The sequence below is a fragment of the Acetobacteraceae bacterium genome, assembly GCA_004843165.1.
GTDB lineage: Bacteria > Pseudomonadota > Alphaproteobacteria > Acetobacterales > Acetobacteraceae.
In genome coordinates this window covers 437,501-668,186 of sequence record CP039459.1, presented here as the reverse complement: position 1 = coordinate 668,186, position 230,686 = coordinate 437,501, and the positions used below count along the sequence as shown (strand labels likewise).

General features: G+C 44.0%; 230 protein-coding genes, 6 tRNA genes, 1 other RNA gene, 2 pseudogenes and 1 riboswitch. Of the genes and pseudogenes, 142 read left to right on the top strand and 97 right to left on the bottom strand.

Features of this window, described 5'->3' with window-relative positions; all coding sequences use genetic code 11:
* The first annotated feature begins 172 nt into the window (after positions 1-172).
* Both FAI41_03280 and FAI41_03275 read left to right on the top strand, forming a co-directional pair.
* Positions 173-679 (top strand): hypothetical protein, encoded by a 507-nt coding sequence (locus FAI41_03280; protein QCE32680.1) that lies wholly within the window; start codon positions 173-175, stop codon positions 677-679.
* A 10-nt stretch (positions 680-689) separates the two neighbouring features.
* Positions 690-1,199 (top strand): hypothetical protein, encoded by a 510-nt coding sequence (locus tag FAI41_03275; GenBank protein ID QCE32679.1) that lies wholly within the window; start codon positions 690-692, stop codon positions 1,197-1,199.
* A gap of 143 nt (positions 1,200-1,342) precedes the next feature.
* Here FAI41_03275 and FAI41_03270 read toward each other — a convergent pair whose 3' ends face one another.
* Entirely contained in the window at positions 1,343-1,609 is a 267-nt protein-coding gene (locus FAI41_03270) for a hypothetical protein (GenBank protein QCE32678.1), read from the bottom strand.
* Between the two features lie 228 nt (positions 1,610-1,837).
* Here FAI41_03270 and FAI41_03265 point away from each other — a divergent pair, with 228 nt between their 5' ends.
* On the top strand, positions 1,838-2,359 hold the full coding sequence (locus tag FAI41_03265; protein QCE32677.1) for a DUF3305 domain-containing protein: 522 nt from the start codon (positions 1,838-1,840) through the stop codon (positions 2,357-2,359).
* An 85-nt stretch (positions 2,360-2,444) separates the two neighbouring features.
* Here FAI41_03265 and FAI41_03260 read toward each other — a convergent pair whose 3' ends face one another.
* Both FAI41_03260 and FAI41_03255 read right to left on the bottom strand, forming a co-directional pair.
* Entirely contained in the window at positions 2,445-2,633 is a 189-nt protein-coding gene (locus FAI41_03260; GenBank protein QCE32676.1) for a hypothetical protein, read from the bottom strand.
* Between the two features lie 138 nt (positions 2,634-2,771).
* Positions 2,772-4,976, bottom strand: coding sequence for an FUSC family protein (locus FAI41_03255; GenBank protein QCE32675.1), 2,205 nt, complete (start codon positions 4,974-4,976; stop codon positions 2,772-2,774).
* 263 nt (positions 4,977-5,239) lie between these two features.
* Here FAI41_03255 and FAI41_03250 point away from each other — a divergent pair, with 263 nt between their 5' ends.
* Positions 5,240-5,548, top strand: coding sequence for a hypothetical protein (locus tag FAI41_03250; GenBank protein QCE32674.1), 309 nt, complete (start codon positions 5,240-5,242; stop codon positions 5,546-5,548).
* 102 nt (positions 5,549-5,650) lie between these two features.
* Positions 5,651-6,079 carry a hypothetical protein gene (locus FAI41_03245; GenBank protein QCE32673.1) on the top strand — a complete coding sequence of 143 codons (429 nt, stop codon included), beginning with the start codon at positions 5,651-5,653 and terminating at the stop codon, positions 6,077-6,079.
* A 35-nt stretch (positions 6,080-6,114) separates the two neighbouring features.
* On the opposite strand, the gene FAI41_03240 is transcribed toward FAI41_03245, so the two are convergent.
* Both FAI41_03240 and FAI41_03235 read right to left on the bottom strand, forming a co-directional pair.
* On the bottom strand, positions 6,115-6,636 hold the full coding sequence (locus tag FAI41_03240; protein ID QCE32672.1) for an N-acetyltransferase: 522 nt from the start codon (positions 6,634-6,636) through the stop codon (positions 6,115-6,117).
* 16 nt (positions 6,637-6,652) lie between these two features.
* Positions 6,653-7,711, bottom strand: a complete 1,059-nt coding sequence (locus tag FAI41_03235; GenBank protein ID QCE32671.1) for an NAD(P)/FAD-dependent oxidoreductase — start codon at positions 7,709-7,711, stop codon at positions 6,653-6,655.
* 117 nt (positions 7,712-7,828) lie between these two features.
* On the opposite strand from FAI41_03235, the gene tsaE reads away from it, so the two are divergent.
* From tsaE to FAI41_03195, 8 genes are all read left to right on the top strand, one after another.
* On the top strand, positions 7,829-8,356 hold the full coding sequence (gene tsaE / locus FAI41_03230; protein QCE33774.1) for a tRNA (adenosine(37)-N6)-threonylcarbamoyltransferase complex ATPase subunit type 1 TsaE: 528 nt from the start codon (positions 7,829-7,831) through the stop codon (positions 8,354-8,356).
* Between the two features lie 11 nt (positions 8,357-8,367).
* Positions 8,368-9,375, top strand: coding sequence for a hypothetical protein (locus tag FAI41_03225; GenBank protein ID QCE32670.1), 1,008 nt, complete (start codon positions 8,368-8,370; stop codon positions 9,373-9,375).
* 17 nt (positions 9,376-9,392) lie between these two features.
* Positions 9,393-12,443, top strand: coding sequence for a double-strand break repair protein AddB (gene addB, locus FAI41_03220; GenBank protein QCE32669.1), 3,051 nt, complete (start codon positions 9,393-9,395; stop codon positions 12,441-12,443).
* Positions 12,428-16,054, top strand: coding sequence for a hypothetical protein (locus tag FAI41_03215; protein QCE32668.1), 3,627 nt, complete (start codon positions 12,428-12,430; stop codon positions 16,052-16,054). Before addB ends, FAI41_03215 begins: the two co-directional genes overlap by 16 nt.
* Positions 16,044-17,045, top strand: coding sequence for a hypothetical protein (locus FAI41_03210; GenBank protein ID QCE32667.1), 1,002 nt, complete (start codon positions 16,044-16,046; stop codon positions 17,043-17,045). The genes FAI41_03215 and FAI41_03210 overlap by 11 nt, the downstream gene beginning before the upstream one ends.
* A gap of 359 nt (positions 17,046-17,404) precedes the next feature.
* Positions 17,405-17,737, top strand: a complete 333-nt coding sequence (gene trxA, locus FAI41_03205) for a thioredoxin (GenBank protein ID QCE32666.1) — start codon at positions 17,405-17,407, stop codon at positions 17,735-17,737.
* Positions 17,738-17,780: 43 nt separating this feature from the next.
* Positions 17,781-18,977, top strand: coding sequence for a ribonuclease D (gene rnd, locus FAI41_03200; GenBank protein QCE32665.1), 1,197 nt, complete (start codon positions 17,781-17,783; stop codon positions 18,975-18,977).
* A 191-nt stretch (positions 18,978-19,168) separates the two neighbouring features.
* The gene (locus FAI41_03195) at positions 19,169-19,834 is read left to right on the top strand and encodes a GcrA cell cycle regulator (protein QCE32664.1); all 666 of its coding nucleotides are present in this window, start codon (positions 19,169-19,171) and stop codon (positions 19,832-19,834) included.
* Between the two features lie 36 nt (positions 19,835-19,870).
* Here FAI41_03195 and FAI41_03190 read toward each other — a convergent pair whose 3' ends face one another.
* The 9 genes from FAI41_03190 to FAI41_03150 all read right to left on the bottom strand — a co-directional run bounded on the left by FAI41_03190 (position 19,871) and on the right by FAI41_03150 (position 27,642).
* The gene (locus FAI41_03190; GenBank protein QCE33773.1) at positions 19,871-20,533 is read right to left on the bottom strand and encodes an epoxyqueuosine reductase QueH; all 663 of its coding nucleotides are present in this window, start codon (positions 20,531-20,533) and stop codon (positions 19,871-19,873) included.
* A gap of 51 nt (positions 20,534-20,584) precedes the next feature.
* A complete protein-coding gene (locus FAI41_03185; GenBank protein ID QCE32663.1) occupies positions 20,585-21,151 on the bottom strand; it encodes a polymer-forming cytoskeletal protein in 567 nt (188 codons plus the stop codon).
* A gap of 103 nt (positions 21,152-21,254) precedes the next feature.
* Positions 21,255-21,551 carry a hypothetical protein gene (locus FAI41_03180; GenBank protein QCE32662.1) on the bottom strand — a complete coding sequence of 99 codons (297 nt, stop codon included), beginning with the start codon at positions 21,549-21,551 and terminating at the stop codon, positions 21,255-21,257.
* 15 nt (positions 21,552-21,566) lie between these two features.
* On the bottom strand, positions 21,567-21,917 hold the full coding sequence (locus tag FAI41_03175; GenBank protein ID QCE32661.1) for a hypothetical protein: 351 nt from the start codon (positions 21,915-21,917) through the stop codon (positions 21,567-21,569).
* Positions 21,918-21,939: 22 nt separating this feature from the next.
* On the bottom strand, positions 21,940-23,067 hold the full coding sequence (locus FAI41_03170; protein QCE32660.1) for a hypothetical protein: 1,128 nt from the start codon (positions 23,065-23,067) through the stop codon (positions 21,940-21,942).
* Positions 23,068-23,155: 88 nt separating this feature from the next.
* Positions 23,156-23,995 carry a ChbG/HpnK family deacetylase gene (locus tag FAI41_03165; protein ID QCE32659.1) on the bottom strand — a complete coding sequence of 280 codons (840 nt, stop codon included), beginning with the start codon at positions 23,993-23,995 and terminating at the stop codon, positions 23,156-23,158.
* Entirely contained in the window at positions 23,996-25,429 is a 1,434-nt protein-coding gene (hpnJ, locus tag FAI41_03160; protein QCE32658.1) for a hopanoid biosynthesis associated radical SAM protein HpnJ, read from the bottom strand.
* A 53-nt stretch (positions 25,430-25,482) separates the two neighbouring features.
* Complete coding sequence (locus tag FAI41_03155; protein QCE32657.1) at positions 25,483-26,847, bottom strand: glycosyltransferase; 1,365 nt, start codon at positions 26,845-26,847, stop codon at positions 25,483-25,485.
* 33 nt (positions 26,848-26,880) lie between these two features.
* A complete protein-coding gene (locus FAI41_03150) occupies positions 26,881-27,642 on the bottom strand; it encodes a hypothetical protein (GenBank protein QCE32656.1) in 762 nt (253 codons plus the stop codon).
* A 383-nt stretch (positions 27,643-28,025) separates the two neighbouring features.
* Between FAI41_03150 and hpnH the strand changes: the two genes are divergently transcribed.
* From hpnH to FAI41_03130, 4 genes are all read left to right on the top strand, one after another.
* Positions 28,026-29,189, top strand: a complete 1,164-nt coding sequence (hpnH, locus tag FAI41_03145; protein ID QCE32655.1) for an adenosyl-hopene transferase HpnH — start codon at positions 28,026-28,028, stop codon at positions 29,187-29,189.
* Between the two features lie 145 nt (positions 29,190-29,334).
* Positions 29,335-30,624 carry an HlyC/CorC family transporter gene (locus tag FAI41_03140; protein QCE32654.1) on the top strand — a complete coding sequence of 430 codons (1,290 nt, stop codon included), beginning with the start codon at positions 29,335-29,337 and terminating at the stop codon, positions 30,622-30,624.
* Positions 30,625-30,814: 190 nt separating this feature from the next.
* Positions 30,815-31,228, top strand: a complete 414-nt coding sequence (dksA, locus tag FAI41_03135; protein QCE32653.1) for an RNA polymerase-binding protein DksA — start codon at positions 30,815-30,817, stop codon at positions 31,226-31,228.
* Between the two features lie 128 nt (positions 31,229-31,356).
* A tRNA-Thr gene (locus FAI41_03130) sits at positions 31,357-31,431 on the top strand.
* A 297-nt stretch (positions 31,432-31,728) separates the two neighbouring features.
* Here FAI41_03130 and FAI41_03125 read toward each other — a convergent pair.
* Positions 31,729-32,157: a hypothetical protein gene (locus FAI41_03125; GenBank protein QCE32652.1), complete on the bottom strand. Its 429-nt coding sequence runs from the start codon at positions 32,155-32,157 to the stop codon at positions 31,729-31,731.
* Between the two features lie 41 nt (positions 32,158-32,198).
* Positions 32,199-32,510, bottom strand: a complete 312-nt coding sequence (locus tag FAI41_03120) for a hypothetical protein (protein ID QCE32651.1) — start codon at positions 32,508-32,510, stop codon at positions 32,199-32,201.
* A gap of 102 nt (positions 32,511-32,612) precedes the next feature.
* Between FAI41_03120 and FAI41_03115 the strand changes: the two genes are divergently transcribed.
* A complete protein-coding gene (locus FAI41_03115) occupies positions 32,613-33,992 on the top strand; it encodes an amino acid permease (protein QCE32650.1) in 1,380 nt (459 codons plus the stop codon).
* Here FAI41_03115 and FAI41_03110 read toward each other — a convergent pair.
* A complete protein-coding gene (locus tag FAI41_03110) occupies positions 33,972-34,445 on the bottom strand; it encodes a hypothetical protein (protein ID QCE32649.1) in 474 nt (157 codons plus the stop codon). The two genes, FAI41_03115 and FAI41_03110, sit on opposite strands and share 21 nt — an antisense overlap.
* A gap of 144 nt (positions 34,446-34,589) precedes the next feature.
* Here FAI41_03110 and gap point away from each other — a divergent pair, with 144 nt between their 5' ends.
* From gap to FAI41_03090, 4 genes are all read left to right on the top strand, one after another.
* Positions 34,590-35,612 carry a type I glyceraldehyde-3-phosphate dehydrogenase gene (gene gap / locus FAI41_03105; GenBank protein QCE32648.1) on the top strand — a complete coding sequence of 341 codons (1,023 nt, stop codon included), beginning with the start codon at positions 34,590-34,592 and terminating at the stop codon, positions 35,610-35,612.
* Positions 35,613-35,749: 137 nt separating this feature from the next.
* Positions 35,750-36,967: a phosphoglycerate kinase gene (locus FAI41_03100; GenBank protein ID QCE32647.1), complete on the top strand. Its 1,218-nt coding sequence runs from the start codon at positions 35,750-35,752 to the stop codon at positions 36,965-36,967.
* A gap of 345 nt (positions 36,968-37,312) precedes the next feature.
* The gene (locus FAI41_03095; protein ID QCE32646.1) at positions 37,313-37,573 is read left to right on the top strand and encodes a hypothetical protein; all 261 of its coding nucleotides are present in this window, start codon (positions 37,313-37,315) and stop codon (positions 37,571-37,573) included.
* A gap of 74 nt (positions 37,574-37,647) precedes the next feature.
* Complete coding sequence (locus FAI41_03090) at positions 37,648-38,307, top strand: hypothetical protein (GenBank protein ID QCE32645.1); 660 nt, start codon at positions 37,648-37,650, stop codon at positions 38,305-38,307.
* Between the two features lie 93 nt (positions 38,308-38,400).
* Here FAI41_03090 and FAI41_03085 read toward each other — a convergent pair whose 3' ends face one another.
* The 4 genes from FAI41_03085 to FAI41_03070 form a co-directional block, all read right to left on the bottom strand.
* Complete coding sequence (locus FAI41_03085) at positions 38,401-38,655, bottom strand: molybdenum-pterin-binding protein (protein QCE32644.1); 255 nt, start codon at positions 38,653-38,655, stop codon at positions 38,401-38,403.
* A 249-nt stretch (positions 38,656-38,904) separates the two neighbouring features.
* Positions 38,905-39,111, bottom strand: a complete 207-nt coding sequence (locus FAI41_03080) for a molybdenum-pterin-binding protein (protein ID QCE32643.1) — start codon at positions 39,109-39,111, stop codon at positions 38,905-38,907.
* A gap of 153 nt (positions 39,112-39,264) precedes the next feature.
* On the bottom strand, positions 39,265-40,191 hold the full coding sequence (gene rpoH, locus FAI41_03075; protein QCE32642.1) for an RNA polymerase sigma factor RpoH: 927 nt from the start codon (positions 40,189-40,191) through the stop codon (positions 39,265-39,267).
* Positions 40,192-40,271: 80 nt separating this feature from the next.
* Positions 40,272-41,333, bottom strand: a complete 1,062-nt coding sequence (locus FAI41_03070) for an RluA family pseudouridine synthase (protein ID QCE32641.1) — start codon at positions 41,331-41,333, stop codon at positions 40,272-40,274.
* 97 nt (positions 41,334-41,430) lie between these two features.
* Between FAI41_03070 and FAI41_03065 the strand changes: the two genes are divergently transcribed.
* Entirely contained in the window at positions 41,431-41,925 is a 495-nt protein-coding gene (locus FAI41_03065; GenBank protein ID QCE32640.1) for a hypothetical protein, read from the top strand.
* Between the two features lie 373 nt (positions 41,926-42,298).
* Positions 42,299-42,556 (top strand): hypothetical protein, encoded by a 258-nt coding sequence (locus tag FAI41_03060; protein QCE32639.1) that lies wholly within the window; start codon positions 42,299-42,301, stop codon positions 42,554-42,556.
* A 74-nt stretch (positions 42,557-42,630) separates the two neighbouring features.
* Here FAI41_03060 and rlmB read toward each other — a convergent pair whose 3' ends face one another.
* Complete coding sequence (rlmB, locus tag FAI41_03055) at positions 42,631-43,410, bottom strand: 23S rRNA (guanosine(2251)-2'-O)-methyltransferase RlmB (protein ID QCE32638.1); 780 nt, start codon at positions 43,408-43,410, stop codon at positions 42,631-42,633.
* Between the two features lie 170 nt (positions 43,411-43,580).
* Here rlmB and FAI41_03050 point away from each other — a divergent pair.
* Positions 43,581-43,666: transfer RNA gene (locus tag FAI41_03050), tRNA-Tyr, on the top strand.
* Between the two features lie 27 nt (positions 43,667-43,693).
* Here the strand turns inward: FAI41_03050 and FAI41_03045 are convergent.
* Positions 43,694-44,248 (bottom strand): hypothetical protein, encoded by a 555-nt coding sequence (locus tag FAI41_03045; GenBank protein ID QCE32637.1) that lies wholly within the window; start codon positions 44,246-44,248, stop codon positions 43,694-43,696.
* 251 nt (positions 44,249-44,499) lie between these two features.
* On the opposite strand from FAI41_03045, the gene FAI41_03040 reads away from it, so the two are divergent.
* Positions 44,500-44,799, top strand: coding sequence for a hypothetical protein (locus FAI41_03040; protein QCE32636.1), 300 nt, complete (start codon positions 44,500-44,502; stop codon positions 44,797-44,799).
* Between the two features lie 53 nt (positions 44,800-44,852).
* Here the strand turns inward: FAI41_03040 and FAI41_03035 are convergent, their stop codons facing one another.
* A complete protein-coding gene (locus tag FAI41_03035) occupies positions 44,853-45,800 on the bottom strand; it encodes a 2-hydroxyacid dehydrogenase (protein ID QCE32635.1) in 948 nt (315 codons plus the stop codon).
* 198 nt (positions 45,801-45,998) lie between these two features.
* Here FAI41_03035 and msrP point away from each other — a divergent pair, with 198 nt between their 5' ends.
* Both msrP and FAI41_03025 read left to right on the top strand, forming a co-directional pair.
* Positions 45,999-46,988, top strand: a complete 990-nt coding sequence (msrP, locus tag FAI41_03030) for a protein-methionine-sulfoxide reductase catalytic subunit MsrP (GenBank protein QCE32634.1) — start codon at positions 45,999-46,001, stop codon at positions 46,986-46,988.
* Positions 46,927-47,598: a sulfoxide reductase heme-binding subunit YedZ gene (locus FAI41_03025; protein QCE32633.1), complete on the top strand. Its 672-nt coding sequence runs from the start codon at positions 46,927-46,929 to the stop codon at positions 47,596-47,598. The genes msrP and FAI41_03025 overlap by 62 nt, the downstream gene beginning before the upstream one ends.
* A gap of 41 nt (positions 47,599-47,639) precedes the next feature.
* Here FAI41_03025 and FAI41_03020 read toward each other — a convergent pair whose 3' ends face one another.
* From FAI41_03020 to FAI41_03010, 3 genes are all read right to left on the bottom strand, one after another.
* Entirely contained in the window at positions 47,640-49,196 is a 1,557-nt protein-coding gene (locus FAI41_03020) for a hypothetical protein (protein ID QCE32632.1), read from the bottom strand.
* Entirely contained in the window at positions 49,129-53,190 is a 4,062-nt protein-coding gene (locus FAI41_03015; GenBank protein ID QCE32631.1) for a DUF4011 domain-containing protein, read from the bottom strand. The genes FAI41_03020 and FAI41_03015 overlap by 68 nt, the downstream gene beginning before the upstream one ends.
* 134 nt (positions 53,191-53,324) lie before the next feature.
* Positions 53,325-53,639, bottom strand: a complete 315-nt coding sequence (locus FAI41_03010) for a hypothetical protein (GenBank protein QCE32630.1) — start codon at positions 53,637-53,639, stop codon at positions 53,325-53,327.
* Between the two features lie 637 nt (positions 53,640-54,276).
* Between FAI41_03010 and FAI41_03005 the strand changes: the two genes are divergently transcribed.
* Together FAI41_03005 and FAI41_03000 are read left to right on the top strand one after the other, a co-directional pair.
* Entirely contained in the window at positions 54,277-55,575 is a 1,299-nt protein-coding gene (locus FAI41_03005; GenBank protein ID QCE32629.1) for a hypothetical protein, read from the top strand.
* Positions 55,576-55,877: 302 nt separating this feature from the next.
* Positions 55,878-57,026, top strand: a complete 1,149-nt coding sequence (locus FAI41_03000; GenBank protein ID QCE32628.1) for a hypothetical protein — start codon at positions 55,878-55,880, stop codon at positions 57,024-57,026.
* A gap of 21 nt (positions 57,027-57,047) precedes the next feature.
* Here the strand turns inward: FAI41_03000 and mobB are convergent, their stop codons facing one another.
* Entirely contained in the window at positions 57,048-57,581 is a 534-nt protein-coding gene (gene mobB / locus FAI41_02995) for a molybdopterin-guanine dinucleotide biosynthesis protein B (GenBank protein QCE32627.1), read from the bottom strand.
* Complete coding sequence (locus FAI41_02990; protein ID QCE32626.1) at positions 57,578-58,012, bottom strand: hypothetical protein; 435 nt, start codon at positions 58,010-58,012, stop codon at positions 57,578-57,580. The genes mobB and FAI41_02990 overlap by 4 nt, the downstream gene beginning before the upstream one ends.
* A 73-nt stretch (positions 58,013-58,085) precedes the next feature.
* Between FAI41_02990 and FAI41_02985 the strand changes: the two genes are divergently transcribed.
* The 5 genes from FAI41_02985 (at position 58,086) to FAI41_02965 (ending at position 63,502) form a co-directional block, all read left to right on the top strand.
* Positions 58,086-58,670, top strand: coding sequence for an SEL1-like repeat protein (locus tag FAI41_02985; GenBank protein ID QCE32625.1), 585 nt, complete (start codon positions 58,086-58,088; stop codon positions 58,668-58,670).
* A 110-nt stretch (positions 58,671-58,780) separates the two neighbouring features.
* Positions 58,781-60,370 (top strand): adenosine deaminase, encoded by a 1,590-nt coding sequence (locus FAI41_02980; protein ID QCE32624.1) that lies wholly within the window; start codon positions 58,781-58,783, stop codon positions 60,368-60,370.
* A gap of 166 nt (positions 60,371-60,536) precedes the next feature.
* Positions 60,537-61,232 (top strand): VWA domain-containing protein, encoded by a 696-nt coding sequence (locus FAI41_02975; protein ID QCE32623.1) that lies wholly within the window; start codon positions 60,537-60,539, stop codon positions 61,230-61,232.
* A 13-nt stretch (positions 61,233-61,245) separates the two neighbouring features.
* Entirely contained in the window at positions 61,246-62,037 is a 792-nt protein-coding gene (locus FAI41_02970) for a protein phosphatase 2C domain-containing protein (protein ID QCE32622.1), read from the top strand.
* A gap of 7 nt (positions 62,038-62,044) precedes the next feature.
* Positions 62,045-63,502: a hypothetical protein gene (locus FAI41_02965; GenBank protein QCE32621.1), complete on the top strand. Its 1,458-nt coding sequence runs from the start codon at positions 62,045-62,047 to the stop codon at positions 63,500-63,502.
* A 23-nt stretch (positions 63,503-63,525) separates the two neighbouring features.
* On the opposite strand, the gene FAI41_02960 is transcribed toward FAI41_02965, so the two are convergent.
* From FAI41_02960 to FAI41_02940, 5 genes are all read right to left on the bottom strand, one after another.
* Entirely contained in the window at positions 63,526-64,062 is a 537-nt protein-coding gene (locus FAI41_02960) for a hypothetical protein (protein ID QCE32620.1), read from the bottom strand.
* An 82-nt stretch (positions 64,063-64,144) separates the two neighbouring features.
* On the bottom strand, positions 64,145-64,951 hold the full coding sequence (locus tag FAI41_02955) for an SDR family oxidoreductase (GenBank protein ID QCE32619.1): 807 nt from the start codon (positions 64,949-64,951) through the stop codon (positions 64,145-64,147).
* Between the two features lie 277 nt (positions 64,952-65,228).
* Positions 65,229-65,304, bottom strand: a tRNA-Glu gene (locus tag FAI41_02950).
* A gap of 69 nt (positions 65,305-65,373) precedes the next feature.
* Positions 65,374-65,449, bottom strand: a tRNA-Glu gene (locus FAI41_02945).
* Positions 65,450-65,651: 202 nt separating this feature from the next.
* Positions 65,652-66,047 carry an HIT domain-containing protein gene (locus tag FAI41_02940; protein ID QCE32618.1) on the bottom strand — a complete coding sequence of 132 codons (396 nt, stop codon included), beginning with the start codon at positions 66,045-66,047 and terminating at the stop codon, positions 65,652-65,654.
* Positions 66,048-66,205: 158 nt separating this feature from the next.
* On the opposite strand from FAI41_02940, the gene FAI41_02935 reads away from it, so the two are divergent.
* Both FAI41_02935 and ubiM read left to right on the top strand, forming a co-directional pair.
* Entirely contained in the window at positions 66,206-66,805 is a 600-nt protein-coding gene (locus tag FAI41_02935) for a nitroreductase (protein QCE32617.1), read from the top strand.
* A gap of 96 nt (positions 66,806-66,901) precedes the next feature.
* Positions 66,902-68,146 carry a 5-demethoxyubiquinol-8 5-hydroxylase UbiM gene (gene ubiM, locus FAI41_02930; GenBank protein ID QCE32616.1) on the top strand — a complete coding sequence of 415 codons (1,245 nt, stop codon included), beginning with the start codon at positions 66,902-66,904 and terminating at the stop codon, positions 68,144-68,146.
* Positions 68,147-68,204: 58 nt separating this feature from the next.
* On the opposite strand, the gene FAI41_02925 is transcribed toward ubiM, so the two are convergent.
* From FAI41_02925 to FAI41_02905, 5 genes are all read right to left on the bottom strand, one after another.
* The gene (locus FAI41_02925; GenBank protein ID QCE32615.1) at positions 68,205-68,855 is read right to left on the bottom strand and encodes a hypothetical protein; all 651 of its coding nucleotides are present in this window, start codon (positions 68,853-68,855) and stop codon (positions 68,205-68,207) included.
* Positions 68,852-69,673 carry an RNA pseudouridine synthase gene (locus tag FAI41_02920; GenBank protein QCE32614.1) on the bottom strand — a complete coding sequence of 274 codons (822 nt, stop codon included), beginning with the start codon at positions 69,671-69,673 and terminating at the stop codon, positions 68,852-68,854. The genes FAI41_02925 and FAI41_02920 overlap by 4 nt, the downstream gene beginning before the upstream one ends.
* 27 nt (positions 69,674-69,700) lie before the next feature.
* The gene (locus tag FAI41_02915) at positions 69,701-73,060 is read right to left on the bottom strand and encodes a hypothetical protein (protein ID QCE32613.1); all 3,360 of its coding nucleotides are present in this window, start codon (positions 73,058-73,060) and stop codon (positions 69,701-69,703) included.
* Positions 73,061-73,166: 106 nt separating this feature from the next.
* Positions 73,167-73,757 carry a 16S rRNA (guanine(966)-N(2))-methyltransferase RsmD gene (gene rsmD, locus FAI41_02910; GenBank protein ID QCE32612.1) on the bottom strand — a complete coding sequence of 197 codons (591 nt, stop codon included), beginning with the start codon at positions 73,755-73,757 and terminating at the stop codon, positions 73,167-73,169.
* Positions 73,754-74,842, bottom strand: coding sequence for an rRNA pseudouridine synthase (locus tag FAI41_02905; protein ID QCE32611.1), 1,089 nt, complete (start codon positions 74,840-74,842; stop codon positions 73,754-73,756). Before FAI41_02905 ends, rsmD begins: the two co-directional genes overlap by 4 nt.
* Positions 74,843-74,955: 113 nt before the next feature.
* On the opposite strand from FAI41_02905, the gene FAI41_02900 reads away from it, so the two are divergent.
* The 3 genes from FAI41_02900 to FAI41_02890 all read left to right on the top strand — a co-directional run bounded on the left by FAI41_02900 (position 74,956) and on the right by FAI41_02890 (position 78,311).
* Entirely contained in the window at positions 74,956-75,411 is a 456-nt protein-coding gene (locus FAI41_02900; GenBank protein QCE33772.1) for a nucleoside deaminase, read from the top strand.
* A 247-nt stretch (positions 75,412-75,658) separates the two neighbouring features.
* The gene (locus tag FAI41_02895) at positions 75,659-77,203 is read left to right on the top strand and encodes a Do family serine endopeptidase (protein QCE33771.1); all 1,545 of its coding nucleotides are present in this window, start codon (positions 75,659-75,661) and stop codon (positions 77,201-77,203) included.
* A gap of 184 nt (positions 77,204-77,387) precedes the next feature.
* On the top strand, positions 77,388-78,311 hold the full coding sequence (locus FAI41_02890) for a bifunctional methylenetetrahydrofolate dehydrogenase/methenyltetrahydrofolate cyclohydrolase (GenBank protein QCE32610.1): 924 nt from the start codon (positions 77,388-77,390) through the stop codon (positions 78,309-78,311).
* Between the two features lie 76 nt (positions 78,312-78,387).
* On the opposite strand, the gene FAI41_02885 is transcribed toward FAI41_02890, so the two are convergent.
* Positions 78,388-79,335 carry a YfdX family protein gene (locus FAI41_02885; protein ID QCE32609.1) on the bottom strand — a complete coding sequence of 316 codons (948 nt, stop codon included), beginning with the start codon at positions 79,333-79,335 and terminating at the stop codon, positions 78,388-78,390.
* 251 nt (positions 79,336-79,586) lie between these two features.
* Here FAI41_02885 and FAI41_02880 point away from each other — a divergent pair, with 251 nt between their 5' ends.
* From FAI41_02880 to FAI41_02870, 3 genes are all read left to right on the top strand, one after another.
* Positions 79,587-79,847 carry a hypothetical protein gene (locus FAI41_02880; protein ID QCE32608.1) on the top strand — a complete coding sequence of 87 codons (261 nt, stop codon included), beginning with the start codon at positions 79,587-79,589 and terminating at the stop codon, positions 79,845-79,847.
* Positions 79,848-79,952: 105 nt separating this feature from the next.
* Positions 79,953-80,027, top strand: a tRNA-Thr gene (locus tag FAI41_02875).
* Between the two features lie 441 nt (positions 80,028-80,468).
* Positions 80,469-82,097 (top strand): peptidase S10, encoded by a 1,629-nt coding sequence (locus FAI41_02870; GenBank protein QCE32607.1) that lies wholly within the window; start codon positions 80,469-80,471, stop codon positions 82,095-82,097.
* A gap of 65 nt (positions 82,098-82,162) precedes the next feature.
* On the opposite strand, the gene FAI41_02865 is transcribed toward FAI41_02870, so the two are convergent.
* Positions 82,163-82,768 carry a gluconokinase gene (locus FAI41_02865; GenBank protein QCE32606.1) on the bottom strand — a complete coding sequence of 202 codons (606 nt, stop codon included), beginning with the start codon at positions 82,766-82,768 and terminating at the stop codon, positions 82,163-82,165.
* Positions 82,769-83,094: 326 nt separating this feature from the next.
* On the opposite strand from FAI41_02865, the gene FAI41_02860 reads away from it, so the two are divergent.
* The gene (locus FAI41_02860; protein ID QCE32605.1) at positions 83,095-84,660 is read left to right on the top strand and encodes a mannitol dehydrogenase family protein; all 1,566 of its coding nucleotides are present in this window, start codon (positions 83,095-83,097) and stop codon (positions 84,658-84,660) included.
* Positions 84,661-84,726: 66 nt separating this feature from the next.
* Here FAI41_02860 and FAI41_02855 read toward each other — a convergent pair whose 3' ends face one another.
* The 7 genes from FAI41_02855 to FAI41_02825 form a co-directional block, all read right to left on the bottom strand.
* Complete coding sequence (locus tag FAI41_02855; GenBank protein ID QCE32604.1) at positions 84,727-85,668, bottom strand: dihydroorotate oxidase; 942 nt, start codon at positions 85,666-85,668, stop codon at positions 84,727-84,729.
* 21 nt (positions 85,669-85,689) lie between these two features.
* Complete coding sequence (locus FAI41_02850) at positions 85,690-85,926, bottom strand: hypothetical protein (protein ID QCE32603.1); 237 nt, start codon at positions 85,924-85,926, stop codon at positions 85,690-85,692.
* Positions 85,927-86,098: 172 nt separating this feature from the next.
* Positions 86,099-86,479, bottom strand: a complete 381-nt coding sequence (locus FAI41_02845) for a hypothetical protein (GenBank protein QCE32602.1) — start codon at positions 86,477-86,479, stop codon at positions 86,099-86,101.
* Between the two features lie 197 nt (positions 86,480-86,676).
* Positions 86,677-87,333, bottom strand: coding sequence for a LysE family translocator (locus FAI41_02840; GenBank protein QCE32601.1), 657 nt, complete (start codon positions 87,331-87,333; stop codon positions 86,677-86,679).
* Positions 87,334-87,408: 75 nt separating this feature from the next.
* Positions 87,409-89,058 (bottom strand): hypothetical protein, encoded by a 1,650-nt coding sequence (locus FAI41_02835; GenBank protein QCE32600.1) that lies wholly within the window; start codon positions 89,056-89,058, stop codon positions 87,409-87,411.
* Between the two features lie 19 nt (positions 89,059-89,077).
* Entirely contained in the window at positions 89,078-89,356 is a 279-nt protein-coding gene (locus tag FAI41_02830) for a hypothetical protein (protein ID QCE32599.1), read from the bottom strand.
* Between the two features lie 11 nt (positions 89,357-89,367).
* Positions 89,368-89,856 (bottom strand): GAF domain-containing protein, encoded by a 489-nt coding sequence (locus tag FAI41_02825; protein ID QCE32598.1) that lies wholly within the window; start codon positions 89,854-89,856, stop codon positions 89,368-89,370.
* A gap of 204 nt (positions 89,857-90,060) precedes the next feature.
* Here FAI41_02825 and FAI41_02820 point away from each other — a divergent pair, with 204 nt between their 5' ends.
* Positions 90,061-90,684: a hypothetical protein gene (locus tag FAI41_02820; protein ID QCE32597.1), complete on the top strand. Its 624-nt coding sequence runs from the start codon at positions 90,061-90,063 to the stop codon at positions 90,682-90,684.
* Between the two features lie 36 nt (positions 90,685-90,720).
* A complete protein-coding gene (locus FAI41_02815) occupies positions 90,721-91,377 on the top strand; it encodes a hypothetical protein (protein QCE32596.1) in 657 nt (218 codons plus the stop codon).
* Between the two features lie 277 nt (positions 91,378-91,654).
* Here the strand turns inward: FAI41_02815 and FAI41_02810 are convergent.
* Positions 91,655-91,728, bottom strand: a tRNA-Arg gene (locus tag FAI41_02810).
* 188 nt (positions 91,729-91,916) lie between these two features.
* On the opposite strand from FAI41_02810, the gene FAI41_02805 reads away from it, so the two are divergent.
* The 4 genes from FAI41_02805 to FAI41_02790 are packed head-to-tail and all read left to right on the top strand — an operon-like array spanning position 91,917 to position 96,885.
* Positions 91,917-92,369, top strand: coding sequence for a DUF3576 domain-containing protein (locus FAI41_02805; GenBank protein QCE33770.1), 453 nt, complete (start codon positions 91,917-91,919; stop codon positions 92,367-92,369).
* Positions 92,370-92,424: 55 nt separating this feature from the next.
* Positions 92,425-95,088, top strand: a complete 2,664-nt coding sequence (locus FAI41_02800) for a leucine--tRNA ligase (protein QCE32595.1) — start codon at positions 92,425-92,427, stop codon at positions 95,086-95,088.
* Complete coding sequence (locus tag FAI41_02795; protein ID QCE32594.1) at positions 95,085-95,837, top strand: hypothetical protein; 753 nt, start codon at positions 95,085-95,087, stop codon at positions 95,835-95,837. Before FAI41_02800 ends, FAI41_02795 begins: the two co-directional genes overlap by 4 nt.
* A 40-nt stretch (positions 95,838-95,877) precedes the next feature.
* The gene (locus FAI41_02790) at positions 95,878-96,885 is read left to right on the top strand and encodes a DNA polymerase III subunit delta (GenBank protein ID QCE32593.1); all 1,008 of its coding nucleotides are present in this window, start codon (positions 95,878-95,880) and stop codon (positions 96,883-96,885) included.
* A 16-nt stretch (positions 96,886-96,901) separates the two neighbouring features.
* Here the strand turns inward: FAI41_02790 and minE are convergent, their stop codons facing one another.
* From minE to minC, 3 genes are all read right to left on the bottom strand, one after another.
* Positions 96,902-97,174: a cell division topological specificity factor MinE gene (minE, locus tag FAI41_02785; protein QCE32592.1), complete on the bottom strand. Its 273-nt coding sequence runs from the start codon at positions 97,172-97,174 to the stop codon at positions 96,902-96,904.
* Positions 97,175-97,195: 21 nt separating this feature from the next.
* A complete protein-coding gene (gene minD, locus FAI41_02780) occupies positions 97,196-98,002 on the bottom strand; it encodes a septum site-determining protein MinD (protein QCE32591.1) in 807 nt (268 codons plus the stop codon).
* 246 nt (positions 98,003-98,248) lie between these two features.
* The gene (gene minC / locus FAI41_02775) at positions 98,249-98,983 is read right to left on the bottom strand and encodes a septum formation inhibitor MinC (GenBank protein ID QCE32590.1); all 735 of its coding nucleotides are present in this window, start codon (positions 98,981-98,983) and stop codon (positions 98,249-98,251) included.
* Positions 98,984-99,374: 391 nt separating this feature from the next.
* Here minC and rplK point away from each other — a divergent pair, with 391 nt between their 5' ends.
* The 36 genes from rplK (at position 99,375) to FAI41_02595 (ending at position 127,572) form a co-directional block, all read left to right on the top strand.
* Positions 99,375-99,809 (top strand): 50S ribosomal protein L11, encoded by a 435-nt coding sequence (gene rplK, locus FAI41_02770; protein QCE32589.1) that lies wholly within the window; start codon positions 99,375-99,377, stop codon positions 99,807-99,809.
* Positions 99,810-99,812: 3 nt separating this feature from the next.
* A complete protein-coding gene (locus FAI41_02765) occupies positions 99,813-100,508 on the top strand; it encodes a 50S ribosomal protein L1 (GenBank protein QCE32588.1) in 696 nt (231 codons plus the stop codon).
* 291 nt (positions 100,509-100,799) lie between these two features.
* Positions 100,800-101,315, top strand: coding sequence for a 50S ribosomal protein L10 (locus FAI41_02760; protein QCE32587.1), 516 nt, complete (start codon positions 100,800-100,802; stop codon positions 101,313-101,315).
* 100 nt (positions 101,316-101,415) lie between these two features.
* Positions 101,416-101,787 carry a 50S ribosomal protein L7/L12 gene (locus FAI41_02755; GenBank protein QCE32586.1) on the top strand — a complete coding sequence of 124 codons (372 nt, stop codon included), beginning with the start codon at positions 101,416-101,418 and terminating at the stop codon, positions 101,785-101,787.
* A 272-nt stretch (positions 101,788-102,059) separates the two neighbouring features.
* Positions 102,060-106,247, top strand: a complete 4,188-nt coding sequence (rpoB, locus tag FAI41_02750; protein QCE32585.1) for a DNA-directed RNA polymerase subunit beta — start codon at positions 102,060-102,062, stop codon at positions 106,245-106,247.
* Positions 106,248-106,369: 122 nt separating this feature from the next.
* Positions 106,370-110,731, top strand: a complete 4,362-nt coding sequence (gene rpoC / locus FAI41_02745; GenBank protein QCE32584.1) for a DNA-directed RNA polymerase subunit beta' — start codon at positions 106,370-106,372, stop codon at positions 110,729-110,731.
* Between the two features lie 205 nt (positions 110,732-110,936).
* Positions 110,937-111,308: a 30S ribosomal protein S12 gene (locus FAI41_02740; GenBank protein QCE32583.1), complete on the top strand. Its 372-nt coding sequence runs from the start codon at positions 110,937-110,939 to the stop codon at positions 111,306-111,308.
* Positions 111,309-111,320: 12 nt separating this feature from the next.
* Complete coding sequence (rpsG, locus tag FAI41_02735; protein QCE32582.1) at positions 111,321-111,797, top strand: 30S ribosomal protein S7; 477 nt, start codon at positions 111,321-111,323, stop codon at positions 111,795-111,797.
* 76 nt (positions 111,798-111,873) lie between these two features.
* Positions 111,874-113,064, top strand: coding sequence for an elongation factor Tu (gene tuf / locus FAI41_02730; GenBank protein QCE32581.1), 1,191 nt, complete (start codon positions 111,874-111,876; stop codon positions 113,062-113,064).
* 121 nt (positions 113,065-113,185) lie between these two features.
* Positions 113,186-113,494, top strand: coding sequence for a 30S ribosomal protein S10 (rpsJ, locus tag FAI41_02725; GenBank protein QCE32580.1), 309 nt, complete (start codon positions 113,186-113,188; stop codon positions 113,492-113,494).
* A gap of 8 nt (positions 113,495-113,502) precedes the next feature.
* Positions 113,503-114,186 carry a 50S ribosomal protein L3 gene (locus FAI41_02720; protein ID QCE32579.1) on the top strand — a complete coding sequence of 228 codons (684 nt, stop codon included), beginning with the start codon at positions 113,503-113,505 and terminating at the stop codon, positions 114,184-114,186.
* Positions 114,187-114,209: 23 nt separating this feature from the next.
* A complete protein-coding gene (gene rplD / locus FAI41_02715; GenBank protein QCE32578.1) occupies positions 114,210-114,839 on the top strand; it encodes a 50S ribosomal protein L4 in 630 nt (209 codons plus the stop codon).
* A complete protein-coding gene (locus tag FAI41_02710; GenBank protein ID QCE32577.1) occupies positions 114,836-115,177 on the top strand; it encodes a 50S ribosomal protein L23 in 342 nt (113 codons plus the stop codon). The genes rplD and FAI41_02710 overlap by 4 nt, the downstream gene beginning before the upstream one ends.
* 8 nt (positions 115,178-115,185) lie before the next feature.
* Entirely contained in the window at positions 115,186-116,016 is an 831-nt protein-coding gene (gene rplB / locus FAI41_02705; GenBank protein QCE32576.1) for a 50S ribosomal protein L2, read from the top strand.
* Positions 116,017-116,029: 13 nt separating this feature from the next.
* Positions 116,030-116,308 carry a 30S ribosomal protein S19 gene (gene rpsS / locus FAI41_02700; GenBank protein ID QCE32575.1) on the top strand — a complete coding sequence of 93 codons (279 nt, stop codon included), beginning with the start codon at positions 116,030-116,032 and terminating at the stop codon, positions 116,306-116,308.
* Positions 116,309-116,314: 6 nt separating this feature from the next.
* Positions 116,315-116,770 (top strand): 50S ribosomal protein L22, encoded by a 456-nt coding sequence (locus FAI41_02695; GenBank protein QCE32574.1) that lies wholly within the window; start codon positions 116,315-116,317, stop codon positions 116,768-116,770.
* A 3-nt stretch (positions 116,771-116,773) separates the two neighbouring features.
* Positions 116,774-117,451, top strand: coding sequence for a 30S ribosomal protein S3 (gene rpsC, locus FAI41_02690; protein QCE32573.1), 678 nt, complete (start codon positions 116,774-116,776; stop codon positions 117,449-117,451).
* 31 nt (positions 117,452-117,482) lie between these two features.
* On the top strand, positions 117,483-117,902 hold the full coding sequence (gene rplP / locus FAI41_02685) for a 50S ribosomal protein L16 (GenBank protein ID QCE32572.1): 420 nt from the start codon (positions 117,483-117,485) through the stop codon (positions 117,900-117,902).
* On the top strand, positions 117,899-118,153 hold the full coding sequence (gene rpmC / locus FAI41_02680) for a 50S ribosomal protein L29 (protein ID QCE32571.1): 255 nt from the start codon (positions 117,899-117,901) through the stop codon (positions 118,151-118,153). The genes rplP and rpmC overlap by 4 nt, the downstream gene beginning before the upstream one ends.
* 12 nt (positions 118,154-118,165) lie before the next feature.
* Positions 118,166-118,435, top strand: coding sequence for a 30S ribosomal protein S17 (rpsQ, locus tag FAI41_02675; protein QCE32570.1), 270 nt, complete (start codon positions 118,166-118,168; stop codon positions 118,433-118,435).
* A complete protein-coding gene (gene rplN, locus FAI41_02670; protein QCE32569.1) occupies positions 118,432-118,800 on the top strand; it encodes a 50S ribosomal protein L14 in 369 nt (122 codons plus the stop codon). The genes rpsQ and rplN overlap by 4 nt, the downstream gene beginning before the upstream one ends.
* Before the next feature lie 2 nt (positions 118,801-118,802).
* The gene (locus FAI41_02665) at positions 118,803-119,120 is read left to right on the top strand and encodes a 50S ribosomal protein L24 (GenBank protein QCE32568.1); all 318 of its coding nucleotides are present in this window, start codon (positions 118,803-118,805) and stop codon (positions 119,118-119,120) included.
* A gap of 10 nt (positions 119,121-119,130) precedes the next feature.
* Positions 119,131-119,700, top strand: a complete 570-nt coding sequence (gene rplE, locus FAI41_02660) for a 50S ribosomal protein L5 (protein QCE32567.1) — start codon at positions 119,131-119,133, stop codon at positions 119,698-119,700.
* 104 nt (positions 119,701-119,804) lie between these two features.
* A complete protein-coding gene (gene rpsN, locus FAI41_02655; GenBank protein ID QCE32566.1) occupies positions 119,805-120,110 on the top strand; it encodes a 30S ribosomal protein S14 in 306 nt (101 codons plus the stop codon).
* A gap of 15 nt (positions 120,111-120,125) precedes the next feature.
* Positions 120,126-120,524: a 30S ribosomal protein S8 gene (gene rpsH / locus FAI41_02650; protein ID QCE32565.1), complete on the top strand. Its 399-nt coding sequence runs from the start codon at positions 120,126-120,128 to the stop codon at positions 120,522-120,524.
* A gap of 11 nt (positions 120,525-120,535) precedes the next feature.
* On the top strand, positions 120,536-121,072 hold the full coding sequence (locus tag FAI41_02645) for a 50S ribosomal protein L6 (GenBank protein QCE32564.1): 537 nt from the start codon (positions 120,536-120,538) through the stop codon (positions 121,070-121,072).
* Positions 121,072-121,434 carry a 50S ribosomal protein L18 gene (locus FAI41_02640; GenBank protein ID QCE32563.1) on the top strand — a complete coding sequence of 121 codons (363 nt, stop codon included), beginning with the start codon at positions 121,072-121,074 and terminating at the stop codon, positions 121,432-121,434. Before FAI41_02645 ends, FAI41_02640 begins: the two co-directional genes overlap by 1 nt.
* 12 nt (positions 121,435-121,446) lie before the next feature.
* Positions 121,447-122,022 carry a 30S ribosomal protein S5 gene (locus tag FAI41_02635; GenBank protein QCE32562.1) on the top strand — a complete coding sequence of 192 codons (576 nt, stop codon included), beginning with the start codon at positions 121,447-121,449 and terminating at the stop codon, positions 122,020-122,022.
* Positions 122,015-122,227, top strand: coding sequence for a 50S ribosomal protein L30 (gene rpmD, locus FAI41_02630; GenBank protein QCE32561.1), 213 nt, complete (start codon positions 122,015-122,017; stop codon positions 122,225-122,227). Before FAI41_02635 ends, rpmD begins: the two co-directional genes overlap by 8 nt.
* Entirely contained in the window at positions 122,220-122,711 is a 492-nt protein-coding gene (locus tag FAI41_02625) for a 50S ribosomal protein L15 (GenBank protein QCE32560.1), read from the top strand. The genes rpmD and FAI41_02625 overlap by 8 nt, the downstream gene beginning before the upstream one ends.
* Before the next feature lie 115 nt (positions 122,712-122,826).
* A complete protein-coding gene (secY, locus tag FAI41_02620; GenBank protein QCE32559.1) occupies positions 122,827-124,194 on the top strand; it encodes a preprotein translocase subunit SecY in 1,368 nt (455 codons plus the stop codon).
* 19 nt (positions 124,195-124,213) lie between these two features.
* A complete protein-coding gene (locus FAI41_02615; protein QCE32558.1) occupies positions 124,214-124,789 on the top strand; it encodes an adenylate kinase in 576 nt (191 codons plus the stop codon).
* Positions 124,790-125,092: 303 nt separating this feature from the next.
* Complete coding sequence (rpsM, locus tag FAI41_02610) at positions 125,093-125,470, top strand: 30S ribosomal protein S13 (protein QCE32557.1); 378 nt, start codon at positions 125,093-125,095, stop codon at positions 125,468-125,470.
* A 64-nt stretch (positions 125,471-125,534) separates the two neighbouring features.
* Positions 125,535-125,927 carry a 30S ribosomal protein S11 gene (gene rpsK / locus FAI41_02605; protein ID QCE32556.1) on the top strand — a complete coding sequence of 131 codons (393 nt, stop codon included), beginning with the start codon at positions 125,535-125,537 and terminating at the stop codon, positions 125,925-125,927.
* Between the two features lie 141 nt (positions 125,928-126,068).
* Positions 126,069-127,085 carry a DNA-directed RNA polymerase subunit alpha gene (locus FAI41_02600; GenBank protein QCE32555.1) on the top strand — a complete coding sequence of 339 codons (1,017 nt, stop codon included), beginning with the start codon at positions 126,069-126,071 and terminating at the stop codon, positions 127,083-127,085.
* Positions 127,086-127,152: 67 nt separating this feature from the next.
* Positions 127,153-127,572 carry a 50S ribosomal protein L17 gene (locus FAI41_02595; GenBank protein ID QCE32554.1) on the top strand — a complete coding sequence of 140 codons (420 nt, stop codon included), beginning with the start codon at positions 127,153-127,155 and terminating at the stop codon, positions 127,570-127,572.
* Between the two features lie 59 nt (positions 127,573-127,631).
* Here FAI41_02595 and FAI41_02590 read toward each other — a convergent pair whose 3' ends face one another.
* Positions 127,632-128,015: a hypothetical protein gene (locus FAI41_02590; protein QCE32553.1), complete on the bottom strand. Its 384-nt coding sequence runs from the start codon at positions 128,013-128,015 to the stop codon at positions 127,632-127,634.
* Between the two features lie 276 nt (positions 128,016-128,291).
* Between FAI41_02590 and FAI41_02585 the strand changes: the two genes are divergently transcribed.
* From FAI41_02585 to FAI41_02560, 6 genes are all read left to right on the top strand, one after another.
* Complete coding sequence (locus FAI41_02585; GenBank protein QCE32552.1) at positions 128,292-130,115, top strand: ATP-binding protein; 1,824 nt, start codon at positions 128,292-128,294, stop codon at positions 130,113-130,115.
* 1 nt (position 130,116) lies between these two features.
* Complete coding sequence (locus tag FAI41_02580) at positions 130,117-131,124, top strand: DNA cytosine methyltransferase (protein ID QCE32551.1); 1,008 nt, start codon at positions 130,117-130,119, stop codon at positions 131,122-131,124.
* A 147-nt stretch (positions 131,125-131,271) separates the two neighbouring features.
* Entirely contained in the window at positions 131,272-131,604 is a 333-nt protein-coding gene (locus FAI41_02575; protein QCE32550.1) for a hypothetical protein, read from the top strand.
* 109 nt (positions 131,605-131,713) lie between these two features.
* Positions 131,714-132,448: a DUF4339 domain-containing protein gene (locus tag FAI41_02570; GenBank protein QCE32549.1), complete on the top strand. Its 735-nt coding sequence runs from the start codon at positions 131,714-131,716 to the stop codon at positions 132,446-132,448.
* A 97-nt stretch (positions 132,449-132,545) separates the two neighbouring features.
* On the top strand, positions 132,546-133,184 hold the full coding sequence (locus FAI41_02565; GenBank protein QCE32548.1) for a ribonuclease HII: 639 nt from the start codon (positions 132,546-132,548) through the stop codon (positions 133,182-133,184).
* Positions 133,181-134,293, top strand: coding sequence for a site-specific DNA-methyltransferase (locus tag FAI41_02560; GenBank protein ID QCE32547.1), 1,113 nt, complete (start codon positions 133,181-133,183; stop codon positions 134,291-134,293). The genes FAI41_02565 and FAI41_02560 overlap by 4 nt, the downstream gene beginning before the upstream one ends.
* Before the next feature lie 384 nt (positions 134,294-134,677).
* On the opposite strand, the pseudogene FAI41_02555 reads toward FAI41_02560, so the two are convergent.
* Positions 134,678-135,298 (bottom strand): annotated as a pseudogene (locus tag FAI41_02555) (ankyrin repeat domain-containing protein).
* A gap of 215 nt (positions 135,299-135,513) precedes the next feature.
* On the opposite strand from FAI41_02555, the gene FAI41_02550 reads away from it, so the two are divergent.
* The 3 genes from FAI41_02550 (at position 135,514) to FAI41_02540 (ending at position 139,214) form a co-directional block, all read left to right on the top strand.
* The gene (locus tag FAI41_02550; protein QCE32546.1) at positions 135,514-136,116 is read left to right on the top strand and encodes a DUF1285 domain-containing protein; all 603 of its coding nucleotides are present in this window, start codon (positions 135,514-135,516) and stop codon (positions 136,114-136,116) included.
* Complete coding sequence (locus tag FAI41_02545; protein ID QCE32545.1) at positions 136,052-137,332, top strand: CCA tRNA nucleotidyltransferase; 1,281 nt, start codon at positions 136,052-136,054, stop codon at positions 137,330-137,332. Before FAI41_02550 ends, FAI41_02545 begins: the two co-directional genes overlap by 65 nt.
* Positions 137,333-137,501: 169 nt before the next feature.
* A complete protein-coding gene (locus FAI41_02540) occupies positions 137,502-139,214 on the top strand; it encodes an ABC transporter ATP-binding protein (protein ID QCE33769.1) in 1,713 nt (570 codons plus the stop codon).
* On the opposite strand, the gene FAI41_02535 is transcribed toward FAI41_02540, so the two are convergent.
* Together FAI41_02535 and FAI41_02530 are read right to left on the bottom strand one after the other, a co-directional pair.
* Positions 139,177-139,698, bottom strand: a complete 522-nt coding sequence (locus FAI41_02535; protein QCE32544.1) for an RNA pyrophosphohydrolase — start codon at positions 139,696-139,698, stop codon at positions 139,177-139,179. The two genes, FAI41_02540 and FAI41_02535, sit on opposite strands and share 38 nt — an antisense overlap.
* 6 nt (positions 139,699-139,704) lie before the next feature.
* Positions 139,705-141,153 carry a S41 family peptidase gene (locus tag FAI41_02530; GenBank protein ID QCE32543.1) on the bottom strand — a complete coding sequence of 483 codons (1,449 nt, stop codon included), beginning with the start codon at positions 141,151-141,153 and terminating at the stop codon, positions 139,705-139,707.
* 162 nt (positions 141,154-141,315) lie between these two features.
* Between FAI41_02530 and FAI41_02525 the strand changes: the two genes are divergently transcribed.
* From FAI41_02525 to FAI41_02490, 8 genes are all read left to right on the top strand, one after another.
* The gene (locus FAI41_02525) at positions 141,316-141,528 is read left to right on the top strand and encodes a hypothetical protein (protein QCE32542.1); all 213 of its coding nucleotides are present in this window, start codon (positions 141,316-141,318) and stop codon (positions 141,526-141,528) included.
* Positions 141,529-141,701: 173 nt separating this feature from the next.
* Positions 141,702-143,336 carry a site-specific DNA-methyltransferase gene (locus FAI41_02520; GenBank protein QCE32541.1) on the top strand — a complete coding sequence of 545 codons (1,635 nt, stop codon included), beginning with the start codon at positions 141,702-141,704 and terminating at the stop codon, positions 143,334-143,336.
* On the top strand, positions 143,333-146,098 hold the full coding sequence (locus FAI41_02515) for a DEAD/DEAH box helicase (protein ID QCE32540.1): 2,766 nt from the start codon (positions 143,333-143,335) through the stop codon (positions 146,096-146,098). Before FAI41_02520 ends, FAI41_02515 begins: the two co-directional genes overlap by 4 nt.
* A gap of 132 nt (positions 146,099-146,230) precedes the next feature.
* On the top strand, positions 146,231-147,055 hold the full coding sequence (locus tag FAI41_02510) for a hypothetical protein (protein ID QCE32539.1): 825 nt from the start codon (positions 146,231-146,233) through the stop codon (positions 147,053-147,055).
* Between the two features lie 2 nt (positions 147,056-147,057).
* Positions 147,058-147,582, top strand: coding sequence for a hypothetical protein (locus tag FAI41_02505; protein QCE32538.1), 525 nt, complete (start codon positions 147,058-147,060; stop codon positions 147,580-147,582).
* Positions 147,583-147,638: 56 nt separating this feature from the next.
* Entirely contained in the window at positions 147,639-148,241 is a 603-nt protein-coding gene (locus FAI41_02500; protein QCE32537.1) for a hypothetical protein, read from the top strand.
* Positions 148,242-148,295: 54 nt separating this feature from the next.
* Complete coding sequence (locus FAI41_02495) at positions 148,296-148,607, top strand: hypothetical protein (GenBank protein ID QCE32536.1); 312 nt, start codon at positions 148,296-148,298, stop codon at positions 148,605-148,607.
* Positions 148,608-148,624: 17 nt separating this feature from the next.
* Positions 148,625-149,026: a hypothetical protein gene (locus FAI41_02490; protein ID QCE32535.1), complete on the top strand. Its 402-nt coding sequence runs from the start codon at positions 148,625-148,627 to the stop codon at positions 149,024-149,026.
* 99 nt (positions 149,027-149,125) lie between these two features.
* Here FAI41_02490 and FAI41_02485 read toward each other — a convergent pair whose 3' ends face one another.
* The 5 genes from FAI41_02485 to FAI41_02465 form a co-directional block, all read right to left on the bottom strand.
* Positions 149,126-150,226: an alkene reductase gene (locus tag FAI41_02485; protein ID QCE33768.1), complete on the bottom strand. Its 1,101-nt coding sequence runs from the start codon at positions 150,224-150,226 to the stop codon at positions 149,126-149,128.
* A 27-nt stretch (positions 150,227-150,253) separates the two neighbouring features.
* Complete coding sequence (locus tag FAI41_02480) at positions 150,254-151,495, bottom strand: hypothetical protein (protein QCE32534.1); 1,242 nt, start codon at positions 151,493-151,495, stop codon at positions 150,254-150,256.
* A gap of 14 nt (positions 151,496-151,509) precedes the next feature.
* Complete coding sequence (locus tag FAI41_02475) at positions 151,510-153,057, bottom strand: 2,3-bisphosphoglycerate-independent phosphoglycerate mutase (GenBank protein ID QCE32533.1); 1,548 nt, start codon at positions 153,055-153,057, stop codon at positions 151,510-151,512.
* 73 nt (positions 153,058-153,130) lie between these two features.
* Complete coding sequence (gene greA, locus FAI41_02470; protein ID QCE32532.1) at positions 153,131-153,604, bottom strand: transcription elongation factor GreA; 474 nt, start codon at positions 153,602-153,604, stop codon at positions 153,131-153,133.
* A gap of 289 nt (positions 153,605-153,893) precedes the next feature.
* Complete coding sequence (locus FAI41_02465; protein ID QCE32531.1) at positions 153,894-154,556, bottom strand: sel1 repeat family protein; 663 nt, start codon at positions 154,554-154,556, stop codon at positions 153,894-153,896.
* A 96-nt stretch (positions 154,557-154,652) separates the two neighbouring features.
* On the opposite strand from FAI41_02465, the gene FAI41_02460 reads away from it, so the two are divergent.
* Complete coding sequence (locus tag FAI41_02460; protein ID QCE32530.1) at positions 154,653-154,835, top strand: hypothetical protein; 183 nt, start codon at positions 154,653-154,655, stop codon at positions 154,833-154,835.
* 120 nt (positions 154,836-154,955) lie between these two features.
* On the opposite strand, the gene carB is transcribed toward FAI41_02460, so the two are convergent.
* Positions 154,956-158,213 (bottom strand): carbamoyl-phosphate synthase large subunit, encoded by a 3,258-nt coding sequence (gene carB / locus FAI41_02455; protein ID QCE32529.1) that lies wholly within the window; start codon positions 158,211-158,213, stop codon positions 154,956-154,958.
* A gap of 13 nt (positions 158,214-158,226) precedes the next feature.
* The gene (gene carA / locus FAI41_02450) at positions 158,227-159,441 is read right to left on the bottom strand and encodes a glutamine-hydrolyzing carbamoyl-phosphate synthase small subunit (GenBank protein QCE32528.1); all 1,215 of its coding nucleotides are present in this window, start codon (positions 159,439-159,441) and stop codon (positions 158,227-158,229) included.
* Positions 159,442-159,755: 314 nt separating this feature from the next.
* On the opposite strand from carA, the gene FAI41_02445 reads away from it, so the two are divergent.
* The 11 genes from FAI41_02445 to FAI41_02395 all read left to right on the top strand — a co-directional run bounded on the left by FAI41_02445 (position 159,756) and on the right by FAI41_02395 (position 168,377).
* Positions 159,756-160,223 (top strand): GatB/YqeY domain-containing protein, encoded by a 468-nt coding sequence (locus FAI41_02445; protein QCE32527.1) that lies wholly within the window; start codon positions 159,756-159,758, stop codon positions 160,221-160,223.
* A 37-nt stretch (positions 160,224-160,260) separates the two neighbouring features.
* Complete coding sequence (locus FAI41_02440; GenBank protein ID QCE32526.1) at positions 160,261-162,180, top strand: DNA primase; 1,920 nt, start codon at positions 160,261-160,263, stop codon at positions 162,178-162,180.
* A 110-nt stretch (positions 162,181-162,290) separates the two neighbouring features.
* Positions 162,291-164,243: an RNA polymerase sigma factor RpoD gene (gene rpoD / locus FAI41_02435; GenBank protein ID QCE32525.1), complete on the top strand. Its 1,953-nt coding sequence runs from the start codon at positions 162,291-162,293 to the stop codon at positions 164,241-164,243.
* A gap of 95 nt (positions 164,244-164,338) precedes the next feature.
* Positions 164,339-164,566, top strand: coding sequence for a hypothetical protein (locus FAI41_02430; GenBank protein ID QCE32524.1), 228 nt, complete (start codon positions 164,339-164,341; stop codon positions 164,564-164,566).
* 36 nt (positions 164,567-164,602) lie between these two features.
* Positions 164,603-164,998, top strand: a complete 396-nt coding sequence (locus FAI41_02425) for a glycosyltransferase family 61 protein (protein ID QCE32523.1) — start codon at positions 164,603-164,605, stop codon at positions 164,996-164,998.
* On the top strand, positions 164,904-165,383 hold the full coding sequence (locus tag FAI41_02420) for a glycosyltransferase family 61 protein (protein ID QCE32522.1): 480 nt from the start codon (positions 164,904-164,906) through the stop codon (positions 165,381-165,383). Before FAI41_02425 ends, FAI41_02420 begins: the two co-directional genes overlap by 95 nt.
* Before the next feature lie 291 nt (positions 165,384-165,674).
* Complete coding sequence (locus tag FAI41_02415) at positions 165,675-166,154, top strand: 30S ribosomal protein S6 (GenBank protein ID QCE32521.1); 480 nt, start codon at positions 165,675-165,677, stop codon at positions 166,152-166,154.
* Positions 166,147-166,431: a 30S ribosomal protein S18 gene (rpsR, locus tag FAI41_02410; GenBank protein ID QCE32520.1), complete on the top strand. Its 285-nt coding sequence runs from the start codon at positions 166,147-166,149 to the stop codon at positions 166,429-166,431. The genes FAI41_02415 and rpsR overlap by 8 nt, the downstream gene beginning before the upstream one ends.
* Positions 166,431-167,060, top strand: coding sequence for a 50S ribosomal protein L9 (locus tag FAI41_02405; GenBank protein QCE32519.1), 630 nt, complete (start codon positions 166,431-166,433; stop codon positions 167,058-167,060). The genes rpsR and FAI41_02405 overlap by 1 nt, the downstream gene beginning before the upstream one ends.
* A gap of 276 nt (positions 167,061-167,336) precedes the next feature.
* A complete protein-coding gene (locus tag FAI41_02400) occupies positions 167,337-167,642 on the top strand; it encodes a hypothetical protein (protein QCE32518.1) in 306 nt (101 codons plus the stop codon).
* 420 nt (positions 167,643-168,062) lie between these two features.
* The gene (locus tag FAI41_02395) at positions 168,063-168,377 is read left to right on the top strand and encodes a hypothetical protein (protein ID QCE32517.1); all 315 of its coding nucleotides are present in this window, start codon (positions 168,063-168,065) and stop codon (positions 168,375-168,377) included.
* Positions 168,378-168,533: 156 nt separating this feature from the next.
* On the opposite strand, the gene rsmA is transcribed toward FAI41_02395, so the two are convergent.
* From rsmA to FAI41_02360, 7 genes are all read right to left on the bottom strand, one after another.
* A complete protein-coding gene (gene rsmA, locus FAI41_02390) occupies positions 168,534-169,340 on the bottom strand; it encodes a 16S rRNA (adenine(1518)-N(6)/adenine(1519)-N(6))-dimethyltransferase RsmA (GenBank protein ID QCE32516.1) in 807 nt (268 codons plus the stop codon).
* Entirely contained in the window at positions 169,337-170,695 is a 1,359-nt protein-coding gene (locus FAI41_02385; protein QCE32515.1) for a peptidylprolyl isomerase, read from the bottom strand. The genes rsmA and FAI41_02385 overlap by 4 nt, the downstream gene beginning before the upstream one ends.
* Positions 170,692-172,881 (bottom strand): LPS-assembly protein LptD, encoded by a 2,190-nt coding sequence (locus tag FAI41_02380; GenBank protein ID QCE33767.1) that lies wholly within the window; start codon positions 172,879-172,881, stop codon positions 170,692-170,694. Before FAI41_02380 ends, FAI41_02385 begins: the two co-directional genes overlap by 4 nt.
* Before the next feature lie 156 nt (positions 172,882-173,037).
* Complete coding sequence (locus tag FAI41_02375) at positions 173,038-174,240, bottom strand: LptF/LptG family permease (protein QCE32514.1); 1,203 nt, start codon at positions 174,238-174,240, stop codon at positions 173,038-173,040.
* A complete protein-coding gene (locus FAI41_02370) occupies positions 174,213-175,352 on the bottom strand; it encodes an LptF/LptG family permease (protein QCE32513.1) in 1,140 nt (379 codons plus the stop codon). Before FAI41_02370 ends, FAI41_02375 begins: the two co-directional genes overlap by 28 nt.
* 10 nt (positions 175,353-175,362) lie before the next feature.
* On the bottom strand, positions 175,363-176,391 hold the full coding sequence (locus tag FAI41_02365) for a threonylcarbamoyl-AMP synthase (protein ID QCE32512.1): 1,029 nt from the start codon (positions 176,389-176,391) through the stop codon (positions 175,363-175,365).
* Positions 176,392-176,437: 46 nt separating this feature from the next.
* Positions 176,438-177,307: a 3'(2'),5'-bisphosphate nucleotidase CysQ gene (locus FAI41_02360; protein QCE32511.1), complete on the bottom strand. Its 870-nt coding sequence runs from the start codon at positions 177,305-177,307 to the stop codon at positions 176,438-176,440.
* Positions 177,308-177,518: 211 nt separating this feature from the next.
* Here FAI41_02360 and FAI41_02355 point away from each other — a divergent pair, with 211 nt between their 5' ends.
* Together FAI41_02355 and FAI41_02350 are read left to right on the top strand one after the other, a co-directional pair.
* Positions 177,519-179,051: a leucyl aminopeptidase gene (locus tag FAI41_02355; protein QCE32510.1), complete on the top strand. Its 1,533-nt coding sequence runs from the start codon at positions 177,519-177,521 to the stop codon at positions 179,049-179,051.
* Entirely contained in the window at positions 179,023-179,568 is a 546-nt protein-coding gene (locus tag FAI41_02350) for a DNA polymerase III subunit chi (GenBank protein QCE32509.1), read from the top strand. Before FAI41_02355 ends, FAI41_02350 begins: the two co-directional genes overlap by 29 nt.
* Position 179,569: 1 nt before the next feature.
* On the opposite strand, the gene FAI41_02345 is transcribed toward FAI41_02350, so the two are convergent.
* From FAI41_02345 to FAI41_02320, 6 genes are all read right to left on the bottom strand, one after another.
* Positions 179,570-180,412, bottom strand: a complete 843-nt coding sequence (locus tag FAI41_02345; GenBank protein ID QCE32508.1) for a phosphatidylcholine/phosphatidylserine synthase — start codon at positions 180,410-180,412, stop codon at positions 179,570-179,572.
* 37 nt (positions 180,413-180,449) lie between these two features.
* Positions 180,450-181,151, bottom strand: a complete 702-nt coding sequence (locus FAI41_02340; protein QCE32507.1) for a phosphatidylserine decarboxylase — start codon at positions 181,149-181,151, stop codon at positions 180,450-180,452.
* A 95-nt stretch (positions 181,152-181,246) separates the two neighbouring features.
* A complete protein-coding gene (locus tag FAI41_02335; protein QCE32506.1) occupies positions 181,247-182,104 on the bottom strand; it encodes a 1-acyl-sn-glycerol-3-phosphate acyltransferase in 858 nt (285 codons plus the stop codon).
* Positions 182,004-182,933: a hypothetical protein gene (locus FAI41_02330; GenBank protein QCE32505.1), complete on the bottom strand. Its 930-nt coding sequence runs from the start codon at positions 182,931-182,933 to the stop codon at positions 182,004-182,006. The genes FAI41_02335 and FAI41_02330 overlap by 101 nt, the downstream gene beginning before the upstream one ends.
* Before the next feature lie 9 nt (positions 182,934-182,942).
* Positions 182,943-183,635: a hypothetical protein gene (locus tag FAI41_02325; GenBank protein QCE32504.1), complete on the bottom strand. Its 693-nt coding sequence runs from the start codon at positions 183,633-183,635 to the stop codon at positions 182,943-182,945.
* 36 nt (positions 183,636-183,671) lie between these two features.
* Positions 183,672-184,226 carry a hypothetical protein gene (locus FAI41_02320; protein ID QCE32503.1) on the bottom strand — a complete coding sequence of 185 codons (555 nt, stop codon included), beginning with the start codon at positions 184,224-184,226 and terminating at the stop codon, positions 183,672-183,674.
* Positions 184,227-184,429: 203 nt separating this feature from the next.
* Between FAI41_02320 and FAI41_02315 the strand changes: the two genes are divergently transcribed.
* The 6 genes from FAI41_02315 (at position 184,430) to lpxB (ending at position 190,702) form a co-directional block, all read left to right on the top strand.
* On the top strand, positions 184,430-184,867 hold the full coding sequence (locus FAI41_02315; protein QCE32502.1) for a SufE family protein: 438 nt from the start codon (positions 184,430-184,432) through the stop codon (positions 184,865-184,867).
* A 180-nt stretch (positions 184,868-185,047) separates the two neighbouring features.
* Positions 185,048-185,251: a 50S ribosomal protein L35 gene (gene rpmI / locus FAI41_02310; protein QCE32501.1), complete on the top strand. Its 204-nt coding sequence runs from the start codon at positions 185,048-185,050 to the stop codon at positions 185,249-185,251.
* A 20-nt stretch (positions 185,252-185,271) separates the two neighbouring features.
* The gene (gene rplT, locus FAI41_02305; protein QCE32500.1) at positions 185,272-185,628 is read left to right on the top strand and encodes a 50S ribosomal protein L20; all 357 of its coding nucleotides are present in this window, start codon (positions 185,272-185,274) and stop codon (positions 185,626-185,628) included.
* 160 nt (positions 185,629-185,788) lie between these two features.
* The gene (gene pheS / locus FAI41_02300) at positions 185,789-186,871 is read left to right on the top strand and encodes a phenylalanine--tRNA ligase subunit alpha (GenBank protein QCE32499.1); all 1,083 of its coding nucleotides are present in this window, start codon (positions 185,789-185,791) and stop codon (positions 186,869-186,871) included.
* Positions 186,872-186,885: 14 nt separating this feature from the next.
* A complete protein-coding gene (locus tag FAI41_02295) occupies positions 186,886-189,396 on the top strand; it encodes a phenylalanine--tRNA ligase subunit beta (GenBank protein QCE32498.1) in 2,511 nt (836 codons plus the stop codon).
* A gap of 16 nt (positions 189,397-189,412) precedes the next feature.
* Positions 189,413-190,702 carry a lipid-A-disaccharide synthase gene (gene lpxB / locus FAI41_02290; protein ID QCE32497.1) on the top strand — a complete coding sequence of 430 codons (1,290 nt, stop codon included), beginning with the start codon at positions 189,413-189,415 and terminating at the stop codon, positions 190,700-190,702.
* 59 nt (positions 190,703-190,761) lie between these two features.
* Here lpxB and FAI41_02285 read toward each other — a convergent pair whose 3' ends face one another.
* The 17 genes and pseudogenes from FAI41_02285 to FAI41_02205 all read right to left on the bottom strand — a co-directional run bounded on the left by FAI41_02285 (position 190,762) and on the right by FAI41_02205 (position 208,636).
* On the bottom strand, positions 190,762-191,976 hold the full coding sequence (locus FAI41_02285; GenBank protein QCE32496.1) for a site-specific DNA-methyltransferase: 1,215 nt from the start codon (positions 191,974-191,976) through the stop codon (positions 190,762-190,764).
* An 18-nt stretch (positions 191,977-191,994) separates the two neighbouring features.
* Positions 191,995-193,014 (bottom strand): tryptophan--tRNA ligase, encoded by a 1,020-nt coding sequence (gene trpS / locus FAI41_02280; GenBank protein ID QCE32495.1) that lies wholly within the window; start codon positions 193,012-193,014, stop codon positions 191,995-191,997.
* A gap of 6 nt (positions 193,015-193,020) precedes the next feature.
* Positions 193,021-193,506: an FKBP-type peptidyl-prolyl cis-trans isomerase gene (locus FAI41_02275; protein ID QCE32494.1), complete on the bottom strand. Its 486-nt coding sequence runs from the start codon at positions 193,504-193,506 to the stop codon at positions 193,021-193,023.
* Positions 193,507-193,996: 490 nt separating this feature from the next.
* A pseudogene (locus tag FAI41_02270) lies at positions 193,997-194,362 on the bottom strand (FKBP-type peptidyl-prolyl cis-trans isomerase).
* A gap of 242 nt (positions 194,363-194,604) precedes the next feature.
* On the bottom strand, positions 194,605-195,837 hold the full coding sequence (gene rlmN, locus FAI41_02265; GenBank protein ID QCE32493.1) for a 23S rRNA (adenine(2503)-C(2))-methyltransferase RlmN: 1,233 nt from the start codon (positions 195,835-195,837) through the stop codon (positions 194,605-194,607).
* A gap of 211 nt (positions 195,838-196,048) precedes the next feature.
* Positions 196,049-196,798, bottom strand: a complete 750-nt coding sequence (locus FAI41_02260; protein ID QCE32492.1) for a TlyA family RNA methyltransferase — start codon at positions 196,796-196,798, stop codon at positions 196,049-196,051.
* A gap of 2 nt (positions 196,799-196,800) precedes the next feature.
* Positions 196,801-198,771, bottom strand: a complete 1,971-nt coding sequence (locus tag FAI41_02255; protein QCE32491.1) for a 1-deoxy-D-xylulose-5-phosphate synthase — start codon at positions 198,769-198,771, stop codon at positions 196,801-196,803.
* A gap of 19 nt (positions 198,772-198,790) precedes the next feature.
* Entirely contained in the window at positions 198,791-199,699 is a 909-nt protein-coding gene (locus tag FAI41_02250; GenBank protein QCE32490.1) for a polyprenyl synthetase family protein, read from the bottom strand.
* A gap of 14 nt (positions 199,700-199,713) precedes the next feature.
* Positions 199,714-199,983 carry an exodeoxyribonuclease VII small subunit gene (locus FAI41_02245; GenBank protein ID QCE32489.1) on the bottom strand — a complete coding sequence of 90 codons (270 nt, stop codon included), beginning with the start codon at positions 199,981-199,983 and terminating at the stop codon, positions 199,714-199,716.
* Between the two features lie 126 nt (positions 199,984-200,109).
* Positions 200,110-200,346, bottom strand: a complete 237-nt coding sequence (locus tag FAI41_02240; protein QCE32488.1) for a sulfurtransferase TusA family protein — start codon at positions 200,344-200,346, stop codon at positions 200,110-200,112.
* Between the two features lie 9 nt (positions 200,347-200,355).
* Positions 200,356-201,693, bottom strand: coding sequence for an NCS2 family permease (locus FAI41_02235; GenBank protein ID QCE32487.1), 1,338 nt, complete (start codon positions 201,691-201,693; stop codon positions 200,356-200,358).
* An 18-nt stretch (positions 201,694-201,711) separates the two neighbouring features.
* Positions 201,712-203,043, bottom strand: coding sequence for a hypothetical protein (locus FAI41_02230; GenBank protein QCE32486.1), 1,332 nt, complete (start codon positions 203,041-203,043; stop codon positions 201,712-201,714).
* 8 nt (positions 203,044-203,051) lie between these two features.
* Entirely contained in the window at positions 203,052-204,854 is a 1,803-nt protein-coding gene (gene lepA, locus FAI41_02225; GenBank protein QCE32485.1) for an elongation factor 4, read from the bottom strand.
* 49 nt (positions 204,855-204,903) lie between these two features.
* Complete coding sequence (locus FAI41_02220; GenBank protein ID QCE32484.1) at positions 204,904-205,914, bottom strand: hypothetical protein; 1,011 nt, start codon at positions 205,912-205,914, stop codon at positions 204,904-204,906.
* Between the two features lie 71 nt (positions 205,915-205,985).
* Entirely contained in the window at positions 205,986-206,831 is an 846-nt protein-coding gene (locus tag FAI41_02215; protein QCE33766.1) for an inositol monophosphatase, read from the bottom strand.
* An 89-nt stretch (positions 206,832-206,920) separates the two neighbouring features.
* Positions 206,921-207,484 (bottom strand): elongation factor P, encoded by a 564-nt coding sequence (gene efp / locus FAI41_02210; protein ID QCE32483.1) that lies wholly within the window; start codon positions 207,482-207,484, stop codon positions 206,921-206,923.
* Between the two features lie 135 nt (positions 207,485-207,619).
* Positions 207,620-208,636, bottom strand: a complete 1,017-nt coding sequence (locus FAI41_02205) for a lysine-2,3-aminomutase-like protein (GenBank protein ID QCE32482.1) — start codon at positions 208,634-208,636, stop codon at positions 207,620-207,622.
* Between the two features lie 30 nt (positions 208,637-208,666).
* Between FAI41_02205 and genX the strand changes: the two genes are divergently transcribed.
* The 11 genes from genX to FAI41_02150 all read left to right on the top strand — a co-directional run bounded on the left by genX (position 208,667) and on the right by FAI41_02150 (position 215,537).
* Positions 208,667-209,623: an EF-P lysine aminoacylase GenX gene (gene genX / locus FAI41_02200; GenBank protein QCE32481.1), complete on the top strand. Its 957-nt coding sequence runs from the start codon at positions 208,667-208,669 to the stop codon at positions 209,621-209,623.
* 84 nt (positions 209,624-209,707) lie between these two features.
* Positions 209,708-210,742: a hypothetical protein gene (locus tag FAI41_02195; protein QCE32480.1), complete on the top strand. Its 1,035-nt coding sequence runs from the start codon at positions 209,708-209,710 to the stop codon at positions 210,740-210,742.
* A gap of 180 nt (positions 210,743-210,922) precedes the next feature.
* Positions 210,923-211,219 carry a hypothetical protein gene (locus FAI41_02190; protein QCE32479.1) on the top strand — a complete coding sequence of 99 codons (297 nt, stop codon included), beginning with the start codon at positions 210,923-210,925 and terminating at the stop codon, positions 211,217-211,219.
* A gap of 76 nt (positions 211,220-211,295) precedes the next feature.
* Positions 211,296-211,856 carry a hypothetical protein gene (locus FAI41_02185; protein QCE32478.1) on the top strand — a complete coding sequence of 187 codons (561 nt, stop codon included), beginning with the start codon at positions 211,296-211,298 and terminating at the stop codon, positions 211,854-211,856.
* Positions 211,856-212,254, top strand: coding sequence for a cell division protein ZapA (gene zapA / locus FAI41_02180; protein QCE32477.1), 399 nt, complete (start codon positions 211,856-211,858; stop codon positions 212,252-212,254). Before FAI41_02185 ends, zapA begins: the two co-directional genes overlap by 1 nt.
* A gap of 51 nt (positions 212,255-212,305) precedes the next feature.
* Positions 212,306-212,464: non-coding RNA, 6S RNA (gene ssrS, locus FAI41_02175), on the top strand.
* Between the two features lie 24 nt (positions 212,465-212,488).
* On the top strand, positions 212,489-213,043 hold the full coding sequence (locus tag FAI41_02170) for a 5-formyltetrahydrofolate cyclo-ligase (protein ID QCE32476.1): 555 nt from the start codon (positions 212,489-212,491) through the stop codon (positions 213,041-213,043).
* Between the two features lie 25 nt (positions 213,044-213,068).
* Positions 213,069-213,890 (top strand): TIGR00282 family metallophosphoesterase, encoded by an 822-nt coding sequence (locus tag FAI41_02165; GenBank protein QCE32475.1) that lies wholly within the window; start codon positions 213,069-213,071, stop codon positions 213,888-213,890.
* Positions 213,891-213,945: 55 nt separating this feature from the next.
* Entirely contained in the window at positions 213,946-214,548 is a 603-nt protein-coding gene (locus tag FAI41_02160) for a hypothetical protein (protein ID QCE32474.1), read from the top strand.
* The gene (locus FAI41_02155; protein ID QCE32473.1) at positions 214,529-215,029 is read left to right on the top strand and encodes a hypothetical protein; all 501 of its coding nucleotides are present in this window, start codon (positions 214,529-214,531) and stop codon (positions 215,027-215,029) included. The genes FAI41_02160 and FAI41_02155 overlap by 20 nt, the downstream gene beginning before the upstream one ends.
* A gap of 1 nt (position 215,030) precedes the next feature.
* On the top strand, positions 215,031-215,537 hold the full coding sequence (locus FAI41_02150) for a hypothetical protein (GenBank protein ID QCE32472.1): 507 nt from the start codon (positions 215,031-215,033) through the stop codon (positions 215,535-215,537).
* Positions 215,538-215,597: 60 nt separating this feature from the next.
* On the opposite strand, the gene FAI41_02145 is transcribed toward FAI41_02150, so the two are convergent.
* From FAI41_02145 to FAI41_02135, 3 genes are all read right to left on the bottom strand, one after another.
* On the bottom strand, positions 215,598-216,302 hold the full coding sequence (locus tag FAI41_02145; protein QCE32471.1) for a thiaminase II: 705 nt from the start codon (positions 216,300-216,302) through the stop codon (positions 215,598-215,600).
* A gap of 39 nt (positions 216,303-216,341) precedes the next feature.
* Positions 216,342-217,079: a thiaminase II gene (locus tag FAI41_02140; protein ID QCE32470.1), complete on the bottom strand. Its 738-nt coding sequence runs from the start codon at positions 217,077-217,079 to the stop codon at positions 216,342-216,344.
* Between the two features lie 20 nt (positions 217,080-217,099).
* Positions 217,100-219,523 (bottom strand): TonB-dependent receptor, encoded by a 2,424-nt coding sequence (locus tag FAI41_02135; GenBank protein ID QCE32469.1) that lies wholly within the window; start codon positions 219,521-219,523, stop codon positions 217,100-217,102.
* Positions 219,517-219,622: riboswitch (TPP riboswitch) on the bottom strand. (Overlaps the previous gene by 7 nt.)
* 109 nt (positions 219,623-219,731) lie before the next feature.
* Here FAI41_02135 and FAI41_02130 point away from each other — a divergent pair.
* The 8 genes from FAI41_02130 (at position 219,732) to msrB (ending at position 229,340) form a co-directional block, all read left to right on the top strand.
* Positions 219,732-220,760: a hypothetical protein gene (locus tag FAI41_02130; GenBank protein ID QCE32468.1), complete on the top strand. Its 1,029-nt coding sequence runs from the start codon at positions 219,732-219,734 to the stop codon at positions 220,758-220,760.
* A 375-nt stretch (positions 220,761-221,135) separates the two neighbouring features.
* Positions 221,136-222,014 carry a hypothetical protein gene (locus FAI41_02125; protein ID QCE32467.1) on the top strand — a complete coding sequence of 293 codons (879 nt, stop codon included), beginning with the start codon at positions 221,136-221,138 and terminating at the stop codon, positions 222,012-222,014.
* Between the two features lie 311 nt (positions 222,015-222,325).
* Complete coding sequence (locus FAI41_02120; GenBank protein QCE32466.1) at positions 222,326-223,081, top strand: hypothetical protein; 756 nt, start codon at positions 222,326-222,328, stop codon at positions 223,079-223,081.
* Between the two features lie 32 nt (positions 223,082-223,113).
* Positions 223,114-224,877 (top strand): DUF885 domain-containing protein, encoded by a 1,764-nt coding sequence (locus FAI41_02115; GenBank protein QCE32465.1) that lies wholly within the window; start codon positions 223,114-223,116, stop codon positions 224,875-224,877.
* 126 nt (positions 224,878-225,003) lie between these two features.
* Positions 225,004-226,014: an SDR family oxidoreductase gene (locus tag FAI41_02110; GenBank protein QCE32464.1), complete on the top strand. Its 1,011-nt coding sequence runs from the start codon at positions 225,004-225,006 to the stop codon at positions 226,012-226,014.
* A 326-nt stretch (positions 226,015-226,340) separates the two neighbouring features.
* Entirely contained in the window at positions 226,341-228,290 is a 1,950-nt protein-coding gene (gene acs, locus FAI41_02105; protein QCE32463.1) for an acetate--CoA ligase, read from the top strand.
* Positions 228,291-228,294: 4 nt separating this feature from the next.
* Positions 228,295-228,942, top strand: coding sequence for a glutathione S-transferase (locus FAI41_02100; GenBank protein QCE32462.1), 648 nt, complete (start codon positions 228,295-228,297; stop codon positions 228,940-228,942).
* Positions 228,939-229,340 carry a peptide-methionine (R)-S-oxide reductase MsrB gene (msrB, locus tag FAI41_02095; GenBank protein QCE32461.1) on the top strand — a complete coding sequence of 134 codons (402 nt, stop codon included), beginning with the start codon at positions 228,939-228,941 and terminating at the stop codon, positions 229,338-229,340. The genes FAI41_02100 and msrB overlap by 4 nt, the downstream gene beginning before the upstream one ends.
* A gap of 97 nt (positions 229,341-229,437) precedes the next feature.
* Here msrB and FAI41_02090 read toward each other — a convergent pair whose 3' ends face one another.
* A complete protein-coding gene (locus tag FAI41_02090; GenBank protein QCE32460.1) occupies positions 229,438-230,553 on the bottom strand; it encodes a nucleoside hydrolase in 1,116 nt (371 codons plus the stop codon).
* Positions 230,554-230,686 lie beyond the last annotated feature (133 nt).

The window sequence follows — 230,686 nt, the reverse complement described above, 5'->3', positions numbered from 1 at the left end:
TCGGAGGATAGAATCTAATTCTCTCGCTGTTTCAATTCAAAAAGAGGTTGGGAATATGAAATATGCTCTTTGCGTCATAGGCAGGGAATTTTGGTTTTGGACGCTTGATCTTCCGCTTTTTTTCTTCAATGCTGTTTGGGTATGATATGGCTGGAAAGAGCAGATTTTAAAAATGATAAAAATTCAAAAATATACTGTAAATTATCTTAATCTTGCGCTTTTCAGTCTGCTACCCTTGCTTTCAGGTTGTGCTTCAGTCGTGAATGGCAGTCAGGAAAAAATTCTGGTCTATTCCAAGCCAGAAGGGGCAAAATGTAAAATCTATCAGGGCGGATTATTGCAAAAAGCCTTCGAGACACCGCATCGCCTTGTGATTCAAAGAAGCCGTGAGCAGGATTTGCGTTTGAATTGTGTCAAGGCGGGCTATCACCTCTCGGCCCAAAGCTGGGAGCCGGATGTTCAAAATGCAGCTGCCGGGGATGCCGCCTCTTTGGTTACGGGTATTGCGATGGTGCCGTGGTGGATTTTTGGAGCTTTTACAGCAACAACTATCAATGATTCAGAACATCAATCGGCTTATGGTTATCCGAAATATATCGATGTTGATTTGCGTCATCTTAAAAAAGGTGAGGCATTAGAAGATTTACCAGAAACTTTTAAAAATCCTGACCTGACATGAAGGTTTTAAAATGAAAAATTTAAAAAAAGAGAGTACGAGATTTTTAACGATGGGGGTGGCCGGCACTGCGTTTTTTCTTTCGGGCTGTGCTTCCGCTGTGAATGGCAGTCAGGAAAAAATTTTAGTTTATTCCAAACCTGAAGCGGCCAAATGCAAAATCTATCAGGGTGGACAGTTGCAAAAAACATTCGAGACACCGCATCGTCTCACTTTACCAAGAAGCAGTGAGCTGGATCTTATTTTAAATTGCGCGAAACCGGGATATAAGCTCTTCACCCAAGTTTGGGAGCCTGATTTAACAGGCGCTTATGCTGGAAATACGGGCTGGTTTTTAGCATCCTTGGCTTCGCTTTCGGCCTTTATCCCAGCTTCAGGTATTTTTGCCGGTGGTGCGGCATATGATCTTGCGCACCAGTCGGCCTATGGCTATCCGAAATATCTTTCGGTTGATTTTGTCAAGCTGGAAAAGGGTAGTGTGAATGAAGAACTGCCAGATCATTTTAAAAAACCCTCTGCTTAAATCTTATCTGCCGGGGGAGAGGGGGCAATAGAAAAAGGTTATTTCTGTGCTTCTTGCGTTGATTATTTTAATCCGTTTTCACTGGCATTCGTGATTAAAAAAGGCAGAGAAAAAATCTCTGCCTTTATTTTTTAGGGGGCTTTTTATTCTGCGCCTTTGAGCTCGTTAATCTCTTTGGGCGTATATTTACGCCAATGGGACGGATTATTTGGATCTGGTCTTGTATGTTTCACACGGGAAACATGAATATTGTCAACACGTTGAAAAGCGTATTCTGCGGCTTCTTTCAGTGTTGGCGCTGTCGCCATCGGTTTTTTAAAGCCTGGGCGTACTTCGTAATGTCTAAAGGATTTATTTGTATGAAGCGGCGGATAAGGCACGATATGGAGCGTTTTATGCTTTGTTTTCATTTTTTTAATACCTTTTTGGTTATCAGACGAATCTGCATCATAAAAGATATGAGTAGCGCAGGAGCCTTTGCCAAGATGAGAAGTGAAAAAAGCATAAGATTTTTATCTTTAATCAGCTTCCTTAAGACAGAAAAATAATCAAATAGACATCGTTTATTGACCCTTTGAAACGGGCAAAGATAAAAGAGAGACCACCCTTAACGGCTGCTATTTTGCTGAAAGATGAAAATGAAGAGATTTTTTACGCCCCTATCTGCGACTTTTTTGCTGATCGCAACCTCCCTTTCCGGTTGTGCGTCAATCGTTGCGGGCACAGATAAAAATATTACAGTTCAAACAGATCCAGAGGGGGCAAAATGTCGCCTCTATCAAGGGGGAAAGCTTAGAAACAATTTTGTGACCCCACAGGAAATTAATCTTAGCCGAAGCAAAGAAAAAATTGCGATTAACTGTGTGAAAACAGGCTATGAGATAGCGGGATTAGAGCAAAAATCGCATTTAAACGGCCCTGTTTGGATTGATTTTGCGTGGTTCTTTGCCGGGATTGTCCCTGGTGCGGCTGCTTTTGGGGTCGATTTACTTGATGGTGCGGCATGGACTTATCATACACCGCTGCAAATGACGTTGTCGCAATTAGAGGACGGGCAAAAGCAGAAAAGCCTGCCTGATTTTTATCAAGCTTCTTTTACAAATAATACTTTTTCCGCCCCGAACGTCTCACTGGAAAAGAGTACCGCAAAGGGGAAATAAATCTCTTTGTAAAATAGGAAAATACGGTAAAGAAAAGGCGGCGATTTGCATAATTGCCGCCTTTTTTCTTTTAGAGGAGAAGAAGTTATCTCTCCGATAAAACTTTAATGGCAATGCAGGCAAGTCCTGTCAAAAGGAGAAAGCCCGTCATGGCTTTGAGCAGCATCATACCGCCCCAAACAACCCCGATCAGCACAAATCCGCAGGATAAAGCGCCAATGAGGAGTAAAACACCAATAATGGCCAACCAGTGATCTTCAATAAACTCAATCATAATACCTCCAGAAGAAAGCCCATTTTTTTTGCAGTCCTGAGATTATAGTTTATTTTCAAGGGAAAACTAAATAAGGGATTTCATTTTGTTTTCGATTGTTTCTTTTTGCCTTTAAAAGCTTTTCATAGATTTTGGTGCTTAGCTGGCAAAGCTGGCGAGATAGTTTCGTCGAATATGTTGTGATTCAGGTTCCACGATAATGCCGTCATTGAGAAAATCGCCATATTTGAGCATTAAATGGAGGATCAGACGAATATCCGTCAAGGCGTAGATCAGCTCTAATTCTGTTGGTAAATCCCCTGAATCTCGAATGGCTTGGTCAAGGCCTTTAATGGCCAGATATCCGGCCTGAATAGCGGCATCATTCACTTGAGGGCGTGCCGCAAGATAGTGGAGTAAAATATGGATGGAACGGACAACTCTTGGCGGCAGCGTATTTTCGTCATTTTCAAGCAGCGTTTCCAGACGGATAATATTCAAGCCTAATGTTTGGGTCATTAGCAGGTTGGCAATCACGGCACCGGCAAGGGGATTTTCACCTCTTTGCTCTTGACGAACGATGAGAATGACACGGTCCAAACTCCGCCAAACCCAAGTCAGAGCAGGCATTCTGTTGGAGGGTTTTGCGAGCTTTCGGAGAGCGCGCCGAATGGAATCGCAGATACGTTTTTGTTTATCCAGAGGTTTGAAAGGCAGGGAGGAGAAGGTCATCGCCGCTAAAAAAGCCCCGAAAAGCATCGCATTGGTGGTATTATAAAACTCAATCTCATTCATGAGGCGATGGTTATGCAGGCCGATCATAATGGGAAGGAAGAATTCATAAATAGCGGCGGCTCCCGCAATTGGGGGGCAATAGCGGGCCAATCCGCCAATAAACATGAGGCCGCCTAGCGTCATAATCACCCCTTCAAAAATCTTTGTGCTGGGGAGGAGGATCATGACGAGGAAAAAGCCGGCAATAAAGGCGGCGACAGCGCCTTTGATGAAATTCATCACACCTTTCTGATCCTGTAGCGGATCACCGCTGGCGGAATTCAGGGCTACGCCAACACCGGTAAAGGTCACAAGGACAAACCCTTCGGGCCATGCCGTGATTTCAAAGAAAAAGGCGGCGATGAGAACGGCAAGCGCTGAACGCATCCCGTGATTAAAGCCTTCTCTTCCATCATGCCAATCGGGCAGGTAAAAACGGAAATGATCGCCACGTTCGGGATAGAGGGTTGCAACATAGCTGGCGATAGAGCGTTCCAGCTTATCTAAAAGACGTTCCAAGGCAAGGCAGAGGGCCCCCTCTCCGACAATGCCTCGCCCCGGATTAAGCGATTCATCATCGCTGGGCACATGATTTTGAATATTGGTTTCAATGAGTTTTCGGGCCGCACGCCGGCAGAAGCTGCGTAATTGATCCAATTTTGAAAGACGGCCGGGGATCAGACGGGAATCTTCAAAAACTTCTGGAATATGTTCCAAAATCGGCAGGGTTTTCGAAATGATTTTATTAAAAATCGGCAAGGAAATTTGATGTTCTTTGTAAATTTGCAAACGGGTGGAAAGATCGACAATTTGCGCCAAAAGCATAGAAATATTGGCAATGACATCCCGTGCACGATCATCCAGATGCGGATTAATCCCTTGGGTTTCAATCCCGACAAATTTACTTTTCCCCTCCATGGCCTTTACCTGCACCATTAATTCCTGTGTTGCCGGAATAACACTTGGTTTGCCTTGGAGGAGGTCCCGGATATTGGTTGTCGCACTGGTTAAAAGACCTGAAAGCGTATCACACATATTGTGATGCGATTTTGTGTCCCAGTTAAAGGAAAAAATACAGGCCAAAGCCATTTCAGAGAGAATGCCGATAATGACGTAGCTGCTTCTGGAGATGGCAATATTAAAATATTGATCGGCATTCGGTGCGGCACCAAAGGTGATAATGGTGCAGGTATATCCTGCTAAAACCCAGCTATAAGCACGGAAATGGCTGAAATAAATGGCCATAGCACTGCAAAGACCCAGCCAAAATGCCATTAAAGGGAACATGAGCCAAGCTTGCTGCGGAACGATAGCGGTAAGAAAAAAGGAGCCTAAGACACCCATTAATGTCCCAACGATACGCCAGCGGGCCTTGGAAATACTTTCCCCCCTTGTCAGAAGAGAGACAAGCCAAACAGTTTGACAGGACCATCCGGGACTATCAAGCTCCATCCAAAAAGCGATGCCAAGTGCCAGCATGGCCGCAGCCGTTGTTCTCAAGGCAAAAAAGAAGGCCTCCGGCGTTGGGGCAAAGAGCCAAGCCAGTGGAAAACTTTTGCCGGTATAGGGGATAAAGGTTGCTGACTTCAAAGGGAAAAGCGCCTTTTATCTCGTGGCAGATTATGCAATTTTAAGAAAATAGAGCGCAGAATCTTCAATACCAATAGCATCTAAAAATAAGGGGTGGTAGAATTTCCTCAATCAAGGAAGATTGAAAATTATCATATCTTCTGAAAAGAGAGAATTTTTTTCTTTTTATTTGACAAGAGGTATATATAGCTCTCCCTTCATCATAGATATTTTAAGGGAAGTGGCTTTGAATTTTATCTTTAATAACACGAAAGGGAAACGGGATGAGCGATCAATCAAAAATTGAAAATGAAGTTGCAGAATTAAAAGAACTTCTGAGCAATGCCGAAAATCGTTTAAAACAGCTTGAGCTTGAACAAGCACAATTAAAAGCGCACGGTGGTAATGGTCTTTTGAAACATTTGAAAAAGGCGCTGATCATTGCAGGTGTTTTACTTATTGCGGTGAAAGGTGGAAAAGTGATTTCCCGCCGCCGTAAGCATAAAAAAGACATTTTGTCGCCAGAACTTAATGCAGAATTAGGCCTTCTGCTCGAAGAAGGTAAGAAAAAGCTCAATAAAACATTGAGATAAGCTTCTTTTTTGAAAAAGAGGTTTAAAAGGCAGAAGAGAATTTCTTCTGCCTTTTAAGGCGACGTACTTCATAGATCTGCGGTAATTGAGGAAAAGAATAAAATGTCTATTTTCAAAAATAAGCGTAAAATTAAGAAGATCGTGAAAAAACATCTCAAAAAAAATCAGGGTGAGCTTTCAAAAATAGCATTGGATGCCCTTTTGAGTGAAGTACCGGGGGGACGGGCTATGTCAACTGTGTTGGCAGAGGTCGAGCGGCAGCGTCATCATAAAAAACGCCAGCAAAATTTCAAAAGCCTCTCCGCTTTTATTTTCTTAACAGCCGTGGCCTATGCAGGATACTGTCTGTTAAAGCGTAAATATGGCGAAAAGCAGTTGCCTTTTGAGACAAAATTTGAAGATGCCCCTGAAAAAATATTGCCGGAATTGCAAGAGGATGTGCCTCTCGGAGAAGTCAGTGATTCCCGTGCGCCGGTAGTCACAGAGGATAATTTAAAATCTTTGGCACAAACACGCCCTGAAAAAGCCTAAAAGCGAGAATCCTTTTCGTTTTTAGGAAAGGATTCTTACCGCACTGTGAGCATTTTCTGCATAAAATTTAGATCCAGCCATTGGCCGTTTTTATAGCCTGCCTCTTTGAGAAGACCAACAGAGGTAAAACCAAATTTCTCATGCAATCGGATAGAGGCTTTATTGCCGGAATCAATGCCGGCGACCATGAGGTGAAGCTTCATTTTAACCGCTTCTTCCAAAAGTCTATTCAGGATCAGTCCGCCGAATCCTTGTCCTTGAAACGCCCTGTTAATATAGAGGGAATGTTCCACACTATATTTAAAGCCGGCCCATGGGCGGAATTGCCCGAAGGTACCAAAACCGGCAATTTTTTCTTGATCATTCCTGCCTGTTATTGCAACGAAGATTGGAAATCCGGCTTCTTGCTGGCGCAAAAACCATGCTTTGCGTTCCTCAAGCGTGGTTTGCGTTTCCGTATAAACCGCATTGGTGGTACAGATCGCATCATTGTAAATGGCTAGAATTTCAGGCAGGTCTTTTTCCTGCGCTGGGCGGATAGTTTTGGAAACGCTCATGTGCCTTTAGTGCCTTTTATTTCTTTTTCGTGTCAAACTGGCTGGTGGAATGTTCCAGATGCAGGGCTTGATCCGGATGGATGGCTTTCCACGCTTCACGGGCGGCCAAAGCGGCTTCTGCAAAGCCTTGTACAATAAGTTTTACTTTCCCCGGACATTTGGCCACGTCCCCGATCGCAAAGACACCTGTGCGTTTGGTTTGCATCGTGAAAGGGTCAACAGGAATGCTGGTTTTTTCAGCGCCAATTTCCCAGTCTTGCAGGGCTTTGAGGTCTGAGGAAAGGCCGAAAAAGGCTAAAAGATGATTAGCTTCAAGCATTTTCGTTTCATCATCTAAGGATTTCACCATAACAGCTTTAAGCTTGTTCGCCTCACCCTCTAAAGCAGAAAGCTGGAAAGGGGTGATTTTTTCAATTTTCCCAAGAGCGATTTTTTCTTCGATGAGGTCAAGAGTGGCTTGGTGGCCTCTGAATTTATCTCTGCGGTGAACGAGGTAAATTTTCTTCGCTTTTTCCGCCAGTGCGAGTGCCCAATCTAGTGCGGAATCACCGCCGCCGGCAATCACGATGGAGGAATCTTCAAAAAGGGCTGTATTGCGTACGGAATAATGGACAGCGCCTTTTTCTTCGAAATTTTCAATATTGGCGAGCGGTGGACGGTTGGGGCCAAAGGCACCGGGGCCTGCTGCAATGATGATAGATTTTGCCTGTATTTTTTCGCCAAGATCGGTCAGAAGTGTGAGGTCTCCGACACTCCCTTCGAGAGCGACAGCCTTGCGTTTGAGTAAATAGGTTATATCAAAATTTTCACTTTGTTTTGCGAGATTTTGAATCAAATCCTCTGCAAGAATGCCGGGGCAGGCAGGAATATCATAGATGGGTTTTTCAGGATAAAGGGCAGAACATTGCCCGCCAATATGAGAAAGCGCATCAATAATAATCGCATTCATGCCCAGCATGCCACATTGAAATCCGGCAAAAAGTCCTGAAGGCCCAGCTCCGATAATGGCAACATCATAATGTTTTGCGGCGTCAAAAGAGGAGGAAGCAGGAGAGGAGGCAGGGGAATGGGACATGAGGACGTTTTCTAAGATAATGATAAAAGAGTGAAAGAAAGATTATATATCCCTATAGGACATAAGGATAAATAAGGCTAAAAATTAAACGTCTAGAATAATCATGCAAGTAAAATGATGGATACGCACTTAAATTCCCCCATATTATCCTCGGAGATTCAGTTTCGCTCCCAAAAAGAATTGGAGGATTTCGCCGCTTTATTAGCACAAGATGCTGTATTGGGGACTTGTTTTGCCCTTCATGGAGAGATGGGGGTGGGGAAAAGCACTTTTGCAAGAGCTTTTATTCGAGCTTACTGCCAAGATAGCGAAATGGAAGTGCCTAGCCCTAGCTTTGCCTTGGTACAAAATTACGGTACAAATGCCGAACTTTTTCATTATGATCTTTGGCGTTTGGAAGATGGTTCCAGCCTAGAGGAGCTGGATTGGGATGCGGCCGAGGAGGGGATTATGCTGGTCGAATGGCCAGAACATGCAGGGGAATATCTTCCAAGCAATGCGGTCCATCTTTTTCTTTCCTTAAACGAAGGTTTGTCAGAAGAAGCGCCACGTCTTTTGCGTTGGGATGGGGAGAAAAATTTTATGAGGAAGCTTTCCTCCTTGAAGGAAACAATTTTAAAGCAGCCTTTGTCCCATTCATCTTAAATTAGAGTTTTATGTTTAAAAAACCATTTCGGTCATCTGCTATTGCTCTGCTTTCTCTTGGCATTTTGGCAGGGTGTGTCACGCCCGTTGAGAATTTAAAGCCAACGAATTTTGATGCAGGGAATTTAAATCAAAGTAGCAGCGGACGGGTCGTTACGATCCTTCATCTCATGCCGGCTAAGGCGCAAGTGAGCAATGCGGAAAATCATCGGCGTTCTGAAACAGTCGGCACAATTTCAGGCGCTGCGATTTGCGGTGTTGCCGCCGGTGTTGCCGCTGGTATTTTTGCGGGAGAGGGCGCAGGTGTTGGTGCAGGGATTGGCGGAGCACTTTTATGTGGTTATTTGGGGCATTATTTGGGAGCGATCATCGAGCCGCCGGAACTGCATCCGGATTCTTTGATTATTGTTTATCAAGACCCGAATAATCCGCAGATTCAGCAAACGATTGAAATTGCAAAACCCTGTGAATTTAAGCCGGGAACAGGCTATGCTGTGATTATAAATAATCCGAAGACGCATAAAGTAGAAACACGTATACAGCCCAATAATTTTCAGGCCTGCCTTTCTAAAAAGAAGCAAATGGAGCAGGAAAAAATCATGCTCAAAGCGGCAAAAAAAGCCATTCATGCCAAACATCAGGATGGGGCGCAAACCACAGAGGCGGAAGATGCCTATAAAAGAGGCATTGTGACACCGAGCTATCTCACGAGTGATGGAACCGTTATTTTAAACGGAACCTATTTGGGGAAAATGGCCACGCCAGACGATCCTGCTTTGGAAGCTCTTAAGGGATATGGTGCCTCTGCGATTGGTAACGATCAGCCAAAATTGAAAATTGAGGGGTTGGTGAATACACTTGATAATCGCCGGACGGTTCAAATTCTTCCGGATGGCAGGGTTTTAGATATTACCAATCTTAAAGATCAAAGACAGATTGGCAGTGTGCCGGTAGAAGAGCTTAAAGAATTTTCAGCCTGCTCTCAGGGGAGCGCAGCCTGTAAAATAGGCACATTCTGAGTTTTTAGGAAAAAAATATGTCCCTTCATGCCCTTCCACTTCGTGTGTCTTTTTTTGAAACCATTGCCAAAGCATGGCTGGAAGCCGGAAAAGAGAAGCAATCTTTAGAGAAGTTTGCCTTTGACGAGGGAATGATTCTCGTGCCGGGGCGCCGGGCGGCACGGCATCTGAGCGAGGCTTTTTTACGTGTTTTGGATGGCAAAGCGCTTTTATTGCCCCGCATAGCTGTTATTGGCGATATGGAGCGTTCTGCGAATTTTGAAGCGATCGAAAAACTTCTGAAGTTACCACCGGCCATTTCAAAACTACACCGAACGGCGCTGTTAATGTCTTTGGTAAAAAAATTCCAAGAGGTCTCCGAAGAGACAGAACTCTTAAGCTCCGCAAAAATCTTATGGGGATTGGCTTCAAGTCTCGGTGAATTGATCGATGAGGCGGATCGGGCAGAGATTTCGTTAAGCGAGGCGATCGAAAAGGCACAGGCGGAAAGTCAGGACCTCTCGGCGCATTGGGAAAAAATTCTGAAATTCTTAGCGATTGTCAGTCAGGCGCTCCCCGAAATTTTGACAAGGGATTCTTTTCTCAATCCGGTTGCCAGAGAGGTGGAAAGACTCAATATCCTTGCGCAATCATTTGAAGAAAAACCGCCCTTGGGGAATGTTTGGGCTGTGGGATTTGTTGATGGCTCTTCCGGCGTGGCAAATATACTTTCCAAAGTGGCCGCCCTGCCTAAAGGGCGTGTGATTTTACGGGGCATTGATTTAGAGATTCCTGATTCAGTTTGGGAAATTCTGCCGCAATCACATCCGCAATTTATTTTTAAAGACCTTTTGGAGCGAATGGGAAAGGCACGGGCAGATTTTCAGAATTGGGATTTTGCACTGTCGAAAATAGACGGAACAGATCTTTCTTTTTCAAAAGCGCCGACCTCTCAACGTGAAATTTTTTGGCGAGAAGCCTTTTCGCCCAAAATGGCGATGCAGATTGAAAATGGTCAGCCAATGCCGCTGAATGTGCCAGATAATACATGGCGGATTGAAGCAGAGGATACCCAGCAGGAAGCCAGAGCGATTGCGTTGGCTTTACGAGATGGTATTTCGAAGCCAGCGAAAACAGCGGCCTTGGTGACACCTGATCGCTCGCTTGCCATTCGGGTGAGTGCAGAATTAAAGCGTTTTGGGATCAATGCCGATGATAGTGCCGGGGCGGCTTTAGCAGGCACGCCGTCTGCTGTTTTTTTACGTCTTGTTATTGCGGCGGCAAGTGAAAATTTCTCGGCGGTGTCTTTGCTTGCGCTGTTAAAACATCCAAGGGCCTCTTTCGGATTGGGAAGGGACAATGCACGGCCTTTAATCCGCTGTCTCGAGCGTGAAATTCTTAGAGGTGCGCCCATTAATGGCGGTATTACAGGCCTGCGCCAAAAACTTGAATCTTTGGAGTCAGAAGGGCTTACGGTTGGCAAACAACATGAATTAATGGCGTTGCTTGATCGTTTAGAGAGCGCTTTTGAGGTGTTTGTACCTATGATGGGGCAGAAATATCAGGAATTTGAGGCGCTTGATTTGTTGCGGGCAGCGATTGCCAGCGCTGAAAAACTCGCTTTGCCGGAAGTAACGCAAGAGATACCAGAACCTGAATCCCGCCTCTGGCGTGGCGAAGATGGTCAGAAACTCGCCGAACATTTGAGTGAGCTTCTTGTTGCGTTTAAGGAAAATCCTTTGCCGCCTCAGCCGTTGGAAGGATTTGCCGATTTCCTAAGCGAAACGATGCAGGGCATTTCGATTACAGGTTTGCGGAATTACCTTGACGGTGAAGAAGTTTCGCATCCCAGAGTTTTTATTCTTGGGATTTTGGAGGCCAGACTTTTATCTTTTGATCGGGTGATTTTAGGGGGACTGAATGAGGGAATCTGGCCGCCATTGGCAAATTGTGGCCCTTGGATGGGGCGGATGATGCGTAAATCAGGCGGCCTGTTCTTGCCGGAGCGCCGCCTTGGGGCCTTTGCACAGGATTTTCAGGCTTTTGCTTGCGGTACGGGAGAGGTGATTTTCTCTCGCTCTATGCGAGATGCAGAGCGCCCAAATATTGCAGCGCCGTGGCTCATTCGGGCCAAGGCTTTGATGGGAAAGGGGAAAGATTTCCCCAGTTTTAAATCCCTTACATGGGCAAAAAATCTTGATATAGCATTGCATGTTAAAGGTGCAGAACAGCCTTTCCCGAAACCGCCGATCGCCTTTCGCCCTCGGAAGTTAGGGGTGACATCGGTCGCTATTTTACAGAATTTCCCCTATGCGATTTATGCGAATAAGATTTTAGAATTATCCCCCTTGGCAGGGCTGGCGGAAAATATGGATTATAAGGATTTCGGTATTCTGATCCATAAGGCGCTGGAGACGATTTTTGAACGGAAATTGCCCCAAAAGGGCAATCTGGCACAGATTGAAACTGTCTTTTTCGAAGCATTGGCAGACGCTCCTTATCGCCAGAGTATTAAAAATTGGTGGCATCCGAGGTTAAAGGCAATCGCTGCCATTATTTGGGAAAGAGAAAAAACATCCGTTCCTAAAAAAATCTTTTTAGAGCAAAGTCTCTCTTATCAATTTCAAGACCCGTCTTTCGAGCTGACAGGCCGTGCTGACCGTGTGGATATTCTCAAAACGGAACATGGCGAAAGGGCGGTCATTTATGATTATAAAACAGGCACTTTGCCGCGCTTAAGTGCGGTAGAAAAAGGAGAATATCCTCAGCTTTTACTTGAGGGCGCTGTCTTGCGTTCAGGGGGTTTTGATCAGATGGAATCATTTGAAATTGAGGATTTGATTTACTGGCAGTTAAAAGGCAGCAGTAAACAAAAAGAGAATTTTAGGACGTTGCTTTCCGGGGCAATGCGCAAGCCGGGTCCTGAACAGCAGGCAAATATTCGGAAGCAGATGAATCATATTCTTGATAATCTTTATCAACTGATTGTCGCGTATGAAAATCCGGAAAAAGCCTATGAGGCAGGGAATGGGACGCTGGATAGTCCTTATGCACAGCTGGCACGGATGGTTGAATGGCGGGGGATGTAATGCTGGATTCTATTATTCAAAGGGCAACAGAAGCCCAAGCGAGAGCCTCTAATCCGACAAGCTCTGTCTTTGTTGGTGCCTCCGCAGGGTCAGGCAAAACAAAGCTCCTGATCGACCGTCTTTTGCGTTTGATGCTACCGAGAGTTACTGTTCGCCGAAGTGAGGAAGATTCCGGTGAGGAAGAGCTTCTTCTCCCCGGTGCCGATCCGGCGAATATTCTTTGCCTGACTTTTACCAAGGCTGCCGCAGCGGAAATGCAAAATCGTCTCAGGGCAAAATTAGCCGAATGGTTCAGCCTTTCGGATACGGAATTGCTTAAAGAGTTGAAGGCGCTGGAGGTACCGGATGCCGAGAATGTGAAAATCCGCCAAGGGGCACGGGATCTTTTGCGGAAAGTCTTAGAAAGCCCTGTCGGGGTGCGGATTGAAACCATTCATGCCTTCTGTGAATCCATCTTGCGGCGCTTTCCAGCCGAGGCAAAAATTGATCCGAATTTTTCCATCATTGACGATCAAGAAAAAAATCACATCCTGACGCAAGCCATAGAGGGCGCTTTCCCAGATCATCGAAAATCCATTGAAATTCTCTCACCGCAGCGGAATTTCGAGGGACAAAGCACCCCTAATGCGAAAACGATTATGGGACTGGTAGGCGATCTCTCAAGAGCGCAGGAGCAGCTTCGCTGTTTCGAGGATGATAAGACGCAAAAGACGAACTTTGAAAATCTTAAAGCGCTTTATTTTCAAGCACTCGATCTTTCAGAAGAGGATGAAAATTGGGAGCGAGAATGGGTAACACCGCCCAAAGAAGCGGCTTTGGTTGCAGGGTTTCGCAAAATTATAACGATTAAACCTGAAAAAGCCGAATTGCTGGAATGGCTTCTCACCTCTCCCGATCAGCGATTGCCTGAGATATGGGGAAAATTCATCACGACAAAGGGGACGTTAAACAGCCGTTTTCTTGTGAAGGCGGAAAAAGCGGCAGCCCCGGAACTTGAAACGCTTTTAAAAGAAGAGGTTGAGCGTCTTTTAAACATTCAGCGAAAGAGGCAAAATGTCCATCTGGCGCATTTTGGAGCGGCCTTTCTCTCCTTAGGGCTTCAAGGAGTTAAGCGCTTAAAAGAGCGCAAAAATTTTACAGGCCAGTTGGATTATGATGATCTGATCGCCCAAACCAAAGCGCTTTTGGACGATCTCTCGATGGATTGGGTACGTTATAAATTAGATGGCGGCATTGATCATCTGTTGCTCGATGAGGTGCAGGATAATTCTTCTATTCAGTGGAAAATTGTCGATGTGCTGACATCGGATTTTTTTACCTCCTCTGAACAGGTGAGGTCTAAAAATAGAACGATTTTTGCTGTGGGGGATGTTAAACAATCTATTTTTGGCTTCCAAGGGGCTAAACCAGAGGAATTTTTAAAATCACGTCAGCGTTACGCCAATAAAATTCAGGCGGCGGGTTTTTCATGGGATGGTGGTTTTCCGCTCATCACTTCCTTCCGCACGACAAAACCTGTTTTAACCTTTGTGAATGAACTTTTTAAAGGGGAGATGGGCGAGGGTGTACGGGAGGATGGTGAGGATTTTCCTGAACATCTTTCCGCCCGTAAAGCGCAATGGGGAAAAGTCGAAGTCTGGCCGGCTATTCAAGTCCTTAATCAAGATCAGGAAGAGAGCGAAGAGGAGGAGGATTTTATCAGCCATCAGCCCACTTCTGCTTCGTTGCTGGTGCAGCGCCTCTGTTCTATGTTGCAAGCCCATTTTGAGGGGACGCAACAGCCGGCCTTAAAGCCGAAAGATGTGTTATTTCTGGTAAGAAACCGTTCAGACCTGCCGCCAACCCTGATGCGTGCGCTTAAAAAAGAAAATATTCCGATCGTCAATTGTATCGGCGGACGCTTGATGGAAACGCCGCAGGCTAAAGATATGATGGCCTTGTGCGAGGCATTATTGCTCCCAAGTGATGATTTCTCTTTTGCCTGTTTTTTAACATCGCCTTTAGGGGGATTGGATGATCCCTCTTTGATGGATTTGCGCCTTGGGCCAAAAGAATTTGGGGCAGAAAAATCTAAATCTTTTCCGCCACTTTGGAAAAATTTGCAGGATCGTTTTGAGGAAAGGGCAGATTGGCGCAAAGCATATGAGATTTTCAGTAATCTTTTAAACCGATTGGATTATGACAGTCCGTATCAAATTCTTTCGCAGGCATTAGGTACTTTTGGTGGCCGAGCCGGCATGTTTGCTCGTTTCGGACAGGAGGCTTTAGAGCCTTTGGATCGTTTTTTAGAGGCGGCATTGGAATATGAAACTCTTCATATTCCGTCTTTTCAGGGCTTTGTCGCTTGGATGCAGCAAAATGAATCCGAGATTAAGCGCCAGCCTGCCGAGGGGGAAAATGCCGTACGTTTTATGACCGTGCATGGGGCGAAAGGTTTGCAAGCACCCTTAGTGATTGTGCTGTGTAAAAAGGGAAAAACAAAGGAGGCAGACGGTTTCTATTGGCTGGAAAGCATAGAGGGAGAGCAAAAGAAATGTCTCCCAATCGACCATTGGGGAGAGGATTTGCCTGAAATTTGCGAGCCAGAAAAAACAGAGCGTCAAATGGCACTTGAGCAGGAGGAAAACCGCCTTTTATATGTGGCCGTAACACGGCCTGCTGATGCGCTGATTGTCGCCGGTTGCTGTAATGCACAGCAAAGATTTAGCCAGCCAAAATGGGTGGAGGCGTGCGAAAAAACGCTTTTCCAGTTAAAAAAGCGGGAAGGATTTACGTTCAAAGAGACTTTATCGGGTCTGAATTTACCTAAAAATGCTGAAGAATTTCCAAGTTTTATCTTTGAGGCAAATGTCGAAAAGCCAGAAAGATTAACGAAAGAGGACACAAGCATAGGGCATTCTGTTGAATCTTTACCGGAATGGGTTGGAAAAGATCGGAACTGGCAGGCAATTGCGCCAGAAAAAGAGGATCGTTTGGCACGGCCTTTGCGCCCCAGCCAGTCCGAAGACGGCGCATTGGAGGATTTACCTGCTGTCAGTTCGCCACTTGACGAGGTGCGGATTACGCCAAAATCCCGTAAACAGCAGGCAGCACAGCGTGGAAAAATTATCCATCACTTGCTGGAGTTCTTGCCCGATATTGCCCCCGAAGAGCGGTTTTTTATTGCGCTGAATTGGCTGGATCAGAATGCGAAGACATGGGACGATGCAGACAGGGAAGAAATTGCGCAAAAAATGACGGATTTGCTTGAAAAACCTAGTCTTGCAAAGCTTTTTGAAAAAGGCAGCCGTGCGGAACAGCCCTTAACCGGCGTGGCCTCTGGACAGGTCGTAAACGGGATTGTGGATCGTCTTAATCTTACGAAAGAGGGGATTTTCCTTGCCGATTATAAAACAGGCAAGAAATTTTTTGGCGAAAAATCGAAAGCCTATCAGCTCCAATTAGCGCTTTACGCCGGGCTATTGAAGGAAATCTATCCTGACCTGCCGTTAAAAGCCTATCTGATCTGGACGGAGAGCCTAGAGGAAACAGTCTTTTCCGAAAATTTCTTAAAAGCGGTTTTAGAGCAGTGGAAAACGGATCAGGAAAAGAAGAAAAAGAATGAAATTTAAAGAAGTCAGGAAGTCCAGAAGATTAACATTATTCCTTCTGAGTGCTGGTTTTGTGCCATCTCTTGGAATGTCGGCGCCGTATCCTTTTCCCTTCTATGAAAATCTTCCTTCTGCTTTGGTGGGATTTGATAAGCAAAATAGACCCGTAGCCTTTTGCCGTTTAAATTTGGACCATTCTTTGACCTGTTTTGATAAAGAGGCCAGAGAATATCAGGTGGGGACACTTTCATATCCAACAAAGCTTTATGCTAATTGGAAGTTGACATTAAAAAAGCCCGTCAGCCCCTATATTGCAAAAATGGTGCCGCAGATTTCTCAATTTGGGTATTCGGATATAGAGAATGGTAGCAGGATTGATGGTTTTGCTACAGTTGATGCTCTTAAAAATGTTAACAGTACGGGTTTTGGTATTTATAGTAATAAAGATAAAAAGGAACTTTGGCAGTTAGATGATACGGACAGCCAAAAAGTTAAATTAGTTGGAACGGTACCTGCGGCGGTTTTAAAGAAAATGGCGACCTATTCGCAAGAGGATTTAAATTATATAGGCGCTAAACGGAGAGCTTTTGTTGCTGAAACACAGCCCGGCTACAATATTCCGTCCACCTCTTCGGGCGCTTCTTGTGATCATAATGATGTTAAGTATTCAGGGAATGTTTCCAGCGCTCAAGGTTATGTAGGCTCAATGGATTCAAGCGGGAATATTTCGAATGCACAAGGTTTTGCCGGCCATGTTGGTGCCAATGGGAATATTTCCAATCAGCAGGGATTTGCCGGGCGCATAGATTCAAGTGGGAATATTTCGACGTCAAAAGGGTATTTGGGACGAGTAGACGCTGGAGGCCCAGTCTCAGTTGACGGGAAGATAATTGGCTTTTTTGACGCTAAAAGTGGAACTGTTTCGAATGCGAGCGGCGGTTATGTTGGTCACGTTCCGCCATGTAATCGGGTTCTGGCCTTTGAGCTTCTGACAAACAAATTGGGAAATTAGCTGTGATGGAAGGCGTAAATAATTTGAGGATGAGGTCTCCATGATAGCGAAAGCGCAAGGCACGAAAAACCCTTTCCCCGGATTATAAGGCGCCTATTTTAGAATTTCCTGTCATCTCAGCAAAATGTAAAATCCATTGCCATTGTCCTTTGAAGGATTTTTCAAAAGGTTTTTTAAAGAGCTGTTCAAAAAATCAGCTGGAGAAATAAAAAAGAAATTTTTCAAGAAAAAGGCTGGTTTGGTTTCCTTTTGGGGAATAAAATGGAGCTTTGTAAAAGAATGACTTGGTCTCTTTTACTGTCGTGCGTTAGGAAAAGATTAACGCAAAATGTAAAAAGTCCAAACGAGGAGAAAAGAAAATGAGCGGGAATATTCTTAATGTTTCAGATGCGGCTTTTGATAAGGCTGTTTTAAAATCAGATCTGCCGGTTTTGGTTGATTTCTGGGCAGAATGGTGCGGTCCTTGCAAAATGCTTTCCCCTGTTTTGGAAGAAATTGCCAAAGAATTTTCCGGTAAATTGCTTGTTGCTAAAGTTAATATTGAGAACGAGCTGGAAACACCGACAAAATATGCTGTTCGCAGTATCCCAACGATTCTTTTGTTTAAAAAGGGTGAAGTTGTTGCCCGTCAGGTCGGTGCTTTGGGGCAGTCACAGCTTTCTGCTTTGATTAAAGAACATATTGAGGGCTAAGGGCTTAGCGGCCTTTTATCAAGGTTATTTTTAGCTGATATATATCTTAAAGGATAAAAAGATTTCTGTTTTCACTAATCCTGTCCGCTATATTACGACAGCGGACGAAGTCGCTGAATTTTGCAAGCAAGTTTCGCAAGAGTCATTTGTCACCGTTGATACCGAATTTGTGCGGGAAAAGACTTATTGGCCGCAGCTTTGCCTCGTACAGATCGGCGGCAAGGATCAGACAGCGCTCATTGATGCCTGTGTGCCGGGGCTGGATTTAAAACCTTTGGGCGAGTTGATGGCTAAGCCGGATTGCCTCAAGGTTTTTCATGCTGCCCGGCAGGATTTGGAAATCTTTTTTCATCTTTTTGGAAAATTGCCTAAAAATGTCTTTGACACTCAGATTGCCGCACGTGCCGAGGGGCTTGGCGATCAGATCGGATATGATGCGCTCGTTTCCGCTTTGACAAAGGGGCGGATTGATAAAAGCCATCGTTTCACCGACTGGGCCAAACGTCCGTTATCTGAAAACCAAAAAACCTATGCTGTGGCGGATGTCACCCATCTGCGTCTTGTTTATCTTGAGCTGATGGAACGCTTAACCAAAAATAATCGTCTTTCTTGGCTAAAGGATGATTTGGCAAATTTGGAAAATGAAGAATTCTTCTTTCCGGCACCTGACACGCTCTGGGAGAAGATCTCCCTTCGTGGCGGCGGACGCAGAGCAATGGGGATTTTACAGCTTTTAGCCGCATGGCGTGAGGCTGAGGCGCAGGCAGCGGATATTCCACGCCAACGTCTTTTAAGGGATGACGTGTTGGCGCAAACCGCGATTACCGCACCGCAAAATGCGGAGGCGTTGGCCAATATTCGAGGTTTTCCTGCCAAGCTGGCATATAATGATCTTGGGGCACGTTTGTTAAAAATGATTGCAAAAGGACGTGCAATTCCAGAGGATCAGCTCCCGTTAGCGCCTACCCGAAAAGGGGAGAAGATGACGCCTCGCACAAAGCTAATCGCTAATCTGCTTTCCGTCCTGTTGGAACTTAAGGCGCATGAACATTCTGTCTCTCCAAAAGTGGTCGCTTCGAATGTCGATTTAAATGCCTTAGCGCATGGTCGAAAAGAGGTGGATACGCTAAAAGGTTGGCGAGCAGATATTTTTGGAAAAGAGGCCTTGGATTTGTTAGAAGGAAGGCTTTCTTTGCAAATCAAGGGCGGACAGGTTACGGCTGTGAAATCACAGGCGTAATGTGCACAAACGAATCGATAGAAATTTAAAAAATAAATAGGGGTGGGGATTCCCGCTTTTAGATTTTTTTTGGTGATGACAAAAATATCCTTATCAGCTTTTCCTAGGAGATCTCTGAGAGCCGGAAAGTTGAAATGACATTTGAGAAAAGAAATCTGGCCGGAAGAAGAGATCATTTAAGGAATTGATGAATGGAATGGACTGACGAAGTAATTGAACGGTTAAAAACCCTCTGGGCAGAAGGCCATTCGACAGCAGAAATCGGACGGCGTTTGGGAACGACAAAAAATGCTGTCGTTGGCAAGGCGCATCGCCTTAAGCTGCCAACACGCCCATCTCCTATTAAATCCCGCCGGAAAAAACAGGCTACAGCTTCTAAAGATCAAAATGAGCTCTTTGAAAAAGAGGCACCTGCCCCTAAACCTCTTAAAGAAAGAGAGCCGGCGAAGGCATCTCTGCTAAAGACTGAAATCTTGAAGCCGGTTGCGAAATCAGTTCTTGCGCCAAAAGAAGAGCGTAAGCCAAAACCGATTGAAAAACCTGTTTTGGAAAAGAAAGTTGTTGCCCCAAAAGAGCCTGCGCCTTCGGTCTTGGACGAGGATAATTTTGATGACCTCATGGAAGAGGATTTTGCAGCTGAGGCCGCGCGTCTGAAAGCAAAAAGAAAATCCAAGCCAGCGGAAAAAAGAGAAAAACTCGTTCCGCAAGTGCCAAAAAGATTAGGTTTAACTTGTCAGTGGCCTTTTGGTGATCCGGGGGATGCCGATTTCCATTTTTGCGGCGGAAAAATTGTCCCAGGGCGGCCTTACTGTCTTGAACATTGCGAACAGGCTTATGTCCGCAAAATTGTGAAATAAGCAAATAACCCCCTTGAAAATCAAGGGGGTTTTGTTTTAGGTCTCTTGCGCTTTGGGATCGTTGCTATAAACCCCTTCGCCGATTTGGATAATCGGACGGCCTTGTCCTTTGCGCCATCTGTTGGAATCCCTTAGGGAGTAGGCACAGCCGCAATATTGCTGCTGGTAGAATTCCTCTTCTTTACTGATGGCAATCATACGGGCAGCACCGCCTTTTTTCCGCCAGTTAAAGCCCCAATATTTCACATTCTCATAGGGTTTGACGGCACGCTCCCCGCAATCATTGATTTGTGCAAGATTTTTCCATCTTGAAATCCCAAGGCAGGTGGCAATGACAGGAAAGCCGTTTTCATGTGCATAGAGAGCTGTCCGCTCTAGGCGCATGTCAAAACACATTGTGCAGCGTAATCCACGCTCTGGCTCAAATTCCATGCCTTTGGCACGCGCCATCCAATTATCGACATCATAATCAGCGTCAATAAATTCGATATTGTGCTTTTTGGCAAAGCGGATATTTTCTTCTTTCCGTAAAAGATATTCTTTTTCCGGCTGAATATTGGGATTGTAAAAGAAAACCGCATATTCAATGCCTGCGGCCTGCATCGCGGCCATAACCTCGCAGGAGCAAGGGGCACAGCAGGAATGCAGGAGGACTTTTTTCTCGCCAAAAGGCGGGTCGATAATGACCCTCTCCGGCATGGAAGCAGGTGCCTTTGAGGGATTTTCAGAGTTAGACATCATTTCAAAACTTTACGATTCTTTTTTCTCTTTTGCTTCCTCAAGAGAAAGTTTCCGGTCATGGGGAGCTTGTTTTTTTACCTCGGAAGGATCTTCTTCTAACACTTGAATTTCACCCATAATACGGCCGCCATTTTCGACACGAAGCTTACGGTAAAGGGCTTTGCCAAGTAATTTTCCTGTTGATTGAACAGTCAAGGTATCTTTGACAATCAAGGTGCCGTCCATCACACCGGCAATGTCGGCGTTTTCAGTTTCAGAAATGCCTTTAAAGGTGCCTTTTTCTTCAATAATGAATTCATTACATTCAATTTTATCGGCTTTTACCGTGCCTTGAATCACAAGACGTTGGGCATTTAAAACTTCCCCTTGAATGATAATGCCTTCGCCGACAACCAAAGTATGCGCCTCAACCGATTTCGGATTAGGCATAAAGGCGGAAGGGCGATTTCCCGGCAGGCCACGGCGTGGGATGGAGGGCGTGGCAGGGGCAGATGGCGGCGGCGTTCCGGCCAGCTTAGAGGCAGGATTAGGAATGGATGTTTTTTCCTGATCTGAAGAACCCGTTTTTTTGAACATTATGCCCACCTATCTGCTGTGTTTTTTTAAGAAGAAATTCTCTTTCCTTTTTAGCTAAGCTTATCTTGCAAAGAAAGAGAAGATAGAAAAATCCTGAAAAGGATTAAAGGGGTAAAGATCTTCTTGCAAAAGTAATACCTAATTTCCGGCATAATGTCTGATATTGCAAGCGGGGCAGGGATAATTTTAAAAGCGCAACCTGTCCGTTAATCATTACCAAACGTATCCCATGCGCTGGAACGGCTTCCGTGTGGGGAAAAGTTTGGAAAGAAAAAGGCCTAACAGTGTTTTGAAGGCAGGAAATGAAACTCTGTTTTTTCAGGCATGGGCGGTTTTGGGCAAAAGATGTCTCTGAAAACAGCAAGAGCGCAAGGAAGGAAAACGGAAGAAGGTTTCGCATAATTGGATCTTTCCGTCAGTTTGGATCTTGAATGAGTGCCGGCCCACGTTGTCTGGAAGAAAAACGGCCTTCACGGTGTGCCGCCTGGCTGTTTCGGTTGCCGGCTTTCAGCCCCAAAGAGGAGGCGGAATGTGTTGCGCTTTGCTGTGTTTTGAGGTGGCAACGTCCCATTCCCGGACGGGATAAGAGGAGTTCAGGGGCACCTTGGTTACAGCTTGGCGCAAGGGTTAAAATTTCACGTTTAGGCGCTGTATGGTGCAGTTTTTCTGTGTAAGACTCTTTTAAATCTGTGATTTTGGCAAAAGCCTGAGGCGGGCAGGTCATGAGGAGGAGCGTTAAAACGGATAAGGTTATTTTCCACATCAATACGCTTCTCCTATTCTTTTCCTTAATGATTGACCGGAATTGTTACCATAGCACCGTTAGCCGTTCGGGTAACGGCGAGGGAATTGATAATTTGCAAGAGGGTGAAGGCAACTTTACTTGCATAGTCTTTTTTAGAAATCCAGTAGGTTGTCCCGTCATAATGGATTTTTACAAAAACATCCGAGCGATGATGCGGACCGGAATTGACCATAATAACAGGACGCCCTTGTTGCATATTATCCACCAGAGTTGGCGGCGCAACACCATCTTTAATCGCTTTTTCAGGGATAGAGACTGTGGCGGAGATATTCGCTAAAATGGAGAGCATGGAAAGGGTTGTGAAACTGATCTTTCCCTTTTGTTGTGTATGGAGCTTATGCACCAATTCGATTTTATTTTCATCAGGAGCAAGATGCGCAAGCTTTCTGAGCTCATTTTGCATGGCGGCAATTTTGGAATCTTCGGGCTCTAATAGGGTGATGAAGGCACGGTTGAAAACATTATCGTTCCGTCTGGGGGAGTCATTGGGAATGACATTGATTTCAATCGCATCTTCGACTTGAAGTTGCCGTAAAAGCCAAATTAAGCGGGTGAAATCTTTAGAGGCACCGCCATGTTTTTGGCCGGAACGCAGAGCATGATGAATATTGTCATAATCTGCAATAGAATCCAGCGTCAGTGAAAAAAGCGTATCAATCGGCGTATGGGTTTGGAGCAGGGAAAAAATCAAATTCGGGGAGAGCGGTGCGAGCACAAGCGCACTCATCTGGTCGCCATTCATCGGCTGAAAGGTAATGGTCGGGTTGTCGGAAAAATTGATAGAGCCGGAGAGACCTAAGCCATTTTGTTCCGTTTCATTTGCGCCGCCCCAAGGGGAACCTGCAATATAGCCTTTTGCGCCTTTTTCATAGGCATAGCTTGCAATGATTTGCTGGGTTTCGAGGAAGAAGGGCGGTGCCCCAAAACGAAGCTGGAGAATATTGAGCAGGAGTTCCTCTTGCATGCCTTTGACAATGGAACGGTCATAGGCGATATGATCTCGGCGTAGATTGGATGGCCCCATCGGTGGCAGGCAGCCGGCTAAAAAGGCGAGCCCTACGAATGGAAGAAAATAGCGCCCTTTTTGCTTTACAAGATTTCCAATCCTCACAATAACTCCCGCCGATAATAGTTTCTAAATACGCTTCTTATAGGCTGAAGGGTAAAATAAAGCGAGATGGTGGATATGAAGCACTTTCTTATTTTAAGTCATGCCAATGAAATATTTCTATTTGATTTTCAGCTAAGAGGTTCGGGGTTTCGGGATTTAACAGCGTTTTGAGTTCTTCTTCCGGCTGGTAGGTGGGCATGAGATTTTTCATGCGGGGATTTTGGCCTGTGGCCGGATGAAAATAGATTTCAGAGCTGCCTTGGGGCAGGCGGGGTAGAAGAAATTTCAGGCGCTCCTGTGTGAAATGGCCTGACCATTCAATCCCAAAACAATAATCGCTTGTTTTCATGCCGGCTTGTTTGAGTTGAAAACGCAGTAATTTTGTCCAAGATTGCAATGCGGTTGCGCCTAATCTCGGTTTAACGCCTAAAACGGAAAGCGGTTCATTGGGAACACGCACCGCATTGAGACCATATTCTTTACCGGCTGAAATCAAATATTTTCCGACCAGCGGATGCAAATGCATGTGCTTATGCCCATTGGCATGATCTAATCTTAGGCCCGTTTTGGCAAAGGCCTGGAATTGTGCGGTAATTTCTTTTTTAAGGGCTTTTCTGGCTGACGCCTTAAAGAAATATTTAAACCCTAATGTGACGCCATTATCTCCAAACCAGCCTTTTTCATCGGTAATTTCGGGAAGGTGGAGAAGAGATTCGCCTTCAATCACCACGAGATGCAATCCGACATTTAAATCAGGAAGATATGTGAGGCGTTTGATGGCATCTCCTACCGCAGGGCCGGCAATCATCAGGCTGGCTGTGGAGAGGATGCCTTTGCGGTGCGCCTCTTCAATCGCTTCATTCACTTCGACAGACATGCCAAAATCATCTGCTGAAAAGAGGACTTGGCGTGAAGTGTCTCGGTGCATTTAGGCCGTGGTCTTCTTACGGTCACGGAGGAATTGGAAAAATTCCTTTCCTTCTCTCAAGCGCCTTTTGAGCATATCGAAATCCAGAATCATTTCTTTGACGATGGTAAAGATTTTTCGAGGGCGGAAATAGAATTTCTTATAAAATTCCTCTACCCCATCAAAAATCTCCTGATGTGACAGATGCGGGTAGCTCAAGGGGGCAATCTGGACACCGTTTTCATCAATGAGGCTGGAGGCATCACCTGCCATTAACCAGCCATTTTCCGTGGCTTGTTGATGAAGAAATGTGCCGGGATAAGGGGCAGCCAGAGATACCTGGATCGTGTGCGGATTGATTTCACGGGCAAAATTAATTGTTTGCTGAATGGTTTCCTTGGTCTCGCCGGGGAGGCCGAGAATAAAGGTACCATGAATTTGAATGCCTAACTGGTGGCAATCCTGGGTGAATTGACGGGCGACTTCAATCCGCATCCCTTTTTTAATATTATGCAGAATTTGCTGATTGCCGCTTTCATATCCAACCAAAAGGAGGCGAAGGCCATTTTTTTTAAAGATCTTCAGGCTTTTATAAGGGACATTTGCCTTGGCGTTGCAAGACCATGTGACACCGAGTTTTCCCATCTCTCTGGCAATTTTCTCAGCACGGGGCAAATCGTCCGTAAAGGTGTCATCGTCAAAGAAGAATTCTTTCACCTGCGGTAGATTTTCTTTGGCCCATTTGATTTCAGCCGCCACATGTTCTGGACTTCTGGTACGGTAAACATGGCCGCCGACCGTTTGCGGCCAGAGGCAGAAAGTGCAGCGGGATTTACAGCCACGCCCGGTGTAGAGCGAAAGATAAGGATGTTTTAAATAGCCGATAAAGTAATCTTCGATTTTTAAATGTTCTTTATAGACTTTTGAAACAAAAGGCAGATCATCCATATTTTCGAGTAAAGGGCGGGGCGGATTGGTTTTTATCTCGCCTGCATCATTCCGCCATGTAATGCCGTTGACGGCGTGAAGCGGTACATTTTCCGCAATTTCTTTCAGGGTGAAATCAAATTCTTTTCCGGCAACAAAATCAATCGCTGTCGCTTGCTTTAAGCTATCCTTAGGCGCAACAGCCACTTTTGGACCGATCATGCCAAGAATGGCGTTCGGATTTATGGCACGGATTTTTTCGGCAACTTTGAGATCAGAAGGGAAGGAAGGCACAGAGGTATGAATGATAATAAATTCATATTTTGCGGCTTCTTTTAGGGTCTCATCCAAAGAGATACCGGCAGGCGGCGCATCCATAAGGCGCGCCCCCTCGATGAGCGCAGCAGGCTGTGCGAGCCATGTTGGATACCAAAAAGAGCGAATTTCGCGTTTGGCCTGATAACGGGAACCGGCACCACCATCAAATCCCTCAAGCGATGGGGGCTGTAAGAAAAGAGTTTTTTTCATAAAGGAAGATTTTGACTAGCAGCAGGTTCTATAGATTAAAGATGAATATCCGTTCAGCGGCGGCATGGATCTTTTTGACGGGAATAGGAAAAATTTTCACAAAAAGTACCTTTTTCTATTCTTACCCTATTTTCAGGTTTGAGAGAAAGGGGAACCTCTAAAGAAGCGTCTGAAAAATTCGAGGAATGGCGCTTTCTTCCCTTATTTTGCCGTTTTTTTTTACCAATAGGGCGTGCAGACATGACATGTCCGGCCCATTTTACTTTTTTTCCAAAGAAGCTGAGAATGATAATGACAGCACTCAGCCATTCTCGCAGAAAAATAATGACAAAGAGGCCAAAAAGCGTAAAAAATTTACTGGGAAAAGATTTTGGATAGGGGGGATGGGGTAAAAAATTTGTTTCCAAACAAAGAACATTCAGCCAGCGGCTAAAAAGAAAAAAACCGAGTAAAGTGCCGCAAAGAAGGCTTGGATTTAAAAGAAAGGCGCAGCTCGCCCAAACGAGTGAGAATTGTAAAATAGAGGCGGCATAGGCCCACGGTTGAACGGATTTTGTTGTTCGTCCCCAACGTAATTCATGGGTGATGAGTTTGGAAAAAGAATTTTCTGTCACGCTGGTAAGGGTTAAGGTCGGGAGAAGTGCTACTTTTTCGCCTTTTTCCTGCACAAGATGGGCCAGTTTTGCATCATCGGCGACATAATCAATGATCGCTTGAAAACCGCCGATTTCTTGGAGCTTTTGACGGGTAATCGCCATCGTTGCGCCGAAACAATCCTGACGCCCAAGATAGCGGGAAACGAGAATACCGGGTAAAAAACAACTATTGATGCCCAGCCGTGAGAAGATTTGCCAGAGATTGGCAGGATTGGCAGAGCGTCCGATATAGGGGGCCGTGACCAAACCGGTATCAGGACGGTTAAGCGTGCAGATGACATATTTCAGCCAGTAAGGGGGGACATGAATATCGGCATCCGCAATCACGAAAATTTCAGAGGCAGCCATAGCCTCTAGATTGATAAGATTACTAACTTTGCGATTGAGGCCGTGCTCTTGTGCAGAAATGACAAGTTTGATTTCTTTATCAGGATATTTTTTTTGCAGTTCGTGAACGATGGCAATCGCAGAATTTTCAGCATGATCCACCCCAAAAAGAATCTCAAAATCAGGATAATCTTGTGTAAAAAGACTTTCCAATGCTTCTTTAAGGCGTGGAATATTGCCGTGAAGAGGTTTGAAAACACTCAGTTTGGGCCAGTTTTCGGTACAAGAGGTAAGGTCTGGCTGTAATGCTTTGTCCTTACGTTGGAAGTTTCTGAGTAAAAAGAAACTTATCCAACTGTAAAGAAACCCAAAAAGGGCAATAAAAAGAGAGATTGCAGATAACCAGATGTAGGTTTCATGCTCGGAAAAAGACATGCGTTACAGTGAGATCCCTTTTTGTCTGAAAGCTTAGCTTCCTTGTAGCGCTGTTTGTGTTTTTCCATCAAGAAGTTGTGCAAGACCTTGCGCCCCGCCGTCACGGAATGGGAGTTTAAAGTCGGAGCGTTGTGCCGCAACCTGACTGATATGGCCTTCTAAAAGGACATCTTTGACCTTCCATTGCGTGCCTTCCGGTTCCATCACATAGTCAATGGCTGTGCCGTCCCCGTGGTCATTTTCACCCCCGATTTTGGTATGAATAATGAGCTTGCCGGGATTGATGATTTTAGGTTCTGGATCAACAGAAAAGACAGCGGATGTACCAGGCTTAAAGATAGAGGCGTAGTGCGCAAGTGTATAACGGTAGAAAGATTCTTTTAGCAAGGACTGATCGGCGGCAGAGAGGCCATCGAAACCATGTCCCACAGAACGGATCAGAATACCGTTGAGGTCAAAATCCTTTTGGATAGCAGGGGCTAAAATAGCAAGGCGTTGATTGAGCGCCGTGGCGGATTGTGCCTGATCTAACACTTTGTAAAGCGCATCAATAATGGGTGTTGCCGCCGTTGGAGAAAGAACAACCGCCTTTGGCTTGCTTGGTGCGGCCTCACTCTCATCGGAAAGCCCCTCATCATCAAGACCAAAGCCATCATCATTGTTGGCGCTATTGTCCGCCGCTAACGGGTCGCTGGTGGGAGCGGCAAAAAGATGGGGGGCATAGCTGAGGCTGAACACCGTGAATGCTGTGAGAAAAAGAGGGGTGTGCACTGAGAAAAAAGGGCGGAATTTCATAGCTGGACTTCTGTTCCTTCTCCTGAAACCTTGAGGTTTTGCGGCGGATTCTTTAGGCGAATTATTAGAATAAAAAAGAGGTACTTCTCATAAAAGATATATCATAGGCATAAAAATATGATCTTAATGAAAATAAATCCGTCTTATTCTTCTTGATAGGGTATTTTCTTGGACTTGTCTTTATATTTATTAGGGGTTGGGCTTTTGAGTCTTTGCATTTTTAGAGAGAAAAGGGGCTTTTTCTCTTTACCCTTAGGGTAATTTGCTGTTTATACTGCTAAAAAGCTGCGAATTTAGAGGGTATTTTTTGGCGTTTTTAGGGCGTCACCTTCTAAGTTCCAATACTTATTTCTTATTTTTGACACGGGGTCTTAGAAAAAATTATGGCGGTTCCATTGATGCAGGCAGTCCGTGTGGGCAAGTATGTCGTTTCTCAACATTTGCGTGGCCGTCAGCGTTACCCTTTGGTTCTCATGTTAGAGCCTCTTCTGCGCTGTAATTTAGCCTGTAATGGTTGTGGTAAGATTGACTATCCTGCAGAAATTTTAAACAGACGGCTTTCTGTTCAGGAATGTTTGGATGCGGATACAGAAGCCGGCGCACCGGTGATTGCCGTGGCAGGGGGGGAACCACTCCTGCACAGGGAAATGCCTGAAATCATCCGCCGACTCGTTGCTAGAAAAAAATATGTCTATCTCTGCACAAATGCTTTGCTGTTAGAGAAGAAAATGGATGATTACGAACCTTCGCCTTTCTTCTCATGGGATGTGCATTTGGACGGCGATAAAGAATGGCACGATCAGGCGGTCTCTCAAGAGGGAACGTATGAAAAAGCCGTTGCCGCTATCCGTGAGGCAAAGCGACGTGGTTTTAGAGTTTCCATTAACTGCACCTTATTTGAGGGAACAGATCCTGTTCGAACCGCAAAATTCTTTGATGAAGTGATGCGCATGGGTGTGGATGGTATTATGACGGCACCGGGTTATGCCTATGAACGGGCACCCGATCAGGGACATTTCTTGAACCGCCGCCGCACCAAAGAGCTTTTCCGTGAAATTTTCCGTCTTGGAAAAGGGAAAAAATGGCGCTTTACCCAATCCCCGCTTTTCTTGAACTTCCTTGCCGGAAATGAGAATTACCGTTGCACCCCTTGGGGCAAACCATTGCGCACTGTTTTTGGCTGGCAGCGTCCCTGCTATCTTTTAGGGGAAGGCTATGCACCAACCTTTAAAGCGCTCATGGAAGAAACGGATTGGGACCTTTACGGTACAGGTGCCTATGAAAAATGTGCTGATTGCATGGTGCATTCCGGCTATGAATCAACCGCTGTGATGGATGCCGTTCGCCGTCCGTGGCATATTCTTAAGGTTGCGCTCATGGGGCCAGAAACTGAAAAGCCAATGGCACCGGAAATTCCTCTGGATCATCAGCGTCCGGCCATTCATGATTATGAAAGACTGGTTAAAGAGCAGATTTTGCGGATGGAAGATCCCACCAAAGCAGGCAGAAAGGTAAAAATTACCCGTAAATCTGCGCAGAATGCTTAAGATTTTTTCGGGTATTTAAATAAAGGGTACATTTTAGCTTATGCCTTCTTTTCTGTCTGATATGGCGGAGCCTTATAGCACTGAGGAACCTCCTGAGCCGGAGCCTCCAACTTTCTTAAAGCAAGAAGGGGGGAGGCACTAAATCATGTTGGCATTGGTTATGGTTATCCTGCTGATTTTGCTCAATGGCATTTTTGCCATGGGTGAAATGGCATTGATTTCAGTTAAAAAGCCACGTCTTGAAATGCTCGCCCGTAATGGGGTGGGCGGAGCGGAACGTGCGCTTAATCTCTCAAAAAATCCACAAGAGTTCCTCCCAACAGTGCAGGTCGGCCTAACCCTTGTCTCCATTATCGAGGGGGCATTTGGCGGCAGTCAGCTTGAGGGGAGTTTCACCAAAATCCTTGTGGGTTTTCACCTCTCGGAAAATCTTTCGGAACATCTTTCCGTTGCTGTCGTGGTGGCCGGTATTGCTGTAGCGATGCTTGTTTTCGGTGAGCTTGTTCCTAAACGTCTTGGCCTTCAATTCCCTGAGAAAATTGCAATTTGGCTTTCAGGGCTTTTGCTCTGGGTCTCTAAGCTGACACAGCCTCTTATTTGGTTTTTAAATGTCGCGACTTCGCTGACGTTAAAATGTTTCCGTGTGCCGGCGCTCTCACCCGCGGTCATTACCGAAGAGGAGTTAAGAGGCATTCTTGCCGAAGGCGCCAGAGCCGGTATTTTGGAGGGGCAAGAGCGGGAGATGATTGAGCGTCTCATGCGGATTGTGGATCGTCCCGTCAGAGGCTTGATGACCCCTCGAAATGATCTGGTTTGGATTGATAAAAATACAACGCAGGCAGATCTGGTTAAAAAATTACGCCGTGCGCCGGCGCATACCCGCTTTGTGATTTGTGATGGCAGTATTGATAATCCTGTCGGGGTGATCTTGGCAAAAGATATTATGGAGCAGCTCCTTCAGGGGCAAAAACTTTCCATTGAGAATCTCTTGCGTGTGCCGCCGGTTGTGCCGGATGTGATGACAGGTCAGGCCATTATTGACAGGTTGCGCAAAGTTTCCTTGGGCATTGTCTTTGTCATGGATGAATATGGCACCTTTGAGGGGATTGTAACGCCAACCGATATTTTTGATGCCATTATTGGGGAAGATAATACGGCTTCAACCGTCATGACCAAGAAAAAAGGCGGTGGTATTTTAGAAGAAACCAGCGTTGTTTTGGATGGTGACACCCCCAAAGAAGATGCGGCCTTCCGTCTCGGTATACATGAATTTCCACAAGGCGGGCGCTATCATACGCTTGCCGGTGTTATCTTGGCTTTGCTGAAAAAAGTGCCTGTTGTGGGGGATCGTGTGGCATGCGAAGGCTGGTCCTTTCAAGTTGTCGGGATGGAAAAACGTCGGATTACACGCATTCATGCAACCCGTCAGCCTTAATTTTGCAGTGGTTCAATTCACTTTTGCCTGAGAGGATGAAGGCTGAAAATGTTGCTTTTATGTTTCAAATAATTGTAAAAAAACCTTTTTTGGGGTGAGCCTTTGCTCAGAGTTGCTCAAGCGGTTATCTAAATAAAAATCATTGAGTATTTTAAATGCTTTAGGCTTCTCCAAATCAAGGTTCCCGAAGATGAAGTTGCCCGCCGATTATCGTCCCTCAGAGGATGAAGATTTTATGAATCCTCAGCAGAGAGAGTATTTTCGTCAAAAACTCTTAAATTGGCGAGAGCAGTTGCTCTTGGATGCCAATGTGACGCTGGAAAATTTAGCGGAGGAGGGCGGTCATAACGCCCCGGATTTGATTGACCGCTCTGCGGCGGAAATTGATCGTGTTTTTGAATTTCGGGCCCGTTCGAGAGCCCGGAAATTAATTTCTAAAATTGATGAGGCGCTTTTGCGCCTTAAAGACGGCACCTATGGTTATTGTGAGGAAACCGGCGAGCCAATCGGCCTGAAACGTCTGGATGCACGACCTGTTGCAACCCTTTGCATTGAGGCGCAAGAGCGTCATGAACGGCACGAAAAAAATCATAGAGATGAGTAATCTCTTTTCTCGATGAGAACAGAAAAATAAAAAGGGGAAGTGAAAGCGTTTTTATCTGAGGCAAAAAGAGAAAAATACTTGCCTAATGCGTTAAAGATTGCTAAATCTCCCCCTATATAAAAACAAGTGCTGTTGTAGCTCAGTGGTAGAGCACTCCCTTGGTAAGGGAGAGGTCGAGAGTTCAATCCTCTCTAACAGCACCATTTCTCCTAAAAATCTCCTGATTTCTGAATTTAGTGAAGTTTGATCTAGCTTTTTATTAGGCTGACAGATCATTATCAATATGTTTAAAATGTAAATGCATAATGTGCAGGTAGAGTTTACCGCTAAAATAGCATGTTTTGGTAAAATTTACGGCTCTCCTTTTGCTATATTTAGACAAAATATATCATTCGTGCGGTAAGAAATATTATCCACGAAGTAATGGCTATAAAAAATGATGCGTATCAGAGGGTAAATTTTAAAATAGAGTATTCTATCGAAAAAAAATCCTGTTTTTCTTAGCTCTCTTTCTCCCATAATGTGCGTGATAAAGCTCTGTACTCATCTCTGGCCTTTTGGGCTTTCTCACTCCATTTTTTCAAGGGCACTTCTTCAGAAGACTGAGCGAAATATCTAATGGCTTCCTCCCAAATCTTTTCTAATGCTAAAAGCTTCTTCCCATGTTCTTGGGGAATTTCTTTGCAATAAGCTGTTTTACGAGCATAGTAATCTCCAAAATCCTCATCATCTAAACCTAGGTAATATTCATTTTTTAAAGCATCTTTTTGACAAATTACTCTTTTAGGCCATCGAGTGTTTTCGATTTCAAACCCTAAAGCACACCTATCAACACCACCTTCTAATATTGAATTTTCTAGCTTTTTTATTTTTTTACTGAGAAGTTTTTGTTCTTTTTTAGCCAAAGAAAGTTGCTCAATTTTATTCATATTTACCTCCTGAGTTTATCCAATTTTATTTCTCCCGAACATTATTCCTCCACAATTTTAAAATCTCTAAGTTCCTGCCATTCAACAGGGTAGGAATCTATCACGTTGTAGCGGCCGTTTTTTAATTCCATAAAGAGGGCATCGACAATATGTTCCGGTTTCGGTTCTTCTGCCGTTTCTGTCATCACGTACAGGTTTAAGGCTTTGTTAAAGCCGAAAAAGGATTCCAGATAATCATTCGTTTCATCTGTGCGTTTATCGGCGGCGGAAGGAGGGAGGTTCTGTTTTATCTTTGTCATATAGGGATAATATTGTCCTTTATGGCGATCGTCATCCTGTTTTAGTGCTTTCAAAGCGCTCCTTTTGCACCAATATTCCCTTAATCGAGAAATTCGGTTAGTTTCTCTGAAGTTATTTTCTTAAAAAATAAAAGAGATATTTCAGAAAGCGATACAATGACTTGTAAAAATGCGCCTTCCCTTAAGGGGAAAGCTCCCAAATTCGATAAATCCCAAATGCTTGAGGCACGCCATGTCATCATGATTGCGATTGGCGGCGTTATCGGTGCGGGCTTTTTCGTGGGCGCAAGTGCGGCAATTTTACAGGCAGGCCCTGCCATTCTGTTGACGTATATTCTCTGCTCTTTGGTTTTTCTTGTTCTGGGCATGACCTTTAAAGACCTCGCTTTGGATAGTGGGGTTCAGGGGTCTTTTATTGAACATATTCGCCATCTTTTAGGTTCGGTTGCAGGCTTTGCCTCTGGCTGGTCTTATTGGGCGGTTTGGCTGATTATTTTAACCGCCCAGCTTATCGCCGGGGCGGCGATGCTCCAACCTGTTTTGCATCTGCCTTATCTTGTGATTTGTTATGGGCTTTTGGCGATTATGAGCGGGGTTAATCTCCTTTCTGTTCGGGCCTACGGTAATTTGGAATATTGGTTTTCCTTCTTAAAAGTAAGCGCTTTGGTCGTCTTTATTCTTTTTGGAATTTTCATCTTATTAAGCAGCCATTTAGGCTTTACCGCCCCTGTTCCCGTAACAAATAATCTTTTTGGGCATGATGGTTTTGCACCTTTTGGATGGGTGGCCGTTCTGGCTTTAGCGCCGACTGTTTTTACCGGGATGACAGGGATTGAAATCGTCTCCGTTGCGGCGCAGGAAACCCATACGCCAGAAGAAATGGTCGGGGCTTTGGCCTCTAAACTCGGTATTTGGATTGGGGTGATTTACTTCTTTTCCGTTCTTTTGGTGTTGTGCTTTATTCCTTGGAATGGATTGGAAATGACACGTTCACCTTTTTTAAGCGTGCTGAATCATCTCCAGATTCCTTATGCGGAGAGCGTGATTTGGCTGGTTGTTTTAACCGTGATTTTCTCAACGCTGAACTCTTCGCTTTTTGTCGCTTCACGGGTTTTAAAGGAAATGGCCCTAACCGAAGCTGCCCCTGATTTTCTTTCCGCAGGGAAAGGGAATAACGTGCCGACACGTTCCATCTGGTGTGTAACGATTGCGGCCTTTTTGCTCGTGACGGCTTCTCAACAGTTTCCTTCCGGATTTTTTGGCGGATTGCTAAGCGTGAGTGGTGTCTTTATCATTTTTGTTTATGGGCTTGCGATTGTTGCGGCAATGAAAATGCGCCGGAAACTTTCTTTCTTTGGGATTTTGGCGATCTTGTTTATGGCGCTTGTGCCAATTTGCATGTTGTATGCACCGCAAACCCGTTTGCAATCGCTTTTAGGGCTTGGGAGCTTAGGGTTTTTCCTTCTTTGCGGCGCAATCATTAGCCGTCTTTCAAAAAGAAAGAACGCTTCGGATTTAGCGAACTTGAATGCGTAAAGAAGGGCTTTTTTGGTAGGGAACGGATTCCGTTCCCATATCAAGCTGAATAGGCTGAGCACCTGCCTTTATCATATGTTCTGAAACTGGCATTAAAAAGCGTGGAACAAGCTGTAAAAGACGTTTGACCTGCTCTTCAGGGCCGTTGCCTGTGGGGACACGTAAGCGAATGATAAAGAGCATGTTGGGCTTGCGGGCGAGGGCGATTTTTGTGATCTCTTCGAGCTGTGGCCCATAGTCGCTTTCCGGTGTGCCGGAAAGAATTTCCACAAAGGGTGCTGGCGGCGGCGGTGCCGGCGGTGGTGGCGGCGGAACATATTTAGGTTCAATACCGGCCATCTGATTCCAAACACGCTGATCGAGAGGGGCGCAGCTCGCAAAAAATCCAGCAACCCCGATCATTATCCAGGTGCCATATTTTAGAGAAAATGTGGGAAGAGAGGGATTTTTCAAAAACAATCTCTTTTCGAAAAGGAAAAATAAGAAAAGGGGCTAGTATTTGATAGGGGAAGGGGAGTATGGATGGAAGTGTGAAAAACAAAATAGATCACCAAAAATTCTGATTATCAAGTCGCATTATGCGAAGGAGTAAGGAATATGGCATTAAAAATCGCTATTAACGGCTTTGGTCGTATTGGCCGTCTTGTCTTGCGCGGCATTATCGAAAGCGGACGTACAGACATTGAGCCAGTATTGATTAACGACCTTGGTTCTATCGAGGCCAATGCTCATCTTTTAAAATATGATTCTGTTCATGGACGTTTTAAAGGCGAAGTCGAAGTTGTCGATGGCGCGCTTCATATTAGCTGCCATGGTAAAAAATATGCCCCAATTCGTGTAACAGCGCATCGTGAGCCTTCAGAAGTGCCTTTGGAAGGCATTGATGTTGCGATGGAATGTACAGGTCTTTTCACCACAAAAGAAAAGGCTTCTGCACTTCTTAAAGCAGGCGCAAAGCATGTTCTTGTTTCTGCTCCTTGCACAGATGCAGATGCGACCATCGTTTATGGCGTCAATAATGACGCTCTAAAACCAGGTATGACAGTTGTTTCTAACGCTTCCTGCACAACAAACTGCTTAGCCCCAGTTGCAAAAACATTGGATGATGCTTTTGGGATTGATTACGGTTACATGGTTACCGTTCACTCCTACACAGGCGATCAGCGTACTGTTGATACGCTTCATAAAGATTTGCGCCGTGCCCGTGCTGCCGGCCTGAATATGATTCCAACAAAAACAGGCGCTGCAAAAGCCGTTGGTTTGGTGCTTCCAAATCTTCAAGGCCGTTTGGATGGCACAGCAATCCGTGTCCCAACAGCAAACGTTTCTGTCGTTTCTTTGGATGTTCTTTTCAAGAACGCACCAAAATCTGTTGAAGAGCTTAACGAAGTTATCAAAAAAGCAACTGAAAATGGTCCATTGAAAGGCGTCATGTCTTACAATAATGAGCCATTGGTCAGCTCTGACTTCTTGCATTCCGAGTTTTCTTCAAACTTTGATGCAACACAGACAGCTATTTTGGGTGACGGTAAGCTGGTTCGTATCTGCTCTTGGTATGATAACGAATGGGGCTTCTCAAACCGTATGGCAGATACAGCATCGCTTTTCGCAAAGCTTTGATTGGATCAAAATGAATCTCGGAAAAATCATTTTTGAGATTTAGAAGAGACCCGAAAAGGGGGAGGGAGCGTTTGAACGTTTTCTCCCCCTTTTTCTTTTATCATTGTGTTAAAAAATATTTCGATAGGATTATTTTTATGTCTACAATTCCGACACTTGAGCAAATTCAAAACCCTGAAGGTAAACGTATTATCGTCAGAGCCGACCTTAACGTCCCAATGAAAGACGGGAAAGTCAGCGATGCGGAACGTATTGAACGTCTTTTGCCAACCATTCGTGATCTTAGAAAAGCGAATGCAAAGATTGTCGTTCTAAGCCATTTCGGTCGTCCAAAAGGCCAAGTCGTTCCTGAAATGTCTTTGCGTCCAGTGGCTGAAGAGCTAGAGCGCCGTTTGGATGCTAGAGTTGCTTTTGCCGGTGATTGCGTTGGTCCTGTTGCGAAAGAAGCCGTGGATAAACTTCAAAACGGCGATGTCGTTGTTTTGGAAAATACACGTTTTCATGCAGGCGATGAAGCCAATGATCCAGCTTTTTCAAAAGAGCTTGCTGAAAATGGCGATGTGTTTGTTAATGATGCTTTCTCCGCAGCGCACCGTGCCCACGCTTCTACAACAGGGATTTCCGAGTATCTTCCAACATTTGCTGGCCGTGAGATGGAAAATGAGTTGAAAGCACTTGCTTCCGCAAGTGATTCAGCAGAGCATCCAATCGGTGCCATCGTTGGCGGTTCTAAAGTTTCCACGAAATTGGATCTTTTGGAAAATATGGTCAAAAAAGTCGATGTGCTTGCGATCGGTGGTGCAATGGCGAACACTTTCCTTGCGGCGCAAGGCTATGCTGTTGGAAAATCTCTGCAAGAGCCTGATCTACATGAGACGGCACGCCGTATTTTAAAAGAAGCCGAAATCAATAATTGCGAAATTATTTTGCCGATTGATGTTGTGATTGCGGATAAGCTTGAGGCGCATGTCGTGACAGAACATTGTGCGATCAATGCGGTTCCTGAGGATAAAATGATTTTGGATGTTGGCCCTCAAACAGCAGCCAATATTGCAGATAAGCTGATTACGCTTAAAACATTGCTTTGGAACGGCCCACTTGGTGCCTTTGAGTTTAAACCTTTTGATGCGGCGACAAATACAGTCGCTCAAGAAGCCGCAGAGCTTACGAAAAAAGGCAAATTAAAATCTATCGTTGGTGGCGGAGACACGGTTTCAGCGTTGCGTCAGGCAGGTGTGCTTGACAAAATGACCCATGTTTCCACAGCAGGCGGTGCCTTTTTGGAATGGATGGAAGGGAAAATTCTTCCAGCCGTTAAAAAATTGAAAGAATTTGCCCATTCTTTAGGTCTTTAAGGTTTTTCAAAACGGTTTAGCGAGAGGAGCTCCCTCTCGTTAAGCCTTGAAAAAATACGAAGAAAAAGGGAAGCCCGTCTTATGGCGGGCTTTCTTTTGAGTAAGGCAGGGGCGGAGCCTCACCAGCTTGATTTTCTATATATCTTGCTTATATTTAGAACAATAAGTTTTTCTTTTTAGAAAAATTTTTAACGAAAATAATGCTTAAATTAATTAGATATTTAGATTAAAGGAGATAGAAAAATGACAAACTGGTTTTTGTTATGTTAAATCAAAAGAATGACTCGATGAAAACACTGAGATCAGTCAGTGAGAAATCACACAAAATAACTAGAAGGAATTTTTATGACCACCAAGCATAAGACCACCTCTATGCTGGACGGCCACGCAGAACTGCAAGAGGTTCTGTTTGCGTCTGGCGATAAGCGCCTACGTAATATTAAACTTCATCTTGAAAAGAGCGATGCAACGCTTAATGTTTTAACTGCATATACGGCAAGAATTATTAAGGCTGCTAGAAATGGAGAATTATCGTCTGCTAAATCTTTTGAACGAGATTTGAATCAAGAAGATATGCATAACTTTTTAACAATCGTAAACTCATAATTTTTAAGAGAGATTTAATTAGCAGGGAGAGTTATGCTCTCCCTTTTTATTTGTATAATTATTAAGGTAAATTTATGGAACTTTCTGATGTTTTTGATGAGTTTGAAGAGTGGGATAGATTCCCAGATTTAGAGGACATTAGAAGTTTTTTAGAAAGCAATTTAAGTAATAATTACTTTGAAATTGAATTTCTCAATAAAAAGAAAAAGACAGAAATCTTAAAAGATTTAGGTAGAACTAAAGATATCAAACTTTTAGCCTTTTTACATCAAGAGGAGCTTACGACTGCTTTTGATGATGAAAAAGTATTAAATTATATTTTTTGTGATGAAACTTTATCAGTCGAGCAAAAAAGACTTTCATGTACAAAGGAACTTTTACATATTCTCGATTCTGTTGCTTCAAGAACTGGGGCAGAAAACGATGTCAAAGAGCTTTTTATAGAGCTGCATTCCCATGTAAATACAGAAAAGAAGGCTAATCTTTCCCCTAAACCTTTGCATGTTATTCAAGATGCTATTGGTATAATTCCTGCATTGCTCGTACTGTTTCCATTTAAGTTGAGAGAAAAGATCGTACCTAAAATTAAAGAAAAGGTTTTAACGATTGACGATGTTTGTAAGGTTGTACGACTTCCTAAGGAATGGGTGGTACTGATTTTATCTGATGTTTGGCCATTTCTGAGGGCAGCATTAAAAATTTATCTGAATCCAGATAATAAAACTGAAGTATAAAGTAGTATTTTATTAATTTATCTTGCTCTAAAAAGGAAGCCCGTCTTATGGCGGGCTTTTCTGTTATGAGAGGCTTTATGAGGGGATGTCACCTTACAGGAGGGGTTCTCCATCCACAGGAAGATTACCTGAATGCCAATCGGAAACGCCAATCATGACATTTGAGGCTTTGACCACACAGACTACCTCTTTGCCAAGATCCAATTCAAGTTCGTCAAAAGCATCATTGCTAATGGTTGCTGTAATGATAACGCCTGAACTGATGGCGACCTCTACGATAGATGTGATATTTCCTCTGTGAATCGCATGAACTTTGCCTGTCATTTGATTTCGTGCACTGATACGCATCTTTGTCCCCTTTCATTCAGAACAAAACATTAAAAGCGTGTATGAAATGCGCCTTTAGAAAAAGATAGACTAAAAACTATATCAAGTCTTTTTTAGAAAAGGAAATAAATATTTCGTTTAAATAGAAAGTTATGCGTTAGTGTTTGCGCTTTATTTATAATAAACTAGATTTTTTAAGTATTTAAAAGGCATAAAAAAAGGGAACAAGACGAAGACTTGTTCCCTTAAGCTTTTTATTTACTAAAAAGCTTAAATACCAATCATCACGCTGGAGGATTTGATAATAGCAATCGCTTCGCTGCCAACTTCCAATTTAAGCTCGGCAACAGCTTCGTTGGTGATGGTGGAGGTGATGATGACTTCTGGTGCAACTTCGATTTCAATCTGAGAGTTGACAGCACCTTTTTGGATGTTTTTGATTTTACCGGAAATTTGGTTACGGGCACTTAAACGCATTTGTTTATTCCTAATAATAAAATTGAGCAGAAACTTTTAACTCTATTTTCTAGACCTCTTTATTATATCAAGTTTCAAATGGTGTTACGAATATTTTATTTAAAAAATATAAATAAAGACCTCAAAAAACGAGTCCCTTTACATGGTCCATATTTAGGAACTTGTTCCCAAAGCCGGTAAATCCTCTTGCGCCTTACGCTGTTCAGCGACTTTGTTCATCATCACTTTTTGGATCTTTTCCAATGCTCTCGCTTCGATCTGTCGGATACGTTCCCGAGAGACTCCGTAATGATGGGAAAGCTCTTCGAGTGTTTGCGGCTCTTCTTTTAAACGGCGTTCCTGAACAATATGGCGCTCCCGTTCATTGAGCGTCATTAGTGCCTCATTCAGCAGCCCTTTGCGCTCATTATATTCTTCCTCCTCGGCATAGATTTCCTCTTGGGAGGGGGTTTCGTCAACGAGCCAATCCTGCCATTGTCCGCTTTCTCCGTCATGGCTTTGTAAAGGCGCATTGAGACTCCGCTCTGGCCCTGCAAGGCGGCGGTTCATCGAAATCACTTCCTGCTCCGGTACGCCGAGCTGCCGGGCAATATAGCTCACCTGTTCCGGCTGCAAATCGCCATCGCCGTAGGCGAGTAACTTTCTTTTTTCTTTCCGCAGGTTAAAGAACAGCTTTTTTTGTGCCGCAGTCGTCCCCATCTTAACCAATGACCAGCTATGGAGGATATATTCTTGAATGGCCGCTTTGATCCACCAAGTGGCATAGGTGGAAAGACGTGCTTGCTTATCATTATCAGGGTCAAAACGCTGGATCGCCTGCATAATGCCGATATTACCCTCACTGATAAGTTCAGAAATAGGTAGGCCGTAAATACGGTGATAATCACGGGCAATTTTGGCAACACGGCGTAAATGAGAGGTCACAAGGCGATAGGCAGCATCTTGCTCTTTGTCACGGCGCCAACGCTGTGCAAGGTCTTTTTCTTCTTCGGGGGTAAGAATAGGGTATTTACGAATGTCTTGAAGGTATTGGTTTAAACTGCCCTCAGGGGTTAAGACCGGCAGGGTGCGATTAGTCATAACTTACATCTCTCCATAGGGACTCTGTTTATAGCCCTTTTTCTACCTAAGAAGTCCAGAGTCTAAAAAAAAGACTCTTTTCAGGCTTTATTCTGATTTTTTTCGTCTTTTCTTAAATGTGCGACAATTTCCGCAAAATCTTCTGGCAGATCCGTCGAAAATTCGACCCATTCGCCAGATATGGGATGTTTAAATCCTAAATGTGCCGCATGAAGGGCTTGGCGTGGAAAATCCAGCAGGAGATTTCGAGAAGAAGGGGGGAGAGTCTTAGCAAAGCGGGGGATTCGTTTAAGATAAACAGGGTCGCCAACCAGTGGAAAGCCATGATGTGAAAAATGTACCCGAATTTGGTGGGTGCGCCCTGTTGCCAGCTTACATTCCACAAGGGCAAGATTCTCGCCATTTTTGCCAAAGCGCTCTAAGATTTTGAAATAGGTTTTTGCAGGTTTTCCGCCATCTTTTAGAACCGCCATTTTCTTACGGTCATTACGAGAACGCCCAATATTACCCTCCCAATCCCCTTCATCGGGTGGATTCCCCCAAACAAGAGCAAGATAACGTCGTGAAAGATCTCGTTCGGCAAAGGCACGTGAAAGTGACTTGAAAGCGAGAGGTGATTTTGCCACGACCATCACGCCAGAGGTTTCTTTATCAAGGCGATGAACAATGCCGGGTCGGTCTTCGCCACCGTAATTTTCTGGATGATCGTCGTTTGTATGTAGTTTTTCAAGCTGATCATTTTGCTGTGCTGAAAATATATCGGGACAGTGAGCAATCAGTGCATTGACCAGCGTATCATCTAAATGTCCAGGGGCTGGATGGACAACCAGCCCGGCCGGTTTGTCCAAAATAATCAGATCCGCATCCTCATATAAAAGATTGAGAGGGATATTTCTGGCGATCGTTTTTGGTGGTTCTTGTACCTTTGAAATTGTTTGCGGAAAGGCAATTTCGTCTTTTTCTTTTAGACGTGCGCCGGGATCTCTTGAAAAATGCTGATTATGGTAAAATCCGTATTCTTCAAGGAGGTTTTTGGCCTTACTTCTCGAAAGATGCGGTAAAAGATCTGCTGCCGCACGGTCAACACGTGTATTGGCAAGATTTTTTGAAATGATAAAAGAAGTAAGTTCTGTGGATTTCATGGAAAAGATGTAAAAGAATAAGAAAAGAAAAAGACGAAGATTTAAAGAACTTTAGCGCAATCAAAGCAGTTCATAAAGGAAAGAGGATCAAACTTGAATGGCAAATCATGAAGTGGAAGAAGAAATTATCACAATGGAGGAGGAGGACGGTATCGCAAGGATAACGGCTTTTTCCCCACGTTTTGAAAAAATGTTGATTGCCTGCATCTTTGTCATGGCTCTGGCGATTGTTTCCGCTGTTTTAGGCCTTGGCGCTGTCTTTTATTATAAGATAACGCATAAAAAAGAGCCTGCGCCGGTCATGCAGACTTTGCCGGAGGAGGCTGCGCCGGCACCGCTTCCCACAACGGAAAAGGCCAAAATAACCAATGATGCGCCTGTTATTCTCAATTATCCAAAACGTCCCGGTGAAGGGTTACGTTATGCCCTCAGCCTTCCAGATGGCGGCATCGGCGTTGTTGTCACTCGAAATGTGCCGCCCGTCTCCGGTAAATCTGTCGGCGGAACGGAGGAGCGGATTTTGGTTTGGTATCCGGATCAAGGACGGGTTTTGCGTGAGCTTCGTATGTCACCTCCGGCAAAGGCTGAGTAAGGGGATATGTGCTGAGGCAATGGCACATTATCCTATAAGATAAGTCGTCTTTGCTTCTCGCTTGAAAAATACCTTTATACCGTTCTAGAGCTTCTTGCTGGAGGAGTGTCGTAAATTCTTCTCTTGCTTTATTGACTTTCGGTTCAAAGGGTTTCATCTTTGCTTTTACGAGGCCTCGAAAACCTCTAAAGAGAACGGACGCCGCACCCGAAAATGTGCGGCTTCCTTATGTCTGCTGGAATCTTTTCTGGCGGGAGTCTGTCTGAATAAAATACCTTCCGGGGGAATAGGACAGGCAGTTCCTTTAGCTGTTTTCGAGACTCCCGCCTGCCTTTTTGCAGGTTTCTATTCGAGAAAATAAAGGAGCCGGGGGATGGTTCAGCAAGATAATCTACAGGCGGGAACGCTTTTGGAAGAGGACGAAGTGCAGGAGTTTTCTGCATGGCTTACCTCTCAGGTCAATGCGATTGCCTGTGCCAGAATTTTAATTGAGCAGGCTGAGGGCGATCAGGCAAAAATTTGCGAGGGACGCTCTCTTTTAGAATTTATCGAAAAATCCACAGAGGCCAAAATTGACCTGCTGTTTGAAAGAAGAAATGCGCTCCAACATGAAGCGCATATAAGTCATTAAGCGTTCAAAGAGCATTTTTAAGCTATTGGCGCATAAAAATATCGTTGCCAATAGCTTAAACGCTTAAAAACGGCTTAGCTTTTGCGGTTGATTTCGTAAAGGGCAATGGCACCGGCAACAGAGACGTTAAAGCTTTCCATGATTGCATTCATTGGAATACTTAATGTCTCATCGCAATTTCCTTCTACGAGGCGGCGCATGCCTTTGCCTTCTGCACCCAACACAAGAACCGTTTTATTGGCATCTAAATTGGCTTTTGGGAGGCTTTTGCCATCGGCATCTAGCCCGACAATCCAGCGGCCATTTTTCTTCAAAATCTCAATGGCACGGGAGAGGTTGGTTTCACGGATAATGGGAACAATATCCAAGGCACCGGAGGCCGTTTTTGCCATTGTGCCGGTTTCGGGCGGTGCATGACGTTCCTGAACAATCACAGCGGCGACATTAAAGGCGGCGGCAGAACGTAAGAGGCTCCCGACATTGCGGGGATCTGTGACCTGATCAAGCACGAGGATCGGGCCTTTCATTGCTGCAATTTCTTCTAGCGTATGGTCATTTTTAAGGGGGTTGACCTTCATGGCAATGCCCTGATGCACAGCATCCATGCCACAAAGCTCAGAGAGGGCTTGGCGGTCATTGCTTTGAGCAGAAAGGCGGCGCTGGGCAATGGCATGATGAATTTCATCGGGCAGGGTCTCGCCGAGACGAATTTCTAAAATATCACGATCAGGATTTTCGAGCGCTGAAAGCGCCGCATGCAGCCCATAAAGCCAATAGCTTCCGCCGGCACGGCCAGAACGGCGGCGATGGGTTTTTTCAGCACGGTTGCGGGAGGGGCGGCGTTTATCACTCATAAAACAACTCTAAAGACTAAAGGAAAAAGATATAAAATTACTAAGATGAAAGGCAGAATAGCGTTTTTAAGTGATTTTGTGAAAGTAAAAAGCAAAATCCTCTTGACCTTAAGTCAAAGCACAGGTAATTCATACGCATACTCTATTTTATAATAGAGATTCCAAAGGCTGGAGGGGTGCCCGAGTGGCTAAAGGGGGCGGACTGTAAATCCGCTGGCGTACGCCTACGTTGGTTCGAATCCAACTCCCTCCACCATTTTCTCCTGAAAAGTTATGACACTACTCAAATATCGGCAATATTATTCAATATCTCTTTGAGTACAGAAAGTCTTTTTAGAAAAGAGACTTTTTCTTCTTCTAAAAAATCGCTGCTGAGTTTATGCAAAGACCATTTCTGAGGTTGTTCCGTAAAAGTATTTGCTGGAATTTTAAGTTCTTCAGGAAAATCCTGCTGGGCAATTAATGCTGCTAGAATAGTTAGATCAATATTCCTAGAAACAGGCATCTCCTCAGACATTCTTGACCAGCCCTTTGGGCCATTCTTTCGCCATGTTTTAAGAGAAAGAGGCATTTCTCCTGCTTTTCGCCATTGTCCAAGGCCAAAAGATAGATACTTACAGTCAATTTTAGACTTGATTTGGTATGGAACCATGTACATGGGCAGGTGTTTAAGCCCAAGTGGTGGTGGGTTATCAACGAGAGAGGACATCATATCCATATCGGCAGGTGGGTCAATTATTGAGGTGTTTATCATTGATTTAGATTTCCTTAATTGAATTAAATCTTCTAATAAATCAGAAGATTTAATTAACATAGTTAATTCTTCTAATTTATTCAATAGAATTTTCAAAAAATTCTTTTGTTTTTTTTTAAGAAACAGAGACTGGTGAAGATGAGGCGCTGAGAAGTCTAAATTTATCTTATTTGTGACTTTTAAAGCGAGATGGATGTTTTACATTTTAAGCAATATAACTGATTGACCTTTAAAAAGACCTGGACTTGAATAATCTGTGAGAATAGGCACAATGAGGGCATAAAATAGCCACTTCTATTGGCAAATTTCGGATGTGATTCAAGAAGGATTTTAACGTGACAGCAGAAATTAAATCCATTGTACAAGAGGCTGTTGGACAGCTCGGCGGTTCAAAAAAATCCGTAGCGGCGCATGATGCTTATACAGATGCACTCGTTCGTGCGTTGCAAAAGCGTTTGGTCGGTCAGGATTTAAGCCCGGAAGACTTAAAAGAAACAGCCATTCAGGTTTTTAATAAAACCGTTCTCTCCCAATCGACAGATATGGCCATCCGTCAGCCGCATCAAGGCTATGCGAATCTTTTTGCCGAGGGTTTCGCAAAATTGGCCTTAAAAGCTGCAAAAGAGAATTCGTAAGAAAAAAGGCCCACTTGAAAAAGTGGGCTTTTAAAATATGTAATTTTATTATCTTAGGCAAAATCTTTTAGCGGTGTCAGCAGAGGCTGGCCGTTAAAATGCGCCTGAAGGTTTTGGATTACGTTAAGGGCCATTGCCTGGCGTGTTTCCCAAGTCGCAGATCCTTGGTGGGGTTGCAATGTACAATTTTCCAAGCGGTAAAATTCCGGATTGATGTTGGGCTCACCAACAAAAACATCCAGCCCTGCGCCCCGAATATTTTTCTTTTCCAAGGCTTCGAGAAGGGCTTTTTCATCGACAAGACTGCCTCTGGCAATATTGATGAGGGTGCCATTTTTACCGAGTTTTTCTAAAATATCCGCATTGATGATTTTTTTGGTTTCTTTTGTTCCGGGAAGGGCGAGGATCAGCGTATCGGCCCATGTGGCGAGAGATTGCAGTGTCTCCTCACGGGGAAAGGCGGTTTTTTGTGCTGTGCGGTTATAATAGCGGATTTCAGCGCCGAAAACGGCCATACGATCGGCGATTTTCTTTCCGATTGCACCAAAACCGGCAATGCCGATTCTAGAATTTTTGATTGCATGTCCCAAAGGTGGTTCACCGCATTTTAGCCAAGATCCGTTTTTCATCCATTCTGTATTGGCAATGAAATGACGGTTCAGATTGAGCAGAAGCATGAGGGCCGTGTCTGCCACTTCGTCAGCATTCACGCCAGCCGTTGTTGAGATTTTGATTCCGCGCTTTTTGAGGGTTTGAAGCGGCAGCCGGTCAACGCCAACGCCGAAAACAGAGATAATTTCCAGATTGGGAAGTTTTGCAAGCATTTCTTCTGAAATGCCGATAGCGAAATTTGTAATCACAGCCTTGATGTCCGAGGCGTTTTTGATCATCCCGTCAGCAGAAGGCGCTTGTGGCATCGCCGAAAAATGATCTGGATGTGTAAAATCTTTGAACCCCTTATCTAATAGGAGTGTTTGGGCGGCATCATAAGGTTTGAACATCTTTGTTTCCTGTTGCAATCAGCATGGGGAGGTCAGCATGAATAAGAATGCGATAGGCATATTATCTTTTAAAAATAAGTTTTGAGCTCTCTTTGGAAAGAGGTCTGTCTCAAAAAAAGAATCATTTGATTGTGTTTCCGCTATTCTTCCTTATCCTTAGGAGATGTTCTTCTGACTTGAAAGTTTTCTACCTTAATTATGTTTACATCTCCAAAAAACAGAAGATCTTCTTCCCTTTTGTATCAACGCCGTGATTTTATAAAACGGAGTGCTTTGTTGGCCCTTGGCAGCTCCGTTGCGGCTGATTTTTTACTCTATGGATCACAGGCTTGGGCTGACGATGCCGAAAGCGAGACCTATCAAATCGGCAAATCAGCCGAATGGAAAGGGCTTTCTGCGGTGAGGCTGCAGGCAAATCTTCTGACAACCGCCCAGCAGGCTGCCTTTTACTATAATAATTTCTATGAGTTCGGGATGGATAAAACCGATCCAGCGAAATATTCAGGACGTTATATTCCTTATCCTTGGCAGTTGGAAATTGACGGTTTAGTGGAAGAGCCCGTTATTTTAGATATTCGGGATCTAATGCATGCCTCTGATCTCGAAGAGCGTGTCTATCGCATGCGCTGTGTTGAGGGCTGGTCGATGGTCATTCCTTGGAATGGGATTCCGCTCCATAAAATTTTGGCAAAGGTTAAAATTAAGCCGGAGGCGAATTTTGTAGCCTTTGAATCCATTGTCCGTCCAGATCAAATGTCTGGGCAGGAAGGGGCTGGAGGGATTGCATGGCCCTATTGTGAAGGGTTGCGTTTGGACGAGGCACAGCATGATCTCACGCTTTTAGCTGTCGGAGCCTATGGACAGAATTTGGTCAAGCAAATGGGGGCACCGCTTCGCCTCGTTGTGCCTTGGAAATATGGGTTTAAAGGCATTAAAGCCATTCAGAAGATGACGCTGACGGCGCAGCAGCCGATAACAACATGGCATCAGTTGAATCCCACAGAGTATGGGTTTTATGCCAATGTTAATCCGAACTTGCCGCATCCGAGATGGAGCCAAGCCAGTGAGCGCTTTATTTCAGGTGTTGGTTTCAGAGGCATTACCCGTCAGGAAACCTTGCCTTTCAATGGCTATGGGCAAGAGGTTGCGGCACTATATCAGGATGAGACGGAGGAATATTATTATTAAGCTGCGGAATTTTCTGCTGAAAATGCATCGTCCTTTTCTTTACTTTCTCTTTTTAGTTCCGGGATTTTTTCTGTATTTGCAAGCAGAAACAGGCGCACTTGGGATTGATCCTGTGATTGCGCTTGAGCGAGGCTTAGGATTATGGAGTTTTCGGTTTTTATTGCTGTGCATTGCCTTGCTGCCGCTGTCTAAAATCTTCTCTTTTAAAAAGCTTTTGACTTATCGCCGTATGATTGGTTTGACCGCCTTTTTTTATGCTTGTGCGCATTTGGCGGTTTTTGTCTTTATTGATTTGGCAGGGGAGTGGCAGGCTGTATTGAAACAAATAACGCATCAGCTTTTTATGCAATGCGGTGCCATTGTTTTTGTAATTTTATTGCTCTTGGCAGTGACTTCCAACCAAAAAAGCATGCGTCTGCTTAAAAGACGCTGGAAAAAGCTTCATCGCTTGGTGTATCCAGCCATTATGATCGGTATGATCCATTTCTTTTTGACCTATAAAACCTGGACAGAGGAAACGCTTTTTTACAGTCTTGTTTTAGGCGTGATCCTGCTGGCCCGTTTTCGAGAAAACAGGCTTTTTAGGCCGTTTTTTATACTGGGAAAATAGAAGAACCCGCTTTCAAAGCGGGTTCTTCTACAGATGACATTTTACGCAATCTTTTTGGAGGGTGTTTTCTCTCTTTCTTTTTCTAAAAGCATTTTGAGTTTTTGATCTAAGCGATCAATTTCTTTATCTGCATGCGTCCACCAGTCTGAAGACCAGATGCGTAAAATCTGCCATCCCATCCCTTGAAGCACTTCTTGACGCACAATATCTCTATCGCGTGCAGAGGCGCGGCTATGATAGCTTGCGCCATCACATTCGATGCCAGCTAAATAAGTTTGCGGCATGTCTGGATTAACAATACCGAGATCAATCCTAAAAGAGCCGACACCTACTTGAGGGTGAACCTCCCAGCCTTTTTTATGAAGCAGCGTGGCGACTTCTTCTTCAAAAGGCGAGTCAAAGGTTTGATAGGTGCGTTTTGGCAATGCTTCGCCGCCTTTTCGGTTAAGAGGGCCAAAATTCTGACTGAATTTGCCTGTTCTGTCAGGGCCGAATGTTGTTGAGAAGAACATAATATCCCGTTCCTCTCCCTGAACCTCTTCTAAATTTCGGATGAGAAGCGGGACGCAATCAAGGTCAGTTTCGGCTTCTTCTGAGAGTAGAAGTGAAAGTTCTGGATATTTCAAAGCTTGATTGGCAATCAGTTGGGAAATGAGATCACGTTGAGATTTATTAAACGTGATAATCCCAAGAGATTGTATTGCAAGGCCTAAAGCCTCACGTTTTTTTTGCTCTTTGGCATGATTGACGACAGCTTCAACAACTTCTGTGGCCTCAACAGGATTTGTGCATGCAGCATTATTTTTATTGGAGCCGTTCCCTGATTGATAAATGGCATCTTTTACGTGAACAAAGGAAAGTGCCTGATCTGAAATATTTGGTGCTGGAAAGGTGACAAGCTTGCCTTGGTAATAGTGATGATTGGAAAAATCAATCAAACTTTCATTTCGAGAACGGTAGTGCCAGCTTAGAAGAATTTCAGGTATGCCGGCAGTGAGGCATTCATCTAAGATAGATTCCTCATCGACATTATCGCCCAATGCCTCATTTTCTTCGGCTTCTTTTTTGAAAAAACTGGTTGGCGGCAACTGCTTTGGATCACCGACAATGATAGCTTGTTTGGCCCGGGTGATTGCACCGATGGCTTCACATGTTTTGATTTGAGAAGCCTCATCAAAAATAACCAAGTCAAATGCTTCGGTATTTTCAGAAAGGAAGCGTGCGCATGAAAGGGGGCTCATCATGAGGCAGGGGGTGATGTTGTGGATAATTTTTTTTGTTTTTTCCAGGAGTTCTCGTACAGGAATATGACGCATTTTCTTTTTGCTCTCTTTAAGGATGAGAGCAAAGGCATCTTTATCTTGGGGTGTACTTTGATTGGGACAGAATTTTAAAAGATTTTCTCGAATAGAAATTGCAGCGGCACCTTCTTCCTCAAGCCAATTCTGATCGCATTTTTTAAAATGCTGGATAGCAAGTTCCCGATCTTTGCCTGTATGGTTGCTCAATAGCGTATTGTGTGCGCTTTTTTCATTTAGAATTTTTGTTGCATAGGCTTTTTTTAAAAGCCTTTTTAAGATCTTTTGAGGCGATTTCATTTTTCTGAAGCAGATGTGCAAAATGACCGACCTGTAACCTTTCCGCTTGAAGGATACTGCGCTGATAGGCTGTCCATTCTCTTAAATGCGGCAATGATTTATGCCATCGTGCGAAGATGTTCGGTATTTTCTCAAGCCATGAACCATTTTGAATTTTTAGGGTACTAAGGGAGGTTTCTGTCTCTTTTTCAACCTCTTCAATCAGCGGCAGTAATTTTAGCAGATGGATTTGGTAGCTGCTGAGAAGATTTTTGAGCCTTTCATTAAGGGGGGAGATGTTTTTGAGCTGAATTTTGAAAGATTGCGGCAGCGCACTCATTTTGGCCAAAATGACTTGCTGCGTAAGGGATTCCAGTTTTTGAAAAGCTTGGAATGATTGATTTAAAAGAGAAATTTGCGCAGAAGAGACTTTGAAAGATTTAAGGTTTAACGCAATTTCTGTCGGATCTTCTGTATTGAAAAGCTGTTTTTGCAAATCTGGATGCGTATGAAGCAATCTTAGAATTTTTGTATATTTTTCATTCCAGCTTTCTTCTGCCGTTTCAAATAATCTTTGCGCCTCTTCTTCTTTCAGGTGCAAATCGGAGAGGGTTACGTTTTTTTTAAGATTTTTTTGTGCAAGAAAATTTTTAAATTTGTGTGCAGCCTGCCATGTTTTTAAAGCTTGCGTACAGTTATCTAAAGATTCCTTCGCTTCTCTTTTCTTAATTTGAGCCGCTTCCAAAGCCGTAAAAGCCGCAGGAATTTTTTCTGCCCTTTCTGAAAAACACCATAAGGAGATTTCTGGAAGAAGGCGTGCTTGTAAAATTTCCTTTAACAGGGAAAAGGCTTGGAGACTTACAAATGAAAAAGAGATACCGGCGGTTTGAGAAATTTTTTTGATTAGCTCTTCTGCATGTTTCCATTCTGTAATGAGGATTGGCAGGAGATCTCTAAGACGTTCTTCTGTTGCAAATATGTAGTGTTTGAGGCTCAGATATGTAAAATCTTTTTGCGCTTCTGGTGCGACATCTTCCCATTTTTGGATTAAATCCTCCAAGGCATCAAGACGTTCAGCAAGTGGAAAATCATTGAGACTAAAATCAGCGCCAAGGGAGATATCGGGCGTTTTGAGACGCTGGGCACGCAGCCGTTCTCCGGCCGCTTGATAAAAGCTCCATTGTCCGTTTTCTTTTTCATGGACAGATTTTGTCAGCGCATTGAGTTTGGAAACAATATTTTGCTTCTCTTCCAAGAGCGACAGAGCGTTATTTTCTTCTTGGGGGCGGTGTAAAGAGATCTCTGTTGTGCTGGCTAAATGCGTAACAATTTCTTTTTTATTTGCTTTTTGTGAAAATAGGTCAAGACAGGCGCTGCCGAGACCGAGTTTTTGAAGACGCTGATGCACGACAGATAAAGCCGTTTGCTTTGCCGCGACAAAAAGAATTTTTTTGCCTGCATGAAGGCGGTCTGCAATGATATTTGCGATGGTTTGGCTTTTCCCGGTCCCCGGCGGTCCGATAAGAACAAAGCTTTCTCCCGAAGCAGCACGTTTAACCGCTAAAAGCTGAGAGGAATCTGCAGGAAGTGGGCAAAATAATGTCGTGTTCTGGAGTAAATCATCTAATTTAGCGCCGGCCAGCCTTTCTGCTGTTTCAAAGTTTCGGCGATGTTCCGCTTCATCGTCAGAAGGAAAGTCAGCCTGCTTTTTAAGCAGCTGCTGAACAAGAGGATGTTTTAAAATGCTTTCTTCACGATTTTTAAGATCTGTCCATAAGTAGAAACTTTCAAAATCCAGTATGGATAAGGTGACAGTTTCGGTAATTTCAAAGCCGGAAATTCCTTCTTGGGCAATTTTTTGGCGCAATCCCCCTAAAAAGGCTGTGAGGCTTGTTTCGCCCGTTTGTATTTTTTCAAGAAGATCAAGGGAGGGGGTAAAGTTTAAATTGAACGCTTTTTGCAGATATTCCCCGATAGTCGTATTGAAAGCAACATCCTCCTCCCGCATTCTAAGTTCCGAAGGAGAACGTCCGTTCGGGCGTGAAAGCATGACAGGCCATAAAATTAAGGGTGCTTCGAAAGGATCAGAATAGCGGGCATTTTCTTCTTTCCATTTTATTCCTCCAATTGTGAGCCATAAAATATTTGCACCGCCTTCTCTTAGAGCGCTTTGGGCATCATAGCGCATTTGCGTGAGACGATTTTCCATTTTATTGGCGGAAAGTTCCTCTAAAATCAGATTATTTTGCTTATCAAGGTTATGAAGGGCAAAATTTTTCTTCTCCGCTTCATTTTCTAAAAGATTAGGAGAGCCTGCCTGTCTTTCAGGCCAAACAGCAAAACAGAGGTGATCTAATTTTTTCGAGCTATTTTTTTCTGTTTTTCGAAGTTTTTCAGCGAGCAGATTGAGATCAGGGCTGTAAAGATAAGTTGTCTTGTTTGTGCTTTTTTTAGGTAGTTTAATAAGACGGTTTTTAGAAGAAAAATCTAAAAGTTTTTTTGTCCACTCGCCAAAGCGGGAAAGAGAATTTTCTGTCGTCTCAAAATAAGTGTTTTCGCTAAAAGTCGGCGTTGACCAGTTTTGAAAAAGGGTGTTTTCCAGCGTCTTTCTCAAAGGGTTCTCAATCGATGTAATTTCCCGCTCTGAGGGGAAAGGTAAAATCCCTTCTTGGCGGCTTAAAGAAATATCTAAAGCATATTCAAAAATTTTCGCTTCGTCTGAGGTAAATGCCGTATCATTAAGCTTTGAAAGTGTTTCTTCGGCATTTTCATTAGCCAGATGAAAATCAGCAGGGGAGGGGCGGCAAAGATTCGTGGTTTCAAAAACAATGAGATTCTTAGCTTTCACATGATTGCGTATCGCTAGAATATCTTTCCAAATTGCTGTCGGCGCCTGTGTTTTCTCAAGCCAAACACCGGTAAAGGCATGATTGTTGGTCATAAGAATAACCGGATGAAGGCCTGCCTGCTCCAAACAGGAGGCGAGAAGAAGAGATGTGTCTAAGCAAGTGGCTAGCCCCTCTCTTAAAATTTGATCCGGTAGACGCACACGCTGGCCATTTTGAACAAAAGAGGCTTTTGGGCTTGCATAATAAATTTCTTCTTGGCAAAGGGCACGCCAAATGGCTTGTGCTTGATCCCAGACAGCCTGTTTGTCTCTTTGGTAGGCAATCAGCCCATGCGTAATTTTGTTCTCACCTAAAATAGAGGCGGCTTTTTTTAAAATCGCATTAACGCTATCGGCGTTAGGCGTTACGAAAGTAGAGAGTAAAACAGGCTCATGGGCACAGCCTCCCCATTCATCAAAAGCAAGGATTTTAAGATTTTCTTTCTGTGTAAAAAGTATGTTTTCGTCATTGTTTTTCACAAGAATGGAAATTTCTACGAGCGTTGCTTCTGTTTTTTCCAAAAGGGATTTCAGGTCAATAGAAAGGGACTCTTTTGATGTTTGAATTTGATAAGTGCTATGGGCGTTTAAGGCGCTAAGATGCCAAACTTTCTTTTCTAAAAGAGCAGGGTAAGCCGAGAGTTCTATGGAGAGATTTGTAAAGTTTTTTTCTGTAAGATTCGTAATGTCGAGAGAAAGAAGGCTTGGGCGGTGATTGAGATAGTAAGCCAAGCTGAAAGGGTTATTGAAGAGGGCTTTTAGTGTAAAGGGATGCGTCTTAAGCAACGCCTTGTCGGTCGGAGTGCGTTTTGAGGTGTTTTTCTTTTTTGTTGTCCTATACCCATCAGGATTTGACAAACGGATAAGTTGTTTGTTTTCTCTCCGCTCCTCTCGTTCCGTTTCTGTGCAAAGACGGCTCAAATAGTCTCCCAGCCGAACGCCCAAGCGTTCTGCCACATCAGGACGGTTAATCTTCTCCAATTCTCTACGAATTGCGTTAAGAGAATAACCCCCAATATACCACGCTTTCACAGCATTTAAGGCGTCTGTTTGAGTGTAGGGAATAGAAGCAGACTCTTCCTGTTCCTCTTCTTCTGGTGTTTCCGTTACTTGTGCTTCTTCAAGCATTTTGTTACTACCTCCTCAAATTTTTAGAAGAAATATTTGTTATTATTGTAAATTATTTTAATTGCTGTGCATGATAAAAAGCGGACAAATATTTGTTTATTTGTCCGCTTTATTTTTTGATTGTCTTTCCGTAATTAAGGCAGGGTGCCATCTGGGGCAATAACACCGCCGGCTTGGCGGTATTTAAATTCTGCTTGGGAGCAACGCTGGCGGTATCCTTCACGGCCGGCTTCCATTAAGCCGATAAGAATTTCTGTATCCCGTAAGATTTCTTGACGAAGCTCTTCCCCCCCGGCCTCTTCACTGTCTAGAGGGTTCTCTTTTAAGCGTTTAAGGTCAATGACAGCTCTTGCAATGATTGTTTCTGCACGGGCAACATGTTCTTGCGCATCCTGATAAATCTTTTTGGCAGCTTCTTGTTTTGCTTTCTGTGGATCTTCTGATGTCACAGCCTTGTTCCTTTTTTAGAGATTATTCTGTAAAATGAATTGCTTCATAAAAGAGATACGCCCCTAAGCACGCAACCGCAATTTTTTTATGAAAAGGGAAAAAGGATATTTTAATGTCTGAGGATTTTTTAGAGGGTGATGGTAAAAAATTAGCGTCTAAATCGGATCTTTTTCTAAAATATTTTTTACTGATTATTGTGGCCTGTACACTTTATTTATTGCCAGATTTTTTACAGCATTTAGCGTGGCTATTTTAACGGCTCTTTACAAAAATTATTTTTATAGAATATAATGATGCAAACTTTTAAGCGCTTTATTATTTGTTCTAAATGATATTCAAAGCGCATTAATCCCATTTTCGAGATGTGAAAGCTTATGTCCGGCCTTTTGAACCGAACCTTTTTCAGCAAGAACGCACAGAAGAAGTCACATGCCCGAAAACCGCATCGTCATTCAGGACGACGCCATACGAAAATCTGCGGGAGCTGATGATTGCGGTTTAAGTCTCTTTTTAAAAGGGACAATGGGACGAGACGGAAAATCCAGAAATTTACTCAAAGATTTTTTCTTTTTCTTAAAGAAAAGAATTTTAAAGCTCTTTTGAGAATAGATGACGATCTCCGCTCGATAAGAGGATATGTTTTTTAAATTACAAAGAATAGCCATTTATGGCTCAGCCATTAGTGCTGTGCTTGGCAGTGCGGGTATTTTTACAGTTAAAGCACAGGCTGAAAACGCACCGGTAGAAATCGGCAAAAGTAAAAAACAGAATGTTGAGATTTCATTACACATGACGGCAGGAAATATGATGCCGGATATGCCTCAAATGCCGATGATGTCATCGGATGAAACACCGCAAGCATTGGCTCTTCAGCAACGGGCGATTAACCAGAAAAATGACATTAAAGAATGGCAAGAGCGTGGCAATACGGCGACGGGGCCAGATCAGTTCGGTGAAGTAAAATCGGTTGCCCAAGAGCAGATTATTCATGCAAGAATTTGGAAAAAACTCGATAAATGGGGGGTTTTGGGCGATGTTGGAAAATTTTTTACGCAGCCTATGCCGGAATTTTGGAATCAAGGCACGATTAATGAATCTTTCCCGGCGATGAACGGCAAAGGGCATTGGTGTGTTGAGCCGATGTTCTTTGGGAGTACGCCATGGGGGTCTTTTAATTCAAATGGTCACCATGATACGTCAAAAGCAGCGAATGGCGGTAATAATTATACCAATCTTTGGTGGATGGCCTATTCGATCACCGATCAGCTCGAAGTTTTTATTGAGCCGACTTATGAGGTGAATTGGAATGGCGGCGCTAGTACGGGAAGTCCTGAATTTGCTGATTTACCTTTTGGGATTAAATATAGAACCAGCTCCAGCTACTCTCCTTCATTGACGCTAACGCTAGGGGGACAGGCACCGACAGGACGTTATGATAAATTATCTAATCCCAATGACGGCTCCGGATCAGGTTCATGGTATTTTAATTTTGGCGTGACGATGATGTATTCCATTCCTGTTTTTGGTCATCCTTTGATTAGCTCTGTTTGGGCCTCTGCTAATCAATCAACAGGCGACGCACGAATTCACGGCATGTCAACCTATGGCACAGAGGCAGGATTTGATGGCTGGGCAAGTCCAAGTCAGTTTGGAAGTGCCGGGGAAGGGTTTGAATATGGTCTTACTAAAAAATTTGGTCTTGCATTGGATTTGATGGGAAATTGGGCTGCACCTACGAGTGTTAAAGGCCATGATGCGAATGGTGTTTGGTCGAAAACCAAAGGGGAATGGAGTGATCAGTTTACGGTTGTTCCTGGATTGGAATATGCTTTTTCCCCGAATTGGGGGATTGTCGGGCAGGTTTCAGTTCCTGTCGTGGGACGTAACACAAGTGCGAATTTAACGCCGCAAATGGCAGTTGTCGCCTATTACTAAGGGGGAGATTGGCTTTTCAATCTTTCCTTTCCCAAAAAAATGTTGCGTAATCGCCGCATTCTTTTTTTTGTTAGAGATTTACCCTTGGTGCTAATGTCTTTTTTTTAAATTTCCTTTTAAAGCTCATGTGACATTTTTCTCTCTGACTGTGTATGGGCTTGAAGTTTTTAAAAAATCTCCCTCCTTTTTTCTTTCGGTTGCTTTTTATAGCGGGCCTAGGAACTTCCATTTTGTGGGAGGGTTCGGCACGGGCAGAAGAACGGCGGACAGTTGATTTACGAGAGTCGCGGCGCGGTAATGAAATGTCGTTTCAGAAGACGGAAATGCTGGTGCCGAATGTGCCTAAAATGCCGATTGCTTCGCCGGGGCAAACGATTGCACAGTTCAAGGCGCAGCAAGAGCGTATCAATGAAAAAAATGAGATTAAAGAATGGCAATCCAGAGGAAATGTCGCAACAGGGCCAGATCAATTTGGCGAAGTTACAACGCTCAAGCAAGAGCAGATTATTCATGCACGTCTTTGGAAAAATCTCGATAAATGGGGAATTTTAGGAGATATTGGCAAGTTTTTGACGCAGCCGACCCCGGATTTTTGGAGTTTCGGCACTTCTAATGAATCTTTTGCAGGCATGAGCGGTCAGGGGCATTGGTGTGTAGCCCCAATGTTTTTTGGGACAACGCCTTGGGGCAATTTTAGCGATCATGGCCACCATGACACTTCCGCAAAGGGTGGCAATTCTTTTTCCAATAGCTGGTGGCTGGCTTATGCGGTGACCGATAAGCTCGAAGTATGGGCAACACCGGGATTTGATTTAAAATGGAATGGCGGTGCGTCGCTTTCAAGTCCGCAGGCGACCGATACACCTTTTGGGATAAAATATAGAACCAGCACCGCTTATTCACCTTCTTTGACATTGACGCTTGGAGGGCAGGCCCCAACGGGCAGATGGGACAGGCTTTCAAATCCAAATGACGCTTCCGGAGCGGGAACATGGTATTTCAATTTTGGCGTGACGATGCTTTATACAATTCCGGTTTTGGGACATGCGTTGGTTGGCACTGTCTGGGCGACAGCAAATCAGGCGACAGGTCAAGCGAGACTTCATGGGATGTCCGCTTATGGCACAGAATCTGGTTTTGACGGCTGGGCAAGACCGAGCGAGTTCGGGACAGCCGGACAGGATTTTCAGTATGGGATTACGAAAAAATTCGGTCTTGTTCTGGATTTAGTCGGGAAATGGAGCGCCCCGACCAGTGTTAAAGGCTGGGACGCTACCGGTAACTGGACAGAGAAAAAACAGGCTTGGTCAGACCAGTTTACGGTCATTCCGGGATTTGAATATGGTTTTACACCTAATCTCGGTTTTGTCGCACAGGTAAGTGTCCCCGTTGTTGGCCGCAATAGTGCTGCAAATCTAATGCCGGAAGGGGCTTTTGTCGTTTATTATTAGTGCTCTTCCAAAAAGGAGATTTTAAAGCGATGGATTTTCTATTTTTGTAAGGTGCCAGTTTTGAATAAATAGGCTGATTTCCTCAGGAGAATTCAAATCAAGCTGGGGAATTTTTAAGTGGGGAATTTCAATATCTGTGGCGATGGCGATAGCATGGGAATCACACACGAGATCCGTTAGAGGGTGGCCGGCGCCTTGTCTGAAAAGCTGTATTTTAGGGATGTCTTCATTTTTAAATCCCTCTACGAGGATCAGATCCAGTTTTGTTTCATCCATGCGAGAGGCAAGATAGCCGAGATTGAGCGTTTCCGCCTCGGGTGTTTCTGTCATGAGCGCCCATCTTTTGGCGCTGGCAACAAGGGTTTGATGGGCACCGGCTTTGCGAAGTTCGTAACTGTCTTTGCCTTTGGTATCCACATCCATATTATGGTGGGTATGCTTAATCAGACCGACACGGAGATTTTTCGCCGCTAAAAGAGGGATGAGCTGTTTTAGAAGGGTTGTTTTCCCTGTGCCGCTCCATGCACAGATGCCGAGAAGGGGAAGCTTTTTCATGAGAAATCCTGTTGAAAGACGAGTAAAAAGGCGGCAGCTTCGTTTCCCGGCGGCACTTGGCCAAGATATTGGCCATTTTTACCAATCACCGCACCGGATTTGGAAAGTTTTCCAAGAAAATTACCATCTTTTCCGCTCAGATGGCCGTGGCGGTTGATACGTCCGGCATAGGCGCCAAAACGGTCATGGAAAGAGCCATCTGAATTGATTTTACCGATATAGTTGCCCTGACGATCCTTAAACATGCCATTTAAGGCTTTATGGCCGGCATATCCATCTTTTTTGGAGTAGAAATTGCCAAAGGAATCCCGGCTGCCGCCTGAACTGCTCTGCTGTTTGTCAAATTCTGCAACCGTCTTGGGGATATTGACCTTTGTTGGTAGGAGCAAGGAACGCAAAAACGGAATATGGCTAAGAATTTTGAGGATCATTGATTTTTAAACATGCTTTTTAAATTTCCTTTTGATAGGAAGGAAAAATGAGATTTTAAGGAAAGCGTCTTGTGTGAAGCATAAACAAAGAAGTTTAAAAATTCTATGGATACTGCCTCTCTGTTTTTTATATCAGGGAATAGCAGGGGTGGCGCATGCGATTGATCCGGCTCAGATTGATGATTTTGTGCAAAGAGCGGATCATGGGGACATGCAGGCGGAATATGTTCTTGGAATTTCTTTTTTAAAGGGGGATGGCATTGTTCAGAATGATTTTCTGGCAAAGCAATATTTAAAATTAGCGGCGGCACAGGGCCATCAGGAAGCGCAAATTCAGTTGGATAAAATCGCTGGAAAAGCAAAGCCAATGATTCCCTTAAAACCGAATTTTGATCATACGCTTCCACCACAGCCTAAAATCGGTCAGAATATCAAAAAAGCATCGCCGGTGAAGGCCGCTCCTTCCAAGCATGAAAGAAAGGTACCGCATATGTTTCTTATTTTGGAGCTTATTTTAGGGGGGACTTTTTTTCTTTTTGGCTTTCAAATGCTTTATCGCGTTTATCGTTTTGTTTTTCCTAAGAAACAGACCCAATCCAAGCTTGGAACGCAAAAATCCTCTTATCAGATTATCAGTGATTTTAAGGGGCGTTTGTAAGATTGGCTGAGAATATACGCTTTTTCCTTGCGTCTTTTACCGGAGGGTTTTTTATATTATAGCAGTCCTCCAAGATTGTTTTAATTTTTGTGAAAGAGGATGTTGAGAGAATGCGTCATTTTAAAGCCAAGCATTTATTTTCATTTCGGGCACTCATGCTAAGTGCTGTCTTTGTTTCTGCTTTTTCCACCTCTTTTGCAAATGCTAAACATAAGAATGTTTCAAAAGGGCAGGCAGAAAATCTAGAGGAGATCTTAGCCAGTGTGAAAGGGAACCCTGTTGCGTTGGAAGGTTTTCTAAAGACATTCCCAAAAGGTTCTGACCTTCACAATCATTTGACGGGTGCGATTTATGCTGAGAATTTCCTGCGCTGGGCCGGTGAGGACGGCAATTGTATTGCAATAGATAAGCAGGCCATTCTCCCGACTTCCTGCACCTCTCCTGCTCAGAAAAATTTACGTCCTGCAAAAGATATTTTGAAAAATAAGGATCAGGAAGAGAAAATGGTGGATGCGATGTCCATGCGTCATTTTGTCTATCATCCGGGAGGCGAGACAGGACATGACCATTTCTTTGCGGCTTTTCACCGTTTTGACGGTTTGAAAGATTTTAGAATGGGCGACATGCTGGCAGAGGCTACCGGCCGTGCCGCAGAAGATCATGTCGAATATGTTGAATTTATGATTGCCCCAACCGTGATGGCGGCCATTCATGCCGGGAGTAAACTGCCCGATTCCAAAGAAGATGGGAATACGGCTTTCAAATTTTGGGAGCAGGCATTAGCCCCTGAATTACCAAAACTTGTCGCACAGGCGGAAAAAGAAATTAACGAGGCCGAAAAACGTAGTCGGAAGCTTTTAAATTGTGACGCTAAAAATCCTCAGCCAGCCTGTTCTGTGCATGTGCGTTATCTTTATCAGGCATTGAGAACCTATAGTCCGAAAGAGGTTTTTGCCCAATTATCCCTTGGCTATGCATTGGCGGCAAAAGATTCCCGTGTTGTGGGGGTCGATTTTGCAGAGCCGGAAGATAATGAAGTGGCGGTGAAAGATTATGCGCAGCACATGCAGATGTTTGCCTTTTTGAATAAGGTTTATCCTTCTGTGAAGCTGTCTCTGCACGCTGGAGAGCTAAGCCGTGATCTTGTTCCTAAGGATGCGTTGAAAAACCATATCAGGCAGGCGATTGAAGTGGCAGGCGCAAAACGTATTGGTCATGGGGTGGACATTGCCGGGGAAGAGAATAGCGACCAATTACTCAAAGAAATGTCTGATAAAGGCATCATGGTCGAAATTAACCTAACCTCTAATGATGAGATCTTAAATGTGAAGGGCAAGGCGCATCCGCTAGCGCTTTATCAGCATGCGAATGTGCCAGTCGCACTCTCTACCGATGATGAGGGGGTTTCCCGTGGTAATTTGACGCAGGAATATATGCGTGCTGTTACAGACCAAAATCAGCATTATGAGGATTTGAAAAATTTCAGCCGAACGGGTTTGGAAAAATCCTTTATGCCGGGAAAATCTCTTTGGGTGAAGAAAGACAAGCCTGTGAAACAGTGCCAATCTTCTCTTAAAACCGGTAAGCTTTCAAAAGAATGCACTCATTTTCTTGAAGAGAATGAAAAAGCCCGCTTACAGTGGGAATTAGAAGAAAAATTCAAAGCGTTTGAAAAGAAGGCATTGCAATCAAAAGCTTAAATTTTTTACAAGCCCGATAATCTTTTTTAAAGAAGTCGATCGGGCTTTTTTCAGGTTTTTAAAAAGGAGGACAGGTGCATTTATGTGCTTGTCCTCCTTTCTGTATGGTTTTAGACTAAAGCGCACACGGATAGACAGCGCATACGACTCTAAGAGGAATATTATTTTGAGCGATTTTGAACAGGTTCCTTTTTCTGATTTTTCAGCCATTGAATTTGCTGAAAATCCTGAAAATAGATGCCCTTGCATCCTGCTACTTGATGTTTCTGGCTCTATGTCTGCTGGGATGTTTAGCACAAAAGGCCCCATTGACGATCTTAATGAAGGGGTTCGCCTTTTTAAGAGCGAACTGGAAAAAGATTCCTTGGCGGCAAAACGTGTCGAGATTTCTATTGTGACCTTTGGCGGAGATGTCAAAATTGCTCAAGAATTCTCAACGGTCGATGAATTCCATCCCTATGATTTTAAGGCAACCGGCCTGACCCCGATGGGTGAAGCCATTGAAACAGCTATTGGGTTGCTGAGAGATCGCAAAAGCCAATATCAGGCCAATGGTATTAAATATTATCGCCCTTGGATTTTTATGATTACCGATGGTGGCCCTAATGATGATGTCACCAGAGCGATGGAATTGATTAGAAACGGTGAGGCGGCCAAAGAATTTGCCTTTTTTGGGATTGGCGTAAAAGATGCCGATATGAATATTTTGAAAGAGCTTTCTGTGCGTGCGCCGCTGAAACTTCAAGGGGTTAAATTTAATGAGCTTTTTAGCTGGCTTTCCAGCTCTTTAAGCTCTGTCTCCCGTTCTCGTCCAGGCGAAAGCGTGGCGCTTCCTTCGCCGGAAGGCTGGGCTGAAATCTAAAAAGGGGGGGAGAATGATGAAACCTTGGCGGTGGATGCAGGCCTCTAAAATTGGCACGAGCCATCTTAAAAACCAAACTGCTTTGCAGGATGCTTGCGTTGCCTTTCCAATTTCACCGCCGCTTTTTTCAAAGCGGAAAGATTTCTGGTTTTCCGCCATTGTCTGTGATGGTGCCGGCAGTACCTCTCACGGCGGCGAGGGGGCGCAAATTGCCTGCCGCTTTCTCAAAGAAAAAATCCGCCGTTATTTTAAAAAATCCTCTATTTTACCTTCGGAAACGATTCTAAGAGGATGGGTTTTAGAAACACGTCAAGAGATTGCCCGCCAAGCGGAAAAGTCCGCTGAAAATCTCTCTCTTAAAGATTTTGCCTGCACCTTGGTGCTTTTCTTGGGTAATGGTACCCAGCAAATCTGTGCCCATATTGGCGATGGGGCGATTGTGACCTGTGATGCCACGCAATCTTGGGAGTGTTTTTCGGCGCCGCATCATGGGGAATATGCTTCGACAACTTATTTTTTGACAGATAAGACGTTGCAAATTCGGGTCTCTACACAGTCAAAAGAGATTAAAGGTATTTGTGTTTTTAGCGATGGGTTAGAGGGACTTGCCCTAAATCTTTCCAATAACACGCCGCATCAACCTTTTTTTCAGACCTTGTCTCGGCCGCTTGAAAAATCACTAAGGCGGAACAAAGTAGGCTGTGATAAATTCCTATCGAAAGGATTGGGAGAGCTACTGCTAAGTGAAAAAGTGTGTAGCCGTACGGATGATGATAAGACATTGATCTTTGCATTGGTGAAATGATTTTTAGATGAAGCCAGCGCATTTTTACTTGAATGGCCATCCTATCACCCTCGGCGCAAAATTGGGGAGCGGCGGTGAGGGGGATGTTTATGAAATTCAAGAAAGCTCCTCTCTTGCGGTAAAGCTTTATAAACCGGATAAGGCCGCTTCCAGAGCCTCTAAAATTCGCTTTATGGTTCAGCAAAAGCTTGCGGAACGTGCCGGAAAAATGGTTGCCTTTCCACAGGCTATTGTGACCGACCAAAAGGGTTGTTTTTGCGGATTTAGCATGAAAAAAGTGGTCGGTTATTTACCGGTGCATGAGCTTTACAGTCCCAAAAGCCGCCGATTGAAATTTCCGAATAAAGATTATCGTTTTTTAGTCCATACAACGCAAAATATTGTGCGTGCCATTGCGAGCGTACATAAAGCAGGCTGTGTTATCGGGGATATTAACCATTCCGGGATTTTAATCTCACGGGATGGGTTGGCTATTTTGATTGATACAGACTCTTTCCAAATCCATGATGGGCGCAAGGCTTATCATTGTCAGGTTGGTGTTGAGGAATATACGGCGCCGGAGCTCCAAGGGCAGTCTTTAACGAAGACTTTACGCACAGAAAACCATGATTGTTTTGCGCTCGCTGTTTTGATTTTTTATCTTTTAGGCATGGGGCGTCATCCCTTTGCAGGGACGGATCCTCGTGACCCTAATAAGGAATTAGGACATCAAATTCGGGATTATCAATTTTCTTATTCTCTCACACGTCCTGTAAGCAATGTGCCGCCTAGAGCATCGCTTCTCCTGAAGGATTTCCCACCAGAAATCCGCAAAGCGTTTGAGGCGGCTTTCGGTGAGCGAAAATCAGGATTTTTTGGGATTAAAGGCGCGACAGCACCTCAGCGTCCGAGTGCCTTTGAATGGGTTCAATTTCTTGGGAAAATGCAAAAAACGCTGAAATCCTGTCAGGTTAATCCCCAACATTACTATTCAGCCTCAAGTAAATCTTGTCCGTGGTGCCGTATCCGCCAGCAGTCAGGGATTGATTATTTCGGGATGAATCCCCAAAAACAGACCCAGAAAAATAATCTTCTTTCTTTGAAAAAAGCCGCACATTCTCAAAATCCACAGGCAGAATGTGCCTTAGGTTTGCGTTATTTTGAGGGAAGAGGTGTTTCAAAAGATCCTCAAAAGGCTTTCCAGTGGCTTCAAGAGGCGGAAAAACACGGGAGTATAGCCGCTTCTTTCAACCTAGGAGTGATTTTTTACCAAGGAAACGGGATTGGCCAAAATTTCGAGATGGCACGAAAATATTTTGAAAAGGCCGCCTTATCCGGTGATCCCGATGCCAATTATAATTTAGGCGTGATGTATTTTAATGGCGATGGCATTCCCCAAAATCTCAAACACTCTGAAAAATATCTAAAAAAAGCGGCAATGAAAGGCCATGTCGAAGCGAAACAGATGCTTTCTTCGCTTTTCTAAGGCGCATTATTTGGAAAGTATACTTACTGATCTAGCACAGCAATGGAGGGCATGAGGGGGCAGGGCGGTGCCATCCATGTCCTTTGCGGATAGGTTCTGCCGAATTTTCGGGCAGAAAGATAGCGTTCGACTTTTAGAGAGCAGTTATCATTTGGATCACGCTTATAACGTCTGGCTAAATCCCCTGCTTTGTCGAGAGAAAAGCCCGCCTCATGGGTGAGGATTTCATAGAGTTTTTCATAGGTGATCGGTGTTTTCTCATCCGGCGTATCGTTGAGAAGAAGATCATAATAGGGATAAGTGTCTCTTGAGATAATATGGCAGTTCAAAAGTGTGATTTTCTTTGCAGGCCAAGGGCAACGATGGTGTTGCTGTTCGAATGTTTTGGGTTCGTGATTTTTATTAGGTTTCCCCGAATGAAGCTTGTGTAAAACTTCGCCTGCCGCATGTGGAAAACCGCAATTTTCAACCGCCTCTAATAAAACGCCGTTGCACAAATCCGCTGAAGCGGAGAGCGGATAAAAAAACGGAAGCAAAAAAAGCGAGAAATATTTTTTCATGGGTTTAGAGAGCTTTATAAAAAAGAAGAATCTCAAAAGATACTCTGAGATTCTTCCTTGAAAAAGCCTTTATTGTAAAGCTTTAATAACCGGCAGTTTGTCCGCCATCAATCGAAATCACGCTGCCCGCCATGAATTTCATTCTGGGGGAGCAGATTCCTAGAACGATTTCAGCCACGTCTTCCGGAACGCCATAATCCGTCATTGCAAGGGTTTGCAATAAGGCTTTTTTGCTCTCTTCACCTTTTGCAAAATCATGGATTAAAGGTGTTTCGATTGGGCCCGGAGCAACGGCGTTGATCGCAATGCCGGCCTGTGCATATTCCAGTGCTGCTGATTTTGTCATGCCGACCACGGCGAATTTAGAGGCGACATAGGCAGAGGCACCGGCAAATCCAATAATCCCTGCACAGGAGGCCGTATTGACAATCCGGCATTGGCCGCCTGCACCGGCTTCTTTCTCAAATTTTGCAATGGTTTTGAGCATGAGGGGAATTTGGTGCTTCATCGAAAAGAAGACCCCGTCAACATTGACCTTCATCAAGCGTTGATATTCCGCACTATTCACCTCGGCCAAAGCGCCGCCGGCACCTGCCATACCTGCATTATTAAAGGCAATATCCAAACGTCCGAATTTTTCAAAAGTCTGTTTAATGGCTGCCGCAATTTGTGCTTCTTCGGCGACATCACAATGTGCAATGACGAGCGGTGCGAGATGTCCTTCTTTTGAAATAGCGGCGGCGGCTTCTTTGAGAGGTTTTTCTTTCCGTCCAATAAGAACAAGTTGTGCACCTTCTCTGGCGAAGGCTTGCGCTGTGGCTAAACCAATTCCAGAACCTGCGCCGGTAATCAAAACAACCTTATTGGCGAAAGTAGCATGAGCTGTCATGGAATATCCTTTATTTCCTAAATATCAAGAGATCTTAGATAAGGACGATCGAGCTTCTTTTAAAGCATGATGCTTGGAATAGATTTTGGGATTACTTTAAAAATCGTGGCAGGTTTAACGGAGGATTGGGTTGGAGCGTTGAATTCGCCCGAAGAAAAGCAGAAAATTCTGTTTGCTCTATATTTCTGGATTGCTTGAGGCAAGATTGATAATGGCATCTTATGCTTCTGTGAATGAAGCTCTGAAATATTCAGGAATTTCATAATCCAAAGGCTAATGGCGTCTCGTACGGGATTCGAACCCGTGTTGCCGCCGTGAAAGGGCGGTGTCCTAGGCCTCTAGACGAACGAGACAATGGCCTTATAGTCACCACATATAAATTATAAGTGGGATTATGTAACAGGAGAATGCTCTAAAGCAAATGGCGTCTCGTACGGGATTCGAACCCGTGTTGCCGCCGTGAAAGGGCGGTGTCCTAGGCCTCTAGACGAACGAGACAAGAGCCTGTTTGGTGTCCCCACTCATAGAGCAGTTTTGAACTTTATGGCAAGTAAAAAAACATGAAAAACATCATTTTTTTATATTTTTCTTTGTTTTTATGCTTTTTGTACAAAAAATAAGCTGTTTTGATGTCCACTTTTACATTCTAAATAAAGAGGAGGTGAAATTTTCACCTCTCTTTTGGACAAGTAATGGGATTTTAGGATTCCGAATGAAGGGGAAAAAGTTTTTGACCGCCAAGAATATGAACATGAAAATGTTCCACTTCTTGTCCCGCATTTGGGCCTTGGTTGGTAATGAGACGGAAACCTGACTGGCTTTTATCCTCAGCTTTTTCTAAAAAATGGGATTCGAGTAGATGCGCCGTTTCTTCAACAAGATTCCAGAAATCATTTTTCTCCTCTTGAGAGGCTCTGCTGTTAAATTCAGAGAAGTTCTGATAAGGGCCTGTGGGAATGACAATCGCATGAATTTTTGCCTTTGGCGCAATGTCATGAAAGGCCAAAGCATGCGCATTTTTTGTAATGATATTGGCAGGGATCAGTCCTTTAATAATTTTGGCAAAAATATTATCGGGATCATAAGGTACGGTCATGGCGCTTTGTCCTTTTCTTTTGGGTGAATTTCTTTGAAAGAAATTGGCGTTAACATGCAAAATAAGGTTAAAATGCTTTTAAAGCTTTTGCCAGCCTGTCCCAGTTGGTTTGGCCTTATTTTTTAAATATGATTTAATTTTTTAATGGGATTAAAATTATGGCAACTTCATTTCCTGTTTCCCTAGAGGCGCTGTTAGCACGTCAATCTGTTGATGCCCCTCAAGCGCCAGCACCCCAAGGTGAAATCCTTAATGCAATTTTAAAATCAGCTCTTTGCGCTCCCGATCATGGCCGTATTCGCCCTTGGCGTTTTGTTGTGATTGACGGGCAGAAAAATTGCGCAATCTTAGGGAAAAAAATTGCGCAAGCCGCCCATCGTCAAAATGAAGAGATCGGTGAAAAAAAACTCGGACGTTTAGAGCGTCGTTTTGCAGATGCGCCTATGGCGATTGCGATTGGGGCGGAATATTTACCCGATTGCGCAATCCCCCGATCTGAGCAGGAATATTCTGTTGCCGCAGGGGCGATGAATATCCTCAATGCGTTAAGTTTCTCAGGATTTGGTGGGGTTTGGGTTAGTGGTGCTTATGGTGAAGATGCACAATTGCGTCAAGAGCTTGGCTTGTCTGAAGATCCCCTAAAGGGCGGATTGCTGGGTTTTCTTTTGGTGGGTTCCGAACCGGAACGGATGAAAGGACTAGGGCCAAAGAAACGGCCTGCCTTGGAAGATCATGTGCTTCATTGGCCAAAAGCCTAGAAGCCGTTTGGAAAATGTCGTAAGAAGGTAAGATATTTATAGCATTTATAGATCGTGGGTTATGGGCGCCCGATTGTCCCATTGAGGAGTAAAGAGATGGAAAATTCTCACGCACAATCATTTGACATTCTCATTGGTGGCGGGGGCCCTGCCGGCCTTGCAACGGCCCTTTCTTTTGCAAGAGATGGCTGGAGAGTCGCTGTTGTGGAAAAGGCACCGCAAACGGTGCTGGCCGCCCCTTCTTTCGATGGAAGGGAAATTGCCTTAACCCATCATAGCCGCCGTTGGCTTGAGAATGCAGGCGTGTGGGAAAAATTTCCGCAAGAATGTATTTGCCCGATGTATCAGGCACGGGTTGAAAGTGGCGATGGTGGATCTTCCCCTTTGATTTTTGAGGCACCGCACTCTCTTTTTAAAAGAAAATCTTCTCCAAAGACAGGTGAAGGTAAAGCTTTGGGCTGGTTGATTGCCAACCATCTTATTCGCAAAGCCCTCTATGAGCGTGTGAAAGAAGAGGCGGATAATATTACGCTTCTTTGCGGTCATTCGATTGTGAAAACACGTCAAATTCAGGGCGGTAAAGCGGTTGCGGCAGAGCTTGATAATGGAGAAAAAATTGCGGCACGTCTTCTTGTCGCAGCGGATGGTCGTTTTTCCCATTTGCGCCAATCCGCTGGGATTGGGATTATTCTGCATGATTTTAAATCAAATGTTTTGGTTTGCCGGGTAGCGCATTATGTGCCGCATGAAAATGTGGCGCTGCAATGGTTTACAGAGGGGCGCACGGTTGCGCTTTTGCCGGTTGCAGAAATGACGGAGGACGGTCGCTATCAGTCTTCTTTGGTTTTAACCATGTCTCCTGAAAAAATTACGCATTTACAGCAATGCGATGCAGCGGAATTTAATAAGGAAATTTCGATCCTTACGGAAGATCGTTATGGCCCTTTGACACTTTCAAGCCCTCGTATTGCTTATCCGCTCAAAGCTGTTTATGCGCATCGTTTCTATGCGGATAGAATGGCGCTGGTGGGGGATGCGGCAGTCGGTATGCATCCGATTACGGCGCATGGCTTTAATTTCGGTCTCAAGGCACAGGAAATTTTGGCGCAGGAAATGCTGCAAACCAAAGATGCTGATCCCGGAAATGCACAGGCATTGCGGAAATATTGTCATAAATTAAGAATGGCGACCTTTCCGCTTTTTGCGGCAACGAATGCGATTGGGACAGTTTATACACGGGATGAAACGCCTTTCTTGATTGCTAGAAAAGCGGCGCTCAAAGTGGCTAACCGGTTGGTACCGTTTAAAAATCGTATCGCCAGAGCATTAATGGACGCTTGAAGATTTTTTTTATTCAATACAGGAAACCCCGCTTTAAAGGCGGGGTTTTTTATATTTGTCAGTAGCGCACTTGTGATTGAATGAGGCGGTGATTTTGCAAATCAGGATGGCAGATGGGGCTGGCAGGTTGAACCATGCCAAAGGGCCATCCTTCATAGCAAGGCCAATAAGGTGGTTTGGCATAAGGGGTTGGCGCACGATTTTCCTCCCAAAGCACGGTATGTTCAAAGCGCTTATTTTTTCGAAATTCTTCCTTGAGCTGATAAAGTGTGATTTGCTTAAACACAAAACCATGATGCGTCATGGCGGGTAGATGCGCTAAATCGGCTTGGAAATAGCTTTTTTTATCGGAAAGCGGCTGGAAACGGAGGATAACGGCCTGATATTCGGTTGAGGCAACGAGAGGGATAGCGCAGAAATAATCTTCCTGTTGATACGCATTCCACGGATTTCCGCTGATTGTTCCGCCTGACCCCTGCATGTGGTCTTGATCGTTGGAGAGGCACCATTGGGCGAGTTCTTTTGCCTTTACCGCTTGGGTAAAATGCGGATCAAGTTCATTGGGCTGTAAATTTTGAGGCAAAGATTTGGAATAATTTTTGCTATCAGGTTGGATTGGCGGTGGTGCTTTGGGATTGGTCTGCATTTGGCAGGCGCTTAGGATGGAAAGCCCAAGAAGAGAGGCGGCGCAAGATAAAGATTTTTTCACGGAAAAAAAGGATCCTTTCCCAAGAAGGGTACTGATGAAGAGATAAAATCAGGATGGATTTTTTGAATTTCGGTAGTCATAAAATCAGGTGGCGGCATGCTGGCTTCGATTTTTTCGCTAGACGGAAGCTGGAGGAAAAGGGAACGTGCCAAAAGGCATAGAGGTTGGCTTGCAGCGGCCGTGGATTGGCTGTAAAGCGTATCGCCTAAAATGGCAGCACCTAAAAATTGGCAATGCACCCTGGCCTGATGGGTGCGCCCTGTGAGGAGTTCCAGTTCAATCCATGTTTTCCCATTGTGCTCGCCGCGTTTTTTCCATTTTGTTTTTGCTGGCAGAATCTCTTTTCTAAGGGAGGAGGGGAGGGCATTCACATCGGGGCAGGCTTGCATAAACCATTTTTGTTTTTTACGTATTTTATACAAAGGCACAGTGATTTCACCACTGTCCCCAAGGGAGGGATCAAGGACATCTTCTAAAATAGCCCAGTAAATTTTAGAGAGATTTTTGGTATTTTTTATTCCGGCAAAGAGATTTTGTGCCGCAATCAGCGCCGTTTTACGCCGTGCAATGAGCAGACATCCTGCCGTATCCTGATCCAAACGATGCACCAGCCATGGCCCTCCACGCTTTTGAGGCTGAAGATATTCTTCAACTGTTTTGTGGGAGGTGTTTTTTGTCGGGTAAACAGCCATGCCTGCGGGTTTTGCGATGACAGCAAAATGCGGTGAAAGATAGAGAAGCGGTAAGGTCATTCCTTTCCGGAAAAACCTTGCCCCGTCTTCTTTTGGAAGCGGGGCTTGGCTCATAAGATGAGGCATTGGGGCGTGTATGGAAGAAGACAGGGTTTAGAAGAGATGATTTTCATCGTCCTCTTCACCAGAGAAAGAATCCTCAAATCCGTCATTTTCCTCTTTCGGCGGTTTTCTTGCGAGAATATCCCGCTTGCCGCTGGCAGAGGCAGGGCCGACAATGCCTTCCTCTTCCATCGTTTCAATGATTTTCGAGGCACGGTTATAGCCGATGCTGAGCTGGCGTTGTAGAAAGCTGGCCGTAGCACGTTTATGTTTAAAGATAATCTCAACGGCCTCTTCGTAGAGCTCGTCTTTATCACCGCCGGAGCCACTGCCAGAATCAGCCCCACCGCTTTTACTGTTATCTTCGTTGGCTGCCTCTTCCATTTTCTGCGCAATGTCGGAATTGTAAACGGGCGCTTGTTTACTCCGGAGATCATTGGCAACGGCATCCACTTCCTCCTCACTGATATAAGGGCCGTGCAGACGGATAATCGGTTTGCCGGGAAAACGGAAAAGCATATCCCCATTGCCAAGTAATTGTTCGCCACCGGCAACATCCAAGACAATCCGTGAGTCAATTTTATTGGTGACCTGGAAAGCGATACGGCTTGGGAAGTTGGCTTTGATTAAGCCTGTAATCACATCGGCAGATGGTCTTTGGGTGGCGATAATTAAATGAATACCGCAGGCACGTGCTTTTTGTGCAAGACGGACGACACCAGCCTCGATTTCTTTCCCCTTGCCGTCACTCATAATCAAATCGGCCATCTCATCAATCACGATGACGATATAAGGGAGATGTTCGCTTGGAAGCTCGACCTCCTCTGTAATGGGCAGGCCTGTTTGCGGATCGTTTCCGCTTTGATAGGTGCGAATGTTGGAGGCACGTCCTGCACGGATTTCTCTTGCCCTGTGGTTATAATTGACAATGTTGCGCACACCGGCATCTGCAAGGAACTGGTAACGGCGCTCCATTTCGCCAACAGCCCAACGAAGCGCACCTAAGGCTTTATCTGCCTCGGTAATGACAGGGGTCAGCAGGTGTGGAATACCTTCATAAAGCGAGAATTCAAGCTTTTTCGGGTCAACCAGAATCATGCGGCAATCTTCAGGGCTGAGACGCAGAAGCAAGGAGAGCAGCATAGCGTTCATCCCAACGGATTTCCCTGAACCTGTCGTTCCGGCAACCAAAAGATGGGGCATTTTTGCAAGATCAGCGTAAACAGGCTTGCCCGTCACGTTTTTCCCAAGAGCAAGCTCTAGATAGCCTTTGCTTCCTGTCCATGTTGGATTGTTGAGCAGCTCCACAAAGGAGACCATGTCTCTGATATGGTTAGGCACCTCTAAACCAACAGTATTTCGACCTGAAACACGGGTAATGCGGATATTGGCAACAGCGAGAGAGCGGGCAATATCGTCACTTAAGGTGACAATCTGGCTTTCTCTTGTGCCCGCAATCGGACGGAATTCAAAAAGGGTTGCAACAGGGCCACGGCGGATCGCCACCACTTGTCCTTTAATTTTATATTCAGCAAGAACTTGCTCAAGAGATTCGCCCATTTCCTTGAGGTCTTCTTCTGTCGGAATTTCCTCATTTGGGGGACGGTCTTCGAGTAAAGAAAGCGAGGGCTTGATCCAGTTTTCCTTGGAATAAGGTGAAGAGGACATCGGCATTGGAGGGCGAGGCGCAGGCTGTGTTGGTTGCGGTGCTGGTTGCGGCGTTGGTGCCGGTGGTGTTTGCACATATTGCGTTGGCTGTTGCACCGGACGTTCAGGCACAGGTGGGGCGTAACTTGGCTGGCTCTGGCTTGACGGGTTAGGCAGTGGTGCTGTTCTGTTCTCTGGTTGCGGCTGGAATGGTACCTGTGTTTCTGCCGGCCTTACGGTAGGGGAGGGGGCAGGTGCCGTATAAGGTACCGTTGGCGGCATTGCTTGGCGAGAGGTGATATGTGCGTCTGTTTCAGAATTTCCTTCAGGATGGAAGGGATCATACTCATCCTCTTCACGGTGAAGGTCATAGGTGTTTCGGATCGGTGGTGTCCCGATATAATGCGGTTGCGGTGCTGGCTCGAAAGGCGAGCCGACACTTGGCTGTGGACGTGGTGTAAAATATTTGCCTAAAGAAGAAAAAGCACTGGCATCCTCTTCTACCTCTTCCGAAGGAAGATGATTTGCGATCTCATTTTTAGAGAGAGAGCGATGTTGGGAAGAAAGATTTTGACCCTCTGTTGCCGCCTGTGTAGAGATCTCCTCATGTATATCGTGAGATTGCACCTCGTGAGAATGTATGTCGGAGGAGGTCGGATTTGTCTTTAATGGCAGCTCTTCTAGCGGAGAGCGTATTTCTTCCTGTGGATGCGGAAAAGAAGATGTTTCCTCTTCAATTGGCGGCAAAGGACTGCGGTGAATGGGCGTTGCTATGATAGCAGGTTTTTCTGCCACAAAAACTTCTGGATTTATGTTCGGTTCCTGCACGTTTGCAGAAGGTGTCTCTTTGGTGGAGAACCAGGGGTCATTTTTGTTATTTTCCGCGAAAGGTTCGCTGCCAAGCATATCAGGGACATTGGGAGAGGGATGGTGAACATCCGAAAACGGACTATCTGTCAGGCTATGTTTGCGGTAGGGTCTTTTGCTGGATTTTTCCGGGAAAAAGTGATGATAGATCTTCCCCAGAAATTTGCCGAAGGAAATCCAATATTCCAGCGGCATTCGAAAGGCGACAGCCGCCGTACCGATAAGGGTTAAAATCCCCAAAATCATCAGCCCGACTGATTTTTCCGGTGAAATATGATTGGGAGAGGCAATGGAAAAGAGTGCTAGAAGTTCACGCCCAAAATATGCCCCGACATAGCCGCCGAGAGAGGTGTTCGGAATGAAATGTTTCCATGCCTCAACGCCATCAGGTGCAAAGAAGATCCATTCAAAAAGACTTGCAAAAGCAGCGCCTGAAAAGAGAAAAGCAAGGCCGCCCAATGCACGGGTGACAATATTGCCCGGCTTGCCAGCGTAGATAAGTTCAATTCCCCATCCGGCAAGCAAAATAGCGATGAAGAAAGATCCAATACCAAAGAAATGTAAAAGCACGTTAGAGATATCCGCTCCTAAAATACCAGTCATGTTCTGGACAGGATTACCGTTAGCCGTATCCAAATTCGGGTCAAATTGATTAAATGTCGTCAGAGCGAGAAAAAAATAACCCGCTAAAATGAGGAACGAGAGGCCAAAAAATAATCCGCAAAAATTCGAAATAAAATGAAGCGTTTTTGTCCAAGCGTTCGGGGTGTCTTCATCATGGGTTGGGGGAAAAGAATCTTGATATAACAAGAGCTCTTCTTCAGCTTGGCTTTTATTTCCTAGCTCATTTTCTGAAAATATTTTTTTTAAAAAAGTGAAAAAGGAAATGGCATTCACCTCAGATTTGTCTCATATCGCCCCAAAACACAATATTCTGGGACAGGATACAATAAATAAACAGAACACACCAAGGCAAGAGATGAAAAATCCCGCTTATTCTTTTTCATATGGTTTTATTGGGACACCAAAAGCGCATCATTGCCGCTCCAAAGCGCCTTTCTTCTAAGAGATTTTCAGCCCCCGGCACGGCTTCAAAAATTTCACTTTCTCCTGTTTCCGCGACAATTAAAAGATCTGGATTTTCAAGCCATCCTGCCTTTTTAAGCGCATTAAGACTGCGGGGAACAAGATTTTTTTCATAAGGCGGATCTAGAAAAATGAGCCGTGGTGCGGGCATTTCCCAAGATTTTTTAAAAATAGGCGGTCTTAAAATATCCGTTGAAAAAAGGCGGACTTGTTCTTGTACTTTACAGCGTTCGATATTCATCGTGAGCGCCTTGAGCGCTCTGATGTTTTTTTCAAAAAAATAGGCAAAATGACAGCCACGGGAGAGGGCTTCAAGTCCAAGCGCTCCGGTACCTGCGAATCCATCTAAAACTGTTCCGGAAAAAATTTCCTCTCCTCCCCAAGGAGCATGGCGCAGCATATCAAAAATGGCGGAGCGTGCACGTTCACTCGTTGGTCGGGTTTCCCGACCCGGAGGGGTGTTGAGATGCAGATTTTTAAATTCTCCCCCGGAAATTCTCAGGCTCATTTTTTAAAATTCCGTTTGATTCTTTTTTGAGATTTTTGCGGTGTAAAGGTTTTTGCGGAAGTAAATCCTTCTTTTTTATCGTATTTCACTGTGCCAAATTTAGCTTTTCCCGGTTTTTGAGAATTTTTCTTGTCAGGCACATGAAATGCTTTGGTGAAATTCTCTTTTTTGTGGGCGGTTTTGCCACGGATATTTTTAGCCTCTTCCTGTTTCATCGGCACAGAAATTGCAGAAACAGTTTTGCCGTTTGGTGCTGGAAAATAGCTTGGCAGAGCGTGATGAGCCTCTTCTGGTGTCAGGGGCTGCACCATACCTGTTGGCAGATTGCCAAGCGTGAAAGGGCCGTAGGCCATACGGATGAGGCGATTTACTTTGAGCCCTAAAGCTTGCATGACACGGCGGATTTCCCGGTTCTTACCCTCTTGGAGTTGAACTGTCAGCCATGTATTTCGGCCTGAATTGAGAGGTCCCTCAGGTTTAACGAGGATGGACTTGTACTGAACCCCTTCGACAACAATGCCGTTTTTAAGGTCTTCCAGCGCCTCTTTGTTAATGGTGCCAAAAACACGTACCCGATAAATTCTTTTCCAGCCTCTGTCGGGTAATTCGAGCTCTCGGCTGAGATTGCCATCATTGGTGAGTAAAAGAAGGCCTTCGGAATTAAGGTCAAGCCGTCCGACTGAAATCACACGGGGAAGCTCTTTGGGAAGATTCTCAAAAATGGTTGGGCGGCCAAGCGGATCGCTATGGGTCGTAATGAGGCCTGAAGGTTTATGATAGAGCCAGAGGCGGGGCATAGCCGGCGGATCAATAGGCAGATCATCCATAAAGACCTGATCCGTTTTGGCAATCAGGGTGGAGGGGTGCGTAATTTTTTCTTTTTTGCGGCTCTCTGCAAAATAAACGGAAATGCGCCCTTTTTCGACGAGTTTTTCGCTTTCACGGCGGCTTGCAATGCCGCAACGTGCTAAATATTTGGCAATTCTTTCGCCGGAACGATTGTCACTTGGCGCTACTGGAGCAGAAGCGCTATGTTTTTGAGAAGATTCGGAGACGGGGGAGGTTTGTTTTGAATTTTGGCGCATATCTAGCAAATAACGATAAAGAGAACAGCTTTGAAGAGGAAAAATTCAAAGATCCTCATTTTACCCCTCCAAAAAAGAAATTATACTGGACAAAGAAGCAATGGGAAAGCCTTATGACGGCGGCTTTCGCACAGGCGAGTGCGGCAGGCCAGCGGGGGGAAGTTCCTGTTGGCGCGGCTTTGATGGATGCTCAGGGCAATCTTTTAGCGGCAAATGGTAATCGGGTTATTGAACAGGATAATCCTTTAGCCCATGCAGAGATGCTGGTGTTAGAGGCAGCGTGCCAAAAATATGGTTCAGCCTTTTTACGTCATACAGCGCTCGCTGTGACGCTGGAACCGTGCCCTTTATGCGCCGCAGCGATCGGGGCGTTTAAAATTCAGGCTTTGAGCTTTGCGGCCTATGACCAAAAGGGCGGTGCCGTGGAACATGGTCCTCGCCTTTTCTCTTTGAATCTCCCATATCCACCTTTGGAAATTTTTGGGGGGATTCGTGAACGGGAAAGCACACAAATGCTTAAAAATTTCTTTGAGCGTTTGCGAGAGCGACAGCCTTCTGTGAGGTCTTAATTTAATAAAAAGATATTTTTTGCAAAAATTGATATGTAAAAGAAGATATATATTGCAAAATTTTATACGATCAGAATTTGATAACGTGTCTTAGGATGCTTATCTCTTACGATATTGTATCGTGATGAGGGCTGGGAATGTGCCTGATTTGAAAAAGGGTCAAAGAATGACATTGAATCTAAAGAGAAAATCTTTTTTAAAAAGCAAGCTTGCCCTCTCCTTGTTTCTAGGGGCGAGTGTTTCCGGGATGGCTTTTTCCGAGGCTCATGCCTCTCTTTTATCCTCATTAACCTCTTCTTCCTCCACGCCCGCAAAGATAGATGAGAAAAATAGTGCAACCGTGATCCGTCCCCATGCACAGACGGCTTCCGTGCCGGATTTCGTGCCTTTGGTGAAATCGGTGAAACCGGCGGTCGTTTCTGTGAGCGCAACGGTAAAAGATAGTGGCCAAGATGAGGATGGCGAAGGCCCCTCAATCCAGATGGGGCCGCCACAAGGCGGCATGATGCCTTTTGGTTTTCCTTTTCCCTTTATGATGCCCGGCATGCCCGGCATGATGCCACAGCCACCGCATCCGGTTGAGGCAAAAGGTTCGGGCTTCCTTATCAGTGCGGATGGTTATGTTGTCACCAATTTTCATGTTGTTTCTGGGGCAACCAAAGTTTCTGTGCAACTGGATAATGGGCGTTCTTACCCTGCAAAAATTATCGGTAAAGATAGCAAGACCGATGTTGCTTTACTTAAAATCAAACCGGATACGGCCTTGCCATATTTAGAGCTTGGGGAATCTGAAGAGCTTAATCCAGGGCAGTGGATTGTGGCCGTTGGCGACCCGTACGGCCTTGGCGGCACCGTCACAGCCGGGATTGTCTCTGCTATGGGCAGAGATCTACATTCCGGGGCCTATAATGATTTCATTCAGTTAGACGCTCCGATCAATCGTGGAAATTCCGGCGGGCCGCTTTTGACCTTAAATGGTAAAGTTGTCGGTATGAATGCGATGATTCTTTCACCAAATGGCGGCGGCTCTATCGGGATTGGTTTTGCCATTCCGTCCGATACGGTGAGCGCTGTTGTGAAGCAGTTACGGAAGAGCGGCCATGTGGTTCGTGGCTATCTGGGCGTTGCTGGACAGGATTTAACCCCAGCCCTTGCCGAAGCCATGGGCATTAAATCCAAAAGCCCTGCCAATCCTGCAGAAGGGGCTTTGGTCGCATCTGTGACAGGTGGTAGCCCGGCAGATAAAGCCGGCATTAAGGGCGGGGATGTGATTGTCGCCGTTTCTGGGAAAAATGTTAAAAATGCACATGATTTGGCTGTTAAAGTCAGTTCTTTGCCGCCGGGAACGAAGGCAGAAATTTCCGTCATTCGTGCCAATAAGACTTTAAAACTTTCGTTTACCACTGGGGATTTATCCACAATTTCCAAAAATGGTGAAGAGAGTGCCGCAAATTCCGGTAAGATTGGTCTGACACTTTCACCGCTCAACCCACGTGTCCGTCAGGAAATCGGGGTGGATGAAAATGTTCAGGGGGTCGCGGTTATTGAGGTTGGGGGCAACAGTGTTGCTTTACGTGCCGGTATTCGTCCGGGAGATGTGATTTTAGAGGTGAATAGCCATCCGGTGACAGCGCCGAAAGCGGCTTCTTCTTTTATCACACAATCTTTGACGGCGAAAAAACCAATTCTGTTCCAAATTCTCAGAGATGGTCAGCATTTATATATGGCGATTAATGGGAATCTTCAGGCGGATGAGGATGTTTCTAGCACTAATCAGAATGCTGAAGATTAAGCTTTTTGTTTGAAAATTTGCGCTTAAAGAATTTAGATGCCTGCGGATGTGGGCATCTAAATTTTTATGAAGACTGGAAAAAATCCTTTTTTCTGGATAAAATATTTTCTAAATCATATATGAAGCTGGAGAGTACGCTTTCACTTATTCTTTAAAAAATAATTCTAACAGCAGGAATACGATCCTGAACCAGTATCATCAAAATAAAACGCAAAAATTGGGGCAACTTTTGAATGGCCGTGAGGCGGCTAGAATTTTAAGAGCCCGCATTGCCGGTTTTATCAGAACCCATAAAGAACATATGCAAGCGCCCGGCTTAGCCGTTTTGTTGGTTGGGGAGGATCCAGCTTCTAAAATTTACGTTCGGAAAAAAGGCGTTCAGGCGCAAGAGGTCGGAATGAATTCCATGACCTTGAAATTTCAAGAGGATGTCTCTGAGAAAGAACTGCTCAAAGAAATTCGCCGTTTAAATCAAGATCCTAACATTCATGGTATTTTGATTCAGCTGCCGTTGCCGCCGCATATTAATGCGCAAAGGCTTCTGAATGAAGTGGATTACCGAAAAGATGTTGATGGGCTAGGCGTTATTAATGCCGGTCGTCTCTCTCTGGGGATGAAAGAGGCGATTATTCCCTGTACCCCCTTGGGATGCTGGCGTTTATTACGGACAATTTCACCTGATCTGCGAGGTAAAAAAGTTTTGGTGATTGGGGCCTCTAATTTGGTAGGCAAGCCAATGGCACAGCTTTTAATACGGGAGCAGGCAACCGTTTTGATTGCCAATATCCATACTGAAAATTTGTCTTCTCTTTGCCGTGAGGCGGAAATTATCATTTCGGCAACAGGAACATCGGAGCTTGTCCGTGGTGATTGGGTGCAAGAGGGGGCGATTGTGATTGATGTTGGGATTAACCGTGTTGAGAGCGAGGATGGCAAGGTGCGCCTTGTCGGGGATGTCGCTTTTGACGAGGTAAAGGATAAGGCCGCTTGGATCACGCCGGTGCCGGGTGGTGTCGGGCCGATGACGGTTGCCTGTTTGCTGGAAAATACCCTTCATGCGGCTTGTGTTCAGCAGGGATGGGATGCACTCTTAAAATATTATCTGTAAGTTTTTAAATGGAGAGATAAAAAAAAGCTGGCTTAAAAATAAGCCAGCTTTTTTTACGCATAATCTCAAAGAGAAATTATTTGGTTGGTCCAACATCAGGATCTGTGTCAGCAGGTGCCCCTGGTGCCAAGCCGGCTTCTTGATTAGCGGCTTGTGCTTTTTGAGCATCGGCATCAGCAGTTGCTTGCGCATCCTGTGCTTTTTGAGCATTTTTATTTGCAGAAGCCTGCGCAGCATTGGCTTTTTTCTGTGCAGAAACAGCTTTTTTGTCTGCTTTGAGCGCAGAAGCTGTTTTGCCGTTATCTTCAATCACATTTTGAGAAAGGAAGACGATACCGTTTGTTGCCGTTGTGATGGCATCCACAGCTTCTTGTGTCTGACCCTGCTCAGCAAAAAGAACGGCACGATCAACAGCATCTGTTGTTGCGGCAAGCGGTGCAAGTGCAATGATGAAATCAAGGTCTTGTCCGATGCTACGCAATGTTGCAGCAGCCTGTTTGGTGTCGCCGGAACGAAGCTGGCTGTTGGCTTTTGCAACAACGGCTTTATCAGAAGCTGAAAGTTTATCGACAGCAACGATTTCAGCACCAACGGGAATCCATTTTGTGGCGCCAGATGGGTTTGCGCCATCTTTGTTTGCAACGGCTTGCTGTTGTTTTGCCAATTCAAGCTTTAGCTTAGGGTTAAGCTGGTTCATTGCGGCTGTGAAGGCGCTATCCGCAGAAGCGGCTTTCTTCAAAGAAGCCTGAGCTTTTTTCAAAAGATTTGTTGCTTCTTTTGAATCATTGTCCGCAAGCTGCATATTTGCTGCAAGAACATCTGCAATGGCAATCTGACCATCTGCGGAAAGATTATTAAAGGCAACTTCTGCTTTATGGCGGGCAAGCTTTTGCTTGATTGCTTTGATTGGGTGCTTCACAGAAGAGGCAACAGGAGCTGTTGTGTCTGCAAAAGCAGGAGCTGTCAGCGCTGTACCTGCTAGAAAAGCGGCACTTGCGAGCAAAGATGTAAATTTAATGCGCATACCTGTTTCATTCCTTAGAATATGTTTAACAGTGATGATATGAGGTTTTATAACCCTATCCTGAATTTTAGCTTGAAAGCCTTTCAATACAAGAGGTTTTATTGATTATCTTTGAAAAAAAAGAGATTGTTTTCAGAATTTTGGAATGGGGGAAAGAATTTGCTAAAAGAAAGAAAATTTTCTTAAAGTAAAAAGCGTTATTTTCAGATTTTAAAAGTGAATAATCTGGACTTTCAAAAGGGACATCCGCAATGCCGAAAAAAGAGACCGTCTCCGCATGGCAAAAACAATCAACCGATACGGATGTCCTTAGCATTAAGGCGGAGCATCACCGTCAAAAGATGGAAATGCGGATGTCGAGAGAGGCACGTCGTGCCGATACGATTCTCTTATGCTGTACGTTGGTTCTGTTCGTTGCAATTGTGCTGACTTTTATCCTTTGTTTTGAGACATGGGCGGTTGATAGTCCTGTCGGTTTTTGGATTTGGGATAAAAAATGGTGGGGATTGTAAAAAAAATACATTTTGCCTCTTGAGTAATTCTACAGAGTTTGGCATTAAGCTTGCATACGATGCTTTTGAAAGAATAAAGCGAGATTGTGATAACACAATCTAATTGCCGGATTAGCACAGTGGTAGTGCAGCGGTTTTGTAAACCGAAGGTCGGGAGTTCAAATCTCTCATCCGGCACCATTTTTCCTAGAAAATACCTGATTTCTGCACTTTTTGACGAGTAGCTAAAATCTTACCCACGTTTTAGCCCATATAAGTAGAAGCGCTTATCTTACTTAAGGCAGAAAATGGGGCGTACTTAGTTTATTGCTTTTGTGCCTACCAAGAGTTTCTACAAAATGCAGTTTTCTTAAGAACAATTGGCTAAGAGGCTTTGTAAAGCCGATTTAAAAACTTTACGTGAGCTACATAATCTTGTCGCCGCAGGGAAAGGGTTAGAGCTGGGGAATATTGCCAAGCATATTTAGTGCATGTGAAATATTGATAATCCTTTTCTAAAATCCCCTTCCCATCATTCCGCTAATCGGTCACAGTAATAAAATACTAAAATAGTATTTTTACATTATTAAAAGCTGATTTCAGACTTTTGACGTCAAAATAAAATGATTGAGGGCATATTGGATGAAGATTTACGCTAAATATGTTGCCGGTTTTTTTGCCTTTTCACTTTTGACAGGGACGGCGTTGGCTGCCCCTTTTATTTCTTCCCATGAGTCCAAAGACAGCACCACAACAGGGACGCTTGATCTTGGCGCTCAGCACCTTTCTTATCATGCCACGGCCGGCACGATTGCGGTACATGCTGCCAAGTATGATGATTCAGAAAATATCTTGAAAGAACGTGGCGATCTTGAAAATGAAAAGGACGAGGATTCTAAAAAATCTGAGGATAAGGACAAAAAGAATCCTGCCGTTGCCTCCATGTTTTATACTGCTTATTTCAAAGATGGGGTGGACAAAGAAAAACGGCCTCTTATCTTTTTCTATAATGGCGGCCCCGGTTCAGCTTCGCTTTGGCTGCATTTAGGTTCTTTCGGCCCTGTTCGTATTGCGACCAATGGCGATAGCCATCTTTCGGCACCGCCTTATAAGCTTGAAAAAAATGCGGAAAGTTTATTGGATGTCGCTGATCTCGTTTTTATTGATGCGCCGGGCACGGGTTTTGGCCGTATCGGCGGAGAAGGTGCGAAGAAAGCTTTTTACGGTGTCGATGGGGATGCCCATGCCTTTGCCTCTTTTATCGAGAAGTTCCTCGGCAAATATAACCGCTTTAATTCCCCACGTTATCTTTTCGGGGAAAGTTACGGCACGCTACGTTCCGCCGTTGTCGCCAAGGAACTACAGCAAGATGCCGGTCTTGATCTTAATGGCGTGATCCTGCTGTCTCAAATTTTGAGTTATGATAATAATATTGATACGCCTGATTTTAATCCGGGAAATGATCTGCCTTATGCGCTGGCTTTGCCAACTTATGCGGCAACCGCCTGGTACCATAATTGCCTACCGGAGAAGAAACCTGCCGATCTTAAAGCCTTCTTAAAAGAGGTCGAGCATTTTGCAATGACCAAATATCTGCCTGCTTTGGTTCAAGGCAATAGCCTGCCGGAAGCGGAAAAGGCCGAGATTGCAAAGCAACTCCATCTTTATACCGGTCTCTCTGAATCTTATCTTCTTAGAGCCGATTTAAGAGTAACAGGGCTAATGTTTACCCAAGAGCTTCAGCGCTCAAAAGGTTTGATTACAGGCCGTCTTGGGACAGAATTTAGCGCTCCTGCTGTAGATCTCATGGCCAAGGAGAGTGTTTATGATCCGCAATCCGATGCGATCAGCTCGGCTTATATTTCTAGCTTTAACCAATATGTCCGTCAAACCTTGAAATATGGTCAGGGCCTGCAATACCGTTCGATGGGCGATCTTGAAGAGAATGATTGGGAAACAGCGCATCGCCTACCGCAGACAGGGGATGAACCCAATAAAGGGACGCCGAATGTCATGTCCGATTTGGCTTTTGCCTTAAAGACCAATCCAAAGCTGAAAATCATGCTGAATGGCGGCTATTATGATTTGGCAACGCCTTATTACGAGGGGCTGTATGAGATGAATCATTTGCCTATTCCACGCAGTTTGCAAAAAAATATTGAAACTTATCAATATCCTGCCGGTCATATGGTTTATTTAAACCACGATGTCTTAAAAGATTTGTATAAGAATGTGGTGAAATTCATTAAAGAAACCAGCCAAGAGAAATAATGGCTGATAGAAAACCCCCTTGTGACAGAAAATCATAAGGGGGCCTTTATTAGAATGTTGAAATCTTAAGATTCAGCACGTTCCAGCGCTTTTGGGTCATCCAAATAGCCGGGCTCTGGGTAAGGCAGTTTTTTGAGGTTTGCCACGACAGCGTCTACAATTTCATTAAGAGGAGCGTTTGCATCAACAACGATGACGGGCTCGTCTTGGGTTGGCTCTTCTAAAGTTTCAAGTTGGCTGGTGAGCATGCCGGGTTTCATAAAATGGCCTTTGCGGTTGGCAAGGCGTTTTTCGAGCTCTTCACGGGATGTTTTGAGGTAAATGAAACGAACGGGTAGGCCGCAGGCTAGTCTTTCACGATATTTTTTCTTGAGCGCAGAGCAGGTAAGGATGGCCCCTTTATTATGTTGGGATTCCTGACGCAGCCATTCACGGCATTTACGGAGCCAAGGCACACGGTCTTCGTCTGTGAGGGGGTTGCCAGATGCCATTTTATCGACATTGGATTGCGGATGTAGGTCATCGCCTTCTTTAAATTCAAGTCCGAGGCGCTCTGCAACGGCAATGGCAACAGAGCTTTTGCCGGTACCGCAAACGCCCATGACAACCATAGGATATAAAGGGAGGGAATTCGTTTTTACTGTTTCTGCTGGTGTATTAGACTGTGACATAGTGCATCAGTTCCATTCAGTTTCAGAGATAGATCATAAAAATGAAACAAGCTCTTATAAGGAGAGAGCTTATTCGTTTCAAATTACGCTTCGAATGTAAAAGGACGCATACCCTTTCTTCTCCAAAAGATGACATCCTTCAAACCATCCTGCCCTCATATATAAGAGAAACGGAAATCATGCAAAACTATGTGGCATAAGAAATATTTTCTGGTAAAATTTTCTAAAGAGGTGATAGCTTAACAAAAGTAAAAAAGGCAGGTGAAACCCTTAGTTCCTCTTTCCTTTTAGAAAAATCGTTATGTTCCTTTTAGGAGATACTTAACATGTCGTTCTTTAAAAAAAATACGCATTTACCGATTAATCAGAAAAACATTTCTAAACTTCCTGTCGATATTGAAAAGCCCGGCTACGACCGCTCCAAAGTAACAAGTGGGATTGTCCATTTCGGTCTTGGCAATTTCTATCGTTCCCATCTTGCCTCTTACATGAATCGCTTATTGGCTGTTCCCGGTCATGAGGCGTGGGGCATTACAGGGGTTGAAGTCATTGCAAGTCCTGAAAATGTGCAGAAAAATGAAGATTATGCCAAGCAGGATAATCTTTATACGTTAACGCAGTTTAAAGAGGACGGGACGCATAAAAGTGCCTTGATCGGCTCGATTTGTGATCATCTTTATGCGCCTGAAAATCCGGCTAAAGTGCTTGAGGTGTTGACACGTCCGGAAACAAAAATTGTTTCTTTGACCATTACCGAAGGCGGTTATAACATCAATGCGGCCTCCGGGGAGTTCTGCCTAAATCATCCTGATATTGTGCATGATCTTAAAAATCCTGAGATGCCAAAAACGGTTTTCGGTTTTGTGATTGAGGCATTGAATCGCCGTCATGCGGCAGGGATTGCACCTTTTACCATTATGTCCTGTGATAATGTGCTTCATAACGGTAAGACAGCCTTTAAAGCTTTTACAAGTTTTGCAAAGGCAAGAAATGTGGAGCTTGGCAAATGGGTTGCAGAAAATGTGGCTTTCCCGAACTCTATGGTGGATCGTATCACCCCAACCTTAGATCAAAAGCGTAAAGAAGATATTAACCTTCTCAATAAAGTGCATGATCTCCTGCCTGTTCTTTCCGAAGAATTCACCCAATGGGTGCTAGAGGATAATTTCAGTGATGGCCGTCCTGATTTTTCAAAAGTCGGTGTGCAATTTATTGCTGGCGGGCAGATTGCGGGGGATTTGGAACATAGCGGCGGCAATGAGGAAAGAAATGCCGTTGTTTCCGGTATTGAAGGGTTTGAGCAGGCAAAGCTTAGAATTCTGAATGAAACCCATTTGATTCTTGGGCTTGCAGGGATGTTGGAAAATATTTCCTTTATTGATGATGCTGTCCAAAATAAAGCGCTCAGCGAGTTTGTCGACATCGTTTTAAAAGAGGATATTCTGCCAACGGTTCAGACACCTCCGGGAATTCATTTGCCGGAATATGCCGATCAGGTCATTGCCCGTTTCCGGAATGCGGCCCTTCAAGACACATGCGTCCGTATTACAGGGGATTCTGTTTCCAAGGCACTGGTTTTCTGGTCTGAAACGATTAAAAATGCGCTTTCTGGAAAAACAGAAGAGAAAAGAGCGGCCTTTATGTGTGCGCTATTGCTGGAATATTTGCGCGGGGTTCGCTGCAATGGGGAGCGTTATGCGCTCAATGAACCAGCGCTAAGTCCTGAGCAAATTGAAATTGCCCAAAAAGGTGCGCCGGCAGACGGCTTCTCCTTACCATGTTTTGATGCGGTTCGGGGATATTTCACAGCGGAGTTTGAGGCCAAAGTAGGGTCTTTACGCACAGCCATTCAGAATGGCGGTGTTGCCTCAGCGATGTTTGCGCCTTATTGATCTCCTCTGACGAGAGAGAGCACTCAAGGCTAAAGAAAACCCCCTGTGAAAGCAGGGGGTTTTTGTTTAGGCGATATTTTTTAATTTTCCTCGGAAATCCGAGAGACTTGTATAATTTTTACGTTGCATGATTTCGGAAAGCTCTTGGCTTAGACGTGCAAAAATCTCAGGCCCTTCCCGCCAGAGTTCTGTACCGATTTGCACAAGGTCAGCACCGCAGAGCACATGTTCAAAAACATCCTGTCCTGTTTTTACGCCGCCTGTGCCGATAATGCGGATTTCCTCTTTGAGACGTAGGCGCATGGCACGGACATTGGCTAAGGCGGTGGCTTTAATCATTTCGCCGCCCAACCCACCGAAACCGCCTTTAGGACGAATAAGCGCCGTTTCGGTTTCGGGATCAATGGCAAGGCCATTGCCGACCGAATTAATCAGATTGACATAAGCGAGCGGGAATTGATTGAGAATTTCCGCAACAGCATCAAATTGGAAAAAATCAAAATAAGGTGGTAATTTTATACCAAGCGGTTTTTTAAAAAGGGCAAAAGCCTCTGTTAAAACCTCTTTCATAGAGGCGTAATCATAGCCGACTTGTGCCTTGCCAACGACATTGGGGCAGGAAAGATTTAGCTCTGTCAGGCCGCTAAAATCACTTTCCATAATATGGGAAAGCATTTTTATATTTTCAGAAATGCTTAGGCCTGAAATGGAAAGAATAACAGGGTTGTGATTTCCCTCTGCCTGTTTCCGCAAAGCGTAATCAAGATAATAGTTAAAGCCCAGATTAGGTAGTCCCATCGAATTGATACTTCCGATAGGGAGCAGCTCTTGACGTGGGGTCGGGTTGCCTTCTCTTTTGTCGAGTGTGGCACTTTTGGTGACAACAGCCCCGGCTTGGGAGGTGAGAATGAGGTCAAGTTCCTGTTGTGTTTGGCAGTAAACGCCAGCGGCATTCATCAAAAGATTAGGAAAAGTGAATTTTCCGATTTTGGAAGAAAGATTGGTCATGGGCAAGGCCTTTCTTTGCTGTTAGCGGCGTGTTTTGGTGAGGAAATTGAGAAGCGTTTGGAAGAGCATTCCCCAGAGTTTATTCTTGCGATAATAATAGCGGTTATAAAGCGCTTTTTTAGGGTCTCTCAGCCAGCCGTAACCTCTGGGCATTTTTAGTCCGAGTTTATTTTCGATGAGACGTTTGACCGACAGTCTCGCCGCAATTTTTTTATTTAAATTTGGAATGCGTGGGCCAAAGCCCCAATTATCAGACATTTAGAGTTTCCTCTTTGAAAGGATGATACGCTTCCTTTACGCCTTTTCTTTAATGTGCAAAATAGGAAAAGCGATTTTTAGACTGACTTAAAAGGATTGGAAATGGGAACCGCTATTGTCATTACGCTCGCTGCGTTAACGCTCCCCATCGTTTTTTTTCAGAAGTGAGATTTTAAAGTTTTTCTTCTTTGAAATCTTCTATTTCCGCTTGCGGATGATCTTGGCATTCTTCGATCGCAGCGCTTAGTTTGTCAAGGTCTTTCTCAGCATTTTGAAGATCTAAATGCGTCGGGATGTGGAATGACGATTGCCCCTCATGCGGGTGCACGGCAGCGGCATGGAGACGGTTAAGCATCCTCTCTGCCTTTTCGTCTCTTTTCTTGACAGGGGGACAGTTAAGGCTTGCGACTTTTTTTTCTTCGATTTTTAATTGCTGGTAGCGTTTAGAGAGGAATTGTATTGCTGTTTTGGCCTCAGTGATGCGTTTATCATGGGTTGTGTGGGCAATCGGCGGTGCCTGGCATCCTGCAAAGAGGATGGCAGAGGATGCCATAAAAAAAGTTTTTTTCATAAAGGGAATAATTTCAAAAGTTCAAACGATAATCCAGCCTAGGCGCTTTATAGGCAGAAAGTGCATAGAGGTCAAAAAGCCTCCCCAAAGATAGAGAGACTTTTTGAGATTTTGGCAGTTTTTTAGAAAATAACGACAAAGGCTAAAAGTAAAATAACAACAACAACGATAATCATTTTTTAGCTCGGTGCAGAGGTAAGAGCGATTTGGATGGCAATGATGAGAAGGATGACACCGGCAATCCCTTCAAACCAATCCCGCACACGGTCATTTTTTAATAATTGCGTCATGGGGGCGGCAAGCAAGGCAACAAGAAGAAGATAGGCTGTTTCCATGAGAGATTCAGAAACGCCGTAAAAAAAGATCCAAGGTTTAAAAGGCTGCCCATGTGGGATAAAGGGCGTAAAAATCACCAGAAACATCAGGGCAATATTCGGGTTGAGAATAGAGGTCAGATACCCCTGTTTGAAACCGGCGAAGAGGGTATTTTGCCGGGCCAGATGTTTTGTATTTTCAGTCCCTTTCATTGGGTCTGTGTTACGAATGGCGCTCCAGATAAAATTGCCGGCAATCCATACTAGATAGGCAATGCCGACCCATTTGATGAGTTGAAAGATACTTGGGGAATGCATCACCAGATTGCTCAAGCCAATGATAGAGGCAAGACACCAGCTAAAAATACCAAAACCGACACCAACGCCAACGCCGATCCCCGCCCGGCGGCCGATTGTTGTTGTTGTTGAAATCGCAAGGAGCAGTTCGAGGCCGGGAGGAATATCAATTAGTGCAGCGGTTACAAAAAAAGCGCTGACAGAAGATATAAAGGGCGAAACCATAAGAGCTCCTAAATCATAAATTATTATTAAGCGAATAAGCGTAAATCAGAGCATATTTATCCCCTTTATGCCAGTTTAATTCTCATGCGCTTTCTGCTTTCCGATTTTCTGCGAACAGAAAGAGACGGTTTCCGTTATTTTTTGGCAGGCGATTTTAGGCTGGTATGTTTTTAAAATTGCAATAGATTTCTTACGTTCTTTTCCCGTTAAAACATAAAGACTGTTGGGATGATCTGTCGGTATAAAATCTTCTTTCTCGGAGAGGGGACAAGCGGCGGGTTTCGGCGTGCGTGCCAAATACATGGAATTGACGGGAATATCTTTGAGCGCTGCGGCATAGATAGCCCGCATTGATTCATAAAAATCTTTAGAAAAAGTTGAACATTCAAGGCGTGGATAGATTTGAACGAAATCATGTTGCTGAACGAGGGCAATATAATCCTTTTCTTCTTGGGTTGCCGGGGCGGTATAAACATTTGTACCGCCATCTCCCCAATGGGCCCCACGTTCAATCATTTGCAGGGAGAGGCAGGCACCCATCAAAGGAAGCCAAATCTGCCATTTGAGATTTCTTAAAAGATAGAGGGTGCAGAGAATGATAAGGTAGGAAATCGGCCAGAAAAACCGTCCACAGGAACGCAACTCTTCGGAGAGGGGAAAGCCGAAAGTAAAATCTCCAAGGGGACGTATTCCGGCAATATGGAGCTGGCCTGTAGCAATGAAAAAGAGGCCGAAGCATGCGAGAAGAAGGCCAACATGCCGCCAAAGAATTTCTTTTAAAGGATGAAGCTGGAAGGCTTTCCAAAGGGCAAGGCAGAAAAGTATGAGCAGGCCAATGCCAAGATATTGAAATCCTTCCATAGAGGGATTGATATTTTTAGCATGGAAAATCGGAGAATTTTCAGGCCAAAAAGGGGCTAGGAGATCCATAGAGAGATCTTTGAAACTGCCGCCGATCAGCACAATATTATTTGTATAGCCACAGGTAAGCGCAATGAGAACAATCGCAAAAAGCGCCCCGATCAGTCCAAAAAGAGAATGGCAGGCGAAGGAAAATTTTTTCCGGGCCAAGGCGGAAAGTGGCACAGAGGCTGCAATAGCGAGAAGCATCACGCAAAGATAGGGATGGATAAGAAAGCTTAAAGCCGTCCAGAGATTAAGAAAAATATTCCATTTAAGGCTATTTTCCTTCATCGCATTGAAATAAGCCCCTAGTGCGATCAAAATAATCCATTGGCCAAAAAGAGCGATATGAACACCTCTGATCCACCATGTTGGGAGGGTCGAGGCTAAAATAGCTGCGGCAATGGCGCTTTTTAAATCTCTGCCCCCCATAGAGCGCAGGGCAAAAACAGCGGCGATCGGCTGAAGTAAGATAGAAAGGCAGTAATAAGGGGAGATTGTTTGAATCTGAGCGCCTGTCAGAGAGGCGATAATTTTTAGGGTAAGTGTAAAAAGCGGAATGGAATCTGTCTGCCCGATTGTGGGGCGAAAGGGATATTCCAAATTCTCAACGCTAAAGAGCGGCCAGTGCCAATTTTCACGGAGGAAATAAAGGCTTCCTGTAATATGTTGTAGATTATCGCCATCCAGATGAAAGACGGCCTCGGAAACATTTCCATACCAAGCTGGAAAAGGCGCTGTGAGAGATAGAAAAAAAAGACCAATAAAAAAAGCGATAAAATAAGGCAGAAGATTTTTTTTCTGGAGGAGCGAGGCGAACATTTTATTTAAAGTCAATCTCTTAAAAATTAAAAGGGAGGCTTAAATGCCCCAAAAAAGGGCGTTTAAAATGTTCTTTTAAATAGGTGTGAACATGGGGGTGTAGCTCATATTCGCCTCGATCATTGGGCTTTTCACAAACAACATGATAGGCGTTTTCCTTTTCCCAGTCTTTCAGCTCGAATTTTCTGCCCTGAAACATATATTCCCGAATGGCATAAGCAACACCGGGGCGCAAAGAGTCCCACATTTGCCGCCCATGTTCATAATCAGACATTCCGGGTTTTTGTAAAAAAGGCATAAATTTCTCTTTTAAGAAGGAAAAATATTATCAAGATGTGCGCTAAGATGCGCGGCGATCTTTTCTAAAAGCATTTGCTCTTCCTGAGAAAAACGTCCTTTTTCAGGGCTGTCGATATCCAAAACACCATAAAGTTTGTCTTCTTTTCCAAGAAGTGGCACGACAATCTCAGAATTTGAAGCGCCGTCACAGGCAATATGTCCGGGAAATTCATGGACATCTTTGATTCTTAACGTGCGTTTTTCGAGCGCTGCTGTGCCGCAAACACCTTTACCAAGCGGAATTCTTGTGCAGGCGATCCGGCCTTGAAAGGGGCCAAGAACAAGTTCTTTGTCAATAAGACGGTAGAAGCCGACCCAATTGGTGTTTTCGAAAGCTTCAGCAATGAGGGCGGAAAGGTTGGCAAAAAGCGCAATAGAATCATTTTCGCCGTCAATAAGCCCTTGTGCCATGAGAGGAAGATCTTTTTGGCTGATTTTTTGAGAGGGGGCTGTACTCATAGAAATAGATTACCTGAGGAATAAGAAGATGAAAATCAAAAATCTTTTTTAAAATAGAAAGGCTCGGACGGAATTGTAAAGAAAAAGCCGTTTAGCAGATACCGTAAAATAATTTTGTGTTTTAAAAGAAGTTTCTGATAAATAGGAAAAAGGACGGGCTGGGGTGATTCAGGCCGCTTTGTTTGGACAGGATCGCAGAAAATCATGTTAAAAAAATCTTTTTTCGCAACTTTGTTCGTTGGCTCGGTATTTTCTCTCAATCCTGCTTTTGCAGAGGGGATGGATATCGCTGTCGGCAAGGGGCTGCACTTAAAACAGGTTGATGGCTCATGGGTGCAGCTTGAACATTTCGTTCCAAAAACGAAAAAGACAGATATTTGTGTCGCCAGTGCCAGAGATCAATCTCTGGTTTTGCGGATTGCACAATCAGACATGCAGATCAGAACCTACGATCAAAAATGGCATCTGACACCAGAGGATAAAAATAGTGTCGACATGCGTTTAGGTAATGGCTACAAAGCGCATTATGATCTCAAATATTTGGATAAAAGAGGCTTTTATACAGATGTTTCCTTTAGCCAAATGTCAGTGCTTTTAAAAGCTTTGGAAACAGGTCAGGCAGGTAGTATCACATTTGCTGATACGACCGCACACCATACGAAGAAGGTTAAGAAGATCAATCCTGCCAAAGCGGAAAAAGTTTTTTTTGCTTTTAGAAATTGCGTCAGGGCACATCATTTTGCCCCGCTGGAAGCCCCTCTTCCCCTCAAACAAGAAACCAAAGATTCAGAAGAGCCGGTAGTGTTCCCAAAGCAAGTAACGAACTAAGCTTTCCCTTCTCATTTTAGCTATCAAGGACACGCCATGATTTTCAAGAAGCATTTTTTGCCTTCACTGCTTGCCGCAACAGGTCTTTGTGCCGCTGGGCATCAAGCTGTTGGAAAAACAGCCGTAACACCAACGGTTCAGAATGAAAATACGCCGACAAATTTAGGTGCAGGCATGTATCTGATGAAGGAAGGGGGGATGTGGGCCTCAATGATGCATCTTGATGCGTCAAAAGCAGTGCCCAAAAAGGATTTAAAATTGCCGCAAAAACCTGATCTTTGTGTGGCAGGCGATCAGAACCAAAATTTAATTCTTCGTGCTTCTGCCAAAGGTTTAGAAGTGCGTTCGGTCGGTAAAGAATGGCATTTGCAAAAAGATATTCTCACCTCCGTTAAAATCGCTGCGGGAAAATATCAGGCTAATTTGACGATGCAGGCACTTGGCGGGGATCAAATCGGCGTGCCGGTGAATCTAGAGCAGATGGCAGGATTAGTGGAGGCTCTCTCCCAGAGTAACCAAGCCACCATCACCTATACGCTGGATGGCAAAGAGAAAACCAAACAGGAAATCCGAAATGTTTCTTTGAAAATGGCCGCTCCTGTTTTGAATGATTTTAGAGAATGTGTCCGCTTTAGCGGTTTCCTTCATGCGAAGGATAAGCCTGCGGAAAAAACACAGGCTAAAAAAGCTTAATCTTTAATTAAAAATGTAAGTAAAAATGAAAAAAGAGCTTTTGACAAAAATCAAAGGCTCTTTTTCCCTTATTGAGAGTTCTAACGAAGGAGGGGATAAGCTATTCCTCAATTGGAAGCACACATCGTCTCGATTGTTAAAGGGCAGAAAACAACCATTGCCACCGGTAATGTAAAAGATTTTCAATTCTGCGGCATCAAAATCATGAATTTGTAGGAAATTGTTTCGGATTTCTATCCTAAAATCTCATTTTTTCTTATTTCGGAGGTAAGAGGTATGTCCACAGTTGGATTCGAACCAACGGCCCCAGGATTAGGAATCCTGTGCTCTATCCTACTGAGCTATGCGGACTTAAAACCATTCTGTGGCTTACTAATTATCAGGTTCGAAAAAATGATTAAAGGGGCATGCTGTTCTTAATTCACAGATAAAGATAAAATATGGCATAAGAGAATGATAATCTTTAAAGAATTCAGGGCATCTTGGAAAATTAAATGATGACATTACGGTCATACACAAAAAAATATCTCTTTTCGCTGATGGCATTTATGGCATTGGCAGCTTGTGCTGAAACGAGAAACCCTGCCAATCTTGTTAAGCCCAAAAACCACCTTGTCGGGGTTGATCGGGGCGCAGAAGGTGGAAACGATAATTTACGGGGCGGCGTGAATGCCTATATTTGGCGTGGGGCGCTCGATACGCTTTCCTTTATGCCTTTGGCTTCTGCCGATGCCGTTGGCGGTGTGATTTTAACCGATTGGTATGTGCCACCGACGACGAAAGAAGAGCGTTTTAAAATTGCGGTTTATGTTTTGGATCGCCGTTTACGTTCGGATGCGTTGCGGATTTCCATTTTTAGGCAGGTTCATCTTTCCCGCAATAATTGTGGCGAAGACGGCTGGGAAGATACGCCCGTTGCCGGTGAAACTGTTTCAGATATTACCGCACGTATTTTAGAACGTGCGAGACAGCTTAGAGCGCATAATCTCTAACCTTTAGATTTTTTACTTTGAATAGAATTTTAAAAACAATTTCGGATGATATGAAATGACACAAGATAATCTGTCAGAAACAGGTGAAATCAATACGCAAACATCTTTAAAGGAAAGAGAAGTCCATTGGCAGAAAGCATGGGATCAGAAAAAGCTTTTTGAAATTTCCGATGCGGAAATGAAAGATGCCAATGCCCCTAAACCTTATTATGTGATGGAAATGTGGCCATATCCGTCTGGCCAGCTTCATATGGGGCATGTTCGCAATTATGCACTTGGTGATGTTGTCGCCCGTTATCATCGTTCCCAAGGGAAACAGGTTTTGCATCCAATGGGTTGGGATGCGTTCGGTCTGCCGGCAGAAAATGCGGCCAAAGAGCGAGGCACCCATCCGGCAACATGGACAAGAGCCAATATTGCGGCCATGCGGAAGACGCTTAAGCGTCTTGGCTTCTCTTTTGACTGGAGCCGTGAAATTGCAACCTGTGATCCTGAATATTATGGGGCACAGCAGAAAATCTTTTTAGAATTTATCAAATCCGGTCTTGCAGAACGTCGTGAATCCCAAGTGAACTGGGATCCTGTTGAAATGACTGTGCTTGCAAATGAGCAGGTTGTGAATGGCAGAGGCTGGCGTTCAGGGGCTTTGATCGAAAAGAAAACCTTATCCCAATGGTTTTTGCGGATTACCGATTTTGCCGAAGATCTTTTAGACGGATTAAATGCGGCCCCTTTGAAAGAGGGCTGGCCGGAACGTGTTCGCATTATGCAAGAACGCTGGATTGGTAAGTCCGTTGGCGCAAGTCTGAAATTGAAATTAACGGACGGTTCCGAAGAAATCGAAATCTTCACAACACGTCCAGATACGCTTTACGGCATGTCCTTTATCGCCTTAGCGCCGGATCATCCTTTGGTCAAAAAGGAATTTGATAAAAATCCTGCGCTTAAAGCTTTTCAGCAAGAATGTGCGCAGTTGGGCACCTCAGAAGAGACCCTTTCCAAAGCGGAGAAAAAAGGCGTTGATACAGGTTTAAAAGTTCAGCATCCTTTTCTTAAAGGGAAGAAAATTCCTGTTTGGGCGGCAAATTTTGTGCTTTCTGATTATGGAACAGGGGCGCTCTTTGGCTGCCCTTGTGCGGATGAGAGAGATTATGATTTTGCAAAGAAATATGATCTGGAAATCCCTTATATTGGGCATCCTGCCAGGCTTTCCGATGAGGCTTTGCAACATGGGGTCGAGGCGAAAGATTTTATCCCGTTTACCGCTGGAAAGCTGATGAATTCTCCCGCCGATGGTGAGGAAAGTGTTGGGCCGGCATTGAATGGTTTGAAAATTTCCGAGGCAAAGAAAGAGGTGATTTCTTTTCTTGAGAAAAATCATATTGGCAAAAAAGAAACGAATTACCGTTTAAGGGATTGGGGGGTAAGTCGACAGCGTTATTGGGGATGTCCGATCCCAATCATTCGCTGTGAGACATGCGGTGATGTCGCTGTCCCAGATGAACAGCTCCCTGTAGAACTGCCTGAAGATGCAGATTTCTCCGTTTCAGGCAATCCGCTGGATCATCATCCGACATGGAAGCATGTCGATTGCCCAAAATGCGGTGCTAAGGCAGAGCGGGAAACAGATACACTTGATACCTTTGTGGATAGCGGCTGGTATCCTTTGCGCTATTTGTCACCCCATAGCAAAAATCCGATTGATAAACAGATTGCAGAACGCTTCATGCCGGTGAATGAATATATTGGCGGCGTGGAACATGCAATTTTACATTTATTGTATGCACGTTTCTTTATGCGGGCCTTGCAAAAAACGGGCTTGGTAGATAAGGCAGAGCCTTTTGCGAACCTCTTTACGCAGGGGATGGTAACGCATGAGAGTTATAAATTAGACAATCAGTGGCTTTATCCTGAAGAAGTTGAAACCAACAAAGACGGCAAAAAGATCCATAAAGAGACAGGTCGTGAGGTTGATGTCGGGCGTTCTGAAAAAATGTCTAAATCCCGCCGCAATACGGTTTCTCCAGAAGCGATCATTGCAGAATATGGCGCTGATATTGCAAGATTATTTGTCTTATCAGATACGCCACCGGAGAGAGATCAGGAATGGACAGCCGAAGGGGTTGCCGCCTCTGCCCGTTTTGTGCAACGGATTGAGTCTCTCATGGAACGTATCCTTGCCGAAGAAAAAGCGGAAGGAAGCGACCAAAAGGATAAAGATCAGGCGCTCAAACTGCGTCAGGTGACCCATAAAACAATTAAAGCGGTCAGCGAAGCCTTTGAATCTTTTATCCCGAATGTTGCCTTGGCCCGTTTGCATGAATTGGTTGGCGCAATGCGGAGCGCCTTTGAAGGGGTTGGCGAAGAATCTCAAAAAGCTCGCCGTGAAGCATTGGAGGTCTTAGCCCTCTTGATTGCGCCGATTATGCCGCATTTGGCAGAGGAGCTGATCGTCCATCTTGATCCGAATGGAAAGCTTGCGGCGGAACGTCCATGGCCTAAAGCGCAAGAGGCATTTTTGCAGGAAAATGTGCAAAAGCTTGCGGTTCAGGTGAATGGTAAAGTCCGTGGCGTTTTGGAAATTCCACTTGAAATTGAAGAGGCGGAAATCCTGGCGTTGGCAAAAGCCCTCCCGAATGTGGAGCAAGCTATGGCAGGCAAGAAAATTGTTAGGGAAATCGTTGTTAAAGGGCGTATCGTCAATTTTGTTGTAAAATAAGGCTTTTTCCAGAGAGCGTATTTGAGGGGAGTGAAAAAATCTTTAAGCGTATAAAAAATTGCGTTTTGCGGTCGGCTTTAGCATTGCCTTTGTTCGCAATAGCGCTTAGCTCATGTGATTTTCATCCCCTCTATGGCAGTTCTGGCGCAGATGATCCGAAAGTTCAGCTCAAGCTGAAGCAAGTCTTCGTCGCTAATATTCCAACACGTTTTGGGCAAGAAATGCGTCTGGCTTTGCAGGAGCAATTGTCTGGCGCAAGCAACGAAGATCCGCAAGGCTATGTTGTGCGGGCGACAGGTGGCTTGGAATATTCTTATATCGGTATTCATGCAGATAATACCGCCGGTCGTATTCAGGTCCTTGGTTATGCCTCTTGGCATCTTTATAAGGTAGGGCCTGATCCTAAAATTTTGGCTTCTGGCAGTGCTCGGGCTTTGGATGGCTATGATCCAACAATCAATGAGGCTTTTGCAGAAACGATGAATAACCAATCGGTTGAAGGGCGTGTAGCTAAAAATTTAGCAGATCAGATGGCGCAGGGGATCGCTGTATTTTTTAAATCCGGCGTTCAATCTGTTGGGCACGCAAAGCCTCGAATGGGTAAATATATTGATCCGGATGCACAGAATGGGTCGGGGGTTGCTTCGCAAGAAAGTGTTTCGCCGGATGGGTTTCCAATGGGAGTTATGGGGTATTCAGATAATTCTGTTTCGACAACGGCCGCAGGCAGTGACGGTTTAGATGAATAGCTATTCTCTTTTGAAGCGTTAAAAAAGGCAGGGTGGGAAAATGAAAATTTCTGTTAAAGAGACGCATACTGTTCTCGCGACACCTCAGAATTATCATGCCATGCTTTTTTATGGCGATGATTTGGGCCTGATTGCAGAGAGGACAAGAGAACTTGCGCTAAAAGTAAGCGAGAAAGATTCTTTTCGATTGGTCACAATCGGGGGAGATGAAATAGAGCGCTTTGCCGAGGAATATGGTGCAATTTCTTTTTTTGGTGGTCGGCGTGTCATTGTTCTAAGAGATGTCACAGATGCGGCGCTAGCGCCGCTAAAAACAGCCTTGGAAGCGGTCAACGCTTCGGATAGGGATATCCCTCTGATTTTAATGGAGGGAGGCAATCTAACCTCAAAATCCCGCCTACGTAAATATGCTGAAAAAGCGCCTAAAATTGCTGCGATAGGTTGCTACCCGCCGACAGGACAAGAGATTTCAGACTGGATTAGACGAGAACTTGCACGTGAGAACATTACCCTAACGCAAGATGCGGAGATTTGGCTTTCCACCCATATGGAAGGAGATCGGGCGCTCTTAAGATCAGAAATTGAAAAATTCTGTCTTTATGCGACGCCAAATGTGCCTTTGGACAAAGAGGATTTACAAGAGATTACAGGTGATACGGCTTCCGCAGATATGGGGGAAGCCATACAATGGGCTTTTGCAGGACATTATCCCAAAGCCGATGCTGCTTTTCGAAGGGCGCTTACCGAGGGACAGCATCCAATCGCTTATGCAAGAGGGGTTTTTTATCAAATACGTCGATTGGAAAAGGCGAGGATAAGTGTTGAGGCTGGAACAAGTCCTGCCCAAGCTGTTGCTACACTGCGTCCGCCCATTTTTTGGCGTGATCGGGATAAATTTACGGCCTCTGTGAAGCGCTGGTCTTTGTCTGCGCTTCAAAAAGCGGGAAAGATTACCCTGCAACTGGAGCAAGCATGTAAGCAAAATGGCCCGCCTGCAGAACTTCTTGCATGGCGTCATCTTGCTTGGCTTTCAAGAAAACAACGTTAGAGAGAAGGTATCTCTCTTAGCGCTTTAGACCTTTTGGAAATCCGATATCAATTTCGACACCAGATTGATCTTCCCGTTGTTTAAGGTCAATATTGAGGCTTTTACGATCAATAGGGAAGTATTTTTCAACAACCGTAACAATATCCTCTCGTAGAGCCAGCAGAAGTTCTGGGTCAAGCCCACAGCTTCCACGCTCATGCGTTAAGAGAATTTGAAGCCGTTCTTTTGCAACTGAGCTGGTTGAAATAGGTTTTGGCTTTTTCGCCCCGAAAATGCGATCAAATATCATTGTTCACCCCTCTTTATAGCATTAGCGCCCGAATAAAAAACCAAGGACGCCCCGTTTCCCAGATGGGACAACAAGCTCAAGATCTTCGCCCTGTAAACGTCGTCCAGCGTCTTGATAGGCCTGACCGGGAGGGCTATTAGGGGCATAAATTGTAACAGGTTCACCCTTATTCGAAGATTCAAGAATGAACTTGCTTTCAGGAATGACGCCAATCAATGGAATGGAAAGGAACTCTTCGACTTCTTCGACTTTGAGCATTTCCTCACGTGCGGCACGAACGGGATCAAAACGTGTGACCAATAAATATTTTTGAACACGTCCGCCGTCGGCAACTTTCTTTGTTTTGCTGTCTAAAAGACCGATAATGCGGTCAGAGTCACGAATTGAGCTCACTTCTGGATTGGTGACAATCACAGCTTTGTCTGCAAAATACATGGCATGCTGCGCACCATTTTCGATACCTGCTGGGCTGTCACAGAGAATATAGTCAAAACTTTTGGAAAGCTCTTCGATAACTTTAGCAATCCCATCAAGGGTAAGGTTATCCTTATCTTTTGTCTGGGAGGCAGGAAGAATGGAAAGCGTTTCGCATTTCGGATAGCGGATGAGGGCCTGAGAAAGTTTTGCATCCCCTTGAATGACATTGATGAGGTCAAAAACAACCCGACGCTCTACACCCATGACCAAGTCTAAGTTTCGGAGGCCGACGTCGAAATCTACCACCACTACGTTTTTTCCGGTTTTGGCTAGTGCAGCACCAAGAGCTGCCGTTGAGGTTGTCTTTCCAACCCCGCCTTTTCCAGAGGTAATAACAATGACTTCAACCATAGACCCGGCTGACTCCTTTAAAAGAAAATGTCAGAATATTTTAGACAAAAGATTCTGAGAACGTTAAATAGAAAATCTATTAAGGTCCTGAAAGTTTATACTATGCGTTCTACATAAAGAAGCAAGAAAAAGTAAAGAAATCTAGAAACTAAACAAGCTTGTGCTATTTAAGCAACAGATTGCGTTTATTTGGCTTCTACTTCTTTTGGTTTTAGCTTCCATTGCAGTTTCATTAACTTTTACAGGCTATTTCTTAGTGCTTTTTGTGCTTGTTACTGTTTTTGATGATGGAATGCCTAAAAGTTCAACACGTTTATTGATCAGTTTTGCTTGTGCTGGTTTTCCAATAAGATCGGCTGGAAAATTTTCAAGAACGGAATAGTAACCATCAATAGCAATGAGCTCAGCTTCAAATTGCTGTGCAATCACACGTGCGTCAGAGGCGCCCTCAAGCCCTGCAATCGCACGACCACGAAGCGCCCCATAAACAATAATAGAGCCTCCGGCAATAATTTCAGCACCCCAAGAAACATTTCCCATAATAATGACATCCCCCTCAGCATGCTGGAAAAGCTGTCCGGAACGAATGGTCTCTTCAATAATGAGCGCTGTTTTTTTTGGCTGTTGCTGTGCTTCTTCGGCAAGTTCACTTTGAAGGGGAATAAGTTGACCGCCATTGTTGGGGGCAATTGGAATATTCCATTCTTTTAAGCTCGGCCAATAGGCCGCTTGACCTTCGACACCTGTGATAAAGAGTCCCATGTCCCTCAAACGTTGGGGAAGAGCTGTTAGTTGAGGCGTATTTTCCTTAACTTCGGAAAGGTCTAAAATAACCGCACGTCCTCGAAAAAGGTGAGGCGCTGTCTCGATTTCCCGCTCTAAGGCGGAGAGCCACAAATCAATAGGATTTTCCGGCATAAGGACTAAGGCTAAAAAAGAGCGATGCCCGGCTCGAATATGTGGCAGATTTTCAGCGGTCATAAAATATACTCAGTTTAAAGTTTAGTTCTGTGTAAAGTAGGTCAATTCACTTGAATTTCCAAAAAAAAATTCGATAAATGAACTTTAAGAAAATATTTACTTAGAGATTTGTCGCTTTTTTTCAACTCTTCTCTTAAAGGTCTTGTTTAGGCTGTCATAAAACAGTCACACCTTTTTCCAAGTGAAATGCTGTATTTCTTTTGGCGTGTTCCGTGTTTTTTAATAATGAGTTAAAACACATCTTCAGGGTTGTCATTTTTTTCTATTTCAGTTAATGACAGGTCTCTTAATAAGAATAATTATCGAACGCGGAAGGGGGGCCTTTTGTGCGACTCCTGTTTGACCGCGGTTCGGAATCATTATTTTTCATTATTTGAAAGGTTTCCGGATTATGGCCAAAAAAATTGTTGGCTACATTAAACTACAAATTCCGGCTGGTAAGGCGAACCCTTCACCACCAGTCGGTCCTGCGCTTGGTCAGCGTGGCCTTAACATTATGCAATTCTGTAAAGAATTCAATGCGGCAACGCAGGGTATGGAAGCAGGGATGCCAATTCCTGTCGTGATTACTGCATATGCAGATCGCACATTCAGCTTTATTACAAAAACACCGCCAAACACATATTTCTTGCTCAAAGCAGCAAAAATTACAAAAGGTTCTCAAACCGTTGGTCGTGCTGCTGAAGTCGGATCTGTTACGGTCGATCAGCTTCGTGAGATTGCTGAAATCAAGGCAAAAGACTTGAATTCACATGATGTCGAAGCAGCCGTGCGTATGCTGATTGGTTCCGCCCGTTCCATGGGCATTAAAGTGACGGGAGCTTAATTCATGGCGATTAAAAGCAAAAAACAAAAAGCAATCGCAGAAAAGCTTGATATTGCACGCGCTTATCCATTGGAAGAAGCCGTTAAGCTTATTCGTGAATTTGCAACCTCTAAGTTTGATGAAACAATTGAAGTTGCTTTGCGTCTCGGTATTGACCCACGCCATGCGGATCAAATGGTTCGTGGCATGGTCTCTTTGCCACATGGTACCGGTAAAAATTTGCGTGTTGCCGTTCTCGCACGTGGTCCAAAAGCTGAAGAAGCTAAGGCCGCTGGTGCAGATATTGTCGGCGCTGAAGATTTGGTTGCTGAAATCCAATCTGGTAAGATTGACTTCGATCGCTGCATCGCAACGCCGGATATGATGGCGCTTGTTGGGCGTTTGGGTAAGATTCTTGGGCCTCGTGGTTTGATGCCAAACCCACGTCTTGGAACCGTTACCATGAATGTTAAAGAAGCTGTTGAAAGCGCTAAAGCTGGTCAGGTTGAATATCGTGCTGAAAAAAGCGGTATTGTGCATGCAGGTGTTGGTAAAGCTTCTTTCGATGAGAAAAAGCTTGAAGAAAATATTCGTGCACTTCTTGATGCTGTCCAAAAGGATAAGCCATCAGGTGCAAAAGGTGTCTATATGAAAGCCCTTTCTGTCTCCTCAACAATGGGGCCAGGAATTGCTGTAGATATGTCTGGAATTACGCAATAATCCATTCTGGATTGTTTTAACGGAATAAGAGGGGGGTGTTCTCCCTTCTTTCTGCCTGAGAGCGCACGCTGGACTTTTTAAGGGTTCTAAATATCTTTATTCACCTGGATAAAGAGGCGGGTGTGAGGTGGAAGAGGAAGTTTTTAAGTTTACGTTCGTCCAAAGAATAATCTTTTGGCGTTTTGTGACAAATCTTCTCTTCAGCCAAAGTGGCAGGTTGGCTTAATCTTAATTTCAAGGTGAAGCTGACAAAACTGGCTGGACGCATAAGAGCGTCTAAAGGAGGTGCGTTTGAACCGCAATGAGAAAGAAGCTTTAGTCACATCGCTGGCTAAAGTATTTGAGACCGCAAATATTGTGATTGTCTCCCGAAATGAGGGTCTAAATGCCGACGAGACGAGTGAACTTCGTCAAAGAATTCGCTCTGCTGGTGCGTCATATAAGGTTGCGAAAAATCGTTTGGTGACACGGGCTTTACCGAATACATCATACGAAAATCTTGCTGACCTTTTCCAAGGTCCAACAGCAATTTCATGGGCAGATGAGCCTGTGGCCGTTGCAAAAGCGCTTACCGATTTTGCAAAAACGAACAAAAAGCTCGTTGTTGTTGGTGGTGCTCTTGGAAACCAAGTTCTTGATGAGAACGCAATTAAGGCCTTGTCTGAATTGCCATCTCTTGAAGAGCTTCGTGCCAAACTTGCTGGCTTGGTTGTGAGTGTGCCGTCTAAAATTGCTAGATTGGCGCAAGCGCCTGCTAGCCAGATTGCACGTCTTGCAGCAATGAAACCTGAAGGGGAAGAAGCTTAATCTTCAAAGCCTTAAAATTTAAGGCAATGGGGATAAAGCATCTGACAATTTACAAAAATTTTTGTGAATATATTTTTAAGTGACGAATAAGGATTAAAAAATGGCTGATTTAGCTAAAATTGTTGACGAACTATCTGCTCTTACAGTTCTAGAAGCTGCTGAGCTTTCCAAACTTTTGGAAGAAAAATGGGGTGTTTCTGCTGCTGCGCCTGTCGCTGCTGCCGCTGCTCCTGCTGCTGCTGGTGCCGCTGCTGAAGAAAAGACAGAATTTGATGTCATCTTGGCAAATGCTGGCGCAAAAAAGATCAACGTCATTAAAGAAGTCCGTGGTATCACAGGGCTTGGCTTGAAAGAAGCTAAAGACTTGGTTGAAGGCGCACCAAAAACACTTAAAGAAGGTGTTTCCAAAGACGAAGCTGACAAGATCAAAAAAGCTCTTGAAGAAGCTGGCGCAACAGTCGAAGTTAAATAATTATTTAACTTTACTGGCAAGTCCGTATAAAGGGGATTTTTCCCTTATTGGGCTGGTTGAGGAAGGGAGATGTTTACATCGCCCTTCCTTGCCGTTTGTGAGAAGTTATAATAATACGGGCGTGGGGCAGTGCATATATATGTGCTAAGTTAAAGATATTTATAGAAGTAAAAATTGCGCCAAGTGGCGACAGTAAAGCGTAAAGCATAGGGATGAAACTTTTTTTGTTCCAAAATTCTCTGGTGTTTAAGACGGCGGGCAGGAGTTACTAAATGGTAAAAGAGAAAGCATTTAATGCGAAAAAGAAGATTCGGAAAAGCTTTGGGCGCATCCCTGAAGTCGTAACAATGCCGAATCTTATTGATGTTCAGAGAGCCTCTTATGAGAGCTTTTTGCAGCGTGACGTTGATCCTGATTCTCGTTCGCCTTCTGGGCTTCAGGAAGTTTTTCGTTCCGTATTTCCAATTCATGATTTTGGCGGACGTGGTCGTCTGGACTTTCAACGTTATGAATTTGAAACACCCAAATATGATGTTGAGGAATGCCTGCAGCGTGGCTTAACATATTCAGCGCCTTTGCGGGTTATTTTGCGTTTGACGACTTGGGATATTGATGAAGATACGGGAGCCCGTACAATTCATGATCTTAAGGAGCAGCCTGTTTATATGGGGGAAATGCCCCTAATGACAGAGAATGGCACCTTTATTGTTAACGGAACAGAGCGTGTTATTGTTTCTCAGATGCACCGTAGCCCAGGTGTTTTCTTCGATCATGATAAAGGTAAAACACATTCTTCCGGTAAGTATCTCTATACAGCACGTGTGATTCCTTACCGTGGTTCATGGCTCGATTTTGAATTTGATGCAAAAGATATTCTTCATGTTCGAATCGACCGTAAGCGTAAGCTGCCCGTGACAACGCTTCTTTATGCGCTTGAAGGTGAAAATTCCATCAAAGCACGCAATAAAAAGGCAGAAGAGGGCGGAGATGTTGATGCTCTAGACATCCAGGGAATGGATCAGGATGAAATTCTACGTGAATTTTATGATACCGTTTCTTTCTTCCGTCATGGAAAAGGCTGGGCACGTTCTTTTGATTCTGAATTTTTCCGTGGTCTGAAATTGCTTTCTCCATTGGTAGATGCCGATACTGGGGAAGTTGTTGCGGAAGCCGGGGCGAAGTTGACAGCACGTATCACCAAGAAAATTGCTGAAAACACAAAAACGGTGAGTGCAACAGCGAACGATCTGATTGGGCGTTTGGTTGCGCGCGATATTGTTAATAAAAAAACAGGTTTGATTTACGCAGAGGCTGGTGAGGAAATCACGGAAGAGCTTCTTGCTGAAATTCAAGAGGCGCACGTTAAAGAATTGCCAACCTTGGCTGTGGATGCTTCTCATGGTCCTTGGATCAGAGATACAATGATGGCGGATAAAAACCGTACACGTGATGAGGCGCTGATTGATATTTATCGCATCATTCGTCCGGGTGAGCCACCAACCCGTGAAGCGGCAGAAGCCATGCTGAGCGGCCTTTTCTTTGATGTTGAGCGCTACGATCTTTCCCCTGTTGGTCGTGTGAAAATGAACATGCGCCTTGAAGAGGATGTTCCAGATACAGTTCGTACGCTACGCAAAGAGGACATTATCCGCACCATTAAAGTTCTTTGTGACTTAAAAGATGGCCGTGGTCAGGTTGATGATATTGATAACCTTGGAAATCGTCGTGTCCGTTCCGTTGGTGAATTGATGGAAAATCAGTATCGGATCGGTCTGTTGCGTATGGAGCGTGCCATTCGTGAGAGAATGAGTTCTTCTCCAATCGATACAGCGATGCCGCACGACTTAATCAATGCAAAACCTGCTGCAGCAGCTGTTCGTGAGTTCTTCGGCTCATCACAGCTCAGTCAGTTTATGGATCAAACCAATCCACTTTCAGAAGTGACACATAAACGTCGTCTTTCTGCTTTGGGCCCAGGGGGTTTGACACGTGAGCGTGCAGGGTTTGAAGTCCGTGACGTTCATCCAACCCATTATGGTCGTATTTGCCCGATTGAAACGCCAGAAGGTCCAAATATTGGATTGATTAACTCTCTGGCAACTTATGCCCGCGTGAATAAATATGGTTTCATTGAAACGCCTTATCGCTTGGTGCAGGATGGTGTTCTTCAGGACGGCTTTAAATATCTCTCCGCAACGGAAGAGGAAAAACTTACCGTTGCGCAGGCAGATGCGGCGCAAGATCCTAAAACAGGTCGTTTAACCAGCGAATTGGTTTCTGTTCGTAAGTCTGGTGACTTCCGTTTGGTACCGCCAGAGCAGGTGACAGCTTGTGACGTTTCTCCAAAACAGCTCGTTTCTGTGGCCGCTGCTTTGATTCCCTTCTTGGAAAACGATGATGCGAACCGTGCATTGATGGGATCCAACATGCAGCGTCAGGCCGTGCCATTGGTTCAGTCTGATGCGCCGCTTGTCGGCACAGGAATGGAAGCGGCTGTTGCCCGTGATTCTGGTGCGGCGATCGTTGCAAAACGTGGCGGTGTTGTCGATCAGGTCGATGGTGCCCGTGTGGTTATCCGCGCAACAGATGACGAGGACAATATTGAGGGCGTTGATATTTACCGTTTGCGTAAATATATGCGTTCTAATCAATCCACTTGTATCAATCAGCGTCCTTTGGTTAAGGTGGGTGAACGTGTTGCTGCTGGTGATATTATTGCAGACGGCCCTTCCACAGAGCAGGGTGAGCTTGCGCTAGGTCGTAACGTTCTTGTGGCCTTTATGCCATGGAATGGTTACAACTATGAGGATTCTATTCTCATTTCAGAACGTATCGCACGTGATGATGTCTTTACTTCCATTCATTTGGAAGAATTTGAAGTCATGGCCCGTGATACAAAACTCGGACAAGAGGAAATCACACGTGATATTCCAAATGCCGGGGAAGAAGCGCTTAGAAATCTTGACGAGGCCGGTATTGTTTATGTCGGTGCAGAAGTCGAGCCGGGTGATATTCTCGTTGGTAAGGTGACCCCAAAAGGGGAAAGCCCAATGACACCGGAAGAAAAGCTCCTACGTGCTATCTTTGGGGAAAAGGCTTCAGATGTCCGTGATACGTCTTTGAAGCTTCCACCAGGCACAAGTGGAACCGTTGTTGATGTGCGTGTTTTCTCCCGCCGTGGTGTGGATAAAGATGAACGTGCAATGGCCATTGAGCGCAATGAAATCGAACGTTTTGCAAAAGATCGTGACGATGAGTGTGCCATTCAAGAACGCAACTTCCATGACCGTTTAAAAGCACGTCTTGTGGGTCAGGAAGTCGGTGCCGCAACAAAATCCAAAACGGTTAAAAACCTTAAAAAAGGGGATACGGTCACGTTAGAACTCTTGAGAGAAATCCCACGTTCTAACTGGAGAGATATTCCTTTAGCCGATGCAGATACCGCAACTTCTATTCAGACAATTTGTAAAGAATATGATGCGGCGGTTGCACGGATTAATGCCCATTTCGAGGATAAAGTTGATAAGCTACAACGTGGTGATGAACTTTCCCCGGGCGTAATGAAAATGGTCAAAATTTTTGTTGCGGTGAAGCGTAAGCTTCAGCCAGGTGACAAAATGGCTGGGCGTCATGGAAATAAGGGTGTGGTCTCCCGTGTTGTGCCAATTGAAGATATGCCATTCCTTGAGAACGGAAAGGCTGTTGATATTGTTTTGAACCCATTGGGTGTGCCTTCTCGTATGAATGTCGGGCAGATCCTCGAAACCCATCTCGGCTGGGCATGTGCCAATATTGGCCAAAATATTGGTGAAATTGTTGATGATTATCAGCGCACAGGTGAGCGTCGTCAGGAACTTCTGGATGCCTTAAAAGATGTTTATGGCGATCGTGTCTTCAAAGAAGATATTGCAGAGATGTCTAATGATCAGCTTTTTGAGTTGATGAAAAACATCCGTAAAGGTGTGCCTATTGCAACCCCAGTCTTTGACGGAGCTTCTATTCCAGATATTGAAAAAATGCTGGAAAAAGCGGGTGTTGATGTCTCTGGGCAGTCTCAGTTGATTGATGGGCGTACAGGGCAGAAATTTGAGCGTAAAACAACCGTTGGTTATATTTACATGCTTAAACTGCATCACTTGGTCGATGATAAAATCCATTCCCGTTCCATTGGGCCTTACTCTCTCATCACCCAGCAGCCGCTGGGAGGTAAAGCGCAGTTCGGTGGGCAGCGTTTTGGGGAGATGGAAGTCTGGGCATTGGAAGCATACGGCGCAGCCTATACGCTTCAAGAAATGCTTACAGTTAAATCAGATGACGTTTCTGGACGAACAAAAGTTTATGAATCCATCGTTCGTGAGGATGAGGATTTTGAAGCGGGTATTCCGGAAAGCTTTAACGTTTTGACAAAAGAGTTGAAATCACTTGGTCTTAACGTCGAGCTGGAACAGGGCTCTAACTGAGTTCGGTTCTTTCGGAGACACGTTTAAATAAATAATAAACGAGCTTTATAAGCTCTTAAGGTAGAATGGGGAGATGGTTTTAGTCATTTCCCCAAACTTCCCGGCAAGCAGGATAGTGGCGAATGAAAGAGATCACCAAAATTTTAGGGACTTCACCAGAACAGGGGGCTTTTGATCAGATTAGAATCCGTCTGGCCTCTCCTGAGCAAATCCGCTCATGGTCCTTTGGAGAAATCAAAAAGCCTGAAACCATTAACTACCGTACCTTTAAGCCAGAACGTGACGGGCTTTTCTGTGCGCGTATTTTTGGTCCAACCAAAGATTATGAATGTCTTTGTGGTAAATATAAACGGATGAAATTCCGTGGGATTATTTGCGAAAAATGTGGCGTTGAAGTCACTTTGGCAAAAGTCCGTCGTGAGCGCATGGGGCATATTGAGCTTGCGTCTCCTGTAGCGCATATCTGGTTCTTGAAATCCCTTCCAAGCCGTATTGCGACTTTGTTGGATCTTCCTCTCAAGGATGTGGAACCTGTCCTTTATTTCGAGAAATTTTTTGTTCTGGATAAAGGTATTTGCGATTCAGAGGAAATTGAATCCTTCAAATATGCAAAGAGACGTGATCAGTATCTTCTTGATGAGGAGCGCTGTGAAGATCTTCTGGATATGTATCCGGATGCAGGTCTGGATGTCGGTATCGGTGCAGAAGCCATTAAGAAGGCGCTTTCAAGCTATGATTGGGGTATTCCAAATGAGGAAGAACGCCTTTTAAGCCGAGCCGCAAAAGAATCTGGAGAGCCAGATCCTTTTGATTACGATGCCGAAATCACAGATGAAGATTCTGAAAAAACCATTTTGCGTAAAAAACTTCGTAAGGCAACTTCTGAAGCCGCCAGAAAGAAACTGGTTAAACGCTTAAAAATGGTTGAAGCTTTCGTGGAAAGCGGTGGAAAACCAGAATGGATGATTTTGGATGTTATTCCGGTCATCCCACCTGAACTCCGTCCATTGGTGCCATTGGATGGTGGTCGTTTTGCGACTTCTGATCTAAATGATCTTTATCGTCGTGTGATTAACCGTAACAACCGTTTAAAACGTTTGATGGAGTTGCGTGCGCCGGACATTATCGTTCGTAATGAAAAGCGTATGCTTCAAGAATCTGTCGATGCTTTGTTTGACAATGGGCGTCGTGGCAGAGCCATTTCTGGCGGAAATAAACGTCCGCTAAAATCGCTTTCAGATATGTTGAAGGGGAAGCAGGGGCGTTTCCGTCAAAACCTTTTGGGAAAACGTGTTGATTATTCGGGTCGTTCCGTTATCGTTGTGGGGCCTGAACTGAAATTACATCAGTGTGGTCTTCCAAAGAAAATGGCGTTGGAACTCTTTAAACCATTTATTTATGCCAAGCTTGAAAAATATGGCCATGCCAATACGATCAAAGCAGCAAAGAAAATGGTTGAAAAAGAACGTCCAGAAGTTTGGGATATTCTTGAAGAGGTCATTAGAGAACATCCCGTCTTCCTTAACCGTGCGCCAACATTGCATCGTTTGGGGATTCAGGCGTTTGAGCCAATTTTGATCGAGGGTAAAGCCATTCAGCTTCATCCGTTGGTCTGTACAGCTTTTAACGCTGACTTTGACGGGGATCAGATGGCCGTTCACGTTCCGCTCTCGCTGGAAGCTCAGCTTGAAGCACGTGTGCTTATGATGTCCACCAATAACATTCTCAGCCCTGCCAATGGTAAGCCAATCATTGTGCCTTCTCAGGATATTGTGTTGGGGCTTTATTACCTCAGCTTGGAAACACCTGAATTTAAGGCTACGCCGGATACGGCTGAGTTTGAAAAAGATCCAGCAACAGGCAAAGAAGTTATTAAAACACCTGCGCCAACCGCTTTTGGTTCTATTTCTGAAATCGAAGCCGCTCTTGCTGCAGATGAGGTGACCCTCCATCAAAAGATTCGTTTACGTTTCAAAGAGATGGATGAAAACGGGGAAATGGTTTCCAAAGTGGTTGTTACGACACCAGGTCGTGCGATCATTGGTCTCATTTTGCCGAATAATCCGCACATTTCTTACAGTCTCATCAACCGTCAATTAACCAAAAAGACCGTCTCTGGCGTTATTGATATGGTTTACCGTCATTGCGGCCAAAAAGATGCCGTGATTTTCTGTGACCAATTGATGGCGATTGGCTTCCGTCATGCAGCATTGGCTGGGGTTTCCTTCGGTAAAGACGACATGATTGTGCCAGCAGCAAAAGCCAAACTGGTCGACCGTGCGGCCGCTGAGGTTAAAGAATTTGAACAGCAATATCAGGATGGTTTGATTACTGCTGGTGAACGTTACAATAAAGTGGTTGATACATGGTCACGTTGTACCGATGAGGTTCAGGCGGCCATGGTTGAAGCTATTTCTGCTTCTGAAATCGGTAAACCAACCAACTCTGTCTGGATGATGAGTGACTCCGGTGCCCGTGGGTCGCCAGCACAGATGAAACAGCTCGCAGGGATGCGTGGTTTGATGGTGAAGCCTTCAGGTGAAATTATTGAACAGCCAATCGTTGCGAACTTTAAAGAAGGTCTTTCGGTTCTCGATTACTTCACCTCAAGCCATGGTGCTCGTAAAGGACTTGCTGATACAGCGCTTAAAACAGCGAACTCCGGTTACCTTACACGTCGTTTGGTTGATGTTGCGCAAGATTGCATCATTAGCGATAAGGATTGTGGTACAGAAAGAGGAATCGATGTCCATGTTGTCATGGATGGTGGGGAAGTTGTCGCTTCTCTCGAAGACCGTGCCCTTGGCCGTACTTTAGCTGAGGATGTCAATCATCCTGTTTCTGGTGAATTGCTCTATAAAGCGGGTGTTCTCTTGGATGAAGAGGCGATTGAAGTTCTGGAAAAAGCGGGAATTGAAAATATCAAAATCCGTTCTGTTCTTACCTGTGATAGTCGTGTCGGCATTTGTGCAAAATGCTATGGACGTGATCTGGCACGTGGTACAGAAGTCAATGTGGGTGAAGCTGTCGGTGTTATTGCGGCGCAATCCATTGGTGAGCCGGGAACACAGTTGACAATGCGTACCTTCCATATTGGGGGAACGGCGACACGTGGTGCTGAGCAATCTATGGTTGAAGCAGCCCGTGACGGTAAAGTAACGATTGCAAACCATAACGTGGTTGTGAATTCACATAAAATTCCTGTGGTTATGTCCCGTAATTGCGAGATCATCCTCTCAGATGAGCAGGGTGTGGAACGTGCCCGTTATCGTGTGCCTTACGGCTCTAAATTGATGGTTTCTCAAGATGAAAAAGTTACACGTGGTCAAAAATTGGCCGAGTGGGACCCATACACCTTGCCAATCATTACAGAGCAGGCCGGTCGTGTTGAATATGTGGATCTCATCGATTCCATTACTTTGATGGAGCGTATGGATGAGGTTACAGGCCTCGCCTCTCGTGTCGTTGTTGACTATAAACAAGCTGCTAAAGGTGTTGATTTACGTCCACGTCTTCAGTTGAAAGATGAAAAAGGGAATATTGAGAGACTGGCAAACGGTAACGAAGCCCGCTACTTCCTCTCCCCAGATTCTATTCTTTCTGTTGAAAATGGCGCTGAAGTTCATGCGGGTGATGTGCTTGCACGTATTCCACGTGAAGGTTCAAAAACCCGTGATATTACTGGTGGTCTTCCACGTGTTGCTGAATTGTTCGAAGCACGTAGCCCAAAAGACCATGCTATTATTGCTGAAAATAGCGGCCGTATTGAATTCGGACGGGATTATAAAGCAAAACGTTGCATCGTTGTTAAAGACGATGAAACAGGAGAGCAGACAGAATATCTCATTCCTAAAGGAAAACGTATTTCCGTTCAGGAAGGTGACTTTATTCAAAAAGGTGATCCATTGGTGGATGGCCCACGTGTTCCGCATGATATCCTGAAAGTTCTTGGGGTTGAGGCGCTTTCTGAATATCTGGTGAATGAAGTTCAAGATGTGTATCGTCTTCAGGGGGTGAAGATTAACGATAAACATATTGAAGTGATTGTTCGTCAGATGCTCCAGAAGGTTGAGATTACCAATCCGGGCGATTCGGTTTGGTTGCTAGGTGAAGTTGTGGATCGTCTTGTCTTTGATGCGGAGAATCGTGAATTAGAAGAAAGTGGGCGTAAGCCTGCCGAAGCTTCTCCTGTTCTACAGGGGATCACAAAGGCCTCCTTGCAGACCGAATCCTTCATTTCTGCAGCCTCCTTCCAAGAAACCACACGTGTGCTGACAGAAGCTGCCAGCTCAGGTAAGGTAGATCATCTTGGGGGACTGAAAGAAAACGTTATTGTTGGGCGCTTGATCCCAGCAGGAACGGGCGGAATGATGCGTCAAATGCGCAAAATTGGAGAAAAAGCTTCTCCTTTAGCGGCACATGATGCGGAAATACTTGCTGAAGATACAGCCTCTTTAGGGGTTGAAATGGAAGACGAGTCCTGACTTTCGTGTAAAGTAGCACTTAAGTCACGCTCTTTCCTCTATATGGCCTAGGACTTGACGGGGCAGAAGATAAAAGGTTATTTTTCTGCCCCACTAGGTTATTTAAGTTGCGACTGCGTAATAACGTAGTTATATTTTCACAGATAACTAAAGTTTTGCGAATTCTATAGAATCGCAGACAGAATAAAAGGATTGAATAAGGCGAATGCCCACTATTAACCAGCTCATTGCTAAAGGTCGCCAGCCGGCGGCTAAACGCAACAAGGTGCCAGCCTTGCAGGGATGCCCTCAGAAACGCGGGGTTTGCACCCGTGTCTATACCGTAACGCCAAAAAAGCCGAACTCAGCTTTGAGAAAAGTGGCCAAGGTCCGTCTGACCAATGGTTATGAGGTGGTGAGTTATATTCCTGGTGAAGGTCATAACCTTCAGGAACATAGCGTTGTCCTTATTCGCGGCGGACGTGTAAAGGATTTACCAGGTGTGCGCTATCACATTGTTCGTGGTGTCTTGGATACGCAAGGTATTCCAAAACGTCGTCAGAGACGTTCACACTACGGTGCAAAACGTCCGAAATAAGGAGAGTAGGGAATGAGTCGTCGGCATAGTGTTGAAAAGCGCGAAATTCTTCCAGATCCAAAGTTTGGAGATGTCGTGTTAACCCGTTTCATGAATGTCATGATGTATGACGGGAAAAAATCTTTAGCAGAGCGCATCCTTTATGGTGCTCTGGATAGCTTAGCCAAAAGGGGCGGCCCGGATGCAGATCCAGTGGCCATGTTCCATTCGGCTTTAGATAATGTTAAACCTCAAGTTGAGGTTCGCTCTCGTCGCGTTGGTGGTGCCACTTATCAGGTTCCAGTTGATGTGCGTGCAGAACGTCGTCAGGCTCTGGCTATTCGCTGGATTGTTGACGCAGCGCGTAAAAGAAGCGAAAAGACAATGTGTGATCGCCTTTCACAAGAGTTGTTTGATGCGATTAATAATCGTGGATCAGCTGTTAAAAAGCGCGAGGATACCCATCGTATGGCCGAAGCCAACCGTGCTTTCAGCCATTATCGTTGGTAAGTCTTTTTAATTTTTGTTGGTAAATATAAAGGTTACAACCTGTTAAAAACAGGGAAGTTTTTAGGAAGGATAGGTTATGGCTAAAGCTAAGTTTGAGCGGAATAAACCGCATTGCAACATTGGCACCATCGGTCACGTTGACCACGGTAAAACATCTTTGACAGCTGCGATCACAAAAACGCTTGCTAAAAGAGGTGGCGCAGAATACAGCGCATATGATCAAATTGATAAAGCCCCAGAAGAAAGAGCACGTGGTATTACAATTTCCACAGCTCACGTTGAGTATGAGACAGACAACCGTCACTATGCTCACGTCGACTGCCCAGGCCATGCTGACTATGTTAAAAACATGATCACAGGTGCGGCTCAGATGGATGGCGCAATCTTGGTTGTGTCCGCTGCTGACGGTCCAATGCCACAGACTCGTGAGCACATCTTGCTTTCACGTCAGGTCGGTGTTCCTGCACTTGTCGTTTTCATGAATAAAGTTGATCAGGTTGATGATCCTGAGTTGCTTGAACTCGTGGAAATGGAAATTCGTGAGCTTCTTTCTTCATACGAATTCCCAGGCGACGATATTCCAATTGTCCAGGGTTCCGCTTTGGCAACATTGGAAGATGGTGATGCCTCCATCGGTGAAGACAAAGTTCTTGAATTGATGGCAGCTGTTGATGCTTACATTCCACAGCCAGAACGTCCAATTGATCGTCCATTCTTGATGCCAATTGAAGACGTTTTCTCAATTTCCGGTCGTGGTACAGTTGTTACCGGTCGTATTGAGCGCGGTGAAATCAATGTTGGTAACGAAGTTGAAATCGTTGGTCTTAAAGACACAACAAAAACAACTGTCACCGGCGTTGAAATGTTCCGTAAATTGCTTGATCGTGGTGAAGCAGGTGATAACATCGGTGCATTGTTGCGTGGTACAAAACGTGAAGATGTTGAACGTGGTCAAGTTCTTGCAAAACCAGGTTCCATTACACCACACAGCGAATTCAAAGCTGAAGCATATATTTTGACAAAAGAAGAAGGTGGTCGTCACACCCCATTCTTCACCAACTATCGTCCGCAGTTCTATTTCAGAACAACAGACGTTACAGGTGTTGTTGAGCTTCCAGAAGGCGTTGAAATGGTCATGCCTGGTGATAACATTGCTATGGATGTTAAACTGATTGCTCCGATTGCTATGGATGAAGGCTTGCGCTTTGCTATCCGTGAAGGTGGTCGTACAGTTGGTGCGGGTGTTGTCTCTTCCGTTAAGAAATAATATCTGCTATTAAACTTAGACGGCCTTGGGAGTCTTGGACTTCCAAGGCCGTCTATTGCATGGGCCTTGCAAAGGTCTTTGTTCATTTTTATTAAAATAATGTAGGGCTCAAAGTAGGATAATGGACGATCAAAATATTCGTATACGCCTAAAAGCTTATGACCACCGGGTGCTCGATAGCAGTACTCGTGATATTGTAAACACAGCGAAAAGAACGGGGGCTCGGGTACGTGGTCCTATTCCCCTCCCGACACATATTGCGCGCTTTACGGTTAACCGCTCACCACATATTGACAAAAAGAGTCGTGAGCAGTTCGAAATGCGTACGCATCGCCGCTTGTTGGACATCGTTGAACCAACACCACAAACAGTTGACGCGCTTATGAAGCTCGACCTTGCTGCTGGTGTTGACGTCGAAATTAAACTTTGAGGGCAGATATGCGTACCGGACTTATTGCAAAAAAATTAGGAATGAGCCGTATCTTCAAAGAAGACGGTGTCAGCATTCCCGTAACACTCCTTCAACTTGATAATGTTGAAGTTGTTGATGTTAGAACAATCGAACGTGACGGATATGCCGCACTTCAGCTTGGCTACGGCGAAGCGAAAGCAAAGCATGTCAGCAAGCCAAATCGTGGCCATTTTGCAAGTCAAAAAGTTCAGTTGAAAAAGAAACTTGTTGAGTTTAGAGTAGCTGAGGATGCCGTCCTTGATGTTGGTACCCAGTTAACAGCAGCTCACTTTGTCCCAGGTCAAAAAGTTGACGTTACGGGAACAAGTAAAGGTAAGGGATTTGCCGGTGCTATGAAACGGCATAACTTCCGTGGTTTGGAAGCATCCCATGGTGTGTCCATTAGTCACCGTTCGCACGGTTCTACTGGTCAGCGCCAAGATCCTGGAAAAGTTTTTAAGGGAAAGAAAATGGCTGGTCACATGGGTGATCGCCGTGTAACAACTCAGAACCTTGAAATCGCAGCTGTGGATCAAGAACATAACTTAATATTTATTAAAGGAGCTGTTCCAGGCTCTAAAGAAGGTTACGTCCTTGTTTCTGATGCTGTTAAAAAGCAGCGCCACCCAGAAGCCCCATATCCAACACATGTGGCTGAAGCGGCGCAATAAGATATTAGATAAGGCTGGAATAAATGGAAGTTGAAGTAAAAAATCTGGGAGGTGAGGCAAAAGGTAAAATGCCTCTTTCCCAGGAAATTTTTGGCATCAAGCCACGCACCGATATAATGGCGCGCGTGGTGCTCTGGCAGTTGGCGAAAGCCCGTTCCGGTAATCATGCTATTAAAAGTCGTAGTGAAGTTTCAGGAACAACCAAAAAGGTCTATCGTCAGAAAGGTACGGGTTCTGCTCGTCACGGTTCTGTGCGTGCGCCTCAGTATCGTACTGGTGGTGTTGTTCATGGTCCTGTGCTGCGTTCGCATGCTTACAGCTTACCGAAGAAAGTAAGACGTCTTGGTCTTCTTTCAGCACTTTCTCAGAAAGTCGCGGAAGGTAAAATTCTTCTTATCGAAGAAGCTGCAGGTATTGCAAAAACAAAGCAGGCTGCTGAAACTGTTAAAAATCTAGGACTAGAATCCGCACTCTTTATCGATGCGGCTGTTAATCCTGAATTTTCAAATGCCATTGCAAACGTAATTGGGCTGGATGTCCTCCCGGTTGCTGGTGCAAACGTGTATGATATTCTAAAACATGACACTTTGGTTTTGACACGTGCAGCTGTCGAAGGTCTTGAAAAGCGTCTATCAAAAGGAGCTGCAGCATGAGTGTAAAACAAATTTACGCAAATAAAAAAGCTGTCGCTGCTTTGTCCGATGCTGAATTGCTCGACATTGTTCGCACACCTGTCATTACAGAAAAAGCAACCTTTGTTTCCGAAACAGGGCAGTATGTCTTTACTGTTGCACCAACTGCAACAAAAGAAGCTATTCGTCGCGCTGTCGAAGAAATTTTTAAGGTAAGTGTTATCTCTGTTCAAACCTTGAACCAGAAAGGAAAGGTTAAACGTACAAAAGGCCGTGTTGGTACACGTTCTGATGTCAAAAAAGCCTATGTTCGCCTGGCTCCTGGGGCACAGATTGATCTAACAGCCAAGATTGGGTAGGTTTTCAAATGGCATTAAAACATTTTAACCCTACAACTCCCAGCAATCGCGGAACGGTTCTTATTGACCGTAGCGGTCTGTGGAAGGGTAAGCCCGTAAAAACCTTGACCGAAGGTAAAACTTCAACAGGTGGGCGTAATAATCACGGTCATATTACAGTGCGTTTCCGTGGTGGTGGGCATAAAAAAGCTTATCGTCTCATTGATTTCCGTCGTCGTAAATTTGACGTTGCCGGAGAAATCGAACGTATTGAGTACGATCCAAATCGTACAGCATTTATTGCTTTGATCCGTTATGAGGATGGAGAACTTTCTTATATCCTCGCACCTCAGCGTTTGCAGGTCGGTGATAAAGTTATTGCTGGTGAAAAAGTCGATGCAAAACCAGGGAATGCAATGCCATTGCGTTCAATGCCTGTCGGAACCATTGTCCATAATATTGAGCTAAAGCAGGGTGCAGGTGGAAAGCTTGCGCGTTCCGCTGGTACATATGCTCAGTTGGTCGGTAAAGATAGCGGTTATGCTCAGCTTAAACTCCAATCTGGCGAATTACGCTTGGTTCGTGGTGAATGTATGGCAACGGTTGGCGCAGTTTCCAATCCTGACAATATGAACCAAAGCCTAGGTAAAGCAGGTCGTCAAAGATGGAAAGGGCGTCGTCCTCATAACCGAGGCGTTGTCATGAACCCGGTTGACCATCCACACGGTGGTGGTGAAGGCCGTACATCTGGTGGTCGTCATCCTGTTACACCTTGGGGTAAACCAACCAAGGGCTTCAAGACCCGCAATAACAAAAAAACTGATCACTTGATCATCCGTCGTCGTAAAACGGGTAAATAAGGAGTTTTAAAAGATGGCACGTTCCGTCTGGAAAGGCCCGTTTGTCGACGGGTATCTTTTTGCAAAAGCTGAGGCAGCCAGAGAATCTGGTCGTAACGAAGTTATTAAGATTTGGTCCCGCCGGTCCACAATCCTTCCTCAGTTCGTTGGTCTAACCTTTGGTGTCTATAACGGGCGTAAATTCTTGCCTGTTCAAGTTACTGAAAATATGGTTGGCCATAAATTTGGTGAGTTCTCACCAACCCGTACCTATACGGGTCATGGTGCAGATAAGAAAGCAAAGAGGGGATAATTCATTATGGGTAAACAAAAAGCTCCCCGCACTTTGCCTTCAAATCAGGCTCAAGCCGTATTGCGCAACCTAAGAGTTAGCCCACGCAAGCTTAATGAAGTTGCACAAGTCATCCGCAACCAAACTGCTGAAAAAGCATTGGATACATTGACTTTCTCACGCCGTCGTATTGCACAAACCGTTAAAAAGGTTCTTGAAAGTGCGATTGCTAACGCCGAAAACAATCATCAGCTTGATGTTGATCGTTTGGTCGTTCGCCGTGCAGAAGTTGGTAAAGCTCTTGTCATGAAGCGTTTCCACGCTCGTGCTCGTGGCCGTGCCGGCGGTATTCAAAAGTTTTTCAGTCATTTGTTGATTGTTGTTGAGGAAGTTCCAGAAGGTCAAGACCTTGTTAAGGCTCCTCGTGGCTCTAAAAAGTCTCCTGCAACCTCTTCTGACTCTACAGAAAAAAAGGCAGCCTAAGATATGGGACATAAAGTAAATCCAGTTGGACTGCGTTTAGGGATTAACCGTACTTGGGATAGCCGTTGGTACGCTGGTGAGACCTATGCAAAACAGCTTCATGAAGATATTAAACTCAGAGAGTTCTTGCGTAAGAAACTTTCAGGTGCAGGTGTTTCCCGCATCGTGATTGAACGCCCAGCTAAAAAGCCGCGCGTGACCATCTATGCAGCTCGCCCTGGTGTGATTATCGGTAAAAAAGGTCAGGATATCGACACGCTTCGTAAGGAGCTAAGTCGTATGACCAATGCTGACGTCTCCCTAAATATTGTTGAAATTCGCAAGCCGGAAATTGATGCGACATTGGTTGCTGAGAATATTGCTCAGCAGTTGGAACGTCGTGTAGCATTCCGTCGCGCAATGAAACGTGCTATTCAATCTGCTATGCGTCTTGGCGCTCAGGGTATTCGTATTACCTGCAGTGGCCGTTTAGGTGGCGCAGAAATTGCCAGAGATGAAAAATATCGTGAAGGTCGTGTGCCATTGCATACACTTCGTGCCGATATTGACTATGGTACAGCTACCGCTCAAACAACTTATGGGGCTTGTGGCGTTAAGGTCTGGATCTTTAAAGGTGAAGTTCTTGGCCATGATCCGCAAGCGCAAGATCGTAAGGCAGCTGAACAAGCGCCTCAACGCTGATTGCAGATACTAGGTAATAGGAATATAGATTATGCTTTCTCCAAAGCGTACCAAGTTTCGTAAGGTTCGCAAAGGGCGTATTCATGGCATGGCCAAGGGGGGTACGCGTCTAAACTTTGGGACTTACGGTCTAAAGGCTCTTGAGCCCGAAAGAATTACAGCCCGTCAAATCGAGGCCGCTCGTCGTGCGATTACACGTGCGATGAAGCGTGCTGGACGTGTCTGGATTAGAGTTTTCCCAGATCTTCCGGTGACAGCAAAACCTGCTGAAGTCCGTATGGGATCTGGTAAAGGTAATCCAGAATATTGGGCTGCACGTGTTAAGCCAGGAAGAATTCTTTTTGAGATTGAAGGTGTTTCACCTGAAATTGCTCGTTTGGCATTCTCTCTCGCGGCGGCAAAATTACCAATTAAAACTAAATTTGTCAGCCGTTTAGGAGAAGGTGCATGAGCAAGGTCAAGGCTGATAGCTATAAAATCGAAGAACTTCGCAGCAAAAGCATTGATGAGTTGCGCGGATTGTTGGTTGAGCTTAAAAAAGAGCAAATCAACCAACGTTTCCGTTTGGCAACGAGTCAGCAAGAGAGCGCTGCAGAAATTGCAGTCGTTCGCAAGGCTGTTGCTCGTATTAAATTACTTCTTAGCGAAGAACGTAAAAAAAATAATAACGCAGCGCCTAAAGCGTCTGCCGCTCAGTCGTAGGGGAGAGGTTACTTGCCTAAACGCGTCTTAACTGGCCGGGTAACCGGTGACAGGATGGATAAAACCGTTACGGTTCTTGTGGATCGTCGGATTAAACATCCTTTGTATAAAAAATTCATTCGTCGCTCTAAAAAATATGCGGCGCATGATCCTGCAAACGAATGTCACGTTGGTGATATCGTTCGCATTGAAGAATGTGCACCAATTTCCAAGCGTAAAACTTGGAAAGTGATTTTCCGCAATGATCAGCCTATCGCTGCATCAGAGGAGAAGACGGCATGATTATTGTTGAATCAAATCTAGAGGTCGCCGATAACTCCGGCGCCCGCCGTGTCCAGTGCATTAAAGTTCTTGGCGGATCTAAGCGTAGAAGCGCTTCGGTCGGTGATGTTATCGTTGTCTCTGTTAAAGAAGCTATTCCTCGCGGAAAAGTGAAAAAAGGGGACGTTCATCAGGCTGTTATCGTGCGCACTTCTTATCCTGTGCGTCGTGCTGACGGTTCGACCATTCGTTTTGATAAAAATGCTGCAGTTCTTTTGAACAAACAGTCGGAGCCAATTGGTACACGTATCTTTGGTCCGGTTGTTCGTGAGCTCAGAGCTAAGAAGTTTATGAAAATTATTTCATTGGCTCCGGAGGTGCTATAAACATGGCTGCACGTATTAAAAAAGACGACACCGTTTTGGTTATCACGGGTAAATCTCGTGGTCACCGCGGTAAAGTTCTGCAAGTTTTCCCAAAAGAAGGGAAAGCGATCGTTGAAGGTGCTGCTTTGGCAAAACGTCACAGCAAACCTAATCGTATGGGTGAAGGTGGCGGAATTGTTGAAAAAGCAATGCCGATCGACCTTTCCAATCTTAAACTGATTGATCCAAAAACGGATAAACCTACAAAAGTAGGTTTCCGCGTGGAAGATGGCAAAAAAGTACGTATTGCCAAAGCCACTGGTGAAGTCCTTGATGTCTAAGGGGCACGAAATGTCAGAAAAAAACGCTTCTGCTTCTGCGCCACGTTTGTACGATCTGTATAAGCGCGAAATCCGTTCGAAGTTGAAGGAAGAATTTTCATTTAAAAATGAAATGGAAATTCCACGCCTTGAGAAAATTGTTCTTAATATGGGTGTTGGCGAAGCTGCAGCTGACCAGAAAAAACTGGATGCTGCCGTTGCTGATATGACTCTTATTTCGGGTCAAAAAGCGGTCAAAACCCGTGCGCGTAAGGCTATCGCAGGATTTAAAATCCGCGAGGGTCTTCCAATTGGCTGCATGGTAACATTGAGAGGGGAGAGAATGTATGAATTTCTTGACCGTCTTATCAATATTGCGATGCCACGTATTCGTGATTTCCGTGGGTTGTCTTCTAAAAAAGGCTTCGATGGAAATGGCAATTACGCACTAGGTCTTAAAGAGCAGATTATTTTCCCTGAAATCGACTATGATAAAGTTGATTCCGTTCGTGGGATGGATGTGATCTTTGTTACCTCTTCGAGAGAAAACAAAGAAGCACATGCGTTGTTAAAAGCCTTTAATATGCCATTTACGGCCTAAGGGTTTTATAACTTACGCTTTTAAGATAAGATAATGTCGCTCCGGTTAACGGAGCGCCAAAGAAAACCCTCGGAATTTTCCGAAAGGTTCTAGGAGAAAAATATATGGCAAAAGTTTCGGCAGTTAACCGGAATAATAGACGCGCTGCGATGTCTCAGCGCGATCGTGAAAAACGCGATGCTCTTAAAAAGACGATTTACGATCGTGATCTTCCTATTGAAGAGCGTTTTGCAGCCACCATTAAGCTTGCAAGCCTTCCACGCAACGGATCTGCAACACGCGTTCGTCTTCGCTGTGAGATTTCTGGTCGTTCGCGTGCGAACTATCGTAAATTCCGTATGTCCCGTATTGCTTTACGGGATCTTGCTTCAGCCGGGCAAATCCCTGGTTTAACGAAGTCCAGCTGGTAATAAGAGGCTTATAAGATGGCAATGTCTGATCCCTTGGGGGATATGCTTACCCGCATTCGTAATGCGCAGAAAGCTGGTCACAAAGTTTGCGTAGCACCTGCTTCCAAATTTCGTGCAAGCGTTTTAGCTGTGTTGCAGCGCGAAGGTTATATTCGTGGTTTCTCAACAGAAGAAGTACGCAAAGGCGTCAATCAACTTCGTATCGAGTTGAAATATTCTGGTGAGCAGCCTGTAATTCGTAAAATTACACGTGTTTCTAAACCAAGTCGCCGGGTATATTCCCCAATTAAAGAACTTCCTCGTGTTTGTGCCGGACTGGGTATTTCCGTTCTGTCCACACCACAAGGCGTTCTCTCAAATAATGAAGCTCGCGCAGCCAATGTTGGCGGCGAAATTCTCTGCCGCGTTTTCTAAGGAGGGAATTTATGTCACGAGTTGGTAAAAATACAATCACCCTACCTGATGGGGTGAACGTAGAAATCAAAAACAACCGTTGCGTTGTTAAAGGTAAAAGAGGGGAACTTTCTCTCGATCTTACCGCTGAGGTTTCTGTTAAAGTTGAAGATGGTAGTGTTGTCGTTGAGCCTAATGCAAAACGCCGTGGTCCTGCTGGTGCAATGTGGGGGACAACCCGTGCATTGATCGCAAATATGGTCACAGGTGTTACGACAGGCTTTACAAAAGCGCTTGAAATTCAAGGAACAGGTTTCCGTGCCGCTGTGCAGGGGAAAAATTTAGTGATGAATCTTGGGTTCTCCCACGATGTTATCTATCCAGTTCCAGATGATATTAAGATTACAGTTCCACGTCCGACAGCAATTGTGGTTGAGGGGAATGACAAGCAGCGTGTGGGGCAAGTTGCTGTTGATCTTCGTAACTTCCGCAAACCTGAACCTTATAAAGGTAAGGGTGTTCGCTATGAGAATGAGGTTCTGTTGCGTAAGGAAGGTAAGAAGAAGTAATGGCATCATTGCAAGAAACGCGGCATCGTCGTCGCGACCGCCTTCGTTTTCAATTAAGAAAAAAAGCGAATGGACGTCCTCGTCTTTCTGTTTTTCGTTCTAACCTGAACATTCATGCTCAGATTATTGACGATGCGCAAGGAAAGACACTCGCAAGCGCTTCTAGCTTGGACAAAGAATTCCGTGCAGAAGTTTCAAAAGGCTCAAATATTGATGCTGCTACAAAAGTCGGTCAGCTTGTCGCTGAACGTGCTTTAAAAGCTGGTGTCAAAGAAGTCGTTTTTGATCGCGGGTCTTATCTATATCATGGTCGTGTAAAAGCTTTGGCTGACGCGGCTCGCGAAAAGGGACTGTCCTTCTAAGGAGAAGAAATTATGGTACGTGAACCAAGAGAAGGACGCGGTCGGGCTAAGGCAGAACAGACCGACGATGTCATTGATAAGTTAGTTACCATCAACCGTGTTGCTAAAGTGGTTAAAGGCGGACGTCGTTTTGCTTTTGCAGCTTTGGTTGTTGTTGGTGATCAAAAAGGCCGTGTTGGTTACGGTGCGGGTAAGGCAAGGGAAGTTCCTGAAGCGATTCGCAAAGCAACCGAACGTGCCCGTAAAAATATGATCCGTGTTTCGATGAAAGACGGTCGTACACTTCATTATGATCTTGAAGGTCATTATGGGGCCGGTAAAGTGGTATTGCGCTCTGCACCTCCAGGTACAGGGATCATTGCTGGTGGTCCGATGCGTGCGGTTTTTGAAAGCCTTGGCGTGAGCGACGTTGTTGCAAAATGCCTAGGTAGTCGTAATCCTCATAACATGATTAAGGCGACTTTTGAGGCATTGGCAAACGCTGATAGCCCACGTCAGGTTGCACAGCGTCGTGGTAAGAAGATTTCACAGCTTTTCCGTAGCCACACAGCGGATAAAGAAGCAGCAGCGGAGGTGACAAATGGCTAAAAAACAGCTTCCTCCTGTTGAGGCTGGAAAGGTGCGGGTCATCCGCACTGGTTCCTTAATTCGTTCCAAACCAGGTCAAGCCGAGGCTATGAGAGGCCTAGGTCTTCGCCGGATTGGTGCTGTTCGCGAGCTCGAAGACACACCTGCCATCCGTGGCATGATTCGTGTTGTCGCGCATTTAGTGAAAGTGGAGAATCATGGTTAAGTTAAACGAACTACGTGATAACCCAGGCGCACATTACCGTGCAAAACGGGTTGGCCGTGGTATTGGTTCTGGCAAGGGAAAGACTTCTGGATCAGGTCATAAAGGGCAGAAAGCACGTTCAGGTGTTGCCATTAATGGCTTTGAAGGTGGTCAGCTTCCAATTTATCGCCGGATGCCAAAGCGTGGCTTTGTGAATATCTTCCGCAAGGAATATGCCATCATTAACCTAAATATTGTTGCTCAAGCGCTTGAAGAAGGTAAGCTTGAAAAAGGTAAATTGGTTAATTTTGAATCTTTGAAAGCAGCTGGCTTGGTTAGCTCACGTAAAAAACTTGCAGGCGTTCGCTTGCTTGCACGTGGCGAAATCAGTGCTAAAGTTGATTTTGAAGTTGCAGGTGCCTCTGCTGCGGCAATCGCAGCTGTGGAGAAAGCTGGGGGTTCAGTGAAAACATTGAATGTTCCAGCCGCAGAAGAAAACGCTTAATTTATTTTAAGCTATGCTGAATATGTCTTGTACATATCAGTCTTTATGATGCATTAAGGGAGCGTTTTGCAGGCAGTCTCTGCAAGCGCTCTCTTTTATGAAAGGTAGAAAAGATATGGTCTCAGCCGCTGAGCATTTCGCTTCCAATCTCAGCATGGAATCTTTTTCCAAAGCTTCTGAGCTGAAGAAACGTATCTGGTTTACGCTAGGGGCGTTAATTATTTACCGTCTTGGCACGTATATTCCTGTCCCTGGGATTGATCCGATGATTATGGGTCAAATTCTAAGCCAGCAAAAAGGCGGCATTTTAGGTGTCTTTGATATGTTTTCCGGTGGTGCGTTAGGACGTATGACCGTCTTCGCCCTGAATATCATGCCCTATATTAGTGCCTCTATTATCGTCCAGTTGCTTTCTACGACGATTCCTTCTTTGGAAGCCTTGAAGAAGGACGGAGAGAGCGGACGTCAAAAAATCAATCAATATACGCGATATTTAACCCTTTTTATTGCGATGTTCCAAGCTTACGGAATCGCGGTAGGGTTGCAGGCTATTCATAGCCCAACAGGCCTTAGTGCCGTTATTCATCCGGGTCTTTTCTTTATTTCCACCTGTGTACTGACGCTTGTCGGTGGTTCAATGTTTTTAATGTGGATTGGAGAGCAGATTACTTCCCGTGGGGTCGGTAATGGGATTTCCCTGATTATTTTTGCGGGTATCGTTGCAGGGTTACCTTCTGCAACAGCAAGTCTTCTTGAGCTTGGCCGGACAGGCGTTCTTTCAGGCTTTTTTATTGCTGCTTTTCTTGTTCTTGCCTTAGCCGTTATTCTTTTTATTGTTTTTATGGAATTGGCACAGTTCCGTGTGATTATTCAATATCCTAAACGTCAGGTTGGACGCCGGATTTATGGTGGTGATAGCTCACATTTGCCAATTAAGGTTAATACAGCAGGGGTTATTCCGCCTATTTTTGCCTCTTCGATTTTGCTTTTGCCTTTAAGTTTGGCAGGGATGGTGGATCCTAACACTTCTCCGGCTTGGCTGGTTATGATTTCGCACCATCTGTCACAGGGCCGTCCTCTGTACATGCTGACATATGCTGCGCTTATTATTTTCTTTGCTTATTTTTATGCAGCGGTTACATTCAATCCAGAAGAGACAGCAGATAATTTAAGAAAGCAGGGGGGATTCATTCCTGGTATTCGTCCCGGTGCAAAAACAGCTGCCTATTTTGACAGTACGCTTTCCCGTTTGACGACAATCGGTGCAGCTTATTTGGTGGCTGTTTGTCTGTTGCCGCAATTCTTGATTACGAAATATAGTGTGCCCTTTTATTTCGGTGGCACGAGTTTGATTATTATCGTAACGGTTACGATTGATACCGTCACGCAGGTTCAATCTCATTTAGTCGGCCATCAATATCGTGGCTTGATCAAAAAGCAGAGTGGACGTGCTGGCCGTCGTTCGGCACATAAGCAGCGTTAAGTTTAGAGAGGATTAGACATTGACCAGTAAGAATATTATCTTCCTAGGTGCCCCTGGGGCAGGAAAGGGAACACAAGCCGCCATGCTGGCTGAAGCCCTAGAGATTCCAACGATCTCAACGGGAGATATTCTTCGCAAAGAAATCGCTTCTGCGACTCCACTTGGTTTAGAGGTTAAGGCCTTGGTGGATAATGGTAAGCTTGTTTCTAACGAATTAGTTTTGCGCTTGGTTAAAAAACGTCTATCTTCGGATGATTGTGCAAAAGGATTCATCTTGGATGGTTTCCCGCGCACAGTGGATCAAGCAAAAGATTTAGATCATCTTTTGTCTGATCTAGATAAAAAAATTGGATTTGTGATTTTTCTGGATGTTCCTGCAGACGTTATTATGAAACGTGTGGCGGAACGCAAGGCAGCAGACGGTTCTAAACGGGCCGATGATGGGGAAGAGATTGTAAGAGATCGCCTCCGCACTTATGAAGAACAGACAGCGCCGCTTCTGCCTTATTATGAAAATCGTCAACTTCTAACAGAAATTGACGGCACTGCTTCGATGGAAGAAGTTCGGCAGAAAATAGGGGAGGTTTTTGCATAAGAAAATTTCTTAGGTAAGAATCTTGGGGGAAATGTTTCTTCATTCTTCATAAGAGTGTGGGGGAATAAACGAATTCATCTTTGCATTTTCGGATGTTAAAGATAAAAATATGTGTCTTTTGTGTTACGGTGCATATAAAAAGAGAGATTGACTTTTTAGGCAGAGGAATATATTCGGGCTTTGACCCTTTTTTATTCTAATGGCGTAGTTGTATAATATTCTGCGTTTAATGTTTTAAGAGTTTGATGGTGATTTTAAATTTTGGCGTAAATAATACCGCCTTAAAATTAAGGGAGATACAGCGTGGCGCGTATTGCTGGCGTAAATATTCCAACAAATAAGCGGGTGAGCATTGCTCTTCGCTACATTTATGGTGTTGGAGCAACAACAGCTGATGCAATCTGCAAGAAATTGGAGATTCCTGCTCAGAAACGAGTTAACGAATTAAGTGACGATGAAGTCGCTGCGATTCGTAGTGAAATCGATGAGTCCGTCCGTGTGGAAGGTGACTTGCGTCGTGAAACTGCGATGAGCATTAAGCGTCTCATGGATTTGGGTTCTTACAGAGGATTGCGTCATCGCCGTCGTCTCCCAGTTCGTGGACAGCGTACACATACAAATGCCCGTACCCGCAAAGGTAAAGCCGTTGCGATTGCAGGTAAAAAGAAAGTAACCCGTTAATAGGGATATATGTTTTTTTCTGACTCTTTTATGAGTCTTAATTCAGGATATACGGATTTAATATATGGCTAAGCCAGCATCTACGCGAGTTCGTCGCAGAGAGCGAAAAAATATTACTTCTGGTGTTGCTCACGTATTGTCGACATTTAACAATACAATGATCACCATCAGCGATGCGCAGGGGAATGCTATTTCATGGTCTTCTTCTGGTCAGCAGGGTTTTAAGGGTTCCCGTAAATCCACACCTTACGCTGCTCAGTTGGCCGCAGAAGATGCTGGCAAAAAAGCGCGTGAGCATGGCATGGAAACCCTAGAGGTTGAGGTTTGCGGACCCGGCTCAGGCCGTGAAAGTGCGCTTCGTGCGTTGCAGTCTGTTGGATTTGTTATCACAATGATTCGTGATCTGACACCTGTGCCACATAATGGTTGCCGTCCACGTAAACGCCGTCGCGTTTAATTTACTTTGGCCTTTCCCTGCTTTTGGTGAAAGAAGGAATAAGGAGATCTTGGATCTCCTTATCATTTCTTAAACGAAAGCAGGAATGCTGGCATTGTTTTCTCGCCCCAATTTTGGGGCATAGTTTGAAAGGCCTGTGTCTTGGTTCTTCAGAAAAACTGGCAATCCCTTATTCAGCCTGAAAGACTTACTGTTGAGCAGGGTAAGCTTCCTGCCCTTTCTGCTGTTCTGACCGCAGAGCCGCTAGAACGTGGTTTTGGGCTTACTTTAGGGAATGCTCTTCGTCGGATTTTATTATCCTCTTTGCAAGGTGCTGCTGTCACTGCCATTAAGATCGAGGGCGTTCTTCATGAATTTGCCTCCGTTCCCGGTGTGCGTGAAGATGTGACGGACATTGTTCTTAATATCAAACAGCTTGCAATTAAAATGCATGAGGAAGGCCCTAAAAAGCTTACCCTACGTGCAAAAGGTCCTGGGGAAGTTAAAGCTTCTCAGATTATAGCGACACATGATGTTGAAATTATGAATCCCGATTTGGTTATCTGCAGTCTTGATGACGGCGCAGAGGTTGAAATGGAATTCACGATTAATACAGGTCGCGGTTATGTTCCAGCCAGTGCCAACCGTCCAGAAGGTGCGCCAATCGGACTTATTCCTGTTGATGCGATTTATTCTCCGGTTCGTCGTGTGGCTTATAAGGTCGAGCAGACCCGTGTCGGTCAGGTGACTGATTATGATAAGCTTATCCTAAGTGTTGAAACTAATGGGGTTTTGACACCAGAGGATGCTGTGGCACTTTCTGCCCGTATTTTGCAGGATCAGCTAAATCTCTTCATTAATTTTGAAGAGCCTCGTCCCATTGAGAAGGAAGAAGAGGAAGAACCTCTATCCTTCAACCGTAATCTTTTACGGAAAGTGGATGAGCTTGAACTATCTGTGCGAAGTGCAAACTGTCTTAAGAATGACAATATCGTCTATATTGGCGATTTGGTTCAAAAGTCAGAGCATGAAATGCTTCGGACACCCAACTTTGGCCGGAAATCTTTGAATGAAATCAAAGAAGTTCTGAGTTCTATGGGATTATCGCTGGGGATGGATATCCCTGAATGGCCACCTGAAAGCATCGAAGAGTTGCTTCAGAAGGTTGATGGAAAATAATTTATACGCCGCTTTTTCTGATTTAATATTGGACAAGGCGGTGAAATTGAAAGTCGGATTATAAAAAATGCGTCATCGGTTAGGCGGACGGAAATTAAACGTCACTTCATCTCATCGTAAAGCAATGTTCAAGAACATGGCTGTTGCGGTTTTAAAACACGAACAAATCACAACAACTTTGCCGAAAGCAAAAGAATTGCGTGCTGTTGTTGATAAGCTTATCACACTCGGTAAACGTGGTGATCTTCATGCACGTCGTCAGGCGGCTGCACAGTTGCAGGATGAAACAATCGTCCGTAAATTGTTTGATACACTTGGCCCACGCTATAAAGACCGCAATGGTGGTTACACTCGCGTTCTTAAAGCAGGTATGCGTTACGGTGACAATGCTGACATGGCAATCTTTGAATTGGTTGACCGTGATGTTGATGCCAAAGGTAAAGACAGCGGTGCTGTCGCTGAGGAAGCAACACAAGAAGCTGCCTAATTTTTCTTAGGTCACTTCGAAGAAAACCCTCTGTTCTGAAAAGAGCAGGGGGTTTTTGTTTAGGTATAAGAAAAAATCAGTACAAAAACAATGAGCAGGATAATGGCGATGAAGGAGGGGAGAAGCAGAATGAAAATAACCTTGCGAAAGCTTTTTCCAAGATTTGGAGACCCCTTCAGGAAAAAATAACAGATTTTCTGAGAGAAAATTTTAGGAAGGCGCTCAGGATACCAGAGTGCTTTTGAATAGGCTTTGATAAAATTTAAGATGAAACCTTCTTTTTTAGAAAAAATCTGAATGAAAATGGCACAAATCAGAAGCGGGTCGAACACTTCAAAAAAAGAGACATCAAATAAAAGGAGAAAAATCATCCCTCTCAAGAGAAACAGAAAGGGATGTCGAGCAACCCCTTTTTTCTCTTTTTGTTCTGTTAATTCTTTCATTTAAATCCGTTAAGGGTTGGGTCAATAAAACCTTGGCTAAATTGCCAGGGAGAAGGAGGGGAAAGCTCTCCTCGTTCCTGGGCTGCTTTTAGAGCATTACGCATGGCCATCCGATTATTAGGAATTGTCTCATGCTGTGAATTTCCAGTTCATAAGAAATGACAATGGTTTCATCATTATTTTCCGGCAGGCTGGATGTCTTTCTTTAGGGGGTTTTTGTTTTGAAAAAACTTAAACTTATCTTAATGGTAAGGAAAGATTTGACAGAATAGGAGAATGCTTAGAATGAAAGAATTAGTTGAAAAATTAAAAAAAGCTAAAAGAAATATTTCTGTATTTCAACCCTATATAAATTATTTACGTTTTCCAACTCCATTCAAAGGAATAGCAAAAGAAACTCAGATTGATTTTGATTTTCCAGTGACGGCATTAGTTGGAGCGAATGGTGCTTCAAAAACTTCTATCTTACAGGCATTGGCAGGAGCTCCTAGTGGTTTATCTCCTGGAAACTATTGGTTTGAGACGGTATTAGATGGAATACAAAGTAATTCCGATGCATCAATAATAACGGGCTTTACTTTACCTTCTGGAAGAAGAGTAGAAGCACTTAAGCAGCGCATTCATAGAAAAGGTGATCCAGATTATTGGGAGCCAGCGCGCCCGCTTAAGAAGTTTCAAATGACTTTATTGAAAGATTTGGATGATTTAACAGAGAAAGAATTAGAATATCGTTCTAAAGATAGGTGGAATGGTATTGAAAAAGAAGTTCTTTTTATAAATTGCGCTGAAAATAGGAGTGCTTTCTCTTTGTACTTAAATAGACATCCAATGAAGAGAAGTATTTTGCTGGAGCGTAGAAAATTAATTAGAAAAAATGCAAAGGTTATCAAAAGAATTTTTGAAAAGAGTTTGAAGTCTTATATCCCGAGAACAAATGGGAAAAATGATCGTATTTTAGATGAAGAAAATTTACTTTTATCTCGTGATACCGTGGATGAATTAAATCTCATTTTGGATAAGCAATATTCAGAAGTTCACTTGTTGCATCATAATTTATATGGGTGGCAAGAAGGGTATAGTCTTATTTATAGACAGAGTGGGAGTTTAGCAAAATATTCGGATGCAAATGCTGGGGCGGGTGAAATTTCAACAGTGTTATTAGTTCATAGAGTTATGAGTGCAAAGCCAAAGACACTTATTTTACTTGATGAGCTGGGAAGCTTCCTTCATCCAGAAGCTCGCAAAAAAGTGCTTGAATTTCTTCTCAAAATAGCTTTGAAAAAAAAACATCAAATTGTTTTTTCAACGCATGATAGAGAATTATTATATTGCTTGCCGCCAGAGGCGATTAAACTTATTGAACGAGATAAAACGATGGGTTCGTCGGAAGTTAAATACCAATCGACTCATAGGGATCACGCTTTTTCCAAAATTGGTGGCATTGTTAATAAAAAACAAATTTTTTGTGAAGATACCTTAGCAGAAGAAATTATTAGAGCTTCTTTACGTCAGCATTATCCAGATTTGTTAAAACGTATTGAGATAAAGTTTCTTGGAGGAGAAGATGTTATTCTTTCACGTATTCCTGAATTTTCTAAATACCAAACAGACGCGCTTTTATATTTGGATGGTGATCAAAGGCCAAAAAGTTTTTCTAAAATACAGACGGATAAGCTTTCATTGAAAAATTGGGAAGAGGAGGTTGGTGAGAAGCTATTAAAAAAGGGATTGTTTAAAAAGAAAAGTCAAAAAGAGTTAGATAGAGCAAATGAAAGAAAGTTTGATCTGGTAAGAAAAGAGATTGTTCCTTGGCTTAATGAACATTTAGAGTATCTACCGTCTTTCTATTGTCCAGAGGGATGGCTATTGGATATATTGAAACTAACAGATGGTATAGATCTGGATAGTTCGGATGAATGCAAAAATAAAATAGGGAATTTAATACGAACTGAGCAAAAGTTAGGACAGGGCGAGGATGATCCTAATGCTTTTGATAGAAATGCTTGGTTTAAAAGAAATATAGCAGAAATAGCACAAAAGGGATGTGAAGATTTAAAAGCTGTAGCAGAAAGAGTTAAGTTGTTTTTGGAGGCGGTATAGTATGAGGGTTGTAGATTTCTTTTCTGGTTGTGGAGGGACTAGTCAAGGCTTCCAAGATGCCGGACTAGAAATTCTTGCTGGCATTGATAATGATAGGGATGCGGCAGACAGTTACAGAAAAAATTTTCCTAAAGCTAATTTTATTGAACGGGATATTACGGCGTTAGATGTTGGTTGTTTGCAGGATATAATAAAAGATCGCAAAGAGCCTTTATTATTTGCTGGATGTGCGCCTTGCCAGCCTTTTTCTTCTCAGAAAAAAAATAAGGAATGCTCAGATGATCCTCGGAGGACGTTATTAAATGAATTTGCAAGGTTTGTAGCGCACTGGCAGCCAGAGTTTATTTGTGTTGAAAATGTGCCGGGTATACAACGCTTAAAGCAATTTAGTCCTTTAGAAAAATTTTGTTCTTTGCTAACGGTGTTGGGCTATTCGTATGAGGTAGAAGTCGTTTCTGCTAGTTGGTTTGGTGTGCCTCAATCTCGGAAAAGATTAATTTTGCGCGCTTCAAAAAATGTAAATTCAATAAATGTTTTAAATAAAAACTTTATTGGAAAAGAGGCTACCGTCAGAGATTGTATTGCTAATTTACCGTCTTTAAAAGCAGGTGAGGTAGATAAGAAAGATCCTGTTCATCAGGCAGCAAAATTAAATCCATTAAATTTAGAACGAATTTCTTCGATAAAAGAAGGGCAGGGAAGAAGAGACTGGCCTGAGCATTTGCGTCTAGAATGTCATAGAAATTATAATGGTCATGGTGATGTTTACGGCCGCATGAGCTGGGATAAATTGGCTCCTACATTAACCACTAAATGTGTAAGTTACTCTAATGGGCGTTTTGGGCATCCAGAACAGAATAGAGCGATTAGTGCGCGCGAGGCTGCATGTCTTCAAACTTTTCCTAGAAATTATAAATTTTCTGGCTCTTTAGTTTCTATGGCGCGACAAATTGGGAATGCTGTGCCGCCATTGATGGCAACAAAAATCGCTGAATCATTTATATATTAAGTTACTTCTAAAAAATCTGATGCTACCGATTCCTTAGCTCTTGAAGAATGATGTCGGGATGCGCATATTTAAAGAAAGGTGAGGCTAATGTTTTTATTTCCAAGAGGCCTGCCGGTCCCCTCATTCCTTGTAAGACAGGACAAAAATATGACTGATGATATCAAGAAAAACGCCAAAGAAGTTGCAGATAAAATTCATGATGCTGCAGACAAAGCCTCCGAAAAATTTACACAAGGCATTCATTATGGCCGTGAACGTGCGCAGGATGCTGCAGAACGTTTTCAGGATGGTTTTGATGATCTTGGGGATTTCAGCCAAGACAAAGCCCGTGAAATTCGTGATGAGTTTCTAAGTGCGATTGGTGATGACAAATGCGGTTGCCCAGCAGCGCTTTTCACCCGTCAACGTCCATTGCTCGGCCTTATTTTAGCAGCTCTGGTCGGCTTTGTTCTAGGACGTATTATCCGCCGTCGCGGTTAATCCTTTTCTAAAAGTAGAAAGCCTCCTGACAGCAATGCTTGGGGGCTTTTTTATATCTGCTTTCTCTAAAAACTTAAAAGTTAAAACTGACACATAAAGGAACGACAAAATGGCGCAATGGTTTTACGAAAAAGACGGAAAACCAACAGGGCCAGTCTCTCAGTTAGAGATTGCGCGTTTAATTATCTCTGGTAGCGTAAAAGAAGACACGCTGGTTTGGACATCAAATTTTGGTGAAAAATGGCGTCGTGCGGATGAGGCCGGTCTTCCTCGTGTTGTTGCGCGAAAAATGACTCTTTCTGAAAAGGGAAAAGAGGCCGAGGCAAGCACGATGATTGCGACATCGTTTTTAGAGGCGATGGAAAAGAGACAGGCTAATCTCTCTTCTTTTTGGGCTGTTTTATTTTTTGCATTGCCTATTTTTGCTAATATTATTTCAGCAATGCTTTTTAATAATACAGAGATTACGTCAGGTCTTAGTGCTTCTTATTTTAGAGAGATAATCCTTTTATTTATTATTTTTTTGACCTTGAAAATCCTTGTCCTAAAAAAAGACCGTCAGGCAATGGCCGAGGCAGGCTACCGTCCGCTTTCTTATTGGTGGCTTTTACTGCCGCCCGGCTATTTTCTGTTGAGATGGGAAAGAACAAAAAAATATTTAGGCCTATTCCTCGTTACAATGGCGATTTATTGCGCAGCGCTTTTTGAAGCGTTTCTTCCTTCTTTACAGGCACAAGTGAATGAGATTCAGAAAAATATGCCTGTTGCAAGCGCTTCTTCGACTCCCCAGAATCAAAATAATCAAGCTATTTCCGTGCAAAAAGTACAAGAAATTAAAAAATAAAAGCTTGAAAAGGAAATAATTTTCTTTAGGGGCTATTCTTTTCCGAGTCGCAAGGGTAGAATCGGGTATTATGTCAATATTCATTTAGGAATATCGTTTGCCTGATTTTACGCTTGAGAAGGCCTCTGGAGGGCTGGTTGCTGGGATTGATGAGGTCGGCAGAGGTTGTCTTGCCGGGCCTGTCATTGCGGCTGCCTTAGTTTTTCCTGAAAATGTGTCCTCAGCTATCGTCGATGGCATTGATGATTCAAAGAAGCTGACAAAGAAAAAACGTCAGTTTCTTTTTGATCGTCTCTCTAACACCTCTGACATTATTTGGGCGTTGGGGGCAGGTTCCGCGACTGAAATTGATCAATATAATATTCGTCAGGCAACGCATTTAGCAATGCGGCGGGCTCTGGCGGCGCTTACCCGTAAATTGGGGAAAAAGCCTGATTTCGTTTTGGTGGATGGGAATGATTTCCCTGATCTACCATGTGAAGGTCGTGCGGTTGTGAAGGGAGATTGTTATTCGCTCTCCATTGCGGCGGCGTCGATTATGGCAAAAGTCATCCGTGACAGGGCGATGGAAAAACTTTCCTCTCGTTATCCTCTCTATGGTTGGGAAAATAATGCGGGATATGGCGTGAAAAAACACCTTGAGGGTCTTCGTCAGAGCGGCGCAACCCGTCACCATCGTTATTCTTTTGCGCCGGTACGTTTGCTGGCTGTTTCAGGATCTGAGAACCGTACATGAGCATTCAATCTTCCACTTCCACTCCAGATGAATTTTGGCCGATCGACACAATTTCACAAGGTGATTGTGTTGAGGTGATGAGTCGCCTTCCTTCGGAAAGTGTTAATTGCGTTTTTGCAGATCCGCCTTACAATCTCCAACTGCAAGGGGAGTTGCGGCGTCCAGATGATTCCGTTGTCGATGGGGTAACGGACTCTTGGGACCGTTTCGATGATTTTGAGGCTTATGATAAATTTACACGGGCTTGGCTCACAGAGGCACGTCGTGTTTTACATAAGGACGGCACTTTATGGGTGATCGGTTCTTATCATAATATTTTCCGTATCGGTGCGATGTTGCAGGATATGGGATTTTGGATTTTGAATGATGTCATCTGGCGCAAAACAAATCCGATGCCGAATTTCAAAGGACGTCGTTTTACCAATGCGCATGAAACCCTAATTTGGGCGGCAAAATCGCCGCAAAGTAAATATTGCTTTAATTATCAAGCGATGAAAGCTTTGAATGATGATGTCCAAATGCGTTCGGATTGGTCGATTTCCCTTTGTAACGGCAAAGAGCGTTTGCGCAATGAGCATGGTTTGAAATTGCACCCAACGCAAAAGCCTGAAATGTTGCTTTATCGTGTGTTGCTATCTTCTACAAAAATGGATGATGTGATTTTAGATCCTTTTTCGGGGACAGGAACAACGGCGGCGATGGCTAAACGTTTAAATCGTCGTTTTATCGTTATTGAACGCCATCCCGATTATATTAAGGGGGCACAAGAGCGCTTAGACCAAGAGGAGGTTCTTGGAGATGATGCTTTGTCCGTAACGCCTGCGCCCCGTGCACAGCCGAGAGTGCCTTTTGGGACATTGGTAGAAAATGGTATTTTAAGCCCTGGTACATTGCTTTATGATCGTGGTCGTCGTTTAAAGGCAAAAATTAGTGCAGATGGCACGTTGGTTTCTGGTGACACACGGGCTTCTATTCATAAAATGGGGGCGTTTTTAACAGGAGCGCCATCCTGTAATGGCTGGACTTTCTGGCATTTTGAAAAAGATGGAAAGCTTATAGCCGTAGACGAGTTGCGTCAGGAATGGCGCAAAAGCCAAAATATTTCATAAAGATTTCTATTTTTGAAATGTACAAAAGCCTCTGCTGAAAAGACAGAGGCTTTTGTTTTTTTAATGCGAGGGAGTCTTTTCGGTGTTTCAGAATTTTTGAAAGAGAGAGACGTTTTTTTTAGGGCTTTAATTATTTTTATGAATGTCTTTTTAATTCTTGCAAAAGCCCCAAATGGAACGAAATAAAGGGGAGATGTCTTTTTAGGGCTTTGCCGCAGGGGGAAGACTGGCGGTCACTTGCGCTTGTAAAGGTTGCGCCTGTGATTGTGGTGCTCTTTCTTCCTGAACGATTTCTTTTTCGATTTTGGGTTTTTCAAGCTTCTCATCTTGTGGGGGAAGCGAAGGGTTAAAAGAAGGTGGTCTTCTAACTTTTTTAGGCGCCAGTGCCGGCCCATAGCCTAAAAATCCAATATCGGGAATGGGTACGCCGCCACTTGGATCATAATGCGGTGCTTCTTTTTTAGGATTGACGACCATCGAGGCCGTGGCAGAAATATTTTCGGACATATTGCCTGTTTCTTCATGCTGGGATTCCTTCACGAGATGCCCTTCAGGATTATATCCCCGTAAAGATAATAGGAGAAAAACAATATTGTTTCGATTCAGATCAATAGCCATGTCCAGAGGGGTCTGATCGAGAACATTCCGTGCCGTTATATCGGCGCCACGGCTGAGTGCTTCGCGGGCCGCATTCATGGAGCCTTTATTGATGGCTTCGAAAAGTGCTTGTGTTGGATTGGTGTCATTATTGGAATGAATGGAGGGTTCTTCGTAACTATTTTCAACACCCGGAAGGGCAGAAGGGGGCGCTTTACTCAAAGCTTTCTTGCGAGCTTCTTCCTGACGTTGCTGCTCCATTGCTTCTTCCTCGGCCTCTGATTCTTGCTGAGATTGCGCATGCGCAGGATGGGCAAGCAAATAGGGCGATGTCGAAAGCAACACCCATAAAAAAGCTTTGAGCGTGTATTTTCTTCTTAAAGCGCTTGGCTTTGTATGATGAAACAGCGGGTGCTTAAGAAGAAAAGAAAACATTATGATCTTTTAAGAAAGAGGATAGCGCTCGGTAACAACTATGACATCTTAGCAACAATAGCAGAGAGATAGAAGGGGTTCGGGCAGAAGGTTAATGACATTTAAGCAGATCATTCCCATTTAAAAAACAGGTCAAGATGCCGTCAAAAGGGAATATATGTTATGAGTATAGAAATCTGTGAGGTCGTGTGACAAGCCGGGAAACAGAAGAATCTTGTTTGTCAAAGCTTGCTTTGATTGCAAGTATTGAAGATTGGCCTTTAGCGGATCAATGTCTTTGCGATATTGGCGGAAAAGTGAATGAAACTTTACCGTTTAGGATCGCCCGAAATGGATGCTGGTATTATAAGTCTCAGCCGGTTAAAGATCGGCGAACCCAGCAATTTTTAGCCTCTTTGCTTATACGGGATTTAGAGGGAAATTATTTTTTGGAGACTCCTTCCGGAAGAGGTTTGATTGAGGTAGAGGATGTCCCTTATTTGGCCGTTCGGATGAAATTCAGCGGTTTGTGTGAAAAACGCCAAGCGATTTCTTTGATGACCAATATCGGTGAGATTTACTGTGTTGGCCCAGAACATCCGCTCTTTTGCCATTTTAACGAAGCCGAAGGCACGGCATCCGTCTATCTCCAAATTGCTAAAGCCGAAAATGGCGCACCGCTTTTAGCCCGTCTGACAAAAGCAGTGATTTTTGAGCTTGGCGCTGTTGGCGCTATTCACCAGGTGAATGGCAAGGAATGTATGGGTGTTTGGAGCAGAGGCGCATTTTTCCCTATTCCTTGCGCATTTTAGGCGTTATTTTTACGTCATGGCGTATGATATTTCCGATTTGTGTCAAAAATATGCAGGGCTTTCACGACTTTGGGAAATTTTTCCGGAGGCGCGTCTTGTTGGTGGCGCTGTGCGTGATCCGCTTTTAGGTCTTTTTCCGCAAGATATTGATATGGCAGTGCCATTTCCACCGGAAGAAATTATTGCCCGCCTAAAAAGAGCCTCTCAGCGTTTTATCCCGACAGGTATTGCCCACGGTACGGTTTCGGCTTTGATAAAAGGGGCGTGTTACGAGCTGACGGCTTTGCGGCAGGATGTTGAGACGGATGGGCGGCATGCTAAAGTTGCATGGACGGCGGACTGGAAAATAGATGCCGAGCGCCGTGATTTTACGATTAATGCGATGTCGCTAGATAAAGAGGGAAATCTCTATGATTATTTTGGCGGCGAAGCAGATTTAAAAGCAGGGCTAGTGCGTTTTGTGGGGGATGCGTCATCCCGTATTTCCGAAGATTATTTAAGAATTTTGCGTTATTTCCGCTTTTCAGCACGTTTTGGCCGGAATCCGCCTTCAAAAGAGATTCTTGAGATTATTTCTCAAAATCTTTCTGGATTCAAACATTTAGCAAAAGAGCGTCTGAGAGATGAATTTTCACGTTTTCTTTTAGGGCCAAAGATTATCGAAACGCTTCAGGCAATGGAAAAATCTGGTGTTTTAGCTTCTCTTTTGCCGTATTATGATCTTACTGCTTTGGAAAAAGGATTGGAAATAGACCTTCCAAAAGATTTTATTTTACGTCTTTCTTTGCTTTGTGCCGAAAAAGAAGCCCTTGTACAAAGCTTTGCGTTGTCTAATAAAGAAAAAAAGAGGCTTTCCTTTTTTCAGTCTTTTGAACAAGAATTTCAACTTGCGCCCGATCAGGCAACACTTTTAAAATATTTGGATCAGTATAAGCGTGAAGACCTTATCGCCTATAGCTATAGGGCACAGGTTGCTTTTGCGCAAAAGGCCGATTTAGAACAGCAAAGATGTGAAGAAAAAGATTGGAAACACTTACGCCACCGTTTAACAAAGACCCCATTGCCTGAATTTCCATTAACAGGGAAAATTTTGATGGCAAAGGGGATTTCTGCAGGTGTTGAATTAGGGCAGCTTCTCCAAAAGATGCGTCTTTATTGGTTGTCAGAGGCAGCGAAGCCTGGGTGTGAAGAGATTTTGAGGCATTTTGGTCTATAGATTTAAATTATTAAGAAAGAAAAGAGATCGTCTTATTTCTAGCGTAGCGCCGAAAGAAAAAATTCAAGATTTGAAAATAGAGAACCAACCGCTTTTGTGGAGATTATGGCGAGAGGAACTCTCTCACCGTAAATTTCTGTTGGTCTCGACATTGCTTTTAGCGGTTGTTATGGCTTGTCTCATGGCCGCGTATCCCCTTGTGATCCGTAAGGCCGTGGATATGTTTGCCCGAAAAGATCCACGAATTCTTTATCAAATTCCAATTTTGGTCGTGATTTTGACAGGTCTAAAGGCGCTCTCTCAATATGCGCAAACGCTTTTGTTGCAACGGCTTTCTCTGGATACAATTCAAAATCTGCAACACCGCCTTTTAAAGTCTTTGTTACATAAAGATATTGCAACGATTGAAGCGTTTCCTCCTTCGGAATGGACCTCACGTTTTACAACAGAGGCAATGGCTATTCGTGAGGCGCTGACACGGGCAACCAATGCCGTAGGAGATATTACAACGGTTCTTGGCCTAGGGATTTGTATGATGTGGTTGGATTGGGAGTTGGCCATTGTTGCTTTGATTCTTTATCCTTTAACGGTTTTACCTGTCCGAAATGTCGGCAAAAAGGTAAAAGCCTCGGCCAGAGAAATGCAGCGACAAACGGCAAAAATGATTGCACGTCTGACGGAAAATTTTGCGTTGGTGCGCCCTGTTCGTTTGCACAATATGGAAAAAATGCAATATCAAACTTTGGGAGGCGAGCTTAATCAGCTTCGGGATGCGCATTTTGCGATGGCACGGAATAAGGCAAAACTTGATCCGCTTTTAGAAGTGATTGCCGGCGCTTCTGTTGCGATTGCCTTTGGATTTGCGGGATGGCGATCCGCAATGGGAGGGGCTTCTTTAGGGGATTTTACAGCCTTTATCGCTGCGCTTTTTGCAGCATCTCGTCCGATGCGTTCCTTGGCTTCGTTGAACGCCGCTTTGCAGGAGGGAGCCGCCGGGCTTTCACATATTTTTAAGGTGATAGATGCGCCGATTTTGGTTGCAGATTCTGACGCACCTGTGGCACTGCCAAGGCATTTCTCAATATTGGCCTTTGAAAATGTTTCCTATCAATATGAAGATGGGCGCTGGGGGTTAAAAGATTTTTCGTTAAAAATAAAAGAGGGTAGTTTTCTGGCGATTGTAGGGGAAAGCGGTGCTGGAAAATCTACTGCGCTTTCCCTTATTCCAAGATTACATGACCCTTCGAGTGGTCGTCTGCTTCTGGCAGGCCGAGATCTGAAAGATTTTGCACTGAAAGAGTTGCGAAGTTTTGTGGGCTATGTAGGGCAGGAAACACCGCTCTTTAATATGAGTCTTTTGGATAATATTCGTATTTCAAGACCAGAGGCTTCTAAGGAGGAAGTTGAGAGTCTGTGCAAAAAAATGGATTTGAATTTTATTCAAAAATTTCCAGAAGGGCTGGAAACATTTGCAGGTACCAGAGGAGAGTTTCTTTCCGGTGGAGAGCGACAGCGGATTGCGATTGCGAGGGCTTTGCTGCGTCAGCCGGCTATTCTTGTTCTTGATGAGGCCATGAGCGCTTTAGATGCGAATAGCGAGGCGAAAATGGAAAAATTTTTACGCCATTACCGCAAGGGCAAAACGACGATTATGGTTTCACACCGTTTAACCAGTTTGAGTCACGCCCATTTTATGGCTGTCATGCAAGAGGGGCGTTTAGTACAGTCTGGTAAGCCACGCGATTTGATAAGAGAGCAGGGGCTTTATGCAGAAATGGCCAGTAAGCAAGGTTTGACATCAGATCAGAATTTCCTGCCGGAAAAGGGAAACATCCCCAATGTGTCTAAGACTTGCTTCCTTTGCCAAACGCACTTTGATTGAAAATTTCAATAATATCAGGGAAAACTTCCTGATAGGCTTTGCTTTTAAAACCAAGATTATAGTCTGAAAGAATCTCTTGCGGTGCCGCCCATTTCCATTCGCTAAATTCAGGAATATCATATTTCTCCAGATCAATATCGCTGTCTTCACCGGTAAAGGCGAACACAACCCATTTTTGGCGCTGGCCACGATATTTCCCACCTAAAGCCTTGCCGTAAAGCCGGGCAGGCAACTCATAAGTGATCCATCCTTCTCGTTCGCCTAAAAATTTGGCTTTATTGGTGCCGATCTCCTCATCCATTTCCCGCCAAGCCGCCTGTTCCGGCGTTTCATTTTCATTGATTCCACCCTGAGGACATTGCCAGATTTGTTGGCGATGATCGACACGCCGTCCCAGAAAAAGTTCGCCTTCCTTATTAAAAAGCGCAATGCCGGCATTGGGACGATAGGGAAGAGATTGAAAAGGAGAAGAACTATTCGTCATAGGAAATTATTTCTTTTTTGATGTCTGTAAAACCTTCTGAGGAACTTCTTTTATGAAGGACTTATTTAGTCCCTTTTCAAGAAGATTGATGGCTTGTTGCAATTGGAAATCTGTTTTTGGCTTGAGAAGGTCGAATTCAGGCCATGATTTCGGCGGTGTTTTGGGAATTTTTTTTGCGGCTTCCGGTAAAATTATTTTTGAGGTTTCGGGTGTTTTTTCCTCATTGCTGAGGGCCGTAATGAAATCCGCCTCATGGAAAACAAAATATTTGCTTTCATCGTTGGATTCAAAAACTTCAATATCAGGCGAAATGCCAAATCTTTGAATAGATCGGCCGGAAGGCGTGTAATAGCGTGCCGTTGTTAGGCGCAGGGCGCCTTGGTTGTCTGGAAGAGGGATCACGGTTTGAACAGAGCCTTTGCCAAAAGAGCGTGTGCCTAAAAGCAGACCACGCTGATGGTCTTGTACGGCACCGGCGACAATTTCACTCGCAGAAGCAGAGCCTGAATTGATGAGAATAATGAGTGGAAGATTATGGGTGATGTCTGTGCCTTTGGCCTTCCAGCTTTTATTGTCTTCTTTTTGGCGGGCACGGATGGAAACAATTTCACCAGATGTAATAAAATCTCTGGAAACAGCCACCGCTTCGTCTAAACGTCCGCCCGGATTATTTCGTAAATCAAGAATAAGGCCTTTGAGCTTTTGATTTTTGATCTCGGCCTCTTTTTCCAGTTGGTTAAAGGCATCTTTCAGCTCATGGGAGGCATTATCCCCAAATTCGCTGAGGCGGAGATAGGCGATATGGTCGTTATAGAGGGCAGAGCGTACCATTTTGACTTTGATTTTTTCACGTTTTAGCGTGATGCTGACATTCTTACCTGTTTGAATCTGCAAGATTGTCAGATTTACTTTACTGCCGGGTTTTCCTCTCAATTGTGTAACCGCTTTGAGAAGAGGGACGCCTGCGAGTGGTTTTTTATCAACTTCAGTAATGAGATCGCCGCTTTTAATTCCGGCACGGGAGGCAGGGGTATCATCCAAAGCCGCAATGACTCGAATATGACCGTTATCTTGCTGAACCTCCATCCCAAGACCACCAAAATGGCCCTCAATCTCATTTTTCATCCCTTGAAATTCCTCTTGGGACATATAGCTTGAGTGAGGATCAAGATTGCTCATCATGCCCTTTAGGCCATTTTCGATAAGTGTTTTGTCGCTTATAGGCTCAACATATTCTGCATGGGCAACATCCATGATTGTTCCAAAAAGTTGTAGGAGCTTAATGGTTTGAACGGCTTCTTCTTTTTTTTCAGGAGAGATGGATTGCGGTAAAATTTCTTTTTCTACCGGGGTATCCGAAGTGCCTTCCTCAGCAGATAAATATGCCGGGAAAAGCAGAAATAGGCTGCAAGAGAGGAAAAAAAACGACTTCGCTGAAGAACGCAAAAATTTCATAGAGGCCTAAAAAATGCACACGGATAAAACAAAGATTTTATTTTGAAATAACATATTTTTTTATTTTTGTCTTAATTTAAGAATGTTATTCAAAACAGAGAAGGATATAAATAGACTTGATTTCAAAATAAATAGGCATTTTACAGCTGGGGCAATCGCTATATGACAAAAGATAAATGTAACTTAGAAAATGACATAGAAGGTTTTAGTCCCGATTTAAGCGGTGAGCAGAAAAAGTCTTTATTTAAAACTTTAAAACAATTAGCTCCAGAAATTTTGGTTGATGGTCGGATTTCGCTTGACAGATTAGCGTCATTATTAGAAATCCATCCATCCATCCATCCATCCAAGCACAGCATGAATATTATGCACTGAACTGGTTAGGAAAGTCTGAGGCACGGCAAGAGGTTGGGAAAACGACGAGCGAGACTTTAGCGCCGCTTAATCCGAATAAAAATTTCCTTAAAATAGCCGATCATGCCCTGATAGAAGGGGATAATTTACCTGTTTTGAAAGCTTTGCAGAAAAGCTATTTCGGCAAGGTAAAGATGATCTATATTGATCCGCCTTATAATACAGGCAATGATTCTTTTATTTATCCCGATAATTATAAAACCTCCCGTAAAGCGTACGATAAAGAGGCTGGAATACGGGATGAGAACGGCAATTTAAAAATTAGATTCCAAAAAAATACAAAAGAAAGCGGTCACTATCATTCAGCTTGGTTAAGCATGCTGTATCCGAGACTGTTTCTGGCCCGAAATCTTTTAAGGGATGACGGCGTTATTTTTATTTCGATTAATGATAACGAACAGGCAAATTTAAAACTTTTATGCGATGAAATTTTTGGAGAAGAGAATTTTTTGTGCCAAATAACGTTACTTTGTAATCCTAAAGGACGTTCACAAGATAAATATGTTGCAAATTGTCATGAATATATTTTTGGATATTCCAAAAATTCCTTGAAGAAAGGAATGCTTAATATTCTAAAAGGCCAAGATGAAGTTGAGAAGAATTACAGGCTACACGATACTTATGGACATTATCGAGAACTGGAGCTTCGGAATACACATCGTGAATTTGGAAAGCATAATAGAAAAAATTTATATTATCCATTTTTTGTAACTTCTGAAGGCCTTATTTCTGTAGAAAAATTACAAGATGCTGAGTCTATTTACCCCGATTGGGAAGATGGGTTTGAGGGATGCTGGACATGGGGGATTGAAAAAGCAAAAGAGGAAATAAATAAATTAGTTGCTAAAAAAGTTAGCGGAAAGTGGAAAATTTATCGCAAAAACTACGCAAAAAATGAAGATGGCGAAGTAACAAAACAGGTAAAGTCTATTTGGGTGGAAAAGTCCTTTCATACGGAGAAAGGGCAGGCTTCATTAAACAATTTATTTGGAAATCGTGCAAAAGTTTTTCAATTTCCAAAATCTATAGAAACGCTCATACAACTTTTGCAGATGGGAGCAGATAAAGACTCTCTTGTTTTAGATTTTTTCGCAGGGTCGGGGACGTTAGCCCATGCGGTAATGGCGTTAAATGCTGAGGATGGCGGAAAGCGCCGTTCGATTTCTGTACAGCTTCCCGAACAAATTGAAGAAAAGCACGAGGCTTACAAGGCAGGCTATCGTTTTATTTCTGAAATTACACGGGAACGTATTGAAAAAGTCATTAAAAAATTTTCTCAAGAAAAAGGGGAAAGTGAAAATCTCACTTGCGTTGATTTTAAATTAACAAAATCCAATTTTAAGCAATGGCGTACAGAAATTGAAACGCAGGAAGAACTTGAAAAGCAGCTTGAAATGTTGGCGGAAGAAAATACGGAAATTTCCAATCCGTTAAATTTACTTTCGGAAATCGTTCTTAAAGCCGGCTATGGGCTTTTACATGTGGATGCCTTGCATCATGAGGAACCGCTTTCAGATGGAAATATCTTACATTGTATTAAAAGGCGTGGAGAAGAAGGAAAGCTTCCAGAACTCTTTATTTGCTTAACACCTTATGCGCCGGAAATTCTCCAAAAGTTACGGCAGATTAAATATGCTTTAGATGAGGAAGCTTTGTCGCCTCGTTTCGTGATTTTAGATCAGTGTTTTGAGGGAAAAAAATCAGACGAACAGCTGGCCAATCTTAAATTAGAATTGGAAGATTTAGGTGTGGAGCTCGAAATTCTATGAGCCAAAAATTACAACAGGGCCTAAAATTCCGTTTTGAAACCCAAGCCTATCAAACAAAAGCTGTGCAAGCGGTTGTGGACGTATTCAAAGGGCAGGGAGCTGAAAGTGCTAAAATCCTCAATTTTGCTCAAGGGAGTCAGCTTGATTTGGGGATTACGGCTAATCAATTAGAGCTTTCAGCACAGGCAATAGATAAAAATATTTTAGAAGTTCAGCAAAAAAATGGCATATTTTCTAAAAATATAAACGGTTTTGAAATGATTTTTTCAAAGCCTTGTCCCACCCTAGAGGAAATGCCGCCTTTACCTGTGAGAGATTTATCCATCTCCATTGAAATGGAGACAGGCACAGGAAAAACCTATGTTTTTCTCAAAACAATTTTTGAATTAAATAAACAATATGGATTTAAGAAATTCGTGATTGTGGTGCCTTCGATTGCTATTCGAGAAGGTGTGATGAAAAGCATCGATATCATGCGGGATCATTTCAGGGCGCTTTATAAAAATGTGCCTTTTAAAGAAATTCTTTATGATTCAAAATATCCAAATCTCTTAAAATCTTTTGCTGAAAATAACCTTCTCAGTATTTTGATTATTAATATTGATGCCTTTGCTAAGGATGAGAATAAAATCAATCAGGCAGGGGAACGTGCTTTTGCACCGATGGATTATCTGGCAGATACAAATCCGATTGTTATCATTGACGAGGCGCAGAATTTTGAGACTCCCAAGCGGCAAGAGGCTTTAAAATCTCTTCATCCGCTTTGTCAGATTTTTTATTCCGCTACGCATAAAAATGCGCAAAATCTTCTTTATTCTCTCAATCCCGTTGAGGCTTATCGCCAAGGTTTGGTTAAGAAAATTGAGGTGAATGGCAATGAAAGTTTTAATGATCAGAATGGGCCTTATTTAAAACTGCTTTCCATTAAGCCCGATAAAAGTACTGCGACGTTTGAAGTCGATAAAAATGGCAAAAACGGCGTTGTAAGAGGACGTATTTCTCTAAAGTTTGGAGAAGATTTATTTGTAAAATCGAAAAAGCGGGAAGCCTATCAAAACCATTATATTCTAAGCAGGATAAGTGAAAAAGAGATTACATTTGATAATGGCATTACACTTGCCCTTGGTGAAACGCAGGGTGGGTTAAGCGATGATATGATGCGGATACAAATTGAGCGAACCGTTGCGCATCATTTTGAAAAAGCCAAAATACTGCATCCTAAAGGCATTAAAGTCTTAAGTCTGTTTTTTATTGATAAGGTCGCCAACTACCGTATCAAGGACGATATCGGCGAATGGGTCGCTGGAAAATTTTCCGAATGGTTTGAGGAAGCCTTTAAAAAATACCAACTGAAATATCCTCATCTTATTCCGTATGATGTTTCAAAGGTACATGATGGGTATTTTGCAGGGGATAAAAAGGGTAATTGGAAAGATAGTACGGAGCGAGGGAATGCAGACGATACCAATACTTATGCGCTTATCATGCAAGAAAAAGAGTGTCTTTTAAGCTTAGAGACGCCCTTACAGTTTATCTTTAGTCATTCTGCCCTTAGGGAAGGCTGGGATAATCCGAATGTTTTTCAGATTTGCACGCTTAATGAGACACAAAGCCAGATTAAAAAACGGCAAGAAATTGGTCGGGGATTACGTCTTTGCGTCAATCAAAAGGGGGAGCGTATTGGGGATGAGCGAATTAATGTTTTGACGATTATTCCCAATGAATCCTATGAAAAATTTGCCCAAGCGTTGCAGGAGGATATTGAACAGGAGACAGGTTCAAAAGAATCTCTTCCGCTTAAAAACGCAAAAGATCGTGTGAAGGTTAAAAGTGATCCTTTAACAAAGGAAGAGAGGCAACTTCTTCATGAAATATGGGAGAGGATTAATTATAAGGCCTCTTATCGGGTCGCTTTAGATAGCGAAAAATTCAGGCAACGGGCTTTGTCTTTATTTTTGGACAAGGGGCAATATCCCAAAGTCCAAAAGGCAAAAATTTTGTCCGAGACGGCCTCCGTTGAAATGGATCAAAGGGGAAAGATTGACCTTAACGTTGTGGATCGAAGACAATTTGATGCAACGCTTATGCAAAGGCCTGAGGTTCCTAATATTTATAAATACATTCAAGAGCGGGTTGATATTACCCGTGCCTCTTTATGTTTTATTCTAAGAGAATCAGGTCGTCTAGGAGAGCTATTGGATAATCCGCAGGGCTTTTTAGAGGTGGCCGTTAAGATTTTAAAAACGGCGCTCTTAGATCAGATTGAGGAGGGCATTCAATATGAACGCAACGGCAAAACTTATGAAATTTCTTTGTTAGAAGAAGATTACATAACCTGGCGCAGTGAAATTTTTCCTGACTTAGAATCTGCTCAAAAGTTGAAGAAAACGTTGCTTAAAGCGCATAAAATTGAACATGGAAAAACAGGAAAGTCTTTCTCGCCATGTGTCCAATTAGACAGTCAGGTTGAGGAAGAATTTGCTCTTGACTGCTCTTCAGATGAGGCTGTTAAATTTTTCTTTAAATTGCCTCGTCAATATAAAATCAAAACGCCTCTAGGCAATTATAATCCAGATTGGGCGGTGATTTTTGAGAAAGAAAAACGTGTTTATTTTGTTGCTGAAACGAAATCGTCTTTAGAGGAAGATGAGCGGCGAGGAAAAGAAAATTTTAAAATGGTCTGTGGTGAGAAATTCTTTGCCTTAGCAGAAAAAGAGGATGTTCGTTATAAGACAGTGAGGTCTCTTGAGGGGCTTAAGTAAGGGTGTCTTGTCTCATAGGGTGATCTACTTCCCCGATTTTCAGAAATTCATTTTAGCGTTATTTTGAACCCCCGTGCCCCCTTATCGGCACGGGGTTTTTAGATTTAACTTAGACATAAAATAGAGATTAAAATGATAGAAGATGACGCATGGGAATACCCTATAGGGGGGCCTTGCGGCTGGATGTGGCGGCGCGCAAAAGAAAAAAAACTGGCACAGGATTTCAATCCTAATCATGAGCCTGCCGGATCGCCTGACAGCACAGGCGGACAGTTTTCCCCAAAAGAGAGTGCTTCAAGTGCAGAAATTTCAATACAAAATTACTTTGAGAATAAAATACACACAGAGCCTCCCACACAATCAACGCAGAAAAAGGGAAAAGAAGCGCTGACAGTAACAGGGGAAAGTAAAAATAATTTGCCTTTTAAAACACAGAGTGAGGAAGATGAAGATAATAAATATGATGAAGATTTAGAGTTTAAATTTCCAGATCATATGCCTCCTAATGGATTAAAAACTTTGCAGAATAATATGGTGATAGCCTATCGACGTTGTCAGCTAAGTAAAGATTTAAGCGGGTCAGCATTGGAAAATTTATATTGGTTTGCCTCAATGGAGCGGACAGGAGGGCCTTGGGATTACAAACAAGGTCATTCTGAGTTAGAGAGTTTCGGTAATTTTCATTATGGAGTTGTGGGGACGGCGTGTGGTTTTCCCGAAGAGCTTCTTTTAAGAGCAGCAGGAGGGTATCAAGTATGGTCAAACCGCTCTCCAGAGGATTCAGGGCATGTTTTAAGTTCGTGTCTCTCTCCCATTGATAAAGATAGTAACAATATTCTTGACCCTATGGATAAGGAAAAGACAAAATGTGCTTATGGCGACGACCCAAAAGATCAAAATGAAATAAAAAGGGGGATTATATATGCGAGAATGCTTGGCTATACGCAGGCGGGATAAAAATGTTTAAATTTTTTCATTCTGCTTTAACGCTTTCCTTGCTTCTCATTTTATTTTGTTTTGCTTTTGGCAGCGATATTCTTTTCTGGTGTGTGGAGACAAGAGAGCTGTATCTCAAAAAACAGCTTTCTAAGCATGTCTATCTTTATGAAGTCGCTTATTTAGGAAATGCAACCGTTTCAAATTATTATAATTATTATATTGAAGATGAAATTGAAGGAGATCCATTACCTTTTCTAAAAAAAAGAAGGCCTTTTTTAAGCGGTGATAATGAAAATATCAGCATTTCTTTAACACGGGAAAATGTAAGCGGAAGAGATCGACGCCTTTCCGTTAAATATTTTGGTGAAATTTATGAATTTCATAATACGAAATATTTGCCTGTGGGATCAGGGGAATTATGGATTGATTTACAATCAATCGGTGTTTCTCGCAGAGATAATGCGATGAAGGCTGTTGCTATGAGAAAATTGGATGGCGAATTATCTGCGAAGCCACCTGAAAGTGTCGTCAGAATAAAGAAATAATTAAGGGGGATGAAGGATACTCAGCCTTTGGAAAAGCAGGCGGGCCGTGCGGCTGGATGTGGCGGCGCGCAAAAGAAAAGACACTGGCACAGGATTTTAATCCTAACCATCTCCCCACCGGATCGCCTGACAGCACAGGCGGACGATTTACAACGGAAGAAAATGCCAGCCTCTCTGTCCCTCCCTCAGCGAAAGTAACCGAAAAACAAAGCTCTCCAAAATCCGATATGCCGAAAAAAGCGGAAAGCGATCGATCTTATTTAAAAGATGCGATTTATCCTGCGCCTGACTTCTCAGATTTTTTACCGACCCCATCAACGGCAAGTTTGAAAATTTTAAAAGGCTTAAAGCTTGCTTATGGTTTTTCCGAAGAAACACTGGCGTTTTTCGCTAAATTTCTTGCCGAAGAGGAGGCCAAAAAGGCGCTTGCGGGTGCCCCCAAGAATGTTCTGAAAGAAGAAAAAACGCTTTCAAATTTCTTTGAAAAAAAAGGCAAAGCCTCTTCTCCAAAAGAGCATGTCAATAAATATGCGGATAAGAGCAAAGCCAATCCGCAAACATCGGTAGAAAAAGCGAAATTAGAAAGAGAAGCGCTCTCTAAAATAGATCTTCGCCTTCCAAAGCCGAGCAAAGAACTCTTTGAAAGCTATGAGAAATAGGGGCATCTTTTAGAGCGTCACCTGATAGAAGGCAATGCGCATAATCCAACGGGCATGACAGATGTTCATCTTATTCAACGGGCGCAAACAGGCAAATCCGCTTCAGCAATTCAAAATATGGAAACTTTAATAGAGAGCTACGCCAAAGCTTTGAATAAGCCTGAAAATCAGGCAGAGTTAAGAAGACTTTTAGCCGGAAAAAGAGAGAAGGTTTGGCTTGAGCTGGATATGGGAAGAAAGATTGGCAGATATGTCAAACAGGGCAGCTCTATTGTGAAAGATGCTAAAAAAGTACAATTTTTAATCAAACGGACAAAGAATAATCCTGAGGGTTTTTATGTAGAAACCCTTGAACTACTGCCATAAAGGAGAATGAGGTTAAAATGAATAAAAAATATTATATTGATAAAACAGAACTTCATGACGCAGATGGTTTAACAGAAGGTCATCTTTGGAAAAGAATTTTTCCTGAACTACCTGATTTTTTCCGTTCATATTTAAATTACTCTGTTTTGGATGAACTTGGAGATGGGGAAACAGCGGCAGAGACGATACCAGTTGCCGTAAGAGGGTATGATTACGAAACCATTAAAGAAGTTCAGGCAGAACTGGCAGAGATGACTTGGGCTGTTAAACAGGGAAAACTGAATATAGAGGATTTCCTAGAAGATGTTTGGATTGTTCTTGTGCCTGAATATCAGAATCTCTCGCCTTTGGAATGGCTCGCAGATCTCCAAAATCTCTTAGAAAAAGCCATTCAGGAAAGATATGGCGAAGAATTTTAACTTGCTAACAAGATTTCCAAGAAATCTATGAAAAGTAAAAATTTAAAGACCAAATGCGTTAAGAAAAAGCCCCTATGAAATATAGGGGCTTTTATGAAATTAAGCTTTCGTGTTTTCGAGCGTTGGCCAGTCCGTATAGCCTTTTGTTTTATCGTCTAAAAATTGTCCATACCATGTGGTTTTATCTGCATCATTTAGGGCAGCGCCTGTTTTGAAGCGTTCCACCAAATCAGGATTGGAAATAAAATCCCGTCCAAAAGCGATCGCATTGGCGGCACCGCTTTCGATAGCTTGTTGCGCCGTTTCCAAGTCATATCCGCCATTTAAGACGAGCGGTCTTTGAAAGATTTTTCTAATTTTTGGAGAAAGTTTTTCCTGATTGTCGGCATCATCCGTGGCATGCGGATTAAATTCCTTCAATTCCAGCCAAGCAATGTCTAAATCATTGAGCATTTTAGCGACAGGCAGAAAGATTTCTTCAGGATTACTATCGATACAGCCTAAAATTTTACCATTGGGTGTTAAGCGGACGCTTACTTTTTCGGCACCAATTTTGGCAATGACAGCTTCGCAAACCTCTTTGAGAAAGCGCATACGGTTTTCAACAGATCCACCATATTCATCTGTCCGGAGATTGCTGCTGTCACGTAAAAACTGGTCAATTAAATAGCCATTTGCGGCATGAATTTGCACACCGTCAAAACCTGCTTCTAGTGCATTTTTTGCAGCATCAGCAAACTGGGTGGTAATCTCTTTGATTTCTGAAATTTCGAGGGCACGTGCCTTTGGATAAGGGCGTTTGCCTTCCCAAATATGGCCTAAGCCCGGAGCCTGTGTTGCACTGGCAGAAACGGGCTGCTGTCCGCCAGACATTGTAGGAAACACGACACGGCCGCCGTGCCAGATTTGGACAATGATTTTACCGCCTTTTTCATGTACGGCTTCGGTCACTTTTTTCCAGCCTTCAATCTGCTCTTCCATCCAAAGGCCGGGGGCATTTAAAAAACCATAGCCTTGGAGAGAAATGGCGGTCGCCTCGGCAATGATGAGGCCAGCACTCGCACGTTGGGCATAATATTCTGCCATCAGCGGTGTTGGCACGCCATCTGGAAAATTCCGTGTGCGAGTCAGAGGCGCCATGAAAATACGGTTGGGATATTCTGTCTTTTCAATTTTAAGCGGACTGAATAAATGGGGCATCATTTTCTTCTTTCATATTAAAAATGGCTAGTTTTTTAAATATTTCGCCGGATTCACAGGAATATTTTTAATTCTCAGCTGGAGGGAAAGCGTGCTGGTCGTATTGCTTGGCATTTGACCGATAGATTGGCGTTTTTGTACCTGATCGCCTTTTTTAACCGAGATTTTACCAAGCCCTGCAAGCACCATACGTGTCTTTGGCCCGCAATCGAGAATGACAACTTGTCCAAAACCTTCGAAATTCCCTGCAAATAAGACAATCGCATGAACGGGTGACACGACATTCTCATTCGCATGGCCGGGATATTTAATTGTATCATTGGCAATACCGTCTTCCATTTGCCCCCATTGCGCTGTTGGGCGGGAGGGAAGCGGAGAAATACCATCCCCTAATTGTAATTTACGGATTTTTATAGGTGCAGGTGTTTTTGGTTTTTCACCTTGCTGTATTTGGATTTTACGCTCGGTGCGCTCTTTTTGCTGTTCGATACGTTGCTGGAGGTCTTCTTCAGAAATCAAATCAGCAAGTTTTTTGCCAAGCTCATCTTTCATTTCTTTTCTTTTTTTGATTTCAGCATCATGTTCGAGGATGCTTTTGTTCTGTGCCTCAGCACGTTTTTGAATCTCCTCAAGTTTTTGAGAAATTTGTTTTTCTTTTTCGATCCAAAGTTTTTGCTGCTCACGCAAATTCTCTGTTTTATTGGCAAGCACACGTTTTTCTTTTGCTAAGGCCTCTGTATTGGAAGTAATTTTTTCTTTTTTTTCTTCATTCTCTTGGGCTAGAAGCGTAAAGAAAAGCGGCAAGATGGTTGCATTATTATTTTTTTTATAAGGCGGCATCATCTCATAGAGAAATGTATTTAACCCATAATATTTTGGATGGGCTAATTCCCAAAGGATTTGAACCTCTTCAAGCTTCCTTTCCTCAAGCAAAAGATTTTGCTGTTTGTTTTCGAGCTGATGCTGCTCTATTTTTTTTTGCAAAAGATTTTGCTGTAATTTCAGAAGCTGTTTTTGATTGAGATTTTTATTTTTTTCGAGGAGAAGGTTATGGGCAATCATCTCCTCAAGATGATGTTTTTCACCTTCTAATTTTTGGGTAATTTCTTCACGCTCAAGACGTGCCTTTTTGAGAGCCTGCTCATTTTCCTGAATTTGGGCATTTAGGCTTTTCTGATTTTTCGAGAGGCTTTGCGCAGATGCGGAAACGGCTGAAAGCGTGGTGTAAACCAGAACGCTTCCAGCCGTTAGCAAAAGAGCTTTTTTCAAGCACTTCAAAGTTTTTAAGCTTTGATAAGCGTTTTACCTGACATAAGTTCAGGCTGTTCTAGTTGTAAAAAATGCAGCAAAGTTGGCGCAATATCCGCTAAAGATCCGCCTTCACGCATTTCCTTCACCTCTTTTTCACCTTTTCTGAAATCCGCTAGAATAAGCGGTACAGGATTGGTTGTGTGGGAGGTGTGCGGTTTACCTGTTTTTTCATCTTTCATGGTTTCACAATTCCCATGATCGGCGGTCACAAGCATTACACCGCCTTGCTTTTCCAAAGCCGCTTCAATACGGCCTAGTCCCTGATCGACAGCTTGGCAGGCCGTAATCGCGGCATCAAGCATTCCCGTATGACCAACCATGTCAGGGTTGGCATAATTAAGGATAATCAAATCATATTTACCGGAATCAATCGCCGAAACGACTTCATCTGTGACTTCGCCCGCAGACATTTCCGGTTGCAGGTCATAGGTGGCCACTTTAGGAGAGGCAATGAGTTTGCGGTCTTCTTTTGGTGCAGGTGTTTCGTCACCGCCATTAAAGAAGTAAGTGACATGCGGATATTTTTCTGTTTCCGCAATACGCAACTGGCTTAAACCAGCTTTGGCAACAATTTCCCCAAGATGCTGTTCGATATTTTCTTTTGGAAAAACAGTTTCCAGATAAGGATTAAGTTCCGCAGCATAAGGTGTCATGCCACAAGCAAAGGCAAAAGCAGGGGAAACAGGGCGTTCAAATCCTTTAAAATCTGGCAGAAGCAAGGTTTGTAGAATTTCGCCGGCACGATCCGCACGGAAATTGATCATCCAAAGACCGTCTCCTTTTTTTGCGCCTTGATAGCCATCAATGACGGAAGGTGGGACGAACTCATCATTTTTGTCTTCCGCATAGGCAGCCTCAATGGCTTTTTTGGCGCTGTCGTAATGAGGGCCTTTTGCCAAAGCAATTACATCATAGGCTTTTTGCACGCGATCCCAGCGATTGTCACGATCCATAGCAAAATAGCGTCCGCTGACGGTTGCGATTTTGACTTTTGGAAGTGCTGTTTCAAGTTTTTCAAGAACTTCCAGAGCGCATCTTTGAGCTGTATCACGACCGTCTGCAAAGAAATGCACAACAACAGGAATATTGGCATTTTCCATTGTTTTAACAGCCCCGATCAAATGATCGAGATGTGAATGAACCCCTCCCTCGGAGGTGAGGCCCATAATATGGCACGTGCCGCCTGTTTTTCTAAGAACGTCCATGAGTTCTTTAATCGCCGGACGGTCTTTAAATTCATCATTTTTAGCGGCGTGTGTCAGACGTGGCAGTTCCTGAAGGATGCGGCGTCCGGCACCGAGCGTGAGATGTCCAACTTCGGAATTTCCCATTTGTCCGATTGGCAGACCGACAGCTTCACCGCTTGCTTCTAAAAGCGTATGCGGATTATTTTCCCATAATTTATGAAAATTTGGCATTGCTGAAAGTCGGACGGCATTGTTTTGCGTGAGGTCACGCCAACCAAAACCATCTAAAATGGTAAGCATCACAGGGCGGGGACGTTGTGTTTTGACTGTCATTTTTAAATTCCCTCTAAAATATAAACCTTATGGGGAAGGAGAATGAGGCCGCTTCACCAGCAGGAAAGATGCCTCAGCGATAGGTAACTTTAATAATTTCATAAGATTTGTCGCCGCCCGGTGCAGGAACAGTGGCGCTGTCGCCCTCGTCTTTTCCAATCAATGCTCTGGCAATGGGGGAAGAAATCGAAATACGGCCGACTTTAATATCCGCCTCTGGAACACCAACAATTTGGAAAGATTGCTCTTTACCGGTCTCTTCGTCCGCAACTTCAATATGGGCACCAAAGCGGATGCGTGTACCGGTTGTCATAGAGGGGTCAATCACTTCGGCAGAGCTGATAAGGCCCTCAAGTTGAGCGACACGTCCTTCAATGAACGACTGTTTTTCACGTGCGGCGTGATATTCTGCGTTTTCAGAGAGGTCGCCATGTTCACGTGCCTCTGCGATCGCTTTGATCACGGCAGGGCGTTCTTCGCTTTTTAAATGCCGAAGTTCATCTTCAAGACGACGCAAACCTTCAGGGGTGATGGGCATTTTCTGCACAATAATAAAATCCTAATTGGAACAAGCGGAATGTATTTATGAACCGATGCAAGCACCTACATTTTGGTAAATGCCTTGCTAGAGCTATATAGGAATTCCGGTAGAATAAAAGAAGGCCGGCCGTAAAAGAAAACCATGCCCCCCAACATGAAAATCCCTTTAATTTTACCTCTTTTATGCTCTTGAAGCAACCTTAGAAGCTGATAGAAAAATAGCGTGGATTTTGTTAAACCCCCTCTTTGTATTCAAAAGAGAAAATTTATAAAAGCTGAAAAAATAGCGCAAAAAGTTATTTTTGGGCTGCTTTGACTCTTTCGTAACCGGCACAGCCATCTTCGTTCTCCTGTTTGCAGGATTTCTGATAGAGATCGGCGGCGACATCAAGATTTCTTTCGACACACACGCCATCTTCATAGAGATTGGCCAAAAGCTCTTCGCCCTCATCATTGGCCCATGTTCGACGCGCTGCCTTTTCCAGCCAGTAGAGCGCTTGATCGCAGTCTTTTTTAATACCAGCGCCCCGGGCATAGGCGTGTCCTAGATGTGCCTGCCCGTAGGCATCATTCTGGGCTGCGGACTTCTCAAACCATTCCTTGGCTTGGGTATAATCTTGCTTTTTACCTCGCATGCCGCCGGCATAAGCAAGACCTAAAGCATCTTCTGCATAGGCGTTTCCTTGAAAGGCAGCTTTTTCAATCCATTCAATGGCTTTGACATCATCTTGTTGAACGCCAAGGCCGTGCGAATAAATATGACCAAGAGCATATTGCGCTTTGGCATTTCCGCTCTCTGCCCGTTCCTGCAAAATATGGAGCGCATTTAAACTCTGGGGGTCAGAGGTTTCTTTGGCACAAGAGCGATCGGCTGGCAGGATGCTCATAAGAAAAGTAGAGAAAATAAAAATTTTTTGATTTAGGGGACGTAAGGTCAAAAATTTTCTCCTAAATATCATGGGATGAAGAGAAAGTTTGCGCCGTTTTAGAAATTATGAAAAGCTTAGAATCTAAGCTTAATTCAGTTAATTTTAAAAAGAATAGGAATTAAGAAAATGGTAAAAGATCACTCAACATTTGAACCCATGCCAGACAGCTTTGTGCCGGGCGTTAGGGTTCCTAATGATACGTTTTATCCCAAGCCGGGTGAGGCATTGGCGCCTAATTTATCTCCTAAAATGGAAAAGCCAGAAAAGAAACAATCAAATGAAGATGGAAAAAATTCATCGACATCTTAAATCTGGGAATTGTTACGATACTTGGACGCAGGTTTCCGTTTTGATCTTAAGATAGAAAATGGCGCAGCCTTTGTGAAAAAACTGCGCCATTTAAGCAAGTTTTAAAGTGTTCCTAAACTTTTATTCCTGCAAGGGTGCGATGTCGATATTGTCTTTTTTCAAAGCCTCAATCGCATAAATTGCCGCTTTACCCCCTGAAAGAGTCGTATAGTTGGGCACATCCATAATCAAAGCCGCTTGGCGGATTTGGAAACTGTCTTTTGAGGCCTGACGCCCTGAAACGGTATTGATGACCATCTGGATTTCGCCAGACCGGATTGAATCAACACAGTGAGGACGTTGCTCAAAGAGTTTATTCATGCGTTGAACAGGAATATTTTTTTCTTGGAGATAATCTGCGCTCCCCGGTGTCGCACTGACTTTAAAGCCCATTTCAATCAATTTTTTCGCAAGGAAGGGCAATTCCTTCTTATCCTCATTCTTCAAAGAAAGCAGCACATTTCCAGAAAGTGGAAGGCGCATATTTGCGGCTAGCTGGGCTTTGGCAAATGCATTCTCGAAATTTACATCCCGTCCCATGACTTCACCCGTTGAACGCATTTCAGGGCCGAGAATTGTATCGACACCTGCAAAACGTTTGAACGGAAAAACAGGGGCTTTCACGGAGATATAAGGAAGGGCAGCTCCCGGAATGAGAGAAAACTCAGAAAGTTTTGCGCCTGCCATGACCAAGGCACCGATTTTTGCAACGGCGACATTGGTTGCTTTGGCAACAAATGGAATGGTTCTGGAAGCTCTTGGATTGACTTCAAGAACATAGATTTCATTATCTTTAATCGCATATTGGACATTCATCAGCCCCTTAACATTAAGCTCTTTTGCAAGATCTTCTGTTTGAGAACGCAGACGTGTCACAAGCGCCGGAGAAAGGCTGTAAGGCGGTAAAGAGCAGGCGGAATCTCCAGAATGGATACCAGCTTCCTCAATATGTTCCATTACCCCTGCCACATGGGCGTTTTCACCATCGGCAATGCAATCGACATCCACCTCAATCGCATCATTGAGATAATGATCGAGCAAGACAGGGCCGGAAGAGACATCTTTCCCGGCACGGTCTAAGACTTCTGTGAGGTAATGTTTCAAACCGGCACGGTCATGGACAATGGCCATAGCACGACCGCCCAAGACGTAGGAGGGGCGGACAACCAAAGGATATCCGACATCTTCTGCCTTATCGAGAACTTCTTGCTGGTTCAGGGCAATTGCATTTCTGGGCTGTTTTAGGTCAAGCTTGCGTAAAAGAGCGGAGAAGCGCTCACGGTCTTCGGCACGGTCAATCGCATCGGCAGAGGTTCCAAGAATAGGAATGCCGGCTTCCTCAAGGGCACGGGACAGCTTTAGCGGTGTTTGGCCGCCATATTGAATCAAACAGCCGACCAATGTTCCTGCTTTTTGCTCAACCCGTAGGATTTCAAGGACATCTTCTTCTGTAAGCGGTTCAAAATAAAGGCGGTCAGAAGTGTCATAATCGGTTGAAACTGTTTCTGGATTGCAGTTGACCATAATGGTTTCATAGCCAGCTTCCCGAAGGGCATAGGCGGCATGAACACAGCAATAATCGAATTCAATGCCTTGACCGATACGGTTGGGGCCACCTCCCAGAATAATAACTTTCTTACGGTTTTTATCATGCTTTTCTGCTTCTCTGACTAAAGAAGTATAGCCTTGGGAAGCGCCATTGCCTTCATAGCTGGAATAGAAGTAAGAGGTTCTGGCATCAAACTCGTTCGCACAGGTGTCAACGCTTTGATAAAAAGGATGTACCTCAAAGCCATAGCGTGCCTCACGGACATCTTTTTCTGTGAGGTCGCACAAGGTGGCGAGGCGTTTATCTGAAAAACCAAGTGATTTTAGATGACGCCAGTCTGCTTCCGTTTTTGGCAGGCCGTTCTTTTTAACTTCGGATTCTTTGGCAACCAGTTCTTGGATTTGGTGAAGGAACCAAGGGTCATATTGGCTTGCGCCTAAGATTTGATCGAAGGAGACACCCGCACGGAAGGCTTGCGCAATCAAAAGCAATCTATCAGGACGAGGCGTTGCCAGAGCTTCAAGATAATCTTCCAAGGTACCGTCTTTTGGCGCTGGAAGATCATCCAAACCTTCGAGACCTGTTTCCATGGAGCGCAATCCCTTTTGAAGAGATTCCGCAAAATTACGCCCAATGGACATAATTTCCCCAACCGATTTCATAGAGGTGGAAAGCAGGGCCGGTGTTGCCGGGAATTTTTCAAAGACAAAGCGTGGAATTTTTGTGACAACATAGTCAATGACAGGCTCGAAGCTTGCTGGTGTTGTGCCGGTAATATCATTATCCAGCTCATCGAGCGTATAGCCAACGGCTAGCTTGGCTGCAATTTTTGCAATGGGGAAGCCTGTTGCTTTGGAAGCCAGTGCAGAAGAACGCGAAACACGTGGGTTCATCTCAATGACAACCATGCGGCCATCTTTTGGATTGATGGCAAACTGCACATTAGAGCCACCCGTTTCGATACCAATTTTACGCAAAACGGTCAAAGACGCATCACGCATTTTTTGAAATTCTTTGTCCGTTAAAGTTAGGGCAGGGGCAACGGTAATGGAATCCCCTGTATGTACGCCCATCGGGTCAATATTTTCGATTGAGCAGACAATGATGCAGTTATCGGCGATGTCACGGACGACCTCCATCTCATACTCTTTCCAGCCAATGACGGATTCTTCAACCAAGACTTCCGTTGTTGGGGAGGCATTCAGGCCAGACATGACGATTTCATCAAATTCTGCCTTGTTATATGCGATACCACCACCGGCACCGCCAAGGGTGAAGGAGGGGCGAATAATAACAGGCAAGCCGATTTCAGAAAGTTTTTGCTGGGCATCTTCGAGCGTATGGGTGGTAAAGCTTTTTGGGCTGGAAAGGCCGGCTTCATCCATAATTTCACGGAATTTTTGACGGTTTTCAGCCTTGTCAATGACATCGCCACGGGCACCGATCAATTCGACGCCAAATTTTTCCAAAACCCCTGAACGATCAAGCTCCAAAGCCGCATTTAAGGCTGTTTGTCCACCCATTGTCGGTAAAAGCGCATCTGGTCTTTCTTTTTCAATGATACGGGTTAAAAACTCTGCCGTGATGGGTTCAATATAGGTTTTATCCGCCAAATCAGGATCGGTCATAATGGTGGCTGGGTTAGAGTTCACCAAAATAATGCGATAACCGTCTTCTTTGAGCGCTTTGCAGGCTTGAGCGCCGGAATAGTCAAACTCACAGCCCTGTCCGATAACAATAGGGCCGGCACCGATCAGGAGAATTGATTTAATATCTGTACGTTTAGGCATAACAATCCATCTTTTACTTAGAAGTGTTTTTTGAAAGGTTTTGACGGATCATCGTCATGAATTTTTCAAAGAGATGCCCTGCATCGCTTGGCCCGGGGCTTGCTTCTGGATGATATTGGACAGAGAAAATATTTTTTCCTGAAACTTCCAGCCCCTCATTTGAGCCATCAAACAAACTGATATGGGTTGGAGCAACCCCTTTAGGAAGGCTTTCCGGATCAACGGCAAAACCATGATTTTGGCTGGTGATCTCGACTCTGCCTGTTGTCAGTTCTTTGACGGGATGGTTTGTGCCACGATGTCCTTGGCTGAGGCGATAGGTTTTACCGCCTAACGCACGGGCGAGAAGCTGATGCCCCATACAGATCCCGAAAATTGGCAGATTAAGCTTAAAAAGCGCTTGGATCAGCGGCACGGCATATTTGGCCGTTGCCTCTGGATCGCCGGGGCCATTGGAAAGAAAAATCCCATCTGGATTTAGCGCTTTAATTTCTTCTAAACGGGTCGTACCGGGAACGACATGCACATCGGCACCGGCGGAAACGAGGGAACGCAGGATATTGTCTTTAGCACCAAAATCCAGCGCAACAACACGAATTTTCGGATCAGAATGTTCTGGAAGCGGCTCTTGCCATTTGCCTTCAGACCATTTGCGGCTTTCACCGGCAGCATCTGCTGCGAGCTCCTGGCTTTCCAGTCCCTCCCATGCTTTTAATTTTTTAAAGGCCTCTTTGAGATCGAATTTTCCATCTGCGGGAAAGGCGATGATGGCATTTTGGGGACCTTTTTGACGTAAAAGGGTGACAAGTCTTCTTGTGTCAATTCCGGCAATACCGGGGCGGCTTTGCTCTATCAGCCATTCCGGAAGGGTTTTTTCAGAACGCCAGCTAGAGGGCGGGGTAGGAAGCTCTTTGGTCACTAGTCCCAGCGCACTGATATGGCTGGCCTCGTTATCAAAGCTGTTAATGCCCGTATTGCCAATGTGGGGGAACGTAAAAGTAATAATCTGCTTACGAAAGGAAGGGTCGGTTAAAGTTTCTTGATAACCTGTCGTGGCAGTGCAAAAACAAAGTTCAGCAGGGTCGGTAATGACTTGGGCACCATAACCTTTTCCCCAGAAAATATCGCCATTTTGCAAGAGAAGCGCAGCCGTTGCCCCATGCGGCGCAATGAGGGCATCAAGAGAGGCATCCTGTGTGGTACAGGAAGAAGCAGAAGAGGAGGACATAATTCTCCGTATTGATAAAGTCGCTAGATCGTAAAAGATAAAAATTCAAGATATATATAGATGCTTTTACTTGAAGTTCACCGTAATGTGAAATCTTCACAGAAAACTTTCAGAGAAAAGAGGGCAGAAAGAGCCTATTAGTCGCTTTATTTTTGAAAGTTTCTTTTGGGAATGCAATGGAAAACCGGGCTTAAAATTCAGAGAATACCCTGTGCTGGAACTTCTCTTTTATTTTCTTATTTGTGACCAGAGCCTTCAAAATGGTAAAAACGCCTCATCTATAAAATTTTTAAAGCATCATGCACGGAGATAAAATGACAGAACTTAATTTGCGTCAAAAAATTATGAATGATCTTAAACTTTCAATGAAGGAAGGTAACCGTGAGGAAGTTGCACGTTTGCGTTCCATTACCGCAAAGTTCAAAGATCTTGATATCGAATCCCGCGCAACGGGAAAGGAAGTTGATGAGGCACAACTCCAAAAAGCACTTCGTTCAATGGTTAAATCTCGTTTCGATTCGATTGCAATGTATGAAAAAGGCAACCGTCCTGAGTTGGTAGAAAAAGAACGGGCGGAAATTGAGACGATTAAGCGCTATTTGCCTGCCGAAATTGATGAAAATGCCCTCAAAGCAGAAATTGAGAAAATTGTTGCCACATTGTCTGAGCCAAGCATGAAAGATATGGGCAAAGTTATGGGAGAGCTTAAAGAAAAATTCGGTGCAGCGCTGGATGCTGGCAAGGCAGGTAAAATGGTCCGTGCTTCTTTAATGAATAAGTAAATTTTTGAGATCCTTTCTTAAAGGAAAAATGGCTTAAATGCGTTTTGAACCCTCTTTTCTTGATGAGTTAAAATCTCGCCTTTCCCTTTCATCCATTATTGGGCGGCGGGTAAAGCTCACACGTTCGGGAAAAGACTGGAAAGGTTGCTGCCCCTTTCATGGGGAAAAGACAGCTTCTTTTTATGTCTATGATGATCATTATCATTGTTTTGGATGCGGTGCGCATGGGGATGCCATTGGTTTTGTTCATCAAACGCAAGGGGGGACGTTTGCCGATGTCGTGGAGCGTCTTGCAGGGGAGGCCGGTTTGGCCTTGCCTGCGCCGGATATCCACGCCGAAGAGAAAAGAGAGGTTCGCCGTCAGTTAAGTGATGTGCTGGAGGCTGCACGCCTTTATTATCGAGATTGTCTCCATGCGCCTGAGGGGCGGGCTGCACGAGAATATCTTGCCGCCCGTGGCATTAGTCAGGAAATTGCGGAAAGATTTTCTTTTGGCTGGGCAGAATCCGGCAATGCGCTTGTGGCGCATTTAGAAACGCAGGGTTTTTCCAAAAGCCAAATGAAAGAAACAGGGATTTTGCGAGATTCCCAAAACGGAGGAGACGCACGGCCTTTCTTTTTTAATCGGGTAATGATTCCGATTTTTGGACGTAAAAAAGAAGTTCTTTCTTTTGGTGGGCGTGTTTTAGATGAGAGTAAGCCCAAATATTTAAACGGTCCAGAAACGCCGCTTTTTTCTAAAAAACATATTTTATTTAATTTTGAACAGGCCAGAAATTTTATCGACCGCCAATCTCCTATCATTGTGGTGGAGGGATATATGGATGTTGTCGCTTTGAGTCAGCAAGGGATTGGCGGTGTCGTTGCGCCTTTGGGAACAGCAGTGACAGAAGATCAACTGCGTCTTCTGTGGCGGAGTTCAGAGGCACCAGTTTTTTGCTTTGATGGGGATTCTGCGGGGCGCAGGGCGGCTTTTCGGGTTTGCGAAGTGGCATTTCCGCTTTTGGAAACAGGGAAAAGGTTAAAATTCTGCTTTTTGCCCAAGGGGGAAGACCCTGACAGCATGGTGCGGAAAGAGGGAAAAGAGATTTTCTGGAAAAGGGTGGAAAATGCGCTTTCGCTGGATGAAAGCTATTTTGGACTGCTGGCTGAAAAAATAGATCCGGAGGGTGCGGATAGCCGTGCGCAGTTCCGCAAGGCTTTAACAGAGGCAAGTGAGCGGATTAAGGATAATATTTTGGGCAGTGAATACCGTGCCTCTTGGATGGATCGTTTTTTCTCTCATTTTCGTTTTTCGGGGACACAAAAAACAAAGGGTGCTTGGCAAAATAACCGGGAAAGAAATCAAAGCCGATTCCGTCAATATCAGCAGATCAGCCAAACAAAGTCCGTTTTTTCTCCGCCTCAGATATTGGAAAGCGGTAGTAATATCATTGCTTTTTCAAAAGCAAGTGTGCCACAGCAGCGCTATGAGATTCTTTTCGGCATTTTAATGCAACATCCTGAAATTTTTCCGTGGATAGAGGAGGCTTTTTCCCGTTTGGATTTCGGAGGAAACCGTCGCCTTTTAGCCCTGCAGGACAGAATGTTTGAATGGTATGAGCAAGAAGAGGTGCGTGAAGAAGACGCAGAGGGGAGTTTAAAGCGCTTTCTTGAGGCAAATGATTTTTCTGAAGAGGTAAAAAAATTCGCTTCTTTGGGCAATATTGACACAGAAGGCGCACCGATTGTCGAAAGTTGGTGGCATTTTTATGGATTTATTGATATTAAATCTTTCGACCAGTCTGTAAGACGGGATATTGAAAGAGAGCTTTTAAATGATGAAAGAGTTGAAGAGAGTGATTCTCCAAAAACTTTTTCGAAAGCCCTTCTAGCAAGGATTGAGGCAAGGGATCGTCTAAGGCGAGGCGAAATGCCGGACATGCCTGCGGGTGAAAATTTATCTCCTCCCCCTTGACACAGTACCCAATATTCCCCAAGTGGCAGTTAGCACTTTTTCACGTCTCATAATTTAAAATGGGGGCGTGATTTTTAAATGAAAACCAAGCTTCAATGGAAGATGAGAGTATGGCGATAAAAACTCCAGCTGATACGGAACGAGATACTGCCGATCAGGATGGGATGCAGCTAGATATACAGTCTGCTGCCGTCAAACGCTTGCTGGCAAAGGGACGTGAGAGCGGTCACATTACCTTTGATGAGCTGAACGCTGTTTTGCCTCAAGATAAGATGTCTTCGGAACAGATCGAAGATATTATGTCTGCATTGTCCGAAATGGGCGTGCAAGTCGTTGAAAATTCCGAAGAATCTGATCAAGAGGATGAGGAAGACGAAGAGCTCGAAGCAGAAGAGGATGCCGAAGGTAAGCCTGCCGTTAAAGAAGGGGGACGCAGCGGAAATATCGCTGAGAGTGCCGGCCGCACAGATGATCCTGTAAGAATGTATTTGCGGGAGATGGGGGCTGTTGAGCTTCTTTCTCGTGAGGGCGAAATTGCCATTGCAAAACGGATTGAGGCCGGTTGGGGTGAAATGATTGACGGCATGTGCCGCAGTCCGATTGTCTTTGCCGCCTTAATTGAATGGGCAAATAAAATTCGTTTGGGCGAATTAAGCCTTCGTGAAGTGATTGATCTCGAAGAAAGTCAGAGCTTCTCTGAAAAGGAAGAAGAGGCGCTTGAGGCGGCAGAAGAGCATGATGAAGAGGAGGCAGAAGAGGAGTCCGAAGATGAAGAGGATGCCATGAATGCCCCCTCTATTTCTTTGGTCGCTTTGGAAGAAAAATTACGCCCTGAAATCATGGCAGAATTTGATTCTCTTGAGGTTCTTTATCAAAAACTCTCTAAATTACAGGAAAAGCGTATTGTTGTCCTGCTTCAAGGGGATGCGCTAGATAAAGAGAGTGAGAAGGAATATCGCCAGATCCGTGATGAGCTGGTCAAGCATGTCCGTCGTTTAAGGCTTCACACAAGCCGCATTGAAGAAATCAGTGAAATGATTAAGAAGCAGGTGAAGCGTCTTAATGATCTTGAATCTAAAATGGTGCGTTTGGCAGAAGGGTGCCGCCTAAGTCGTGAAACCTTTTTCTCTTATTATCGTAACCGTGAGCTTGATCCGTTATGGTTGGATGAAATTTCTAAACTTCCGGGGAAAAACTGGAAAAAACTCATTGAAAATCATCGTGGACGTTTAGAAAAATTACGCGATGAGGTGGCGAGTTTAGTGCACCGCATGGGCTTACCAATCTCGGAATTTAGAGAGGTTTATCAAACGATTTCCCGTGGGGAACGCGATGCCGGCCGTGCAAAAAAGGAAATGATTGAGGCCAATCTTAGATTGGTGATTTCCATTGCAAAAAAATATACTAATCGTGGTTTGCAATTTCTTGATCTGATTCAAGAGGGCAATATTGGTTTGATGAAAGCTGTCGATAAGTTTGAATATCGCCGGGGCTATAAATTCTCAACCTATGCGACATGGTGGATTCGTCAGGCGATTACACGCTCCATTGCAGATCAAGCAAAAACTATCCGTATTCCTGTTCATATGATTGAGACAATCAATAAATTGGTTCGGACATCTCGCCAAATGCTGCATGAAATTGGCCGTGAGCCAATGCCAGAAGAGTTGGCAGAAAAGCTTGGAATGCCTTTGGAAAAAGTGCGTAAAGTTCTCAAAATTGCCAAAGAGCCTATTTCTCTTGAAACCCCGATCGGGGATGAGGAAGATAGCCATCTTGGAGATTTTATTGAGGATAAATCAGCCATTATTCCACTGGATGCCGCAATTCATACAAATTTGCGTGATGCAACGGCAAAGGTTTTAGCCTCACTGACAGCCCGTGAGGAACGTGTGTTGAGAATGCGTTTTGGAATCGGGATGAATACGGATCATACGCTCGAAGAGGTGGGACAGCAGTTTAATGTCACAAGAGAACGTATTCGCCAGATCGAAGCGAAAGCTTTGCGTAAGCTCAAACATCCAACACGCTCTAAAAAGTTAAAATCCTTTTTAGATGTTTAAAAAGTCGGGATTTTAAGAAGTTTTCAAAAGCGCTTCGTTCTTTGTTTAAAAAGAGCGAGGCGCTTTTGATATTTGGGTTTTTTCGGAGAGGATGGATGCTTAAACCCTGCCAACAAATTTACGGTGGGACTGAAATTATTGAGGAAAAACCGCCCTTTTTGACAGTAGAAAATGTAACTTTTTTGCCGAGTGTTTTTGCTGGTGAAAAGGCTGGCCTTTTTTATCCTTTGGGACGTGTTGTTTCAGAAAGTATCGCTTATAGAGGGATTCCTTCGCCGTATTCTCCGCTTAATGCTCTTTATACAGAGGTAAATAGAAAGTAGTTTGCGTTCGCTTCGGAGGAATATCATTATTTCTATATTGGTGACGTGAAGCAGCATTACGGTCATTTTTTAATTGGCGCCCTTTCTAGAATTTGGGCATTGCCTTCGTTGGATCGTAAAAAACTTCGTTTGGTTTTTAATGGCCAGCCCAATAAAGAGGCATTATTTACGCAACCTTATATGCGTGAAATTTGGTCTATATTGGGTTTGTCATCTGAAAATGTTTCTTTCTTTTCAGAAGGTATTTTATTTAAGAAAATAGATGTGCCTGCGTCCTCTTTTGAGGAAAATAGTCATGCTCATCAGGTTTATTCGGAGATGATGAAGGCGATAGGGCATCAAATTTATTCAAGGGGAAGCAGGCACGAACGCAAACAGAATTATTTATTTTACAAAACAGCATTTGTCTTCTGGTATTTGGCAAATACATAACGAGGCCGTTTTAACGGAGAGACTACGTGCTGTGGGAATAGAGATTATCTCTCCTGAAGAGCTCTCTTTGTACGATCAAATAAAATTATGGAAGGAAGGCGGGCTTTTTATCGCAAGCGCAAGTTCCGCACTCCATAGCGCTGCCTTTGTCGGTAAAAGAAAACTGATTGTCCTTAATAATGTTGCTGAAATCTGGTCTAATCAGGTCTTGATTGATAAAGTTTCAGGTAATGATTCTCTCTATCTTTATGACACAGATAATTTTGAGTATAGGCTGGATGGTTTAGAGGGCTTTGCCGGAAATCTCTATATTAAAAATATGAATCAATTTGTGGGAGAACTTGTCCAGCAAATAAAAGAATTCAGAAAAGATTCAATTTCTTAACCGCCTTAAAGAGGGGCGCTTTAGGGGGAGTCTTTGTAAGTCCAGAGTTTTTGTAAGGATATATAATTCTTGCATTTTCGATGATTCTGTGGTCTATTTTGTTTTTCCCTGCCGGTGCTGCCCATGCGTGCCGGCTGTTCCTGTGACATGACAATTCTTTTCAAAGAAATGGAAAGCCCCCTTATTGGATAAGGTTCTCGTTTTTCTGATGCTTTGCGCTAGGCTGTTATGGAAAAGGGCACTTCACTTAGCTCTTGCACGGGAAAATCACTTTAGCCATAGGGAGTTTGCATGGCTTTATATGAATTAACGCTTATTTTGCGTAATGATCTATCAACGACCCAAGTTGAGACTTTTATCGAAGGTCTTGAAGGTAAATTGGGCGAACTCGGCGGTTCCGTCGAGAAAAAAGAATTCTGGGGGCTACGTCCGCTCGCTTATCGTATTAAGAAAAACCGTAAAGGGCATTATGTCTTTTTGGGTCTGAATACACCGGCTGACGCTCTTAAAGAAATCGAACGTCAAATGTCTTTGGACGAAGATATTCTTCGTTTTCTTACCCTTCGTGTTGATGCCCTTCCAGAAGGTCAAACACCAATGATGAGCCGTCGTGATGAACGTCCGGCACGTGGTCCGCGTCAGGGTGGCCAGCCACAGGCAGGCGGACGTTTTGAAAGCGGCCGTGGTCGCCGTCCACAAGGTCATTCACAATCTCAGCCTTCCGAAGAAAATGACGAGGCACAGGATTCTGAAGGAGATAATAATGACTGATAACACTGAAACACCAAAAACAGTCAATCCCGCCGCACGCCGTACAGCTGTTGGCGCACGTCGTTCTTTCCGTCGTCGGAAAGCATGCCCATTTGCTGGAGCAGGTGCGCCTGCAATCGACTATAAAGACGTTCGTCTTCTTAGCCGTTTCTTGTCTGAGCGTGGTAAAATTGTGCCTAGCCGTATCACAGCCGTTTCTGCGAAAAAACAGCGTGAACTTGCTAAAGCAATCAAACATGCCCGTTTCCTTGCACTTCTTCCATATGTGGTGAACTGATGGCTGCTACTGAAATTATTCTACTTGAGCGCATCGAAGGCTTGGGACAAATGGGTGACACGGTTAAAGTGCGTCCAGGCTATGCCCGTAATTTCCTGCTTCCACAGGGAAAAGCGCTTCGTGCAAATGCTGCGAACAAAGCGCGTTTTGAACAAGAACGCCAGCAGCTTGAAGCTAACAATCTAAAACGCCGTGAAGAGGCTCAAGATGTTGCAAAACGTCTCGAAGGTCTTTCCGTCGTTATTCTACGTCAGGCCGGCGAAAGCGGATCTCTTTATGGTTCTGTGAGTGCCAGAGATATTGCAGATGCAATCACAAAAGATGGTGGTGCAACTGTTTCTCGTCAGCAGATCATTCTGGATCAGCCAATCAAAGCACTTGGCTTAACAAAAGTTAAAGTGCGTTTGCATCCGGAAGTTGTCATCTCTGTAACGCTCAATGTTGCCCGTTCTGCTGAAGAAGCAGAGCGTCAGGCACGTGGCGAAGAGGCGAAAGCAAAAGAAGAGGACGAAAACGTCCTTGGTGATCTTCAGACTCAAAACCGTGCAGAAGATGAAGCCGCAGAAGCAGCTGATCTTGGCATTGAAGGTCAAGAAGAACACAAAGAAGAAGAAGCAGCAGCGGAATAATCTTCCCCTCTTGTTTGTTCTTATAGGAAAGGCTCCGAGGCTCTGCCCGGAGCCTTTTTTATATGGAGAAGAATAAAATTTTAAAATAGAAATTTTTAATGAGAATGCATTATAGAAGCCTTAAAAATCTCCTAATAGGGGGCGACTCTGTGTTTTAAAAAAGAAATAAAACGGCTTGTGCTTTGCTTTAAAAGGGTTCCAACTCAAAGGATAAGAAATGGTTCCAGTGTTGCTGTTGGCACTCCTGTTTCTTAGTTTTGATAAAGGGTATTTATTATGCCTAATAAAGAGAAAAAAGCCTTCGTTCTTCCACATCCTTGTGAGGAAGGTAAAGCGATTAAGCATTTTGAAGCGAAATCAACGCAAGAGGGCAAAACCGTTTATAAGGCTCCTACGGAGAAAGAAGCGGCAGAAGGGGCTATAAAACTTGGCTTTGAGGCGCATATTCTCAAAGATCCCAAACATAAAGGAACGCCCAAGCCGGAACATTTTAAAAAATTTGTTCCAGAGGAACATGCTAAAGAGATTAAGAATAATAAACGCCCGCATAAGGTGGGCGATATTTGCGGCGGTCACACATAAAATCTTTCCCTAAAAAGGATTATTTTTTCGTGTGAAGTTATAAAAGGCGCTGGTGCGGAAGCATCAGCGCCTTTTTAGAGGCTTCCACTTTCGCATCAATTTTCTGAAAATTCTGGAAGAGGGGACTTTTTATCCCGAATCGGTTTTTTTAAATGTTTATGGAGAAAATTTGTACATCTTATTTTTAATTTGAGAAAAAAATTAAAAAAAGAGCTTTTCAAGGACAAGATAACTTGCATGCGAATTTTAGAGTAAGTTTTTAACAGACGACAAGATGAGACTCGAGTATTTAAAAAAATAAAAAAAATGAATTGTTTTTGAAAAAATAAAGTCCAAACTCTTAGGAGAGGGCAGGGTTTTCGAGTTACTGCTCTTAATTCTCTGACCCTCATTATTTTTGTTTTTTTAAGGATTATGAAAATGTCAGATCGTAAACATGCTTTTGTCGTCGCACATCCGCCTCGTGAAGAAGATGAAACCATTAAACATTTTGAAGCCAAAAATATTCATGGCGAAGTCATTCATAAGGCTGAAACAGAAAAAGAAGCAGCGAAAGGCGCTATTGAAAAGGGTTTTAAAGCGCATATTGTCAAAGACCGCAAAGCACATAAACATGCGGTAAAGCCAGAAAATTTCAAGGTTTTTGTTGAAAAAGACCATGAGGAAGAGCTTAAACTTGGTAAGCGTCCTCATAAAGCAGGTGATAAGCACCATGAAAATTTCCATCATCGTTAATAGAAATTTTATCCTGTCCCTCAGGAAAAAGCTCTTTGATGATGGAAATTGATTGATTCAAGAAAGGCTGGAGGCAAATTGCTTCCAGTCTTTTTTGTATGGGGGACTGTAACCTGACAGTATTTTTTTTGTCAAATATTGTTTTTAAGAGAGAAATTATTTTTCTCTATGGTGCAGCGATATTTTAGCCAAGCGGTCAAACTCTTCAATAGAAAGCGTTTCCCCCCGTCTTGTTGGTGCAATTCCTGCTTCTTCTAAAAGTTTTTCGCCCCCCATTTTCTTTAAGGCGCTACGGAGCATTTTACGTCTTTGGCCAAAGGCCGCATGGGTAATTTTTTCCATTTCCTGAAAGAGCGCTTCAGAAGGCTGTGTTTTGTGTGGAAGGACTCTCACAATGGCGGAATGGACTTTTGGAGGCGGTGAAAATGCTCCTGGCGGCAGGCGCATAACAATATCACATTGCGCACACCATTGTGCAAGAACCCCCAGTCGCCCATAAGCAGAACTATTGGGTTCTGCGCAAATGCGTTCGGCCACTTCGAGCTGAAACATGAGATTCATTTGATCCCATAAGGAAGCTTGACGCAAGAATTTGACGAGCAAAGGACTGCCAACATTATAGGGCAGATTAGCAATGATTTGACGAGGGCTTTCAAGATGAAGTGCGCCGTCAATTTTTAAAGCGTCCCCTTTAAGCAGGGTAAAACGCCCTTCAGAATCTTTTTCAATTTCCTCTAAATGCGGAAAAGCCCGTTCATCAATTTCAATTGCATAAACATTTTTTGCCCCTTGTCTTAAAAGGGCTTTGGTTAAGCCTGCGGGGCCGGGGCCAACCTCAAGGATATTTTGCTGTGTTAGATCGCCGCCAAGTTTGGCAATCTTGTCACAAATGCTGGGATCAAGCAGAAAATGCTGTCCCAAGGATTTTTTCGCGATAAGCGGTGAAAGGGGGGAGGTGTTCATGCGTTTAGCTCCGCACGTCCAGCAGGACGGATTTCAATAACGGCTTTTCGCTGCAAAGTACGCTGGAGCTGCCGTGCGGTTTGTTCAATACGTTCATTCATAAGCTGATCCGCAATCTGTCCAGGCGTAAGCTGTGCAAGATTGCGTGTTTGTCGACTACAGATCATTAGCAAAGAAATGCCATCACCGGCAACAAGGGGTTTTGTGGCTGTATTGTTGGGCAGTTTTTCTAAGATAGAATGCATTTGCGGTGGAAGCCGTTCCATCACTTGTGTGCCGGGATTGCCCACCTTTTTTGCGCCTAATTTGTCATTAAGCGCTTCGATTTCCTTGCAGGAATGGAGATTGGAAGAGGCTTCGTTCGCCTGTTGTAAAAGCGCTTTTTGCTCTTCGGTGGGATCATTGGGATTTAGAGGCGTGCTGAAAGGAAAAAAGGCTTGGCGTAAAGTAATCAAAGTCCCCATTTCTTTCCCAAGTTTTCGCCTTGAATGTACTGTGGTGATAATCAAACCACCCGGAACAAGAATAGGATTGGAAATGGCTTCATCCGGCATTTTCTGAAGCACTGCAACAACAGCAGGGTCTAAGTGATCCTCCTGCATCCACCCAAGAGAGCCACCGTTGAGGGCTGATTGGTCCTGAGAGAACTGGGCGGCAACAATCGGGAAAGGGGCACCGCCACGCAGTTGTGAAATAATCATATTTGCAAAGGCAATTTCTTTTTGCGGATGTTCCGAATCTTGAACAGGGATGAAAATTTCATTCATCAGATATTGTGGGCGGCCTTCTTCTTGCTCAAGGGCCGATTGACGTTGTTTTATCTGTTCAGGAAGAACACGTCCTCTCGCTCCTAATGTTTGGCGCAGCACAACCATCCAGCCGCTTTGGGATCGGATTTGGTCAATCAGAGTTGTGAGAGAAATATCATCCTTGGCTAATTTGTCCCGTAAAGCATTCCGAGGCATATCGTTACGTTCTTCGATATTGGCAATGGAGGCGGCAATTTGTTCCGGTGGAATATCAATATGTCGCCGGAGAACTTCTTGGGTTTTAAGTTTTTCCTGAATCAGCTGTTCAAGAATTTGAGAGCGCATCCGTTTCATCACATGGGGGGCGATCGGCAAGCCCGTAGAGACGACAAAAAGTCTTGCACGATCCTCCACATCCGCACGGGTTAGGAGTTGTCCATTCACAACAGCAAGGATTTGGGCATCTGTTTGATTGGGATCATCCGCCGTGATGCTTTTTGGCGTAATGGTTTCCTGAGCCTCTGCGGCGACCTCCTCTGCTTTGAGCGGCAGAGAGGCGCTTGCAAAGAGAAGGGAGATGAGAAAAGAAATAAAATATTTTGTCATCCAGCAGATCCGCCAGCACCAAAGGTTCCGATAGATTTTAAGAAGATATTGAGCAGGAAACTGGAACCACGGCTTTCCCCACCAATGCGTGTATATTGTTTGCTATAATAGAGATCAAGGCCGAAACATTCGTTGGAATAGCCGATATTTCCGCCATTTGTGACCATTTGCATCGTCGTTGGATCAAATCGGGCAAAGGCGCCGACATGCATGCCGGCATAATCAAACTGCCCGGCAGCTGTAATTTGGTTCATCGGCTGGAAGTCAAAGCGGTTGACCTCTTGGGTGCCAACTTCGCCATATGGGTCATAGAAATAATAGGGATTATTAACCTGATAAATATAGCCAGCATTTAAATTAACATGCGGTACACGGACATTAAAGAGACCTTCGCCATAGTCGAAATGTCCTTCCCAAGGATTGTATTTTCCACGGGCGACAATATTGAGCCAGTTATTGGGGGCAAATAGAAAGCGTCCGACAGGATCAGAAAGGTGACGTGATAAGCCATCGCCGGGAATCTGGTTTCTCGCAATATGGTCTTGAAAACTTTCACCGACGAGCATATCGACCATATGGCCTTTCCAGCTCCAATTTTGATGAATCCCGACATTGCCGCGGACACCACCGTCCAGACGGTCCGTCCCTTCGAAACGGTTTAAAGAAAAGAGCGTTGAATCACTGAAATTATGGTAAAAACTATCTTCATCGGGCATATCCGTGTTGAGCTGTCCGCCCGTATTGGGGGCGGCAATAAACTGGGCAATAGGTTCAAAAATATGAAATCCCCGTCCATGGGCAAATGTCCGCATAAAGGGCCAGTTCACCTGTAAGGCAAAGGTTGGCAGAATTTGGCCCGTAATTTGGTCACCTGGCGTTAGATATCTTGAGGGGCAGCTGTCACTATTGTTTGTTTCGTAGCAATTATGCTCGGTCGAGTGATAAACGGTTGAATCAAGACGGCCGGTAACTTTCCATTTCTGTCCCCAAGGGCCGTCAAAGGGCCGGTCGTACTGGAAACGCCATTCTCCTCGCTGGTCACGCTGTCCTTGTGCTCGGTAGACATCAAAATCCTCTGAGTGGACTGTAAATGTGCCGCCTAATTTATCAGGCTGGCCTTGGTAATTATAGAGGAAGCTCGGCAAGGAGTAAGGGAGAAGATTGTTATTAATGGTTCCTTGGTTCAAGGCTTGATAGAATTGGACATCCAAGCGAAGCTGAGATCCTTGGCCAAAACCTTCAATATATCCCGTTGAGGGCAAGAAGTCATTGCCGTAACCAGGAACACGGTAATCTCGTAAATAGTTGGCAGAAGTTGTTACTTTAACATCCGCCCCATAATGCCAATATTTATTATAGATAAAATCACCAGAGGCAAATAAATAGGCTTGTGCGCCATTTTGGCCGCCGCCCTGTTCTTTATCTGAATCAACCCCGACCCCGCCTTGAACGTTTATACGTCCAAAATTTAAATATTTACGGTAATTGACGGTAAAGTTAGGGCCTGATTTTGTCGAATAAAGTCCCGTTAAGGTGAGGTCGGAGCTTTTATCGATCACCCAGTAATAAGGAATGGTAAAATAGGTCCCTAAATAGCGGTCGTGTGGATTGATTTGGAAGGGAAGAAAACCGCTTTGCCGTTTGACAGAGGGATCTGTTAATTTCAGATAGGGCATGTAAAGGACAGGAAGGCCAAAGACTTTGATCCAAGCATTTTCAAATTCGAGCCTTTTATGGTCATCATCTCGGCGTAAACCGGACGCTTGAATTTGCCAAAAGGGTGCTTTGTGCGGATTTTTGGCGCAAACATTACAAGGGGTATAAGAGACACGGCGCAAATCTTGGACAACGCCGTCTGAGGCACGCAATCCGTTTGCGGCGACTTTGGCATTTTCTTGCATACGGATATAGATTGCCCGTCCGATCCCGTCTTTCATACCGCTCTGAAATTCAAGCTCTTTGGCATAGAGCGTACTGCCGTCAGGCTGAAGAAGGGCCACATGCCCCGTTGCCCGTAAGAGGCCAGAGGGACGATCAACGGTCACACGGTCTGCACGCAGAGCTTGTTCCCCTTGCCAAATGCGAACATTTCCTGACCAGACAAGCTGCCCTGTTTTGTCATAGCTTTCATGGTTGGCCAGATAGGTAATGGGTTCTTCCGGTGTGACTTTCCCAGGCTTAATCATGCGGCTAGTGCTGTTATCGATCTGAAATCCTGAGACACCTTCTGGTCCTAGATTTTGCGCAAAGGTCGACAGCGGACAGGCTAAAAAAATTAAAAGGGTAAAGAGGAAAGGCCAATAAAGGCGATGGGATAATTTTCTAAAGGAGGATGACAAAACTTATCCCTCCTCCATTTTTAAAAGAAGGCTTCCCGCAAGAGATAGGCCTGCCAAAACAGGAAGCGTTGCCGCAAAAAAAGGCGGTATACTTCCAGAATTTCCAAGCTGCTCGGCAATTTTTGAAAGTGTAAAAAGGCAGAATCCGGTTCCTATACCCATCCCAATAACGGTAATCGCTTTTTTTTGCCTTTGCGGAAAAGGGCGCAAAGCAAAGCCTGCTGCGATTAGCAACATTGTAGCGTTTAGAAAGGGTAAGGCCAAGAGGGTATAAAGGTGAAGCTGTTGCTTACGGGTCGGTAATCCCGCCTCCTGAAGCCAGTAAATACTGCGTGGAAGATTCCAAATAGAGAGCGTATCGGCAGAAACACCAATTTTTTTCGCACGTTTGGCTGTTAAATGGGTTGGCAGGGAAAAATGAGGGAGGGAACGTGCGGCTCTTCCCGGAATAATTTCGATTGTATTTTTAAAAACCCAACGGCCTTTTTCAAGGCGTGTTTCTTGGGCTTCAACCCGTCTTAGAAAATGATTATTTCGATCTAGACGGAGCAGGGTAGATCGCTTTGCCTCTAAAAAAGAGTACTTATTTTTAGAGGAAATTTTTGAAATCCCATAAAGATGCAAAATAAAATGTCCATCTTCTTTGAGACCGTTATCTTTTTCTTTGAGCCATAATTCTTCATCTAAAGATTTGGTTTGATTGGTCAGGTAATGTTCTTCAAGGCCGGCAGCATTGTGATAGCATGTCGCAGAGAGGGGAGAAATCGCCAGTACAGCAAAAATGCCGATGAGAAGTGATGCAAGAAGTGGGCCGGTGAGAAATTGCCATGCAGAAATGGCAGCAGCACGTGCTGCGGTGACCTCTGAGGCACGGGCAAGAAAAAAGAAGCAGCTAACGCCCCCTAAGAGAATGCCGAAAGGTACGATGGAAAGAAAATAAAATGGCAGGTGCAAGAGGGCTATTTTGATAGCGATCCAAATACCTGCTTGTGGATGGCCAGCGCTCTTCCGAAGAAGATCAATAAGATCAAAAAGATTAATGAGTAGGCATAGAGATGCTGTTGCGCAAATTGTTAAGAGAAAAAATTTTTTTGCGACATAAGTTCTAAGGGTTTGCGGTAAATGGGCTGAATGTTCCGCTAGATCGTTTTTTTTAATCTTTTTTTCTAAAATAATATTCACAATAGCGTAGCAGTCGGAGGGAATTTAGGATGTCCACTATGCTTAAAAAGAATAAAAAGCGCAATTAAAATAGGGAGGGATGGAAAGCAAAACAAAAGAAAGGAAAATTCGGCATGCAAGGCTGTAAAACTTCTCAAAAGAAGGTTTCCCCCTAGAAAAAATGCCATGGATAGAACGGCTCCGGCAACGGGAAGCATCGCTTTTCGATCGCCTCTCGGCGGGCCGCACAATACCCAAAAAAGTGCAATTAGCGTAAAGGATAGGCTATAAAGCGGCGCTGCAATACGTTCAAATCCTTCAACGTGAAATTTCCCTTTGAGACTAGTCGGAAGATTTTTTGAACAGTGAAAAAGTTTTGAAAGCGGTAATTCTTGCGGATCAAAAGAACGTATAGCGGTCGTTGGTGGCGAAACAGGAACAATCTTTTCACCAAACCCTAAAAAAGAAAGTGTTTTGTCTTCTTTATTGATCGTTTGCCGAGACCCGTTTTGAAGCAGAATTTTAAGTCCGTCTTCGTCATGGAGGAGGCTCGCTGTTTCCGCCATTAAAATTGTCCGTTCGCCTGTCTGCGCTTCTTGCTCAATCAGAGCACCCGTAAAATTATTTTCTTCTTTTTCCTGAACATAGATTGTCATCCCATTGGGAAGATGGTTAAAAACCCCTTCCTCAAGAAAAAGGCCTGAAAGTTCATTTTTAATTTGAAATTCCTGCTTATGGAAAGAGTGATAGGCGGCAGGAACAGCGAACAAAGAAAGTCCATAGCCAATCATAAGCGAAAAGAGACCGCAGGCGATCGCAGGGCAGGAAAGCTGAAGTGGGGAAAGCCCAAGTCCTTGTAAAATGGTGAGTTCCCGATCTGTTGTTAAACGCTCGTAGGTAAATAAGATAACAGCAAATGTACTTAAAGGCAGAATGATATTGAGAAAAGTCGGGAGCAGGAGAGAAGTGAGTTTAAAGAAAATCGCCAGACTCATCCCATGGGCCGCAATCAGGCCGACAAAATGAAGGGACTGGATCGTCCAGATCAGAAGAACACCGGCGAATGTCAAAAGAATTAACCGTTTGAGCAGCAAATAAAAAATATAGAAGCTGAAACGGGAACGTATCATTGCAAAAAAAGAAAATGTGCGGGGCATGCAACAGGGACTATGATTGCTGAGAAGGGCGAGGGGCAGCAGCTCGGAAAAGACGCTCTAAAATCGCAATACCAATCCCTTCTTGTGGAATGGGAGCCACAGCAATGGATTTCAAGCCTTGTTTCTGCCCCTCAAGATCTAAAAAACGTAAACCTTTATAGAGGCGTGTCGCCGCTTCTGCTAAGTCTCCCGAAGGGGAAAGAGCGAAAGAGAGTCCTTTAAAAGAGTCTGGCGCTGGTTTGAAAGAGAGCCAAGCCTCCTCTGGGTTCGGTATGGAGACCTCTAATTTTACAGGCAATGTTGGGGCATAGTGAGAGAGGAATTGTCCGGGGGCAATGGGAGGTGGTTGGGATGTTTCGTCCGGGTGCGCCATGTGCGTTTTAAGTGCATAATGTGGTAGATTAGGGATAAAGGGACGTAAATCATTGGTCATGATTTTCCCCGGCCGCAGGATTTTTGGAATTTCTTGGCTGAAATCAAGAATTGTACTTTCAATACCAACAGAACAGGATTGTCCGGCGACGATCCCATCAATACGCCCATCTAATTCTGCTAAGACATCTTGATAGCTGGAAGGGCTGATACGTCCTGATTTATTGGCTGAAGGCGCAGCAATCGGAACACCTGCAAATTCTAAAATCTGGCGAGTTGAAAGCGGTTCAGGCACCCTTGCCGCAAAGGTCGGCAAGCCAGCACAGGATTCATTGCAAAGCTTTGAGTGAGATGCCCGCCTTAAAATAAGTGTCAGTGGGCCAGGCCAAAAAATTTTGGCAATTTTTTTAGCGAGAGGAAAGAGGGGAGCATTCGGATCGGCCTCTTTAAATGCCGCTTCTAAATTGGGAAAATGGAGAATAAGAGGGTTGTTGCGTGGTCTGCCTTTAGCTTTGTAAATATTTTCGATTGCTTCGGGCAAAAGACCGGAGCCACCAAGCCCATAAACAGTTTCTGTCGGGAAAGAAACGAGTTTTCCTTCTCTTAACCATGCCCCAGCTTTTTCAAGGTCCCGTATATGGGCGGTAAAAAGATGGGTTTGTGGCATAGTCGGAATCCAAGTCTATCTTTGATAAGTATTTTTCGGGAAATTTTTAGTCTAATAGTGTTTCTGAAGTTCCAATAACCTCAAAAATACTATTTTTCCAATCATCTTTACCATAAGATAAGCGGTGCCCGTCAAGCTTGCGGATGATGCCGCCGGCCTCTTCAAGAATAATTTGCGGTGCAGAAATATCCCAAGCCATTGTCGGACCTGGCTGATAGTAATAATCCGCATTCCCCTCTGCAATTTCAAGAATTTTAACGGCAGATCCCATCTCCTGAATGGTAGAAATTTTGGGATTTCCACAATTTTTTTCAAGATGTTTATATAATAGACTACGGCTATTGGGGCGTGTTGAGGCAACAACTCGTAATCCTTCTTGCGCTAATGTTTCGGCTGTTAGCTTCCTGCAGTGGATTTGTTCAAAAGAAGCTGTTTTAATGTTGATTTTCCATGCACCGGTGCCTTCCGCCGCAAGATAAATGAGATGACGGTCAGGCACACCAACAAGGCCAAAAATGGTTTTTCCGTTTCGGAGGAGCGCAATATTAATACAAAATTCAGGCCGTCCTTTGATAAATCCTTTTGTGCCGTCAAGCGGATCAATGAGCCAAAAATCGCCTTGGGGTGAGGCTTTTGGTAAGGGCGGAAGCTCTTCGGAGACAATCGTTATCTTTGAAAAGGGTGTTGGTAAAGCATGAATATCTTTTAAGATGATTTCCTGTGCGATCTTATCAGCGTTGGTGACAGGAGAGCCATCCGGTTTTTGAAGGGTTTGAAGCCCATGATTTCGCACTTTTAAAATGGATTGTGACGTCTCAAAAACAGTTTTGAGTAAAGTACAAAAAGTATCCCCCCACTCGCCTGTATGGGTTCGGATTTTATGGAGAAGGTGGGTCGGAGGAAAGGCATTATTCATGATGAAAGAATTATAAAATAATCTGTTCGGAAATGGGACTGTTTTTATTAGGAAAATGAGATTTTTTTTCAATAAAAAGAGAGCATTGGAGAAAATGAAAAGCAGATGCCTAGAAAGAGCGTTACGAGGCGCTTATATATTTGTTATAGAGATAATTTTTAGAGGAAATCATTGATCCTTTAAGAGAAACAAAAGAAGCAAGGGAAAAAAAATGGTAAAAACAAATGAGACTGTGCCCGTCTCCTTTAAATTATATGACGAGGCTTTGTTTTCTGCAGAAAAACCTACGGCTCTTGTGGTTGTTTGCGGCGAGGGCTTCCGGGATTGTCCTCGTTTTAAGGCTCTGGATGAAAAAACAAACGGTACGCTTTTGCGGGCGGCCAAAGTTAAGAAATTTGAAGGAAAACTTGGGCAGAATATTTTCTTAACAGCGCCAACAGAGGCTTTTTCACATCTGATCGTTGTCGGAATTTCAAAGGAAGGTGAAGAAAGCCTTCCTGCGCATCTTGCTGCAGAACAGGCGACAGGAAGAGCTATTCAGGCGCTTGTTGCCTCTGGTGGCACAGAAGATGGTAGCGTGAGCATTCTTACCGCAAAAGATCTCGTGGCAAATGTTGCTTTTGCCGCTTCTTTGGCAGCATATCGTTATGATAATTATATTACAGGCAAAGCGGCAGAGAAGAAAAAAACGGCTTCGATTAGAGCGATTACAGCGCTTACCGCTGGCAGTGAAGAAGATCTTAAAGCGGCCAATGAAAGCTGGATTTCTTTAAAAGCTATTTTGGATGGTACGATCTTTACACGTGATTTGGTCAATGCACCGGCAAATGACCTTTATCCGGAAAGCTATGCGAAAAAGATTGAAGAGCTGAAATCTGTTGGTGTTGAGGTGGAGCTTCTGGATGAAGCCGCCATGAAAAAACTCGGTTTTGGTGCTTTGCTTGGCGTGGCGCAGGGCAGTTCCCGTAAGCCTTATACGGTTATCATGCGCTATAATGGTGGTAAGCAAGGAGACGCGCCGGTTGCTTTTGTTGGAAAAGGCGTGACCTTTGATACAGGGGGAATTTCCCTTAAACCTGCTGCACGTATGGATGAAATGAAATCTGACATGGGTGGTTCAGGCGCTGTTGTCGGGGCATTGAAAGCTTTGGCCTTGCGTAAGGCAAAAGTTAATGTTGTTGGTGTTGTCGGCTTGGTTGAAAATATGCCTTCTGGTGATGCGCAGCGTCCGGGGGATATTGTTACCAGTCATCAAGGTAAAACCATTGAGGTTCTTAACACCGATGCCGAAGGTCGTTTGGTTCTTGCCGATGTTTTGACCTATACCGCACGTCAATATAAGCCAAAAGCGATGGTTGATGTGGCAACCCTTACCGGTGCTATTGTGATTGCGCTAGGCGATGTTTATGCAGGTCTTTTCCCTGGATCGGAAGAGGTTTCTTCGAAGTTGCTCAAAGCGGCAGAAGTAAGTGGTGAGAAAATCTGGCGTATGCCAATGGGGGCTGATTATGCCAAAGATCTTAAATCTCCTGTGGCAGATCTTCAGAATATTACGGGAAAACGGGGCGCTGGTTCGACAACAGCGGCTGAATTTTTAAAGGCCTTTGTTGAAGATACGCCATGGGCGCATTTGGATATCGCTGCTGTTGCATGGAAAGATTATGCAACAGCTCTTGGGCCAAAAGGGGCAACAGGCTTTGCTGTGCGTCTATTGAATCATTTTGCAGATAGCTACGCAGGATAAAAACTTGTCTCAAAAACCTGAAATTGCTTTTTACCATTTAACGCGATTACGGGTAGAGGAGGTTCTGCCACGCTTGCTTTCTAAGACATTGGATCTTGGGAAGCGGGCGCTGATCAGAGCCTCCTCTGATATTCTAGCCTCAGAGCTGGATCAAAAACTTTGGCTCTATGAGACGCCAACTTCTTGGTTGCCGCATGCGACTTCTAAAAGTTTAGGCAAGAATGGCAGGGCTGAGGATCAGCCTATTTGGATTTCAGGGCCAGAAATGCCAGTAGAAAATCCAAATAAGGCGCAATTTCTTTTTCAAATAGATGGCGGTTGCCTTGAGGAGAATTTACAGCCATATCAGCGTATTTTTAATCTCTTTGATGGCAATAATGAGACGCTTTTAAATGCAGCGCGCAAGCGCTGGAAATCACTGAGAGATCAAAATTGTTTTATTCTAACCTATTGGCGCCAAAATGCCTCTGGAGAATGGTCTAAAGAGCATACTCACCATCCTCAAGAGAGCGTTTAATTTAGAGATTAGCGACTAATTCCTCTCCCTCTTCTTTTTCTTGAAGGCGACGCCATTTCCAGTAAAAATAGTGGGATGTCGGAATTAATAAAATATAAACAATCCCCATCATAGCTAAGGTTGCCCAAGGTGTTGCCACGAAAAAGGCAATGTAAATGGCGGCAATGAGGAGAAAAGGGAGGAAAAAATGTTTTGGAACACGAAAATGTTTAATTGACCAGATCGGTAACGTGCATACTAAAAGAAATGCTGTGATTACAAGGCTGGAAGCACAAAGAAGTTCGCCATGTGTATAGGGAATAAGCCAGTCTATCCCTGATTGCTGTGCGGCTAACCCTAGAAAAATAGGAAAGAGTGCTAAGCCAGCACCAGCAGGAGCCGGAACGCCTGAAAAGAAATGTCTTGTATATTCCTCGGCACCTTTTGGCGCTTCTTCGGCAACGTTAAATCTTGCGAGACGTAGTGCCATGCAGACGGCGTAAAGCAAAGAGGGGATAAAGGCAAAGTTAAGGCTGTCGTGGTTATGAACAGACCAAAGAAAGACAATGAGAGCAGGGGCGACCCCAAAAGCCATAAAATCCGTTAAGGAATCATATTCCGCACCAAATTTGGAAGAGGCACGTAAAATACGTGCGACTCTCCCATCAAGCCCATCACAGAAGAAAGACACCAAAAGCGCAAGGCAAGCAGATCTAAAATGCCCCGAAAGTGCATAATGAATGCCGACAAGCCCACCGCAAAGTCCGATTGTCGTTAAAAGATTAGGGGCAAGTTGACTGAAAGAGACGGCCTCAACATGTCGGCTTAATTTTGTACGAGATTTAGGACTTTGCGGGGTCTTCATTGGGAGTCTTCCATCATTTTAAAAACAGAAAGAAAAGTTAGAGAAGCGCAATCAGCGTTTCACCACCAAGAGCTAACTGCCCCACATGCACTAAAGGTTTTACGCCTGGTGGAAGATAAATATCAGTACGGGAGCCGAAGCGAATGAGACCATAAGTTTCACCAACTTCATATTTGTCACCAATTTCGGCTTCACAAATAATACGACGTGCAATGAGGCCGGCAATTTGGACAACACCAATATCTTTTTGGCCATATTCGGTCGTAATCCGAATGGAATTGCGTTCATTAAACTCAGAGGCTTTATCCAAGGAGGCGTTAAAGAATTTACCTTCCCGATAATCTGTTTTTGTGATTGTTCCTGTCACTGGAATACGATTGACATGCACATTAAGAACAGAGAGAAAAGTTGCAACACGCCAAACAGGCTGATCACCCATGTCTAACTCTTTAGGCGGAACAACGAGCTCCACAGATTGAATACGTCCATCTGCTGCGGCGATCACATAACGGTCTGTTCCTTGTTCTTCAAGCGGATGTGGTGGCAGAACACGTTTTGGATGACGGAAAAAATAGAGGCAAAATCCGGCAAAGAGCAAACCTAAACGACAAAGCAATCTTCCAAAAAAATTATCGAAGCGGCGGCCTGCAATAGCCGTTATAAAACCGATTGCAATGAAGGGAAGGCCAGCACGGTGCGGTGCGGCAAGACTTTCTTTAATAGGACGTAAAAAGGACATTATGCGTTTCTTTGCAGCTTATGATGGCTTTGAAAATATTCAATAAGACTCTAGTCTTTTATTACAATGTTTGAAATGAAAAAGAAAATAACTTTTTAGCGGCAGAGGGGCGAGTAGGTATTGGTAATGCCGGATTTCACTTCAAGATTTTCCCAAGATTTTTCGAGAATGTCGGGAAGTGCTTTTTGTGACATTTCCTCAAAGGAAAGCGATTTACCAATCACAATTTTTAAAACGCCCTTATGTTTTGAAATGCCGGATTTTGGCCAAAAAAGACCGGAATTAATGGCAACAGGAATGAGTGGAATTTGTTGTGTTTCGGCAATACGGGAAAGCGCAATAATACCCTTTTGTGGTGGTATTTTTTCGCCGGGATCTGTTCGTGTTCCTTGCGGAAAGATAATGACTTGACGCTCTTTTTCCCAAGAATCCTGAACGGTTTTTTGAAGCAGTCGGATGGATTTTGCACCTGCGGAACGATCAATCGGCAGCATGCCGCTTAAGACGAGCATCGGCCCGACAAGCGGAATGGAAACAAGCTCTTTTTTAATAATATAAGCCGGATTTTTCAGTAGGATCATCCAGATAAAACCATCAAAAAAGGATTGGTGCTGCGGGGCAATGAGTGCGGCTGTTTTCGGGATATTTTCTAGTCCGGAAATTTCCAATTTTACGCCACAAAAGATTTTAAATCCCCATAAAACAGCCGAGGACCATGCTTGCGCATAGCGTAGCCCCGCTTTTTTTAAGCGAAATAATCTCAAGAAAAGACCACCAATTCCCATAATAAAGGTGAGAATAAGGAAATAGGTTTGAAAGAGAAGGCCACGGAAAAGAGAAATCATAAAATCATTAGCCAAAAGGATTATTATCGGAAAGGAAAATACGTGTCTGACGATGTCTGTGCAGTTTTTTACGCAAATTTCGGACGAAAGAGAACAACAGAGCAACATATAGGCTCAATGCCGTAAGAATCAATATAAGGTCAGGTGTTGCAGATAAATGGGCAGCCGCAGAGATTTCTTCTTTTATGCCGTGGAAAAAGAGTCTGAAAAAAGATTTTTGAAAAAAATGAGCTAAAAAATAAGCGTAAAATATATTGGAAAATAAAATGCCTGAAAAGAGACCGAGGCAAAATGAATAATTGAGTGAATAGAGCGTTTGCCGACAGATCTTAAGGGTGGATAGGGCGCTTCCCCTTAGAAAAATAAGCTGTGGTTGGGAAGGCTGAAAACGTGCTTTCCCCAGGAAGAGAAAAGAAAAGACAAAGAGCGCAAGGGCAGAAATTTCGAAGAAGTGAGAAAGTTTACCAGCGCTTCTTTCCAAAGAAAGGCTCTTTAAATCAATCTCTTGCTCTTCTATGTCGGGAAGGGTGGCTAAAGCTATTTTTGGGCAATTTTGAGATAGAAATTTTTCTATCGAAGGGCGCAAAGAAAGGGTGTCATTACCTTCGTTTTTAGGCGAGAGTGAAAAAAAGAAATCTATTTTTGCATTGAGAGGGAGCGGCGCTTGGAAAGAACTTCCCTTAAGGGAAGTTAAATGCCAGCTTGGAAATTTTTGAGAAAAATCATGCTGGAGATTTTTAAGGTTAAGTTCAGGGCAGGCTGAAAAATCAGTGAGAGCAATAGGGTTTTCCTGATGCCAATAAGCCGCAATATTTTGAGCAATATAAGGTATTTTTAGGCCTAAACTTGCCAGAAAAATACTGACACTGACCCCAAGGAAGATCCAGAAAGCGTGCGGTTTTTGGGGCAGAAAGTTCGGAAACAGGGCAGAGCGCATTAGGCCAGCTTAATCAGGAAGGTTAAACAAATCGAGTTTGGGCAGGCGAGAGTGCCAAAACTGATGAATCATGCGATCCATTTTTGTTGCGATAATCATGACAATATTGCCATGCGAAGAGATATTTTCCAAAGTTGCGCTTATTTTTTCCGAGAAAAAATCATCATAAGGTAAGGTTTGGGCATGAATGAGTAAAAATCGTGGATAGGCAATGAGGGCTTTAAGCCAATTTAACTCAAGTCTTTGAAAATTGGAAAGTTCACAGACCGGTATGTACATCCATTTTTCAGCCTCTGCCCATTTGATCGCCTCATGGCATCTTTGTTCAATATAGCGCTGTGGAATGGATTGAAGCCGAAGCGGAAGCGTCAGATTGGCAATCGCAGGCCATTCCTCCACAAAAAGGGGATTGGAGAAAACTGCTTGCATTTTCTCTTTTAACAACAACAAATCTTGTAAAGGCATGTTGGGCGTAACACGATGCTCTAAAAAAGAAAAAGCGCCGTTAAAAGTTCCTTTTTGAAAGGAAAAAATATCAAGCCACTGAGAGCGGATCGCATCATTCGGAAGCTCTACCCAGAGAATTTCACCCGGATGAATGTCCAGATGAACGGCTTGATGCGGAATTTTCCCAAGGGAAAACCCATGAAGGGAAAGGCCGTCAGGGATAGGCTGTTCAACACGTGCTTCAAAATCCCTCACTTGACGACCTTTCAATGACTGCGTGCGTGTAGCATTTTATGGATTTTGTTTATTAAGATATGCCTGCCATGTCACGGAAAAAGCAGAGCCAATCATCAGAAAAAGCGCTAAGGCAATAATCCCAAAGGCGCTCCAAGATATTCCTGCAATTTTAACATGAGAAGGAAGCTGGGAAATCACTTGGACGGCAAGTTCTTTTGTTTGAGGGTCTGCTTCTGCCAAAGCATCTGTTGCGAGACGTGAAAACACAGGCAGTAAAGCCCATGCACAGCCGAGAACAAGCAAAAGTGGTGCAATAATATCCGCAATTTGGGTTATCAGGCAGGCTGTAAATTGCGCAAAGATCCAAAGAAAAGAAGGGGAACGCTTTTTTTTAGTCGCAGGAGCACTGGGGCTTAAAGGGGCATGAAAAGCTTCTGGAAACTCACCGGAGGAAGGAGGTAATGCAGGACGAACAGGATGAGAACCTTCCGATCCCGGAAAAGCATTTGGCTGTTCTACAGGATATTCTGAGCCTGTCTGTACATTGAAAGAATCCCGAGAAGACATTTGTGGCTCGATATGGGAGGAGGGGTTGTAGCGATCTTGCATCAGAATGATCCTGAATTTGTTTTCAAGTCAAAAGTAAAATTATGTGAGATTTTTAGCGATAAAATCAGAAGAGAGGTTACAAAAGTAACAGTTTTTATCCTATAGTTGCCTCGGTTTTTATACATCTTTTTAGAGCAATTGTGTTTTCTGCGCCAAAATTATGTCAATGATCTCAAGAATGAAAAGATAGAAGAATAGAAGAAATGGAAATAAAAAACAAAGAAGATTCTGCGCAAGAGGCAATTTTGGCCATTCAAGAAGAGCTGGAGCTTTTTGAGGATTGGACAGAGCGCTATCAATATCTCATTGAAGCAGGCCGAGCTATGCCGGCAATGCCAGAGGCGCTGATGTGCGATGCGCATAAAGTACCGGGATGTCAAAGTCAGGTTTGGATTGATTCACAAGAGCTTGACGGTAAGCTTGTTTTTCAGGGTGCCTCTGATGCTGCCATCGTCCAAGGCCTTGTTTCATTGATTATTCGTGTTTATTCCCATCGCACGCCGCAAGAAATTTTAGAGACTTCGCCTGTTTTTTTAAAAGATTTAGGCTTGATAGGCGCACTCTCAGCGACTCGTGGAAACGGTGTGAGCTCTATGGCTGCTTATATTCAGACACGTGCCAAACAAGCGCTGGAGGGATAATCCCTCTGCGGCAGCTTGCACGTAATAGGCGTTGCGTTTATAGTGCCTCATCGTATGCGTCCGGCGCGGTTATTAAAGGCATTGCCCGGCCATATTTTCTTTTAATTATCGTATTAAATTGATTTTCCCGTTTATCTGAGGGCTTCGGCCGGAAGGAAGCAGGGAAAAATTGGAGAAAAAATGCCAAAATTAAAGACGAAATCTTCAGTCAAAAAGAGGTTCCGCCTCACTGCGACTGGAAAAGTTAAAGCAGGCGCTGCTAACAAACGCCATGGTTTGATTAAACGTACCCAGAAAATGAAGCGTACCAATCGCCGCACTTCTGTGATGACGGATATGGATGCACGCACTATTAAACAGTGGGCACCTTACGGCTTAAAATAATTATCTGGGAGTAGTCCATCATGGCACGTGTAAAAAGAGGCGTCACAGCGCACGCCCGTCATAAAAAAATTCTAAAACTTGCAAAAGGTTACCGTGGTCGTTCGTCCACAACCTATCGCGCAGCCCTTCAGCGGGTTGAGAAAGCATTACAATATGCTTACCGTGACAGACGTAACCGTAAGCGCGATTTCCGTGCATTGTGGATTCAGCGTATTAACGCTGCAGTTCGTGAGCATGGCCTGACCTACAGCAAATTCATTAACGGTCTAAATCTTTCCGGTCTTGAAATCGACCGTAAAGTGCTTGCCAATATTGCTTTTGAAGATCCAACAGCTTTTGCTGCGATCGTTGAAAAGGTCAAAGCAGCGCTTGCCTAAGATTTAGAGTTTATTTCTGATCTTTTCTTTCGTGAGAAGGTTCAGATTGAATTTTTGAGAGAGAAGGGAAGGCCGCATGACGGCGTTCCCTTTTTTCTTTTGAAAAGCGAATAGTACGTTTTAAGTTAAATATATATTATCAAGCCAGCGGAGTTACAGCATGGGCGAAAATCAGGATGTTATCGAAAGCTTACGCCAAAAGAGCCTCTCGAAATTGGCTGAAATTTCTCATTTAAAAGAGTGGGATGCCTTCCGTGTTGAAATTCTCGGCAAGAGTGGGGAACTGACCAAAGAGCTTCGTTCACTCTCTTCTATTGCACCGGATCAAAGAAAAGCTCGTGGACAGCAGCTTAATAAATTACGGGGTGAATTAGAAGCGGCCTTTACAGAGCGCAAAACAGCGCTTGAGGCCAAAGCCTTGGAAGAGAAGCTGCAAAACGAAGCAGAAGACATTACTATCGCAGGTAAATCCCATATTGTAGGCACATTACACCCTGTGATGTCAGTTATGGACGAAATCGAGACGATTTTTGCAGGACTTGGTTTTGAGCGTGCCGAGGGGCCGAATATTGAAACGTCATGGCATAATTTCTCAGCACTTAATACGCCTGAAGAACATCCTGCACGAGCCGAAGGGGATACATTCTACCTCCCAACAGCAGAAAAAGACCCGGCAAAACGTCCTGTTTTAAGAACGCAAACTTCAGGCGTTCAAATTAGAACCTTGCTCGATCGTCAACCGCCATTCCGCATTATTGCGCCGGGTCGCACTTATCGTAACGATCATGATGCCACCCATTCACCGATGTTCCACCAGTGTGAAGGGCTTGTTGTTGGAAAAAATTTAGGTCTTGGTCATTTAAAATATACGATTGAAACTTTTTTAAAGCATTTCTTTGAAGATCCAACCTTACCGTTGCGTTTTAGAACTTCGTATTTTCCTTTTACCGTGCCTTCCTTGGAAATTGATATTGGGATGCGGGATAAAAAGGGGAATTTTGAAAAATGGCTCGAGGTTTTAGGTGCCGGCATGGTGCATCCACAAGTCTTGGCAAATTGCGGCGTTGATCCTGAAATCTATAATGGTTTTGCCTTTGGCATGGGGATCGAGCGTTTGGCTATGTTGAAATACGGTATTGATGATCTAAGGGCCTTTTATGCCAGCGATTTACGTTGGTTGCGTCATCATGGTTTTTCTGCTTTTACAGCGCCATCTTTCCATCATTTTGAAAATAATAAATAAATTAGAGGTCTCTTATGAAAGTTCCATTTTCTTGGCTGAAAGAATTTCTAAAGACAGAAGCCTCTTTGGAAGATATTACGGCAACGCTGAATAAGATCGGCTTAGAGGTTGAGGCGATTGAAAATCCGGCAGATGCGCTTGCAAATTTTTATGTGGCTCAAATTAAAGAAGCGGTACAGCATCCGGATGCCGATCGTTTGCGTGTCTGTCAGGTGGATGTCGGCGCAGGCCATGATGATATTCAGATTGTTTGCGGAGCCCCAAATGCCAGAGCAGGGATTAAAGTCATCTGCGCACTCCCTGGAGCCGTTGTTCCTGCAAATGGTATGGTGATTAAAAAGGGTAAAATTCGTGGGGTAGAGAGCGCTGGCATGATGTGCTCTTATCGTGAGCTTGCCCAAGGGGATGAAGATAGCGGTATTGCAGAACTTCCCGAAGATGCAGAAATCGGTAAATTATATGCCGATTGGGCAGGGCTGGATGATGCAATTATTGAAATCGGTATTACACCCGATCGTGGCGATGCGCTTGGTATCCGTGGCGTTGCCAGAGATCTTGCGGGTGCAGAGATCGGTATTTTAAATTTGCTTTCTTCAGATTTGGAGAGATTGCCGAAATTACCGGATGAAAGCGCTAAAAAAAGTATTACACTTTCCGGCATGCATGATTCTAAGCCTTATTTTACAGGCAGAATGATTGAAAATGTTGCCAATACAGCGTCACCAAAAATTTTAGCACATCGTTTGGATCAGATGGGCGTCAAGGCGCAGTCTGCCTTGGTTGATGTGACTAACTATCTGCTTTATGCGCTCAATCGCCCTTTGCATGTTTTTGATGCGGATAAAATTGCGGGTCATAAGCTCATTATTGATTCAGCAAAAGCAGGAGAAGAATTTAAAGCGCTCAATGGCCAATCTTATAAATTGCATGAAAGCGATATGATTGTTCGTGATGGCGATGGCACTATTCAGTCTTTGCTTGGAATTATGGGCGGAGCAGAAAGCGCTGTAAGTTTTGAAACAAAGAATGTCTTTGTTGAATCTGCTTATTTCAATCCGGCGCAAATTGCGAAAACTGCACGTCGTTTGGGGTTAGGTTCTGATTCCTCTTATCGTTTTGAGCGTGGTATTGATCTCGGTGGCATTGAAGAAGGCTTAGAGATTGCCTCTCGTTTGATTGTTTCGCTTTGCGGCGGAGAGATTGGCAAAGTTGAAGTGGCTGGTTCTTTGCCTGACTTTAAACGCACCGCTTCGATTGATTTTGAAAAAGTTAAAACATTCGGCAATTTGGATGTTTCTAAAACGGAAGCCCGTCAAACTCTTGAAAAGTTAGGTTTTAAGCAAGTTGCAGAAGGGGAATTCGAAATCCCTTCATGGCGTAATGATATTTTGCCTTTGAATTATCAGGCTTTTCCTGCTCCCTCTTTGACGGAGGAAAAGGCAAAAATTTTAGAGGAAAAAGCCAGAAAACTTTCAGGGCAAGCCCAGCTTCTCAATGAAATTGTGCGTCTGAGAGGCTATGAGGCAGTGCAGGAACATGAATTGCCAAAAGAGGTTGCTCAGGGAAAAGATGAGCGTCAAAAATATGCACGAGATCGTCAGCTTCGTCGTTTCTGTGCCGCGCATGGTTTGCAAGAAACAACAGGTTTCTCTTTTATTTCTGAAGAAGAGCAGGCGCTCTTTGGTCGTGGCAAAGAAACAGAAAAGCTGCCTAATCCAATTTCACAAGAATTTGGCCAGCTCCGTTCCTCCTTATTACCCAATATGCTTAAAGCCCTTTCCCGCAACCTTGCTAAAGGTTTAGGTTTACATGGAGATGCAGGCTTTTTTGAATTAGGCCCTGCCTTTGGTGAAGAGGGCGAGCGTATGATGATTTCCGGTATTCGGGGGGGGCGTCAGGCACGTGTTGCCGGTGAAATCGTTGCTGATAAAAAAGGCGCTGAATTTGAGTGGCGTGCGGCACAGGCAGATTTTATGGGGTTGCTAGAAGAGGCCGGTGTGAATTCTGACTCCCTTTCTGTTCAAGCAGCGGCACCACATTATTATCATCCGGGCCGCTCAGGTGCTGTCTATCTCGGCCGTAAAATTCTACTTGGTTATTTTGGGGAAATTCATCCTAAAATTCTGGAATTTTATGACATTAACGATCGGGTTGTCGGTTTTGAAATTGCTCTAGGCAATGTAGCGCTGCCTAAAAAACGGAAATCTGCCTTTACGGCGCTGAATCTTCAGCCTGTTCGGCGTGATTTTGCCTTTTTAGCACCTGTGACTGTTTCAGGGCAGGAGATTATTCAGTCCGTTAAAAAAGCGGTTCGGGGGGGTAAGAATTTTGCAAAACCGGCTGATGTGCGTATTTTTGATATTTTCAAAGATGCGGATAAGCTTGGGGAAGGTCATGCATCTATTGGGATAGAGGTGACCTTCTATCCAGAGGGAGAGGCCTTAACCGAGGATATTCTTTCCGATTTGCAGGAAAAAATTAAACAAGAGGTCGCAAAAGCAGGGGCCGAGCTGCGCTTTGCGTAAATAGAGGATTTTCTTCATGCAGGATCAGACAATAGCGCAAATGGCAGCTAATCGTGTGCTGCCCGATCCTTTGGTCGCTTTGGCAGGTGAGTTGGATAGTGATTTTTCAACTTATAATAAGGATGGCGCTGTTATTTGGATCTTGGCAGGAGAGCCAAGTGCGGATGCGATTGGGGCACGTCTCATTCAGGCTTTGAGTGAGCGTGATCCGACCCTGATTTTTGCAGGGGTCGGGGGAACGCAAATGGCGGCTTTGGGACTGCGAAGCCTTTTTCCAATGGCGGATCTTTCTGTTATGGGGTTTTGGGATGTTGTTTTCCATTATTTCCATTTACGGCAAAGATTGTTTGAATGTGTTCAGGATATTATCCTTTCCCATCCTGAAATTGTGATTACGATTGACCATCCTGTTTTTTCTGGAAAACTTATGCACCGTGTGAGTCATATGGAAACCAGAAGGGTACAATATGTTGCCCCGCAAGTTTGGGCATGGGGGCCAAAACGGATTGTGAATTACCGTCATCGCTGGGATCGGCTTTTATGTCTGCTGCCTTGCGAAGTGCCTTGGTTTTTAAATGCGGGTGTTAAGACGTCTTTTGTTGGGCATCCTGCCTTGCAGTCTGCTTCTGGACCGGCAGGCAAAGCCTGCCGGTTCCGTCACCAGCATAATATTTCTGATAATGCTAAAATTCTCCTTCTTTTGCCGGGGAGCCGCAAAACGGAAATTAAAACCCTTATGCCGATTTATGAAAAAACGGTTGATCTTTTGACCAAGGAATTTCCTGATCTTCGTCCTGCTATTTTGGTGGGGCAGAATGTGAAAAAGATGATCGAACGTAAATCCAAACATTGGAAAAATAAGCCGGTTCTTGTCATTGGAAAAATGGGAAAACAGGATGCTTTTGCCTCTTGCACCTGTGCCTTAACAAAATCGGGCACATCAACAATTGAACTTGCCGCCCATAATATTCCAATGGTTGTGGCACATAAGGTTGGGCCTATCTTTGGGATGTTGGCACGTTATTTTATTACAGTACCCTATATTTGTATGCTCAATATCTTGGCCAATGCGGAAATTGTTCCGGAATTTATTCAGGGACGCTGTAAGCCAAATTTGTTGGCTTACACTTTGAGTGAGCTTTTACGAAACCCGGCAGAAAGGAAAAAGCAATTGGCCTTTTTCCCCGATATTCTTAATGAATTAAAGCCGGAAGATCCTTCTAAAACACCGGCTGGTGCAGCGGCGGATGAGATTTTAGAACTGCTTCACACACCTATTGAACAAGTCGAAGCCGAACGGCTATAGGGGCGTTAATTACCTTGCCTGTGCTAACGATAACGCTTGCCTCTTTAGCCGGTCTCTCTCTAGGAAGGGTGTTTTTGTAAAAGGACAATACGGTTGGAGTTGGTGCCTTTTTCATTATTTTGGATCCCCCAGCAGGTGGCGGTTTTGTTAAAATTCTGCTGGTTAATCATTACGCCAAGCCGTTTGAAGGATAGGTTTTCAGCGGCTTCCCAAACGAGCTTTTCAAGTTGGATTTTTTGATGACGGATTTCGCCGACTTCGAGGGCTAAAAATCCGCCTCTTTTTAAAATCCGTTCTTGTTCTTTAAGCGTTTTTTGAATCATTTCCTGCCAGCTTTTAGGGGTTTTCTGCATGGGGATTTTGATTTTTTCAGATTTTCTTCCTGCAAACCAGCAGCGAAGCCAATTGTCATCCCGATAATGAAGCGTATCTAAAAAGGGCGGAGAGGTTACAATGAGGTCAACCGTTTCCGAAGGGATTTCTCTCAGGTTCCAAGAATTTTTATTGAGAAAAAGAGGCTCAGAAAGAGGTGCTTTCGGCGGTCTTCCATCTTTAAGAAGAAGGTGCGATTTTCGCAGGATAATTTCAGGGATATTTTTAAGATATTGTTTGTCTCGTGGATCAATTCCTTCCTGCTGATTGAGCCTTCGTTGCGATTTAAGCGAAATCGCTTGGCTAGGTGGCATGGATCGTACAGAGAAAAAACCTTCTGAATGTCCGGTAAGGCGGTTGAGTGCAACCATTCTGATCCAATCTGCTACGGGATCTTGAGGCGCATTTTTTTTTGTCCAAACACGTAGGGCTTCGAGATGTTTTAAGGTTTTGGGATGATAAAAGACCCGTAATTCATTTTGCGTGATGCGTCCTTTTTCCCAAGGAACTTTGTTTAGAGCTTCTCTAGTTTCCTCTAAAGTCGGCGGGTTTAATCTTGGACGGCAGAGGAGGGCAGAGAGCGGATTTAGATCATTTCCGCCGACACGGCGTCCCATTAAATGCGCTTGGAGGAGTGTTGTACCTCGTCCCATAAAGGGGTCAAAGACAAAATCGCCTTGTTCCGTCAGATGTGTAATAAAAAATTCAGGGAGTTGGGCTTTGAAGCAGCCCCGATAGGAAATGCGGTGCAGGGAATGATCTTGGCGTTGTTTAGAGGTCCAAAATTCATTTTGAAAATAAGGGATATCGCCTTCGGTAAAACATTCCGTTTCACGGCCAAAGACTGAAAATTTCTTTAGAAATAAAAGGAAATCATCGGCCAGAATATCTGTAGGACTCATCTTCTGGCCGAGCGTTTTTTAAAACCCAAGTCCTGCCAGAGCTTCTGCTTCGCTCACGATAGGCTCTGCAACTTTCCGTGCCTCTTCTGCTCCCAATTTAAGGGTCTTGCGGAGTTCTTCTTTATCTGAAAGTAATTCGTTGGTTTTATTGGAAATAGGGGCGAGTTTTTCAACCATTAAATCTGCTAATGCGGATTTAAAATCGCCAAATCCTTTGCCAGAAAACGCATTAAGGGTTTTTTCTAAACTCCCATCTTTATCAAGGACAGTATAAAGCGATAAGAGATTTTTGGCTTCAGGGCGTTCTGTCAGTTCTGCAACAGTTTCCGGAATAGGATGGGGATCCGTTTTGGCTTTTTTAATTTTTGTCGCAATCAGATCTGCAGAATCTGTGAGAAGAATACGGCTTTGATCTGAGGGATCAGATTTAGACATTTTCTTTGTACCATCACGTAGGCTCATTACTCTGGCTGCTTGTGCCGGAATGAGGGCTTCGATTGTAGGAAAGAAATCCCTGCCTGTTTTTTCTTTATATTCTTTACCCAAATCATGATTGAATTTTTGCGCAATATCATTGGCAAGTTCAATATGTTGACGCTGGTCATCACCAACAGGGATACGGGTTGCCTTAAAGGTCAAAATATCGGCAGCCATGAGGGAGGGGTAGGTATAAAGTCCCGCAGAATGTTTTTCACGATTTTTTCCGGCTTTATCTTTAAATTGTGTCATCCGGTTCAGCCAACCGAGACGTACAACGCAATTAAAGAGCCAGCCAAGCCGTGCATGGGCATGCAGGCTTGACTGAACATAGAGTTTTCCCGGCTCAATACCGCAGGCTAAAAGGCAGGCGGCGCTTTGCAGGATATTTTCCCGCAAAGTTTCAGCTTCCCAAGGCATTGTAATGGCATGGAGATCAACAAGGCAGAAATGGCAGTCATGCGTTTTCTGAAGCTTTTCCCATTGCGCAATGGCCCCCAGATAGTTACCGAGATGGGGCGTACCTGTTGGCTGGATACCCGAAAAAACCCGCTCTTTCATAAGGAATTAAACCCCGCCGAGTGTGATATTAAAAACAAGAGGACTATTGGCTGGAATGATGGAAACGGCATGCGAACCATAAGCCAATTCTGCTGGAATATAAACTTCCCAGCTATCGCCGACATGCATCATTGGAACAATTTCTTGCCAGCCGGGAATAACATTGGCAAGCGACATTGTCATGTAGCCGTTGGTGGAATGTTTGTTTGAGGCATCAAAGACCGTACCATCTGGAAGTTGGCCTTTATAAGAAATACTGACGGTTGCGCCTTTTTCTGGTTGTGGCGCACTTTCTGGGCCGGATTGAATAATTTTATAGGAAAGACCATCTGGAAGCTGGGTGACGCCGGGCTGTTTTGCCATTGCGGCCATAAAATCATCAGAAGAGATATTGGGGTCCTGAACAGGGAAGGCAAAAGCAGATGTGCCGGCAGAAAAAGATGTCAAAGCAGAGACAGCCAAGCAGGCTTTAAAGAGATGCTTAAATTTCATGGTAAGATTTATTTCCTTAAAATAATAATGTTACGAATACAGATTAGCTAATAATATCATCTAGCGTGATATCAAAAACGAGGGCACTGTTGGCAGGAATGCCTTCTGTCTCACGTTCACCATAGCCAAGTTCTGAAGGGATGTAGATCTCCCAGTGATCCCCCACATGCATTAACGGTACAGCCTCTTGCCATCCACGAATAACATTGGTGAGTGGCATCGTCATTAGGCCGTTGGGGGAATGCTTATTGGAGGCATCAAAAACCACGCCATTGGGCAGGCTACCTTTATACGCAATTCTGACCGTTCCGCCAAAAGGTGGTTGTGGCGGATTCCCCGGTGCTGATTGAATAATTTTATAGGCAAGGCCACTTTGACGGCGAATGACACCCGGCTCTTTATATTTTTCTTCCATAAATTCTTGAGAGGTCATTTCGTGCTTTGTCGGCCCCTCATCACTCTCACTCTCTGTTTCACCAGCATCATTTTCATCCACACCCATGAGGTGGATTTTAAAGACTAAAGGGCTATGGCTTGGGATAATGCCCATTGTACGCTCTTTATAGGCGAGATTTTCGGGAATATAGAGTGTCCAGACATCCCCCACATGCATTAAAGGCAGTGCCTCCATCCAGCCGTCAATTTGCCCATCCAGAGGCATTTCCTGATAGGCTGCACCTGTATGCTGTTCCGAACTGTCAAAAATAGCCCCATCAGGCAATCGTCCCTCATAGGTTAGCATCATGCTTTTCCCTTTACGGGGATGGGGGCCGTCTTTAGGGCCTGATTCTTCGATATGGTAGGCTAGACCGCTTGGACGGCGGATAATATCAGGTTTTTTATAAACTTCCGCCATGAAATCATCCGAAGAGATTTCTTCCTCATCTTGAACAGGGTGTAAAATATTTTCAATTTGAGCGCAGCCTGAGATAAAGGTAAACGCCCCAAGGAAGATAAGTGTTTTTTTAGAAAAAAAGACAGAAGCCTTCACCTTTATTCTCCAGAATAAAAATTACATTTTATAAGATAGAAAGGGGTGATTAAGAATCAATAACCCTTTCTATATAGCGTTTTTTAGGGTGCTATTTAAAGAAAAATTCAATCATTTGATTGTCTTTCGCTTTTGCGGTTGAAAAGCGGACGCTGATTTTCTTTTCCTTCATGTAGGGTTTTCAGCTGCCCACAAGCCGCTAAAATATCACGGCCACGAGGGGTTCTTACTGGGGCTGCGATATTGGCACGGGAGAGAATATCGGCAAAATTTTTAATATCTTTGGGTGTTGAGGGTTCGTAATCAGACCCCGGCCAAGGATTAAAAGGAATGAGATTGACTTTTGCTGGCATGTTTTTGAGTAAACGTGCAAGTTCTCTGGCTTCCGCCGGGCTGTCATTGATGCCTTTGAGCATAATATACTCAAAGGTCAGACGGCGAGAGTTGGAAGCGCTTGGATATTCCTCACAGGCCTTAAGGAGTTCTTTTAAAGGATATTTACGGTTGATCGGCACAAGCTTATTTCGCAACTCATCTGTTACGGCATGGAGTGAAATGGCTAAATTAACCCCGATTTCCTTTCCGCAACGGCGGATCATCGGCACAATGCCGGAGGTGGAAAGTGTGATGCGCCGGCGAGAAAGGGCAATCCCTTCGCCGTCCATAATAATACTGAGGGCTTTGGCAACATTTTGATAATTATAAAGAGGCTCTCCCATGCCCATCATCACAATATTGGAAAGTTTACGCGGTGTTCCATCTTTTGGGGTAGGCCATTCGTTATAATGATCGCGCATCGCCATAAATTGCCCGACAATCTCGGAAGAACTTAAATTTCTTAAAAGCTTTTGTGTGCCTGTATGGCAAAAACTGCATGCAAGCGTGCATCCGATTTGAGAGGAAACGCAAACCGCACCACGATCTTCTTTTTGATCAGGAATATAGACCGCCTCTGCTGTCCGTTTATCATCAAAACCAAAAAGGATTTTTTCCGTACCGTCTTTGGAAAGCTGTGCAAGTTTTTGTTCTGGGCGGCCGATAAAGAATGAGGCGGATAGCTTTTCCTGCAAGGGGCGGGAAATATTGGCCATCTCCGAAAAATCACGCACGCCTTGATGGTACATCCAATGCCAAATCTGCTTGACTCGAAAGGGTTTTTCCTTGAGCGCAGTCATTTTTTCAAGGAGTTCCTCACGGGAAAGGCCAACAAGATTTTCACGTCCTTGTTCATCCACTTCCTGCTGTGGAGACATGAGGGCAGTTTTAATGAGGAGGCGCTCTTCATCAGGATGAAGCGGTACAGAATCTATTTTGGCAGAATGAGGCGTTACTGGCGGCATAAGGAAGATATAAACTTAAAAAATATAATGAAAAGAAGTTTAAAATAGACGATGGCGCTAAAAACACCAAATTCAATTTTTATTTGCGATTATGCTTATTTTTAATGAAAAAGCAAAATTGCTTAAAAAATATTTTAAAATAAAGAAGCTTAAAAAAGACAGCTTATTGCTGCCTTTTTGTTTTTAAGAAATTCGGAAATCTATTTAAAATTTAAGCTATTTTTTGAGCGACCAGCAGGAATTCTTTATTGCCTTCAGGTCCCAAAATAGGGGAGGCCGTTAAGCCCTGAATGTCCCATTTCCCCTCGGAGATAAGCCAATTTTTGACTTCTTCACAAACACGCTGATGGACATTTTCATCCCGAACGACACCTTTTTTACCGACTTCCTCACGTTTGGCCTCAAATTGCGGCTTAATCAATGCGACCAGCATTGTGCCGATATGCGCTAAATCCAGCGAAGCGGCAAGAACGGTTTTTAGACTGATAAAACTAGCATCGCAAACAATAATATCGGGACTGTCTGGAATGATTTCCTTGGTCAGATGGCGGGCATTGGTTTGTTCATGCACGATCACACGGTCATCATCCCGTAATTTCCATGCAAGCTGCGCCGTGCCGACATCAACGGCATAAACATATTTTGCCCCATGATGAAGGAGAACATCTGTAAAGCCGCCTGTGGAGGAGCCGACATCAAGACCAATCCAGTCTTTCGGATCAATCTTAAATGCTTCAAGCGCATGAGCCAGCTTCATCCCACCACGGGAGACCCAAGGATGGTCTTTGCCTTTGACCGACAAGACCACCGTTTCGGGAAACATTTGCCCTGCTTTGGTAACAGGATGTTCTTTATTTTCCCCTTCATAGACGAGCCCCGCCATAATAAGGGCTTGGGCACGGGTGCGGCTTTCCACTAATCCACGTTCCGCTAGAAGCTGGTCTACTCTTTTTTTGGCCATTGTCAGCCTGTGCTCTTTGCATTTAGGGCTTGCTTGGCCGTTTTTACGATATTCGCCGCAGAGAGACCTGCCTCCTGATATTGCGTTTCAGGGTTATTGTGATCGATGAAACGATCGGGAAAGTGGATCGGTCTAAAGGCAATCTTGTCTAAAAGAGATGTTTCACTGAGATGGACGACAACCTGCATGGCAAAACCGCCTGCGGCGCCTTCTTCAAGCGTAATGAAAACTTTATGATTTTTGGCTAAAGTTTCAATCAGCTCTTTATCGACAGGTTTAGCAAAGCGTGCATCTGCAAGCGTGACGGCAATATTTTCTTGGCGTAGTAAGTCTGCAGCGGCTTCCGCTTCGTAAAGTCTTGAACCGAGACTTAAAATAGCAACGCCGCCTTGTTCATCTTCACCGGAAACAATGCGGCCTTTACCGATTTCAAGAATTTCGGATGAGTCTGGTAGGGCAACCCCACGGGCATTGCCACGAGGATAGCGTACGGCACTTGGCTTGTCATTGATGCTCCAAGCTGTTTTTGTCATGTTGAACAGCTCGGCATCATCAGAAGGTGCCATCACAATCATATTTGGCAGGCAGCAAAGATAATTAAGATCAAAAGAACCCGCATGGGTTGCGCCATCGGCTCCGACAAGGCCGGCACGGTCTACCATAAAGCGCACAGGAAGGGACTGTAAGGCCACATCATGCATAACCTGATCAAAGGCCCGCTGGAGGAAAGTGGAATAAATGCAGCAGAAAGGTTTTAAGCCCTCGGTAGCTAGACCTGCTGAAAAGGTTACAGCATGCTGTTCGGCAATGCCGACATCAAAAAAACGTTCCGGGAATTTTTTGGCAAATTCAGTCAGACCGGTTCCAGAAGGCATTGCGGCCGTAATGGCAACAACTTTTTTATCTTCTTGTCCAAGATTGAGAAGCTCTTGGGTAAAAATATTGGTGTAGGTCGGAACGGTCTGTTTTGTTTTTTGAATAATACCTGTTTTGACATCAAATTTGCCAACAGCATGATATTTATCGCCTGCCTCTTCAGCAGGTTTGTAGCCGCGGCCTTTTTCCGTCACGATATGCAAAAGGATAGGCCCACGTTTTTTGCTGTCCCGGAGATTTTTTAAGATCCCGACAAGAGATCCCATATCATGTCCATTGACAGGGCCGACATAATAAAAACCGAGCTCTTCGAACAAAGTGCCGCCAGAAATAAAGCCCCTGGCATATTCTTCGGCTTTTTTGGCTGTACGTTCCAATGGGCCGGGGAGACGTTTGGCGATACGACTTCCAAGGTCTCTGAGGCTAAAATAAGGGCGGGAGGAAATTAGCTGCGTTAAATAGTTCGACATGGCACCAACAGGGGGCGCAATCGACATTTCATTGTCATTTAAAATAACAATGAGCTGGCTGGCATCATCTTCGAGAGCACCGGCATTATTGAGCGCCTCATACGCCATACCGGCAGAGATAGAGCCATCACCGATAACGGCAACCGTATGGCGTTTGCTATAATCTGGTTGGGCTTTGGGATCATTTTTGGCAATAATTCTATGGGCGACAGCCATGCCAAGCGCTGCAGAAATTGAGGTAGAGGAGTGCGCAGCGCCAAAAGGATCATATTCGCTTTCGGAACGGCGGGTAAAGCCGGAAAGGCCACCCGGCTGGCGAAGCGTACGGATACGCTCTCTTCTGCCTGTGAGGATTTTATGCGGATAGGTTTGATGACCAACATCCCAGACGACACGATCTTCAGGTGTATTAAAAACAGCATGAAGGGCAACGGTCAGCTCGACAACTCCTAGAGAGGCACCGAGATGCCCCCCCGTGGAGGAAACCGCATCAATTGTTTCCGCCCGTAATTCATCGGCAACTTCTTGAAGTTCTGCCGGAGAAAGTGCTCGAAGAAGACTCGGATCTGTTATCTTATCAAGCTGAGGGAAACGTCCCCAAGTGGGAATGGAAGAAGATTTATTCATGTCTTTATACAGTATCCGATTAGTTTTGACGCTCAATAACATAATGCGCAAAGGCTGAAAGGAGGTGAACTTCTTTCGAATCTTCAAAAACCTCAAGGGCCTTAATGGCTTCATGCATAACACGGCGCGCTTCTTCCCGTGCGCCGTCAAGTCCTAGGCAAGAAATATAGGTGGATTTTCCAGAAGCGGCATCTTTGCCGGCTGTCTTGCCAATTTCTTCGGCCGTTCCCGTGGCATCGAGAATATCATCCGCAATCTGAAAGGCCGTCCCAAGATGTTTGCCATATGCAAATAGTGCTTGGCGCTTGGGATTGTCTTGGGAAAGTCCGGCGATGATGGCACCTGCCTCAGCAGAGAAACGGATCAATGCACCTGTTTTCATTGCATGGATTTGACGGATTTGGTCAATATTGAGAGATTTTTTTTCACCTTCAATATCTAAAACCTGTCCGCCGGCCATCCCATTGACACCGGAGGCACGGCTGAGACCTAGTGCAAGTTCACTGCGAATTTCGGCAGAGGGAGAGGTTGCCTTTTCGAGCAGAATTTCAAAAGCACTGGTTTGAAGAGAATCTCCGGCCAGAAGCGCAAGCGCATCGCCATATTGAATATGGGTGGAGGGTTTGCCACGGCGTAAATCATCATCATCCATGCAAGGGAGATCATCATGAATGAGAGAATAAGCATGAACACATTCAATGGCGGCACCCACTCTTAAAGCTGTTTCAACAGATTGGCCTAAGAGACGGCTTCCTGTGACAGCTAAAAAGGCACGTAGGCGTTTGCCTGCGCCTAAAACGGCATAGCGCATTGCCTCTGTGAGCTTGCCACTATTCTTTAAAAGAGGAATGAGGTGTTGAAGGGTTTCTTCAACCGCATTTGCCTCTGTTTCAATGGCTGTTTTGAGAAGATCTGTCGCAGATGTCATTTAAAAATATCCCCCTATATTTCCAGAGCCGTATCTGGGTCGGCTTTTGTATTTTTTTCCATTTTACGGTCATTTTCCGTCATGACGGTTAGTCGGCTCTCCGCAGCTTCAAGTTGTTTTTCACAATGTTTTCTCAGGGCGGAACCACGTTCATAAGCATCAACGGCATCTTGGAGTTTCATCTGCCCGTTTTCTAATTTTGCTACGATAATTTCGAGTTCTTTGAGAGCCTCTTCAAAAGAGAAGGAAGCGACATCGGTCATTACAGAAACGTTCTCCGTCATAGAAGGATTACTCTTTTCAAAGAGAAAAAAATCACAAGAAGGGGCAATGCCCTAAAAAGATATAAAGTAAAAACTGGTTTTAAGACATAGTCTTTATAGGGTAATTTTACGTTCTAAAGCCATGTTTTAAGATTTTTGCTTTAAAATAAAATGAGATTCTTGCGTGTTTTTTTCTAAAAGTACGGCACAATACCCCATTTTTTCAGCCCATCCTATCATATCATCAGAGGTTGTGCCTGTGGCAACAATCGTCTCTAAATTTTCTTGGGGCGATAATTTACGCATCGCACGATGAAGATGCACAAAGGGAAGCGGGCAGGATAAATGGCGCAGGTCGAGGGGAGATTTTTCTGTCAAAGCAATTTCAGCCTTTTAAAGAAAATTATGCAGAACGAGATAAAGAATAAAGACCAGATCAAGTCCCAACAAGGTTGGGGTAATTTTATGATAACGCTTAAAAAAGAGCTGTATCGTTGTATAGAGAATCATACCGCATGTGAGGGTCATCATAAAATCCCCTGTCACAGCGGCCAATAAAATCATTAAAAGCGGCACAGAAGCATCTGCTATATCTTTTGGCAAATTTTGGGCAGACCCCATCATGGCAATGCCAACCATTACCAGCAAAGGGGCCGTTGCGAGGGCTGGAATGCAAATAAGTAAAGGCCAAAAAAGCACAGAAATTAGGAACAAGAAGGCTGTCGTTGCCGCCGTTAAGCCTGTTCGTCCGCCGGCCTCGACACCGGTAGCGCTTTCGACATAGGCAGAAACAGTAGAGGTGCCAAGGACTGCGCCGACGACGCTGGCAGCACCATCGCAAATATAGGCCTTGGAATCCAGCGTTGGATGTTTTTTAGTGCCGCAAAGTCCTGCTCGGCTCGCCACGCTGATCAATGTCCCCGAAGCATCAAAAAAATCATTGAGAAGCAAGTAAAGCGTGACAGGAATCATGAGCCCAAGCGCATCGAAATAACCTTTAAAATCAAAGGGGGCAATAAATTCGGTTGGATAGTGAGGAAGTGCCCAAATTTTTCCTGAAAAATGGGTAAAAGGCTGGCCATCTATACCCGGGATAAAAAGGCCGGAAATCGTGATGGCAGCAATAAGGAGCAACAGGCCGGAAGCTCGTTTTTTCAACATGCAAATAATCGCAATGCCCATGGCGATGAGCTCCAGAATGACGGTCGGTTGAGAGAGTTTTCCAAAACTCATCCCATGGTCGCTGGAGGTAACGATCCCTGCAATAATAAGGCCAAGGCGCGCAATAAAGGCACCGATGGCTAATTGGATGCCAAGAATAATCGGCGCAGGAAAATTCTCAACAATTTTACGTCTTAAAGAGGTTAGCGAAGCTAAAGTAAAGAGTAGTCCACTGATAATGACAACGGAAAAGGCAACATAGGGCGTGACATGGCTGCCTTGCACGATGACATTGGCAAAGACAACATTGCTGCTCATTGCCGGCGCAAGCACAATCGGAAGACGTGCCCAAAGCGCCATGAGTAAAGTGCCAACAACGGTGCCGGCAATGGTTGTAATAATCATGGCTTCTTTTGGCAATCCTGCACTTGCCATGATTGTTGGATTGACCGCCATAATATAGGCCATTGCTGCGAAAATCATAATACCTGCCATGATTTCCCGAGAAATGGTCGAGCCCCGTTCGTTAATTTCGAAATAGTTATTAAGCGTTTGGGTAAACCAATTCATTTTAAAATATCAGCTCTCTTATTTGGCGGGCAGGGGAAAAGATTTTTCATTGCTTAGCAAAGCTTTTAACAGAGAAAATAAAGAAAGAGACTCATTTGAGTCAAAAAACTCCGGGCGTGTCATTAGCGCCCATAAAGCTGTTACGGGCGGGGCTGGAAAACCGTCAAGCAGGTGCTTTTGAACAGGGAGTTCTTTTCCTCTAAAAATTAACTGATCTAAAGCCGCCAGCGGATAAGGCAGGTCACGTTTTGCTATTTTTTTCAGGACGAAATCCGTTTGATTCTGAAAGGTAATTTTTGTCTGGGTAAAAGCGTTTTTAAGGTGACATGTTTGTTGATCGGTTTCGATTTCAACAGGCAAGGCAGGTGTTCTGCTATTGATTTCTTTGAAAGGAAGAAAAGAAAAGGGAGCAGGATCAAAAAGACAGAGCCAGCCTTCGGTTTTTTGGGAATTAACTTCTTTTTTTGCGAGGAGGAGGCGGGAATAATGGGTGCCTTCGATATTGGGTATGGCACAGAGTTCCTGTGTCTGATGATGAATGCCTAAAAATTTGTCTTGGGAAATTTCGAGGAAATGCCATGAAAGTGTCGCAGGGGGAAAGCAAAGCCAGAGCGGAAATTTTTTCTCTGTGATGAGATAATGCGAAAGAATATCCTGCCACATGGTGGCGATAATTTCTTCGACTTTAAAGGGGGTGGGGTGGGATGGGATTTTAAGCGTTCCCTGATCGAAAAATTTTCTTGCTGCCTCGGACAAAGAACTGCCTGCGGCATCATGTAAGATACCGGCATGCTGTAAATTTACCGGAAAAGTTTCGAGATTTTTCTCGAGCGCACAGAGAAAACGTCCTTCCGTATCAGGAATAAACGTGCCGTCTGTCATTTTTGTGTAATAAAGACGGGGATTAAGGCCAAGTTTTAAAATGTCATGCGGATTATGACCAGAAAGCCCACAATGCCGGTAAGGGATTTTAAGCGCTGGCAGGCCATAATGCTCTGAAATCTGCGCCTTAGTTTCAAGCAAGTCAGGAAGAAAAAACTCATCCAATGCGAGGCGTAGGGCAAAGGAAAAATCTTTTTCTTTTGCTATTTGATAAAAAAGTTCTTCCGTTTTTTCCGCATCTAATTCTACATCTAAAATCTCAATTGGAAATCTTTTGGAAAGAATTTTTAAAAGATCTTGGCATGTCTTCATATCCTCTAGCTCTTCTAAAAAAGAAATGAAGATTGTCATGCCAAAGGCTAAATGATGCGCCAGCCAATATTCGAGGGCTTCAAGCCGATGATATTTCCCAAGACAAAGCAGCACAGCCTTTGAAGAAGATAAATTTTCAGAAGACTGCGCTGACATAAATATCCTTAGTCGATTTTAAGCGCCGCTAAAAAGGCCGTCTGAGGAATTTCGACTTTACCAAATTGGCGCATGCGTTTTTTACCCTCTTTTTGTTTTTCGAGCAATTTACGCTTTCTCGAAACGTCACCGCCATAACATTTTGCGGTAACATCTTTTGAAAGGGCCCCGACCGTTTCACGGGCAATGATACGTGAGCCGATAGCCGCTTGAATAGCGATTTTAAAGAGCTGACGTGGAATAAGCTCTTTTAATTTGGCGCAAATGGCACGACCACGCATATCCGAGGCGCTCCGATGGGCGATAAAGGAAAGGGCATCAACAGGTTCTTGATTTACAAGGATGGAAATTTTGACCAAATCTCCCTCTTCATACCCATCCATTTGATAGTCAAAAGAAGCATAACCACGTGTGAGTGATTTTAACTTATCGTAAAAATCAAACACCACTTCGTTCAATGGCAGGCGGTAAACAGCCAAAGCCCGTGTTCCCACATAGGTGAGATCCATCTGAATGCCACGACGCTCACTGCAAAGTTTTAAGACGGCACCAAGATACTCATCTGGAACAAGAATATTGGCTTTAATCCAAGGTTCTTCAATCATTTCAATCCGGACAGGATCTGGCATGTCCGCAGGATTATGGACATGTTCAACCTCTCCATCTGTTTTATAGACATGATAGATGACTGAAGGGGCCGTAGCGATAAGATTTAGATCAAACTCACGGGAGAGGCGTTCTTGAATAATTTCAAGATGCAACAATCCTAAGAAGCCACAGCGAAAACCCAAACCTAGAGCGGCGGAAGTTTCCGCTTCAAAATGGAAAGAGGCATCATTCAGACGGAGCTTCCCAAGAGAATCACGCAAATGTTCAAAATCATCCGCATCCACTGGGAAAAGACCACACCAGACAACGGGCACAGAAGGTTTAAATCCCGGTAGCATTTCTTTGGCAGGATTTTTATCCAGTGTAATTGTATCCCCGACATTACAATCAGCCACTGTTTTGATCGCCGCATTAATAAAGCCAATTTCCCCAGGGCCTAGCGTATCAACAGGGGTGATTTTCGGTTGGAAAACCCCTAATTGATCCACACGATAGGTGGCTCCTGTTTCCATCATACGGATTGTATCGCCTTTATGGATTGTGCCTTCTTTAATACGGATAAGCGTAATCACGCCAAGATAGGAATCATACCAGCTATCTACCAGCAAGGCTTTCAGGGGTGCATTCTCATCTCCTGTTGGCGGCGGTAAACGGTGAACCAAAGCTTCGAGAACAGCCCCAATATTCAGACCGGTTTTAGCGCTTACTTCAACAGCGTTATCGGCATCAATACCAACCATGTCTTCAATTTGTTCTTTTGTTTTAGGAACATCTGCTGCGGGTAAGTCAACTTTGTTTAGAACGGGAATGATCTCGTGATCCGCATCAATCGCCTGATAGACATTGGCCATTGTTTGCGCTTCGACCCCTTGAGAGGCATCAACGACTAAGAGGGACCCTTCGCAAGCGGCTAAAGAACGGCTGACCTCATAGGCAAAATCAACATGGCCTGGGGTGTCCATGAGATTAAGAATATAGGTTTTGCCATCTTTGGCGGGATAGGTCAGGCGAACGGTTTGCGCTTTGATCGTAATGCCGCGCTCTTGTTCAAGATCCATCGAGTCGAGCACTTGCCCTTTCATCTCTCTAGCGGTCAAAGCACCGCAGGCCTCAATCAAGCGATCGGCGAGGGTCGATTTCCCGTGGTCGATATGGGCAATAATGGAAAAGTTACGAATAAGAGAAAGGGGCGTATTGGTCATAGATTTTAATTAGGACAATCTGTTGGTTTTGTCAGCTTAAAAGGCTGATTTATGATTTCGAAGAATAGTTTTTCTGGGCACGTGAGAGTGTATCATCTTCAGGAATAAGCTCGTTAGGATTTTCCTCTGGATAAATGTCAACACGATCCGCAGGACCATTGGTTTCATGCGTATTCGGTCGGGGCGTCCCGATCGTTTTTGGATAAATCCGGGTTGAAGCAACCCCCGCACGCATTAAAAGCGAGCGAATTTCTAAGAGCCGCTGTAAAGCCAACCGCCGTGGAAGGGAAGGGTCATCATCTTGTGAGCCCGCAAACCCTTCTAAGGTTAAGCGGATATTTGGATTATGCGCCATATGCGATCCGAAGCGTGAGATTGCATCAATGGTTTCTTGATCCATTTCCTCTTTGAGAGGCGCAAATTCGATACGGATTCCCTCCAGAGAATTGGCTAAGGGTCTCGTGTCTGAAATAGCGCCTTTGACAGCAATAACAGGATCGGGGTCTACAGGCGGATGCAGATGCACAATTGGAAATGGCGGCGCTAAAATTAAAGGTGGCGGGCTGGCAGGGATACGGGGGACAATTGTTGTGCCAGCTCTGTTGACAGACACAATTCCCTTTTCATAAGGAGGGTGTGCCGCAGTGGCCGGCGGTGTCGTCCGGGCAGGTGCAAGGGGAGGAGAATTTTCACCGGAGGGCGGGTTCTCTTGCCTCTTTGGAAAGGCTGCTCCTGCGTAATTTGAGGAAATACCTAAATTATCTGCTGCTTGTTGTGCCTGTTGTGAAGAAACGATTCCACTGCTTTCACCACCGCTATTGGCATTGTAGTTGTTAGAAAAACCACCAGGAGCGGCTTCCGAAGGTGGGGCTTGGCGAGGGCTTGGCGATGCCTCTGCCGCACCGCCGGGAAGAGCGTCTAAATTGGTTGTCATTTGCGCCCATGAGGCCGAGGGAAAACAGAATATCGGCATCAGTAAAAAGGGCAGTGTTTTTGGGTGAAACATGCGGGAAAGCAAAGGAAATTCTTTTTTTAATTTGCTATTTTCCTGACAAGTCAAAAGGTAAGAATCCTCATTAGGGCGCATGTTTCACTTCAATTAAGGCGGTTATAAAACCGCCTTTCAATCAATTATTTTGATTGTGGCTCAGAAATTGTAATCGCACGATCAACAAGTTTTTGTAAACGTGCAAAAAGATGTTGGTTACCGGAGACAACATTTAGGCTTCCTTTAAGGTTACCGTCTAGTTGTTTACCCTGTGGGTCAGTGATGTGTCCACCAGCCTCTCGGATAATGATAATTCCTGCCGCACAGTCCCACGGTTTTAAACCATATTCCCAGAATCCGTCAAAACGTCCACAAGCAACCCCCGCCAGATCAAGGGCAGCCGCACCAAAACGGCGAATGCCGGCAACCCGTGGCATTAAAGTTGCTAAAACATTGAGGAAAGGACGCTGAACCGTTTTGGAAGAGGCTGCAAAGGGAATCCCTGTAGCAATTAAGGCATCTGAAAGGCGAGCTCTGCCAGAAACACGGATACGGCGATCATTTAAGAAAGCGCCTAAGCCTTTTTCCGCCCAGTACATTTCTTGGGCAACGGGATTGTAAACAACCCCAGCTATTATCTCGACGCTGCCATCTTCATGACGGCGTTGGAGACCAATGGAGACAGCCCATTGAGGAATACCGTGCAAAAAGTTTGAGGTGCCATCCAAAGGATCAACAATCCAGCGCCATGTCCAATTTTCAGAACCGCTTTCTCCGCTTTCTTCCATAAGAAAAGCATAGCCTGGACGGGCTTTTTCTAGCTCTTCTTTAAGGATTTTTTCTGCTTTTAAATCGGCTTGTGAAACAAAGTCACCAGGAGCCTTGGCATTAACCTGAAGATGCTCAATATCTGAAAAATCCCGCAATAGCGAGCGACCTGCTTTTGTCGCAGCATTGTGCATGACAGCCATATGAGGGGATAAACGCATATTGATAACCTTATTTAGATTTAAAAACATGTATTCCTCCGTAAAGGGGAGGAATACACGCAAAGAAAAGAAGAAGTTAAAAAATTAAATTATTTTGCACGCTCGACATAGGAGCCGTCTTCGGTGCGGACAACGATGCTTTCACCTGATTTAATAAAAGGCGGCACCAAGGTTTTGACTCCGTTAGCAAGAAGGGCAGGCTTATAAGAGGAGCTTGCGGTCTGGCCATTGACGACAGGATCTGCCTCGGCGATTTCAACGGTGACATGCGGCGGAAGGGTAACGGCAACGGCATCACCATCCACGAAACGAACGCCAAGTTCCATATTATCCTGAAGGAAGGCAATCTGTTCGCCTAAAATGTCTTTATGGAGCATTGTCTGTTCAAAAGTTTCCGGATCCATCAGAACGATATTGTCGCCGTCCATGTAAGAATAGACATAATCACGATCTTCGGTTGGAAGGCGTTCAACCGTATCCGCCGTCCGCCAGCGCTCATTGGTTTTGTTGCCTGATTCTAGATCTCTCATTTCGACCTGAATAAAGGCACCACCTTTACCTGGGGTTAGGATTTGCTGCTTTAGAACAGTCCAGCGGCGTCCGTTATGTTCAAGGACTTGGCCGGCACGAATGAGGTTAGCCTGTTGTTTCATTGGAATGTAATCGTCTTTTCAGAAAAATTTAAAGTGACAGAAATTATAGTTATACATTTTATCTCTTAATCTTGCACCTATAGGAGATGCAAGTCTTGTTCGAGAATTCATGCAAGATATGTAGCGTATTTTCTTTTATTTTTTAAGCTCTTTCAGTTCATAAGCAGGGCCAAGCGGAATTTTTCCGCCGCCCTGTGGTCTTTCCGCCGTATAAGCTGGGAACGCCAGTCCACTTAAACGTCCCCGCAACTGCCGTAAAAGCGCTAAACCATCCGAAATTTCAACCCGGAAATGTGCTGTGCCAGGTGCTGGATCAAGGTGATGCAGGTAATAAGGTTTGACGCCCATTTCTAAAAAACCCTCAAAAAGATCGGCGAGTGCCTCAACATTATCATTCACGTCTTTTAAAAGGACAGATTGCGAAAGCAGGAGAACGCCTTGTTTGCGTAAATCCCTAATGGCTTTTCGGGCCTTGGGGGAAAACTCCTTGGCATGATTGGCGTGAATAGCGATCCAAAGCGGCTTTTCTGTTTCCAAAGCCTTTAAAAGTTCAGCCGTAATTAATTCGGGGGCGGCAACGGGTACCCGGCTATGGATACGCAGGGTCTTTACATGCGGAATTTTTTCCAAGCGCTGTAAAATGAAACGCAAACGCCGGGGGGAAAGTAAAAGCGGATCGCCCCCGCTTAAAATCACCTCATTGATTTCAGAATGGTTTTCAATCCAGTCTAAAGCGGCTTCTAAATGTTCCTGTGATAAAAGGCCGCTTTGATGGGCTTTGCCGGTTTGTCCGACAAATTCCCGCCGGAAACAAAAACGGCAATAAAGTGGACAAATTAAGAGCGGTTTTAAAAGGATTCGGTGTGGATAGCGGTGGATAATACCGGCAATGGGGGAGAAAGCCTCATCTGCGGTCGGATCTTCAACCTCATAAGATTGGGTGTGCAATTCCCTTTCATCTGGTAAAACCTGTCTAGCGATGGGATCATCTGAATGCTCAATGATTTCGGCAAAAGTTTTGGGAACAGCGATGGCATATTTCTTAGAAAGGGTTTCATGCCATTGGGGCGCTGGCTGCACATCGGGAAGGAGCTTTTCCGCAATAAGTTGGGAAAAATGGCGTAAAGTTGTTTTAGAAGAAGAGTCGGTCAAGAGAGTAAAAGCTTAAATGGGAATGGCAAAATGAAACAGGCTTTATTAAAACGCAGATCTTTGATGTTACAAGGGGGAAGAGCCTTTTTTGAAGCACGGGGCTATATCGAGCTTGAAACACCGTATCTTGTTAAAAGCCCAGGAGAAGAGGTCCATTTGCGCGTCTTTTCGACAATGCTGGAACATCCTCAAGGCGGTCAGGTTAAGCGTTTTTTACATACCAGCCCTGAATTTGCCATGAAACGTTTTGTCGCCGCAACGAAAAATCCTGTTTATCAATTTGCACGTGTTTGGCGCAATGGGGAGGGGAGCGATCATCATCATCCTGAATTTACAATGCTGGAATGGTACCGCCCGGATGCCTCTTTGCAGGATTTAATGCGGGAAACCCAGGAATTTATACAATCGCTTTTACCGCCAGAAGTTTTACGCCAAGGTGAAAAAATTGACATTTACGGCGATTTTGAAATTTTAAAAATGTCCGAGGCTTTTGAAAAATATGCCGGCGCAGATGTGTTGGGCACGATCGGTGATGCAAAGGCTTTAGCCCAGCAGGCCGGCTATGTTTTGCGGGAAGAGGAGGAATGGGAAGACCTTTTTTTTCGAATTTTACTTGAAAAGATTGAACCGCATCTTGGCCGGAAGAAGCCGACTTTTCTGACGCATTGGCCAGCGCCACAGGCGGCCTTGGCAAAATTAAATCCAGAAGATCCGAGAGAAGCGCTTCGCTTTGAGCTTTATGCCGGCGGCTTGGAGCTTGCGAATGCATTTGAGGAACTTTCCGATATTGTAGAACAGCGCAAGCGTTTTGAAACCGATCGTGAAAGGCGTGAAAAACTTTATCCCGATCAAAAATGGGAAATGGATGAGGATTTTTTAGAGGGGTTAAAAGATTTGCCTGATTGTTCCGGAATTGCCCTTGGTTTTGACCGTCTCGTGATGCTCGCAACAGGCGCGCCTAAAATAAAAGACGTGATTTGGGAATAATCCGTTAAAGATTCAGCGCTTTACAGTTCTTTAGAAGTCATAGATAAGTATGCTTAATTTTAAAAATTAGCATACTTATTTTTTATGAATTTCACACGTTTTTTATCTTTTCTTTTCTTTTTATGGATGTTGGCGTTTTTTACAGTCTCGGCCTTTGCCCAAGAAAAAGATTCTCTTGTTTTGCCGCAAGGCGACGGGTTGATTGATGAATGGTTTTCCCATTTACCTATAAATGTCATGATGGGAACGCACGTGACGGCTGCGGCGGTTGATTCAACAAGAACGCCTTGGCTGTATCCGCTTTTTCCTTTTCTTTATGCAATTAAAATTGTGCCGGTCGGGGGGATGGCTCCAGAACGCATCATTTCCCTTCATCCTCGTTTGGTTATTCTTCCGGCGGAAAGAAAAGATAAGGCAGGGATTCTAAAAAATGCTGGTCTTCATGTCGAAGTTTTGGACTTTACAGATTATGCTGGATTATTGGCCTGTATCCAGAAGAGCGCTCAGTTGGAAAATACAGCTTTGGCACTTGAAAAAGCTAGAATTTATAAAGATTTTTTAATCGAGAATTTAAGAGAAATCCCAACGAATTTAGAAGGCGCTATCTGTCAGCCGAACGGCTCACTTCCAAATCTTATAAAAGTAAAACCTGATGCGCCCAAAGTGTTGCATCTTTCATCATTGGAACCTTTAAAAGCTGATGGCAAGAATACGATTATTGATGAATGGATACGGATGGCAGGCGGGCAAAATATTTTTACTTTTAGCGGTAATAAGAAAGAAATTACGTGGGAACAGATTTATGCTTGGAATCCTGACATTATCATTTTGCAAGCCAATGCAGGTAAATGGGAAAAGGGAAAGGTTCCGACGGGCGCTTTTCTGTTAAAGGCCTTTAAGGAAAATCATCTTTACCGCAATCCTGCCGGATTATTCCTATGGGATCGCTCCGGCCCGGAGCTGCCTTTGCAGGCGCTATGGGCAAGTGCGATTATAAGTGGGAGGGGGCTTGAAAGTCAGGGAATAAAAAAGAAGATGCACTTTTTTTATCAGACATTTTACGGGCTTAATCTTTCAGATGAAATTTTGGAAAAAATTCTGAAAGGAGAAGGGCCTTAGTTAGAGGCATTGTACGCTGTTTAGGCAAGGAATTGCTGTGCCTTTAAAAATAAAAGATCTTGTCGTTGGATAAATCTTGCTTTGTCTGATTTTTATGATAGGGCAGGATTAGGCTTTAAGGAAAAATTGCGTTAAAATACGGCGAGCAGGAAAAATCTTGGGTGCGAAGGGGATTTAGGCGTGAGAGAAGAGCAAACGCTTCAAACAGAAATACAGCGGCTTGAAAAGGCTTTGGATTCTTTATTGAACCTGAGTCGCACGGCAGAAGAGCTAAAAAAAGAAAATGAAAAACAGCGTCAGACGCATGCTGCTTCTCTGGATGTGATTAAAAAAGATTATGATGCGGTTCTTGTAATGGCGGAGGAGCTTTTGAAATCCGTTGATGAAAGCGAACCGGTGGAAAAAGAGGTTATTGTCGAGGCTAAAAATGACAATGTTGATGATGACGATGAAGAGAAGATATTGATTGAATTGTGACTTTGACGCCTTATAAAAAAGGCGGATTAAACAGTTCAAAAATGTATAGAAATTTGGTTTTGGAAGGGATTAGACTGTGTTAGAGAAGCAAGTATTTCAGGCGGATTCAAAACGTTTAGAAAAGGTTTTAGAAGGATTATCTGCACTTTGTGAGCAGATTAAAAATTTACGCCTCCAGCAAAAAAATCAGCAGGAAAGCCATAAAGCAGAATTAAACACGCTGCGTGAGGCACATGCATCAGAGACAGAAACCCTCAAAAAAGGTTACGAAAAAAAGCTTGAGGAGAATGAAGAGATTCTTTTAATGGCTCAGATGGAGCAAGAGGAACTTCAGGCAAAGCATCAGGCTGCTTTTTCTGAATTGCGTCAAGCACATTCTGATGAAATGTCTGCCCTTAAGACAGAATATGCTCAAAATATTGCGGAAAAAGAGCAAACGATCGCGCATCTAAAATCAGAGCATCAGACAGGTATAGATCTTATTAAGAAAGATTATGATGCCGTTCTCAGTGTTGCCGAAGCACTTTTAGAAGAAGTGAATCCCGTAAAGGACACGGTCGTTCAAGAGGCTGAAATTGTCAAATTGCCTGTTGGAAATGACAATGTACATCTGGATAAAGTAAGGGATGTACATTAATGGCAAAAAAGGTCGAGTTGCTGATTAACGGATCTCCTTATTCCGTTTGGTGCAAAGAAGAGGACGAAACAAAGATTTGCCGTTTGGGAACGACATTGGAAGAGCGGACTTCTAAAGTTGCCAGAACATTGCGCCCCGATAGCGAGGCGCATGCATTATTCTTGACCTCTCTTCTTCTTTTAAGTGAAATTGAAACCAAGGCGCTTAAAGAAAAAGACGAGGCTGACAAAGTCGCTCAGGAAGTTCTGGAGAGAGGTAAGCAGGCAGAAAATGATAAAAAAGAAATCGCCTCTCTGAAAGAGGCGCTTGCACGAGCTGAAAATCAAATTAGATTTTTAGCAGATCGAGCTGAAAAAACCTTGGCGGAAGTCAAAGAGAATCTTCAGAAAGCAGCTTAATTTCGTTTTTAAATTGCTTGAGCTGTGACATGAAAAGGCTTATTATTCTCACAGGAGCTGCCCGGTACGTTATTCGCACATCAACCTCTGGGCCGATAAGCACTCCGAAGGGGGCCAGCACTGTTGCGATCGTGGTCGCATTATCCGGTCACCCACCTGTTAAAGCAGGTCCGGGAGAGCTGATTTGAAGACGGCCATGGCGGCTCCGCTTATGGCAGGGAGGCCGTAAATAGGATGCCAGTGCGTCAGGCTCTCAAAGCAAAGCGAAAAATAGCCCTTTCTCCCGAAAATGAATCAAAAATAAGCGTGAATCTGGCAAATTTTGTCCTCAAATCACATTTGAAATCGTGGGGATTGGTCTGGCCACTAGCGCATGAAATAGATTTACGCCCTTTATGTCATTTTCTTTACCAGAAACAGTTTAAAATCTTTTTACCGGAAACCTTTAAGGCAGAGAAAAAAATTCTTTTCCGAAAATGGACTCCCGAAATATTGATGAAAAAAGGGGATTTTGGAACGTTTTATCCCGATGAAACGGTTGATTCCTCCTTGTCTTTAGAGGGTGTTGTCGTGCCACTTTTGGGTTATGATTCCAAAGGGTATCGGATAGGGTATGGCGGTGGTTTTTATGACCGTTTTTTAGCGAAATATCCAAAAATTTTTCGGCTAGGTTATGCGCTTTCGGTGCAGTATAAGGAAACTTTAGAGATTAAAAAACACGATCAAAGGCTGGATGTGCTTTGTACAGAAAAGGGGATTGTCACATTTCCGTTTCGAGATCCTTTGTGAGAGAAAATTAAGGGAAAGCAGGATAGTGAGAATTCTTTTTTTAGGTGATATTGTCGGTAGGTCAGGGCGAGAAGCTATCATCCATAATGTTGCAAAATGGCGTAAAGCATATCGTTTAGATATGATTGTTGCAAATGCCGAAAATGCCAGCCATGGCTTTGGTCTTGGCCCTATGATTGCCAAAGAGCTTTTTGAAGCCGGGATTGATAGCCTTACTTTGGGCAATCATGCTTTTGACCGTAAAGAACTTATTCCTGCCATCAATGATTTCCCTTTTCTTGTGCGGCCTGTAAATTATCCGAAAAGCACACCGGGTAATGGTTTCTGCGTTAAGCCGCTACCAAATGGTAAAAAAGTTTTGGTCGTGAATCTTGCCTGCCGAATTTTTATGAATCCGATTGCGGATGACCCCTTTAAAGCGGTTGAAGATATTTTAAACCGCTTTCCACTTCGCAGGGCTGTTGATGCAATTATTTTAGATGTTCACGGCGAAGCGACAAGCGAGAAACTTTCTTTGGCAAATGCTTTTGATGGACAAGTCTCTTTTGTTGTCGGCACCCATACCCATATTCCGACAGCCGATACACGGATTTTACCAAAGGGCACAGCCTATCAAACAGATGCCGGCATGTGTGGTGATTATGACAGTATTATCGGAATGGAAAAAGAAGGTGCAATCCTTAGAACACGCCATCCTTTCGCTGGCGGAAAATTAGCCCCTGCTTCTCAAGAAGCCTGCGTTTGTGGTGTGATGTTTGAAACCGATGACAAGACAGGTCTTGCCGTAGCTGTAAAACCTTTCCGCCAAGGCAAGCATTTGATGCAGGCGGATGGGTTAGGAGCATGATTTTCTTTAGCTAACTTATAGAAATTATATCTTAAAAGACTAGGAATTTTCTAAAATGAGTGAGGTGAATGTTGTATGTGATATAGACGATACAAGTGCTTCGGAAAATCTTAAAGCTATTAAAACCAGCTCAGGAGAGGAGTTGCGTATTTTCGCAACTTCACGCATTATAAAGGAAATTTTATGCCCAAAAACCGAAGTTATTGCTTGGAAATCTAAGATAAATTTTTCACCAAGGAGTTTATATTTTACATCTTCGGCATGGAGCGAGTTTTTGGAAGAAAAGATTCAAATTCAGGCGCAAATAGCTAATGCTGCGGATTATTGGGTTGAAGGAGGAAAATGTGATTCCTCGCTTAAAAAAGAGAAAGAAGAAGGACGTTTTTTAAAAAGATTGAAACCAGAAATAGACGAAATTTGGGAAATACGGGTAACTAATCCTCCAAGAAATCAAACGAGATTATTAGGTCGCTTTATTTTTCCAAATAAATTCATTGTGTGTCTGGTTGTAAAGCGAGACGTTGTAGATAAAAAGTGGGAACTGGCAAAAACACTCACAAAGGCTTCATGGAATGCATTGAATATTCGTGCTTGTTTTCATAGCAATGATTTGTATGCATATTTGAGAGAGACGGAACATGACAATTATCCTATCTGAATCATCAGGAAGAAATATAAAAAAAGAGTGTGAATTTAACACATATTATGCATTGGCGCAGTTTCATGATGCATCTTATCGTGCCATTAAGGATCTGATGGATCGTGAGGGCTATGGAAGAGATCCTCAGAAGACACAACGTAAAGTCGCTAAAAAAATAGGAAAAAGTTCAACTTGGGTCTCTAGAAAATTAGGAGATGCAGGTGCATGTAGTCAAAAAGCATTAGCGGTTTTTGCTGGAAACTATGACAAAAGAATAGTGATTTCTTTTGTCAAGCCAGGACATGAAAGAATAGTTGCTGATGTCGTTCAAATACTTGAGGCAGCGCTTTCACATCAAGAAAACCCGCATAGTGGGAATATTTTTGACCACATATCTTCCTTTGTAAGGGGGATAGTGCCTAACCAAGGAGATAATATCGTGGAGGGTGTTTTTTCTCTCTCTGGTAATCAACCAGTAAGTGACGTAGTGAAGTTGTAAAATGATTGAAAAATTAAAATTAAAGGCAATCCATCTGTGCTCAGGAGCTAGATTCGATCAAAATGGTGGGATGAGTGCGCTTGGTATTATGCCGCCAAGCATTGTTATAAATCAAACTCCTTTTATGTTGCCTTCTTTAGCAATTATTGGACATGTTTGGAATATTTCAAACAAAATTATTCAAGGTAAACTTTTTATAAGGACACCTAAAAAGCAGCAACCTTCTCTTGGTGTGCCTTTTAGATTTAATCCTACGGGGAAACAGGGTACAATTTTTATTGTAAATTACCCAGGGGTATTTTTTTTAGAAGAAGAGGGTATTTATGAATTTGAAATTGAAGGAGAAAACGGCTCAAAAAAAATTATTTATTCTTTTGAGGTTCTGAAACATTCACAGCAACAAAATGTTCCTTTCGTCCCTGGACTTTCTCCAAAAGAATTTAAAAATTTTCAAGAAGAAATGAAGGCACTTGTTGAAAAATACATCAAGCCAGAAAATAAAAAATAATGTTCTAGATAACTTTAGAATTTAGAAAGATGCTAAAAGTTATCTAGGCTCAAAATAAACTTACTGCCAGTTTTCTAATTTATAGGCGGCATCCCAAAAATTCAGCTCCATGCGTGAGGCTGTTACGAAATCATCGAGCATTTTTTGGCGCTGGGCTGGGCTGGCTTGGGCGGCAAGGCGGTTGGTGAGATCAATCATTTGATCGGTTGCTTTTTGAAAGTCGGGATTACGGTAATCTTTGAGCCAATTTTCATACGGATTAGGAGAAACTGCCTTTTGGGTTAATTCTTGACCGAGAGCGGAATAAATCCAAAAGCAGGGGAGTAAGGTCGCCGCCAACTCCTCCGGCGTTTTTAGGGCGGCCGTACTCAGTTCAAAGCTTGTATAAAGCAGGGTTGCCGGTGCCGGACTGATTGGGGCTTTGAGATGCCAATCATCTTGTTGTTCTTTGAGGGAGTCATTTGCAAATTTTAAAGCAATTGCGGCATCTGTCGGATTTTCAAGCTTTGCCGCAAGTATTTCAAAGCTTTTCGCATAATCTTTGAGATAATAGGCATCTTGGGCCGCATAGAAATCGAATTTCTTTTTATCAAGCGTGCCTTTTTCTAATTCCTGATTAAAAGGATGTTGACGAATTTTTTCGTAAATGGGGGCAATTTTTTGCCAAGCTTCATCTGAGAATTTTTTCTGTGGGACGGCCGCAAAAGAAAGGCTAGGTAAGAGCAAGGTAAGAGAGAAAAAGAGCGAAAAAGATTTGGATTTCATTGTAAAAGTTTCCTTAAAAGAGGGGTGAAAGAAGGGGCGTTATTGCCAATTTTCGAGTTTGTAAGCGGCATCCCAGAAATTAAGCTCCATTCTGGAGGCTAAGACAAAGGCATCTAGCATTTTCTGGCGTGTTTCAGGCGTTGCTTTTTCAGCGAGCTGATCGGTGATGTCAATGAGGCCATTGGCAATATTCTCTTCCGTCAGTGGACGTTCCTTATTGGTATTGCTGTAAAAATGGATCCATTTTTCATAAGGATTGGGAAGAATTGCCTTTTGCGCAATCTCATTGCCAAGATGTGCATAAATCCAAAAACAGGGGAGCAGGGCTGCGGCTAACTCCTCACGGCTTTTATAGGCTGCCGTTGCCAGCGTGAAGTTGGTATATAGCAAGGTTGCCGGCGCAGGATTGCGTGTTTTTTGAGGCAGCCAGTCGCCCTTGACCTCAAATGTCGCTTCAGAAAGTGCCGTTCTGGTAAATTCTAAAATTTTATCCATAGATTTTGGATTATCCAATTTTGTGGCCAGAGTGGCTAAGGCTTTGGTGTAATCTTCAACAAATTGCGTATCTTGAGAGGCATAAAAATCGAATTTCTTTTTATCGAGTGTGCCTTTTTCTAATTCCTGATTAAAAGGATGTTGACGAATTTTCTCGTAAATGGGCGCAATTTTTTGCCAAGCTTCATCCGAGAATTTCTGGTGTGCCTTAGCGGCAAAAGAGAGGCTGGGAAGGCAGAGCGCCACGAGGCAGAATGATGTTAAAAAATGGATTTTTTGCATTTGGGGTTTCCTTTGGAAAATTAAAAACCGGCGCTTAAACTTCCGGTTACGCCGAAACCGCCGTCAATATAATATTTAGGGCTTTGTCCTTGGATAATGGTGCCGTTTACAGCCCTTGTATCTTTGGCGTTAAAGGTTGGGGTACCGACACCGGAGAGATAAGTTTGGTTGGAGAGGTTGTTGAAATTCAAACGCCAGCTTGGGGCTTTGACAGGGCCAAAATCTTTCCCATGATAGCCAAAGGCAAGTTCTGCCGTGGCATAGCCCGGAATAGATTCATCATTCATAAAGGTTGAATATTGAGGCCCTTTATAATGGGCTGTAATCATGCTGAAAAAGCCATGCCAGTCATATCTGAGGCCGATGCTTCCGGAAAATTCAGGGGCTTCGATCGCTTTTTTGCCTTTGGTTGGGAGATACGTTCCATCGACCGGGAGATCATTATTATTCACAGCGTCCAAATATTCAAAGCTTAAATAGGGAGAGAAGCCACGAACCGGTTTAAAGCCAATGGCACCATCGACCCCTCTTGAGGTCTGTCCGCCGGCATTGATGGTGGTTTGAATGTTGCGGTCATTGACACTCGAAATCAGGCGGTTTGTAAAATTATAATTAAAAAAGGTCAGCGAAGTAATCACATAGCGTCCTGTATGCCGCCACCCAAACTCTTCATTAATAGCGTATTCATTCTTCAGATTTTGCGCCCCATAGCCTGAAATACCGCCAAGCCCGTTGGGATCACCGTAATTGGTTAAATTATAAGTGTCATAATAAGCCGTGACGGAAGGCGTTCTGAAATTGGTAACGCCATTACCGAAAATCTGGTCGTGCGCCCCAAGTTTCCAGAGAAAACCGGCACGTGGCAATGGAATAGCATAGGTATTTCGGCCTGATTTTTGCGGGCCGGGCACAAGATTATGCGGGTCAATGGATTCAATCACTTCTTTAAAACCGCCCATGAGTGTAAATCCCCTTGGCAATTCAATACGATCCTCTACATAGGCAGAATTGCTGTGTGTCACGGAATACATATTAATGGTATTCCAAACTTGCCCATTTGGAAGATGCAGCATGGTTGCAGGATTATCTCCCCAAATATTTGGCGCATAGCCATTTTGCTGAACCGGCACATAATTCATTTTTTCACTGTCTGTTACATGGTCATACCAGTAGCCCAGAGTGAAATGATTCCATTTTAAATCATGTTTAAGCGTTAGCGTAACGCCGTCCCGTGTGGTTTTTTGACTGTAATTATCACGATAGGTTCCCCAGCCGTCATTATCCACAGGCGGGTTAAAACTGCCGGGAATGGGCTGTTCATAACCTGAGTAATTTCCGCTGGTCAGAAATTGATCCCCTGTCGGGCCATTCCCGAAAATATACTGGCCATAAGGCTCAGCCTTAAAGCTTAAATGGGGGGTAAACTGGTAATTGATGGGTGCGCCGGCATAAATCGTTTGAAAGGGGGAGCGGTAAAGCGGGTAATAATTTGATCCGCCAACCGCATTTTGAGGATCAAAATGAGGGGCAAGCAGGCCAGCTTCTTTTCCTTCACTTTCCCATTGAGAGAGATTTACTTTTGGATAATAGGCAATATCGGCACGGTTAAACGACATCACAACGGATGCTGCGTTTTTATCATTATCTCCAAAAGGGCGAATGGCCTTAAAATCAACATGGTTGCGTATATTTTGTCCAGGCCCCCGCCATTGATTGGATTGCGTATAGGAATAAGAGGCAAAAGCACGGATCTTTGTTGCACCTAAAACGCCAGTATCGAGGCGCACAAATTCTTTGTCCGTATTAAAAGTGCCATAGGTAAAACCGACTTTAACCCCGGCCTTTCTTGCCGGGTTGATGTAATTCATACTTAAAACGCCGCCAGCCGCTTGGAGAAGGGGATCGTCAATTTCTCCGCCCTCTTGGTTAAGGGTGACGGATTTATAATTTTCAGAATCTGCCCATTGCGAAGGCGTTCCACCGCCATAGGCGGCATCTCCGACAGGCATACCTTCTAAAAGATAACCAAGATCGGAACCTTGAATGCCTCGAACAGAAATATCTGTCTGCCAAGAAAGACCGGAAGGATCAGAACTTGAGACATTTGCGCCGGGCTGAAGTTCAATAAGCTGAAAAGCATTTTCCGTGGGGCTTTGAATTTTAATATAGGCTTCTGAAGAAGTGCTTTTTTCCATCATGCCGTTATCGGTGCTAATCAAACCGCCGCCGGCATTTGAGACATGATGGGGCGAGGCAATCCGAAAATGCTCAGGCTTAGGAGGTGGCGCTTTGGTTGTTATTCTTACGGAACGTTTTTTAGGGGCTTTATGCGTGAGTGCATTGGTGGATTTCAGCCCATCTGCACAAGCGAGATCGGGCATCTGGTGAAAAAGCAGCAACAGCACCGTAAAGGCCCACCGTCGCCTAGGCCATTGGAGAAACATGTAAGATCCTATCCCTTGCGCTGGTATGATCCAGATCAGGTTCAAAGGGTCTGGCGCCATGCCATCTCAGCCCCGTACGGGACTCCCCTTGGATATAAAAATTTCTTTATTATAGACAAAGAAAAATTCGCTTGTCTAGCGTATAGAAATGGGCTTCCAGTAGGTTTGAGAAGAAAGTTTTTTATTTTTAGAGCTTAGAGAGGTTACTATGTGCCAAGGTTTAACAGGATCTGATTATTATAAAATTTCCTATTTGCAGGTTTCTGGTGCGCGTGTAGCGTTGCCAATTTTCAAGCAGGCTGCATCAGACGTAGAGATTGAAAATGCAGATAACACTATTCTACTCGTGAATTATGGAAGCGCAGATGGCGTGAATTCTAAATTTTTTGTGACGGAAGCCTTATGTATTTTTACAGAGCGTTTTTCCCAAAAAATACTTTCTGTGATTTATAATGACCAAACAGATAATAATTTTTCAACGATTTTTAAGGCGTATGAGGATCAGAGCAAGCCTTTGGTTTTTTCTTCAGGAAAATCGTTTTACTTTCAGGTCATGCCTGAAAATTCCGTGCATTTGGCGTGGTCTTCTTATGCGAGTATTTTCCTTTCTGCTCGTCCTTCAGGTTTTGGAGAGGGGCTCGCAGCGTATTGCGTTCCAGGATCTGATTTTCAGAAAAATTCTACGGTACAGGCGCAAAAAGATTGGAAAAATTTTTTACTTTTGCGGGCGAAAGAATTAAAGCCAAAAGGATATTTCCTTTGCGTAACTCCAGGACGTCAAAACGGTTGGGAAACAGGATTTAATCATATTTTGGAAAAAGCATGGCAGGTCTTGAAAGAGATGGCGACAGACTGGAAGATTGATTTAAATTCGCCTGATTTTCCCCGTGTGGCGGTATACCCTCGAAGCGATGAAGAGATTTTAGCACCGTTTAAGGAAAAAGCACTTTTGGATCTTTTTAAAGTGAGATATTTTCAGAGTTCCTCTTTGCTAGAAGAGAATTGCCTTTCAGAAGAATCTCGAAAATTTTCTGCGGCTAGAAGACACACAGATTTTTTCATGATGACGTTTGTAGGAAATTTGGAAATGTGTTTTGCGTTTTTTCAAAAAGAACAGACAGTCGAAAATCTCCAAAAATTTAAACATGTTTTTGAGCAAAAGCTATATGAACAGCTTGAAAACGATCCGCAGCCTGTCTCTCAGCATGTTCAGGTGCTTTTATTACAGAAAAAATAATCTTTGGAATAAGGCATATTATATTGATTTTTTGGCAGGAAAATATCCATTCATAACAGAATGGATTCCAAATAATTTACCAATTTTCTGCGGGGTAGGTTTGCAAGTTTCCTGAATGCTATCGTGTGAGCATCTATAAAGATCTTTTTAAAAGGATCAGAAAAACAGATCGCTTTATGTGTTTTAGCGATTGGGTGAGTGAAAGTAGTATTGGTTGTCCTGAAAAAGGAGCGCCATATCCTTTTGGCGTGTATGAAATGCATTGTTTTGATGTCGTAAATATTATTTTAAACAGAGTATAATTCTTTTTGTGACGACATCTTTTTTTGTCGTTTGAAAAGAAGGTTGTGATAGAAATTTAAGGAAAGAGTAAAAATGTTTTTCGGTATTCTCTGTGCTGTTCTTATTCTCATTGTCTTCTGCGCTTTGCCGTTCTTGAGAATTGTGCCGGGAATGGAGGCATGGGTGATTGAGTTTTTAGGTCGTCCGCTGAGACAGCCTTGGTATTCGGGTTTGCATCTTCTCATTCCTTTTTCTGTTATTCGCAAAAAAGTGGATTTAAGAGAACAGCAAAATGCTGAAACTTCTGAAGTTAAAACAAAAGATAATGTTTTCGTTAAAATCGGATGGGTTGCCATTTGGAAAGTTTCCGAAGCGATGAAATTCGTTTATGCAAACGAAAATCCGTTACAGCAGCTTTTGTGGCAGACAGAGAATGATTTGCGTCAAATCGTTTCTGAAATGACCTTAGAGCAGCTTTACTCAAGAAAAGATCATGTCGGCCAACTCATTCTAAAAGATATCGAACTCAAAGCTGCCGCAATGGGCATGGTTTTAAGCAATGTTTTGATTGAACAGCCAGAGCCGCCCAAAGAGGTTGCTGAGGCGATGAATCAGGAGGTTGCCGCTGAGGCTTTAAAAAAGGCCGCAACAGCCAAAGCAGAAGCGAAGCGGATCGAGCTTGTTGGCATTGCGCAGGCTGAAAAGGAAAGTAAAAAACTTCAAGGGGAGGGACTTTCGGAGCAGCGTAAGGCAATCGCACAAGGATTAGAGGAAAGTTACACCTTGATGCAAAAAGGGATGCCAAACGCCTCAGAGGAACAGATTTTATCTTTGATGCTCAAGGCGATGGATACAGATATGGTCGTCACCGCATCGCATACATCAAAAACAAATTTAATGGTCGTTCCTTATGCTTATTCAGATAATCCGGCGGCACTTTCAGCCTTACCGATTTTAGCGAAAAATCATTAAGTTGAAAAAGAAAAGCCCTCAGAGTTTTCTAAGGGCTTTTTCATTATGTCTTGCATTATATTTTATATGATGGCGCGTGTGAATTCTCAGAACTTTTTGGGCGTTTTAAGTATTGTGGTGTTGAGGCAGAAAGCACGCAAGGGCGTCGTTTTCAAACAGTTTTTTCTTGGGTTGAATATTTTGCACTTCAAATAACGGGGAAGCAATAATTTCTTATTTTATACGTCTCTAATTTCCTTGCTTTTTCCTCAAAAACAGAGTCTTCTTCAAAGAAGATAGAACATAAAATGTAAAAGAACTGGGGGATAAAAATGAAATTTTTTAGCAAGAAAAAACCTGTTTTTCAGCTTACACGAAAGCAACTTATCTGGATGCCTGTCTTAAATGCTTATGATCGTGAATGGCCTCTTTTAGTTTGCCAACGTCAAAGTGCCAGTGCCTTTGAAACCGAAGAGGATTATCAACAGAGTGTCCTGGCGGTTTTAGAGCAGCAGGCAGAGGCGATTAAAGAGGTTAAAAAACAAAATTATCCCAAAGCCAGCTTATTCGGAAAATTCCCTAAAACGATCGGTAAGATTGCTTGGAGTCATCAGAAACCTGAAATAGAAGAGGTTAAAACCGTAAAGGTTCTTGTTAGCCCCAGCGATAAAACGCCTTTAGGGATTGCTTTTTATAATGCGCACCCTGTATCGGATAAAGTTTTAGAACAAGATGCCCCGTTACGTCAAAAATATCCGACTTTATCTCGTTTAATGTCGGCTTATTATGATGAGGATTTTTTTAACGATGATTCAGAGGATTCTTCTAATCCTCTGAGTGTAATGGCGGAATTCTGCTTTGAAGAAAAGGCAGAAACCGTTCAAAGTCTTTTAAATGACATCACACATTATCTCAAAACAAATCCAACAAGCAAAGAGGCGGAGTCTTTTTTAACCGCTTTAGGCAATGAGTTTGCTTACCAAGGAAGTCAGATAAGCGCCTTAGAATGGTTGGAGTATTTAAGGGTGCGTTTAGAGGATTGGGTATTTCATGGAGATGAGCCTATTTCTTTAGAAAATAACAAATAAAAATCATACGGCAAAATTCATGTAAAATTAAAATGAAAGATTTTTTTATGTTAAAAATGCCTTCAAATCTTTTCTCTTTAATGGCTTCGACTTCTATGGCGCTAATGCTGGTAGGGGGTGTCATTTTTTCAAATATGGCGCAGGCTGAGTCTCGTAAGGCGCAAAAGCAACTCGATGCTTTTGCCCAAATTGAAAAAGATTATTTCCAGTGGCACTGGCTCAATAGTCCCGTCTCTGCCACATCTGATGGGGTGCATACGCTTGAGGGACGCAATTTAGACGCTTTGCTCGATGATTCTTCTGCAAAAGCCGATAAAAAAGCCATTCGACAGCTTAAAGCAACCTGCAGGGCTTTGGCACGTCTGAAAATACCAGCAGATCAAAAATTAAGAGAAGATGATCGCCAGATTCTGTTGCACGATTTGGAGGGCCAACTGCTTTTATTGGAGAAAATCCAGCCTCAAATCCACAATCCCGATAGTTATACGCAAATTGCAACTGCTTCTTTAGATAGCTTGATTAGCCGTGATTTCGCCCCGATAGAAGAGCGCATGAAGGACGTTATTGCACGGGAATATGCGTTCAAGAAATTCTTCCAAAGCGCTGAAAAAAAACTCGCAAAAGTCCCTGCCATTTATCTGGAAATCTCCAAAGAGGATCTAGATGGGGCAGAAAGCTTTGTCAAAAACGATGTGCCCTTGGCTTTTGCTTCTGTCAAAGACCCTGTTTTGCAAAAACAGTTCAAGAAATCAACGGAAACAGCTTTAAAAGCGCTCGCAAAATATCGTCAACAGATTGAAAAGATAAAGCCTTCCGGCTCTTATATTTTAGGGCGTAAAAACCTTGAGGCTTTGCTGGCAAGTGATCTGACAACGACTTCTATTGAGGATCTGATTAAAAAGGGCGAAGCACAGCTTAAAAAAGACCAAGCCAGCCTTCATGCAGCGGAGAAACAGATTTCGCCAAAAGATCCTGCCAAAGCGCTTTCCATCGTTCGGAAAGATCATGTGGCAGGGGATAAGCTTCTTGATCTTGCTGCGACACAGATTAAAGAAGCGCAATCTTATGTCTTATCCCATAAAATTGCGACATTGCCGGCAGAAACTGTTCCTACAGTCACGCCAACCTTGCCCTTTGAGCGCTCGTTAATTACGGCGGCAATGGGATGGCCGGGAGCCTTTGAAACAAAAGCAACGGCTTCCTATTATTATGTGACGGCACCGAACCCGAAAGATCCAGAGGAAAAACAAAAACAGGATATTGAAGATCTCAATACGCCAACGATGCTTAATATTACAGTGCATGAGGCCATGCCGGGGCATTTTGTCCAAGGGCTTTATTTGCATAGTCATCCCGAATGGTCTTTGACTCGCAAAGCAGGACATTCTTATGCAACCACTGAAGGATGGGCACATTATACCGAGCAAATGATGCTTGATGAGGGCTTCCATGCCGCAAAGCCGGAATATCGCTTGATGGTGGCAACAGATGCTTTGTTACGGGATTGTCGCTTCTTAGCCTCTTTGGAAATGCATACGGGTAAAATCACGCTGAAACAGGCAACCGATTTGATGCAAAATGCCTGCTATCAATCTCCAAGCATGGCGTATAAAGAAGCCAGAAGAGGAACGGTTGATCCGGGATATTACTCCTATCTCTTAGGAAAGCTTCAGATTCAAGATTATCGGGATGCGGAGAAAAAACGCCTTGGTGATAAATTTTCTTTGCAAAAATTTCACGATCATATTTTGGCCAGCGGATTGATTCCTATAAGTTTGATTGCGCAGGAAAAATAAGATTTTGAATAAAAGGCCCCTTTATAGAGAAAGGGGCTTTTTTTAGGGAAAAGCTTGGGGGTCTTGAGAGTTGTCGTGTTACGCTAAAAATTCTTAAAGCATCTACTTTGAGATTTAGGAGGAAAAATGTCAGAATCTACGAAACAAAATGATTTCCCGACACGCCGAACTCTTTTAACGGGCGCAACGCTGGGCGCTGCGGCCTTGGCGGCGGAGGCTGTGCCACGCCGTTCTTTTGCTACGGCTAAGGAGCGTCAGTCAGTATCTCTTGCGGATCCCGTAAAGGCGTATCCTTCTGCACCTTTCCATCAATCTTTGCAGAGCTGGCCCGGTCTGCAGTCTAAAATGCACCCGACACCGGATTGTGGCGAAAAATCTTATATTGGTTCCGGCCGTTTGAAAGGCCGTCATGCGTTAATCACAGGTGGCGATTCAGGGATTGGTCGTGCTGTGGCGATTGCATTTGCTAGGGAGGGGGCGGATGTCGCTATCAATTATCTTCCTCAAGAGGAATCTGATGCAAAAGAAGTGATTGCGTTGATTAAAAAAGAGGGACGTAAGGCGATTGCGTTGCCGGGGGATTTGCGGGATGAAAAATTTTGTCAGAGATTGGCCGCAGATGCACAGACACAGCTCGGCGGATTGGATTGTTTAGTCAATAATGCAGGCTATCAGCATTTTGAAGATGATTTATTAAATCTTACGACAGATCAAATTGATCAGACATTCAAAACAAATGTCTATGCTTTGTTATGGCTTACCAAAGCGGCGGTTGCTTTGATGAAACCGGGCAGTTCTATTGTAAATACAACCTCTGTTCAGGCCTATAGACCAAGTGCTGGCCTTGTGGATTATGCGGCAACCAAAGCCGCTATTTCTGCGATGACACGTTCTTTAGGAAAACAGCTTGTTCCTCGTGGTATTCGAGTCAATGCTGTTGCACCGGGCCCATTTTGGACACCGCTGGAAACAACAGGCGCACAGCCTGCGGATGTCGTCAGTACATTTGGTTCAGATATTCCGTATAAACGCCCTGGACAGCCGGTAGAAATTGTACCGCTTTATGTGACATTGGCTAGCGCCGAAAGCAGCTATGCAACAGCGCAAATTTGGGAATCTACAGGTGGCATGGCGTGATTTTCTAGGTCAATTTTATTTTTAAAAGAAGGGAAGCCTCGCATTATTTTTTGCGAGGCTTTTTTTGAAATTTATCTCTCATCAAGCTTTGCTGGACTTTGTCACTGAAGGTAAAATGAATCTCTTCATTTCGTACTTTTAGGAAAAGTTAAGCGCTTCTTTATGTTGAAGGAAATTCATTTTGAAAGTGGCAAAAATATGTTAAAAAAGAGAATATTTCCACCTCTTCATTGAGATGTTGGATAGGGATGACCCTCCTAATTTCTGAGGTCAAAAAGGATCTGCAAGAGTCATTCCGACACTCTTGGCAGAAAGGATATGATTTAATGTCTGAAAAAATTTTTCCCGTTTTAAAATCAGCGAAAAACAAATCCTTGATAGATCGAGAGACCTACGAAAAATGGTATCTGGAAAGTCTTAAAAATCCAGAAATTTTTTGGGGACAACAAGGTTTAATTATTGATTGGTTTAAGCCTTATACGAAAGTTAAAAATGCTTCTTTTCAAGGTGATGTGTCGATTAAATGGTTCGAAGATGGCGTAACAAATGTGGCCTGGAACTGTATTGACAGGCATTTAGAAAAATTTGGCGATCAAGTCGCCCTTATTTGGGAGGAGGATAATCCTTCTTCGAATAAAAAAATTACCTATCAGAATCTCTATACGCATGTTTGTCGCCTCTCGAATGTTTTGAAAAAACACGGGGTAAAAAAAGGCGACCGCGTTACAATTTATATGCCAATGATTTTAGAGGCGACTTATGCCATGCTGGCATGCGCACGGATTGGCGCTGTGCATTCGGTTGTTTTTGGCGGATTTTCAGCAGAGGCTTTGGCAGGGCGTATTGTTGACTGTCAATCCACTTATGTCATTACTTGTGATGAGGGGATGCGGGGCGGTAAAATCATTCCGATGAAAGATCATTTGGATATGGCGATTGATCTTGCCGCCAGCCAAAATGTTGCCGTGGAAAAAGTGCTGGTCGTTAGACGGACAGGTGGAAAAATCGGTTGGGTGCCGGAACGTGATTTTTGGTACCATGAAGAGGTTCAAACCGTTGCGGCAGAATGCCCACCGGAAAAGATGAAAGCGGAAGATCCTCTTTTTATTCTCTATACTTCTGGATCAACGGGAAAGCCTAAAGGGGTTTTACACACAACAGGTGGGTATTTAGTTTATGCTGCAGTGACGCATAAATATGTTTTTGATTATCATGAGGGTGAGATTTATTGGTGTACAGCGGATATTGGCTGGATAACAGGCCATTCTTATATTGTTTATGGCCCGCTTGCGAATAGGGCAACAAGCCTTCTTTTTGAAGGGATTCCAACTTTTCCTAACAAAGAGCGTTTTTGGGAAATTATCAATAAACATCATGTAAATATTTTTTATACCTCTCCCACAGCCATTCGTTCATTGATGGCCGGTATCTCCCATCAGGCCATTCAATGTCCTTCACTCCGTCTTTTGGGACTTGTTGGAGAGCCGACAGATCCGCAAACATGGGAGTGGTTTTATAGAGAGGTTGGGCAAGAAAAATGCCCGATTGTAGATACATGGTGGCAGACCGAAACTGGTGGCATTCTTATTACACCTTTGCCGGGCGTTACAGATCTAAAGCCCGGTTCAGCAACACGTCCCTTTTTCGGGGTTAAGCCAGAGCTTGTGGATACAGAAGGAAACATTATTGAAGGGGCAGGAGAAGGCAATTTATGTATTGCGGAAAGCTGGCCCGGACAAATGCGCACCCTTTACGGCAATCATAAATTATTTATTGAAAATTATTTTTCTCTTTACAAAGGTAAATATTTTACAGGGGATGGCTGTCGACGGGATGAGGACGGCGATTATTGGATTACTGGCAGGGTAGATGATGTTCTAAATATTTCAGGTCACCGTCTTGGTACGGCCGAAATTGAATCGGCGCTTGTTTCGCACCCGCTTGTTTCAGAGGCTGCTGTGGTTGGTTATCCGCATTCTATAAAAGGGCAGGGAATTTATTGTTATGTCATTCTTAGCGATGAGAGCAAGCAAGGAGAGGCTCTCCATCAAGAGCTTGTGAAACATGTGCGCCGGGAAATCAGCCCGATTGCAGCACCGGATCAAATACATTTTGCCTTTTCGTTACCTAAGACCCGATCGGGAAAAATCATGCGCCGTATTTTAAGGAAAATTGCAGGTGATGACTTTGAAACGCTTGGAGATCTTTCAACTTTGTCAGATCCTTCGGTGGTGGAACATTTAATTCAAAATCGAAAAAACCGTAAGGAAGAATAAAATTATGAGTTGTTTAACCCTTTATTATAAATCTGGCGCCTGCTCTTTGGCTGATCATATTCTTTTAGCGTATGTTAAAGAAAAAACAGGCTTGGTTTATGCGGCTATTCAAGTGGATCTTAACACCCATCAGACAGAGAATGGTGCAGATTATTACAAAATCAATCCACGGGGAGCCGTGCCGGCATTGGAAGTGGAAGAAGAGAGTCGAAAGAGTATTTTAACGCAAAATCATGCGATTTTACTTTATATCGGCGATCTTTCCGGCCTCTCAGCTTTGAGCCCCGATAAAGGCAGTTTAAAACGGGCAAGATTGGATGAGGCCTTGAGCTTTTGCAGTGATTTACATGCTGCTTACAGTCCTCTGCTTCATCCGGAAAAAGTCGGTTTGGAAGCCGCACAGCTTACCGGTTTTTATCAAAAGGCGGACAGACGTCTTCGGGAATTGGAAAATTGGTTGCCGGAAAAAGGATTTTGGCTAGGTCGGGAATTTACACAGGCAGATGCATATGCAGCGGTCATTTTAAGCTGGTCGGAAAAGGCTAAAATCGATCTTTCCCCGTATCCAAAAGCCAAAGAGCTTAAAGAAAAAGTCTTTGCACTCCCAGCGGCTCAAATAGCTTTAAAGGCAGAAAAAGAAGCTTTGGGATGATCCAAAGCTTAGACAAAAGACTATCGCCGGCGCAAGCATATATTCTCAAAGAAAGAGGGACAGAACCGCCATATTCAAGTTGTTTGATCCATGAGAAAAGGGAGGGGGCGTATCATTGCGCTGGATGTGGCGCAGTGCTTTTTTATTCGACTCAGAAATATGAAAGCGGATGCGGCTGGCCATCTTTTTACGAAGAGGTGGCAGGGGCGGTCGAGAAGAAAGAGGATACAAGTCTTGGGATGCGTCGTACGGAAATTACTTGTGCGAAATGTCATGGGCATTTAGGGCATCTTTTTCCAGATGGCCCGCAACCGACAGGCCTGCGCTATTGCACCAATGGCCTTAGTCTTGATTTTGTTCAAAAACCTATGGATTTGGGCAAGACATCGGTAAAATGATTGAAAAAGAAAAACCTCCCTTGCGATTAAAAATGAAATTTCAAAGCAAGGGAGGCTTTCCACTATCGTTATTTTAGGAAAAGACAAAAATCTCTTTTTATTTTTGCAGTGATTTTTCGTCGCCTATTGTGTGAATATCGCTTTGCGCTTCTCGCAGGAAAGTTTTTAAAAAGCGGTCTGCCTCAATGGAGGTTACGATTTTCACTTTATGAACTCCAATTTCTTTTGGTGTTGTGGAATCAGGCCAGATAATGGCATGGCCATAATGAATCCCTTTGGAAATATCGACATCCATATAAGCATCTAAAGAATTTTTAATGAGGGTTGGATCTGCCGCGATAGCGGTGGCCATTTCATCCCACATTGGCAGTGGGTCATAATATTGACCGAGATAGCGGGTCATAGGAGTCTGTTTGCGTTGAATCTTTTTCAGATAAGCCCGTGTCATCATTAAATCATTGGAGACATTGCCAACAGCCGTGATTTTTTTCCAGGGGGCCGTTAAGGTAATATGTGCCGCCTCTGGATCAAAAATCATATTAAAATCAGAAGCAAAATCCACATTGCCTGTGACGGAACGCATGCTGGTATCTAAAAGCGCCCCCATAAAGATAAGTTCTTTTGCTGTTTCCGCAAAAGTAGGGTCAAGCCGAATAGCTAAGGCAAGATTGGTCATCGGGCCTGCCGCAACAATCGTCACTTGATGCGGGTGGGCATGAACTTGTTTAATCAAAAAGGCCGCGGCATTTTCAGAACTTGCCGGCGTATGCGGAGAACCTTCTTTTAAAACAGGCAGAGCAGGCTGTTCAGAGGGGATTTTTTCGATTGATCCAAGCGCACCCCAAGCCCCCTTCCAGGGAGTCGTACCAAATTGTTTTTCACGAAGACGCATTAAAGAAACACTATTAATCAGCGGATAAACCGCACCATCGGCGACAGGAATTTCTGATTTTCCAATAATTTCAAGAAATCGTCTGAGATGTGCAGATTCTGCATTTTCCCAGCCGTCTCCCGTAACAACGGTAAAGCCTAAGACTTTAACCTGAGGGTTAAAGAGGAGGGGAATGACAGATTGCTGATCTGAACCGCCTGGACCCAAAAAGTCATTATCTTCAATAATTAGGCGAGGGGGCTCAGCTTTGGAAATCACGGGTATAAGAGAAAAACTGAAAAGCAACAGAGAAAATATAGGGGTTAAAAAGCGAAAATTCATATTGAACCTTTTTAGAAAGCTTTGTTTTAAAAGAGATTTTTAATTTCCTGAATAGGGTTACGTTATAGCAATTCTATCTTCAGCGGAGGAGGGGAGGCGTTATATGCGAATTGAGAATATTTGAAAGAAACCC

Excerpts from the sequence above, each read along its gene's own strand:
- FAI41_03025 (QCE32633.1), top strand. The coding sequence starts at position 46,927 with ATGGCTATGGGCAAGAGGTTGCGGCACTATATCAGGATGAGACGGAGG.
- msrP (QCE32634.1), top strand. The coding sequence starts at position 45,999 with ATGTTTACATCTCCAAAAAACAGAAGATCTTCTTCCCTTTTGTATCAA.
- FAI41_02970 (QCE32622.1), top strand. The coding sequence starts at position 61,246 with ATGATGAAACCTTGGCGGTGGATGCAGGCCTCTAAAATTGGCACGAGC.
- FAI41_02120 (QCE32466.1), top strand. The coding sequence starts at position 222,326 with ATGAAATTTTTTAGCAAGAAAAAACCTGTTTTTCAGCTTACACGAAAG.
- FAI41_03265 (QCE32677.1), top strand. The coding sequence starts at position 1,838 with ATGAAGAGATTTTTTACGCCCCTATCTGCGACTTTTTTGCTGATCGCA.
- FAI41_02640 (QCE32563.1), top strand. The coding sequence starts at position 121,072 with ATGGCATCATTGCAAGAAACGCGGCATCGTCGTCGCGACCGCCTTCGT.
- FAI41_02320 (QCE32503.1), bottom strand. The coding sequence starts at position 184,226 with ATGCAAGATCGCTACAACCCCTCCTCCCATATCGAGCCACAAATGTCT.
- FAI41_02160 (QCE32474.1), top strand. The coding sequence starts at position 213,946 with ATGAGTGAGGTGAATGTTGTATGTGATATAGACGATACAAGTGCTTCG.
- rpsR (QCE32520.1), top strand. The coding sequence starts at position 166,147 with ATGACTGATAACACTGAAACACCAAAAACAGTCAATCCCGCCGCACGC.
- FAI41_02935 (QCE32617.1), top strand. The coding sequence starts at position 66,206 with ATGGCAACTTCATTTCCTGTTTCCCTAGAGGCGCTGTTAGCACGTCAA.
- FAI41_02495 (QCE32536.1), top strand. The coding sequence starts at position 148,296 with ATGACAGATGTTCATCTTATTCAACGGGCGCAAACAGGCAAATCCGCT.
- FAI41_02920 (QCE32614.1), bottom strand. The coding sequence starts at position 69,673 with ATGCCTCATCTTATGAGCCAAGCCCCGCTTCCAAAAGAAGACGGGGCA.
- FAI41_02740 (QCE32583.1), top strand. The coding sequence starts at position 110,937 with ATGCCCACTATTAACCAGCTCATTGCTAAAGGTCGCCAGCCGGCGGCT.
- FAI41_02815 (QCE32596.1), top strand. The coding sequence starts at position 90,721 with ATGATTTTCAAGAAGCATTTTTTGCCTTCACTGCTTGCCGCAACAGGT.
- tsaE (QCE33774.1), top strand. The coding sequence starts at position 7,829 with ATGGATACGCACTTAAATTCCCCCATATTATCCTCGGAGATTCAGTTT.
- FAI41_02570 (QCE32549.1), top strand. The coding sequence starts at position 131,714 with ATGGCGCAATGGTTTTACGAAAAAGACGGAAAACCAACAGGGCCAGTC.
- FAI41_02170 (QCE32476.1), top strand. The coding sequence starts at position 212,489 with ATGCCAGTGCGTCAGGCTCTCAAAGCAAAGCGAAAAATAGCCCTTTCT.
- gap (QCE32648.1), top strand. The coding sequence starts at position 34,590 with ATGGCATTAAAAATCGCTATTAACGGCTTTGGTCGTATTGGCCGTCTT.
- FAI41_02235 (QCE32487.1), bottom strand. The coding sequence starts at position 201,693 with ATGAATTGGTTTACCCAAACGCTTAATAACTATTTCGAAATTAACGAA.
- minD (QCE32591.1), bottom strand. The coding sequence starts at position 98,002 with ATGGTTGAAGTCATTGTTATTACCTCTGGAAAAGGCGGGGTTGGAAAG.
- FAI41_02090 (QCE32460.1), bottom strand. The coding sequence starts at position 230,553 with ATGAATTTTCGCTTTTTAACCCCTATATTTTCTCTGTTGCTTTTCAGT.
- FAI41_03245 (QCE32673.1), top strand. The coding sequence starts at position 5,651 with ATGTCTATTTTCAAAAATAAGCGTAAAATTAAGAAGATCGTGAAAAAA.
- FAI41_02130 (QCE32468.1), top strand. The coding sequence starts at position 219,732 with ATGTGCCAAGGTTTAACAGGATCTGATTATTATAAAATTTCCTATTTG.
- FAI41_02635 (QCE32562.1), top strand. The coding sequence starts at position 121,447 with ATGGTACGTGAACCAAGAGAAGGACGCGGTCGGGCTAAGGCAGAACAG.
- FAI41_02855 (QCE32604.1), bottom strand. The coding sequence starts at position 85,668 with ATGACCAATCTTTCTTCCAAAATCGGAAAATTCACTTTTCCTAATCTT.
- FAI41_03235 (QCE32671.1), bottom strand. The coding sequence starts at position 7,711 with ATGTCCCATTCCCCTGCCTCCTCTCCTGCTTCCTCCTCTTTTGACGCC.
- FAI41_03125 (QCE32652.1), bottom strand. The coding sequence starts at position 32,157 with ATGAATAAAATTGAGCAACTTTCTTTGGCTAAAAAAGAACAAAAACTT.
- FAI41_02255 (QCE32491.1), bottom strand. The coding sequence starts at position 198,771 with ATGAATAAATCTTCTTCCATTCCCACTTGGGGACGTTTCCCTCAGCTT.
- FAI41_02100 (QCE32462.1), top strand. The coding sequence starts at position 228,295 with ATGAGTTGTTTAACCCTTTATTATAAATCTGGCGCCTGCTCTTTGGCT.
- FAI41_02575 (QCE32550.1), top strand. The coding sequence starts at position 131,272 with ATGACTGATGATATCAAGAAAAACGCCAAAGAAGTTGCAGATAAAATT.
- rplN (QCE32569.1), top strand. The coding sequence starts at position 118,432 with ATGATTATTGTTGAATCAAATCTAGAGGTCGCCGATAACTCCGGCGCC.
- FAI41_03210 (QCE32667.1), top strand. The coding sequence starts at position 16,044 with ATGAAATTTAAAGAAGTCAGGAAGTCCAGAAGATTAACATTATTCCTT.
- FAI41_03020 (QCE32632.1), bottom strand. The coding sequence starts at position 49,196 with ATGAAATCGCCTCAAAAGATCTTAAAAAGGCTTTTAAAAAAAGCCTAT.
- FAI41_02845 (QCE32602.1), bottom strand. The coding sequence starts at position 86,479 with ATGGCATCCTCTGCCATCCTCTTTGCAGGATGCCAGGCACCGCCGATT.
- FAI41_02940 (QCE32618.1), bottom strand. The coding sequence starts at position 66,047 with ATGACCGTACCTTATGATCCCGATAATATTTTTGCCAAAATTATTAAA.
- rpmD (QCE32561.1), top strand. The coding sequence starts at position 122,015 with ATGGCTAAAAAACAGCTTCCTCCTGTTGAGGCTGGAAAGGTGCGGGTC.
- FAI41_02860 (QCE32605.1), top strand. The coding sequence starts at position 83,095 with ATGTCGTTCTTTAAAAAAAATACGCATTTACCGATTAATCAGAAAAAC.
- pheS (QCE32499.1), top strand. The coding sequence starts at position 185,789 with ATGGGCGAAAATCAGGATGTTATCGAAAGCTTACGCCAAAAGAGCCTC.
- rsmD (QCE32612.1), bottom strand. The coding sequence starts at position 73,757 with ATGAGCCTGAGAATTTCCGGGGGAGAATTTAAAAATCTGCATCTCAAC.
- FAI41_02405 (QCE32519.1), top strand. The coding sequence starts at position 166,431 with ATGGCTGCTACTGAAATTATTCTACTTGAGCGCATCGAAGGCTTGGGA.
- rpsH (QCE32565.1), top strand. The coding sequence starts at position 120,126 with ATGGCAATGTCTGATCCCTTGGGGGATATGCTTACCCGCATTCGTAAT.
- FAI41_02540 (QCE33769.1), top strand. The coding sequence starts at position 137,502 with ATGGCTTGTCTCATGGCCGCGTATCCCCTTGTGATCCGTAAGGCCGTG.
- FAI41_02245 (QCE32489.1), bottom strand. The coding sequence starts at position 199,983 with ATGACGGAGAACGTTTCTGTAATGACCGATGTCGCTTCCTTCTCTTTT.
- FAI41_03015 (QCE32631.1), bottom strand. The coding sequence starts at position 53,190 with ATGCTTGAAGAAGCACAAGTAACGGAAACACCAGAAGAAGAGGAACAG.
- FAI41_03035 (QCE32635.1), bottom strand. The coding sequence starts at position 45,800 with ATGTTCAAACCTTATGATGCCGCCCAAACACTCCTATTAGATAAGGGG.
- FAI41_02645 (QCE32564.1), top strand. The coding sequence starts at position 120,536 with ATGTCACGAGTTGGTAAAAATACAATCACCCTACCTGATGGGGTGAAC.
- FAI41_02895 (QCE33771.1), top strand. The coding sequence starts at position 75,659 with ATGGCTTTTTCCGAGGCTCATGCCTCTCTTTTATCCTCATTAACCTCT.
- FAI41_02520 (QCE32541.1), top strand. The coding sequence starts at position 141,702 with ATGATCTATATTGATCCGCCTTATAATACAGGCAATGATTCTTTTATT.
- efp (QCE32483.1), bottom strand. The coding sequence starts at position 207,484 with ATGAAACAACAGGCTAACCTCATTCGTGCCGGCCAAGTCCTTGAACAT.
- FAI41_02980 (QCE32624.1), top strand. The coding sequence starts at position 58,781 with ATGCGTCATTTTAAAGCCAAGCATTTATTTTCATTTCGGGCACTCATG.
- FAI41_03250 (QCE32674.1), top strand. The coding sequence starts at position 5,240 with ATGAGCGATCAATCAAAAATTGAAAATGAAGTTGCAGAATTAAAAGAA.
- rlmN (QCE32493.1), bottom strand. The coding sequence starts at position 195,837 with ATGCCGCCAGTAACGCCTCATTCTGCCAAAATAGATTCTGTACCGCTT.
- FAI41_03215 (QCE32668.1), top strand. The coding sequence starts at position 12,428 with ATGGCGGGGGATGTAATGCTGGATTCTATTATTCAAAGGGCAACAGAA.
- FAI41_03280 (QCE32680.1), top strand. The coding sequence starts at position 173 with ATGATAAAAATTCAAAAATATACTGTAAATTATCTTAATCTTGCGCTT.
- FAI41_03070 (QCE32641.1), bottom strand. The coding sequence starts at position 41,333 with ATGAAATCCACAGAACTTACTTCTTTTATCATTTCAAAAAATCTTGCC.
- minC (QCE32590.1), bottom strand. The coding sequence starts at position 98,983 with ATGACCGCTGAAAATCTGCCACATATTCGAGCCGGGCATCGCTCTTTT.
- FAI41_03100 (QCE32647.1), top strand. The coding sequence starts at position 35,750 with ATGTCTACAATTCCGACACTTGAGCAAATTCAAAACCCTGAAGGTAAA.
- FAI41_02275 (QCE32494.1), bottom strand. The coding sequence starts at position 193,506 with ATGAAATTTAAGCATCTCTTTAAAGCCTGCTTGGCTGTCTCTGCTTTG.
- FAI41_03155 (QCE32657.1), bottom strand. The coding sequence starts at position 26,847 with ATGTCTTTTTCCGAGCATGAAACCTACATCTGGTTATCTGCAATCTCT.
- FAI41_02900 (QCE33772.1), top strand. The coding sequence starts at position 74,956 with ATGACGGCGGCTTTCGCACAGGCGAGTGCGGCAGGCCAGCGGGGGGAA.
- FAI41_02535 (QCE32544.1), bottom strand. The coding sequence starts at position 139,698 with ATGACGAATAGTTCTTCTCCTTTTCAATCTCTTCCCTATCGTCCCAAT.
- rplB (QCE32576.1), top strand. The coding sequence starts at position 115,186 with ATGGCATTAAAACATTTTAACCCTACAACTCCCAGCAATCGCGGAACG.
- FAI41_02145 (QCE32471.1), bottom strand. The coding sequence starts at position 216,302 with ATGAAATCCAAATCTTTTTCGCTCTTTTTCTCTCTTACCTTGCTCTTA.
- FAI41_02295 (QCE32498.1), top strand. The coding sequence starts at position 186,886 with ATGAAAGTTCCATTTTCTTGGCTGAAAGAATTTCTAAAGACAGAAGCC.
- FAI41_02625 (QCE32560.1), top strand. The coding sequence starts at position 122,220 with ATGGTTAAGTTAAACGAACTACGTGATAACCCAGGCGCACATTACCGT.
- rpoD (QCE32525.1), top strand. The coding sequence starts at position 162,291 with ATGGCGATAAAAACTCCAGCTGATACGGAACGAGATACTGCCGATCAG.
- rpsK (QCE32556.1), top strand. The coding sequence starts at position 125,535 with ATGGCTAAGCCAGCATCTACGCGAGTTCGTCGCAGAGAGCGAAAAAAT.
- FAI41_02805 (QCE33770.1), top strand. The coding sequence starts at position 91,917 with ATGGCATTTATGGCATTGGCAGCTTGTGCTGAAACGAGAAACCCTGCC.
- FAI41_02505 (QCE32538.1), top strand. The coding sequence starts at position 147,058 with ATGTTTAAATTTTTTCATTCTGCTTTAACGCTTTCCTTGCTTCTCATT.
- FAI41_02365 (QCE32512.1), bottom strand. The coding sequence starts at position 176,391 with ATGCCACAAACCCATCTTTTTACCGCCCATATACGGGACCTTGAAAAA.
- FAI41_02665 (QCE32568.1), top strand. The coding sequence starts at position 118,803 with ATGGCTGCACGTATTAAAAAAGACGACACCGTTTTGGTTATCACGGGT.
- FAI41_02870 (QCE32607.1), top strand. The coding sequence starts at position 80,469 with ATGAAGATTTACGCTAAATATGTTGCCGGTTTTTTTGCCTTTTCACTT.
- rpsG (QCE32582.1), top strand. The coding sequence starts at position 111,321 with ATGAGTCGTCGGCATAGTGTTGAAAAGCGCGAAATTCTTCCAGATCCA.
- FAI41_02525 (QCE32542.1), top strand. The coding sequence starts at position 141,316 with ATGACAAAAGATAAATGTAACTTAGAAAATGACATAGAAGGTTTTAGT.
- FAI41_02285 (QCE32496.1), bottom strand. The coding sequence starts at position 191,976 with ATGAGTCCTACAGATATTCTGGCCGATGATTTCCTTTTATTTCTAAAG.
- FAI41_02115 (QCE32465.1), top strand. The coding sequence starts at position 223,114 with ATGAAAGATTTTTTTATGTTAAAAATGCCTTCAAATCTTTTCTCTTTA.
- FAI41_02510 (QCE32539.1), top strand. The coding sequence starts at position 146,231 with ATGATAGAAGATGACGCATGGGAATACCCTATAGGGGGGCCTTGCGGC.
- rpoC (QCE32584.1), top strand. The coding sequence starts at position 106,370 with ATGAAAGAGATCACCAAAATTTTAGGGACTTCACCAGAACAGGGGGCT.
- FAI41_03065 (QCE32640.1), top strand. The coding sequence starts at position 41,431 with ATGGCAAATCATGAAGTGGAAGAAGAAATTATCACAATGGAGGAGGAG.
- FAI41_02430 (QCE32524.1), top strand. The coding sequence starts at position 164,339 with ATGCTTAAACCCTGCCAACAAATTTACGGTGGGACTGAAATTATTGAG.
- FAI41_02135 (QCE32469.1), bottom strand. The coding sequence starts at position 219,523 with ATGTTTCTCCAATGGCCTAGGCGACGGTGGGCCTTTACGGTGCTGTTG.
- FAI41_03190 (QCE33773.1), bottom strand. The coding sequence starts at position 20,533 with ATGCCGGAGAGGGTCATTATCGACCCGCCTTTTGGCGAGAAAAAAGTC.
- FAI41_02150 (QCE32472.1), top strand. The coding sequence starts at position 215,031 with ATGATTGAAAAATTAAAATTAAAGGCAATCCATCTGTGCTCAGGAGCT.
- rplK (QCE32589.1), top strand. The coding sequence starts at position 99,375 with ATGGCCAAAAAAATTGTTGGCTACATTAAACTACAAATTCCGGCTGGT.
- FAI41_03080 (QCE32643.1), bottom strand. The coding sequence starts at position 39,111 with ATGCGTTTAAGTGCCCGTAACCAAATTTCCGGTAAAATCAAAAACATC.
- FAI41_02710 (QCE32577.1), top strand. The coding sequence starts at position 114,836 with ATGAGTGTAAAACAAATTTACGCAAATAAAAAAGCTGTCGCTGCTTTG.
- FAI41_03260 (QCE32676.1), bottom strand. The coding sequence starts at position 2,633 with ATGATTGAGTTTATTGAAGATCACTGGTTGGCCATTATTGGTGTTTTA.
- addB (QCE32669.1), top strand. The coding sequence starts at position 9,393 with ATGTCCCTTCATGCCCTTCCACTTCGTGTGTCTTTTTTTGAAACCATT.
- FAI41_02360 (QCE32511.1), bottom strand. The coding sequence starts at position 177,307 with ATGAATAATGCCTTTCCTCCGACCCACCTTCTCCATAAAATCCGAACC.
- FAI41_03060 (QCE32639.1), top strand. The coding sequence starts at position 42,299 with ATGGTTCAGCAAGATAATCTACAGGCGGGAACGCTTTTGGAAGAGGAC.
- trpS (QCE32495.1), bottom strand. The coding sequence starts at position 193,014 with ATGAAAGAGCGGGTTTTTTCGGGTATCCAGCCAACAGGTACGCCCCAT.
- FAI41_02880 (QCE32608.1), top strand. The coding sequence starts at position 79,587 with ATGCCGAAAAAAGAGACCGTCTCCGCATGGCAAAAACAATCAACCGAT.
- FAI41_02825 (QCE32598.1), bottom strand. The coding sequence starts at position 89,856 with ATGAGTACAGCCCCCTCTCAAAAAATCAGCCAAAAAGATCTTCCTCTC.
- FAI41_03115 (QCE32650.1), top strand. The coding sequence starts at position 32,613 with ATGACTTGTAAAAATGCGCCTTCCCTTAAGGGGAAAGCTCCCAAATTC.
- FAI41_03270 (QCE32678.1), bottom strand. The coding sequence starts at position 1,609 with ATGAAAACAAAGCATAAAACGCTCCATATCGTGCCTTATCCGCCGCTT.
- FAI41_02315 (QCE32502.1), top strand. The coding sequence starts at position 184,430 with ATGGAAATAAAAAACAAAGAAGATTCTGCGCAAGAGGCAATTTTGGCC.
- FAI41_02560 (QCE32547.1), top strand. The coding sequence starts at position 133,181 with ATGAGCATTCAATCTTCCACTTCCACTCCAGATGAATTTTGGCCGATC.
- rplD (QCE32578.1), top strand. The coding sequence starts at position 114,210 with ATGGAAGTTGAAGTAAAAAATCTGGGAGGTGAGGCAAAAGGTAAAATG.
- FAI41_02955 (QCE32619.1), bottom strand. The coding sequence starts at position 64,951 with ATGACAGCTCATGCTACTTTCGCCAATAAGGTTGTTTTGATTACCGGC.
- FAI41_02590 (QCE32553.1), bottom strand. The coding sequence starts at position 128,015 with ATGAAAGAATTAACAGAACAAAAAGAGAAAAAAGGGGTTGCTCGACAT.
- msrB (QCE32461.1), top strand. The coding sequence starts at position 228,939 with ATGATCCAAAGCTTAGACAAAAGACTATCGCCGGCGCAAGCATATATT.
- FAI41_03165 (QCE32659.1), bottom strand. The coding sequence starts at position 23,995 with ATGCACCGAGACACTTCACGCCAAGTCCTCTTTTCAGCAGATGATTTT.
- FAI41_03225 (QCE32670.1), top strand. The coding sequence starts at position 8,368 with ATGTTTAAAAAACCATTTCGGTCATCTGCTATTGCTCTGCTTTCTCTT.
- FAI41_03240 (QCE32672.1), bottom strand. The coding sequence starts at position 6,636 with ATGAGCGTTTCCAAAACTATCCGCCCAGCGCAGGAAAAAGACCTGCCT.
- rpsC (QCE32573.1), top strand. The coding sequence starts at position 116,774 with ATGGGACATAAAGTAAATCCAGTTGGACTGCGTTTAGGGATTAACCGT.
- FAI41_02580 (QCE32551.1), top strand. The coding sequence starts at position 130,117 with ATGAGGGTTGTAGATTTCTTTTCTGGTTGTGGAGGGACTAGTCAAGGC.
- FAI41_02385 (QCE32515.1), bottom strand. The coding sequence starts at position 170,695 with ATGACAAAATATTTTATTTCTTTTCTCATCTCCCTTCTCTTTGCAAGC.
- rpoH (QCE32642.1), bottom strand. The coding sequence starts at position 40,191 with ATGACTAATCGCACCCTGCCGGTCTTAACCCCTGAGGGCAGTTTAAAC.
- FAI41_02830 (QCE32599.1), bottom strand. The coding sequence starts at position 89,356 with ATGCCTTTTTTACAAAAACCCGGAATGTCTGATTATGAACATGGGCGG.
- rsmA (QCE32516.1), bottom strand. The coding sequence starts at position 169,340 with ATGAACACCTCCCCCCTTTCACCGCTTATCGCGAAAAAATCCTTGGGA.
- carA (QCE32528.1), bottom strand. The coding sequence starts at position 159,441 with ATGTCCTCCTCTTCTGCTTCTTCCTGTACCACACAGGATGCCTCTCTT.
- FAI41_02155 (QCE32473.1), top strand. The coding sequence starts at position 214,529 with ATGACAATTATCCTATCTGAATCATCAGGAAGAAATATAAAAAAAGAG.
- FAI41_02500 (QCE32537.1), top strand. The coding sequence starts at position 147,639 with ATGTGGCGGCGCGCAAAAGAAAAGACACTGGCACAGGATTTTAATCCT.
- FAI41_02755 (QCE32586.1), top strand. The coding sequence starts at position 101,416 with ATGGCTGATTTAGCTAAAATTGTTGACGAACTATCTGCTCTTACAGTT.
- FAI41_03005 (QCE32629.1), top strand. The coding sequence starts at position 54,277 with ATGTTTTTTAAATTACAAAGAATAGCCATTTATGGCTCAGCCATTAGT.
- FAI41_02865 (QCE32606.1), bottom strand. The coding sequence starts at position 82,768 with ATGTCACAGTCTAATACACCAGCAGAAACAGTAAAAACGAATTCCCTC.
- dksA (QCE32653.1), top strand. The coding sequence starts at position 30,815 with ATGAAGTTGCCCGCCGATTATCGTCCCTCAGAGGATGAAGATTTTATG.
- FAI41_02230 (QCE32486.1), bottom strand. The coding sequence starts at position 203,043 with ATGTCAGCGCAGTCTTCTGAAAATTTATCTTCTTCAAAGGCTGTGCTG.
- FAI41_02765 (QCE32588.1), top strand. The coding sequence starts at position 99,813 with ATGGCGATTAAAAGCAAAAAACAAAAAGCAATCGCAGAAAAGCTTGAT.
- FAI41_02820 (QCE32597.1), top strand. The coding sequence starts at position 90,061 with ATGTTAAAAAAATCTTTTTTCGCAACTTTGTTCGTTGGCTCGGTATTT.
- FAI41_02595 (QCE32554.1), top strand. The coding sequence starts at position 127,153 with ATGCGTCATCGGTTAGGCGGACGGAAATTAAACGTCACTTCATCTCAT.
- lepA (QCE32485.1), bottom strand. The coding sequence starts at position 204,854 with ATGACCAATACGCCCCTTTCTCTTATTCGTAACTTTTCCATTATTGCC.
- FAI41_03000 (QCE32628.1), top strand. The coding sequence starts at position 55,878 with ATGTCGTTTCAGAAGACGGAAATGCTGGTGCCGAATGTGCCTAAAATG.
- minE (QCE32592.1), bottom strand. The coding sequence starts at position 97,174 with ATGATATTTGATCGCATTTTCGGGGCGAAAAAGCCAAAACCTATTTCA.
- FAI41_02330 (QCE32505.1), bottom strand. The coding sequence starts at position 182,933 with ATGCGCTCTGCCCTGTTTCCGAACTTTCTGCCCCAAAAACCGCACGCT.
- FAI41_02340 (QCE32507.1), bottom strand. The coding sequence starts at position 181,151 with ATGTCCTTTTTACGTCCTATTAAAGAAAGTCTTGCCGCACCGCACCGT.
- rpoB (QCE32585.1), top strand. The coding sequence starts at position 102,060 with ATGGTAAAAGAGAAAGCATTTAATGCGAAAAAGAAGATTCGGAAAAGC.
- FAI41_02380 (QCE33767.1), bottom strand. The coding sequence starts at position 172,881 with ATGATTAAGCCTGGGAAAGTCACACCGGAAGAACCCATTACCTATCTG.
- FAI41_02260 (QCE32492.1), bottom strand. The coding sequence starts at position 196,798 with ATGGCCAAAAAAAGAGTAGACCAGCTTCTAGCGGAACGTGGATTAGTG.
- FAI41_02110 (QCE32464.1), top strand. The coding sequence starts at position 225,004 with ATGTCAGAATCTACGAAACAAAATGATTTCCCGACACGCCGAACTCTT.
- FAI41_02465 (QCE32531.1), bottom strand. The coding sequence starts at position 154,556 with ATGATATTTAGGAGAAAATTTTTGACCTTACGTCCCCTAAATCAAAAA.
- FAI41_03185 (QCE32663.1), bottom strand. The coding sequence starts at position 21,151 with ATGTTCAAAAAAACGGGTTCTTCAGATCAGGAAAAAACATCCATTCCT.
- FAI41_02695 (QCE32574.1), top strand. The coding sequence starts at position 116,315 with ATGGGTAAACAAAAAGCTCCCCGCACTTTGCCTTCAAATCAGGCTCAA.
- FAI41_02370 (QCE32513.1), bottom strand. The coding sequence starts at position 175,352 with ATGCCCCGCACATTTTCTTTTTTTGCAATGATACGTTCCCGTTTCAGC.
- FAI41_02215 (QCE33766.1), bottom strand. The coding sequence starts at position 206,831 with ATGCGTTTATCCCCTCATATGGCTGTCATGCACAATGCTGCGACAAAA.
- FAI41_02490 (QCE32535.1), top strand. The coding sequence starts at position 148,625 with ATGAATAAAAAATATTATATTGATAAAACAGAACTTCATGACGCAGAT.
- FAI41_02800 (QCE32595.1), top strand. The coding sequence starts at position 92,425 with ATGACACAAGATAATCTGTCAGAAACAGGTGAAATCAATACGCAAACA.
- ubiM (QCE32616.1), top strand. The coding sequence starts at position 66,902 with ATGGAAAATTCTCACGCACAATCATTTGACATTCTCATTGGTGGCGGG.
- secY (QCE32559.1), top strand. The coding sequence starts at position 122,827 with ATGGTCTCAGCCGCTGAGCATTTCGCTTCCAATCTCAGCATGGAATCT.
- FAI41_02585 (QCE32552.1), top strand. The coding sequence starts at position 128,292 with ATGCTTAGAATGAAAGAATTAGTTGAAAAATTAAAAAAAGCTAAAAGA.
- FAI41_02345 (QCE32508.1), bottom strand. The coding sequence starts at position 180,412 with ATGAAGACCCCGCAAAGTCCTAAATCTCGTACAAAATTAAGCCGACAT.
- FAI41_02475 (QCE32533.1), bottom strand. The coding sequence starts at position 153,057 with ATGACAGTCAAAACACAACGTCCCCGCCCTGTGATGCTTACCATTTTA.
- genX (QCE32481.1), top strand. The coding sequence starts at position 208,667 with ATGAAACAGGCTTTATTAAAACGCAGATCTTTGATGTTACAAGGGGGA.
- rpsJ (QCE32580.1), top strand. The coding sequence starts at position 113,186 with ATGGACGATCAAAATATTCGTATACGCCTAAAAGCTTATGACCACCGG.
- FAI41_02965 (QCE32621.1), top strand. The coding sequence starts at position 62,045 with ATGAAGCCAGCGCATTTTTACTTGAATGGCCATCCTATCACCCTCGGC.
- FAI41_03090 (QCE32645.1), top strand. The coding sequence starts at position 37,648 with ATGGAACTTTCTGATGTTTTTGATGAGTTTGAAGAGTGGGATAGATTC.
- FAI41_03150 (QCE32656.1), bottom strand. The coding sequence starts at position 27,642 with ATGAAATTCCGCCCTTTTTTCTCAGTGCACACCCCTCTTTTTCTCACA.
- FAI41_02905 (QCE32611.1), bottom strand. The coding sequence starts at position 74,842 with ATGCGCCAAAATTCAAAACAAACCTCCCCCGTCTCCGAATCTTCTCAA.
- FAI41_02440 (QCE32526.1), top strand. The coding sequence starts at position 160,261 with ATGCGTTTTGAACCCTCTTTTCTTGATGAGTTAAAATCTCGCCTTTCC.
- FAI41_03140 (QCE32654.1), top strand. The coding sequence starts at position 29,335 with ATGTTGGCATTGGTTATGGTTATCCTGCTGATTTTGCTCAATGGCATT.
- FAI41_02990 (QCE32626.1), bottom strand. The coding sequence starts at position 58,012 with ATGATCCTCAAAATTCTTAGCCATATTCCGTTTTTGCGTTCCTTGCTC.
- rplT (QCE32500.1), top strand. The coding sequence starts at position 185,272 with ATGGCACGTGTAAAAAGAGGCGTCACAGCGCACGCCCGTCATAAAAAA.
- FAI41_02415 (QCE32521.1), top strand. The coding sequence starts at position 165,675 with ATGGCTTTATATGAATTAACGCTTATTTTGCGTAATGATCTATCAACG.
- FAI41_02545 (QCE32545.1), top strand. The coding sequence starts at position 136,052 with ATGGCAAGGAATGTATGGGTGTTTGGAGCAGAGGCGCATTTTTCCCTA.
- FAI41_02395 (QCE32517.1), top strand. The coding sequence starts at position 168,063 with ATGTCAGATCGTAAACATGCTTTTGTCGTCGCACATCCGCCTCGTGAA.
- FAI41_02355 (QCE32510.1), top strand. The coding sequence starts at position 177,519 with ATGGTAAAAACAAATGAGACTGTGCCCGTCTCCTTTAAATTATATGAC.
- rpmC (QCE32571.1), top strand. The coding sequence starts at position 117,899 with ATGAGCAAGGTCAAGGCTGATAGCTATAAAATCGAAGAACTTCGCAGC.
- FAI41_02840 (QCE32601.1), bottom strand. The coding sequence starts at position 87,333 with ATGGTTTCGCCCTTTATATCTTCTGTCAGCGCTTTTTTTGTAACCGCT.
- FAI41_02250 (QCE32490.1), bottom strand. The coding sequence starts at position 199,699 with ATGACATCTGCGACAGATCTTCTCAAAACAGCCATTGAAACAGAGGCA.
- FAI41_02790 (QCE32593.1), top strand. The coding sequence starts at position 95,878 with ATGAAAATTTCTGTTAAAGAGACGCATACTGTTCTCGCGACACCTCAG.
- FAI41_03195 (QCE32664.1), top strand. The coding sequence starts at position 19,169 with ATGGAATGGACTGACGAAGTAATTGAACGGTTAAAAACCCTCTGGGCA.
- FAI41_02720 (QCE32579.1), top strand. The coding sequence starts at position 113,503 with ATGCGTACCGGACTTATTGCAAAAAAATTAGGAATGAGCCGTATCTTC.
- rpsN (QCE32566.1), top strand. The coding sequence starts at position 119,805 with ATGGCAAAAGTTTCGGCAGTTAACCGGAATAATAGACGCGCTGCGATG.
- acs (QCE32463.1), top strand. The coding sequence starts at position 226,341 with ATGTCTGAAAAAATTTTTCCCGTTTTAAAATCAGCGAAAAACAAATCC.
- hpnH (QCE32655.1), top strand. The coding sequence starts at position 28,026 with ATGGCGGTTCCATTGATGCAGGCAGTCCGTGTGGGCAAGTATGTCGTT.
- FAI41_02140 (QCE32470.1), bottom strand. The coding sequence starts at position 217,079 with ATGCAAAAAATCCATTTTTTAACATCATTCTGCCTCGTGGCGCTCTGC.
- FAI41_02195 (QCE32480.1), top strand. The coding sequence starts at position 209,708 with ATGAATTTCACACGTTTTTTATCTTTTCTTTTCTTTTTATGGATGTTG.
- FAI41_02960 (QCE32620.1), bottom strand. The coding sequence starts at position 64,062 with ATGAAAAAATATTTCTCGCTTTTTTTGCTTCCGTTTTTTTATCCGCTC.
- FAI41_03095 (QCE32646.1), top strand. The coding sequence starts at position 37,313 with ATGACCACCAAGCATAAGACCACCTCTATGCTGGACGGCCACGCAGAA.
- mobB (QCE32627.1), bottom strand. The coding sequence starts at position 57,581 with ATGAAAAAGCTTCCCCTTCTCGGCATCTGTGCATGGAGCGGCACAGGG.
- FAI41_02445 (QCE32527.1), top strand. The coding sequence starts at position 159,756 with ATGACAGAACTTAATTTGCGTCAAAAAATTATGAATGATCTTAAACTT.
- FAI41_03275 (QCE32679.1), top strand. The coding sequence starts at position 690 with ATGAAAAATTTAAAAAAAGAGAGTACGAGATTTTTAACGATGGGGGTG.
- FAI41_02335 (QCE32506.1), bottom strand. The coding sequence starts at position 182,104 with ATGTTGCTCTGTTGTTCTCTTTCGTCCGAAATTTGCGTAAAAAACTGC.
- rplP (QCE32572.1), top strand. The coding sequence starts at position 117,483 with ATGCTTTCTCCAAAGCGTACCAAGTTTCGTAAGGTTCGCAAAGGGCGT.
- FAI41_02885 (QCE32609.1), bottom strand. The coding sequence starts at position 79,335 with ATGCGCATTAAATTTACATCTTTGCTCGCAAGTGCCGCTTTTCTAGCA.
- FAI41_02460 (QCE32530.1), top strand. The coding sequence starts at position 154,653 with ATGGTAAAAGATCACTCAACATTTGAACCCATGCCAGACAGCTTTGTG.
- zapA (QCE32477.1), top strand. The coding sequence starts at position 211,856 with ATGGCAAAAAAGGTCGAGTTGCTGATTAACGGATCTCCTTATTCCGTT.
- tuf (QCE32581.1), top strand. The coding sequence starts at position 111,874 with ATGGCTAAAGCTAAGTTTGAGCGGAATAAACCGCATTGCAACATTGGC.
- rpsS (QCE32575.1), top strand. The coding sequence starts at position 116,030 with ATGGCACGTTCCGTCTGGAAAGGCCCGTTTGTCGACGGGTATCTTTTT.
- rlmB (QCE32638.1), bottom strand. The coding sequence starts at position 43,410 with ATGAGTGATAAACGCCGCCCCTCCCGCAACCGTGCTGAAAAAACCCAT.
- FAI41_02400 (QCE32518.1), top strand. The coding sequence starts at position 167,337 with ATGCCTAATAAAGAGAAAAAAGCCTTCGTTCTTCCACATCCTTGTGAG.
- carB (QCE32529.1), bottom strand. The coding sequence starts at position 158,213 with ATGCCTAAACGTACAGATATTAAATCAATTCTCCTGATCGGTGCCGGC.
- lpxB (QCE32497.1), top strand. The coding sequence starts at position 189,413 with ATGCAGGATCAGACAATAGCGCAAATGGCAGCTAATCGTGTGCTGCCC.
- FAI41_02515 (QCE32540.1), top strand. The coding sequence starts at position 143,333 with ATGAGCCAAAAATTACAACAGGGCCTAAAATTCCGTTTTGAAACCCAA.
- FAI41_02530 (QCE32543.1), bottom strand. The coding sequence starts at position 141,153 with ATGAAATTTTTGCGTTCTTCAGCGAAGTCGTTTTTTTTCCTCTCTTGC.
- FAI41_02850 (QCE32603.1), bottom strand. The coding sequence starts at position 85,926 with ATGTCTGATAATTGGGGCTTTGGCCCACGCATTCCAAATTTAAATAAA.
- FAI41_02835 (QCE32600.1), bottom strand. The coding sequence starts at position 89,058 with ATGTTCGCCTCGCTCCTCCAGAAAAAAAATCTTCTGCCTTATTTTATC.
- FAI41_02485 (QCE33768.1), bottom strand. The coding sequence starts at position 150,226 with ATGCCCCATTTATTCAGTCCGCTTAAAATTGAAAAGACAGAATATCCC.
- rpmI (QCE32501.1), top strand. The coding sequence starts at position 185,048 with ATGCCAAAATTAAAGACGAAATCTTCAGTCAAAAAGAGGTTCCGCCTC.
- hpnJ (QCE32658.1), bottom strand. The coding sequence starts at position 25,429 with ATGAAAAAAACTCTTTTCTTACAGCCCCCATCGCTTGAGGGATTTGAT.
- FAI41_03180 (QCE32662.1), bottom strand. The coding sequence starts at position 21,551 with ATGCGAAACCTTCTTCCGTTTTCCTTCCTTGCGCTCTTGCTGTTTTCA.
- rplE (QCE32567.1), top strand. The coding sequence starts at position 119,131 with ATGTCAGAAAAAAACGCTTCTGCTTCTGCGCCACGTTTGTACGATCTG.
- trxA (QCE32666.1), top strand. The coding sequence starts at position 17,405 with ATGAGCGGGAATATTCTTAATGTTTCAGATGCGGCTTTTGATAAGGCT.
- FAI41_03085 (QCE32644.1), bottom strand. The coding sequence starts at position 38,655 with ATGCGTATCAGTGCACGAAATCAAATGACAGGCAAAGTTCATGCGATT.
- FAI41_02125 (QCE32467.1), top strand. The coding sequence starts at position 221,136 with ATGTTTTTCGGTATTCTCTGTGCTGTTCTTATTCTCATTGTCTTCTGC.